Below are 228635 nucleotides of genomic sequence, written 5' to 3'. Positions count from 1 at the left end.
GCGTCTTTGTGCTCTGCTTCCTGTTTGGCAACATTGCCTACCCGGCTGGATTACAGATTCTGATCCCACATGGTCTGGCCCGCCAGCGTATGTGGGTAATGATGGCCGCTGGTGTGGTTAACGTGCCGCTGTGCTGTTTCCTGGCGTGGAAGTTTGGCGCAATTGGTGCCGCATGGTCGATGGTCGGGGCTGAAGCGTTCGTCTGTCTCGGTATTTTTGGCATCATGCAACGTCACGGCATCCTGCGGGAATATCTGTTTCCCTCTGAGGTGAAAAATCAACCCGTAAACGATTCCGCCGCGTAAGATCAAAGCATTTTCAGATAGTTTTATGCATCCCCGCTGTTCGATTTACTTTTGCGCCAGAGCACTTTACCATTCTGGCGCACAATTTCCCGTGCACCGACTTTCACGATCGCTTCCGTCCTTCAGGAGAGTGCATGTTTTATCCTATCGTCCGACCGGCGCTGTTTAAACTTGATCCCGAACGCGCACACGAACTCACTTTTCAGCAACTGCGTTTTATGAACGGCACCCCACTGGAGATGTTTTATCGCCAGAATCTGCCGTCGCGTCCGGTCACCTGTATGGGACTGACCTTTAAGAATGCCCTGGGCCTGGCGGCGGGTCTGGATAAGAACGCAGAGTGCATTGATGCGTTTGCGGCGATGGGCTTTGGCTTTGTTGAAGTCGGCACCGTTACGCCGCGCGCCCAGGCGGGGAACGATAAGCCACGCATGTTTCGTCTGGTGGAAGCGGGCGGAATTATCAATCGGATGGGGTTTAATAATCTGGGTGTTGATCACCTGGTTGAAAACGTGAAGAAAGCGCGCTTTAACGGCGTGCTGGGGATCAATATCGGTAAAAATAAAGATACGCCGGTCGAGCAGGGCAAAGATGATTATCTCATCTGCATGGAAAAGGTTTATGCCCACGCCGGTTATATCGCCATCAATATTTCCTCACCTAACACCCCAGGTTTACGTTCGCTGCAATATGGCGAGGCGCTGGATGATCTGCTTTCTTCCATCAAACAGAAACAAAAAGAGCTGGAACAGCGTCATCTGAAATATGTTCCGCTGGCCGTAAAAATTGCGCCCGATCTCTCTGAAGAAGAGTTAATTCAGGTCGCGGACAGTTTAATTCGTCATCAGATTGATGGCGTGATTGCCAGCAATACCACGCTCGATCGTTCGCTGGTGAGCGGTCTTAAGCATGCTGAGGAAGCGGGTGGGTTAAGTGGACGGCCAGTGCAGTCGCGCAGCACGGCGGTGATACAGCGCCTCTCTCAGGAACTGCAGGGACGGTTGCCGATTATTGGCGTAGGCGGGATCGATTCTCTGACGGCAGCGCGTGAAAAAATCGCCGCCGGGGCAACACTGGTTCAGATTTATTCAGGCTTTATTTATCAGGGGCCAGGCTTAATTAAAGATATCGTCACCCATCTCTAAGACAATTCTCACAATCATTGGCCGGGGGGTTTATTTATCCCCTCGGCTCGTTTATATTTTGTCCTGTTGCACGCTTTTTCAGCTTTTCCTTATGTTTCTTTTTTCGCTGAATTCTGCGTGATTTTTGGCGCAGCGGTAAATACAGGGCACACGATGAAAATTAAACCCGATGATAACTGGCGTTGGTATTTTGACAGCAGCCACGACCGAATGATGCTCGACCTGGCAGACGGTATGCTTTTCCGTTCCCGTTATTCCCGCAAGATGCTCACGCCGGATGCCTTCACTGAATCGGGTTTTTGTGTCGATGACGCCGCCCTTTATTACACCTTTGAAGAGACCTGCCGTCAGTGCAAACTCAGTGGCAGCCATCGCGCCGAACTGGTGTTAAATGCGCTGGTCGCTGCACGCTTCCTCAAGCCACTGATGCCGAAAAGCTGGCATTTCGCCTCTTATGCCCCGGCAATGCAGCCCCGTCCCGGTGAAATGGTACAGGTTACGCTGGCAGACGAGGGAACGCAGGCACGACTGCTGGTGGTTGAGAGTGGCGATAACGCGGCACTCTGCCTGCTGGCGCAGCCGGGATTGACGCTGGCCGGAAAAAACATGGTGCTCGGCGATGCCATCAAGGTGATGAACGATCGCCTGCAGCCCCTGTATCAGGATGTCGCGCCGCGCTACGCCCGCGCAGTCTGACTACCTTAGTTCTACATCGCCAGCCGGAATACAGCTGCAGCTCAACAGCGTGCCGTCCTGACGCAGGGCGCTCTGTTTAAGCGCCTTAACCTCACCCGCGACCAGACTCAGCTTGCAACTGCCGCACAGTCCCGCCCGACAGGAGTAGGGGATCCGGAAGCCCTGCATCTCCAGCTGATCCAGTAATACCTGCTGATTATCCCCGGTGAACGTCTGACCCTGAAACGTGATAGTCACGGCATCAGGCGCCTGCTGCTTTGGTTTCAGTGTTTCGACCACTTCACCGGCACCATAGCTGCGCGGTGCATGACGTTTCAGAACAATCATCTCATCACCAGCGCGCACCACCCCACTGTTGCGCGCTACTAAGTTCAGACCGAAATCAATATCCCCGCTGCCATCCAGGGCGGTGCGGAACGTCTGCAGCGTGGCGAGCGGATGACCGGCAGGATGCTTAACGCCGGTTTCGGTGCTGACAGTGGTGAGCACGCAGCGACTGCATGGCTTAGGCACCTCGAATATCACGTCGCCAATCTGAATCTCCGCCCAGCTGTCTTCATCCCATGCGGCAGCGCCGCTGACGACCAGATTCGGACGAAACTGTTCGGCGCGGACGCTGGCCGGGCAGCGCTGTTGCAGATCATGCAGCGACGCGTTGTTGATCAGCAAAAACGGAAAGCCGTCGGCAAAGCTCAGCGGAATATGATTAAACGCTTTTACCCGGCGGCTGGGTTGTGGCCCGACCCAGCGCAACTGAACCTCACGCGGGAAGAACTGGCTCAGCCATTGGTTAATCGCATGCGGCGCTATGCGCGCGGTGAAATGATTTCCCCAGACTTCGGTGGGGTGATCCTGCTCATCGAAATCGCTGAAGCGGATCAGGGAGTGACTGCCATCCGGGGCCGTCAGCAGCAGGCCATCCGGTAAAATCGCGGGCGTGAAGCGCACCATCTCCGGGTGCTGACGCGCGGTAATAAAGGTGCCATCAGGTTCGGTCACCATAAACAGACGATCAAATGCCAGTCCGCTGTCAGTGACCAGCGCGTGTGACAGCGCTAATCCCCGCATCGACTTCACAGGATGAATAAATAAGCGGGAAAGCGTGATCATGGTGTTCTCCTTGAACCCGACGCGCAGCACAAAAGAAGCTAACTTTATGACATAGGTCTCCGATTCGCTATAATGCGCGACAATTTTCTCAAGAGTTAAAAAGTGACGATATGAATTCTCTGTTTGCCAGCACGGCGCGTGGGCTCGAAGAGCTGTTAAAAAGTGAGCTGGACGCGCTGGGCGCGCAGGATTTGCAAGTGGTGCAGGGAGGCGTTCACTACGAAGCCGACGATCGCACTATGTACCAAAGCCTGATGTGGAGTCGTTTAGCATCACGCATCCTGTTGCCGCTGGGAGAGTTTGGCGTCTACAGCGATCTCGATCTCTATCTGGGTGTGCAGAGCGTGGACTGGCCGACGATGTTCGGCAGCGACAAAACCTTTGTTGTGCATTTCAGCGGCACCAACGATTCGATTCGTAACAGCCAGTTTGGTGCGCTGAAAGTTAAAGATGCCATCGTGGACAGCTTTACCCGTCAGAACCTCGAACGACCCAACGTCGATCGTGAGCAGGCAGATATCCGTGTCAACGTCTGGCTGAATGACGATCGCGCCAGCATTGCGCTGGATCTCAGCGGCAGCTCGCTGCATCAGCGTGGTTATCGCCAGCAGACCGGTCAGGCGCCGTTAAAAGAGACCCTGGCGGCGGCCATCGTGCTGCGTTCTGGCTGGGAGCCGACGACACCGCTGATCGATCCGATGTGTGGTTCCGGTACGCTGCTGATTGAAGCCGCACTGATTGCCTGCGATCGTGCGCCAGGCCTGCTGCGCAAGCACTGGGGCTTCACCGCCTGGAGCCAGTTTAACGCTGCGTTGTGGCAGGAGGTTAAAACTGAGGCGCAGAACCGTGCCCGCACTGGTACGGCTGCCACTCAGGCGCGCTTCTTTGGCTACGACAATAATGGTCGGGTGCTGGAGTGGGCGCAGGCGAATGCCCGCCGTGCTGGCGTCTTTGAACTTTTCACCTTCGGCCAGCAGGATCTGCTGAAGCTGACTAATCCGGTTGACCCGGCGGTTCACGGTACGGTGCTGAGTAATCCTCCTTACGGTGAACGTCTGGAGAGCGAACCAGCCCTGATTGCGCTGCACAGCCAGCTCGGACGTCTGATGAAGCAGCATTTTGGCGGCTGGAACCTGTCGCTGTTCAGCGCCTCGCCAGAACTGCTGAGCTGCCTGCAGCTGCGTGCCGATCGCCAGTTTAAAGCGAAGAACGGTCCGCTGGATTGCGTGCAGAAAAACTATAAACTGGCGGTTAACAGTCATGAAAGCGCCGGACAGATTGCGGAAGATTACGCTAACCGACTGCGTAAAAACGTGAAGAAACTGGAGAAGTGGGCGCGTCAGGAAGGCATTGAATGCTACCGTATTTACGATGCCGATCTGCCAGACTACAACGTTGCTGTCGATCGCTATGGCGACTGGGTGATTATCCAGGAGTACGCGCCACCGAAAACCATCGATCCTGATAAAGCGCGTCAGCGTCTGTTCGATGTCATCAGCGCGACGCTGAGCGTGCTGCAACTGCCTGCCGACCGTCTGATTATGAAAACGCGTGAACGCCAGAAAGGCAAAGCGCAGTATCAGAAGCTCAGCGAGAAGGGCGACTATTTCGAAGTTAAAGAGTTTAATGCGCGTTTCTGGGTGAATCTGACCGACTATCTCGATACCGGCCTGTTCCTCGATCACCGCATTGCCCGTAAAATGCTGGGCCAGATGAGTCAGGGCAAAGATTTCCTGAACCTGTTTGCCTATACCGGTACCGCCAGTGTGCATGCCGGTCTGGGTGGCGCGCGTTCAACCACTACGGTAGATATGTCGCGTACCTATCTGGAGTGGGCGGAGCGCAACCTGCGTCTCAACGGACTGACCGGGCGTCAGCATCGTCTGATGCAGGCGGACTGCCTGAGCTGGCTGAATGAGAGTGACGAGAACTTTGACCTGATCTTTATCGATCCGCCAACGTTCTCCAACTCAAAACGTATGGAAGAGAGCTTCGACGTTCAGCGCGATCATATGATGCTGATGCGTAACCTGAAGCGCCTGCTGCGTCGCGGCGGCACCATCATGTTCTCCAATAACAAACGCGGTTTCAAAATGGACATGGATGGCCTGAAATCACTGGGCCTGCAGGCGCAGGATATTACCCAGAAAACGCAGTCGCAGGACTTCGCGCGTAACCGTCAAATTCACAACTGCTGGCTGATCACTCACGCCGGTAAGGAATAAGCTTACATGTCATTAATCAGTATCCACGGCGCTTATCTCTCCTTCAGCGATGCGCCGCTGTTAGACAACACCGAACTGCACATCGAAGAGAACGAACGCGTCTGTCTGGTGGGCCGTAACGGTGCGGGTAAATCCACGCTGATGAAAATCATCAATGGCGAACAGCCACTGGATGATGGCCGCATTATTTATGAAACCGATCTGGTCGTGGCGCGTCTGCAACAGGATCCGCCGCGCAATATTACCGGTTCGGTGTATGACTTCGTGGCCGAGGGCGTTGAAGAGCAGGCTGAGCATCTGAAAGCCTATCACGCCATTTCCCATGTGGTGATGGAAGATCCCAGCGATAAAAATCTCAATGAGATGGCGCGTCTGCAGAGCATTCTCGACCACCAGAATCTGTGGCAGCTGGAGAGCCGCATCCATGACGTGCTGGAGCAGATTGGTCTGCAGCCCGATACCGAGCTGTCGTCGCTCTCGGGCGGCTGGCTGCGTAAAGCGGCGCTGGGCCGTGCGCTGGTGAGTAACCCGCGCGTCCTGATGCTGGATGAGCCAACCAACCACCTCGATATCGAAACCATCGACTGGCTGGAAACGTTCCTGAAGAACTTCACCGGCAGCATCATCTTTATTTCCCATGACCGTTCGTTTATCCGCAACATGGCGACGCGCATTGTCGATCTGGACCGTGGCAAGCTGGTCTCCTGGCCAGGCAACTACGATCTCTATCTGGAAGGCAAAGAGGAAGCGTTGCGCGTTGAAGAGATGCAGAACGCCGAATTCGACCGCAAACTGGCGCAGGAAGAGGTGTGGATCCGTCAGGGCATCAAAGCTCGCCGTACCCGCAACGAAGGCCGTGTGCGTGCGCTGAAAGCGCTGCGTCGTGAACATTCAGAACGCCGCGAAGTGATGGGCAAAGCCAACATGCAGGTGGGCGAAGCGTCCCGTTCCGGCAAGATTGTCTTTGAGCTGGAAAATGTCGACTACGCGGTCGATGGCAAAGTGCTGGTGAAGGACTTCTCAACCCAGGTGCAGCGTGGCGACAAAATTGCGCTGATCGGACCAAATGGCTGCGGGAAAACTACCTTACTGCGCCTGATGCTGCAGCAGCTGAAAGCTGACCATGGTCGTGTGCATTCCGGTACCAAGCTGGAAGTAGCCTACTTTGACCAGCATCGCGCTGAACTGGATCCGGATCGCACCGTGATGGACAACCTGGCCGAAGGCAAGCAGGAAGTACTGGTCAACGGCAAACCGCGCCACGTACTGGGCTATCTGCAGGACTTCCTGTTCCATCCAAAACGTGCCATGACGCCGGTGCGCGCCCTTTCGGGCGGTGAACGAAACCGTCTGCTGCTGGCGCGCCTGTTCCTGCGTCCCAGCAACCTGATGATTCTGGATGAACCGACTAACGACCTTGACGTCGAAACGCTGGAACTGCTGGAAGAGCTGATTGATGGCTATCAGGGTACCGTCTTACTGGTGAGCCACGATCGTCAGTTCGTCGATAATACCGTTACCGAGTGCTGGATTTTTGAAGGCAATGGTGAGATTGGTACCTTTGTTGGCGGTTATCACGATGCTCAGCAGCAGCGCGCCGCCTACCGGCAGCACAAGGCGGCAGCACCGGCGAAAGCGACGGGTAACGCCTCTAAGCCTGCAGCAGAGAAGGGTGATGCGAAGCGTAGCGTGAATAAACTCAGCTACAATCTGGCGCGTGAGCTGGAACAGCTGCCGCAAAAACTGGAGCAGCTGGAAGCGCGTATCGGAGAACTGCAGGCGAAGATGAGTCATCCCGACTTCTTCAGTCAGGCACACGATCAGACGCAACCGGTGCTGGATAATCTGGCTCAGACTGAGCAGGAGCTGGAAACCGCTTTTGCGCGCTGGGAAGAGCTAGAGTCACTGAAAAACGGCGCGTAGGGCAGGGCTAACGGATGTGTTCAGCAGTGAAAAGTAACGCGTGGATGCTCTGTCCACAATGCGATTTAATGATTAAGCTGCCGGACATTCCCGTTGGCAGCCGTGCGTCATGCCCGCGCTGCCACACCTCCCTGACGGCCAACTGGCACGAACCGCGTAAACGGCCAACGGGCTATGCGCTGGCAGCGCTGTTTATGCTGCTGCTGGCGAATCTGTTTCCTTTTGTCTCAATGAAGGTGGCCGGGCTGACCAGCCAGATCACCCTGGCGCAGATCCCTCAGGTGATGGTGACGGAAGATTACAGCAGTCTGGCGACGCTGTTCCTTCTCTTTGTGCAGGCGGTTCCGGCCTTCTGCATGATCACCATTATCCTTCTGGTCAATCGGGTCCCGTTGCCGACTGGACTCAAAACTGGTCTGGCACGTATTCTGTTTCAGCTGCGTAACTGGGGCATGGCAGAAATCTTTATGGCGGGCGTGCTGGTCAGTTTCGTCAAGCTGATGGCCTATGGCGAGATCGGCCTGGAGACCAGCTTCTGGCCATGGGTTCTGTTCTGTCTGCTGCAGTTGCGGGCCTTTCAGTGCGTTGATCGACGTGGCTTGTGGGACAGTCTGTCACCCCGGCCTGCGCTGCCCCATCCGCCCGAAGTGGGCATCAGTGGTTTAGAGCAGGGTCTGCGCTCCTGTCCCTGCTGTACGGCCATTCTGCCGGAAGCAGAGCATAAGTGTCCCCGCTGCGGCGTCACGGCTGAGGCACGGCGTAAGCACAGCCTGCAGTGGACGCTGGCGCTGTTGTTCACCTCAATACTGCTTTATATCCCGGCCAACCTGTTGCCGATCATGGTGACGGAAACCCTCGGCACTGCCTATCCCTCCAATATCATGGCGGGGGTGATTGTGCTGTGGGGTGATGGCTCCTATCCGGTGGCGCTGGTGATCTTTATCGCCAGTATCATGGTGCCTACGCTGAAAATGCTGGCGATTGGCTGGCTTTGCTGGGATGCCAGCGGACGCGGACAGCGTGACAGCCACAGGATGCACAAAATTTATGAAGTGGTCGAATTTGTTGGCCGCTGGTCAATGATTGACGTGTTTGTTATTGCCGTGCTCTCTGCGCTGGTGCGCATGGGGCAATTAATGAATGTTTATCCCGCGTGGGGGGCAGTATTGTTTGCAATGGTGGTGATTATCACCATGATTGCTGCCATGACCTTTGACCCGCGATTAACCTGGGATCGTGTACGCGAAAACAATATGAAGGAGTCGCGCCTTGACGGAAACTAATCACGGCCATGCAAAGGTGGAACAGATTAAGCGCTGGTCGCCGGTCTGGATTGTCCCCATCGTTACGCTGTTAATCGGCGGATGGATCCTCTTTTATCACTTCAGCCATCAGGGGCCGGAAGTCACCCTCATCACCGAAAACGCCGAAGGCATTGTTGCGGGTAAAACCACGATTAAAAGCCGCAGTGTGGATGTCGGTGTGGTGGAAAGCGCGGTGTTAAGCGACGATCTCCACCATGTGGAAATCAAAGCGCGCCTGAATTCAGGCATGGAAAAACTGCTGCACAGCGACAGCGTTTTCTGGGTGGTGAAACCGCAGGTGGGTCGCGAAGGGATCAGCGGTCTCGGTACTCTGTTATCCGGTGCCTATATCGAATTACAGCCGGGCACTAAAAGCCAGGCACCCGAGCAGTTTAAGCTGCTGGATGCGCCGCCGTTAGCGCCACCGGATGCCAAAGGGATTCGCATCGTGCTGGACAGCAAGAAAGCGGGTCAGCTCAATCCGGGGGATCCGGTCCTGTTCCGCGGCTATCGCGTCGGTACGGTCGAGACCAGTGTTTTCGATACCGAAAAACGCATGATGACCTATCAGCTGTTCGTCGCTGCGCCTTACGATCGCCTGATTACAACCAACGTGCGCTTCTGGAAGGACAGCGGCATCGCCGTGGATATGTCCGCTTCAGGAATGCGGGTGGAAATGGGATCGCTGACCACACTGTTCAGCGGCGGCGTCAGTTTTGACGTGCCGGATGGCTGGGAGCTGGGTCAGCCTGCGCAGAATAAGTCTGATTATCATCTGTTTGACGATCAGCGCAGCATTCAGGACTCGCTCTACACCAACCATATTGATTACCTGATGTTCTTCACCGACTCCATCCGTGGTCTGCAGGCGGGTGCGCCGGTTGAATTCCGCGGCATTCGCCTAGGTACCGTCTCAGAAGCGCCATTGATGAAAGCCGGTCTGGACCAGGCGCTGAACAATGATTACCGCGTGCCGGTGCTGATTCGCATCGAGCCGGATCGCTTTATCAGCCGACTGGGTGAGAACTTCGATCTGCAACAGCATCTGCAGGATGGTAAAAAACGTGGCCTGCGTGCGACGCTGAAAACCGGTAGCCTGTTGTCGGGTGCGCTCTATGTCGATCTCGACTTCTATGACAATGCACCGCCTTATAAAGGGCCGCAGAAAGTCTCTGGCTATGAAGTTATCCCAACGGTCAGCGGTGGCCTGAGTCAGATTCAGCAGAAGCTGATGGCGGCGCTGGATAAGATCAACAGTCTGCCACTGAACGGTATGGTCAATGAAGCGACAGGCACGCTGAAAGAGAGCCAGAAAACGATGCGTGATCTGCAGCGCACCATCGACAACATCAACAAAGTCACCGCCAGTCCGGCTATGAAAACCCTGCCGGAAGACCTGCAGCAGACATTGCGCGAGCTGAACCGCAGCATGAAAGGCCTGCAGCCAGGTTCACCAGCCTACAGCAAGCTGGTGGGGGATATGCAGCGCCTGGATAAGGTTCTGCGTGAACTCCAGCCGGTGTTAAGAACGCTTAACACCAAGAGCAATGCGCTGGTATTTGAGGCAAAACCGGGACAGGATCCCCAGCCGAAGAGGGCGAAACAGTGAATAAAGGATTGATACTTTGTGCCGCGCTGGTGTTGAGTGCGTGCAGTAGCAGCGTTGACAATACCTGGTATCAGCTGCCCTCCGGGGCGGCTTCCATGCAGGTCAGCAGCAGCCAGCTGAATGAAGCGCAACCGATGTTATGGGTGCAGCAGGTGACGGTGCCGGACTATCTGGCAGGCAACGGACTGGTTTATCAGACCAGCGATGTCAAATACGTTATCGCCGCGAATAATCTCTGGGCCAGCCCGCTCGATCAGCAGTTGCAGCAGACATTGATCACTAACCTGAGCAAGGCGCTGCCAGGCCGGCTGGTAGCCGGTTCACCTTTAGGCGCGCAGCACGATACGCTGAATGTGACCGTGACAGGCTTTCAGGGACGCTATGATGGCAAAGCAGTCGTCAGTGGCGAATGGACGCTGGAACATCAGGGCCGGCTGACCAAACAGGCGTTTAACCTGGTACTGCCGCAGACCGAAGATGGCTACGATGCGATGGTCAGAACGCTGGCGGCGGGCTGGCAACAGACAGCACAGAAGATTGCCAATAGTGTGGTTGCGTTAAATTAAGATTGATGTGAATAAATAAGCTAAGCCCCTGACCGATTGTCGTGCTTTTTCGACAGGGGTCAGGGGCTTTTTTATTAGCTTAATCAGAAAGATAGTGTTGTCGCATGCATCACAGAACGTCATTATTTTTACCGATTAAGGTCACATTTATGACACTGGCATGAAGATTGGGCATTGATCTTTGGGTGCGCAGGAGGTAGAACATAAGGGTGGTTGAACATTAATTCACCACTTTTCTTTCCACCAGATTCCACAGACCTTACATGAGGGACACGGAGTATGAAGAGACAGAAACGAGACCGCCTCGAACGCGCCCATTCACGTGGTTATCAGGCAGGCATTACTGGACGCTCAAAAGAGATGTGTCCGTATCAGTTGATTGACGCTAAGTCTCACTGGTTGGGAGGTTGGCGACAAGCCATGGAGGACAGGTCGGTAGCTGCATAACCGGATGTCACTGAAAAGGGAATATAACCTCCGCCATGCGCGGAGGTTTTTGTTTCCGGGGGAAACACTTAGAAAGCGGCGGTATCTTTAAACAGGCCGACTTTAAGATCGCTGGCGGTATAGATCAGATTACCGTCAACCAGCACTTCACCATCTGCCACACCCATAACCAGTTTGCGGTTAATAACGCGTTTGAAGTGAATGCGGTAAGTCACTTTCTTCGCATCTGGCAGGACCTGACCGGTGAATTTCACTTCACCCACGCCCAGCGCACGACCTTTACCTTCGCCGCCCAGCCAGCCCAGATAGAAACCAACCAGCTGCCACATGGCATCAAGGCCCAGACAACCCGGCATCACCGGATCGCCAATAAAGTGACAGCCGAAGAACCAGAGATCAGGATTGATATCCAGCTCCGCTTCAACAAAGCCTTTGTCATATTTGCCGCCGTCTTCGGTCATTTTGACCACGCGGTCCATCATCAGCATGTTGCCGGATGGAAGCGGCGGACCATTTTCGCCAAACAGTTCACCACGACCTGACAGAATCAGATCTTCTTTGGTATAGGATTCGCGTTTATCTACCATGTTTTCAATAAGCCTTGTTTTAGTGAATCATGAATATTAGCGAACAGTTGTACGCTGAGCAAATCGGATTAACGGTGGTTGAACCAGTTAAGCCAGCGCAGCGCCCAGGGACGTTGCGGACCGTCCGGCTGGTTGAACAGGCTAATGCGTTCCTGGATGGTATTCAGCAGGCAGTCGCCCAGGCCATCCTCGGTACTCCAGATTTTACCGGTCAGCAGCGGTAGCGCTTCATCGGCACGGTCAATTGCCCAGATATGGAAATGACCCTGTTCAACCGCACTGACAACCGCCTGGCTGAGGCTGAGATGACGGACATTGCTGGCGGGAATAATCACGCCCTGCTGACCTGTCAGTTCTCGCTGATGGCAGATATCAAAGAAGCCTTCGATTTTCTCGTTCAGTCCGCCCACCGGTTGTACGTTGCCAAACTGATCAACCGAGCCGGTCACCGCAATTTGCTGATTGATGGGCTGATTAGCCAGCGCGCTGATTAAGGCACAGAGTTCAGCCAGTGAAGCACTGTCACCATCCACCTCGGAGTAAGATTGCTCAAAGACCATTGAGGCCGAGAAGGGCAGTTGCTGATCGAGTTCCAGTTCGGCAATCAGGTAAGCCTGCATAATCATCATGCCTTTGGCATGAATATTACCGCCCAGCTCCGCTTTACGCTCGATATCCATGAATTCACCATCGCCGGGATGTACCACGCAGGTAATACGCGAGGGATCGCCCCAGGCACGGGGATGGCCAGGATATTCAACGACCGACAGGCCATTAATCTGACCAACCACTTCGCCTTCGGTTTCAATCAGAATCTGTCGCAGCAGGATCTCGTCACGCATCCGCTCATTGAGATAATTCTCGCGCCACAAACGCGCTTCCAGCGCATCACGCAGCGCTTCAGCGTTCAGTTCATCGCCCATCAGGGCCGATTCGCGCATCTGGCGTTGTAGCCAGCGGGGGCAGAGTGGCAGCGTCTCCTGATCGCCGCTGTAGCGGACGCCTTCTTTAATCAGTTCTGGCCAGAAGTCCGCTTCCGGCTGGGGCAGACCCGCCTGTTGCGCCAGTTCGATGTTCCAGCGACACCAGGCAAGCATGTCATCTTCATCCAGAATCTGAATATTCTCTTCAAATTCAGTATAGATGGCCATTTCGTGAGCTTCGGGATCCAGCTCCTGAAATTCTGCCAGCGCTTCCCGATCGCCACACAGGACCAGTTTCAGATTGAGGGGCAAGGGAGGAATCGAGACTGGCAGCGGCCGGCGCTCATCCTGAGATGTCCACTCAACATAACCCTGCTCAATACACTTTTTCAGGCGCAACCAGAGAATCGGCTGCGTCATCAGGCTACGCAGGGAAAGCAGCAGCGTGCCGCCATTAGCACGATGGATCAGGCCCGGTTCCAGCTGGATGCGATCTTTATACTGGCGCACGCAGCCAAACAACTGCTCCATCTCAATCCATTCAGCAAAGTGAATACCACCCTGACTGGTGAACGGGCGTTGAGGATCGGAGGGGGGCTGGAGCGTGACGTTGTCGGCCATGATATGGTAATCACCGCCGAATAGAGTGGTACTGTCGGCCATGACCCGCTCTGCGGCCTGGGCAATGAATGTCAGATAATCGCGATTCTCCTGGCTACGAACCAGCAGTAACGGGAAACCCTGCGTCTGATGGTGTAAATGCGCCAGTGCATTCAGCAACCGGGGCTGTACCGTTGCCAGAGCATCAGTTTCTTCATCAGCAATTCGGGAGAAAACGGATTGGTATTGCGCGCTATCTGGCTGTAAGGTCTGCCACGTAAGTTGAGTGCTGGTCAAAATAATCGCATTTGTCTGTTTTAAGAAAAGCGAGATTATACAGGATTCACCCTTGTTAAGCACTGCAGACTTCCTGTTGAAGATGTGATGGTGACAGCATGTTTTTCGTTGCTGCATCCGGGAAAAAAGCTGTTATTCTTAGTTCGTTACGTGATCACGATGAGATTCCGATGAAATACCAGCAACTCGAAAATCTTGAATGTGGATGGAAGTGGAAATACCTGGTGAAAAAACATCGGGAAGGTGAACTGATCACGCGTCACCTTGAGTTAAGCGCGGCGCAGGCAGCAGTGGATAAGCTGCTGGCAATGGAAAATAATCCGGTTACAGTGAATGAATGGATCGCAGAACATATTCACGCTGATCTGGATAACCGACTGAAGCAGACCATCCGTGCCCGACGAAAACGCCATTTCAACGCTGAACATCAGCATACGCGAAAAAAATCGATAGACCTGGAGTATCTGGTCTGGCAGCGACTGGCAGGTCTGGCACAGCGGCGCGGCTGCACGCTCTCTGAAACGATTGTTCAGCTGATAGAAGATGCAGAACGTAAAGAGAAATATGCCACTCAGATGTCGAGCCTGAAGCAGGATTTGCAGGCGATTCTGGGTAACTCCGGTTCAGAGAGCGAATAAACGGGCAGGGCAATCAGAGCCTTCATCTCTCAGTCCGGTTTTATTACCGGCATAAAAAAACCCCGCCTTAGCGGGGTTTTTTATTACGTATAAACTTAAGCCTGTGGCTGAGTTACAACGTCTTTGATACCTTTAACGTCGATTTCTACACGACGGTCCGGCGCCAGGCAGTCGATCAGGGCATTACGGCCTTTCACGCTGTCACAGGTGTTGCCGGTAACTGGGTTAGATTCACCCATGCCACGTGCAGAGATCTTGTTAGAAGGAATACCTTTAGATACCAGGTAATCTACGACTGACTGAGCACGTTTCTCAGACAGTTTCTGGTTGTACTGCTCTGAACCGATGCGATCGGTGAAGCCCAGTACGACAACGGAACCATCTTTAGGATCCATTGAGCTCAGCTGGCTGTACAGCTGATCCAGAGCCTGCTGGCCTTCTGGCTTCAGGGTAGATTTGTTGAAGGTGAACAGAACGTCAGACTTCAGAGTGAAACGCTTGGTTTCAACAACTGGAGCTGGTGCTGGAGCCGGAGCTGGCGCCGGAGCAGCGACGTCATCCTGACCGAAGCGGTATGAAACGCCTACGCTCAGCATGCCGTTGTCTGGACGAGTACCAACGGTCTGTGCATCACCGATGTTGTTAACCCACTGGTAATCCAGACGGGTAGCCCAGTTTTTGGTCAGCGCATATTCAACACCAACAGCAGCCAGCGGAGATACGCCGGTGTCGTGGTCGCTGATGCGGCCAGTAGTTGGGTTAGTCTGCGTTGAGTCTGCACGCCATACCATGCCGCCCAGACGAGTATACACGTCCAGATCGTCATAGATTGGGTAGCTCAGTTTAGCAGCCAGCTGAACGCCCTGTGCTTTGAATGCGCCGTTAGTCACGTTGCCTTTGTTAGGCATGCGACCCAGCCAGTCATAGCCCAGCTCGAAGCCCAAGTATGGATTTGCCTGGTAACCAACGAATGCACCTGCACCCAGCTGGCTTTCATGAGTTGGACCGTCATTGTTTTCGTAACCGTTACCGTAGTAACCAGTGTCGTGATACTGAGACCAGCCCAGTTTAGCACCGGTGTACCAGGTGTCATCTTTCGGAGCGGCCTGCGCTACGGTAGCGAAGCCAGCCAGTGCCACTGCAATTGCGATAGCTGTCTTTTTCATTTTGCGCCTCGTTATCATCCAAATAGGCAATGAGCAAAAAGGTTGCTCTTGGTTTAAATCCTTCGCCGGGTCAAAACGCTCGCTTATGACTCTACCGCAAAAAACGGAGGTTATTGAGCACCCTGGCGAGCTAAAGTCTACAACGAGATTGGAAACTTACAAGTATGATGTGAGGCGCTTATGTAAAAAAACAGCGATTTATACACAATTTCTAACAATTAGGCTGGTCTTATTGCCGCGGCAAAAAGCCCTAAAAACTTGCTAAACCATTGTCAACGCTCGAACTAACAGAATCAGTGGTTTAGCTGCGACAGATAAGAAAAATAGCTTGGGAAACTTCTGATTTTTACTTAATGAAACAAATCCGACTGAATTTTTATCGCAGTTTGCGGTCTGAGAGGCGCTTCTGATGTCCCGCTTGCACGCAAAATCAATCCTAACGCTTCACCCTCTGCCGCCGCATTTTCAAGTTGACGTCGTTCATCTTCATCAAGATCGTAAGGAATCCATGCCAGAACGACACTGTAATTTCCTGTACGCAATGCTTTAACCATCGCTTCAACCGCATTCAGACGTTCAGAATCGGCGATATGCATACTTTTATCCAGTGGTAATCCTGATTCCTGCAGCCAGGTGCGATTCAGTTTATATGCCGGTGTTAACCACAACTGCCAGCGCGATTGCTGACTCAGCTGCTGCAATAATGGCAACAGTAACATCTGCATCATACCGGGCTGTTCGCTGTAGCGTAACTCAGTAATTCCACCGCCCTGAGAGGCCGGAACGGAAGTGGACGCATAATGATGAGCATAGCGTGCATTATTAGGATGTTGTGTTCGCATAAGTTAATCACCAGCAGTGGACTGTATGAATATACAGTACTGTCATCCTGGATAAAGATCAACCCAAATTTCTGAAAACGCCTCGCAAAATCGCGACAAGATTAGTTGAAACGCTATTTATTCATTGAACCCGTTGACGCTTTTTTTTATCTTCTAATTACCTGATACCCAAGGTAATTTACGATATATTTCTTACATGGAGGTGGTGCAATGAAAAAGGTGAATCCGGTTGTAGAGCGCTCCAGAGCGCGCCTGGCCCCATTAGGAACAATAGAGTCGCGCACCCAGTTCGGAGGCTATGCCCTGGCTGTAGAAAGTGTGGTTTTTGCCTTAATTAATAAAGACGAACTCTATCTGCGTGCCAGTGAACCTTTGCGGGAATACCTTACAGATCGTCCGCTGCAACCCCTGATTTTTCGCAAGCGGGGCAAGCTGGTGAGTCTCAATTACTTTCGGGTCGATGAGGCGTTGTGGCGCGACCCTGACCATCTGCTGGCGCTCTCCGCTGCCTCTTTAGAAACGGCGCAACTGGAGTTGCAGGACCGACAATCCTCACCGCGGTTAAAAGATCTGCCAAATCTCAGCGTACGTATGGAGATGATGCTGTACGAGGCGGGCGTCATGAGCGTCAATCATCTCTACCAGATGGGGGCTAAACAGTGCTGGCTGAAGCTTAAAGCGATCAACCAGCACGTTGGGTTCCAGACGTTACTTGCGCTGCAGGGGGCGATCACGGGCCACCATGCCGCCGCGCTGCCGCAGGCGACACGGGCGGAGCTGAATGCGTGGTTCCAGCGCACGCTTTTATCAAACCCCAATCTCAGAAGCGGCGAAGGCTAATCAGTGATTAGCGTGCGGCGCAGGCGAGCCACATCGGGCATTAATGCCACCAGCAGACCGAGTTGCTGGAGCACCAGCGGCGCACGCGTATCCGCATCTGCGGCCAGCTGGCTGATTCGCTGAGCCAGTTGATGGCGCATCGTTTCTACGTGCTCATCGCTGACAACTTCCGTCTGCAGCACATCCTCCACATAGCAAACCGTATCATCCAGCAATGTCAGCAGTTCGGGTGCGGTAATTTTATCGCGGTGAGCGCCCAGCGCAGAAATGTAACTCAGAAACGAATGGTTGGAGCAAAGCAGCTGAAAAGCCGAATCGCGCAGCTTTTGGCTGGTGCGACTTTCACTGCTCATGTTTGAGACCACTGACGCCAGTTCAGCATCCGCGTTATGCGCATCACGCCGTGCAATGCGATAGGCGAGACGGTTATCTTTGCCCTGATGATATTGCTCCATGATCGCGTCCAGATAGCGGCAATTCGCTTTCAGCGTTCGTTCTGCCACGGCAGGTAACTGACGAAAGCGCCAGTCTGGCCAGATAAACGCGACAGCCAGCCAGGCCAGCCCACAGCCCAGTAGGGTATCCACTACCCGCGGCAGGGCAACTTCAAATCCTTCACCCAGCAGGTTAAAGCAGAGCAGCACCAGCAGAGTGATAAACAGCGTGGCCTGTGCATATTGCACCTGCCTGAAAGCGAAGAACAGTACGCCCGTGATCACTATCAGGATTAACTGACCTTCAATCGAAGGCACCAGCCATAAAACGGGCAGACCAATCGCAATCCCCGCCAGCGTTCCGCCGATGCGCAAGGCCAGTCGTCGCTGCGTTGCATTGTAGTTGGGCTGGCAGACAAACAGGCTGGTCAGCAAAATCCAGTATCCCCGCTCCAGCCCGGTTACCTGAATAAAACCATATCCAATACAGAGCACCACAGACATGCGAACCGCATGCCGGAACAGCGCCGATGCGGGAGAGAGATGGCGGCTGAAGCGCAGCCGGATATCACTCCAGCCACTCAATCCTTCGCGTGACAGCAGATTGTCACTGTGCTGAGGATCTTCACCGGCCAGCGTCTGTTCTGACTCGATCGAAGCAAGCTGTGCGTCGATGGCGCGCAGGTTGCGCAGCAGCCAGAAAAGAGCACGGGTATGCGTAGCGTCGGGATCATGCTGCTCCAGACGTTCTATCGCTTTCTGTAATCGTTCAAATGCACGCTCAAAACGGCTGTCATGCACCCACCTTTGACGCATCAGAATGCAATGTGCCAGCTGGCGACAGGCCTGAGCCTGCATATTCAGCAGGCGCTGAAAGCGAAACAGAATTTCGTTGTAGCGCCAGTCGCCGCGCAGCAGATGATATTGCAGATGGGAAGAGCTGGCCCGTTCATGAATATCCTGCGCCACAAAGTAGTAGTGCAGACTACGGCGGGTGCCGCGCGACCCGCGATCGCCGCGCAGACGACTCTGCAGTGTGGTCTTGGTCAGATTAAGTTGCGCCACTAACTGGCTGTTGACCATCGCCGCATCGATAAACGCGGCATCATCCTGATCGCCCGCGTCGGGATCGAAAAGATTCGCTTTGGCATCAAGGTAACGCGCCAGTTGTGAAAAACTTCCGGCCAGTTGCTCCTGCACCGGCCGGACCGGAAACATCAGATGGCCCAGTAATGTCAGCAGGTTGTACCACAACGCGCCGACCAGCAGCAGCATCGGCTGCATATACCACTGGCTGAACAGTCCGATGCCGAGCATGGTATAGACCGCAATCAGCAGAGCACCAAAGGCGATAGTCGCGTAGCGCTGGCCAAGGGCGCCCAGCAGAATAAAGCCCCAGGTCGAGATTGCCAGCCCGATAATAAAGGCGAACGGATAGGGAAACAGTAACTCGACTGAAACCGAGGCGATGCAGAAGCAGAGCAGGGTAATCAGCAGATTCTTCAGGCGACCGGCCAGGCGATCATCAAGATCGGCCAGCGCAGCAGCGACCACTCCCAGGGTCAGAGGGATCGTCCACTCAATCTGATGCAGCCACCAGGGAATGGCGGCGCAGCCACTCAGTGCAAACAGGATCCGCAGCAGATAGCGCCACGTACTGTTAAACAGATATTTGCGCCAGCCTGGCACGGCATCCGACATCATATTAGTAGCGGCGGACATTGGCTTCGCGCGCGGCACGCGCCTCTTCCACCGACACCACCCGACGGCCAACCGGCCAGAGCGCGATAGCGGCGATCTTAAAGTTCGCAATCCCTACCGGAATACCGATGATACTGATGCACTGCACAATCCCCACGGAGATATGCGAAAGGCAGAGCCACCAGCCGAAGAAAATCAGCCAGAAGATATTCAGAAAGGTGCCGCCGGTATTCAGAATATGACTCTTACTTTCCGGACGCAGCACATCAACATGCACCGCCTCGTTGCCAAACGGCAGCAGCGAGAGTTTGGTGATTTCCCAGCAGGAGCGGGTCAGCGGCAGGGTAAAAATCAGCACGATGCTGATTAACGTGGCAAACAGCCAGCTCAGGGTGGTGAAAAAACCGCCCAGAACAAAATTAAGAATATTTAAAACGGTGCGCATGATCTTCTTTTCCTTTTGCATTCCGCAAGATGTGACGCCAAGTTTAGCCTGTTTTAAGGCTGGAGCGCTAAGGGTCTGACAGGTAAACTCCCCCTAATCCTATTCTCTGACGTTGGTGTCGGCGTGGAACTGAAAGCAACCTCGATGGGCAAACGGCTTGCCCAGCATCCTTATAATCGTGTCCGTTTGATGGCGGCAGGCGTCGAAGTCAGCGGCGATAAGCATGAGTATCTGATCCCCTTTAACCAGTTACTGGATATCGCCTGCAAGCGCGGGCTGGTGTGGGGCGAGCTGGAGTTTTTGCTGGCTGATGAAAAAGTGGTCCGCCTGCATGGCACGGAATGGCAGGAAACGCAGCGCTTTCACCACTATCTGCTGCAGGCCTGGCAGAGCTGGAGTCTGGAGATGAGCGCAGTGTGCCGCGAGGTGCTGCAGGCGCTACGCGACGAAATCGAGGCGTTTGGCGCGCAGGATCGCTGGCTGAATCGCCACGAGCTGCAGGCGCTGAAAACCAACATCCTCAAACAGTTCGATGCATTGCCGATGCCGCTCTCCCGCTTAAAAGATTTTGCTGACTGCCGGGACAACTGGCAATTCTGTCAGCGCTGGCTGGAGCAGGGCGAAACGGCGTTGCGGCAGCGAAACCGTGACTGGACGGCCGCCATGCTCACCCGCTATCAGGATTTCTTTGCCAGCGTCGAGAGCACGCCACTCAATCAGTCGCAATGTGAGGCGGTGGTTAATGGCGAGAATTCTCTGCTGGTACTGGCAGGCGCGGGCAGCGGTAAAACCTCGGTGCTGGTGGCTCGTGCAGGCTGGTTAATGCAGCGCAAGCTGGCCAGCGCCGATCAAATCCTGTTACTGGCATTTGGCCGCCAGGCGGCTGAAGAGATGAACGCACGTATCCAGTCGCGGCTCTCCGCCGCTGACATCCAGGCGCGGACCTTCCATTCTCTGGCGCTGCATATTATTCGTGAAGGCAGTAATAAGCAGCCAGTTATCAGCAAACTTGAGAGTGATGCCGATGCGCGTCGCACGCTGCTGATCCAGCAGTGGCGGCAGCAGTGCCATGAGAAGAAGGCGCAGGCAAACGGCTGGCGTCAGTGGCTGCGTGATGAACTGGAGTGGGAGTTACCCGAGGGGCCATTCTGGGAGGACGACAGGCTGGCAAACCGGCTGGCGTCACGGCTGGAGCGCTGGCTTGGTCTGATGCGCATGCATGGCGGTGCGCAGGCAGCGATGATCGCCGACGTGCCCGAAGAGATCCGCGATCTCTTCAGTAAGCGCATTAAACTGATGGCACCGTTGCTGAAAGCGTGGAAGAGCGCATTAAAAGAGGAGGGCGCGGTCGATTTTTCGGGCCTGATTCACCAGGCGATTGCCATTCTGGAAAAAGGACGGTTTATCAGTCCGTGGAAACACATTCTGGTGGATGAATTCCAGGATATCTCGCCTCAGCGTGCCGCGTTGCTGAGCGCATTACGCCAGCAGAATAAGCGTACTGCACTGTTTGCTGTTGGTGATGACTGGCAGGCCATCTACCGCTTTAGTGGGGCGGAGATGACGCTGACGACGGCATTCCATCACTATTTTGGTGAGGGAGACCGCTGCGTACTGGACACAACCTACCGTTTCAACGACCGCATCGGCGACATTGCCAACCGGTTTATACAACAGAATCCGCAGCAGCTGGCAAAACCGCTGAACAGCGTCACCAAAGGCAATAAAAAGTCGATTTCGCTGCTGGCGCAGGATCAGCTGGAAGCCTTGCTGAACAAACTCAGCGGTTACGCGAAGCCTGATGAGCGAATTCTGCTGCTGGCGCGTTATCACTATCTGCGGCCGGATTTACTGGATAAAGCCAGAACCCGCTGGCCGAAGCTTAATCTGGAATTTATGACGATTCATGCCAGCAAAGGTCAGCAGGCAGATTACGTCATTTTGCTGGGATTACAGCAGGGTAAAGAGGGCTTCCCGGCAGAGGCGCGCGAATCGATTATTGAACAGGGCTTATTACCGCAGCCAGAAGCGTTCCCTGATGCAGAAGAGCGCCGTCTGGCCTATGTGGCACTGACGCGCGCGCGTCAGCAGGTTTTTCTGATGTTCGATAAGGCAGCGCCGTCACCGTTTGTCGATCACTTCCGCGAGCTGGGTGTGCCGGTGCTGCGTAAAGCCTGAGTTACTTCAGACGATCGGCCAGATAGCGCTGATAGTCGGGGATCATAATCTCTACACTTTGCGCAAACAGTGGCGACTGAATGATAAAGTCAGCCGTGGACCGGTTAGTGGCTACCGGGATATTCCATACGGTAGCCAGACGCAGCAGTGCTTTGACATCCGGATCGTGCGGCACTGCGTTGAGTGGATCCCAGAAAAAAATCAGTGCATCGATCTTCCCTTCCGAAATCAGCGCACCCACCTGCTGATCGCCGCCCATCGGGCCGCTCAGCATGGCTGTCACATTCAGACCCGTATCGCGATTGATCAGATTCCCGGTAGTGCCGGTGGCATAGAGGATGTGCGATTCCAGCGCGGGCTGGTTTTGTTTCACCCAGTCAAGCAGGGCGGCTTTGCAGTGGTCGTGGGCGACCAGCGCGATATGTTTTGTGGTGCCGAGGGTACGAACAGTCTGTTCCATAAAGGCGTCCTGGTAAGGCTCATGCGCAAGAAGAGAGAGCATGAGTGTACCTCTGGCCTTTCGACTCTATCAACTTGTACGTAGCATTTTGACCAGCGTCAGAAGCTGCTGACGCGTGGCTTCATCGAAGCGGTGAAACCAGCGGTGCAGCGAGGGCAGTTCGGCCTGAGTAGTCCAGTCCAGATCGGCGGTAAGCCGGACGGAAGAGGGCGTTGCAGAAGGGGTATTTGCAAACCGCGGCACAGAGGCAATCTGGCGGGTGCGATTATAATTCAGCATCGCTTTTTCCATATCTGCGGATGTGGTGACCGGCAGGTGGTCGCGCACGCTGGTAATCTCCGTGCCTTTTTCATCCACCAGCTGAAAGTTCAGGCTGCGGTCAAAATGATAACGCTCGCGTTTTGTCTCCAGCGCAGGCAACCGAATGGTAATGGTTTTGGCAACCGCGGTGAACGTGACGATCATCGGCACCGACTGATAAGCGATGACGTTCTCATTCTGACCTTTGCGCTGCTGCTCTACCCGAAACAGAAACTGATGCTGACCGCGGTCCAGCTCCAGGCTGTCTGCACCTTTGAGAAGGGAGCCTGAAATTTTTCGACCATCCAGCACCAGCAAATCGATTTGAGGATCGAGCTTTAATGTGATGGCAGAACAGGACGCCGAAACGAGGAGGGTAATTAACCCCGTTACAGCCAGCGACAGCTTCATTTCAACTCCGGTAACTGAAGACACAAAGGATGGTGTGTAGCAAATTCTTACATTATGGCAGTTAATTTACATTTAAACATATTTATTCGTGCGCGGGTTCAATTAATTTCGCTGAGGACTTACCCGCTAAAGGGCACGCCAATCTACACTCAACACTGGCCTGAAAGGAGATAAACATGAACGATCAGACAATTCGTGAGGTGCTGACGCGCACCCAACGTATCGCCTTAGTCGGAGCAAGCGATCGCCCCGAACGTCCCAGTTACGGTGTGATGAAATATCTGCTCGACCAGGGATATGAGGTGATCCCGGTCAGCCCGAAACTGGCAGGGAAAACGCTGCTGGGGCAGCAGGGGTATGCCAGCCTGGCGGATGTACCGGGCAAGATTGATATGGTTGATGTCTTTCGCAATTCTGAAGCCGCGTGGGGCGTGGCGCAGGAGGCTATCGCTGTGGGGGCAAAAACATTATGGCTGCAGCTGGGTGTGATTAATGAGCAGGCGGCGGTACTGGCACAGGATGCGGGCATGACGGTGATTATGGATCGCTGCCCGAAGATTGAAATTCCGCGTCTGGGAGTAACGCGTCAGAAATGATGAGTGTGGCGGCAGAGCGTGCCGCCACGGATTAATGTCGCAGATGAGGTGCCTGTAATTGCTGACGCACCGATGCTGCCAGCTCATCCATCGAAGGCTGCTCAGGGTGTTCAATGCTGGTTTCGCCGGAAAGCTGAATCTCAGCAACGTAGGTATGTACCTGATCGCCTTCCTCATCTTCCATCACCACATGATACCAGGGCGCGGTGCGCATTTTCTCTTCCGCGCCAACATCTTCAATTTTAGGCTCATCTAACGAGTATTCAGGATCGACATCGACGATAACGCCCAGTACGCCGGACAAACGATGACGAACCTGCTGACCAATACCAAATTTACTGGCAATCATTGTGACCTCCGAAAAAAAAGCTCTCTTACCAATATGGGGGCAGGAGCCGTTTTTTCAAGTCACATGACGCGGCAGGCGAAACCTTTCAGGTAGAGACCTTCCGGATAGCTGGCGATCACCGGATGATCTGCGGCCTGGCGGAACTGCTCAATAAACTGCACTTCACGGCCCGCATCCAGCGCGGCATCGGCGATGATCTTCTGGAACAGATCGGTGGCCATCAGACCGGAGCAGGAGAAGGTCATTAATACGCCGCCCGGATTCAGTAACTGAATGGCGAGCATATTAATGTCTTTATAGCCGCGACAGGCGCCCATCAACTGGCTTTTGTTTTCAACGAACTTTGGCGGATCCATAATGATCAGATCAAATTTCTCGCCACTGTCACGATAACGGCGCAGCAGTTTGAAAACATCATCACGCTCAAATTGCGCGCGGGAGAGATCCAGCTCATTGAGTTCAACGTTCTGACGGGCAACGTCCAGCGCCTCCTGGGAGGTATCCACGCTGATCACTTCTTTACAGCCACCCATCAGCGCCGAAACCGCGAATCCGCCGGTGTAAGAGAAGCAGTTAAGGACGCGGGCATCCTGTGCGTAACGACGCGTGGCGAGACGGCTATCACGCTGATCAAGGTAATAGCCGGTTTTGTGACCGCCCTGGATATCCACCAGCAGCTTCATGCCATGTTCGGTAATCGGCAGCAGCGGCGGTGGCAGTTCACCGGTAACGGTGCCCTGCGTCAGCGCCAGCCCCTCTTTCTTACGAACGGCGACGTCAGAACGGTCATAGATGGCGCAGCCAGGGAAACAGTGCTGCAGGGCGGTGATGATCGCTGCACGCTGATATTCTGCGCCTGCTGAGAGCAGCTGAATTACTAAAAAGTTGCCAAAGCGGTCAATGGTGACGCCCGGTAAACCATCAGATTCACCAGCGATCAGGCGATAGCTGTCCAGACCATCGCGGGCCGCCAGCCATTCGCGCCACTGCTGCGCCTGTTCAAACCGGCGGACAAAGAAGGCGATATCGATGGATTCATCGGCCTGCCAGCTCCAGACGCGGGCGCGGATCTGCGACTCGGGTGAATAAGCGGCGCGAGCCAGCCATTTACCGTTGCTGTCACAAACGTCAATGGTTTCACCCAGTTGCGCTTTACCTTCCAGACGCGCAACGGCACCTGAAAAGACCCATGGATGGCGACGGAGCAGGGACTTTTCACGTCCCTTTGCGAGAATCAATCTGACTGTCATAGTTTGCTATGCTTACCTGAAAAAATGAGGCGCCATTGTCCGGTGGATAACGGGAAATTGCAACGAACAGCAGCAGGAGAGAATAATGTCAGCAGCCTGTTTTAAAGCATGGGTTCATGGCCGCGTCCAGGGCGTCGGGTTTCGTTACAGTACTCAGGCAGAAGCCAGGACGCTGGGCGTACTGGGCTATGCGCGAAATCTGGATGACGGCAGTGTCGAGGTGCTGGCCTGGGGTGAGGCGGAGCAGGTCGATGCGCTGATCGCCTGGCTTAAAGCGGGCGGGCCACGCAGCGCGCGCGTTGAAAAGGTGCTGGTAGAGCCGCACCAGCCCGCAGAGCCACCCCGCGATTTTACGACCGGTTAATTACAGACATTTCGCCGGTTTAGGCAGGCCGGCGATTTTCGTCGCCTGTTTAGCCGGCCCTTCAGGGAACAGGCGGAACAGATAGCGGCTATTGCCTTTCTCTTCGCCATATTTCTGCGCCATCGCCTTCACCAGCATTCGCACGGCGGGTGAGGTGTTATATTCCAGATAAAAGGCGCGCACAAAATGGACCACTTCCCAGTGTGCTTCAGTCAGGGTCAGGCCTTCCTGCTCAGCGATGTGGACAGCCAGTGCTTCACTCCAGTCGCCGGGATGCTTCAGATAGCCTTCGGCATCGACGGCGATTTCGTTACCGTTAAAATTCACGTGACATCCTCTTAGTAAATGACGGCGCAGTTTATCAAACCTGGCGGGCAGTAAAAGCAAAAACCCCGCCGAAGCGGGGTTTTACAGGCTACTGTCACTGCGGATTAGTTACTGCGGGCAAACCCCAGCAGGCTCAGCAGGCTGACAAAGATGTTATAGAGCGAAACATAGAGGCTGACCGTCGCCCGGATGTAGTTGGTTTCGCCACCGTGAATGATGTTGCTGGTTTCCCACAAAATCGCACCGGCTGAAAACAGAATGAACAGGGCGCTGATGGCCAGATGCAATGCAGGCAGCTGCAGGAAGATGTTGGCTACCACAGCAACCAGCAACACAACGAAACCTGCCATCATCATGCCGCCGAGGAAGGACATATCACGACGGGTGGTCAGCACGTAGGCCGAACAGCAGAAGAACACCAGCGCCGTGCCGCCCAGCGCCAGCGCTATCACGTCACCCATGCCTGCGGTTAAGAATGAGCTCAGGATAGGCCCCAGGCAATAACCCAGGAAGCCGGTAAAGGCAAAAGCGGCCAGGATGCCCATCGGGCTGTTAGCCAGACGGTAGGTTAAAAACATTAAGCCATAGAAGCCAACCAGCATCAGGATTAAACCCGGCGCAGGCAGGGCTAGCAGGGTGCTGGCGGTAGCCGTAACGGCCGAGAAGGCCAGGGTCAGTCCGAGAAGAAAATAGGTATTGCGCAGAACTCTGTGCGTAGACAGCAGTGAGGACTGCGATGAGGTGACAATTCTTTCCATGTTGCGCTCCTTTAAGCAGAACACCAAATATGTGCCGAGAATACGCAGGCCATTAAAGAGGGAAAAGGCGTTTTACCCTTCTTTACGCGCTAAACTGCTAATTGTTTGAGCAGAGTGGCGATTTTGACACCGAAAAATCACAATCTGGCTGTTTTTCAGGCGAATAGACAGATAGGTGCTTTACATCCCTAAACGGGGTGTTTATAGTGCGCGTCATTGCGGAGGGGTGGCCGAGCGGCTTAAGGCAGCGGTCTTGAAAACCGCCGATGGGAAACCATCCGAGAGTTCGAATCTCTCCTCCTCCGCCACTTTATCTGCCCTGGGCAATAAAGCGGCAAAAATAGATGTTTTGCCAATGCAGTACAGTTTCAAAACGGAGGGGTGGCCGAGCGGCTTAAGGCAGCGGTCTTGAAAACCGCCGATGGGAAACCATCCGAGAGTTCGAATCTCTCCTCCTCCGCCACATTTTACAGGCCAGCACGCAGTGCTGGCCTGTTTCGTTTCTGCTCTCTCTGTAACTTCTTCCTGTCTGAAAAAAGCATGCCACTCTCTGTGACGCGTGGCTGCGCATTCATCTCTCCGGTACATCTCTGCTATAGTCCACTCACCGTTTTTGCAAACATCTGGCGCTTTTCTGAGGCGAGCTGAGTTACACTGTTGATTACATCGCTCTGAGGCGAGCTAATGGGTTGATAGCCAGAGTGTTTCTTTACTGAATGAATGGAATAGGCACAATGATCAAGAAACTGAGTCTTTGCGCATTGTCAGTGCTCGCTGCATTGCCGGTCGGAACGGTAGCATTTGCTGCTGAGGGTGATATGCAGCTGCAACAGGTGCTGATGTTAAGTCGTCACAATCTGCGTGCACCGCTGGCTGATAATGGCAGCGTGCTGGCGCAGTCGACCAAAAAGAGCTGGCCGCAGTGGGATGTTCCCGGCGGACAGCTGACCACGAAAGGTGGTGTGCTGGAAGTCTACATGGGTAACTACACCCGTCAGTGGCTGGCACAGCAGGGCCTGGTAAAGAACGGCAGCTGTCCTGACAGCAATAACGTCTTTGTTTACGCCAACAGCCTGCAGCGCACTGTGGCCACCGCCCAGTTCTTTGTTAATGGCGCCTTCCCGGGCTGTGACGTCGCGGTCTCTCATCAGGATGAAATGGGTTCCATGGATCCTATCTTCAATCCGGTTATTACAGATGGCAGTGAAGCATTCAATAAGAAAGCGCTGGCTGAGATGGCCGCTGCGAATGAAAAACTGTCGCTGAAGCCTGCCTTCCAGCGCCTGGAAAAGATTGTCGACTACAAAGCATCGCCTGCCTGCAACAATAAAAAGCAGTGCGACCTCAGCAGTGGTCAGAACACCTTCAGCGCTGAAAATGGTAAAGAACCGAATGTCAGTGGCCCGCTGAAAACGGGGAATTCCCTGATGGATGCGTTCACGCTGCAATATTACGAAGGCTTCCCGCTGGATCAGGTTGCATGGGGCCAGATCAAAACACCTGAGCAGTGGAAAGAGCTGTCAGCGATTAAAAATGGTTACCAGGACGCGCTGTTTACCAGTCCGGACATTTCCCGTGAAGTGGCGGCACCGCTGGTGGACTACATCCGCAGTCAGTTAGTGGATCAGGACAAAGCCAACGCGCCTAAAATTACGCTGATGGTAGGCCATGACTCAAACATCGCCTCGCTGCTGAGCGCGTTGCAGGTCAAGCCTTATGAACTGCCTGATACCTTCGAAAAAACGCCGATTGGCGGTCAGGTTGTTTTCGAACGCTGGCATGATGCGAAAAATGATAAAGACCTGCTCAAAGTTGAGTATGTCTATCAGAGCGCCGATCAGCTGCGCAACGCAGACGTGCTGAGCCTGAAGAACCCACCGAAGCGCGTTACGCTGCAACTGGCGGGTTGTGAGACCGATGCAAACGGCTATTGCAGCTGGGATCAGTTCTCTCAGGTGCTGAATGCTGCGCTGCAGGGCACGCCAATGCAGCCAGTGGCGGCACCACAACCGGCAGCCCAGTCTGACGACGACAGTGCGAAAGCCGCAGCGACCAATGACGCTGCTGCTGATAAGGCTGAAGCGGATAAAGCGACCGCGGCGAAAGAGAAGGCTGACGCCGATAAAGCTGCCGCTGAGAAGTCTGAAGCCGATAAAGCCGCCGCTGAAAAAGCAAAAGCGGACAAGGCAGCAGCCGATAAAGCCGCAGCCGAGAAGGCAAAAGCGGACAAGGCAGCAGCGGATAAAGCCGCAGCCGAGAAGGCAAAAGCGGACAAGGCAGCAGCGGATAAAGCCGCCGCTGAGAAAGCGAAAGCGGACAACGCGGCAGCGAAATCAGCCAGTGCCGATAAAGGTGCGGCTGACCAGGCTAACGCCTCGAACACGCCTGCAACAGCGCACAACGACGAATCAAAGTCAGCGGCTGTGGCAACACAGTAATCGTGCTTTCCGGCTGATAATAAAAAACCCCGTCGAGACGGGGTTTTTTTATGGCTGCAAGGCGATTAACCCGCCACGACCACCAGTTTCTGGTTAGCAAACTCTTTGATGCCCAGATCAGACAGCTCACGGCCATAACCTGAACGTTTCACGCCACCAAAGGGCAGCTCCGCTGAGGTGTCGCTCTGAGAGTTGATAAACACCATGCCGGTTTCAATGGCAGAGGCCAGTTTACGACCGCGTGCAATATCGCGTGTCCAGACCGAGCCGCCCAGACCATAGTGAGAGTCGTTCGCCAGCGCCACAGCCGCCTGATCGTCACCTATGACATAAACCTGCGCGACCGGACCGAAGAACTCCTGATAATAGGCGGGATTATCCGGGGTAATGCCAGTGAGAATGGTTGGCTGATAATAGCAACCTGCACCTTCGACGGCTTTGCCGCCTGTAACCAGTTTTGCGCCATTGGCGACGGCTTCGTCTACCTGTTTCACCAGGCGATCACACGCGTCAGCGGAGGAGAGCGGGCCAAGCGTGGTCTTTTCATCCAGCGGATCGCCCAGCGTAGCGGAACTCAGTGCAGCGCTGAACTGGCTGATAAAGCGATCGGCAATCTTCTCATGCAGAATAAAACGTTTTGCGGCGGTACAGACCTGTCCGCAGTTGCTGAGGCGAGCCTGCACGCCCTGACGTACCGCTTCATCAAGATCGGCATCATCCAGCACCACAAACACGTCATTGCCACCCAGCTCCAGCGTCGATTTCTTAAGATACTTACCGGCCTGCTCAGCCACGGCGCTGCCCGCGCGCTCGGAACCAGTCAGGGCGACACCCTGTACGCGGTCGTCAGCAATCAGATCGGCGACCTGATCGGTGGAGATGAACAGGTTAGTCCAGGCCCCTTCAGGCGCACCCGCTTCACGAACCAGCTTCTCAAAGACATCGGCACAGTGCGGCACGATATTGGCATGTTTTGCCAGCACCGGGTTACCCAGCGCCAGATTAGGTGCCAGCACGCGCATCAGCTGATAGTAAGGGAAATTCCACGGCTCGACGGCAACTAAAACGCCAATCGGGTGATACTCAACCCAGGCTTCGCCCAGATCGCTGGGATAGGACTGCGGCTGCAGAATACGTTCCGCATTCTCTGCGTAGTAGCGGGCAATCTGCGAGCAGATTTTCACTTCTCCGCGGCTCTGACCAATCAGTTTACCCATCTCTTTACTGGCGATGGTGGCCAGTTCTTCCGCGCGGCTATCAATCAGGTCAGCCAGTTTTTTCAGTACCTGCAGACGCGGCTGAATATCACCTTTGCTCCATGAAGAATGGAAAAGGCGATCGGCCACTTCGAGGGCATGGCTGACGGCGGCTTCATCGTGTGACGGCCAGCTTTTCAGCAACTGGTTGTTTGCGGGATTAATGCTTTGATAGGAAGACATAGCGTACTCCTTGGTGAGCTAAAAATTGAGGGCGGGAAAGTCCCGCCCCTGAATCAGACGTTCTTACGTTCTACGGGCTTGTCATCCCAGGTCAGGAGATCTTTATCGGTTTTTTCAAAGGCGCGAATCAGCACGTCATCACTGCCTTGCTGACGCCAGATCTCTTCTGCCAGTTTTTCATCGTAGTTAGCCACTTCGAAAATGGCCTCGGCAATTTCAGGGGAGGTATGACGCAGACTTGCCCATTCGCCAACGTGATGTGCTTTCGATTGTTCAGTAGACATACTTTTCTCCTTTGATTAAATCAGTCCTGCAGTTTGACGGTCAGTCCGGCAACATGTTCGCCCTGAAAACGGGCGATATTCAGTTCCGCTTCGGTAGGCTGACGCGAACCATCGCCGCCCGCCAGGGTGGTGGCTCCATAAGGCGTTCCACCGCGAACCTGTGAAATATCGAACAACTCTTTGGTTCCGTAGCCGATTGGCACAATCACCATGCCGTGATGCGCCAGGGTGGTCCAGACAGACGTGATGGTCTGTTCCTGACCGCCGCCGGTGCCGGTTGAGGTAAAGACGCTGGCAACCTTGCCAAACAGCGCGCCTGACGCCCAGAGTCCGCCGGTGCGATCCCAGAATGTCCGCATCTGTCCGGCCATGTTGCCGAAGCGGGTCGGGGTACCGACGATAATCGCGTCATAGTGCGGCAGCACCTCAGGCGTGGCTTCTGCTGCCTGCTGATCGGTTTTGCCGCCCACCTGTGCAAAGCGATCGGCCTCCATCGTTTCTGGTACCCGCAGGATATCCACTTCCGCGCCGGGAACCCGACGAGCGCCTTCTGCAACCGCGTTCGCCATTGTTTCAATATGTCCGTACATCGAGTAGTAGAGCACCAGAATCTTAGCCATTGATCTCTCCAGATGGTTTTGACGTCCAGAAAAAGTATAGAAGAGCTTTCGTTTTACGCAGGCGATGCCGAAGCCGGAACGGAGGAGTCGGGCAATAAATCAGCAGCTAATCGGTTGTAAGTCGGCAGAGTGTTCGTTGTTTAGCCAAATTTCTGGTGATTACTCTGTTGCTAAATGTGACTGGCGGACGAGTGAAAGGATAATCTGGCTATTATTTAAACATGGGCTGCTCCCGGGTTTCGGGCCGTCAGCCCTCTGTTTTTAATTCTTAATTATCGCACTACGCGACAGGAGCAAATCATGACAACACATCGTGGGGGTTCTGGAAATTTTGCTGAAAACCGTGAACGTGCCGCAGAAGCGGGACGTAAAGGGGGAAAAAACAGCGGCGGTAATTTTAAAAACGATCCGCAGCGCGCCGCGCGCGCCGGGGAGAAAGGGGGACGCAGCAGCCCTAAAAAACCGGACGCATAACCCCACACTGCCGCCGGTTGAGACCGGCGGTTAACGTCGTTGCTTTTCCCCCTCGCTCTCCCCACAATATTGTCCTGACACATCATCAGGTGAATTATGTCGGACACACTCCGCGGTTTAACCCTGCGCCTGACGCGGCAGGAGCTGGTATTACTTTTCATCACCATGATCTGGGGCGGCACCTTTCTGGTGGTGCATCGTGCGATGCAGCACTCCGGCCCGTTTTTCTTTGTCGGCCTGCGTTTTGCCACCGCCGCGCTGTTGCTGGCGCTCTTTTTCCGCCGCTATCTGGCAGGCATGACCTGGCTGGAGGTGAAAGCGGGTGCGCTGATTGGCCTGTCGATCGCCGGGGGCTATGGTCTTCAGACGTGGGGAATGCAGACCATCTCCAGCAGTCAGTCCGCCTTTCTCACCGCCCTCTATGTCCCTGTCGTGCCGTTGCTGCAATGGCTGTTTCTGCGCCGTCCGCCGGGATTGATGTCGTGGCTGGGGATTGTACTGGCGTTTACCGGCCTGTTGCTGGTGGCCGGGCCGCAGGATGGTCGCATCACTCTGAATGCGGGTGAAATAGCGACGCTGATCAGTACCCTGGCGATCGCTGCCGAAATCATCTTAATCAGCCGCTACGCCGGTAAGGTCGATGTGCGCCGTGTGACCCTGATCCAGCTGGCGGTGGCGTCGCTGTGCGCCTTTGGTCTGATGATCCCCAATGGGGAAACGGTGCCTGCCATCTCAACGCCGCTGCTGCTCAGCGCGCTGGGGCTGGGTGCGGCCAGCGCCCTGATTCAGGTCACCATGAACTGGGCGCAACGCAGCGTTTCGCCGACCCGCGCCACGGTGATTTATGCCGGGGAACCGGTCTGGGCCGGCGTCATGGGGCGTATTGCGGGTGAGCGCCTGCCTGCGCTGGCGTTGCTGGGCGGCGCGCTGATCGTCTGCGGGGTGATCGTCAGTGAGCTGCGGCTGAAACGAAAAAAAGCGGTGCAGCCTGCTGCCACACCGCTGGAGTAGGTCGTTAACCCTGCTGTCGCGCCATTGGCTTGTCCTGCTTTGCCGCACTGCGTCGGCGCAGAATCGCATTGAGGATAATCGCGCCAAAGGTGGCGGTACCGATACCCCCCAGCGTGAAAGAACCGATTTTCAGCGCGAAATCACCGGCACCGAGCACCAGTGTGGTCGCCACCATGATCAGGTTACTGTTCTGGCCTAAATCGACATGGTTCTGCACCCAGATGCGGGCACCTGCGACTGCAATCAGCCCGAACACCACAATGGATGCGCCGCCAATCACCGGTGCCGGAATAGTGTGGATCAGCGCACCAAACTTCGGCGAGAAACCGGCGAGGATGGCGATGACCGCCGCGGCGACAAATGCCAGCGTAGAATAGACTTTGGTCACCGCCATCACCCCGATATTTTCGGCATAGGTGGTGACGCCACTGCCGCCGATCGAGCCGGAGAGCATGGTGGCCAGGCCATCGCCAACAAAAGCGCGTCCCATGTAAGGATCGAGATTGCGTCCGGTCATACCCGCCACCGCTTTCAGATGCCCGAGGTTTTCAGCCACCAGAATGATCGCCACCGGGGCGATCAGCACCATCGCCTGCAGATCAAAGGTGGGTGCAGTGGTGTGCGGCAGACCAAACCAGGCAGCCTGTGACAGCAGGGTAAAATCGACCGGCTTACCCAGCCCCAGACCGTTGGTCAGCAGCGCATAGATCGCCCAGGCCAGAATCAGGCCGACCAGAATCAGCAGTCGCTGAATCATCCCGTGGGTAAATACCGCTACCAGACCAATGCAGAGTACGGTCATCACCGCAACCCAGCTGTCGAACGACGAGGCGGAGACGCTGTGAACCGCAATCGGGGCCAGATTCAGCCCGATAGCCATCACCACTGCACCGGTCACGACCGGCGGCATCAGATTTTCAATCCAGCGCGTGCCGGACTTCATCACCACCAGACCAATCAGCGTGTAGAGCAGGCCGCAGGCTATCACGCCGCCCAGCGCCACGCTGAGATTGGGATTCAGCCCCTGACCGCTGAAGCCGGTTACCGCAATGACCACGCCGACAAAGGCAGCGCTCGACCCGAGATAGCTGGGCACCCGACCGCCGGTGATAAAGAAGAACAGCAGCGTGCCTATACCCGAGACCAGAATGGCCAGATTGGGATCCAGCCCCATCAGCAGGGGCATCAGCACCGTTGCGCCAAACATCGCTACCGCATGCTGTAAACCCAGCACCAGCGTCTGCCCCAGAGGCAGGGTCTCATCCGGGGCGATAATACCGTTTTCTGTTAATGCCGACTTCTTTTGCCATTGCGGAAACCAGGATCGTGCCATCGTCTACTCCAGAGCGTTATGAATGCCGGTGGGATTCAGGGAAGTGTTAACAGGCATCCTGCCGCAACAGGGGATGGTATCCCCGGTCAAACCACGCCAGACCGTGGGTGTCGTCATTGCGCACTAATCCCACGACTTCGCAGAACAGCGTGTCATGCGTACCGACGCTGACAATCTGAGTGATGCGGCAGTCAAAGGACGCGACGGCGCCGCTCAGCACTGGCGAGCCGGTCACGGCCGTTGACCACTCAGCGGCAATAAAACGATCAGCCATTGGTGTTTTGCCGCCGAACAGATTGGAGAGCGTTTCATGGCCCGCCGCCAGCGTATTGACGCAGAGCTGCATATTTTCGCGGAACACCGGGTAAACCGAGGCAGAGCGGTTAAGGCAGACCAGCAGCGTCGGCGGCGAATCCGTGACGCTGCACACCGCCGAGGCCGTAAAGCCTGCGCGTCCGGCCGGGCCTTCAGTGGTGATGATGTTGACCGCAGCACCGAGCCGCGACATCGCATTACGAAACTCAGTTTTCTCAACGGCAGGGGTAAGGGTATCCAGGCTCATCGTGTTCTCCGCGAAAAGGTTATCCGACGACGCGCTGCAGCGGCTGCACGTCATCAGTCTGATCCAGCCACTGCAGCAGCAGGGCATTAAAGTTTTCGGGGGCGGTGACGCTCATGGCGTGGCCGCCCCAGGCCATCATCTGTTCAGTCGCATTGGGCAGGGCCGCGGCCAGCTCAGTTGAGCAGCTCCATGGCACCAGCAGATCGTCCTGGCTGGCGATCACCAGCACCGGTTGTGGAATGGCAGCAGCCCGCGCGCTGAAGTCGGCGCTCATCAGGGCGTGCAGCCGCCGCATCAGATTTTCCATCCCCTGAAAATGTGCGACGTGATGGCTATCTTCCTGATCCAGCCGTGTCTGATGCTGTGCCATCCACTCCGCAGGATAGAGAAACAGCGGCTGAGCGCGGACAAATGCCTCGACGCCGACGTTGAGCAGCAGGTCCTGACGCACCTGAAAGCAGCGACGGGTATGGGGATGCAGCGTCAGCCAGCCATTGATCACCGCGATCCGTTCGATCCGATCCGGATAATCCAGCGCCAGCTGCATCCCCATCAGACCGCCCAGCGCGTGCCCGATCAGGCTGAAGCGCAGGATGCCGTGCTGCGCCAGCGCGGCGGCCAGTTCTGACGCCATCATCGCCATGCTGTAGCCTTCCGGCAGGCTGTCAGCGCTGCGACCGGTGCCGCGCTGGTCATAGGTCACCACCCGATAGCGTGCCGTTAGCGCGGCCAGCTGCGGCTGCCAGAAACCCGCCACGCCGCCCAGACCGGATGAGAGCACCAGTGTCGGTGCATCGGGATTTTGCAGACCCAGAATATCCAGCTGCATCAGACCTCCGCTTTGCCGATGTGCGCCACGCTGGCGATCTCAATCAGCGCATCAGGCTTGACCAGACCGCACTGAATACAGAAGCGCGCCGGTTTTTCGCCGGGAAAGAACTCGGCATAAACCTGATTCACCGCGGCGTAGTTCGACCAGTCGGTGATAAAAATCGAATTAAACGTCACATCGGTCATGCTGCCACCGGCGGTCTCGATCACCTTTTTAATGGTTTCCAGCACGTGGCGGGTCTGCGCTGCGGCATCACCCACATGCACCACGTTGTTGTCAGCATCAAACGGCAGCGTACCCGAGACATAGACCACGCCATCCGCCAGCGTGCCGGGAACGAACGGGGCAATGGGGGTGGAGGTGCCTGGCGGAACAATAATACTTTTCGGCATAGCGTCGTCCTTATCGTGGATTAGCGGGCATTCAGGCTTTCGCAGAAGGTATCGACATCCGATACCCAGCCAAAAAAGGTTTCGATATTGAACAGGGCAGCCTGCTGAGCAAAGGGCGGGCCGGCCTGATAAGTGGCGTCTTCCAGCACCACGCCGAAGTACTCCAGAAAGAAGCCGTCGCGCAGCGTCGATTCAACGCAGACGTTGGTCGCGATGCCGGTAAACATCAGATGACGGATCCCGCGGCTGCGCAGCATGCTGTCGAGCGGGGTGTTATAGAAGCCGCTGTAACGTGATTTCGGCAGCACGATGTCACCGGGTTGCGGCACCAGTTCATCGACCAGCGCGTAATCCCAGCCGCCTTTTGACAGCAGCGACCCCTGCAGTTCAGGCCGTTTACGCATGGTTTTCAGGGCATTCGATTTGTGGAAATTGGGGGAACCGGCGTCGCCCGCTTCTACATAGTCACTGTCCCAGCCGTTCTGGAACCAGATGATCTGAACGCCTGCCGCACGGGCCGCCGTCACCGCCTGATGGATTTTCGCAATCACCGGCTTGGTGGCGGAAACATCGAAGCCCGCCAGATCGAGATAGCCGCCTTCAGTGGCGTAGGCGTTCTGCATATCCACGACAATCAGCGCGGTCTGGCCAGGCGGAAAGGCGATCGGCTCTGGCCGCGCCGGCAGTTCAACCTGGGGAACATCCGGCGTGTGAGCACAATAAACGGTAGCCATCATGCCACCTCCTGCTGTGCGTCGAGCAGGGCGCTGCGACAGGCCATCAGCGGCTGAATGTGCTGCCCGAAGTTCTCGATACCCTGCAGGAAGTCATCAAACGTCAGCAGCACGCCGTGGGTGCCTTCGACCTGCGCAACCTCATCCAGCATCCGCGCCACGCTGGCATACGACCCCACCAGGGTGCCCATATTGATATTGACTGCCGAGGTCGGATCCGCCATCTGGCGCACATTGGTGTCGCTGCCCGATTTGGTGTCCTGCTGACTCTGAGTGGTGAGCCAGGAGAGCGCCTCTTCATCCGCACCGGCTTTGTAGTGTTCCCACTTCGCCCGCGCTTCTTCGTCCGTTTCAGCAGCGATGATCATAAACAGCACATAGGAGCCGACATCGCGGCCCGCTTTTTCAGCGGCCTGCTTCATGCGAATCGAGGTAGAGCTGAACGCGGCAGGCGTGTTAACACCTTTACCAAAGCAGAAGTTGTAATCGGCGTGCTGAGCAGAGAAGGCCATACCGGCATCGCTCTGTCCGGCGCAGATCACCTTCATCGGGCGCTGCGGCTGCGGACTCACCCGGCAGTCGTTCATGGTGAAGAACTCACCTTTAAAGTCCGATTTTCCGGTGCCCCACAGGTCGCGCAGCACGGTAACGTATTCGGTCAGATAAGCGTAGCGGCTGCTGAAGTACTCATCGCCAGGCCACATTCCCATCTGTTCATATTCCGGCTTCTGCCAGCCGGTCACCAGGTTGACGCCAAAGCGACCGCCTGAAATGGAATCGATGGTGGAGGCCATGCGCGCCACAATCGCCGGAGGCAGCGTCAGGGTGGCGGCGGTGGCGTAGATCTCAATGCGTGATGTCACGGCGGCCAGGCCTGCCATCAGGGTGAACGACTCGAGATTATGATCCCAGAACTCGGTTTTTCCGCCGAAGCCGCGCAGTTTGATCATCGAGAGCGCAAAATCGAAATGGTAATGCTCTGCTTTCAGCACGATCGCTTTGTTCAGTTCAAAAGTCGGCTTGTACTGCGGCGCATTGGACGAAATCAGCCAGCCATTGTTACCAATCGGAATAAAGACGCCTATCTTCATGTGAAACCTCGTTGCGATGGGGGAAAGGTGTTTCACGCGCTGCACTGCATCCTGCATCGTCCGTGTGGGCCGCGCTCAGTCACAATTCTGCAAACTGTGTGCCACTTTTTTTATTCTTTTAGATAACAATGAGTTAAAATTAACCCGAAAGAGGTAAGTGGAGTAACTGGTCCATTTCAGACCGTCTGGTCAAAATTCGCTGCACGTTTTCCATGCAGGCTGAGCAAAAAAGGTGCAGGGCGCGGATTGGGCAGCGATGAATCCCTTTGCTATGATGCGCTGACACCAGAAGGATGAGGTAAACGTGTGAATACCGATGAAAAAAAGCCAACGCGACGTTCGCGTGCGGTCGCGGCGAAGCGGGCCGCCATACTGGAAGCGGCATTAACCTTCTTCTCACAGTTTGGCATTCACGGCACCAGCCTCGATAAGGTGGCCGAGCTGGCCGATGTCTCTAAAACCAATCTGCTCTACTATTTTCCCTCTAAAGAAGTGCTCTATGTGGCAGTGCTTAAGCAGATTCTGGATGTCTGGCTGGCACCGTTACGCGCGCTGGCGCACGATCAGGATCCACTGGTCGCGATTCGTCGCTACATCCGGCTGAAGCTGGAAGTGTCGCGCGATCATCCTCAGGCTTCCCGGCTCTTCTGTCTGGAGATGCTGCAGGGTGCTCCGCTTCTGAAAGGGGAGCTGGCAGGCGATCTTAAGCAGCTGGTGGATGACAAAGCGGCAATTATTGAACGCTGGATTGATGAAGGACGACTGGCGGGCGTACAGCCGCAGCATCTGATCTTTATGCTGTGGGCCACCACGCAGCATTACGCCGATTTTGCCACTCAGGTTGAGGCCGTTACCGGCCAGACGCTCAGCGATCCGGCGTTTTTCGATCAGGCTGTTGATAACGTGCAGCGCATGATCATCGAAGGGATTCGCGTACGCTAATTCAGGATACATCCACGGTTCAGGTACGGAGTTAATCAATGGATTCTGTTTCGCAGCTGGTGCTGGGTGCCTCAGTCAGTGTCGCAGTGATGGGACGTCGGGTGCCGGTCTGGCAGGCCGCGCTGGTGGGCGGCGTCTGCGGCACCTTACCCGATCTCGATGTCTTTCTTGATCATGGCGATGCGATACGCAACATGACCCTGCATCGCACGGAAACGCATGCGCTGCTCTGGCTCACGCTGCTCTCGCCACTGATTGCATGGCTGGTGGCGGGTCTGTTTCGCCAGCGGGTGAAGTGGGCAGCATGGTGGCCTGCCATCTGGCTGGCGCTGATTACCCATCCGCTGCTCGATTTGATGACGGTGTATGGCACCCAGCTTGGCCTGCCGATCACCGATTATCCTTATGCCATCGGCAGTATCTACATCATCGATCCACTCTATACGCTGCCGCTGCTGGCAGGTCTGGGCGTCGCGCTCTGGCGGCGCAGTGATAAAGGGCTGCGCGGAAACCGGCTCGGGCTGATGCTGAGTACCCTTTATCTGGTCTGGAGTGTGGTGATTCAGGGCGTCGCAGGCTGGCAGATCAGAGCGTCGCTGGCGGAGCAGGGTATTCCGGACAATAAAGTGCTGGTGACGCCCACGGCCTTTAATACGCTGGTATGGCGCAGCGTGATTATGACGCCGGATCGCTATGGCGAAGTTTACTGGTCGCTGTTGTCGCCCTCACGGCCACTGCAGGTGGCGTGGTATCCGCGTCATCCTGAACTGTTCGACGCCTTTCGGGGCAGCTGGTATGCAGAACGTGTCGCCTGGTTCAGCCACGGCTTCTACGCGCTGCGGGAGCAGGACGGGCAGACGACGATTGCCGACCTGCGCATGGGCGAAGGCGATAAGTATACCTTCACCTTTGGTCTGGGCACGCCTCAGCAGCCCGATCCCCGGCCGCAGCGCTTACCTAATGAACGCCCCTCTTTATCCGCCATTTTCTCTGCGCTGGGCGATCGCCTGTAAAAAAAAGCCCGGTCATCTGACCGGGCTTTGTTCATGATATTACCGATTAGCGGCTACGACGATTACGCAGCATCCAGCCCACACCCAGCAGGGCAAACCAGAGTGGCGTAACCATCAGCGCCTGGCGCGTATCTTCCTGCAGCGTCAGCAGCACCAGCACAAATGCGAAGAATGCCATGCAGACCCAGCACATGAATTTGCCCAGCGGCATCTTAAATGCCGACTCCGCATGGCGCTGCGGATGCTTTTTACGGTAGGCCAGATAGCTGCACAGAATGATGGTCCAGACGAACATAAACAGAATGGCCGAGACGGTGGTCACCAGCGTGAAGACCTTCATCACATCCGGGATCAGGTAGATCAACGCCACACCAATCAGCAGGCACAGGCAGGAGAAAAACAAGCCGGTAGTCGGCACCGCACGGGCAGAGAGTCGGCCAAAGGCGCGGCTGGCCACACCCTGCTGCGACAGGCCATAGAGCATACGGCTGGTGGAGAAGATGCCGCTGTTGGCTGAGGAGGCGGCAGAAGTCAGCACCACAAAGTTAACGATACTCGCAGCCGCAGGCAGACCAATCAGAACGAACATCTCAACAAACGGACTGCGATCGGCCATCACCTGGGTCCAGGGCGTTACCGCCATAATCACCATCAGCGCCAGCACGTAAAACATAATGACCCGCAACGGAATAGCATTAATCGCGCGCGGTAACACTTTATGCGGATTGTGGGTTTCAGCCGCTGCCGTGCCCACCAGTTCAATGCCGACAAAGGCAAACACCGCAATCTGGAAGCCGGCAAAGAAGCCGCTGAGGCCTTTCGGGAACATGCCGCCGTGATCCCAGATGTTGCTGAGTGACGCTGTGCCGCCGCCCGGTGAGGGGTAGTGAATCGATACCAGCACAATCCCGGTTACGATCAGTGCCACAATGGCGACGATTTTAATGATCGCAAACCAGAACTCCATCTCGCCAAACAGCTTGACGGTGGCAATATTGAGCGCCAGAAAAACCACCACGCAAAGCAGGGCGCTCATCCAGATCGAGAAGCCCGGAAACCAGAGCTGGAAATAGGCGCTGATTGCCACCACGTCGGCAATGCCGGTTACCACCCAACAGAACCAGTAGGTCCAGCCGGTAAAGTAGCCCGCCCACGGGCCAAGCAGATCAGCGGCAAAATCGCTAAAGGATTTGTACTCAAGGTTGGAGAGCAGCAGCTCCCCCATGGCGCGCATCACAAAGAACAGCATAAAACCGATGATCATATAGACAAAAATGATCGAGGGGCCAGCCAGGCTGATGGTTTTACCGGAACCCATAAACAGGCCGGTACCGATAGCGCCACCAATGGCGATCAGCTGGATGTGACGATTGTGCAGATTGCGCTGGAGTTTATCGGGCGTCTCGTGGGTGCTTGCGGTTTCTTTAGATTGATCAACCATAGAATTGTCTTTCCTGTCGTGATGTTGTGTTCAGCTCTGCTGGCTGTTAGTCAAGGCGTCTGCCTGAGGGCAAGTCGGCATAAGATAGAGGAAGAGAGCCGGAATCGGGTAACGCTTTTTTACCAATTGTGATGCCTGCCGTCCCGGAAGCGGCAATAAAGCGCGATTTTGTTCAAACCTTCGTCAGCCTGGGTAATTATTCATCACGTTATGTCAGTCAGGCGGCGTGAAGGGCGATGCGCTTCTACACTTTTTGTTTGCTAATCATCATGCTGCGAGAGGGACTATGCGCACGCTTATCCTGTTTTTGCTATTGCTTGCGCTGGGATGGGTCAGCTTACCCTGGCTTAAGCAGCATCTGCCGCCGCAGTTTAATCCCTTTACGCCACTCTCTGTTACCGATCCGCCGGGCTGGATGACGCAGATTAAGATGAAAAGGCTGGCCAGCGATCCTGACGCATGTCTGGCGGTGATGCGCCGCGCTCAACAGGCGGGCTGGGTCAGCTTCAGCGAGCGTCCGGACGTCACGGGTCACTGTCCGCTCAGTCATCCGCTGCGGGTTCAGAAATTTGGCCCGGTCAGCCTCAGCAGCAGCTTTCTGGCCAGCTGTCCTATGGCCGTCGCCAGCACCATGTATGCTCTGCGCAGTCGTGAACAGACCGCCAGAGAGATGCACAGTCCACTGGTACGAATTACGCATGTCGGCAGTTACGCCTGCCGTAATATTTATCATCGTGCTCAGGGGCGGCTCAGTGAACATGCCACCGCCGATGCCTGGGATGTGACAGGCTTTCAGCTGGCTGATGGCCAGCGGCTTGAGGTCAGTCGTCACTGGCAACAGCCGGAAGAAAAAGCGGCAATGCTTCATACGCTGTGGCGTGGCGGCTGTGAGGTATTCGGCAATGCGCTGGGGCCGGACTATAACGCCGCTCACGCCTCACATTTTCATCTGGGTATGCGTGGTGCAGGCTACTGCCGATAAATCATCAGACAGGATTAATACCGTGTTTGATTAAGAAATGTTCTTATGGTGCCAGTAAAACCCATCCAGTTATCATTGCTGAACCTAATCCCTTACTGAAATAGTCTGACAACAGGTCAGGATGCTCCTAAAAAAACCGATTTCAGGGCCATTTGTAAGAATAAAACGATGCCTGCGGGATAAAACCCTTGCGCAAATTCTCAGCGTCATTTGCTCAGCGCCTGTTGGCGGCATGATGAAATTATTTCATGATTGCGCTGGCAGAAATAAGGGAAAGGTATCGCATAAATAAAAAAGTGCGTGATTAAGAAAAGAACGGATTTTACCTGCAAATTTATTTTCAGATGATTTAGTTGCGTGACTATCGTTAAAGTGATTTAACTGATTAAAATAGAGTCAGTGTTGAGCATTACGCCATTAATAGTGCTCTCCGCCACGTATTGCGGTCAGACAGCAGAGTAAGTAAACGAGACTTTACGGACGCGCTGTCCTGGATCAGGTATTTGCAGTCAGATAAGTGGATAAACCACAGCAGGATGTGAATCGACCGGCGCAGAGCACGGTCGGGCAGGGGAGACCCGAAAAGGTTTATTAAACAGCACATCGTTACGCTTACAGGGCTGCCACTGAAAACCGGGACAGGTCTTTCACCGGCAAGCGCGTGGCGTGGGCAGCAAGCCGGTTAGCTGCCTCAACAGACGCCACAGGGGCTGAGGGGTCGTCTGACGAAACCGGTCCTGATGCTGCAAAGAGAGAGCCGGGCTTATTTCCTGATAAAAAATATGTCAGAAATTTGTCACTGCCGCTTCGCTTATAACGGAGTAATTAACGCCTTGTTTACTCGTTATTTACCCAACAATCAGCATCGCGATTCAATATTGTCAGCAGACGTTTCGGGTCTGAGATAAAATTGCACTGGAGGTCAGGGATTGAAATCCTATCAGAAAAATCTTATTCTCCTGGGGTGATTGAAATTGCTGTGATCGGCCTCACCTTGTAAAGGCAGGAACACTTTTTCACTCCGCTCCAACGGTGAAAGGTTAAATGCGCTGTAGATCGCGACAGATTCGTCCTGAACGATAAATTAATTTTCTTCTGCAAATTTATTTTATCCGATGAATCCGAATGAATATTACCGGAAGGGCGAGTGAAATTAACGCTGAGGCAATATGAGCACTGAAAATTATTTCGCCTGGCGACATGAAGCGAAAGAACAATTTCAGGCATTAACGGTTTCTTCTGAATTGAAGCCGTTATTGCAACAATTTACTGAATCATTAGGCTTCGATTATTTTGCCTTTTTGATTCAGCACCCGGTGCCTTTTAACCGACCGCGCATTCATTTACATAGCACCTATCCCAGATTATGGGTTAAACGCTATGAGAAGCAGAATTATTACGCTGTCGATCCGGTGCTCAGGTTGTGTCAGCGACCGGGCAAAGGCATGGCGTGGACGGAGGAACTCTTCGCCGACGCCGGCAATTTGTGGCATGAGGCGAGAGAATATGGGCTGCAGAGCGGATTTTCTTGCTCTGCAATGGCACCAAATCGCGTCATTGGTATATTATCTATATCGTCGCAACAGCCCATTTCTGTCCAGCTCTGCCATGCTGAGCTGGAGGTGAAACTACACCTTTTAGCGGAACTAAGTCTGGATACGCTGGAACGCTTTAGCGATGATGCAATGATGGTACTAAAAAAAGAGTTTAGTCAGCGCGAGCTGGAAATTTTGAAATGGACAGCTGAAGGAAAAACGGCGGTCGAAATTTCACTTATTTTATCCATCTCTGAACATACCGTTAACTTTCACCAAAAAAACATGCAAAAGCGTTTCAATGTTTCCAATAAAACGCAGATTGCCTGCTATGCAGCGGCAATCGGACTGATCTGAACATAAAGCAACGGCTACACTTCGCCGTTCCTTTGCACAGGTCTGTTGTCTACCCTGCGCCGGGACTTTGCCAGGCTGGCGCAAAGAAATCATTGCAAACATGGGGATGTCAGAGGCGCATGATGAAAATAGTGCAAACGCAATTAAAGGATATGCCATCCTCTTTGCTTGCCGAACTCGGCAGCTACCGATACAGCGTCTTTGCGCGCGGCGAAGGGTGGTCAATTCCGCCACGTCTGAGCACGCCAGGACAGGAATATGATCGCTACGATCGTTCAGATGTCACCTGGCTGATCGCATGGAATGCGCGGGAGGGCATCAGCGGCTGTGCGCGTCTGATGCCCTGGTTCGAACCTGAACTGAGTGAAGGCATCGTACTGCCTTTCAGCCATGAGAAAGTGTGGGAAATGTCGCGCTTCTCGGCACGGCTGGATGTGGACGCTGAACTGCCACTGAATATTCTCTGGCACGCCGTGCAGCTGGCAGAATTGAACGGTATGGAATACATCATCAGTTCGGCAACGCCGATGCTGGAGAAGATGTTTGAAGAGCATCAGGTGGTGTATGAGCCGCTGACGCCGGGACTTATTCTGTCAGAAGATAATCTGTTTGCGATCCGTATTCCGGTGGTTCAGCCAGCGCTGGCTGAAAAGTATCGGGGAACGCGGCGCTTTAGTCCGGAAGAGGTGCTGCCTACGCTGGGCGTTTCGGTTAACTGGCAGGCGCACAGTTAATTAATTTGCCCCCGCGGCTGTGGGGGCAAGCAAGCTTACTGACGGTAGGCTGTTTTGATCTGCTTAATGGTATTGCTGAATACTTCCGCCTGAGGCTTGTCGCCCAGCGTCTGTACATAGCGTTCCATGTTGATAATCACTTTGCCGGCATCAGCCTGGCCCATACCTTTCAGGATCAGGGTGATCATCATCTTCAGACCCGCGATTTCATCCGCTAATTTCCGGGCTTCCTGCGAAGTTGCAAAATCTTCATCGCTCATGCGTTTCTCCTTGGTGAATGACAATGTGTCGGCAATCTGTCCGAACAGCAGTGCGTGAGTATATCACAGGGTCAGTAAGTTGCTGGAGCAGCCGGTTCGCTTCGCTATAAACAGCTGGTTTGTCCAGTACAACTAATCAATCGCTGAAAGTAATTACAGGTGTTGCCGGGCCAGATATCACAAGGGCCTGCAGCGATAAGGCACAGCAAAGTCTGGTGTTAATACCATGAAATAGTAAGAGTTTAAGGATTATTCAGTACGCCTGTCGGTTGTAAGAAATCTCTGTTATTGCTGGCTGCACGGGGCTGGAAATCGTTATGCGAAGCGTCGACTGTTTTGCTTTGTTGATGTGCTTTTGAGGTAAAAGCGGGTATGATTATCGCCTGTATTCGTTAATTGATTCCTCTTTTTTTAGCCTCTGGAGTTTCCCCGTTGATCAGTGTGCTTCTTGTTGATGACCATGAACTTGTCCGTGCCGGAATCCGTCGCATCCTTGAGGATGTCAAAGGTCTGGCCGTGGTCGGAGAGGTCAACTGTGGCGAGGATGCCGCTAAGTGGTGCCGTGCCAATCAGGTTGATGTGATCCTCATGGATATGAACATGCCGGGCATCGGTGGACTGGAGGCGACGCGCAAAATCGTGCGTTACAATCCCGATATCAAAATCATCATGCTGACCATTCACACGGAAAATCCGCTGCCTGCGAAAGTGATGCAGGCGGGGGCTGCAGGCTACCTCAGTAAAGGGGCTGCGCCGCAGGAGGTGATCAATGCGATTCGCTCGGTCAATGCCGGACAGCGCTACATCGCTTCAGATATCGCTCAGCAGATGGCGCTGAGCCAGATTGAGCCACAAAAAGCGGAATCCCCCTTCAGCTGTTTGTCGGAAAGGGAATTGCAGATTATGCTGATGATCACCCGTGGACAAAAGGTGACGGAAATTTCCGAGCAGTTAAATCTCAGTCCTAAAACCGTTAACAGTTACCGCTACCGGATGTTCAGCAAGCTGAATATCAGTGGCGATGTAGAGTTAACGCATCTGGCCATTCGACATGGCCTCTATAATGCGGAGCCGTTAATCAGTAGTGAATGACGTTTTTGATTCCAAAGCCTTTCTGAGTACGGTAACCAGCAAGCCCGGTGTTTACCGCATGTATGACGCCTCAGGCACCGTCATCTATGTGGGCAAAGCCAAAGACCTGAAGAAGCGTCTGACCAGCTACTTCCGCACTCAGGTCGGCAGTCGCAAAACCGAAGCGCTGGTTAGTAATATCCAGCACATCGATGTCACCGTAACCCACACCGAAACCGAAGCGCTGCTGCTTGAGCATAACTACATCAAGCTCTACCAGCCGCGCTACAACGTGCTGCTGCGCGACGATAAATCTTACCCCTACATCTTTCTTAGCAGCGATACCCATCCGCGACTGGCGATGCACCGTGGTGCAAAGCATGCCAAAGGCGAATACTTTGGCCCGTTCCCCAACGGCTATGCGGTGCGTGAAACGCTGGGGCTGCTGCAAAAAGTTTTCCCTATCCGCCAGTGCGAAAACAGCGTCTACCGCAATCGCTCCCGGCCCTGTCTGCAATATCAGATTGGTCGCTGTCTGGGTCCCTGTGTCGCGGGACTGGTCAGTGAGGAGGAGTATGCGCAGCAGACCGATTACGTGCGCCTGTTCCTGGCGGGGAAAGACGATCAGGTTCTCAACCAGCTGGTCAAACGGATGGAAGAGGCGAGCATCGGCCTGCGCTTTGAAGAGGCGGCACACCTGCGAGATCAGATTCAGGCTGTGCGACGGATCACCGAAAAGCAGTTTGTCTCGAATCAGGGTGATGACCTTGATGTGATGGGTGTGGCTTATGAAGCGGGCATGGCCTGTCTCCACGTGCTGTTTATCCGTCAGGGCAAAGTGTTAGGCAGCCGCAGCTACTTCCCGAAAGTGCCCGTCGATACCGATCTGGCTGAGGTCGTTCAGACCTTTGTCGGGCAGTTCTACCTGCAGGGCAGCGAGGCACGTACGCTGCCTGGCGATATTTTGCTGGACTTCACCTTGCCAGAGCGTGAACTGCTGGCTGAGTCGCTCAGTGAGCTGGCCGGACGTCGGGTGAGTATTCAGAGCAAGCCGCGCGGGGATCGCGCCCGTTATCTCAAACTGGCGCGCACCAACGCCGCGACGGCGTTAACCACGCGTCTGTCACAGCACTCCACAATTCATCAGCGGCTGATGGCGCTGGCGGAGTTTCTTGAGCTGGACAAAATTAAACGCATGGAGTGTTTCGATATCAGTCATACCATGGGTGAGCAGACCATCGCCTCCTGCGTAGTGTTCGACCAGAATGGTCCGCTGCGTGCCGATTATCGTCGCTACAACATCAGCGGCATTACGCCGGGTGATGACTACGCCGCCATGAATCAGGTGCTACGCCGCCGTTATGGTAAAGCGATTGAAGAAGATAAGATCCCGGATGTAATTCTGATCGATGGCGGTAAGGGCCAGCTGTCTCAGGCGAAGCAGGTCTTCGCGGAACTGGATGTGCCCTGGGACAAAAGCCGGCCGATTTTACTCGGCGTAGCGAAAGGCAGCGATCGTAAAGCCGGACTGGAGACGCTGTTCTTTGAAGCGGAAGGTGAGGGCGTTTCGCTGCCACCCGATGCGCCAGCGCTGCATGTGATCCAGCATATTCGTGATGACGCTCACAATCATGCCATTTCAGGCCACCGTAAAAAACGGGCCAAAGTAAAGAACACCAGCGCACTGGAAAGCATCGAAGGGGTGGGGCCGAAACGGCGTCAGCAACTGCTTAAGTACATGGGGGGCCTGCAACCGCTGATGAACGCGTCGGTGGAGGAGATCGCCAATGTACCCGGTATCTCACATGCTCTGGCAGAAAAAATATACTACTCGTTGAAACACTAGCATTGAAACGGGGGGGGCAATGTAGGAACATAGGCTAAATTCTACCTATATCCAGACAGTTACCGGCATATGCAATTAAACATTCCGACGTGTCTCACCCTGTTTCGAGTCGTGCTCATCCCGTTCTTTGTGCTGGCTTTCTATCTGCCGTTCACCTGGGCGCCGCTGGCGACTGCACTGATTTTTGTTTTTGCTGCCATCACCGACTGGTTTGATGGCTTTCTGGCGCGCCGCTGGAAGCAGACAACACGCTTTGGTGCGTTTCTCGATCCGGTAGCGGATAAAGTGATGGTGGCCATTGCGCTGGTGCTGGTGGCTGAATATTTCCACGCCTGGTGGATTACGCTGCCCGCTGCCACCATGATTGCACGCGAGATCATTATCTCTGCGCTGCGTGAATGGATGGCGGAGATTGGTAAACGCAGCAGCGTGTCGGTTTCCTGGATTGGTAAAGTGAAAACCACTGCCCAGATGTTCTCACTGTTTGCCTTGCTGTGGCGTCCTGATGCGACCGTCGTGGCGATTGGTGTGGTGGCGTTATACATTGCTGCCGTGCTGACTTTCTGGTCTATGTTCCAGTATTTAAGCGCCGCGCGCGGTGATCTGCTCGAACCGTGATCGATACGATTTAAAAAGCAGCAAACGGACGCGCTGTGAGGATAATTTTATTGACTCATTGCGTCATCTAAGTAGAATGCATCGCATCGAACGGCAGCCAGGCTGCCAGAAGATAAATAAAATCAGCAGGTTCGACGAAATTGCTGAATTGCGGGAATAGCTCAGTTGGTAGAGCACGACCTTGCCAAGGTCGGGGTCGCGAGTTCGAGTCTCGTTTCCCGCTCCAGATTCGCAGGTCAGGTTAACCTGACGGCACATCAGTTTAAGGCGCGTTGGCAGAGTGGCTATGCAGCGGATTGCAAATCCGTGTACCTCGGTTCGACTCCGGGACGCGCCTCCAGTTACACCCTGCCCGGGTGGTGAAATCGGTAGACACAAGGGATTTAAAATCCCTCGGCTGTAAGGCTGTGCGGGTTCAAGTCCCGCCCCGGGCACCATATCGAATTACCAATAAAATCAATGATAAGCAGTGTCGTATGACCGCCCCTCAGAGGCGGTTTTTTTGTGCCTGAATTCAGCTTCCTAATATCCACTCCTAATATTATTTCTCTTTCACCTGTCCGCCAACTACGGGAACCACCACTATTTTTCTGTCATAAGCTGCAGTCTGCTCCACATTTTTATGCCCCGTAATGGCTCTCTTCTCGTACAAATCCCCCTCCAGATCAGACACACCCTTTGTCTTCAAATCGTGAAAAGTGAAATCAAACAGTAGTTCTGGAAATTTGAGCTTTGCCGCTTCACGCGCAGCACTCCAGCGGCTATTAAACCCGTCCCGGGTGTAGCCTGAAGCATTAGGCTGGTGGATGATGAAAATACTGCTCATGCCTGGTTTGAGTGGTAGTTCAGTTGCCATTTTGATTGCTGCTGCAAACCGTGGCGACCATGCCTTGATCTGAGCAACACTGGTTTTACTCTGTTTGATCAGTATGCCCTCATCCATGATCTGGCTCTTTTTCATTGCGAGAATATCACCCTGACGCGAGCAGGTGAGGTAGGCACTGATCTCCTTAGTGGCATTTTCTGTCAGCAAATTAAACGTACCGGCTTTCATTTCGTCGAACCAATACTTTGCATTCACACATTCGACGCCTGGCAATGTGCGCTCAACAAAAGTCTTCGTTAAGTACGTATTGGCACGGGCAATGCCCTGTGATTTTTCCACCTCGGCGACGCGCCGTCTGACATCGATCTGTATCAGCATTGGATGCTGAGCGCATAATTGCTCAGAATGAGCCAAAGCCGTAATCAACTGATCGCGGCTTCGCAGTTCCTGATAAGTAGGATAGGGGCTGGCAATCGCTTCTCGTGGAGCATTCCACGGGTAAGCTTAATTCTCTGACATCATGCTTTGACCTGCAGATGTTTTCCGCGCTGTTCTTCAATCTCCTGACACTGGATTTGCGCTAGTAAGCCATCAATGAGCGTCGTGACATCGGTAAGCACTAACACTTCTTGCACTGTGAGCTGATGAGGCTGATCGGGATTCAGCTTGTTACGCAGCGTTTGTGCTCGCATACCAGCTCACTGCGCAACGTCTTCCATGTTGTGCGTTAGCGCGAACTTGCGGCAGGCATTGTCGTAATAGTTATGGGTAGAAACTTTGAAATCAAACATAGTCAAATTCCTCACTGCCGAACATAATCATTGGCAAAGTTGAATGTTAACGTGAGTGAAAATCAGCTTCTTTCGTAAAAGCGATCATGTTGATGAGCACTTTTTCCATCTTGCGAGCTTTTGACCTGATTGTTAGGCGACCATCTTTCACCATCAGGCGGCAGGCTTCGTAAGGTATACCGGTCACTTTTGCGAATTCCGGCAGCGATAAATAAGGGCTGCTCAAGGTAATTGAAAGTGGAGAATTCATCGTGCATCATTGTTCGTTAAGGTAAACGCGGGTAACGGCGTTTGGTGATTCAATATTGACTTCATTGGATTTCAAATTTGAACGTTTCAACGTTCACGTGGTGGAAAAGTTGAATGGAATTTTCAGGCGGGCAAGCTTTAGTTGATAGGTTATTTAAAGCCTACGGTTTTTCCACGCAGAGAGAGTTAGTAGAAAAGATTGGTGTTGGTCATGGCACGGTTAGTACATGGATTCGCCGTGAATACTTTGCCGGTGAAGCCGTAGTGCAATGCGCCTTAGATACTGGAGTTTCACTTGAATGGCTTGCCACGGGAAAAGGTGAGCCTGAAATAGCTGCTGTTCGCGAAAGTGAACAACAGTCCTCTAAAGTTGAAAGCCTGCCATTCAGTTCTATCGATTCCGGGCATCTGCAGCTACTGCAGCCGGTTTCAATACAGGCTTCTTTATTGCCGTCAGGTCACAAGAAAGTTGAAGTCATTCAGGTGCCGGAAGTCAGCACGTTTTATTTGGTCGATAAAGATTTTGCCAAACCGACCGATGGAATATGGATCACTCAGCGCGCTGATGTTGTGCGATGCGAAACGTTGCAAAGAACGCCGGGCAATCACTGGCGTATCGAAGGTGTGGATTGGCCTGTTAATGAAGTTAAATTAATCGCGAAGGTTATAGGAAGTATCAAACATAAATTGTAATTGGGGGTACTATGGATAGAAAACTCAGTGTTTATAACTACACACGCAACAGAGATAAGTTACTGGCAAATCTTGTCAATATCATAGAGGGTATGACATGTGACGGACAGGTTGATGCCAAAGAATTACTTTACCTTGATACTTGGTTATTGGAAGCAGAATCAATCAGCGAAAATTATTGCGTCCAGGTTATTCGAGATAAAATGGCAGCCATTTTAGAAGATGGTGTAATCGAAGAAGTTGAATTGAAGCAATTCAAAGATGATTTACTAAATATTCAACAAAACCTTCTCGATACCCCTGACGTTGACTTCTATTCAACCGAATCTGATAAACACCTTCTAGAAGGTCTGTGTAAAGGCATGCTAGCCAATCATGAGTTATCGGAAGATGAGATCCGCTATCTTCGTTGGTGGTTATCCAATAATGGTTTGTTAAAAACAAACTTCCCCGGTAAAGATCTTTATCTTCTGATTGAGAACATCTTGGCTGATGGTGTTGTAACACCTGATGAAAGAGAAGAACTGAATGAGGCTATGATAGCCTTTACGGGCTGCGATTTAGCCACTGGATCGGTTGATGGTCTTTCAATTCGTTCACCGCTTGAACATGTGGATGAGTTGAAAATCAAAGGCTCTGTGTTTTGTCTTACAGGAAAGTTTCTTTGCGGATCGCGTTCCTCCTGTGCCGCTGAAATTGAAGCGGCAGGCGGAATTGTAATCGATGACATCACTCAAAAATTAGACTACCTAATTATTGGGACTTTGAGTTCAAGAGATTGGCGCTATCAAAGCTATGGCCGAAAAATAGAAAAAGCCATTGAATACCGTGAAAAGGGACATTATTTGAAGATCATCAGCGAAGAACATTGGCGTCAGCATTCTGCATGATGCTCGTTATGTGGTCATGTTTAAAAGCCAGAAATCAAACATCGACTACTGTTTTTATATACAGCAAAAAGTCCTCATTTGTTTTTTGAGGAAACTGAATGTCTGTTAGAAAATCCGAAAACGGAAAGTGGGTTTGTGATTTTTACTCGGCGGGCAGAGGAAGTAAGCGAATTCGCAAAAGCTATGCAACTCGCGGCGAGGCTTTACGTTACGAGCGAGAGCAGCTAGCTAAAGGCAGCGATTCCAGCATAAACACTATTGAGGCAGAAGCCCGCGCGGTTCGCCTCAGTGAGTTAGTTAATGATTGCTATGAATTACATGGAAGGTCTTTGACCGATGGCGATGCAAGGTTGCAAAAATTGAAATCATTCTGTCATAACTTGGGTGACCCAGATGCTTTCACACTTAACCAAGAAATGTTTGCGGGCTATCGTAAGCAGCGATTGGCGGGAGACTTCACCGCTAATCCAAAGCATGGCATCAAGAAACTACCGAAAGAAGCCACAGTAAACCGTGAACACGCTTACTTACGTGCAGTGTTTAATGAACTAAAAAAGCTGGGACGTTGGAAAGGCGATAATCCACTTGATGGTGTGCGGCTCTTTCGCGAGAGTGAAAACGAACTGTCATTCTTATACGAGGAGGATATTAAAAGATTACGCCATGAGTGTGACGCATCATCAAATAAAGATCTTGTCATTATTTTACGTATTTGCCTCGCAACCGGCGCCCGTTGGAGTGAAGCCGAGCAGTTGAGGCAATCTCAAGTTATGCCTTTACGAATCACTTATACCAATACGAAAAGTAAAAAAAATCGCACTATCCCAATATCGAAAGGACTTCATGCATTAGTTCCGAAAAGTCGCGGTCTACTATTTGACAATGCTTATGATGTTTTCGGGTTTGCGATTGAAAGAGCGAACATTGAATTGCCAGACGGCCAACGCACCCATGTTTTGAGACATACGTTTGCAAGTCACTTCATGATGAATGGTGGAAATATATTAATTCTTCAGCAGATCTTGGGACATTCAACTATACAAATGGCAATGAGATATAGTCATTTTTCACCTGAACATCTTGAGGCAGCTATACAACTCAATCCCTTTGACAGAGTGCTTAAAAATGATAAATGAAGCAACCGAATTATTGAGTATTTTCGTTCGCGTTGAACAAGATAAGCTAAACAAGCAGAGTATGCCTCATATGCCTACTTTGGGCAAAGCTTATGAGGAAATTACTAAACAAGGTATTAATCAGAATTTTGCAATCCCCAAGGGATTGCAGCTTAATGTTGTTAGTGGGTTCATAAGGGTTGGAGATGAGCTCATACCAAACCAAATTGACTGCATGCTTATCAGAGGTGAGGCCGAGAGATATGGCATAACAGATGAATACATATGTGACATTGAAAACGTACTAGCTATTTTCGAAGTTAAAAAAAATCTTAGTAAAGATGATTTCACTGATGCATACGAGCATTTGGCCGTATTGAGGAAGAAGTACAGTGAGTATTTTTCAAACAAAATGGATGCCATGGAGGAGAGGCCCAACATAGATGTTGCCTCTGAAATATTTTCCAAGCTTACCGGCATAGCGGGTCCACAATGCTACGATGATATTTATTCTTTACCGGAGCAGCATCAAGTGCTCTTTTATTCGTTAGTGGTCGAACAACTCGCGCCTGTAACCATAATTCATGGATATGGTGGCTATAAAACTGAAAAAGGGCTTAGGGATGTTTTCGTTGATTATTTAGATGAGGAAAATTATCTAAAACAGCTAACTGAGAAGAAGCGTGCTCAAGAGGAAAAAAAAGGCGATTCAGTTACTATGATTCGTGGTATGAATAGCCTACCTACACTAATAATATCGAATGAATTCTCTTTGGTTAAAATAAATGGTCTTCCTTATTCATTTTCAATGCAAAATAATAAAGATGACTGGGTCGTAATAGCTTCATGCAGAGATAATCTACTTCGAATTATGCTAGAGCTTATATGGAGCAAGATTTCAGTTTTTTGTGAAGCGAATATGCCATGGGGAGATGATGATCAGGCTGAAAACTTAGCACCATTAATTTTTGCAAAGGTTGTTCGAAAGGATGAACATTTAGGTTGGCATTATAGATCTTTTGAATTATCAGCTAAGAAGTTAAGATCATTACTACCGATTAAATATGAACCATTTAGAATATCTAAGGCCGCAATTTACATTGTTCAACGTTTATCTTTTAAATCAGACGGGTATGCGATTAATGATGAAAATAGATTATTATGTAAACAAGCAGGATATGAGCTTGATGAAATAGTTGAAGAATTAATCTCTACCACTTACTTTGCTATTAATCAAAATAGTTTGTTTACTATACATAGGACCACTTACGTTCTTGATTTCGATGAATATGGAGTAGTAGATAGTCAGTTTCCTAGACTTAAACTTTGGTGCGATAAGAATAAGCTGAAGTTAGGAATTGTTTATTGTATCACGTTAAGTTAAATGACTACATTCATCCACATTGACCCAAGCAACCCCATATTGACCTTAGGAAAGTGCTGATTTTGCTTAAATTATTGAAATCATTGCTTCTATTAAGATCTTTGAAATCCCTCGGCTGTAAGGCTGTGCGGGTTCAAGTCCCGCCCCGGGCACCATATTTCTGCCAAAGAAAATCTAATAAAATAAAAGCAATATGCAGTAATGTCGTAACCGCCCAAGTGAAGTGAACCCCGAAAGTTGGACACCCAACGATTAGGGGTTTTCTGTTTTATGGCCAGGAAAAGTTTACGCCAGAATTTAAGCAGCAGGTTGTTGTTCATTACCTCAACAGTGATGACGGTGCCAAAGCAACGGCCCGGCGTTTCGGCATTGATCATGGGGCAGTGCGAAGATGGACGGAACACTGGAAGGTCAGTGGTCAGGCCGGTTTCCTCATCAAAACCGCGCGTTACTCCGCTGCTTTCAAAGAATCCGTCGTCCGCTATATGTGGGATAACGCCGCTTCGTCCCGTAAGGCCGCTGCTGTATTTCAGATTGCTGCTGCCTGTACCGTCAGCCGCTGGGAGCGTCTTTATCGTGAGGGGGATATTCTGGCTCTTCAGGATAAGCCCCGAGGACGACCCGGAATGTCTGCAAAAAAATCCAAATCAGCCCCCGCCTCTGTCGGCCAGCGACCGAATTTTACGACCCCGGAAGAGGAGCTGGAGTATCTTCGCGCAGAGAACGCTTACCTAAAAAAGCTGCATGCCTTAATTCAGGAAAAGCAGTTGCAGACGCGGAAGACAAAACGCGGATAGTTTCTGTATTAAGGCCCCTGTATAAACTGTCATCTCTCCTGCATATCGCCGGTCTGGCGCGCAGCACGTTCTATTATCAGCTGAAAATCCGCTGTTGTGATGACCGCCACTCTTCAGTCAGCCAAAGAATAGTGTCCTTGTTCCATTACCATAAAGGACGCTACGGATATCGCCGTATTACGCTGGCCCTGCGCAATGAAGGGCATGTAATAAATCATAAAACGGTTCGTAAGCTCATGCGTAAACAACAGCTCTCTTCAAATCTAAGGGCTAAAAAGTACAATTCCTACAAGGGGATATACGGGAAGACAGCGCCAGATGTGCTGCAACGCGACTTCACTGCCGATAAGCCGAAGCAGAAGTGGGCGACGGACGTGACGGAGTTCAGGGTGGGGAGCAAAAAGCTGTACCTCTCTCCCGTTATGGATCTCTACAACCGCGAGATTATTGCCTGGAATATGTATGAGCATCCCGGCATCGGTCTCGTGGCAAAAATGCTGGATGATGCGCTGGACGGGCTGAGTACTGGCGATGGCCCGGTGCTTCACTCAGATCAGGGCTGGCAATATCAGATGGCTGTGTATCAGGAAAAGCTCTCTTCAAAAGGCCTGACGCAAAGTATGTCACGTAAAGGTAACTGTCTTGATAATGCTGTGATGGAGAATTTTTTTGGGATACTGAAATCAGAATGTTGGTACTGTGAAGAGTACCGTGATGTGGCTCAGTTAAGAGAAGCAGTGGATGAATACATCCATTATTACAACCATGAACGGATTAAAGCTAAATTAAATTCCCTGAGTCCGGTACAGTATCGGACTCAGGGAATATCAGCCGCCACATAATAAAGTGTCCAACAAATGGGGTTCACTTCACATGGGCGGTTTTTTTGTGCCTGCTCTCTGGCGGATACGGCGACTGCAACCTCCGTTTAGCGGTATAATCCGGCATCAGCCCCGGGAGCTGAATACCAGCTCATCATCAGTGTCACTCACCAGCACCATCCGTTGCGCCTCGCCGCTGGAAGAGACAAAGGTCACTTCATGGCCGATGCTGATATCATCAAAGGCGTCGGTCGGCTGTGACTGCTTCCGGATCTCCAGCACCATCCGCGAGGGATAGGGTTTATCATTGACCGTATCAATATGATAATTGGCGGTAAAATTCAGTTCGGGTTGATCAACCACGTAAAATTGTCCTGACGGCATAGTCTTGACCTCTGCAAAATGTTGGCCATAAGTCCCGGTCGGAACAGGCTGCCTGAAACTTAAGGTTAGCTGAATAATCAATGCCTACAGGCAGCAGCACCTCTTTTTTGATTTCATACGACGGTTGCAAAAATACCTGCCGCTTGCGCTTGCCTGGTCAGAGAGTCGTACTACGCTTCTTGTTCACATAGCGCGGCTTTTCCAGGCACGCCATTCGGGCATGGTATAAAGGTATTACTGCAACTCTTAACGGGTTGACGATGCGGGTTCAACTCCTGCTGCCCGGTCCCTCTCCTGCATCTACGTTAACGCCAGCCTGGCCCTTTTGGGTTTCTGCCGATCCATCCCAATTACATCCGATTTCACTCATTTTTGCGGCCTGTGTCGAACTCTGTAACCTGTTGAAACGTTGTGGTTTACCGTATTGTGGTGACTATTGTTTGCCGTCGCAGAGAATTAATGCCAATGATTACACCTTTTACACCTGACTTAACTGAACCGGCGGCCCCCCCGGTTATCGGTGTTGTCGCCAGCCAGTTGCTCAATCCGTATCAACAAAAAATGCTGGACGAAGTGATGCGCCAGCTTAACGCGCGCGGTGTTATCTCGGTGCTACTGAGTGCCGAAACCGACGTCACACTGACCACACTCATCCGGCAGGCTACACCACTCGGGCTGCGTGGTTTGCTGTTACTCCCCGGTAACCGCGTTACTGATGCCTGCAATTTGCCAGTGCTTCAGATTGACGCTGAGCCTGAACTGCAGGCGGATGCACTGCGGGCGGGTGAGGTGACAGCGGAATTATTGCTTAAACAGGGGCATCAGCGGTTTGGCTTTATGCAGGGTCAGCCAGGCGAACTGGCGCAAAAACAGGGCTATCGCGCCTCTCTGCTGGCGGCAGGCATGGCGCTGAACGCCGAACTGACTGTGGGGAGTGATGATCGCGACTGCGCTTATCAGGCGATGATGTCTTACCTGAAAAAGACACGTGCTGCTGAGCGTATCCAGGCACTCTTCTGTGAAAGCGATCTGATGGCCTTTGGTGCAATGCAGGCGATTCGGGATTTTGGTCAGGGTATCCATCTGGCAGTGGCAGGTTTTGGTGATAGTGAGGAAGCCCGTAGCTCAACCTGGCATCTTACCAGCTGGTCACCTGACATCCGGCAGATCGCTGGCCGCGCGCTGGATCGCTGGCTGGGACAGCAGGCAGGCAACAGCAGTGCTGAAGAGCAGGGGCAATTACAGCGGCGTCACTCTCACGCAGGCAAAGTGCTGCCGGGTGAGATGTCAGCCTGCGGCTGCGCCTTCCGGCATTAACCAGCCCGCAACGCAGGCTGGCAGAATAATGTCAGGCCTGCGGTTGTCCTGCCGGGCCGCTGCCGCCGGGTGCGCCCACCGGCTGCTGCCCGCCAGGTGGTGGCGGGGCATCTCTGCCCGGTTGCGGCGGTGCACAGGCCGTAAGCGTGGCGAGGATAGCCAGTGTGGATAACAGATAAGCAGTACGTTTCATCGTAATTCCCCGATCAGGTAAGCGGAACGTTGAGTATAGAGAATTGCAACAAAACCGCCCGGACAGGGCTAAATCATCAACACGCATGGCAAATTGTCGACGATTATTTGAGACGCCTCGCAACTCGTGCATGCTGGCAATGCGTTTCAGGCCGGAGCGCGCTAAGGTAGCGCTTCATTTAAGAGGAGTCGTTATGAATGGCATGATGAAGTTCGTCCGCGGGTGGCTGGTGTTCTCTGTACTGTGGGGCGTATTCATGTGGTTTATGTCATGGCAGCAGCAGGGCAAAGAGCCTGGTCTGGCGATTCTGACAAGTCTCTACGCCGGTTTAATCTACCAGGCGCTGATTACCATGGTTGGCCGCTACCGCGCGCGGCGGCAACAGGCTGAGTGAGTTCTGCTGCCGGAGAGGCAGCAGAAAGGCGTCTTTAGCCGAAATTACCGGTCAGGCGCTGATGGAAGTCCGTGCTGCGTGGGTCCAGCCCCTCAATGGTCACCTCTGCACCATAACGCTGATAGCGATACTCAATGCCATCCAGCGCCGCGACGCTGGACGCATCCCAGATCTGCGCGTGCGTTAAATCGATAGTGACCTTTTTAGGGTCATGGGCATAATCGAAATGCTCAAACAGATCGTTGCTGCTGGCGAAAAACAGCGGGCCGCGCACCACATAGCGCACCGACTCGCCATCTTCGCTCAGCTGACGCTCCGCATGAATAACGTGCGCAATACGGCGGGCAAACAGCAGCATAGCCAGGATTACCCCAGCCAGAACGCCCAGTGCCAGATTACCTGTCCAGACAGTCACCGCTACCGTCAGCACCATAATCAGCGTCTCTGACCACGGCATACGTTTCAGGGTAGCGGGTTGCAGGCTATGCCAGTTAACGGTTTTCACGGCCACCACCATCATGATCCCGGCCAGTACCACCATCGGGATTTGCGCCATAATCCGGCTCAGTCCGGTCACCAGTAACAGCAGCACCAGACCGGCGGCCACGGTGGAAACCCGGCTGCGCGCCCGGCCCAGTTCAACATTGACGATGGTCTGACCTATCATCGCGCACCCGGCGATACCACCATAAAAACCCGCCAGAATATTCGCCACGCCCAGGCCCCAGGATTCACGACGCTTACTGGAGGGGGTATCGGTCAGGTCATCGACCAGTTTGGCGGTCAGCAGCGACTCCATCAGCCCGACAAAGGCGATGCTCAGGGCCGTGGGCCAGATAATCTGCAGGGTCTGCAGGTTAAGTGGCACCAGCAGGCTGTTAAAACCGGGCAGACCGGGACTCATCGGCCCTTCATCGCCCACGTTCGGCATGCGATAGCCCATTAACAGCGCGACGGCAGTCACTACCACAATGGCAACCAGCGGTGAAGGAACACTTTTTATCAGACGCGGCAACAACAGCACGATAGCCAGTGTGACGGCAAAGAAGATCCACACCAGTGATGACTGTCCCCAGACGTGCGGCACCTGAGCAAAGAAAATCAGCACCCCGAGCGCATTCACAAATCCCAGCATCACCGAGCGGGGGATATACCGCATCATGCGCGCCAGGCCGGCCACACCAAACAGAATCTGAATGACGCCGCCCATCACCACCGCGGGCAGAATATATTCAACGCCATGCAGATGGACCATCGGCCCGATAACCAGCGCCACTGAACCCGCAGCCGCTGTTACCATCGCCGGACGTCCGCCCAGTATCGACAGGGTCAGGCAGAGCACCACCGAGGCGACGAGGCTGACTTTAGGGTCTACACCGGCAATAACGGAAAAGGAGATCACTTCAGGGATCAGCGCCAGCGCGGTAATCACCCCGGCCAGGCATTCGCGGGTCAGCAGCGCAGGCGAACGCAGAACGCGCCCTACACTGATATCGCCCGCCACAACGTCGGTTGCGGCAATATCATTGGTTTGAGTCATAAAGGATTGCAGGCTCTTTAGTTATTTTGCTCCCGCGCGAGGGGCGGGAAGATCAGGATAAACAGTGAGGGGCAGATAGTACCGGGCGACTGGCGAAGATACCAGAAAAAGGCGGATGACTCCCTCCGTGGAGTCGATGCTACAGTGAAAAATCGTCCGGGGTTTTATGGACCACCAGTTCAAGCAGCTGTCGGTAGATATCCAGTAATTCCCTGTCGCTTTCCAGCTCCAGCCGATGAATAAGCTTTGAGATAATCGCTTTATTGTTCACTGGCATGCCTGACTGCAAAATTTCTGCAACCAGGATACCCAGCATCTCCATCTCGCTGGCGGGTTTATTGGCGGCAGGATTAAAATAATCAGCAATTTCCTGATTGGTCCGGGGAAGAATATATTGCATGTGTAAGCCCTTCAGAACAGCCCGATTCCGGTTCGGATGTCAGGACAAAAGCGATCAAAAAAACCACCGCATGGACAGATGCGATGGTACCAGTGTCACAAATTGAACAGAAAAAATAACCTCTGAAGGTGGAAATCCACTGACACCTTCAGAGGCGACGCAAGTGCATCATTCGTTACAGAGTCGCATGACAACTCGTGGCAGTAAACTTATACAATGAAGCCCAATCTGTACAATCAGATTCTTTAACAAAGTGTGCTATTTGACACTTATCAGCAGCTTATAAGGACTATTCCGAAACGAAAGCTGTACAAGTAACCTGTACAAACGGCGGGGCCAAGGGGCGGGAGGGGAAAAAAGGAAGCCATGGCCAGCTTCCCGCAAAAAGATTAGCTGAATAGCGCCAGTTTTGCCGTCAGCTTTCGCAGGGCTTTTTTATCGCCGACGATGGCGACGCCCAGCAGACGCCACTGCTGACGCGGTTGCTGTCGCAGGATGGCGCTCAGCGCCTGATAATCGGTAGTGGTCTGGCCCTCTTCCGGAAACAGCACCAGATCGTATTCGGCCTGTTCGCACTGTTCCCGCAATGCACTGAGCTGTTCATCAGTCGCGGCCAGCACCGGAATCCCGGTGGTGATCAAACCGGGAGAAGGGCGCCTGTCAGCATCCTCCAGAGTGTCGCCAACCAGCGCCGGATGTCGCTGTCCCAGGGTTAATGCCATCACGGCGGCAGCATTGGTGGCTTTGCCAGGCGGCAGAGCGGCATTGAGTATCATTACACAGCGTGGGTCTTGCATTGCGCTTCTCCTGACTAAAAAAACGCATTGTGGCAAGTGGCTTAACCCAGGTCTGGAAGATTTGTGCAGGCGTGCTGATAACGGGAAGGGGTAAGCTGGCAGGCGCGTTTGAACCAGCGGCCCAGGTGACTCTGATCGGCGAAACCCAGCGCGGCTGCCACATCGGCGACGGGCTGGCCCTGCGCCAGCTGACGACGCGCCTGGCTCAGCCGCCACTGCACCAGCCAGGCGTGGGGCGGCAAACCCCAGTGAGCCTGGAACAGACGCGATAACCGGAAGCGATCCACCTGCAGGTGCTGCGCCATCTGCTCCAGGCCGGGATTATCCGCATGATGGGCAATCAGCCAGTCACGCGCCTGCAGTGCCAGCCGCGCATTTTTATCCGGGGGCTGAGCGGGCAGTGACCACTGCCGGTGCGGGATGAGCTGACTAAACATCCGGTCCAGCGCCGCCTCTTTGATGATGGCGGGATGGTTGTGCCACAGCGCATCAAACGCATGCCAGACGGCATAAGCCAGTGGACGCTCGTCGCGCAGCGTGGCGGCAAAACGTAGCTCACGCAGTGAGGGTTTATCAGCCAGCATCGGAGCCAGGTGCTGCGAAATCTGCTGCGGCGAAAGATAGAGCATCCGGTAGGTAAAACCGCTGTCGTTGATGGCATCACCGTCATGCAGTTCCTCCGGCTCCAGCATAAAGACCGTGCCTGGTCGGCTCTGATGCTGTTTGCGCCGTGAATGAAACTGCTGTACACCTTGCTCGGTCACGCCAATCAGATAACTGTCGTGCCAGTGAGGATCATAGGCGTGTCCGGTAAAATGGGCGCGTAGCGCCTCAATACCGCTGACGGCGTCACGGCGCAGATCGACCCAGTTTGCTGATGCCTGTTTCATGTTATCCGGCTCCCGGTTGCGGCCTCTGGACATTCTGCCGCGATCCACTAATTTTTAACAGACCGGACGCTTTTCATTGGCGTTTCGCTTTGCGTATAATAACGCCACCACTCAATTAGAACTCTTACTATTAGGCTGCTAACATTTGTCTCAGCACACGCGTACCTTTACCCACTTATTGCATCTGACCGCACATGCCTGGCGCCTGGCGGTGGATCGTCACCTTAAAGATAGCGGCTTAAGCATGAGCAGCTGGATGGCCATCGGGCTGATTGCCAGTGAGCCGCAACGCATGACCCAGACCGAGCTGGCACAGCTGCTGGGGCTGGAAGATGCCAGCATGGTACCGCTGGTGGATCGGCTGGTGAAACAGTCACTGCTGATGCGGGTACAGCCGCCAGAAGATCGACGTAAGCGTCACCTGGTGCTGACTGATAAGGGTAACGAAGCGTTCGCCAAAGTGAAAACCGAGGCTGACGCACTCCGTACTGAAATGCTGGCCGATATTGACCCTCAGGATCTGGCCGTGACCGAGCGCGTATTGCAACAACTCCTGAGCCGCATGGGAAGTATGTAGCAGTGGCAAAGCGAAATCCCTACGCTGCACGCGAGTGGTTGCCGCACGAAAAACCGATGCTGCCGGGATCGCCCTCGACGCCGCTGCATCCGATGCCAAAACGCCTGGCGTTTGGCCTGATCGGTTTACTTATTTCGCTGACCGGTGCGCTGAGTAACGCGCTGGTCACGGCGAATCTGGTCAACCTGCAGGGTACCTTTGGTGCCTGGTCGAATGAGATTGCCTGGCTGCCTGCGGTCTACGTGATGGGCAACATCTCTATTAACCTGCTGCTGGTGAAATTTCGCCAGCAGTTTGGCCTGCGTGTCTTTACCGAGGCGTTTCTGGTGCTGTATGTACTGGTGGCGTTTTTCCATCTCTTCGCCAACGATCTCAGTTCGGCAATCATTGTGCGCACCGCTCACGGTATGGTGGCTGCGGCGCTCAGCTCTCTGGGCATCTACTATCAGGTACAGGCCTGGCCTGCGAAACATCGCCTGAAAGCGCTGGTGATTGGCCTGACGGTATCGCAACTGGCTATCCCGCTGGCCCGCTTATTCTCTTCGGAATTGCTGCAGCTCAACGAGTGGCGCGGCCTCTATCTGTTTGAACTCGGCCTGGCGCTGATTGCGCTGGGCGGGGTACTGCTGGTGAAACTGCCACCGGGCGATCGCATCAAAACCTTTGAAAAGATGGATTTCGTCACCTTTATCCTGCTGGCACCCGGTATGGCGCTGCTGTGCGGCGTACTGACGCTGGGCCGTATTGAGTGGTGGTTTACCACGCCCTGGCTCGGTATCTGTACCGCGATCGCCCTGACGCTGATTGTCGCTGCGATTGTCATTGAGCATAACCGGCGCAACCCGCTGATCAATACCCGCTGGCTCAGCAGCGGCATGATGGTGCGGCTGGGCATTGTGATGATCATGATCCGTATCGTACTGGCGGAACAGAACACCGGTGCAATCGGCTTTCTGCAGCAGATTGGCTTGCAGAACGATCAGATGCGCGGTCTGGCGCTGGCGATCATGGCCGGGGTTATTGCGGGCATTGCCGCCAGTGCGCTGACTATCAAGCCCAATCATCTCAACTGGCCGATTGTCACCTCGCTGGTGGTGATGATTATCGCCTCGCTGATGGATGCGCAATCCAGTCCGCTGACCCGCGCCAGCAATATGTATTTCAGCCAGTTTCTGCTGGGCTTCAGCAGCGCCTTTTTCATGGCGCCCGCGATGCTGATGGGTATTGGCAGCGTGGTGACTCAGCCGAAAAATCTGGTGAGCTTTGTGGTGCTGTTTGGCATGAGTCAGAACCTCGGCGGGCTGATCGGTTCCGCTATTCTTGGCACGTTTCAGGTCTGGCGGGAAAAATATCACTCCAGCCTGCTGGGCGATCAGCTCTCACTGCTCGATCCCAACGTCACCGAACGGCTCAGTCAGTATAATGCGCTGTTTAATTCGCTGGTGGGTGACGACGTTCTGCGCGGCGCGCAGAGCACCAGCCAGTTACAGGTAATCGCCACGCTGCAGGCCAACGTGCTCGCCTATAACGACACCTACCTGTTAACTGCCTCGCTGGCACTGGTCACCCTGATGTGGGTGATCTGGCGTTTGACCCGTCGTCGATATCTTGACTGGCGTCAGGCGCAATTTAACCTGCGTGAGCAGCAACAGCTGGCCGCATTACAGGAATCAACGGAGAAACAATGAGTCAGCAGGATGAGCTTCAGGCGGCGGAACGCGAACGCGCGAATCGCCGCCGTATTCTTTCTATCGCCGCAGGCAGCGGCATTGTGGTGATTGGTGTACTGGTTATTCTTTATGCCTGGCAACTCTGGCCCTTCACCAGCGCAATACAAAGCACCGAGAATGCCTATGTGCGCGGTCAGGTGACCTTTATCAGCCCGCAGGTTAATGGCTATCTCACCTCAGTCGAAGTGATCGATCTGCAGCCGGTGAAAAAAGGGCAGTTGCTGATGACGATTGACGACCGTATCTATCGCCAGCGGGTGCATCAGGCGCAGGCGCAGCTGGCGATGAAGCAGGCGGCGCTGAACAATAACCTGCAGCAGCGTCGCAGCGCAGAAGCGACCATTCAGAGCAATAAAGCGGCACTGGAGAATGCCAAAGCACAGGCGCTGAAAAGCGGCTTCGATCTGAAGCGTGTCGAAAATCTCACGGCGGATGGATCCCTGTCAGTGCGTGAGCGCGACGCCGCCCGGGCCGCAGACGCCCAGGCGCAGGCACAGGTTCGTCAGGCTGCGGCGCAGATCGCCGTTGCCCAGCAGAATCTGCAAACCGTCATCGTTAACCGTGACGCGCTGAAAGGCGATGTCGACAGCGCCCGCGCCGCGCTGGAACTGGCGGAGATCGATCTGGCGAATACCCGGATTACCGCGCCCGATGATGGCCAGCTCGGCCAGCTGGCGGTGCGCACCGGCGCCTATGTCACGGCAGGTACGCGCCTGACCTCGGTGGTGCCTAATCACAAATGGATTATCGCGAATCTGAAAGAGACCCAGCTGGCAAATATTCGTCCTGGCCTGCCGGTGACGATTCGGGTCGATGCGCTGGATGGCAAACGCTTTACGGGTCAGGTTGAATTTATCTCTCCGGCCGCAGGCTCAGAGTTCAGCGCGATTTCGCCCGACAACGCCACCGGTAACTTCGTTAAAATTGCGCAGCGCATTCCGGTTCGCATCCGCATCAATGACCAGGATATGCATCAGTTACGCCCGGGTATGTCGGTCGAAGTCAACATCGACACCGCCGCACAACCCGCTGGTGAGGGTGCGCCATGATGCGGCGCGGCTTAATGGTAAGCGCACTGGCACTCCTTCTGACCGGCTGTGCCACGCAGGTTGAAAAGGCACCGGCCTCTCTGCCGATCCCCGACGCCTGGCGCAATAGTGTGGGGCCATCTGCTGCACCGGAGGCGGAGTGGTGGCGTGCTTTTCATGATGAAAATCTCAACCGGCTGGTGACGCAGGCGCTGCGCAATAATCCCGATATCCTCACGGCGCGATCCCGGGTTGACCAGTATCGCGCCCAGCTGCGCGCCACGCAGGGCGATAACTTTCCGACCCTGAGCGCCGGTGTGGCCGCGACCCGTGAGCGTACGCTCTCGTCAGTGACGGGCCAGCCCTATGAAACCGATATTTTTCAGGGCTTATTACAGGCGAACTACGAAGTCGATCTCTGGGGAGCACGCAGCAGCAGCATCACCGCATCGCAGGCGAGTCTAGCGGCGCAGCAGGCCGCTGCGTCTGCCGCCGAGCTGACCATCGCCAGTTCGGTGGCGTCAGGTTATCTCAACCTGTGCGCGCTGGATGAGCAGTTACGGGTCACGGAGGCAACGCTGGCGACCCGCAACAATTCGCTGAAGCTGGCACAGCGTCAGTTTGAAACCGGCTACACCTCCAGGCTGGAGTGGATGCAGGCCGCCTCGGAATATCAGTCGGCCAGAGCGCAGATGCCACAGTTGCAGCACCAGATCACCCAGCAGGAGAATGCGCTGAGCCTTCTGGTGGGTATGAACCCGCGCAGCATCGCCCGTCGTCAGCAGTTTGACCAGATTTCACCGCAGCGGATGCCGTCACTGCTGCCATCAGAGCTGCTCAATCGCCGTCCGGATATTGTGCAGGCTCAGCGCCAGTTACTGGCCGCAGATGCCAGCCTGGCATCGTCGCGCGCTAAGCTGCTGCCTGGGCTTAACCTCACCGCGACCGGCACCCTGCAGAGTTCGGTGCTGCACCAGCTCGCGGATGATCCGTTCCGGCTGTGGAGCGTGGGCGGCAGCATCCTGGCACCGCTGCTGAACCGTGAAGCGCTGACGGCGCAGGTGGATGTCTCAATGGCGACGCGAAATCAGGCACTTTATGGCTATGAAAAAGTGGTGCGCAACGCCTTCTCGGAAGTTAACGATGCAATAGACGCTATCAGGCAGCGTGAGGCACAACTTCAGGAGCTGCAAAAGCAGGAAGCCTATGTAACGGAGGCGCTGCGCATTGCCCGCAATCGCTATCAGAACGGCTATGCCTCCTATCTGGATGAACTGGATGCGCAGAGAACCCTGTTTTCAACGCAGCTGAATCGGGTGACTGTCAAAAATAACCTGCTGCTGGCGCAGATCGATCTCTACCGCGCGCTGGGCGGTGGCTGGACACCCGCCTCCACACAGTAATCCTCAGACCGATCCAGCCGCAGCCAGAGTTTCTGCGGCAGGGATCGGCCTCTGCGCTGTCGCGGCGACTGCGTATATTCCCCGCTTTAATCCCCCAAATAACCCCCTAAAACCCATGCATACTTCTGCTTACCTGTCTTTACATTCGGTGGTATCATGCGCGGGTTTTAAGCCAGCCAGACGGAAAAGCGCACTGAAAGGTTAACCTGCGCGAGACGGATTATCCGTTTAACTTACTGATATAAAAATAAAAGAAGGGATTCATCATGAATAAAAAAACTATTTGCACGCTGGCCGTGGTCGCTGCGTTATTAACCGGCTGCGCGCGCACTGCGCCGATTCATAACGTGAATCAAACGCTCACTCAGCGTTACAGCGACAACCAGATGAAACTGGCGATCATTGAAGCGGGTATTGGCCGGAAATGGGTGATGACTCCCGTTTCGCCTGGCGTGATCAATGGTCGTCTGGCCCAGCGTGATTTCGTGGCGACTATTCGCATCACGTATACCAGCCAGAACTACCGCATCGATTATGTCAGCAGTGAGAACCTGAAAGCGGAGCAGGGCGAGATCCACAATAACTACAACCGCTGGATTGCCAATCTCGATCAGGATATTCAGTTACGACTCTCTGCTCTTGCCGCTCAGTAATGCGTGCGCTGTCGCAATGATGTGTCGACAGACGATCAAAGCATAAAGATCTCCGGCAGCCGGCCGACAAATCAGATGAGCTGCTATTGCTGAACCACTGAGTAACCCTCTACCGTGAAGGCCTGATGCGGAATCGGCAGAGGGTTTACCGGACGCACTTTTTTTGCAGAGGGCCGGGATGACGCCCCGATGAACGCCGACGCCACACATATGACAAAAAGAGTGTTGAGATGAGACTCGCTTACTCACTGGTCGACTGGCAGGCTCTGGCTCCGGGATTACACGGGGGCGAGGGCTGGCAGCACTGGGCGCAACAGGGCACCGTCATAGACCCTAAAGAGGCGATGGCAAAGCCGCAATTTTTACCGATGATGACAGCACGTCGTCTGAGCGGCGGCAGTCGTGCGGCGGTAGAGTGTGGGCTGGCGCTGCTCGCGCGTCAGCAGGTTGACGCTATCGTGTTCACCAGTCGTCACGGTGAACTGGAACGTAATCTGCGTATCCTCACTACGCTGGCCGATCAGCAGTCAATGTCACCCACGGATTTTGCCATGTCGGTTCACAATTCGGCGGTCGGCAGCCTGACCATTGCAGCCAAAGCACCACTGGTCTCCACCTCAATCGCCGCCGGAGTCGACTCGTTTCAGCAGGGATTGATCGAAGTCAGCGCGCTGCATCAGGCGGGTTATCAGCAGGTACTGCTGGTCGATTTCGACGGCATCGTGCCTGACTACTATCTGCCGTGGCTGCCGGAACAGCGTGTGAACTTTCCCTATGCGGTGGCGCTGCTGCTGCGCCCGGGCGACCAGCTGTACTGCACTGGCCGTGCTGGCAGAGATGAGAGGGCAGAAACAGGGTTACCGCAGAGCCTGCGCTTTCTGCAGCAGTGGCTGGCGGAATCGCCCACCTTCAGCCTGCCGGGCGAACGCCTGACATGGCACTGGGAGAGACATCATGGCTGATTGTTCACAACCGGCGCACTACACCGGCAGCCGTATGAACTATTGCTGGCGGCTGGTGATGACGGCGGTGAGTTTTACGCTGTTTGGCATAGGCGGGCTGCTGCTGTCGCTGATTGGCTTCAACCTGCTGCTGCTGGTACAGCGCGATTCGCTGCGCCGCCGCCTGCTGGCCCGACGCGCTATCGCCTTTAGCTTCCGTTGCTTTCTGCGATTCTGCCGGATGACCGGGGTCTATGACTACCGGATTGAAGGCGCAGAGCTGCTGCAACAGGATCGCGGATGCCTGATTGTCGCCAATCATCCATCACTGATCGACTACGTGATGATCGCTTCGGTACTGCCAGAGATGGATTGTCTGGTTAAAGCCGATCTGCAAAAGAACCCCTTTATGCGTGGGGTGATCCGCGCCGCGGACTATCTGATCAACAGTGAAGCGGAGACGCTGTTGCCGGACAGCCAGCAGCGACTGGCGCGCGGCGACAATATCCTGATCTTTCCGGAAGGCACCCGCACCCGCTACGGTCATCCACTGACTCTGCAGCGCGGGGCAGCCAATATTGCGGTGCGCGCCGGATGCGATCTGCGTGTGGTTCACATCACCTGTAGCCAGCGTATGCTCGATAAACAGAGCCGCTGGTATCAGATTCCGCCGGTTAAACCACTGTTTACCGTGCGTGTACAAACGCGAATCGACAGTCAGTCGTTTTGTGAAAGCAATCCCGACGCGCAGCCGCTGGCCGCGCGTCGCCTGACCCGCCATTTACAGCAGGCGCTGGTCCCCCAGAACAGGTAAGACGAAAACCGGTATGGATTCATTAATTAACGATATCAAACAGATGATTATCGACACGCTGAACCTTGAAGATCTCAGTCCCGATGATATAGAGACCGACGCTGCACTGTTTGGCGACGGACTGGGGCTGGACTCGATTGATGCACTGGAACTTGGCCTGGCAGTGAAAAATCGCTACGGCGTGGCGCTGTCCGCTGAGAGTGAAACCCTGCGCGCCCACTTTTTCTCTGTTGCGACGCTGGCTGCGTTCGTCAACCAACAGCGCGGCTGAAAGCGGAGACAACCTTATGATGAACAAAGAACAGATCTATCAGGAAGTGGCTTCGCTGCTGACCAGCCTGTTTGAAATTGCGCCTGAGGATATCCATCCCGAGGCACGTCTGTATGAAGATCTCGAACTCGACAGCATTGATGCCGTCGATATGGTGGTTCATCTGCAAAAACGTACCGGCCGTAAAATTAAACCGGAAACTTTCCGCGCAGTGCGCACCGTGCAGGATGTGGTGGATGCCGTGGAACAACTGATGCGCGAAGACGCCTGATCCCGCCGTGCCTGCTGCTACGCTTCGCCTGCTGAATCTGCTTACGCTGCTAGCCTGGCCACTGCTGGTCTGGCTGGCGCTGACCCAGCCGCGCTGGCAGGGATTGTTCTGGCTGCTGGCACTGCTGTTTGGCCTGCGCTGGCTGCAGCTGCGTCGTCAGCAAAACGCCATGGGCGCGGTCATGGGCTGGCTGGCGCTGCTCGGTGCACTGCTCTGTGTCAGCAGCCAGCTATTACGCACTCAGCATCTGCTGCTGTGGTATCCGGTGGCGGTCAATCTGGCGATGCTGCTGGTGTTTGGCGCCTCACTCTGGAGTGCGATGCCGCTGGTGGAACGCATCGCCCGGCTGCGTGAGCCCGTGCTTCCCCCTGCGGCAGTGCGCTATACCCGCCGCGTCACCCAAATCTGGTGCCTGTTTTTTATCGGCAACGGCAGCATGGCGATCTATACCTGTTTGCTGGGCGATCTGCGGCTCTGGACGCTGTGGAATGGCGGCATAAGTTATCTGCTAATCGCAGCGCTGATGAGTGCTGAATGGCTGGTACGTCAGCGCGTGAGGCGAAAAGCATGAGAGTGGCCGACTGGCTGACGGGAGACGATCGCGAGGTCGCCTGGCGCGGCGACCAACGTTTGATGCTCAGCGCGATGCATCGTCAGGTCGTGGCGCTCCGCCAGCGCTTGGCAGCACAACCGGGCAGCTACTGGGCGCTCTGTTTTGATGACAGTTATCGTTTTTGTGTGGCGCTGCTGGCATGCTGGTATGCCGGCAAAACGCCGGTGATGCCGGGTCACTGCCGCGCCGCGCTGCTGGATGAGAGGCATGATCGGCTGGATGGCGTGCTGTGCGACATGCCGCTGGCGGTCAGCCTGCCGCTGCTGGCGTGGGACGACGCAGAAGCGCAGGGGCCGCTGCCGCCGCTGCCGGAGAGTGCAGAACTGGTGCTCTTCACCTCGGGATCCACCGGCGCACCGCGTCAGGTAGTGAAGTCGCTGGCGGTGATGGAGCAGGAGAGTCGCTGGCTCAGCAGCCTGTGGGGCGAACCGTTGCGGGGGTGCCGGGTCATCGCCTCGGTCAGCCATCAGCATCTGTACGGTTTATCGTTTCGACTTTTCCTGCCGATGACGCTCAAGCTGCCGTTTGCCGCCCAGCCGCTATTTTACGGCGAACAGCTGGCCCAGCTTCCGCGCGACGTTCGTTATGCCTTTATCAGCAGCCCGGCCTTTTTATCGCGGCTGGACAGCACGCTGAAAGCGCCCGCCTGTGAACTGATTGTCTCTGCCGGTGGCGCACTGCGCGACTCTGATGCGGAGCAGGTCTGGCAGCGATTTGGCTGTCAGGTCAGTGAAATCTACGGCAGCACCGAAACCGGCATTCTGGCCTGGCGTCAATGCGATCGGGCGGAGGCGCCGTGGCGCCGCTTCCCGCAGGTCAGGCTGGAGCAGGTGACGCCCGATCGCTGGCAGGTCTGGTCGCCGCTGATTGCCGGTGACAGCGGGCTGCAGCTCGACGATCGACTGACTATGCAGCCGGACGGCGGATTTCAGCTTGCAGGCCGCCACGATCGCATCGTAAAAATCGGTGACAAGCGCATCTCATTAAGCGAGATAGAGCGCCGTCTGACCGACCTGCCGGAAATAGAGGATGCCGTAGCACTGGTGGTCACGCGTCATGAGCGTCAGGCGATTGGCGTCGTGCTGGCGCTGAACAGCGCACTGGATGAGGCGGCTCTGCATCAGCGCAGGCAGCAGTGGAAACGCCAGCTGCAGCGTTGGCTGGAACCGCTGGCGATGCCACGCTACTGGCGGATTGTGGCCACTATTCCGGTGACCACCCAAAGCAAACGCGCCTGGCCGCAAATAGAGGAACTTTTTCATGTTGCCGATTGAACGCAGCCGGGAGCTGCGGGCTGACAGCGTCACGCTGATCCTGCAGATAGATGCCAGACTCTTCTGGTTTCAGGGCCACTTTCCGCATCTGCCCATTCTGCCGGGTGTGGCTCAGCTCGACTGGGTGATGCACTACGGCGTATCACTGCTTGCGCCCGGTAAACAGTTTGCCGCCGTTGATAACATTAAATTTCAGCAGCCGGTATTACCCGACTCGCTATTGCAACTGCATCTGGACTGGGACGCTGAAAAATCCCGCCTGAGTTTCCGTTACAGCCTGCTGAAGGACGACGGCGAGCAGATCGCCAGCAGCGGGAAGATCGCGCTGTGTTAAGCGCCCCGTTTTCACCCTGCGTGGTGATCCCCTGCTACAACCACGGCGCGATGATGGCGTCAGTGCTGGCACGGCTGGCGCCCTTTAATCTGCCGGTAATCGTGGTGGATGATGGCAGCGATGCGGCCACTCAGCTTCAGCTGGCGACGCTGCACGCCCCGCAGCTCAGCCTGCTGCGACTCGACAGCAATCAGGGTAAAGGCGCGGCGGTGATCCACGGTCTGCGGGCTGCGGCGGCACGCGGCTTCACCCATGCGGTGCAGCTCGACGCGGACGGCCAGCATCAGGCGGAAGATCTGCCGCTGATGCTGGCGGAAGCGGAGCGTTATCCCGACGCGCTGATCTCCGGTCAGCCGCTCTATGACGACTCGATCCCCAAATCACGCCTTTACGGTCGCTACATCACCCACTTCTGGGTCTGGATTGAAACGCTGTCGCTGTCGATCCGCGACAGCATGTGCGGCTTCCGCGTCTATCCCCTGGCCGCGACGCTGGCGCTGTGCGATCGCCGGGCCATCGGTCAGCGCATGGATTTTGATACCGAGATTATGGTGCGGCTCTACTGGCAGGGAACCCGCAGTCGCTTTATCCCGACCCGCGTCACCTATCCGGCCAGCGGGCTGTCACACTTCGATGCGCTCTACGACAACCTGCGCATCTCCTGGATGCATACCCGGCTGTTTTTCGGCATGCTGCCGCGCATTCCTCGTCTGCTGGCGATGCGTAAACCGCCGACGCACTGGTCTGCGGAAACGGAGCGGCGCGGACAGTGGGGATTACGTTTTATGCTGGCGGTCTATCGCTACGGCGGGCGGCTGCCCTTTACGCTGCTACTCTGGCCGGTAGTGGCGGTCTACTGGCTGAGCGGTCAGCGCGCGCGACGCGCTTCCCGGCAGTGGCTGGCGCAGGTCACTACCGCCGCGCAGCAGCAGCAGATTGCGTTACCGCCACGGCTTAACAGCTACCGCCATTTCCTGCGGTTCGCCGGGGCAATGCTGGATAAAGTGGCCAGCTGGCGCGGCGATCTGCGCTGGGGACGTGATATCGATTTTGCGCCAGGCGCAGAAGCGGTGATCCGCACACCCACGCCGCAGGGCAAGCTGATTCTCGCTTCCCATCTTGGTGACATTGAAGCCTGTCGCGCGATGGCGCAGCAGGTCAGCGGTCTGGTGATTAATGCGCTGGTGTTTACCGACAACGCCCGGCGTTTTCGGGCGGTGCTGGAAACCATCGCCCCGCAGGCGGGGGTGAATCTGATGCCGGTGAGCGATATCGGGCCGGAGACCGCTATCCTGCTGCAACAGAAGCTGGATGCGGGCGAATGGGTGGCGATTGTCGGGGATCGCACCGCAGTCAATCCGCAGCGCGGCGGCGAGCGGCGGGTGATCTGGAGCGACTTTCTGGGCCGCGCCGCGCCCTTTCCACAGGGGCCGTTTGTACTGGCGGCCGCGTTGCGCTGTCCGGTGCTGCTGATGTTCGCCCTGCAGCAACAGGGTAAACTGCTTATTCACTGTGAGCCCTTCGCCGATCCGCTGCTGCTGCCGCGTGCGCAACGTCAGCAGGCACTGCAACAGGCGGTCGATCGTTACGCAGCGCGGCTGGCCCATTACGCACTGCTGGCGCCGCTCGACTGGTTTAACTTTTTCGATTTCTGGACGCTGCCTGATCAACAGGCGCACCACAAGGAGTCTGACCATGACTGAACATCATGCTGAAGTCGTGCTGACCGTCTCATTCCACGACTGCGATCCTATGGGCGTGGTCTGGCACGGCAACTATTTCCGCTTTTTCGAAGTGGCGCGTGAAGCCCTGCTGCGCAGCATTAACTACAGCTATGCCGAGATGGCCGCCAGCGGCTACGTCTGGCCGGTGGTCGATACCCGGGTCAAATACCGCCAGCCACTGCGCTGCGAAGAGACGATCCGCGTCAGCGCCCGGATTACGGAATATGAGAACCGTCTGCGCATCGACTATGAAGTGCGAAATGCTGCCGGCCAGATCACCACCAAAGCGCATACTCTGCAGGTGGCGGTGGAGCAGGAGAGTCAGGCGTTGTGCTTTGTTTCACCCGATATTTTACTGGAACGTTTAGGAGTGAAAGGATGCTGAAAATTGTGCTTACCAGCCTGCTGCTGTGGGCCAGTGCCGCCAGCGCGGTCACGCTGGATCAGCTGCAGCAGCGTTTTGCCAGCCAGCCTGTGATTCGGGCAGACTTTATCCAGACGCGCACCATTTCCGGCATGCGTCAGCCGCTGGTCTCGCACGGGCAGATGCTGATCGCTCGCGAGCAGGGCTTATGGTGGCATCAGCAGACACCCTTTGTGATGACGCTGCTGCTGGATGATAAACGCATGGTGCAGAGCCTCAGCGGCCAGAAGCCTCAGGTAATCACCGCCGACAGCAACCCGCAGATGTTCCAGTTCAACCATCTATTGCGGGCGCTGTTCCAGGCCGACCAGAAAGTGCTGAACGAGAACTTCAGCGTGGCCTTCAGCGATCGCGGCAACGGAGCCTGGACGCTGGAGCTGACGCCCAAAGCGGCGCCGCTCAACAAAATCTTCAACCGTATCTCGCTGGCGGGCAGCGCCTACCTGGACAGCATCAACCTGGATGATAAGCAGGGCGATAAAACGCAAATAGAGCTCAGCAACACCCGAGTTGAACCGCCGCAGTTAAGCGACGAGGAGCAGGCGCGTTTTGCCGGGCCGTAACGATCGGCTGCTGGCCCTCCTGTGGCTGGCCCTCTGTCTGATGCTGGCAGCTGCGCTCTCTTTTTTGCTGCCGCGCAGTCAGCTCAACAGCAGTGTGCTGGCGCTGCTGCCGCAGCAGAATCTGGGGGCGGCACCGCCTGCGCTGCAGCAGGGCTTTATGCAGCGGCTGGATCGCCAGCTGGTGTGGCTGGTTTCACCCGGTGAGCAGGACGATCCCCAGGTCGCCGCCTGGTGGCTGGCCCAGCTGCGTGCGCTGCCTGACCTGAAACAGGTGCAGGGTGATCTCGACGGGCAACAGCAGCAGCAGTGGGGCCGCTTTGCCTGGCAACACCGTAACGGCCTGATCGATGAGGTGACGCGCGACCGCTTACAGAACGGCGGCGAGGCGCAGGCTGACTGGCTGCTGGCGCAGCTCTTTTCGGCCTTCTCTGGCGTCAGCAGCAAAGAGTTGCAGGGCGATCCCCTGATGCTGGTGCGGGGTTCGCAGCTGGCGCTGGCACAAAACGCCGGGCGCATGACGCTGCATGATGGCTGGCTGACAGTAAAAGATGCACAGGGTCAGCAGTGGTATTTTCTGCATGGCGAACTGGCGAACAACGCTTTCAGTATGCAGCAAAGTCATGCGCTGGTTACCCGACTCAGCGCGCTGGAGCAACAGCTTAAAAGCCGCTGGCCGCAGGCGAAACTGCTGACGCGTGGCACGGTGCTGTTCAGCGACAACGCCAGCCAGCGTGCGCAGCATGACGTTAAAACGCTGGGCAGTGTGACGCTGGGTGGCGTCGTCCTGCTGGTGCTGCTGGTCTTCCGCTCACTGCGCCCGCTGTTGCTGACGGTCACGTCCGTGGCCATCGGCGCGATGGCGGGCACGGTGATGACGCTGCTTTGCTTCGGTGAACTGCATCTGATGACGCTGGTGATGAGCCTGAGTATTGTCGGCATCTCTGCGGATTACACGCTCTATTATCTCACCGAGCGCATGGTGCACGGCGATCAGCAGACGCCGTGGCAGAGCCTGCGAAAAGTCCGCGGCACGCTGCTGCTGGCGCTCGGGACCACCGCCATCGCCTGGCTGCTGATGCTGCTGGCACCCTTTCCGGGGCTGCGGCAGCTGGCGGTGTTTGCCGCCAGCGGATTAACGGCCTCCTGTCTGACGGTGATTCTGATCTATCCGTGGCTGGTACGCGGATTACCGGTGCGTCCGGTGCCGCTGATGGTGCCGCTGGCGCGCTGGCTTGCCGCCTGGCGTCGCCAGCGCGGGCTGCGCGTCGGATTACCGGTGGCGATGGCGATCTTCGCGCTGGCCGGTATCGCCCAGTTAAAGGTGGATGATGATATCGCCCATCTGCAAAGTGCGCCTGCGCATCTGCTGGAGCAGGATCGCCAGCTGGCAACCCTGACCGGACAGCGCGCCGATCAGACCTGGTTTGTGGTCTGGGGCGATGACGCGCAGCAGACGCTGCAGCGGCTGGAAAAACTGGCACCGGATCTGCACCAGGCGCAGCAGCAGGGCTGGCTGCAGCACTATCGTCTGCTGCCGCTGACGTCGCTGGCGCAGCAACAGCGGGATCTTCAGCTGTTGAAACAGGCAGTACCGGATATTACGGCCCGCCTGCAGCAGGCGGGTATCACGCTGCCGGCACCGGATCTGACCCCGATGCCGGTAACGCCAGAGGCGTGGCTGTCGAGTCCGCTGAGTGAAGGCTGGCGACTGCTGTGGCTGACGCTGCCAGACGGGCGCAGCGGTGTTTTGATCCCCACCAGCGGTGTAAAAAACAGCGCTGCACTCGCGGAGCTGACCAAACAGCGTCCGGGCGTCAGCTGGATTGACCGCAAATCAGGTTACGATTCGCTGTTCAGCTTCTGGCGCACCCTGCTGAGCGGGTTACTGGCGCTGGCGCTGCTGCTGATCACCCTGAGTTTTGTCCTGCGACTGGGGTTAAAGGCGGGCTTACGCAGCGCGCTGCCGTCAGTGCTGTCGCTGGCGATGGCGCTGGCAACGCTGGGCTGGATCGGCGCGTCGCTGAACCTGTTTGCGCTGCTGGCACTGATTCTGGTGCTGGGCATCGGCATTAACTACACGCTCTTTTTCAGCAACCCGCAGGGTACGCCGCTGACCTCGTTGCTGGCAGTGTCGCTGGCGATGATTACCACCTTACTGACGCTGGGTATGCTGGTATTCAGCAGCACCAGCGCGATTGCCAGTTTTGGCACAGTGTTATGCAGCGGCATCTTCAGCGCTTTCCTGCTGTCGCCGCTGGCGATGCGACCCACCCGATCAAGGAGTAAACGATGATCCGCGCCGCTCTTATTCTGCTGACGGCTCTGCTGCTCAGCGCCTGTGCCGGACCTGCACCCGACAGCAGTCGTCCCACCGCCTGGCTGAAACCGGGCGTGAAGGTGACGCTGCCACCGCCGGGCATCCGTCCCGCCTTCCAGCAGCAGCAGTTGCTGACCGGACAGGTGAAAGGCCAGAGTCAGTCACTGCTGGTGCTGCTCAGCGCCGATGAACAGCAAATTGATCTGGCCGGACTCTCCTCGGTGGGTATTCGCCTGTTCAGCCTGCGCTACGATGCCAGCGGTATTCACACCCAGCAGCTGATGCCGCTGCCGCATATGCCGCCTGCCAGTCAGGTGCTGGCGGATATTATGTTCAGCTACTGGCCACGGGAGCTGTGGCAAAAACAGCTGCCGCCAGGCTGGACGTTGCAGGATCAGGGGTTAAAGCGACGGCTGATCGATGCCGATAACCAGCTGGTTACCGAAATCGACTATCTGCAACGCGGTAATCAGCGCCAGCCCATCAGCATTCAGCAGCATGCGTTTGGCTATCAGATCCGCATTCAACATCTGGACGGCTCATGATTTACATCTCTGCCATCGGCATGCTGAATGCCCTGGGGAACAACACTCAGCAGATTGCGGCCAGCCTTACAAAGGGTGAGGCACCCGGCATGCAGCTGCGTCATGGCTGGCTGAGCGGTGACCGCGCCTGCTGGCTTGGCAGGGTTGAAGGCGATTTGCCATCGATTCCTGCTGCCCTGAGCGTGCACAACACCCGTAATAACCAGCTGCTGCTGGCCGCGCTGGCGCAAATCCGTCCGGCGCTCGACGCGGCGATTGCGCACTATGGTGCCAGCAGAGTGGCAGTTGTGCTGGGAACCAGCACCTCGGGTGTGGATGAGGGCGATCAGCAGATTGGCGGCAGTCAGTCCGGTTATCACTATCAGATGCAGGAGCTGGGCGATCCCTCCCGTTTCCTGGCTCACTATCTAAGCCTGGATGGCCCGGCCTATACCATTTCAACTGCCTGCTCCTCCAGCGCCCGCGCCATTATCAGTGGTGAGCGGCTGATCGCGGCAGGGCTGGTGGATGTGGCGCTGGTGGGCGGTGCGGACTCGCTGAGCCGGATGCCCATCAACGGATTCGACAGCCTGGAGTCTCTCTCTGAACGTCGCTGCGCTCCCTTCAGCCGCGATCGCGACGGCATCTCGATTGGCGAAGGGGCCGCACTGATGCTGCTGACGCGGGAACCGCAGCCGCTGGCGCTACTGGGAGCTGGCGAATCGTCTGACGCCTGGCACATGTCCGCTCCCCATCCGCAGGGCGAGGGCGCTGAACGGGCGATGCGTATGGCGCTGCAACAGGCGAATCTGTTGCCAGAGCAGGTGGGTTATATCAATCTGCACGGCACTGCAACGCCGCTTAACGACCAGATGGAAGCCGCCGTGATTCAGCGCCTGTTTGGCAATGCGGTGCCGTGCAGCTCGACCAAACATCTGACCGGCCATACGCTCGGCGCGGCAGGAGTGTGTGAAGCCGCCCTCAGTGCGCTGATCCTGCAAAACAATCTGCCGCTGCCCGCGCAGGATTTCAGTGAGATGGCGCCGGATGAGACGCTGCCGGATTGCGGATTGTTATTACAGCCGCAGGCGCTGCAACGGCCGGTCATCGCCTCTAACTCCTTCGCCTTTGGCGGCAACAACACCTGTCTGATTCTGGGACGCCAACATGGTTATTAATTCTCCCGCGGCACGCTGGCTGCCGCACGCTGCGCCGATGCTGCTGCTTGATCAGCTGATCGCCGTTGATGATGAGCAGGTCCACTGTCAGGTGTCAACCTGCGCCGGTGGCGTACTGACACCGTTTCTGACGCCTCAGGGTGAACTGCCCGCCTGGTTTGGCGTCGAGATGATGGCGCAAACCGTGGGCGTCTGGTCGGGCTGGCATGCAAAGCAGGGCGGCGCCACCCTTATCCCGCCCGGCATGCTGCTGGGCGGACGCGGCTGGCGGGCAGAGCGATCCCTCTTTCCCGCCAGTGTTACGCTGGATATCAGAATGACGCTGCTGATGCGCGACGACCGCATGGGCAGCTTTGAGGGCGACATTCATTACGGCACCCAGCGGCTTGCCAGCGGTCGTCTGAATACGTATCAACCCAATGAAGCAGAATTACAGCAATTGATGTCACAAGGAAATCAGCCATGACAGATTCGGTATTAGTGACGGGCGCCAGTAAAGGGATTGGCCGCGCGATTGCGTTGCGTCTCGCCCAGGATGGCTATCAGGTTATCGTCCATTTCAACCGTGACCGCGCAGGCGCTGAGCAGTGCCTGCAGCAGATCGAAACCGCAGGCGGCAGCGGCCGTGTGCTGGGATTTGATGTGGCCGATCGGGCGGCAACCCGCGCTGCGCTGGAGGCGGATATTGAGCAATATGGCGCCTATTATGGTGTGGTGAGCAACGCCGGTATCACCCGCGATGCGGCGTTTCCTGCCCTGACGGATCAGGAGTGGGACAGCGTCATCCACACCAATCTCGACAGTTTTTACAATGTGATCCAGCCCTGCGTGATGCCGATGATCGGTCTGCGGCGCGGCGGCCGCATTATCACGCTCTCGTCGGTGTCGGGGATAATGGGTAATCGCGGTCAGGTGAACTACAGCGCGGCGAAAGCGGGCATTATTGGTGCCACTAAGGCGCTGGCGATTGAGCTGGCGAAACGCAAAATCACCGTTAACTGCATTGCGCCAGGCCTGATTGATACCGGTATGGAGGGGCTGGAACCTCAGGTGATTGAGGAAGCGATGAAGATCGTGCCGATGAAGCGCATGGGCGCGGCTGAAGAGGTCGCCGGACTGGCGAGCTATCTGATGTCCGATATCGCAGGCTACGTGACGCGTCAGGTCATTTCTATTAACGGAGGCATGCTGTGATCCAGCGGGTAGTCGTAACCGGCATGGGCGGCGTAACCGCCTTTGGTGAGTCCTGGGCTGAAGTTTCGGCACGGATCCGTGCGGGCCGCAATGCGGTGCGCTTTATGCCGGAGTGGCAGATCTACGACGGGCTGCATACGCTGCTCGGCGCACCGGTGGATGACTTTGTGCTGCCGGCGCACTACACCCGCAAGCGCATCCGCGCCATGGGCCGCGTTTCGCTGCTGGCAACGCGCGCGACCGAGCTGGCGCTGACCCAGGCGGGCCTGATTGACCATCCGGTGCTGACCAGCGGAGAAACGGGTATCGCCTACGGTTCTTCCACCGGCAGCACCGGGCCGGTCAGCGAGTTCGCCACCATGCTGACCGAAAAGCACACCAACAATATCACCGGCACCACCTATGTGCAGATGATGCCGCATACCACGGCCGTCAATGCCGGACTCTTTTTCGGCCTGCGCGGCCGGGTGATCCCGACCTCCAGCGCCTGTACCTCTGGCAGCCAGGCGATTGGCTATGCCTGGGAAGCGATTCGTCACGGGTATCAGACGGTGATGGTGGCTGGTGGCGCTGAAGAGCTCTGTCCGTCGGAAGCCGCGGTGTTTGACACCCTGTTTGCCACCAGCCAGCGTAATGACGCGCCGCACACCACGCCCGCACCCTTTGATCAGCAGCGCGATGGTCTGGTAATTGGCGAAGGGGCGGGCACGCTGATCCTTGAGTCGCTGGAACATGCCCTGGCACGCGGTGCAACGATCTACGCCGAGATCACCGGTTTTCATACCAACTGCGACGCCGCCCATATTACTCAGCCGCAGCGGGAAACCATGCAGATTTGCATCGAGCGGGCATTGCAAAGCGCCGGTATCTCGGCTGCCGAGGTGGGGTATGTAAATGCCCACGGCACCGCCACAGAACGGGGGGATATGGCCGAAAGTCTGGCGACGGCGGCGGTGTTTGGCGAAACGACGCCGATCTCCTCGCTGAAGTCTTATTTTGGCCATACGCTGGGTGCCTGTGGGGCGCTCGAAGCCTGGATGAGTATTGAGATGATGCGGGAAGGGTGGTTTGCGCCAACCCTGAACCTGACGCAACCGGCAGCGGATGGCGGCCAGCTGGATTACATCATGGCTGAGCCGCGTGAGATTGAAACCGACTATATCCAGAGCAATAACTTTGCCTTTGGTGGCATTAATACTTCACTGATCTTCAAACGCTGGCGCGGCGTCTGATCTCAGGCCCGTGCCGCGCTGGCACGGGCCAGTTTATTTTTCGGACGAAAGAACCGGACGATAATCAGCCTTTCATCTACACTGTCACTCACCGCATCACAACCCGGCGGCCCATGTTTTTCACAGGATAGTTATGTCTTTACCCTTGCCACCCGACGATCACGATGAGCCAATTCGCCAGTCACTTGACGATGCGCACTTTGCGATAGTGGTGCTTGCGGTGACCTCGGTAACGCTTATAATCTTTGTCCTGATGATTACGCTCTGGATGAGCTGACACGCACAGGGATTCAACGGATTGAATAAGGAGAAGGCGATGGACTCCGGAGATGACAAATTAATCGCAATTATCGGTTTGCTGGCGGCCTGCCTGATCGGGGTGACCTTCCTGTTTACCATGGTCTGGCTGACCGACGTACGTCATCCTGCCGATCCCTCTCTCGACGTTCGCTCCTGTTACCCTAAAAAGCCACCTTCTCAGCACGTCTGATTTCGTGTCGCAAACTTAATCTGCTGACTGCGCAATACCAGCGCCAGCGGCTCATGCAGATTACGGTTGCCATTGGGATCGGCTAATCCCAGCAGCGGGCCAGGGGAACGCCGGTCATCGGCCCAGGCCGGATACTCCACTACCGGATAGAGCGAAATCCCCTCCACCGCAATGCCCTGATCCAGCGCCACCGCCACATTTTCACTGATCTCCTGCAGCCAGGGGGCGCGCGCTTCACCCTCAGCGCCAGTTTCAGCAATCAGCATCGGACGCTGGTAGCGCTGCCAGCACTGCGCCAGCAGAATATGCAGCGGCACACGCTCCGGATCCTCCAGCGACATCGGCTGGTCGGGGAAAAACCAGTGGTTATCGGGATAGTAGTTCAGGCCGAGGATATCCAGGCAATCTTCACTGCCGCCTAGCTCCTTATCGACGCGACCGGCCAGCATGTCCCAGGCTTCGAACTGCGCCTGATGCTGCGCATCGGCATAGGGTTTGCTGTCCGGATTGTCGGGATGATGAGCGATCTGCACCAGCGGGTCAGTCAGTACAAAACGCGCCTCCGGATAGACCTCGCGAATGGCATGTATCGCCGCCAGCGAGGCGCGGACCAGCTGGCGCTTCAGCTCTTTACCACGCTGCGCCGCATGAGGATTAAACCAGGCCACATCCGCCCCGGCCCATGACCAGAATGAGATTTGATTAACCGGTGTAAAGAAGGGGCGTTCGATGCCCTGATCGCGCATCAGTTGTGCCATCGCGCGGGCGAAACGACTAAAATGGTCAACAAATTCGGCTTTCCAGATATTAAGATGATCGGGATAACCGAAATGAGCCAGCTCCCAGATGATCTCCATCTGCTGACGTCGCGCGGCGTCGACCATCGGCAGAAAGCTCTGCCAGTCATACTGTCCAGGGTTCTTTTCAATCAGATGCCAGCGCGCACCGTCGCGGGCAGTGAGCAGATGCTGCTCAGCCAGGGCGGCATAATCTTTTTCCAGCAGCATATCGTGTCCGCTGCTGATCACCATATCCAGCCGTTTCCCGGGTGTACGGCAGGCGGTGGAACAGGGAAAACTGCCCTGGAAAAAGCTGCGAAACAGGCTGGGATGGTAGCGCTGGCGGGCATCTGTAAGGGATTGATGAGACATATTCCTCTCCTGCCGGGATAATGCCGGTCACAGATCGTCCGGTTAAGTCTAGACTAAAAAACGCCCGTGACCCCTCACTAACTCAGAACAGAGGAATAGCATCAGAGGTCGGACCGGGGAATAATAAAAATAACTGCATTTACAGGGAAATGTCATGACCGAAGCGTTTGAGCTCTCCCAGCCATTGGAACGGTCCAGCTGGCTGGAAACACAGCTGGAGCCAGAGTGTCTGCGCCATCCGGGGCTGAGCGGCGTCCATCAGCTGAGCGACGGGCTGGATGCTTTTGCTGCCCGCTATCTGCTGATGCAAAAAGCGGAGCGTTCACTCGATATCCAGTATTACATCTGGCAAAACGATCTCTCTGGCCGGTTGCTGTTCAGCGCCGTGCTGGAAGCTGCCCGACGCGGGGTGAAAGTGCGGCTGCTGCTGGATGACAACAATACGCCGGGCCTGGACGACACGCTGGCCCAGCTCAACCGCCATCCCAACATTGAGGTGCGGCTGTTTAATCCGTTCTCGTTTCGCACCCTGCGCGCGCTGGGTTATCTCACCGATTTTGCCCGTCTGAACCGGCGCATGCACAACAAAAGCTTTACGGTGGATGGCGTCACGACCGTGGTCGGTGGGCGCAATATCGGCGACGAATATTTCGGCACCGGCAATGAACCGCTGTTTGCCGATCTCGACGTCATGGCAATAGGCCCGGTGGTTAAAGAAGTCGCAGAGGATTTTGAGCGCTACTGGCGCAGCAAGCCGGTCTCGCCGCTGCAGCAGGTGCTGGATGAAGAGGAGCCGGAAGAGGACAGTGTGAGTCTGCCAGCAGAATGGCGTCACAGTGAACCGGTGCAGCGCTATCTTCAGCGGCTGGAAAATTCTTCGCTGCTACAGGAGCTGGAAGAGGGCACGCTGGCTCTGACCTGGGCAAAAGCGCGCCTGCTGAGCGATGATCCGCGTAAAGGGCTGGGCAAAGCGCGTGCCAGAAGCCTGCTGCCGCAGCGAATGCTGGAGGTGATAGGCACGCCGCAAAAGCAGTTCGACATCATCTCGGCCTATTTCGTGCCGACCCGCGCAGGGGTCGCTCAGCTGCTGTCGCTGAAGCGCAAAGGGGTAAAAATTGCCATTCTGACCAATTCGCTGGCGGCTAACGATGTGTCGATTGTCCATGCCGGCTACGCTAAGTGGCGCAAAAAATTGCTGCGTCATGGTATTGCGCTCTATGAGCTGAAACCGCAGGCGGGCGTGCCTGATGCCCCGCACGACCGGGGATTAACCGGTAACTCCGGCTCCAGCCTGCATGCCAAAACCTTCTCAGTGGATCAACAGACGCTGTTTATCGGCTCGTTTAACTTCGATCCCCGTTCAGCGGTGCTGAATACGGAAATGGGACTGGTGATTGAGAGTGCGGCGCTCGCCGGAGAGACGCATCAGCGTTTCAGCCAGTCAATGCGCGATCGGGCATGGACGCTGCGGCTGGATAAGTGGGGCAGGGTAAACTGGCTGGAGTATCCGGATGAGCCGCAGCAGATTGTGCATAAACACGAGCCGGGCTGCTCCTGGTGGCAACGGCTGCAGGTGCGGTTAGTGTGGCGGTTGCCGATTGAGTGGCTGCTTTAAGCTGGACCTTGCCTGGGTACAGGCGCTTGCTTAGGAAGCATACGCCCTCCGCAAAGACGCAAAACCCGCCATCCCTGGCCCGCTATGCTTTGCTACTGGCGTATGCTCCCATCGCTTTAAACTCTTAAGCTGTCTGTGAGACATATCATTTATAGCCTGACCTCGCTTATGGCCCGAGGTCACTGATCGCCTGTCATTGTGTTTGTTTACGCTCAAATTTCCCCGAGAACAGGAACCGCAGCAGCGGAATGCGCAGGTGAATCTCATACAGCAGAAACGCGATGCCAAACACCATCAGCAGGCCAACGAAGAAGCCCAGCGTGTTGTTTTCAATCCGCGGCGTCACGTAAATGCCATACAGCAGCGTCAGCGGATGGTGCACCAGATAGATAAACAGTGATGCATTGACCAGATACATAATGCGCGGCGAATGCGAATTCAGCAGCTTATGACCAAAGCAGAAGCAGACGTTCAGCATGCAAAGGCCCATCAGCGTCGAGATAATCGCATCCAGCTCATACAACCAGCCCTCACCGCTGCTCAGTCGCTGGTTGGCGCAATAGGCCGCAAACATCAGCAGCGCACCGACCCACATCACCAGATTGAAGCGGACAAACAGCTGCTTCAGCGGCGGATGTTTCCACGCCAGCGCTCCCAGCATAAAGAACGGCAGATAGAAGAGCGTCTGCATCACAATGATGCTAAACAAACCATCCATCAGCCACGCAGGCTGGAAAATAAACACCAGACGCCGGAACACGCACCAGAGCAGCGCCCACGCCAGTACGCCCGCCGTCAGCGATCCCCAGCCAACCCGCGAATAATCAATGGTGCGATGCTGATCGCGCAGCCAGCGGAAGGTCACCATCCCCAGCGTGGTCAGCATCACCAGCACCACCAGGAACCACAGGTGTGAAATCAGCTCCCACATCAGGTTATTAAACTTCTGGTACGGGGTGAAGCGGGGCCAGTCAGCCAGCTTATCCGTCCACTCTTTCAGCATAAAAAATTGCGGCAGCGTCAGCAGCGGAATGGCGGTCAGCAGCGGGATACCTACCCGTTCCAGACGCACCTTCAGGAAGCGACGTGGCTGATAGCGCAGATAAAGCATGTAGGAGAAATAGCCCGAAATGACGAAAAACACCTGCATACGAAACGCATGAATAAAATCATTCAGCAGCGTCAGCCATAACGACGCTTCATGACTGTTTACTGCCCATTTCTGCGCGGAGTAGATGAGGGAAACGTGAAACGGCACCCCCAGTAACATCAGATAGGCGCGGATGGAGTCGAGGAAGTATTCACGTTCAGGTTTTACAGTACTCATAAAGTTCCAGTTCGTTAGTACGTTTGACCGGTTTCACCCTGAAACCGGATTATGCTCTGTGAAAATTCTACCTGGGATAAACCAGGTATACTATCAGTGGAATCCGTAGTGTCTAATTGTCCTAAAAGCAGGGTTAAGCCTGACGAAATGCGGGAACAATGTTGCGCATAAGCTGTCGGAAAACCGAATAATCCTTTAAGATAAACGGGTTTGATTTAAGCACACGAAAGGGGGGGATGTGCTGACTAAAGAAAAAAATAAAGCCGGACTGATGAAGGTACGCTGGATTGGTACTGCAGTTCTGCTGGCGTTGTACGCCAATAACAGTTGGGCGTTTAACATCGACGATGTTGCCAAACAAGCCAAAGCGTTGGCAGGGAAAAGCTTCGAAGCGCCTAAAAGCAATTTACCCTCTCAATTTCGTGAAATGAAATTTGCTGATTATCAGCAGATCCAGTTTAACCACGATAAAGCGTATTGGGGCAAACTGCGCACGCCGTTCAAGCTGGAGTTCTATCATCAAGGAATGTATTTCGATACCCCGGTGCAGATCAACGAAGTGACCGCCAGCGCGGTGCGCGAGATTAAATACAACCCCGATTATTTTAATTTCGGTAATGTAAAACATGACGCGGATGCGGTAAAAAACCTCGGTTTTGCCGGTTTCAAAGTACTTTACCCACTCAACAACAAGGGTAAAAACGATGAGATCGCCAGCTTCCTGGGCGCGAGCTATTTCCGTGTCATCGGTGCCGGTCAGGTTTATGGCCTGTCGGCGCGTGGACTTGCCATCGATACGGCGCTGCCGTCCGGTGAAGAGTTCCCGCGCTTTAAAGAGTTCTGGATTCAGCGTCCTAAACCACAGGACAAACAGCTGGTGATCTACGCACTGCTCGATTCGCCGCGTGCGGCGGGTGCGTATCGCTTTGTGCTGCATCCGGGTGACGCTTCAACGGTTGATGTGCAGTCAAAAGTTTACCTGCGTGATAACGTCGGCAAACTGGGTGTTGCACCGCTGACCAGTATGTTCCTGTTTGGTCAGAACCAGCCATCGACGGTGAACAACTTCCGTCCGGCACTGCACGACTCTGACGGTCTCTCTATCCACAACGGCAACGGGGAGTGGATTTGGCGTCCGCTGAACAACCCGCGTCATCTGGCAGTGAGCACCTTCACCATCGAGAATCCGAAAGGGTTTGGTCTGCTGCAGCGTGGGCGTGACTTTAACAACTATCAGGATCTTGATGACCGCTATGATCTCCGTCCAAGCGGCTGGGTTGAGCCAATAGGCGACTGGGGTAAAGGCCGGGTTGAACTGGTTGAAATCCCGACGGCAGATGAAACCAACGACAACATCGTTGCGTTCTGGACGCCGGAGACGCTGCCAGAGCCTGGCAAAGAGATGAACTTCAAATATCGTCTGCACTTCTCGCGCGACGAAAACCAGCTGCACTCCGACGATACGGCCTGGGTCAAAAATACCCTGCGTTCAGCGGGTGACGTGAAGCAGTCTAATCTGGTGCGTCAGCCGGATGGCACCGTGGCTTTCACCATCGACTTCGTGGGTAAAGACATGAGCAAGATGGCGGAAAACAGTCAGGTGGCACCGCAGGTCAGCGTGGGTAAAAATGCTGATGTGGTTGAGCAGAGCGTACGTTATAACCCGGTCACCAAAGGCTGGCGTCTGGTGTTGCGTCTGCGTGTGAAAGATGCCAAACAGTCCACCGAAATGCGTGCGGCCTTGGTTAGCGGCGACAAGACATTGACGGAAACCTGGAGCTATCAGTTACCTGCCAATGAATAAATCGACTTTTACACCTCAACGTTATGTGGAATCTCTGCCGCTGGATGCGGCAGGGAAGGCCCGCCTGAGCGTCTCATTGCAGAATGCCAGCGAGTTCCACTTCATCCATGATGTGCTGGGCAGGGATGTCGCAGCCAGTGACCGTCCCGACGATGCGCCGTTAAAATCGGTCTCATCGCGGGTTGAAATGGCCTGGCCCGATTCGCTGGCCGAAGGTCAGCAGTTGGGTAAAGATTACCTCGACCGCACCACGCTGAAGGCGATGCCGAAGGTCAAACGCTCACTGATGTTCCCGGAAGCCTGGCGTACCAATCCGGTCGCCCGTGCATGGGACTCACTGCGTGGACACAAATCGGTGCCGCGTTATAGCAATGCGGAAGAGCGGCGTGCCGAGGAGAAGTGGCGTCATGTCGGTTCGATTCGACGCTACATTCTGCTGATCCTGACCATTTTCCAGACTGTGGTCGCCACCTGGTACATGAAGAGTATTCTGCCGTATCAGGGCTGGACGCTTCTGGATCCGATGGAGATGATCAATCAGAACTGGCAGCAGTCAGTGATGCAGATCCTGCCTTATTTGTTGCAGACCGGCATCCTGTTCCTGTTCGCCATACTCTTCTGCTGGGTCTCTGCCGGTTTCTGGACGGCCCTGATGGGCTTCCTGCAGCTGCTGATTGGACGTGATAAATACAGTATCTCTTACTCAACGGTCGGAGATGAACCGCTCAACCCGGAACATCGTACCGCGCTGATTATGCCGATCTGTAATGAAGACGTTGAGCGTGTTTACGCCGGTCTGCGTGCGACCTGGGAGTCGGTGGTTCGTACCGGTAACGCTGAACACTTCGACGTCTATATCCTCAGCGACAGTTACGATGCGGATATCGCGATTGCCGAACAGAAAGCCTGGATGGAACTGGTGCGGGATGTTGGCGGGGCAGGCAAGATTTTCTATCGCCGTCGTCGTCGTCGCGTGAAGCGTAAAAGCGGAAACATCGATGACTTCTGCCGTCGCTGGGGCAGCAACTACAGCTACATGGTGGTGCTGGATGCCGATAGCGTCATGAGCGGAGAGTGTCTCACCGGTCTGGTACGCATGATGGATGCCAACCCGAATGCCGGGATCATCCAGTCGTCGCCGAAAGCATCGGGTATGGATACGCTTTATGCGCGCTGTCAGCAGTTTGCGACCCGCGTCTACGGTCCGTTATTTACCGCCGGTCTGCACTTCTGGCAGCTGGGCGAGTCTCACTACTGGGGTCACAACGCCATTATCCGCGTGAAACCCTTTATTGAGCACTGTGCCCTGGCACCGTTACCGGGAGAAGGCTCCTTTGCGGGTTCAATCATGTCGCATGACTTCGTAGAAGCTGCGCTGATGCGTCGTGCCGGTTGGGGCGTCTGGATTGCCTATGACCTGCCGGGATCCTATGAAGAACTGCCACCGAACCTGCTGGATGAGCTGAAACGTGACCGCCGCTGGTGTCACGGCAACCTGATGAACTTCCGCCTGTTCCTGGTGAAAGGGATGCACCCGGTTCACCGTGCAGTGTTCCTGACGGGTGTGATGTCCTACCTCTCGGCTCCGCTGTGGTTTATGTTCCTGGCGCTCTCCACTGCCCTGCAGGTAGTGCATACGCTGATGGAACCGACCTACTTCCTGCAACCGCGGCAGCTCTTCCCGGTCTGGCCGCAGTGGCGTCCGGAACTGGCAATAGCGCTGTTCTCAACCACCATGGTGCTGCTGTTCCTGCCGAAAATGCTGAGTGTCGTGTTGATCTGGTTTAAAGGATCGAAGGCCTACGGCGGACCTCTGCGGCTGCTGGCTTCACTGGTGCTGGAAACGCTGTTCTCGGTGCTGCTGGCACCAGTGCGTATGCTGTTCCATACGGTGTTTGTGGTCAGCGCCTTCCTCGGCTGGGAAGTGGTGTGGAACTCACCGCAGCGTGATGACGATGCGACACCGTGGAGCGAGGCGTTTAAACGTCACGGTTCGCAGATGGCATTGGGTCTGGTGTGGGCGATTGGTATGGGACTGCTGGATCTTAACTTCCTGTGGTGGCTGGCACCGATCGTCTTCTCACTGATTCTGTCGCCGTTTGTCTCGGTCATGTCGAGCCGCGCAACGCTGGGCATTAAGAGCAAGAAAGCGAAGCTGTTCCTGATCCCGGAAGAGTACTCACCGCCGCAGGAGCTGGTGGATACCGATCGCTATGTGGTACTGAACCGTGAGCGCGCGCTGGAAAATGGCTTTATGCATGCCTTATTCCATCCTGCCTTCAACGCGCTGGCAACGGCACTGGCCACATCGCGCCACAAGCAGAGTCAGTTACTGGACTATGCGCGTGACCGTCGGGTTGATCAGGCGCTGAGCGATGCGCCGGATAAACTGGGCCGCGAACAGCGTCTGCAGTTGATCAGCGATCCGGTGGTGCTGGCCCGTGTTCATACCCGACTGTGGGAAGATGCGGACAAGTATCATCAGTGGGTTGAGAGTTATCAAAAACTCACGCTCAACCCCAACGCGCTGGCAAACAACGCGTAATCTGAAAAAGCGGCAGCGATGCCGCTTTTTTTATCGGATTAAAACAGCGATTCGCTGATAAATTTATTGCTGGCAGTCACCGCGAGCAGCGCGTGACGATCTCAATGGCTGTTTCTTCATGGCGGATATGTGTGGTGAAAGGGTGCTTAAAGGCGGGTGTTATCGTCGCGGCTGTGCTCTGCTTAAGCGGATGCGGCAGTATTATCAGCCGTACCATTCCCGGGCAGGGGCACGGTAATCAGTACTATCCCGGCGTACAGTGGGATGTTCGCGACAGCGGATGGCGGGTCCTGACGATCCTCGACCTGCCGCTGTCGCTGGTGGTTGATACCCTGTTGTTACCGGTGGATGCCAGCCACGGTCCTTACGAGTAACTGCGATCGGAATCGCTGTTATCATCTTCCCACTCTTGCGCGGCAGCTTCACCCTCTTCGGTGTCCAGCGGCGGCTCCAGCTGGAACTCGCCGTCATCCCACTCGTGCAGGGTATTTTCTGCTAACCACTCCTGACGTAGTTCAACTTCGTCAAAATCTGCATCAAAAATGGCCTGTGCCGCTTCACCGCTACGGTAAGGCAGACATTCGCCTGCTTCACCTTCTTCTGCCATGAATTCAGCCTGCCACATGATATCGCCATCCTGCATCACATACTTTTGCAGACCAAACTGGCTGATTGATGCATCCCCTTCCTCGAGCTCCGGGTGGTTAGCGAGGAACTCTTCACGTGCAGCATCGATGGCTTCCTCTAAGGTACTGTACATGCTCATCGCTCTTCTCCTTCACGGGTCTTTGACTATGGATTTATTTGATTTCAGTGAAGGATAGACGAAATCTGAAGGAGGGAAAGGTCAGGCCGGTGCAACTGGCGGGAAATAAGCCATTTCCCGCCAGTCAGGGTCAGATCATCTTTTGCGGGAAATGCAAAACCGGTTGAACGGACTCATGAATCACGGGTGCTGAGTAGCGGATACAACATTTTATACATGGCTTAACTTTCTTAAAATTAATTCTGGCGATGGAGAGGGCCTGACTCAAATTATATAACGTGCCGATAAATATGACCTCTTCTTTATCAGGCATACGCTTGCACCCTTTACGATGAAGAAAGTGATAATTTTCCTGATCGGTACCGATTGTAACGTAATAGTAGAGACCTTTGTTCATATTAACTGTCCCATTAGAGGTTTGCTGTGTTGTCTTTTTTATAATTCTGGCCAGAGCCGTTAAAGGCCTGACTGTTACAAACGAAACTACCGATAAGCATTAATGAGTTCAAATTCCATAATGGTCTATCGGGGTGTTAAAAAAATGTAAAATGGAATATAAGCTAAATCATCAAGGCAATCGCTTGTAAAATAAGTTAATTTTTATCGATTCATAAGCGGTGAGACACCGTTAAGACCAGCTAAATAGGATTAGGCCTGGCGTGCAGAATAATCAGCGCCATAACAGATTTAATAGCACTCGCTGCAATATTAATTAATAAATAGCGAAACAGGCTGAATGCCGCCTGCCGTCCTGTTAATTGATTAGCTTTTTTAACTTTAAACAGAGAGAAATTATATTATGAATATAGGTGTTTATTAATTACTGGACCTGCGGTTTCGCTTACAGGCTGAGTCAGCCATGAGTGATTTATTTAGCAGGGGAGTAAAACGCGCTAAATGCCTGACAGACATTTAGCGCGAACAGATTAATAACGGGAGGGTTCGCCCTCGGGGCGCGTTTTAAAGCGGCGGTGGAGCCACATATACTGTTCAGGTGCCAGCAGCACACCCTCTTCAACAACCTGATTCATTCTGGTTGCGGTTGCGACATCACTTTCCAGCGTAAATTCGCCGCTGATGTCAGGCAGTATCATCAGTTCATAGCCGCGACCCCCAGGCAGACGACGCGGCACAAAAGGGATGACAGCCGGTTTACCGGTGCGGATCAGCAGATGAGTACCCACCGTTGTTGCCGCTTTTTCTACGCCAAAGAAGGGGACAAAGACGCTGCTGCGCGGGCCATAATCGTGGTCGGGCGCATACCAGATAATGTCACCCTGTTTCAGTGCGCGGATCATTCCTTTGAGATCTTTACGATCGAGCATGCTTTTATTTGACCGCATCCGACCTTTGACCTGAAGCCAGTCGATCAGTTTGTTGTCATTCGGGCGATAGACGCCAATGCCAGGGTTATGGATACCAAACATGCGTGCACCAATCTCCAGCGTCAGAAAGTGCATGCCGATAAGCAGCACGCCGCGCTGGCTATCGCGCGCCTGCTGAATATGCTCCAGCCCCGAAGGCGTATGCCATTTATTGATGCGCCAGTCAGGCCAGAACCACGCCATACCGGTCTCAATTAATCCCATGCCGACCGATTCGAAATTGTGTTTAACCATCGCTTCGCGTTCATTTACCGGCATATCCGGAAAACTTAATTCCAGATTACGCCGGGAAATACTGACGCGGTGTTTCATAAAACGCATCCCAATGCGGCCAATATTACAGCCGAGAACATAAAGCAGGGGATAAGGAAGTAGCACCAAAAGATAAAGAGAAGCGACACCCAGCCAGGTCAGCCAATAGCGCGGGTGAAGCAGTTCTCGTGAAAACTGAGGCAACTGAGTCATGTGAAGGTTAATTTTCCTGCGTCGCGCACCGTGCGGTGCTGATATCTCGTTGATTTACACCATTGTGCCAGTTTTTGACGTGCGCTTAAATATCACTATCGGAACGTGCCATCAATGAACAAAGGTTAATAGTCCAATGTTGCTGCAAAAAACGGCAACAGGCGATCAATCTGGTCACTGGCCTTTGCATCCCGGTGAAATCAGGTATCATGTGCGCGCTAAATTTCTTCTATTGATAACAGGACGAACACCATGCCAGTGTTACATAACCTCGTTTCCAATAAAGAGCTGAAGGCGCGCATGCTGGCTGAAACCGAGCCGCGCACCACTGTCTCTTTTTATAAATATTTCCAGATTGCCGATCCCAAAGCATTCCGTGACGCGCTCTATCTTGGCCTGACAGCTCTTAAGGTCTTTGGTCGCGTCTACGTGGCCCACGAAGGCATCAATGCGCAGATCAGCGTGCCAGCCAGCCAGTATGAAAAGATGAAAGAATGGCTATATGGCTTTGATCCGGCGCTGAACAACCTGCGGATGAATATTGCGCTGGATGATGATGGTAAATCGTTCTGGGTGCTGCGTCTGAAAGTGCGCGACCGCATTGTCGCGGACGGTATCGAAGACGACAGTTTTGATGCCAGCGATGTGGGTCAGTATCTTAAAGCGGCGGACGTTAACGCCATGCTGGACGATCCTGACGCCCTGTTCGTGGATATGCGTAACCACTACGAATATGAAGTGGGTCGCTTTGATAATGCGCTGGAAGTGCCTGCTGACACCTTCCGCGATCAGCTGCCGATGGCGGTTGAGATGCTGCAGGATCAGAAAGACAAAAAGATCGTGATGTACTGCACCGGCGGGATCCGCTGTGAAAAGGCCAGCGCCTGGATGCGCCACAACGGCTTTGAGGATGTCTATCACATTGAGGGCGGTATCATCGAGTATGCCCGACGCGCCCGTGAGCAGGGATTACCGGTACGTTTCAAAGGCAAAAACTTTGTTTTTGATGAGCGGATGGGTGAGCGGATCTCTGACGATGTGTTGTCGAACTGTCATCAGTGCGGCGAACCCTGTGATACCCACGTTAATTGTGTCAATGACGGTTGTCATCTGCTGTTTATTCAGTGCAAAAGCTGCGCGGAGAAGTTTGAGAACTGCTGTAGCCCGATCTGCCAGGAAGAGGCGAAGCTCTCACCGGAAGAGCAGCGCGCGCGTCGGGCAGGACGTGAAAATGGCAACAAAATCTTTAACAAGTCGCGTGGCCTGTTAAACATGACCATTCCCTCGCCGCTGAAGAAATAAGCGTGGCCGCCTGAAGTCAGCTTCAGGCGGCTTGCTGTTTTACTGGCGTACACCCTCAACCGAAATCATCAGCTGAACCTTCTGCGAAGCTGGCCCCAGATCTTTGGTGATGTTGAAATCTTTCAGTGCAATTTCCCCTTCAGCCTCAAAGCCAGCGCGGTAGCCGCCCCACGGATCTTTACCTTCACCCAGCATTTTCGCCTCGAGCGTTACCGGTTTGGTCACGCCATTCAGCGTAAGATCGCCAGTAATCTTCAGCTCATCACCCTCTTTTTCCACCGCTGTGGATTTGAACGTGGCCTGCGGGTTTTTGCTGGTGTTCAGGAAGTCGGCACTGCGCAGGTGCTTGTCACGTTCAGCATGGTTAGTATCGATGCTGCTGGTGTTAATGGTGACGTCGACTTTATCTGCGGCAGGATTCTTCTCATCAAAGGTAAAGCGGCCATCAAAATCCTTAAAGGTGCCGTAGAGCCAGCTGTAACCCAGATGCTGGATACGGAACTGAATAAAGGCGTGCTGGCCCTCTTTATCGATTTTGTAGTCAGCGGCAGAGGCGGTGAGTGAGCCGAGCAGCAGACTGGCACCGGTCATCGCCAGCAGGGTCTTTTTAAACATATTATTTATCCTTTTCAGAGGGAGAGGTGAAACGCAAACCCGACATCCGTTTTAAGGTGATATCGCGATCGATAAAGTGATGTTTTACCGCAGCCAGCCCATGCAGCAGTGACAGGACCACAACCGTCCAGGCCAGCCAGAGGTGAATGTCGCCCGCAAGATCAGCCTGTTCGCCAGCACCGCTGAACAGCGCGGGCAGGGTGAACCAGCTGAATACCGAGATGGGTTTGCCATCGGCGGTGGAGATCAGATAGCCGCTGATCAGAATCGCCAGCAGCAGGGTATACAGTAACAGGTGGGCCACCACCGAACTGATGCGTACCAGCGGGGAATAACTGCTAAGCGGTTTTGGCGGCGGTGAAATAACGCGCCACAGCAGGCGAACGATCAGCGTCAGCAACAGGATCACGCCGATGCTTTTATGGATCTCAGGCGCGTCGTGATACCAGCTGTCGTAATAGCCGAGGCCGACCATCCATAATCCCAGCGCAAACATGGCGTAAATTGCCAGCGCCATCGACCAGTGCAGCAGCACGGCAACCAGGCCAAACTGATGAGATGAATTACGTAATAACATAATGGGGTTTTCATGAAGTAATAATCTGAAATAAGCATCCACATTATGAAATATAAAAGCAATCATCCTTACGCTTCTATAACTTTAATTTTATATTGTGAAAAGGTTGAATAAATCAGGTGTGAAATGCGCAATATTACTGAATGAGTTATTTGTGAGGCGCTGGTCGTTAACTAAAAAGAGCCGGAATTAACCAAAAGGGCGAAATATATTCTGACTTTATGTCAGTAATAGTCAATTTTCGTCAAAGTCTGTCAGTCGGGCGGCATCAGGCTGATACCACCCTTTATCGAGTCAGAAACGTGAGAGGCGGAAGGGTGTCAGATCAAAAGAGAACGGTTTTTGCTGGGCAAATTCTGCAGCCAGTTCGCCCAATACGCTGGCGAATTTAAACCCGTGTCCACTGAGCCCGGTGATTAACAAGCGGTCTGGTTCACCCGGCAGGGTATCAATTATAAAGTCTTCATCCGGGCTAAAATCGTAGCTGCAGGCTTCGCCATGCAGACAGACACCGACGCCAGGTAAAAACTGACGGAGGAATCCAAAAGCTTCGCTGCCATCGGCCGCCACCGCGCCAAAAGGCTTACGATCCTCAGGCTGCTGCATCAGCTGACCGCCATCATGACGACCCACTTTCAGGGCGTTGTTATCCGCCGGGAAGCCATAAAACTGGCTGCCATCGCCCATTTCCACCGTAAAACCGGGAAACTTATTGTTCTCACTGTAGCGGCCATCTGCCTGATACCAGGCGAACACCTTACGGGTGGGCGCGACCGGCAGGTCAGGAACTAATTTGCCAACCCATGTGCCCGCACTGATCAACATTTTGCGGCCCCGATAGACGCCATCCAGGGTAGTGACCTGCTGCAGATCGCCATCGCGACCCAGCTCTGAAACCGGGCAGTTAAACAGCTGCGCGCAGCCCGCCTGCTCCGCCAGCTGGATCCAGCTGCGTACCGCCTGTTCACATTTCAGATAGCCGGACTGCGGCTCAAATACGCCCAGATAGCCCTCAGGCACATTGATTTGTGGCCAGCGCTTGCGCACGTCATCTGGCTGCATCACCTCAATATTGAGCTGCCAGCGGGTCGCGCTGTCGATGACGTTCTGAATAAACGGCGACTGATTCGGGGCGAGGTTAAGTACGCCACTGCGATGCATGATGCGCTCACCGGCACGCTGTTCCAGCTCATCCCACAGCGTTTGCGCCCGCAGGACCAGGGGAACATAGCGTTCACCTTCACCATAGGCGTGACGAATCAGCCGGCTCTCGCCATGATGTGTGCCCTGATTATGGGGAGGATGGGCGCTGTCGATCATTAACACTGATAAACCCGCCTGGGTGGCATAGTAGCCTGCCGCCGCGCCCACGGAACCGCTGCCAACGATGATAAGATCATAAATCATGGTAACTACGCTCTAAGAGACAGATAATCAAAAGCATACCAGAAACAGAAACGAAAAAGGCACCCCTGAGGGCGCCTCTTTGATGCGGCAGAAATTAATGCTTTTTGAGGAGTCGTTCTATCTGCTCGGCTGATTCTATCTTGGCGATGCCTGCTTCGAGGATCGAGATAAATTGCCTTGCCACATCCGTTGTCAGCCAGTATGTCGGGCCAACATCCGCTTCTTCTTCTTTTTGATCCTGCGACGACAACGAGTGCAGGCGGATCATCATGGCGTCATAGCTGTCAACGGTACTGATATCCCAGCCCACCAGTGGGTGAGTCTGTATAACATCTTTTCTTCTGTCCATTATAACCTCCTTATTACTCGTTAAACGAAGTGCATGATGAGGTTCAATGCGGCTTTTTTATTCCAATAGCGAAACAATTATAACAGTAAACGAGGGTATCACTGTTTAAAAAATGCCGTGAGTCAGCTTCTCACAGAATATTTGCGTTTGAAAGGCGGGCGTAAAAAAATAAAATGCCTGACGGGCAGGCATTTTTATCAGCAGTCAAAAGACAGGCAAAAAGCGGGCTTAGCCGCGTGAGCGGACTCAGAGAGCCGGCGTTTCTGGCACTACGCCGCCGCCGCGTTTTTGCAGTGTTTCTGCCAGACGGGCAAAGTGCTGCTGAAGCTGCTCATCATGGTTTTGATTTTGGGCTTCCAGCGACAGATTGTGTACCAGTAGCTGACTGGCACGATCGTCAAGACAGAAAATCAGACTGGAAAAGGCATTTTCCAGCACCGTTAAACGACGCTTCTGATCACCAATCAGTGCTAACAACTCACCAAAGGTCATCGCCTCTTCCGGTTTATCAGTAGTCATGGTGTCGCACCTCCTGTTATGCGTGACGAGCGCAAGGATAGGGCATTGATCATTAAGAGTCTAGATGCAGGACGGGGTAAGTGCGAGAGGGGAGAAAAGATAAAAAAACCGGGTGGCGACACCCGGAAAAAAAGCACAGTGGCGGTTAATCAGTATTGAACCAGTCGTCAGCGCTTTCCCACGTCTGCTGCAGGATCTCGCTGATCTGGTCGCGCGTCTCTTTTCCACCGCCCAGCACGCTGAGATTATTGGCACTGGCATAACGTACCTTGACGTGATTGGTCGAGTCAGGGAACTGTTCATCAATGCGGCGCGATAATTCATCGCTCAACGCTTCTATCGCACCAGCAGGAAGAGGTCGGGTATTTGATACGGTAATTTCAACGCGCATAACAGCCTCCGTTTAAGATACTGTATATATTTACAGTATCGACAGGCCGGAGGCAAGTAAAATTATGCGATGCGCCAGTTTAGTGTTTCACCCGCCAGGAACGGCACCAGTGAATGGCTGCCGAGCGCGATGGACTCTGGCACCTGCCAGGACTCACGCACCAGGGTAATCGTCCCTTCATTCAGCGGCAGGCCGTAAAAACGCGGGCCATTCTCCGAACAGAACGCTTCAAAATGTTCCAGCGCGTTCAGCTCTTCAAAAACGGTGGCGTAAGCGGGTAACGACACTGGCGCATTAAATACCCCCGCGCAGCCGCAACTGGCCTCTTTGAGATGACGCAGATGCGGTGCTGTGTCGGTGCCGAGGAAGACGCGCGGATGACCACTCGCTACTAATTTGCGCAATGCTTCCTGATGCACGTTGCGTTTAAGAATCGGCAGGCAATAGAGGTGCGGACGAATACCGCCCACCAGCATGTGATTGCGGTTAAACATCAAATGCTGCGGGGTAATGGTCGCGCCCAGCGTCTCATCGGCGGCGGCAACATATTCTGCGGCGTCCTGAGTAGTAATGTGCTCCATCACCACTTTCAGTGCCGGAAACTGGCTGCGCAGCGGCACCATAACCGTTTCGATAAACCGGGCTTCGCGGTCAAAAATGTCGACATGCGCATCGGTGACTTCGCCGTGGATCAGCAGTGGCATACCGAGCTTCTGCATCCGCTCCAGCACGCGGGCAATGGAGGCGATATCGGTAACGCCATGGCTGGAGTTCGTCGTAGCGTGCGCCGGATAGAGCTTAGCCGCGGTAAACAGACCGGAGGTGAAACCGCGCTCAAGCTCATCAGGATCAAGCGAGTCGGTCAGATAGCAGGTCATCAGCGGCGTAAAGGCGTGATCGGCGGGCAGCGCCGCCAGGATGCGATCGCGGTACGCTTCACCTGCTGCCACGCTGGTCACCGGTGGCACCAGGTTAGGCATCACAATGGCACGACCATTCACCGCGCTGGTATAGGGCAGGACCGTGTTGAGCATCTCATCGTCGCGCAGATGAATATGCCAGTCGTCAGGGCGACGCAGGGTAAGTTGCTGAGGTTGTGCTGTCATCAGTGAAGCTCCGGCAGAAGGGAAACAAAAGGCGTGTTTTGGCCGGGGTCTAAGCATAAGGATTCAGGCAACCGTTTGCACCTGCTTTTTATGCTGTCAAAGAAAATCCGCTGCCCAACAGGGTAATGCTGGTCAGTTAAGATTAGATTTGTAAAGGCTGTCACGGTCAAACGTGGCAGCTTTTTTCCGGGCGAGCGAGCCGCAGTGCGGGCCAGAGCACCTCTGCTGCTGCCGGGCCGTCCTCGCGCCGCTCACGCGGTACCTTCGGCTTTGACGTCGTGCCGACGAACCGTTCGGGGATCGGCCCTCCCTGGCCGGCCCCGAACTGTCCACGCTTCCCGGCGTGGACTTCTGGCCCACCGTCACGCCTCAGCGCTGCGGATAGCCCTTTCAGCAGCAGAGGCGCTCAGGCCTCCACTTTCGTGCCCTTTCTGACAACATTCACTGAAGTTTCAGAGCAGGCCGGTGCCGCTCAGGGGCTGGCAATCCGCAGCGCGGAACAGAATGAGTCTGCCAGGAGAGCCCGCAGGACGCGGGCGAAAGGCGGGGCGGCACAGGATGTGCCATCCCCGGCGGTCCGTCAGGCAGGCGAATGAAGTGAAGGAACCGCGCAGCGGCGCGAGGACCGCCAGCCCCTGAGCGGCACCAGACTGCGTTGTCACCTGTCGCTTAACTGACTGGCATTACTGCGTAAAGGGAATAACCAGTTCGCCAGGTTTCACTTCCAGTCCTTTGGCAAATTTCTTCGCCAACGACTCGCCTTTGCTGCGGTCGGCGCTGAGCACGTAAGCCGGCTTTTGATCAAAGTAGTTTTTCAGCGACTGATTCAGATAAGGCGTCAGCGTTTTCATAATGGAGGCCATTTTTTCCGGAGCAACCTGCGCATCAACAATTTCCAGATCGCGCAGATAGATTGCACCCTGCTGCTGGTCATAGACCGGCTGAGCACGCATCTTCAGTTGCATATCGGCCTGCTGCGGACCAAACAGTGACGTCACATTGATTTTAGCATTGCCAGAGAGCGTCACTTTACCTGGCTCTTCACGGCCAATCTGACTGGTCAGATTGTTCAGGACGATGTGCGCATTAACCAGCCCGGAAACGCCAATATCTTTCTCATAGTTGTTGTGCTTCTGCAGCGCCTGGTTTACTTCCTGTTCGCTGATGGTGTATTGCGTCAGTTGATTACAGCCGCTCACCAGCAGCGCGATCAACAGGGCAGTCAGCCCGAAAAAAGCCTTTTTCATCGATCTTTATCCTGAATATCAGAGCCAATAAACAGGCCATAGCCTGCCTGAATGCGTAGCGGGTGTCATCAGGAAAGAGATGAGAAACGCCGCAGCGTCTCTCATCGGGAGGGGTTAGTGAGCTATCGAGGAGAGCAGATTCACCTGGGTCTGTTTAGCCATGTTATCGCGGTAGTCAGCGACCCGGCTCGGCCAGTCGATTCCGGCCACCAGCGTCAGAGAGCGCAGCAGCGGGAAGAGATTAAAATCATCTTCGGACAGCTCGCCATTCACCGCATTGGGCTGGGCGATTAATTTGTCCAGCTTGCGCAGATCGTCGCTGACGTTCTTAATCAGGCCGGCAGAATGACTTTTCAGCGTGTCGAAATCACCGATGCTCGCCTGCTTTTTGTTGCGGAAATAGTCACGCGCCTCCGGCGTCGCGAATTCGGCAAACGCCGCCTCTGCAATGCGCGGCAGCAGCAGTTTATTGACATAGCTGTTCATGTGACGCAGCCAGTCGCCGATCGCCGGATTCAGCGCGCCGATGATCAGCGGTTCGCCATCCTGCTGATCGACATAGTGTACGATCTCCATACTCTCAGGCATCGCGCTGCCATCCTGCTTCTGCAGAATGGGCGCCATTTTCTGTCCGATCAGTCGTTTCGGCGTCTCTTCATCGTCGTTGAGCATTACCACCAGCTCAACCGGTTTGTTTTTCAGGCCAAAAATCATTCGCGCTTTAACGCAGAAAGGGCAGTGGTCGTAGATATAGAGCTTCATCCTGATCTCCCGGGTTTTACAGGTTTAGTGTTTAACAGAGTGAATCAATTCATCCTGCTTTCGGGCTCGTAAAAAGTATGGAAGAGATTACCCCACAGGGCAAACCTGCCTGTCAGGCACGCTGCAGGATCCGCTGCTGATGCTGCCTGCAGCAGGGGTTATCCGCGGTGCGACCCGAGCAAAATCAGCCTCTTTATCGCTAAACCGCTGTAACGTTTTACCGGAGCCCAGGCGGCGGTTATAGTGAAAGCCGGGTAATGACGGCTCATCTCTATCAGCCATTGATTTCAGGAGTCAGGATGTTTGGCTATCGTTCTGCCGCGCCCAGGGTGCGATTAACCACCGATCGGCTGGTGGTCCGTCTGGTTCACGAGCGTGATGCCTGGCGAATGGCAGATTACTACGCGGAAAACCGCCTGTTTTTAAAACCGTGGGAGCCGGTGCGTGATGACAGCCACTGCTACCCCTCGGGCTGGCAGGCGCGGCTTGGGCTGATTTCCGACATGCATAAGCAGGGTTCGGCCTTCTATTTCATTTTAATGGACAGCGATGAAACCGAAGTGAGGGGAGTGGCGAACTTCAGCAACGTGTTACGCGGATCCTTTCATGCCTGTTATCTCGGCTATTCACTGGGGGAAAAGTGGCAGGGGCAGGGGTTCATGTTCGAAGCGTTGCAGGTGGCAATCCGCTATATGCAGCGCCAGCAGCATATTCACCGCATCATGGCTAATTACATGCCGCACAACCAGCGCAGCGGCGATCTGCTGGCGCGACTCGGTTTTGAGAAAGAGGGTTACGCGAAAGATTATCTGCTGATCGACGGACGCTGGCAGGATCACGTGCTGACAGCCTTAACCCTGCGGGAATGGACGCCTGACCGGCGTGGATAATAATGAGGATGCGAGCATGAAGATGACTTTATCGGCGCAGGCGATGCGCGTGCTGGGCTGCCTGCTGGAAAAGCAGGTCACCACGCCGGAACAGTATCCGCTGTCACTGAATGGCGTGGTGGTGGCCTGTAACCAGAAATCGAACCGCGAGCCGGTGATGGAGCTGAGCGAAAGTGAGGTACAGAATCAGCTCGATCAACTGGAAAAACGGCATCTGATTACCGCCAGCAGCGCCGCCGGGCAGCGGGTCGTGAAATATGAGCAGCGTTTCTGCAACTCCGCGTTTGGCACGCTAAAGCTTAATAGCGCAGAAGTCGCTCTGTTGACGCTGCTGTTACTGCGCGGGCCCCAGACGCCAGGCGAACTGCGTACCCGCAGCGGCCGTCTGCACGAGTTCAGTGATGTCAGCGAAGTTGAGAAAACGCTGGAAGGATTGATGCAGCGCGACGACAGTGCTCAGGTGATCCGTCTGCCGCGTGAACCTGGCAAGCGCGAAAGTCGCTTTATGCATCTGCTGGGCGATGAGCCTGACCAGCCGCAGGCCGCAGACGCGTCAGAAGAGCAGGGCGATCTGGCGGCGCGCGTCGCAACGCTGGAACAGCAGGTTGCAGCGCTTCAGGCACAACTCACCCAACTGCTGCAACCGGAGAGCTGAGATGACCTTACGTATTGGCATGGTGGGATTAGGCGGTATCGCGCAGAAAGCCTGGCTGCCGGTGCTGTCGGCAGCGACGGACTGGACCCTGGCAGGGGCGTTTTCCCCGAACCAGGCCAAAGCCCGGCCGGTCTGTGACAGCTATCGCATGCCATGTTTTGGTTCGCTGAATGAATTAGCCGCTGCCTGCGACGCGGTCTTTGTCCACAGCAGCACCGCCACGCACTATGAAGTGGTCAGGGCGCTGCTGCTGGCAGGAAAGGATGTCTGCGTCGATAAGCCGCTGGCTGAAACCCTGGAGCAGGCTGAGGCGCTGGTGGCGCTGGCGGAAAAACGGCAGCGTAAACTGATGGTGGCGTTTAACCGGCGGTTCGCCCCGCGCTATCAGCAGCTGCGGGCGGAGATGGCTAGCGCGACTTCTCTGCGGATTGAAAAGCACCGTAACGACAGCGTCGGGCCACAGGATCTCCGCTTTACCCTGCTCGATGACTACCTGCATGTGGTGGATACCGCCCTCTGGCTGGGTGGGAAACCTTTTCGCCAGGTTCAGGGACGCATCGACACCAACGAACAGGGGCAGATGCTCTATGCCGAGCACCATTTCGCTGTTGAGGGCTTGTCGATTACCACCAGTATGCACCGGCGCGCAGGCAGTCAGCGCGAGCGGGTCAGCGCAGTGTGTGACGGTAAGTGCATCGACATCAGTGAAATGCGCGACTGGCAGGAAGAACGGCGTGACGGGCTGCTGATTACGCCACCGCCCGCCTGGCAGAGTCATCTGACCCAGCGCGGTTTCAGCGGTGCGGCTCGCCATTTCATCGACTGCGTACAAAATCAGACGAAGCCTGAAACCAGCGGTGAGCAGGCGCTGATGGCGCAGCGTGTGGTGGAAAAATTGTGGCGTGAGGCGACGCAGGAATAACGCCTTGTAACACTCCGTGCTGGTCATTTCCCTCCGTGGCAGTAGACTGTCGCCGGGCATCTTCTAGGTGCCCGCGCTAATTCTCCTTTTTTGCCGATTCTTTTCAGGATGCGCCGTCAATTATGAATTTGTTGAAATCGCTGGCAGCGGTCAGTTCTATGACCCTGTTTTCCCGCGTACTGGGCTTTGCCCGTGATGCCATCGTGGCGCGGGTGTTTGGCGCCGGAATGGCGACCGATGCGTTCTTTGTTGCGTTTAAACTTCCCAATCTGCTGCGGCGTATTTTTGCTGAAGGCGCCTTTTCTCAGGCCTTCGTGCCCATTCTGGCTGAATATAAAAGCAAGCAGGGCGAAGAGGCGACGAAACTGTTCCTGGCTTACGTCTCGGGCCTGCTGACGCTGGCACTGGCGCTGGTTACGGTGGCGGGCATGATTGCTGCGCCCTGGGTCATCATGGTGACGGCCCCCGGCTTTGCCGACAGTCCCGATAAGTTTGCGCTCACCAGCTCGCTGCTGCGGGTGACCTTTCCCTACATTATGCTGATTTCGCTGGCGTCACTGGCGGGTGCGGTGCTGAACACCTGGAACCGCTTCTCGGTACCGGCCTTTGCACCGACCCTGCTGAACGTCAGCATGATTGGCTTTGCGCTGTTTGCCGCGCCGCACTTCCACCCACCGGTAATGGCGCTGGCCTGGGCAGTGGTAGCAGGTGGCGTGCTGCAGCTCGGCTATCAGCTGCCACACCTGAAGAAGCTCGGGATGCTGGTGCTGCCACGCCTGAATCTGCGTGATGCGGGCGTCTGGCGGGTCATGCGTCAGATGGGACCTGCCATTCTGGGCGTTTCTGTCAGTCAGATCTCGCTGATCATCAATACCATCTTCGCCTCGTTTCTGGTCTCAGGTTCGGTCTCCTGGATGTACTACGCGGACCGCCTGATGGAGTTCCCCTCGGGTGTGCTGGGCGTGGCGCTGGGCACCATTCTGCTGCCGTCGCTGGCCAAAAGTTTTGCCAGCGGCAACCATGATGAATATTCCCGGCTGATGGACTGGGGTCTGCGCCTCTGTTTTCTGCTGGCGCTTCCCAGCGCGGTGGCGCTGGGCATGCTCTCCGGCCCGCTGACCGTGGCGCTGTTCCAGTACGGCAAATTCACTGCCTTTGATGCACTGATGACGCAGCGCGCCCTGATCGCCTACTCCGTCGGACTGATGGGGCTGATCGTGGTCAAGGTGCTGGCTCCGGGCTTCTATTCCCGTCAGGACATCAAAACGCCGGTTAAAATCGCGATTATCACGCTGATCATGACGCAGGTAATGAACCTGGCGTTTATTGGTCCGCTGAAACACGCCGGTCTGTCACTGTCGATTGGGCTGGCAGCCTGTCTGAATGCGTCGCTGCTCTACTGGCAGCTGCGTAAGAAGAATATCTTTATGCCGCAGCCGGGCTGGAGCAGCTTCCTGATCCGCCTGCTGATAGCCGTAGTGGTGATGGCAGGCGCGCTGTTTGCCATGCTGCAGTGGATGCCAGCCTGGGAGCAGGGATCGATGCTGTGGCGGCTGCTGCGCCTGGCCGCGGTCTGTGGTGTGGGCGGCGGGGCCTACTTCCTGGCGCTGGGGCTGCTGGGCTTCCGGCTGCGCGACTATGCGCGTCGCACCGCTGTGTAAAGCTTGCCGCAATAAATAAATTCAACGCGCAGGGAACAGGGGCAGATGAGGAAAGCGTCCCGCGCCATGGACAAAAACGCCGGGAGCGTTTTTGAACAACGCAACGCGTTGGCCCGGCAACGGGCGCACCTCAGGGATGAGGTGCGTAATCGCGCGGGCCGAGCGGCCAGGGATTGGCTTTAGCGTCTTTCCGATCTGCCCCTGTTCCCTGTGCAGGCTCAATTTTAAAGCTCATCATGGTGAAGGAAAAAACGCACCAATAAAAAATCCCGCACCAGGCGGGATTTTTTTTCGCTACTTGCCGGTTCAGGCTTTGCGACTTAACGTCGCCTGGCCTTTACCCATCCCATCCGGGCCGTAAAAGGCCTGGGTCTGATGCGGCTTCAGCACGTCAAGCGCATCCTGGGTGTAGCGGATCTGGTGTTGCAGCAGCAGGCCGTTATGAACATTGGCATCCTGCAGACGACGGCTATGCTGCTGGATAGTGTCCCAGCGGCGCGCCATGTCGTTCTGACCACGATAAGGTGCCGATGTCGCCTGACTCTGCTCAGCGGTGCGGCGCATCTCATCCAGATAGTTCAGCGTACTGAGCAGCGCGCTTTTATCTTCGGTAATACGCTGCAACAGATTACTGTTAATGTTTCCGGCGGCCAGTTGCTGCTGCTCTTCTTCCAGCACGGCTGAGAGCGACGCCAGCACGTCCTGCATCTTATCTAAGGTGGTCTGCAAATTACTCATGGGAACTAATTACCCTCTAAATACGCCTTGGTGTCGGCAATCAGCGCATCGGCGATTTTGCCGGTATCCATCTTCAGTTCGCCATTACGAATGGCGGTTTTCAGTTGTTCAACGCGCTCGACGTTAATATCTTTGCTGCTCGGCTGCATCAGCTGCGACTGCGCGCTGCTCAGGCTGACCTGGGCTGCTGCAGGGGTCGTGGCTGCTGCCACCGGGCTGGCGCTCTGGCGCACTTTGCTGCTGCCGGACTCACTGCTATCGCGGCTCTGTACGGTGCTGGCGGGTTTCAGAGGTTGCGTTCTGTCAATGCTCATGTTCGGGCTCCTGTACGGTCAGGGGAAGTCTGCCACCTGAATCAGAATAGCGTTATCGCTTCGTTGATTCTTCTATCGGCAGCACTACTGGCTTCTTTAACACTTTACAGCGTTATAAGAATATTCCCATCCTCGCGTACCTTACCGCTGACAATCTGGCCATTTCCCATCCTGACCCGGACCGACTGCGATCGGGCGGCGTTATTCAGCGCCTTGCCCTCACCGCTGGCGTCAAAGCCGTCACCGCTGGCAATCACCATCACATTCTGCCCCGCCTTGACACGCCACGGCTGACGCAGCGTGGAGGGATTAATCGGCTGTCCTGGCTGGATATCGCGCAGCACCACGGCGTCTGCCACCGAGTCCGCATTCAGCAGGGCGCGGGCGGGCAGAGTATCAAGGCGGCCGGTCTGCAGAGTGAAATCACTCTCGCTCACGCTACTGCCCTGGCTCAGCAGCCGGTTCGCCACCAGATAGGAACCGGTGACCTGCACCTGTACCTGAATATAACGGCGGTTCTCACCACAGTTTGCCGCCACGCTCATATTGCCCCACAACCGGCTGTTGCCGGGCAGGGTGAACTGTGGCGCCTCACAGGCTGGCCACTGTTCCTGCGGCGTGCGTACCACCACGACCATGCCATCAGCATGCTGGGCGTCACGCGCTTTAAAAAATTGATTCAGTTGTGCATTGAGATCCCCGGCGGAAACCGGCAGGGCGATCGCGACCAGCAGGCTGGTCAGCAGGGTCAGATATCGACGCATTGTGCATTTCCTCACTGATGATGGCGACGAGTGTAACCCTTAAGAAAAATCCTTAATTGTCAAAATAGCGGTCATTTGAGGCCTTATTCAGACGATGACCCCTTGCATTTTCAAATTAAGCTGCGAGCTCGAAATTCTCATACGCGGAGGAAACATGCTCGACAAACTGGATGCGGCGCTGAAATTTGGTACGGAGGCCCTCAACCTGCGTGCTCAACGTCAGGAGATCCTGGCGTCAAATATTGCCAACGCCGATACCCCTGGTTATCAGGCCCGGGATATCGACTTTGCCAGCGAGCTGAGTCGGGTGATGTCCAATGGTCGTGCGGAAGGCAGCAGCATGGCGTTAAAAGTCACGTCAGCTCGCCACATTGAAGCACAGACAAACGGCGTGCCATCGATGGATATGCTTTATCGCATTCCTGACCAGCCTTCTGCCGACGGCAACACCGTAGATATGGACCGTGAGCGTACGCAGTTCGCGGATAACAGCCTGAAATATCAAACCGACCTCACCCTCATCAGTAGCCAGATCAAAGGCATGATGAGCGTGTTACAAGGACAATAATTATGGCCTTGCTGAATATTTTTGACATTGCCGGTTCAGCGATGACCGCGCAATCACAGCGATTAAACGTCAGTGCCAGTAACCTGGCGAACGCCGACAGCGTCACCGGCCCCGATGGCAAGCCTTACGTGGCAAAGCAGGTGGTTTTCCAGACCGATGCAGCACCAGGCTCAGCCACCGGCGGCGTGAAAGTGGCAAGAGTCGTGGATGACCCTACACCTGCCAAGCTGGTCTATGACCCGGGCAATCCGATGGCAGATGCCAAAGGCTACGTGAAGATGCCGAACGTGGATGTGGTCTCTGAAAGCGTCAACACCATGTCGGCGTCACGCAGCTACCAGGCCAACGTCGAAGTGCTCAACACCGTGAAGTCGATGATGATGAAAACCCTGACGATCGGGCAATAACGGAGAAAAATTATGGCTATCGCGGTAGGCGTTAACGAAAGACTGGACCCCACGGTCCTTAGCTCCTCTAACACCAGTGGCACCGGCAACAATGCGCAGGATCTGCAGAATCAGTTCCTGACCATGCTGGTGACGCAGTTAAAAAACCAGGATCCCACCAATCCAATGGATAACAGCCAGCTCACCACGCAGCTGGCACAGATCAATACCCTGAGCGGCATTGAAAAACTGAATACCACGCTGGGATCGATCTCCGGCCAGATCAGCACCAGCCAGTCGCTGCAGAGCTCCACGCTGATTGGGCATGGCGTAATGGTCAATGGCGGACAGATTCTGGTAGGCAACGGCACCACAACGCCATTTGGCGTTGAGCTGGCCTCCGCCTCAACCGGCACATCGGCCACCATTAAAGATGCCAGTGGCACGGTGATCGACACCGTCGATCTGGGCGCGCTGAGCGCTGGCGTGCACACCTTCTCGTGGGACGGCAAGCTGACAGATGGCTCTGTCGCCCCGGATGGTAAATACAGCGTTGCGATTGCCGCAAGCAATGGCAACACACAACTGGTGGCACAACCGCTTAACTACGCCTACGTCAATGGGGTGAGTACTGCGAACAACACCACAAAACTGGATCTCGGCACCATGGGCTCCGCCACCCTTGACGACGTACGTCAGATTCTCTGATTAACCTGTAGACAGGAAACAAACACATGTCATTTTCCCAAGCGGTCAGCGGCCTTGGTGCTGCTTCAAGTAACCTTGATGTCATCGGTAACAACATTGCCAACTCCGCCACTGCGGGCTTTAAATCGAGCACCATCGCGTTTGCCGATATGTTTGCCGGTTCTAACGTCGGCCTCGGTACCAAAGTTGCTGCGGTAATCCAGAACTTTAACGACGGCGCCACCACCACGACCAGCCGTGGCCTGGACGTTGCGCTGAGCGGTAACGGTTTCTTCCGTATGACCGACAGCAGCGGCGGCGTCTTCTATTCACGCAATGGTCAGTTAACACTGGATGCTAACCGTAACCTGGTCAACACCCAGGGTCTGAACGTGACCGGCTATCCGGCCAGCGGTTCACCGGCCACTATCCAGGCAGGTGCTAACCCGGTGGCGCTGCGTATTCCTACCGAGCAGATGTCAGCCCGCGCGACCACTACCGCCGGTCTGGTTGCCAACCTGAACTCAACGGACAAAACGCCATCTGTGGCCACCTTCTCGACGGCGAACGCAGACAGCTACAACAAGAAAACCACGGCAACCGTGTTCGACTCGCAGGGTAATGACCACGCGCTCGACATGTATTTCGTGAAAGACACCACCAGCAACAGCTGGACCGTGCGTACCATTGATGGCAACACCGGCAGTTCAGCGGGTGACTTCAGAATGGCGTTTGACACCAGCGGTAAGCTGACCAGCGTCTCTAAGCTGGATGCCACCGGCGCTGTCGTCAGCACGACGACCGATGGCACCGTTGGCCTGACGCTGAACGTGGGCGGAGCGAATGGCGCAGTCGCCAATCAGCCGATCAACCTGAGCATGCTGGGCAGCCTGCAGCAGAACACCGGCAGCACCACGTTTGGCAGCCCGACCCAGGATGGTTATGCACCTGGCGATCTGACCAGCTACGCGATCAATGATGACGGCACCATCACCGGCAGCTATTCAAATCAGAAAACCCAGCTGCTGGGTCAGATTGTCCTGGCGAGCTTCTCTAACCCGGAAGGTCTGCAGTCTCAGGGCGACAACGTCTGGTCTGCCTCAAGTGCATCCGGTCAGGCGGCAGTCGGTCTGGCGAATACCGGCACCTTTGGTTCACTGACAGCTGGCGCACTGGAATCTTCCAACGTCGACATGAGTAAAGAGCTGGTGAACATGATCGTCGCGCAGCGTAACTATCAGGCGAATGCGCAGACCATCAAAACTCAGGACCAGATTCTCAACACGCTGGTTAACTTACGTTAATTCGCTAACAGGATTGCCATATGGATCACGCGATATATACCGCGATGGGCGCGGCCAGCCAGACGCTGGATCAGCAGGCGGTCACCGCCAGCAACCTCGCCAACGCCTCTACACCGGGTTTTCGTGCGCAGCTGAATGCGCTGCGCGCCGTGCCGGTGAGTGGCTGGTCGCTGCCAACCCGTACGCTGGTCGCCGCCTCGACACCGGGCGCCGACATGAGTCAGGGCGCGATGGATTACACCGAGCGTCCGCTCGATGTGGCGGTGCAGCAGGATGGATGGCTGGCGGTGCGTACCGCTGACGGCAGCGAAGCCTATACCCGCAACGGCAATATGCAAATCAGTCCGACCGGTACGCTGACGGTTCAGGGCAATCCTGTGATGGGCGATGGCGGTCCGATTGTGATCCCGCAGGGCACTGAAATCACCATTGCAGCCGACGGCTCGATCACCGGGCTGAATGCCGGTGATTCGCCGAACGCCACGGTTCAGCTGGGCAAGCTGAAGCTGGTCAGGGCAACCGGGCAGGAGCTGCAGCGCAGTGATGACGGCATGTTCCGGCCTACTGCGTCGACGCAGGCGACCCGCGGTGCCGCGCTGCAGGCTGATGCCACCATGCAGGTGATGCCTGGCGTGCTGGAAGGCAGCAACGTCAAACCGGTAGAAACCATGGTCGATATGATCGCCAACGCCCGACGTTTTGAGATGCAGATGAAAGTCATCACCAACGTCGACGAAAATGAACAAAAAGCCAACCAGCTCCTGAGCATGGGCTAAGGCACGAGGATAACAACATGATTCGTTCTTTATGGATCGCTAAGACCGGTCTTGATGCGCAGCAGATGAACATGGACGTCATTGCCAACAACCTGGCAAACGTCAGCACCAACGGCTTTAAGCGTTCGCGTGCCGTGTTCGAAGATCTGATGTACCAGACCATGCGCCAGCCGGGCACCCAGTCATCTGAACAGACAACGCTGCCATCTGGTTTGCAGATCGGTACCGGTGTACGTCCGGTGACCACTGAACGTCTGCATACGCAGGGCAACCTGTCGCAGACCAGCAACTCAAAAGATATCGCCATTAACGGCCAGGGTTATTTTCAGATTCAGATGCCGGATGGCACCTCTGCTTATACCCGTGACGGCGCGTTTCAGGTTGATCAGAACGGCCAGCTGGTGACCAACTCCGGTTTCCCGGTACAGCCAGGCATTACCATTCCGGCTAACGCCACCAGCATCACGGTGTCGCGTGACGGTGTGGTCAGCGTAACGCAGCAGGGACAGGCCCAGGCCGCGCAGGTCGGTCAGTTAACCCTGAGCACCTTTATGAATGACGCCGGTCTCGATAGCGTGGGTGAAAACCTCTACAAGGAAACGCAGGCATCGGGCGCACCGACGGACAGCACGCCAGGCCAGAACGGCGCGGGTCTGCTCTATCAGGGCTATACCGAAACCTCAAACGTTAACGTAGCGGAAGAGCTGGTCACCATGATCCAGACGCAGCGCGCCTACGAAATCAACAGCAAGGCGATCAGTACCTCTGATCAGATGCTGGCGAAATTAACTCAGCTTTAATCCCGAACAGGGCCAGCCCGTGCTGGCCTGAATGACAGACATTAATAAGGTCGTGACGCCGTGGCGAAGCAACAGATTCTCAAGCCTGGACATTGGTTAGTCGCCTCGTTGCTGCTAACTCTCAACGGATGTGCCCTGGTCCCGCGTACCCCGCTGGTCGAAGGTGCAACTACAGCGCAACCAATGCCGTCCGCGCCACCGGTGGTCAACGGCTCTATATTCCAGGGCGTCGCGCCGCTTAACTACGGCTATCAGCCGCTGTTTGAAGATCGCCGTCCACGCAACATTGGCGATACCCTGACCATTACGCTGCAGGAAAACGTCAGCGCCAGCAAGAGCTCCTCAGCCAATGCCAGCCGCGATGGCAGCAACAGCTTTGGTGTGAGCGCGGTGCCGACCGGTCTGGCAGGCCTGGTGGGTGCAGGTGGTGAAAAAGCCAACCTCAGCGCCGAAGGCAAAAATGATTTCGCAGGTAAAGGCGGCGCATCCGCCAATAACACCTTTACCGGCACCATTACCGTCACCGTGGATCAGGTGTTGTCAAACGGCAACCTGCACGTGGTCGGTGAAAAACAGATCGCCATTAATCAGGGCACGGAGTTCATTCGCTTCTCGGGCGTGGTCAACCCACGCACCATCAGCGCCAGTAACGCCGTGTTATCTACCGCTGTCGCCGATGCACGTATTGAGTACGTCGGAAATGGTTACATCAATGAGGCGCAGACCATGGGTTGGTTCCAGCGTTTCTTCCTGAACATCTCGCCGATGTAAGAGGTTTCAATGAAAAAGTTAACGCTGTTACGCGCCGGGCTGGCGCTGCTGCTGGGCGTCAGCCTGCTGGCAAAAGCCGATTTGATTCGTGATTTAACCACGGTACAGGGCGTTCGTGATAACCAGCTGCTGGGCTACGGCCTGGTCGTGGGCCTGGATGGCACCGGTGACCAGACCACCCAGACGCCATTTACTACCCAGACAGTGAGCAACATGCTGTCACAGCTTGGTATTACCGTTCCCACCGGGACCAACATGCAGCTGAAGAACGTGGCGGCCGTCATGGTCACCGCTAAACTGCCCTCGTTTGCCCGTCAGGGACAGAACCTGGATGTGGTGGTCTCGTCGCTGGGTAACGCCAAAAGCCTGCGCGGCGGCACGCTGTTAATGACGCCGATGAAAGGGGTCGATAACCAGGTTTATGCGCTGGCGCAGGGTAATATCCTTGTCGGTGGCGCGGGTGCGTCAGCGGGCGGCAGCAGTGTTCAGGTTAACCAGCTGAACGGTGGCCGTATTACCGGCGGTGCAACCGTTGAGCGTGAACTGCAGAGCAACTTTGGTACGCAGAACACCATTAACCTGCAGCTTAACAGCGAAGATTTCTCAATGGCGCAGCGTATTGCTGATGCTATTAACGCCCGTGGCGGCTACGGCGCAGCACAGCCGCTGGATGCCCGTACCGTGCAGATCCGCGTGTCGCCTAATAATGGTGCGCAGGTGCGTCTGCTGGCTGAGATCCAGAACATTAATGTGTCGATCCCGGTTGAAGATGCCAAAGTCATCATCAACTCCCGTACCGGTTCGGTGGTAATGAACCGTGAAGTGACGCTGAATCAGTGTGCAGTGGCGCAGGGCAACCTGTCGGTGACGGTTAACCAGCAGCAGAACGTCAGTCAGCCTGATACTCCACTGGCCGGTGGTCAGACGGTGGCGACGACGCAGACTCAGATCGATCTGCGCCAGACCGGCGGTGCGCTGCAACGCGTCAACGCCAGCGCTAACCTGAACAACGTGGTGCGTGCGCTGAATGCGCTGGGTGCGTCACCTATCGAACTGATGTCAATTCTGCAGTCGATGCAGAGTGCCGGCTGTCTGCGTGCCAAACTGGAAATTATCTGATGGCTGATATGCAATCTCTGACGAGTTCGGCTTTCGACAGCCGTTCCCTGAATGAACTGAAACGCCAGGCCAGCAACGATCCGAAAGGACAAGCGTTGCAGGTGGCGCGTCAGGTCGAAGGGATGTTTGTACAGATGATGCTGAAGAGTATGCGCGAGGCGTTGCCGCAGGACGGCATTATGGGCAACGAGCAGACCAAACTCTTTACCTCTATGTATGATCAGCAGATTGCACAGGAGATGGGGAAGCGCGGCCTGGGCCTGGCGGAAACCATCGTCAAACAGATGCAGCCCGCCACCGCGCCGGATGAAAAAGCCGGTACGGTGCCGATGAAGCTGGATAACAGCTTTATTCTCAGCACCAGCGGGGCAACACCACTGCCGGCGCAGCAGCTGGAGCAGATTGTGCGTAAGGCAATGCCGCGTCTGCCGCCGGTCGCTTCACCGACGGGTCTGCCCAGTGACAGCCGCGAGTTTATCGCCCAGCTGACGCAGCCGGCGCAGGCTGCCAGCCAGCAGAGTGGCATTCCTCATCACCTGATTCTGGCGCAGGCTGCGCTGGAGTCGGGATGGGGCCAGCGTCAGATCCTGACCCGCGACGGCAAACCGAGCTACAACGTGTTCGGGATTAAAGCCAGCGGCGACTGGAAAGGTGACACTACCGATATCATGACCACCGAATATGAGCAGGGTGAAGCGAAGAAAGTGCGTGCCAGCTTCCGCGTCTATAACTCCTATTTTGAGGCGCTGACCGACTACGTCAAACTCCTGACCAAAAACCCACGCTATGCGGCGGTGACGAACGCCTCAAGCGCAGAGCAGGGTGCGCAGGCCTTACAGGCGGCCGGTTATGCCACCGATCCAAAATATGCGCAAAAGCTGGTGGGAATGATTCAGCAATTCAAAAGTATGGGCGACAAAGTCGTCAAAGCTTACAGTCAGGATATGGGCGACCTGTTCTGATCATTGCGCCTCAAGTTTCACTTTAGCAAGCCGATAACATCCCTATAGCCAGAAGCGTTTTCGCCTGCTGGCGCCCACTTTGATGTCTGCCAGCCCGGTTGACGGGGAACGTAAGGAACCGAGATGTCCAGCATAATTAACTCCGCGATGAGCGGATTGAGTGCCGCGCAGGCCGCTCTGAGCACCACGAGTAACAACATTTCCAATTACACCGTGGCGGGCTATTCACGTCAGACCACGGTACTGGCGCAGGCGAACAGTACCCTGCAGGGCAATAGCTATTATGGTAACGGCGTGAATATCACCGGTGTACAACGTGAATATGATGCGTTTATTGCTACGCAGCTGCGCGGTTCCAGCGCCAACTACAGCGCGGTAAGCACCCAGCACAGCCAGATTTCTAACATTGACGATCTGCTGTCGACTTCGACTACCAGCCTGTCGACCTCGCTGCAGGGCTTCTTTACTAACCTGCAGAACGTGGTCAGCAACGCCAACGATCCGTCGGCGCGTCAGTCGATGCTCAGCAATGCGCAGGGGCTGGTCAGCCAGTTCCAGACGTCAGCGCAATACCTGAACAATATGCAGAACAGCGTCAATGCCGATGTCGATTCCAGCATCAAGCAGGTCAACACCATCACCAGCCAGATTGCCGATCTGAACAAACAGATTGGCAAACTGAGCACGGCAAACGGTGCCGCACCTAACGATCTGCTCGATAAGCGCGATCAGCTGGTGAATACCCTGAATAACGTGGTTGGTGTGACGGTATCGCAGCAGGATGGCGGCTACACGGTCGCGATGGCCAATGGCCTGACGCTGGTGAACGGCGACAAATCTCACGATCTGGTGGCGATGCCTTCCAGCAGCGATCCGACACGCACCACCATCGGCTATGTCGATAAGCAGGCGGGCAACGTCGAGATCCCGGAGAAGCTGATCACCACCGGTTCGCTGGGCGGTCTGCTGGCGTTCCGTACTCAGGATCTGGATCTGGCACAGAACCAGCTGGGTCAGTTAGCGGCGGCGTTTACCACCAGTTTCAACGATGTTCACAAGCAGGGCTTCGATAGCAAAGGCAATCAGGGCGTCGATTTCTTTAATATCGGCAGCCCGATCGTGGTGGGCAACAGTAAAAACAGCACCGCCGCGTCCGTCACCGCTGAGTGGACCGATACCAGTGCACTGAAAGCATCCAATTACACCGTGAGTTATGACGGCAATAACTGGACCGCGACCCGCGCCTCAGACAGTACGGCTGTTACCATCACGCCAGGTACTGATGCCAGTGGCAACACCACGCTGAGCTTTGACGGCCTGAAACTGACCGTCGCCGGCACGCCTGCACCTGCTGCCAAAGACAGTTTCCTGGTGAAGCCGGTCCAGAACGCCATCAACGATATGTCAGTCGCGATCACCAGTGAATCGCAGGTGGCCGCCGCGGGTGCTGTCGGTGGGGAGAGTGATAACCGTAATGCGCAAAAACTGCTGAATCTGCAGGATGTGAAACTGGTCGGCGGCAACGCCACGTTGTCTCAGGCCTACGCCACCATCGTCAGTAGTGTGGGTAACAAAACCAGTTCACTGGAAACCACCAGCACCACTCAGAAAAGCGTGGTCAGTCAGCTGACCCAGCGCCAGCAATCGGTCTCTGGGGTAAACCTCGATGAGGAGTACGCCAACCTGACCAAATATCAGCAATATTACATGGCCAATGCGCAGGTGCTGCAGACTGCCAGCACCGTGTTTAATGCATTGATCAATATTCGCTAAGGGCAGGAGATAACATGCGAATCAGTACAAATATGATTTTTGAGCAGCAGGTGCGTGGCATCACTGACTCACAGGCCTCCTGGCTGAAATCAGGCCAGGAGCTCTCCAGCGGCCGCCGTGTGAATAATCCTTCGGACGATCCGATTGCCGCGTCTCGTGCTGTCGTGTTGTCACAAACCCAGCAGCAGGGCAAGCAGTATGCGCTGGCGCGTACCTTTGCCGAGCAGGGTCTCTCACTGGAAGAGAATACGCTGAAAGGCGTCACCGATGGGATCATTGCTGCGCAAGGGCTGATCGTCAATGGTTCAACCGGTACGCTGAGCGACGATGACCGTGGTTCGATTGCTACCCAGCTGGAGGGTATCCGTGCCCAGTTGCTGAACCAGGCAAACAGCCAGGATGCCAATGGCCGCTATATTTTTGCCGGTTATAAAACTGACAGTGCGCCATTTGTGGATGCGGCAGGCACCGGCGTCGGCTACGCAGGCGGCACCGAGGCGATCACTCAGAAGGTCGATACCAGCCGTACCATGACTGTGGGCCATACCGGTGACAATATCTTTATGGCGATCTCTGGCAATGCCACCAAAGAGCCGGATGGCAGTGCCAGCGAAACGAATGTGTTTAAGATGCTGGATAGCGCCATTGCTGCACTGAAAGTGCCGCAGGATGATGCTGACGCCGCAACCAAACAGACCTTCCAGGCGGCGATGGATAAAACCAACCGTGGCCTGGGTAACTCGCTGAATAATGTCTTAACCGTGCGTTCTGAGATTGGTACCCAGCTTGGTGAGATCGATACGCTGAATGCCCAGGGTGATGACCGTAGTGTGATTTACAGCTCGCAGATGAGTGACCTGGTTAACGTGGATTTAACCGAAGCAGCTTCTAACTACACCATGCAGCAGACGGCATTACAGGCGTCCTATAAGACCTTTACCGACATGTCTAAGATGTCGCTGTTCCAGATGAATTCGTAGTCTGACCTGAAATTTTGAGCGTACTTTAACCGGATACGCTTACTTTTTCCCACCCTCCCGCTAAAGGAGGGTGGGATTTTTTTGCCTGCGATTCAGCCGGTGGTGGGAACCATAGAAATTAAACCGGGTTGATTTACAGCGACAGGCTGCTCGCATAACAGACCTGCTTTCACGCCACACACGCACTTTCCTGATTCCTGATAAGCGAGGAGGGGAGGTTAATTATCCTCTGTCCGCTGGCGGGCAGAATCGCAGGCATAAAAAAACCCCGGCTTGCAGGCCGGGGTTTAGTTCACAACAGCTTATGCGTTACGGCTTGGTCGCCGGGGCTGTGGCATGATGTGTGGCGCTATGACCACCCGCAGAACCGCGACCGTCGAACTCATAAGGTGCACGCACCCAGTCACTGTGCGGTGCCGGTTCTGACTGCCAGACTGGCGCAGGTGCTTTAGTCATCGGCGCAGAGGCAAAATGCTTCCAGCGCGTACCGTCATTCGGCACTGAGGCAGTTGCAGGCTCGGATGCCGTTGCAGGCACTGATGCAACAGGTTCGGCCGCAGTCACCGGTGCTGCAGGGGCGACATCGCGTGCGGCCACCGGAGCATGAGGTTCACGAACTGGCGCTGTTTCAGCTTCAGCAGCGACCGGCGCATTCAGAACTTCTTCAACTTCTGCTGCGATCGCTTCGCTGACGTCGGTAGCCGATTGCTCAGCAACCTCTGAAGGATGTGCTTCTTCTGCAACTGCTGCAGGCTGTGCAGTCTCAACCGCAGGTGTCACAACCGGCGCTTCGGTGACAGGCTCAGCAGGCACGGCTTCGGCTGCTACCGCTTCCGCTTTTGCTTCATCTGCCGCCGGAACAACGGAAGGCTGCTCGTCAACCGGCGCGTCGATAGCACGGGTATCGTCAGTATTCACAACCGGCACTGGCGTTTCTGCCTGCGGCTCGGCCTGTTGCACTGGCGCTTCCAGAGCAACAGATTCAACTGCGGCAGCAACGGGCAGCGCACTGGCGGCGTCTGCTGTCTCTTCGCGGTTGTACGCTGGCGTCTCGTGAGTCACATTCTGAACCTGCTCTTCGCTGGCCTGGCTCACCGGGTAACGGATCCAGACTTTACCGGATGCCATCTCTGGTGATGCGGCTGCAGCGGCCAGCGGCATTGCTGACTGAGTCGGATAACGCTCATCACGGTAACGACGACGACGCTGTCCGCTGACGCGCAGATGACGAGGCGAACGACGTGAACGACGCGGCATATTGGCGTTATCACGGTTGTCGTTGTCATCCTGCTCTTCACCCTGCGGTGCCTGGAACTCAGGCTGCGGCTGAGCCACGTCTGTCTGCTGAGGCTGACGCAGTTCAGCCGGCTGGGCAAAGTCGCTGGCTTCGGCTGGCATAGGTGGACGGTTATCATCAACACGCACCTTCTGGTTCAGCTGACGCGGCTTGCGACGCGGCATAACCTGTACGCGCTCATCATCCTGCGGCTCGGTCACGTCCGGAACGTCGGCTACCACTACTGGCTGCTCAGCCACTTTGGCGGCTTCTTCACCGGCGCGTTTCTCTTCCTGACGACGACGCTGACGCTCAGCACGCTGTTCACGGCGCTGTTGCTGCTGCTCATCACGCTGCTGGCGCGCTTCTTCGCTCAGTGCCGGACGCTCTTCACGCACTTCACCAGCCTGGGACTGACGCTTGTTACGGCGATTATCGTTACCCTCGCGCGGCTCGCGATTTTCACGTGGCTCGCGACTTTCGCGCGGTTCACGACTTTCACGAGGTTCGCGGTTTTCACGAGGCTCACGGTTTTCGCGTGGTTCGCGGCCTTCACGCGACTGCGCGTTATCTCCGTTACGCGGCGTACGCTCACGACGATTATTGTTACGACGGTTGTTATTGTTGCTGCGGCGCTCGCCACGGCCGTTGCCGTTTTCCTGCTCGCTTTCAGGCGCTTTCTGCGGTTCTGCAACCTCAGTGGCCACTGGTGCGGCGGCAGGGGCTTCTTCGCCTGCGAACATTTTTTTCAGGCCACCAAGCAGACGGCCAAAGAAGCCGGTGCTGACGGTAGCAGGCGCAGCCACAGCAGGTGCTGATTTTGCGGCTGGCTGGGCTTCAGCGCGTTGCGCTTCTGGCTCAACTTCTACCGGTGCCGGAGGCGCATCAGGCATTACAAACGCGGCCAGAGCAGGCTGCTCAGGACGACGACGTTCAGCATGTTCCTCTTCCGACGGCATCGCCATTTCGGCTTCATGCAGCTTCGGCAGATGATAGCTCAGGGTCTGCGTCTCTTCGCCTTTGCGCACGCGCAGCACGGAGTAGTGTGGGGTCTGCATCTTGTCATCAGGAACGATGATAGCCCGCACGCCACCCTGGCGTGTTTCAATAGCGTTAACCGCTTCACGTTTTTCATTCAGCAGGTAAGAGGCCACCTGAACCGGAACAATGGCGTGAACTTCTTTGGTGTTGTCTTTCAGCGCTTCTTCTTCAATCAGACGCAGGATCGACAGCGCCAGTGACTCGTTATCACGGATGGTGCCGGTGCCGCTACAGCGTGGGCAGACGTGATGACTGGATTCACCTAATGACGGGCTCAGACGCTGACGGGACATCTCCAGCAGGCCGAAACGTGAAATGTGGCTGATCTGAATGCGGGCGCGGTCCTGACGGACAGCTTCACGCAGACGATTCTCAACCGCGCGCTGATGGCGTACTGGCGTCATATCGATGTAATCGATAACGATCAGGCCGCCCAGGTCACGCAGACGCAACTGACGAGCAATCTCATCGGCCGCTTCAAGGTTGGTGTTGAACGCCGTCTCTTCGATATCACCGCCGCGTGTTGCACGTGCTGAGTTGATATCGATAGCGGTCAGCGCTTCGGTACTGTCGATCACAATCGAGCCACCGGAAGGCAGGCGGACTTCACGCTGGAAAGCGGATTCGATTTGCGATTCGATCTGATAGTGGCTGAACAGCGGGATTTCACCGGTGTAGAGCTTAATTTTGCTGCTGAAGTCCGGACGGCCCAGCGCAGCGATATGCTGACGCGCCAGTTCCAGTACTTTCGGGTTATCGATAAGGATTTCACCGATGTCCTGACGCAGATAGTCGCGGAAGGCACGCACAATCACGTTACTTTCCTGATGGATCAGGAACGGAGCAGGGCGGTTTTCAGCGGCTTTCTTGATCGCTTCCCAGTGTTTTAGACGGAAGCTTAAATCCCACTGCAGCGATTCGGCTGATTTACCGACGCCCGCAGTACGGACAATCAGGCCCATGCCTTCCGGCAGTTCCAGCGCCGACAGGGCTTCTTTCAGCTCGGTACGATCGTCACCTTCGATACGGCGAGAGATACCGCCTGCACGTGGGTTGTTCGGCATCAGTACCAGATAGCTGCCCGCCAGAGAGATAAAGGTGGTCAGCGCAGCGCCTTTATTGCCGCGTTCTTCTTTATCGATCTGAACAATGACTTCCTGACCTTCACGCAGCACGTCTTTAATATTCGGACGACCATGCGCGTTATAGCTGGAGGGGAAGTATTCGCGGGAGATTTCTTTTAACGGGAGGAAACCGTGACGCTCTGCGCCGTAATCGACAAACGCAGCTTCAAGGCTGGGTTCAATGCGAGTGATTTTACCTTTGTAAATGTTGGCTTTTTTCTGCTCGTGTCCAGGACTTTCAATATCCAGATCGTACAGACGCTGACCGTCAACCAGGGCAACGCGCAACTCCTCCTGCTGAGTTGCGTTTATTAACATTCTTTTCATCGTGACTTACTCGTTATTCTTTCATGAGTGATTACAGCTGCGGGCATAGTTACCCTGGACGAGTATCAACCGATGGCCCCGTGACTTAGTGCAATGTCGTCAACCTCACGGCTGTCGACCGCGCGAGGGGCGCAAATAACGTCGGTGGCCTGTTTTTCATAAGGGAAAACAGCACCAGATAGTGGAAATGCCTGAGAGAATAAAGAAAACCCGTGCATCCCATACTGTTGTCCAGGCCGCAACCCGCAGCCCGCTAAGTGCCTGATTTCGCATTACGTCTTACGCCATTGCTGCGTGTCTGCTCAATCCGGCAAAATGACAATTTCGCTCTTTTTCTGCCCTGAAATGGTTCAGGTAAGAAACTCAAGCATTATCCCATTGCTAACCTTCATATAGCAAGGCGACTTTAGCCAGCTTGTGAAGTTTCTTTACATTTAAATCGCTAATGTGTCGGACAAAACAGCGCTTTGCTGAAAAAGCCAGCAGAGAGGCGACCTGCCGTCACATCAACTCCAGAGTTAAGCACAGAAAAAGGGGTGGCGCTATCAGGGGACACTATTTAGAATCGCCGCCATGAAAACAGATAATCCCGGCGTACATTTTGTCGCCATCACGGCTGAAAATGCCGGACAACGCATTGATAACTTTTTGCGCACCCAGCTCAAGGGTGTGCCCAAAAGCATGATTTATCGCATCGTTCGCAAAGGCGAGGTGCGGGTGAACAAAAAGCGCGTCAAGCCAGAATATAAGCTGGAGGAGGGCGATGAGGTGCGCATTCCGCCGGTTCGGGTAGCGGAACGCGATGAAGATGCCGTTTCCCCCAAACTGGCGAAAGTGGCTTCACTGGCCGATGCCATCCTGTTTGAGGATGAGTCGCTGCTGGTGATGAACAAGCCTTCCGGCACAGCCGTACATGGCGGTAGCGGACTCAGCTTCGGGGTAATTGAAGGGTTACGTGCCCTGCGACCGGAAGCACGCTTTCTGGAGCTGGTGCATCGCCTGGATCGTGACACCTCCGGCATTCTGCTGGTCGCTAAAAAGCGTTCGGCGCTGCGTTCCCTCCATGAGCAACTGCGCGAAAAGGGGATGCAGAAAGACTATCTGGCCCTGGTGCGCGGCAACTGGCCGTCACACCTGAAGGTGGTTCAGGCGCCGCTGCTGAAAAACATTCTGCAGAGCGGTGAGCGCGTGGTGCGCGTCAGCAGCGAAGGCAAAGCCTCAGAAACCCGCTTTAAAGTAGAAGAGCGGTTCGAGTTTGCCACGCTGGTGAAAGCGAGCCCGGTCACCGGTCGTACCCATCAGATTCGCGTCCATACGCTGCATGCCGGGCATCCCATTGCCTTCGACGATCGCTACGGAGAACGTGAGTTTGACAGTCAGCTGGCGGCAACCGGTTTAAAACGCCTTTTCCTGCATGCTGCGGCGCTGACCTTTACGCATCCCGGCACTGGCGAAGTGATGCGGGTCGAAGCGCCACTGGATGATGGCCTGAAGCAATGCCTGCTTAAGCTGCGTCAGCTGAAAGCGTAATCTTTCCGGCATCAGTTCGTTAAAGGATTGATGCCGGCCTGCTGCAACATCTCATTGAGCGCGATCAACGGCAGCCCGACCAGCGTATTGGGATCGCGTCCCTCCAGCCGATCAAACAGACAAATCCCCAGACCTTCACTTTTAAAACTGCCCGCACACTGAAGCGGCTGCTCCTTTTCCACATAGCCGCTGATTTCAGCGTCAGTTAACGTGCGGAAATGAACCACAAAGGGCTCACAGCAGTGCAGCAGCGTGCCACTGACCGGATGAAATAGCGCCAGACCGGTATAAAAGGTAATGGCTTTTCCGCTGGCGGCACGCAGTTGCGCCCGCGCATTCTCAGCCGTGTGAGGCTTACCGGCGATTGCGCCATCCAGCACGCAAACCTGGTCGGAGCCGATTATCCAGTGGCTGGGATACGTTTTTGCCAGCGCCTGCGCTTTAGCCACGGCAAGACGGGTCACCAGCACTTCAGCGGTTTCATCGGGCTGAGGTGACTCATCAACCTCAGGCGCGGCGGTAATAAAAGGCAGGCCCAGTTTATGCAGTAATGCCTGCCGAAAGGGCGAGGTTGAAGCTAAAAGAATCGATGGCGTCATTTTTTTTCAATAGTGATAGCGAATTGGTGACAGTCATTTTAAACTGTGCGCCGCACTGGATGCGAATAGTGGTTGAAAGATGCTGTTTAACGGCCTTTTTCTTTGACTCTATGACATTACAAAGTTAATATGCGCGCCCTATGCAAAAGGTAAAATTACCCCTAACGCTGGACCCTGTCCGCACTGCTCAGAAGCGCCTTGATTATCAGGGTGTCTACACATCTGTACAGGTGGAGCGTGTGGCCGAGTCGGTCGTTAGTGTGGACAGTGATGTGGATTGTGCCATGTCGTTTGCGGTTGATAACCAACGTCTGGCAGTACTGACGGGTACTGCTGAAGTACAAGTGACGTTGCGTTGCCAGCGCTGCAACCAGACCTTTCCTCATCACGTAAAAGTGAGTTACTGCTTCAGCCCTGTCTCTTCTGAAGAGCAGGCCGAGGCATTGCCGGAAGCGTACGAGCCGGTCGATGTCAACGAGTTTGGTGAGATCGATCTGCTGGCGGTTGTCGAGGATGAAATTATTCTCGCGCTGCCGGTCGTTCCGGTGCACGATTCTGAACACTGTGAAGTGTCCGAGGCGGACATGGTCTTTGGTAAACTGCCTGCAGAGGTGGAGAAACCAAATCCATTTGCCGTATTAGCCAGTTTAAAGCGTAAGTAATAGGAGTAAGGTCCATGGCCGTACAACAGAATAAACCCACCCGTTCTAAGCGTGGTATGCGTCGTTCGCACGATGCGCTGACCACTGCTGCTCTGTCAGTAGATAAAGTTTCTGGCGAAACTCATCTGCGTCACCACATCACTGCGGACGGTTACTACCGCGGTCGCAAGGTTATCGTTAAGTAAGTTTCTTGCTTAGCAAGGCGATACCTTGACACGTTTGACCCTGGCGATTGATGCCATGGGCGGGGACTTCGGTCCCTGCGTGACAGTGCCTGCAGCATTGCAGGCACTGGCCTCTCATTCGGAACTATTCCTTCTTCTGGTCGGACATCCCGACACCCTCATGCCATTGCTTGCCAAAGCGGATTCCTCCCTGATGGGGCGTTTGCAGGTCATCCCTGCCGAATCGGTTATTGCAAGTGATGCGCGGCCCGCTCAGGCCATCCGCAACAGTCGCGGCAGCTCAATGCGTGTGGCACTGGAGATGGTTAAAGAGGGACGTGCGCAGGCCTGCATCAGCGCCGGGAATACCGGTGCGCTGATGGGGCTGTCGACACTCTTATTAAAACCGCTGGATGGCATTAAACGTCCGGCGCTGATGTCCGTTTTACCGCACCAGCAACAGGGTAAAACCGTGGTGCTGGATCTGGGCGCAAATGTGGGCTCAGACAGTGCGATGCTGGTGCAGTTTGCTGTAATGGGGTCGGTAATGGCTGAGCATGTGCTTGGTATTGCACGGCCCCGTGTCGCGTTGCTCAATATTGGTCATGAAGAGACCAAAGGGCTGGAAACGATCCGCGACGCCGCGGCAGTGCTGCGAGAATCACCGCAAATCAACTATATTGGTTACCTTGAAGGTAACGAACTGCTCACCGGTAAAACGGATGTGATGGTCTGTGACGGTTTTGTCGGAAACGTCACGCTGAAGACTATGGAAGGCGTGGTAAGAATGTTTCTTTCTCTGCTGAAGTCATCAGGGGAAGGTAAAAAACGGTCATGGTGGCTTCAGTTGCTGGGACGCTGGATTCAGAAACGTCTGACGAAGCGCTTCGGGCATCTCCACCCTGACCAGTACAATGGCGCTTGTCTGTTAGGATTGCGCGGAACAGTGATCAAGAGTCACGGTGCGGCAAATCAACACGCCTTCGCTGTGGCGATAGAACAGGCAGAGCAGGCGGTGAGGCAGCAAATTCCCGAGCGAATTGCTGCGCGCCTTGATGCTGTATTAGCCAGGAGTGACAAAGCCTAGATGTATACCAAAATTATCGGTACGGGCAGTTATCTGCCAAGCCAGATCCGCACCAATGCCGATCTGGAAAAAATGGTGGAGACGTCGGACGAGTGGATTGTTACCCGTACCGGCATCCGCGAGCGCCGTATTGCTGCGCCTGACGAAACCGTCGCCACCATGGGATTCAGTGCGGCGCAACGCGCCCTTGAAATGGCAGGCATTGAAGCGAACGATGTTGGGCTGATTATTGTCGCCACAACCTCTTCCAGTCATGCCTTCCCCAGTTCTGCCTGCATGATCCAGCAAATGCTGGAAATCAAAGACTGCGCGGCGTTTGACCTCGCTGCCGCCTGTGCAGGTTTCACCTATGCACTGAGCGTGGCCGATCAATACATCAAAAATGGCGCAGTGAAACATGCTCTGGTGATTGGTGCTGATGTCCTGGCACGCGCACTTGATCCGGAAGATCGCGGCACGATCATCCTGTTTGGCGATGGTGCAGGCGCGGTCGTGCTGGGTCAGAGCGAAGAGCAGGGGATCATCTCTACCCATCTTCATGCTGATGGTCGCTATTCACAGCTGCTGACGCTGCCTTATCAGGATCGTGCGCATCAGGATCAGCCCGCTTATGTCACCATGTCAGGCAACGAAGTCTTCAAGGTTGCCGTCACCGAGCTGGCTCACATCGTTGATGAAACGCTGCAGGCCAATAATCTCGATCGTGAAATGCTGGACTGGCTGGTGCCGCATCAGGCGAACCTGCGCATTATCAGCGCCACCGCGAAAAAACTCGGCATGACCATGGATAAAGTGGTCGTCACACTGGATCGTCATGGCAATACCTCTGCCGCATCGGTGCCAAGCGCACTGGATGAAGCGGTCCGTGATGGCCGCATCAAACCCGGACACCTTATTCTGCTGGAAGCCTTTGGTGGTGGATTCACCTGGGGTTCTGCGCTGGTTCGCTTTTGATTGACAGGAACGAAAAATGACGCAATTTGCATTTGTTTTCCCCGGTCAGGGTTCACAGACCGTGGGCATGCTGACTGAATTAGCGGCAACGTATCCGCTGGTAGAAGAGACCTTCCGTGAAGCCTCTGACGCGCTGGGATATGATCTGTGGCAATTAGTAAGTCAGGGTCCGGCTGAAGAGCTGAACAAAACCTGGCAGACTCAGCCTGCACTGTTAGCCGCCTCCGTGGCAATCTACCGTGTCTGGCAGCAGCAGGGCGGTGAACAGCCAGCCCTGATGGCCGGTCACAGCCTGGGTGAATATTCAGCGCTGGTTTGCGCGGGTGTGCTTAATTTTGCGGATGCAGTGAAGCTGGTTGAACTGCGCGGCAAACTGATGCAGGAAGCGGTGCCTGAAGGCACTGGCGCGATGCAGGCGATTATTGGCCTGGATGACGCGGCTATCCGCAAAGCCTGTGAAGAGAGCGCGCAGGGTCAGGTTGTCTCACCGGTTAACTTTAACTCGCCGGGCCAGGTGGTTATTGCGGGTAACAAAGAAGCCGTTGAACGTGCGGGTGCCGCCTGTAAAGCAGCGGGCGCTAAGCGTGCCTTGCCACTGCCGGTCAGCGTTCCTTCTCACTGCGCACTGATGAAGCCTGCGGCCGATAAACTGGCAGTGGCGCTGGAGAGCATCACCTTTAACGCGCCTGCGGTACCGGTGATCAACAACGTCGATGTGAAAGCTGAAACCGACGCTGCGGCCATCCGCCATGCGCTGGTCCGTCAGCTCTACAGCCCGGTTCGCTGGACCGAGAGCGTGGAAGCGATGGCAGCACAGGGCGTGACGCAGCTCCTGGAGATGGGGCCAGGTAAAGTCCTGACCGGACTGACGAAACGTATTGTCGATAGCCTGACAGCGGCTGCCGTTAACGATACTGCATCCCTGACGGCTGCACTCGGTAAGGAATAAGAGGAAAATCATGAGCTTTGAAGGTAAAGTTGCGCTGGTTACCGGCGCGAGTCGCGGCATTGGTCGTGCGATTGCAGAAACACTGGCGGCACGCGGTGCTAAAGTGGTAGGAACTGCAACCAGCCAGAGTGGCGCCGACGCCATCAGTGCTTACCTTGGCGACAAGGGCAAAGGCCTGTTACTGAATGTGACTGACGCTGACTCAATCAGCACTGTTTTAGAGAATATTCGTGCTGAATTTGGCGAAGTGGATATTTTAGTCAATAATGCAGGCATTACGCGTGATAATCTTCTCATGCGCATGAAGGACGATGAGTGGGAGGATATCCTGGATACCAACCTCACATCGGTATTCCGCCTTTCCAAGGCGGTCCTGCGTGCCATGATGAAAAAGCGCGTGGGCCGTATCATCACCATTGGTTCCGTTGTTGGAACTATGGGTAATGCGGGCCAGGCAAACTATGCGGCAGCAAAAGCGGGTTTGATTGGCTTTAGCAAATCACTGGCGCGCGAAATCGCGTCACGTGGCATTACCGTCAACGTCGTGGCTCCAGGCTTTATTGAGACTGACATGACGCGGGCACTGAACGAAGATCAACGTTCCGGTATTTTGGCGGAAGTTCCTGCGGGTCGCTTAGGCGATGCTCAGGAAATCGCCAATGCTGTGGCATTTTTAGCCTCTGACGAAGCAGCCTACATCACAGGTGAAACGCTGCACGTCAATGGCGGAATGTACATGGTCTGATAAATCACGAAATGATTTGCTTTATTTGCGGTTAGAACCGCAAAATAACGCAAAATCGTGGTTCGACCAGCCGGGATTTTGTTGCATCTTTTTCACCATTTTATACACTACGAAAACCATCGCGAAAGCGAGTTTTGATAGGAAATTAAATAGTATGAGCGATATCGAACAACGCGTTAAGAAAATCATCAGTGAGCAGCTGGGTGTGAAAGAGGAAGAAGTCACCAACTCTGCATCTTTCGTAGAAGACCTGGGTGCCGATTCTCTTGATACCGTTGAGCTGGTGATGGCTCTGGAAGAAGAGTTTGATACTGAGATTCCAGACGAAGAAGCTGAGAAAATCACTACCGTTCAGGCAGCGATCGACTATATCAATAGCCATAAAGGCTAATGAATATCTTCAGGCGGTCGCTCGACCGCCTGATTTTTTTGTTTGTCCCACATAGTTCCCTATTTCCCCTCCCTGGAGGACGAACGTGTCTAAGCGTCGTGTAGTTGTGACTGGTCTTGGCATGTTGTCTCCTGTCGGCAATACCGTAGAGTCTACCTGGAGTGCTCTCCTTGCCGGTCAGAGCGGCATTACCCTGATCGACCATTTTGATACCAGTGCTTATGCAACACGTTTTGCAGGTCTGGTAAGAGATTTTAATTGTGATGACTACATCTCGCGCAAAGATCAGCGCAAGATGGATGCCTTCATCCAGTACGGCATTGTGGCCGGTATGCAGGCCATGCAGGACAGTGGTCTGGTTGTTACCGACGAAAATGCAAGCCGTATGGGCGCAGCAATTGGCTCCGGCATCGGTGGTTTAGGTCTGATTGAAGAGAATCATACTTCGCTGGTCAACGGCGGCCCGCGCAAAATCAGCCCATTTTTTGTGCCTTCAACCATCGTTAACATGGTGGCGGGTCATCTCAGCATCATGTATGGCCTGAAAGGTCCAAGCATCTCTATCGCGACAGCCTGTACCTCTGGTGTGCATAACATCGGTCATGCCGCACGCATCATCGCCTATAACGATGCTGATGTGATGCTGGCGGGTGGCACAGAGAAAGCCAGTACGCCATTAGGCGTCGGTGGCTTTGGTGCAGCACGTGCTCTCTCAACCCGTAATGAAAACCCGCAAGCGGCCAGCCGCCCGTGGGATAAAGATCGTGACGGTTTTGTGCTGGGTGACGGCGCTGGCATTGTGGTACTCGAAGAGTATGAACATGCGAAGAAACGTGGTGCGAAAATCTACGCGGAAATCGTAGGTTTTGGTATGAGCAGCGATGCCTATCACATGACTTCACCACCAGAAGATGGATCAGGCGCCGCGGCGGCAATGATCAACGCATTGCGCGATGCTCAGCTTACGCCAGAGCAGATCGGCTATGTCAACGCGCACGGCACCTCCACGCCAGCGGGTGATAAAGCGGAAGCGCGGGCGGTGAAATCGGTCTTTGGGGCAGCAGCCAGCAGCGTGATGGTGAGCTCGACCAAATCAATGACCGGACACTTACTGGGTGCGGCAGGCGCGGTTGAATCGATCTATTCGATTCTGGCGCTGCGCGACCAGGCCGTTCCACCGACCATTAACCTCGACAATCCGGATGAGGGCTGCGATCTCGACTTCGTGCCTCACACCGCGCGTCAGGTTCCCGGTCTGGAGTACACCCTGTGTAACTCCTTCGGTTTCGGCGGAACCAACGGTTCGTTGATCTTCCGTAAAGTGTAATCGTTGTTGATTGCTAAAAAGGCCCGCGATGCGGGCCTTTTTTTATCCTGCAGAATGCGCTGAAATCACGAGTCACGCTCAGGAGAGAACCATGTGGATTAACGGGTTAAAACAATCGATGCTGGCCGCCAGTGACCGCGGCCTGCAGTTTGGGGATGGCTGTTTTACTACCGCCGCGGTGCGTCAGGGTAAAATCGTGCTGCTGGAGAGCCACATTCAGCGCCTCAGAGAGGGTTGTGAGCGGTTATGGATTGATGGCGTCGACTGGTTTCAGCTTGAGACTGAAATGCGACAGGCCGCGCAGCAACAAACCCAGGCGGTGCTGAAAGTGATTATCAGCGCCGGCAGCGGCGGACGGGGCTACAGCCGGCGCGGCTGTGGTGAACCCACGCGGGTCGTCTCGCTGGCACCCTGGCCGCAACATTACGCCGATTTACAGCAGCGTGGCGCGTCACTCCGACTCAGCCCGATCCGTCTGGCACGTAATCCACAGTTTGCCGGAATCAAGCACCTTAATCGTCTGGAGCAGGTGATGATCAGAGCTCATCTTGACCAGACAGACGCCGACGAGGCGCTGGTGCTTGACACTGAAGGTTGGGTGGTGGAATGCTGTGCGGCCAATTTATTCTGGCGTCAGGGCTCGCAAATTTTCACGCCTGATCTGTCAGCGTCGGGTGTGGATGGCATTATGCGGCGGAGTCTGATGGCGCAACTTGCGGCCGAAGGCCAGGCTTGCCAGGTAATAAAAAGCGAACCGGCGCAGCTGCTGGCCGCCGATGAAGTGGTGATATGTAACGCGCTGATGCCGGTCCTGCCGGTCCGACAGATAGAAGCGGTAGAGTTTACTGAGCGCTCGCTGTTTAATCAGTTGCGCGCAAGCTGTGAAAAGATAATGGATGCATCATGATTCGAAGCAAAAAAATCGTCGTCAGCCTGCTGGCGATCGTGGGTCTCGCGGCTGTGCTGAGTTACTGGCAGGTTAAGCGGTTTGCGGCCACCCCGTTAACCCTGCAGCAGGAAACGATCTACACGCTGCCTGCCGGCACGGGCCGGGTCGCACTTGAAGCGCAGCTGGAAGAGCAGAAGATTATTCCGCACAGTATCTGGTTTGGCGCGCTGCTGCGTCTGGAACCTGAACTGGCGACCTTCAAGGCGGGTACCTATCGCCTTGAGCCGACCATGACGGTGCGTTCGCTGTTACAGCTGCTGGCCAGCGGTAAAGAGGCGCAGTTCCCGGTGCGGTTCGTGGAAGGCCAGCGGCTGAAAGAGTGGCTGAGTGAGCTGCGCAAAGCGCCTTATATCCGGCATACCCTGAAAGATGATCAGTTCGCCACCCTTGCCAGCGCACTAAAAGTGGAGCCTGAGCAGCTGGAGGGCAACTTCTTCCCGGATACCTGGCTCTACACGGCTAATACCACCGATATGGCGCTGCTGCAGCGCGCTCATGAGCGGATGAAAAAAACCATTGCTGAGGTGTGGCAGGGACGGGCGGATAATCTGCCCTATAAAACCCCACAGGAGCTGGTGACCATGGCCTCAATCATTGAGAAAGAGACCGGCGTCAGCGAAGAGCGCGCGCGCGTAGCCTCGGTGTTTATCAATCGCCTGCGCACCGGTATGCGGTTACAGACCGATCCCACCGTCATCTATGGCATGGGCGACAGCTATAACGGGACGCTGACCCGCAAAGATCTTGAGACGGCCAGCGCTTACAATACCTATATCATTAACGGTCTGCCGCCGGGTCCGATCGCCATGCCGGGTAAAGCCTCTCTGCAGGCAGCGGCTCATCCCGAGAAAACCAACTATCTCTATTTTGTTGCGGACGGCAAGGGCGGCCATACCTTTACGACTAATCTTGCCAGCCATAACAAGGCGGTGCAGGTTTACCGGCAGACGCTAAAGGAAAAAAATGAACAGTAAGTTTATCGTCATTGAAGGCCTGGAAGGTGCCGGCAAAACCACCGCGCGTGACGCCATCGTCGCCACGCTGCGTGCCCGTGGCATTCACGATCTGGTCTTTACCCGTGAGCCTGGCGGAACGCCGCTGGCAGAACAGCTGCGGGTGCTGTTTAAGCAGGGTATTGAGGGCGAGCAGGCCACAGATAAAGCGGAACTGCTGATGCTCTATGCGGCACGGGTTCAGCTGGTGGAAACGGTCATTAAACCGGCGCTGGCGCGCGGTGCCTGGGTGATCGGCGACCGTCATGATCTCTCTTCTCAGGCTTATCAGGGGGGTGGACGTGGACTTGATGCCGGTCTGATGCAGACGCTGCGCGATACCGTGTTAGGCGATTTCCGCCCCGATCTCACGCTCTATCTTGATGTGACACCCGATATCGGTCTGCAGCGCGCCCGTGCGCGCGGTGAGCTGGATCGCATTGAGCAGGAGTCATTGCGCTTCTTTGAACGCACCCGCGCGCGCTATCTGGCGCTGGCAGCGGAGGACCCCACCATCATCACCATAGATGCTACACAATCACTGGGCGATGTGACAGCGTCACTTCAGGCGGCGCTGGATGGCTGGCTGGCGGAGCAGGCGTGATGAACTGGTATCCGTGGCTGAATCAGCCTTATCGCCAGGTGATTGGCCAGCATCAGGAGAATCGCGCTCACCATGCGTTGTTGATCCAGGCGATGGCAGGTATGGGCGATGAGGCGCTGGTCTGGGGGATGAGCCGCTGGCTGATGTGCCAGCAGCGGGATGGCCTGAAAAGTTGCGGGCAGTGTCACGGTTGCCAGCTGATGCAGGCCAATACCCATCCTGACTGGTATCGGCTTGAGGCGGAGAAGGGCAAAAGTACCCTGGGCATCGACGCGGTGCGGCAGGTAACGGAAAAAATGTACCACTTTGGTCAGCAGGGCGGCGCGAAAGTGGTCTGGCTGCCGGATGCCGCGCAGCTTTCGGAAGCGGCGGCCAACGCCTTGCTGAAAACGCTGGAAGAGCCGCCAGCCAACAGCTGGTTCTTCCTCAGCAGCCGCGATCCCTCGCGCCTGCTGGCCACGCTGCGCAGCCGCTGCATGGCGCTGCATCTGACGCCGCCGGACGAAGGACAAAGCCTGCTCTGGCTGAAGAAGCACGCTGCGCACGACGAACAGATGCTGCTGGCGGCTCTGCGTCTGAGCGCAGGTGCACCCGGTGCGGCGCTGAGCCTGCTGGAAAACGGACCGTGGCAGGCCCGGCAGAAGCTCTGCGATGCGCTGTCCGCTGCGTTACAGCAGGACATCCTGCAACTGCTACCTACGCTGAACGCCGACGACGCGGCAGCGCGTATCGGCTGGCTGCTCTCTTTGCTGCTGGATGCAATGAAGTGGCAGCAACATGCGGGTCAGTGGCTGAGTAATATCGATCGTCAGGATGTGGTGCAGTTGCTGGCCGGATACTTTTCTGCCAGCGCGCTCAACAGCAGCATCCAGGAGTGGATGCGCTGTCGCGAGCAGCTACTGCATGTGGCATCGGTAAATCGCGAATTATTGCTGACCGATCAGCTTCTGAGCTGGGCGGACAAACAGAAGCCCGCGCTTGTCGGCTAAACCTATCTGAGAGTAATTATGTTTATTGTGGATTCCCATTGCCATCTTGATGGCCTGGACTATGAAAAGAACCATCGTGACCTGGATGATGTGATCGCCAAAGCGGCGGCGCGTGATGTGAAATTTATGCTGGCAATCGCCACTACGCTGCCGGGTTTTCATACCCTTAAAAGTCTGGTCGGCGAACGGAAAAATATAGCGCTCTCCTGCGGTGTGCATCCGCTGAATCAGGAAGAGGCCTATGATGTTGAGGAGTTTCGTCGGCTCTCTGCCGATCCTCAGGTGGTGGCCCTGGGTGAAACCGGGCTGGATTATCACTATCAGCCAGAAACGAAAGATCAGCAGCAGCGCTCGTTCCGGGAGCATATCCGTACCGGTATTGCGCTGAACAAACCGATCATTGTTCACACCCGTGATGCCCGCGAAGATACGCTGGCGATTCTGCGTGAAGAGCAGGTTGAACGTTGCGGCGGCGTGCTGCACTGCTTCACTGAGGATCAGCCCACCGCAGCAAAACTGCTGGATATGGGCTTCTACATCTCTTTTTCCGGCATCGTCACATTCCGCAATGCCGAGCAGTTACGTGAAGCCGCACGCTATGTGCCGCTGGATCGGATGCTGGTGGAAACGGATTCGCCTTATCTGGCCCCGGTGCCTTTCCGTGGTAAAGAGAATCAGCCCGCTTATACGCGCGATGTTGCCGAATATCTGGCTGTCCTGAAAGGGGTGGATTTAGAAACGCTGGCAGCCACCACCACCCAAAACTTCTCAACGCTGTTTCATATCCCGATGAGCCAGCTGGGCGCCTGATCAGCTATTATTTCAGCCTCTGTAATTAATCTGTAACCTGCGTATATGACCCTGTTTTTTCAGACAGGGTCAGCTTTTTATCGCCGATTACTGGTGCGGATCAGTAAGAAATTTCGTAAAGTGCGCCCTTGTGATTGTCGAAACGTGATACCCGTCAAAGTAACAAATCGGGAATTATTTTACCCTTCGTAATAAATCAAAAGGCGGTCACCGCCAGCCCGGCAAAGAATCCTCCCTCTTTGCCACGCGCACTGCGCAAATATGCACTCTTACTCAGGAGCTTCACGCTATGTTCAAAAATGCTTTTGCCAACCTTCAAAAGGTCGGTAAATCGCTGATGCTGCCGGTATCGGTTCTGCCGATTGCCGGTATTTTATTAGGGGTCGGTTCAGCCAATTTCAGCTGGTTACCTGCAGTGGTTTCGCATGTGATGGCAGAAGCGGGTGGATCGGTGTTCGCCAACATGCCGCTGATTTTCGCTATCGGTGTGGCGCTGGGCTTTACCAATAATGACGGCGTTTCGGCGCTGGCAGCGGTTGTTGCCTATGGCATCATGGTGAAAACCATGGCGGTGGTCGCCCCGCTGGTGCTGCATCTGCCTGCGGCGGAGATCGAGGCTAAACACCTCGCCGACACCGGGGTGCTGGGCGGTATTATCGCCGGTTCCATCGCCGCTTACATGTTTAATCGCTTCTACCGCATCAAGCTGCCAGAATATCTGGGCTTCTTTGCCGGTAAGCGTTTTGTGCCGATTATTTCCGGTCTGGCAGCTATCATTCTCGGCGTGCTGCTCTCCTTTATCTGGCCACCGATAGGTTCCGCGATTCAGGAGTTCTCACAGTGGGCTGCCTATCAAAACCCGGTTGTCGCCTTTGGTATTTATGGCGTAATTGAACGTGCGTTGGTGCCATTTGGTCTGCATCACATCTGGAACGTTCCTTTCCAGATGCAGATCGGTGAATACACCAATGCGGCAGGTCAGGTGTTCCACGGTGATATCCCGCGCTATATGGCGGGTGACCCGACCGCAGGTAAACTCTCTGGCGGCTTCCTGTTCAAAATGTACGGTCTGCCAGCGGCAGCGATTGCTATCTGGCATTCAGCGAAGCCTGAAAATCGCGCCAAAGTGGGCGGTATCATGATCTCCGCCGCGCTGACCGCATTCCTGACCGGTATCACCGAACCGATTGAATTCTCATTCATGTTCGTGGCACCGATCCTGTATGTGATCCATGCGCTGCTGGCGGGTCTGGCATTCCCAATCTGTATCCTGCTGGGGATGCGTGATGGCACCAGCTTCTCACACGGTCTGATCGACTTTATCGTACTGAGCGGCAACAGCAGTAAAATCTGGCTGTTCCCGATTGTTGGTATCATCTATGGTCTGGTTTACTACACCATATTCCGTGTACTGATCGCGAAGCTGGATCTGAAAACACCTGGCCGTGAAGAGAGCAGCAGCAGCGAGCAATCTACCGCGACCGGTACAGAGATGGCGGGCAAACTGGTGGCGGCGTTTGGTGGTAAAGAGAACATCACCAACCTGGATGCCTGTATCACCCGTTTACGTGTCAGCGTCGCCGATGTGGCGAAAGTGGATCAGACTGAACTGAAAAACCTCGGCGCCCGTGGCGTGGTGGTTGCCGGTTCCGGTGTGCAGGCGATTTTCGGGACTAAATCCGATAACCTGAAAACCGATATGGATGATTACATCCGCAGCATGTAATGATTTACAGCGATGAAAAAGCCCCGCTAAGCGGGGCTTTTTTTTGGCAGGGATTCAGAGGTAAACGCGCAGATACTCTGTCAGGCAGAGCAGGGCCATCGCCTGGCCGTAGGGCATAGAGGTCAGAGGAACCGTGCGGTAGTAATCCAGATCCTTGCCCATTGCGGTTCCAAAGGAGACCTGTTTTAACTCGCCATCGTCATCAATATTGGCAATCACGCCGCGCAACGCTTTTTCTGCCACCTCGCGATACTCCGCGGGCAGATAACGCTTGCGAACCCCTTTCAGAATGCCATAGGCAAACCCGGCGGTGGCGGAGGCTTCCGGGTAGCTGTGCGGATCATCAAGCAGGGTGTGCCACAATCCGCTGCTGTGCTGACACTCCCTGAGTGCTTTAACTTGGGTCTCCAGCACCTGCTGCAGAAAACGGCGGGTAGCGTGATGCTCAGGCCAGTTCATCATCTCCAGGAAGTCGGGAATGACAATCGTCACCCAGCTGTTACCGCGCGCCCAGCGTGCATCAGCAAAGTTATGGCGACCGTCAAAGTTCCAGCCGTGGAACCATAAGCCGGTTTTGCGATCCATCAGAAACTGGGTGTGCAGCAGGAACTGATAACTCGCTTCTTCAATCCACTCATCGCGCTTCAGCAACTGGCCAATTTTCGCCAGCGCCATTACGCTCATCATCAGCGTATCGTCCCAGAGCTGCTGCGGGTTTTCGTTGTTATAGACAATGTGCTGCAGGCCGCCCTGTTCGGTACGCGGCATCTCATACATGACCCATTCTGCCCAGCGCTCCAGCACCGGCACCCAGGCCGGGTTCCCGGTCTCTTCGTAACGGTAGGCCAGCGTCAGAAAAGGACAAACGGTATTCACATTTTTGGTCGGCGTGCCTTCCGCCAGACGCTGCGTAAACCACTCATCAATAATGGCCAGCGTCTGCTGGTCACCGGTCTGCTGATAGTAGTGCAGCATGCCATACAGACCGATGCCGTGTGTCCATTCCCAACCCGCCCAGCCTTTGGTATCAATCACCCGGCCATCGTCCAGCCGTAATAAAAATTCGCCTGTCTCATCGGTGATGTTAACCAGATTCTGTGTCAGCTTTTGAATCAGCTGTACCAGTTCGCTGCGTGGCAACAGATGCTCGGGCTGGCACAATAATTTGCTGTGTTTAACGGGAAATACAGTCATGGTTTATTCCTGTCGTTTTAAGGTCGGGTTTAAAGAAGGGTTTAAAGAAGGGTTTAAAGTGGGATGTGCGGACAATTTTTCCGGCGCTGGCTTATTACGATTAAGGAAGCCAATGTTGTTGTTGCCCCAAAGATTTTCGTAAGGCATGCCAGCCAGCGTTTCTACAATTCCGCGTGCTTCCGGCGTGATGCTTTCCGGCACGATGCGGCCCGCGTCGCGCATCTTCAGCGTCTCCTGGCGCAGCACAGTGTGGGTCTGCAGATTAAGCTTAAAGCGCAGTGACACGATAAAGCCGCAGGCCAGCACGGCCACAGTGCCTATGCTGAGAATCGCCAGGATAGTGTGGCTGACGCCGGGTACCTGGGTCGCCTGGCCAGAGACAAAGCCGGAGAGCTGCAGCACGATACCGACCAGCATGACTGCGCCAGCCTGCGACGCTTTACGCGTCAGGGTCATGATGCCGGCAAAAATTCCTTCACGGCGCTGTCCGGTGATCACCTCATCCACATCGGCGATATAGGTATAGGTGTTCCACGGCACATAGTTGATGCCGCCACGTCCCAGGCCTGCCAGGGCAGAGATCACCAACAGCAGCGACATGTTGTCGTTCATTCCGGCATACCACAATCCAGCGTAGGAGAGCGCCGCCAGGCCAAACAGCACAGCCACCAGACGGTAGGCGGGCGCGGGTCCCATGCGGATGCAGAGCGGAATCATCGCCATCACGGCAATAAACTGCAGCACCGCCATGGTGCCCATCAGGCTGGAGGCGACCTGAGCGCTCTGCATCAGCACAAATACCACATACCAGGTAAAGACGGCGTTAAACACATCCTGGGCGATATAGCCGCCGAGGTACATGCCAAGGTGCTGGCGGAAGATGCGGATGCGTAAGGTTGAAGCCAGCTCGACATAGAGCCGCTTGAGATTCTGCATCAGCGTCAGCTGCTGCTTTTCCTGTTCTGCACGGCGTGACTCGGCGGAAAAGTCGTCGGGGTGACGCTCCCAGGTAAAGCACCACACCAGCGTCAGCACCAGCGCGCAGATTACCGAGAACACCAGGCTGGCGTAGAAGAAGGAGAGAGGATTATCTTTGCCCAGCATACCCAGCAAAATACCGGGTAAAAAGGCAGCCAGAATGGCCGACAGCTGAGCCAGGCCGATGCGGGCACCGGAGAAGCGGGTTTTCTGTTTGAAATCGTCGGTCATTTCCGGCACCAGCGTTTCATACGGCACCAGGATCATGGTGTAGACGATATCAAACAGCAGATACGTGCAGAGATACCACCAGAAACTCATGTCGCTGAGCCACATCAGGCTATAACTGAATACAGAGGGTATGCCGAGCAGGATAAAAAATTTGCGGCGGCCAAAGCGTTTGCCCAGCCAGGTCGAACCGAAGTTATCGGTCAGAAAGCCCATCAGCGGACTGACTATCGCATCCAGCACGCGGGCAGCGGCAAAGATCAGCGTGGCCTGAATCGGGGTTAACCCACAAAAGGTGGTGTAAAAATAGAGCAACCAGGCGGCGGTCAGCGCCGTGGTGCCTGCTCCAAGAAAATCTCCGGAACCGTAGGCCAGATAGTGGCCAAGACCAATTTTACGTGAGCGCATGTCTGATGCTCCTTGATGTTTATGGCGGTTTATCCCTGGTGACGCCGGTCATCTCACCCGGACTGGTTAGCAAAGTAGAACTGACGGGTCGGCTAAACCTTCGCAATTTGGCAAGTGCTGGCGCTGAAGTGGCAGTCATACAAAGAAAAGGGTGGCGAAATTCTAATTTATAAAACAGCGTTTCATTTTATGGTGTGGCAGGGGCGTTGCCAGCATTCTGAACAGCGTGCGGGTCACGGAGAGAGGGGGCTGCTGCAAAGGCAGGCGAACAATGCAAGAAAAGTGGTCCTGAGGTTGAAAGAAAACAAATTTCTCCCGCATACTGATTGATTAAGACTCAGGCTAAAGGAATTGCACCATGGCAGAAGAAACCATTTTTAGTAAAATTATCCGCCGCGAAATCCCCGCTGATGTGGTTTATCAGGATGAGCTGGTCACTGCCTTCCGCGACATTTCGCCCAAAGCGCCAACCCATATTTTAATCGTGCCGAATGTGCTGATCCCAACGGTCAACGAGGCGGAAGCGGCGCATGAGCATGCGCTGGGACGTATGTTTACTACCGCGGCGAAAATCGCCCGTCAGGAAGGTATCGATCAAAATGGTTATCGTCTGATTGTGAACTGCAATCAACATGGTGGTCAGGAGGTTTATCACATTCATATGCATCTGCTGGGCGGTGAACCGCTGGGACCGATGCTCTCTAACTGACCTGATAACGGAAGCGTGCTATGCGATCCTGGCTGACTGGCCTGCCGATCCTGCTCTGCCTGACGGCCTGCAGCAGTGAAAAACCGATGATCAATACGTCACAGTCGCTGGTGATGGAGTCCTCTGTGCTGTCGGCAGGGATCATTACCGATGAACCGACGCTGGATGAGAACGATGGACTAAAGCGTGCCACCAGCGTGCTCTATAATCAGCGCGAAACACCGGTTGTTGTGCACTATCGTTACTACTGGTATGACGACAAAGGGCTGGAAATCACCCCGCAGGAACCGGCGCAGACCGTTACCGTTCCGGCGCAGGGCAGCATTATCGCCACTTCGCAACTGGGTAACCTGACGGCCAGCAAGGTTCGTCTTTATCTCTATCTTTAAGGATTTTCTACGTGATACGCAGTGTTAATCGTACCGGAGCGCTCCTGATGGCGCTCATTCTGACCGGCTGTGTGGTGAAACAGCAGCAGCCTGCACCAGTTGAACCGACTCAGCCTGTGGAGCCGGTGCAGCCCGTTCCACAACCTGAACCGGTGCCGCAACCGCAGCCTGTGCCGCAGCCACCGAAACTGGTCACTATCAACTGGGATGCCAGCGTTCAGCCGCTGGTGGCGCAGATGTTGCAGGCCGCCAGCGCCGAGCCGGGCAGCGTGTTGCTGGTGGATCGCGTTAAAAACAGCACCAACGGTGCGCTGCAAAGCGAGAAAGCGACGGCAGCTATCCAGAATGCGCTGAATAACAACGGCAAATTCACCCTGGTTTCTGCTGACCAACTGGCGCAGGCCAAGCAGACGCTGGGATTATCGCCGGATGACAGCCTGAACTCGCGCAGTAAAGCGATTGGCCTGGCGCGTAACGTTAACGCTCAGTATGTGCTCTACAGCAACGCGCGTGGCGATGTCAAAGCGCCGACGCTGCAAATGCAACTGATGCTGGTCCAGACAGGCGAGATCATCTGGTCCGGCAACGGCATTGCACAGAATTAATCCCGCTTTCCAGCGGATGATTCAGCAGGTCACCGGCGAACCAGAAAAGACATCCTTTATCCCGCTGGCCGGTCTGACCGGGCACAGCCAGAAGATTGTCAGTCCGCGCGGAACTTTTATCGCGCGGGCGGCACCGCAACCGGCTATTCCGTTTGTGGATCGGCAGCGCGAATTCCGTCTGTTACGCAAACTGCAAGCCAGCGGAGTGGCACCACAGCCCGTGGCGGGCCATCATCAGGGGATTATCCTGACCTGGTGCGCAGGCGAAGCGCTGGATGAACACCGTTTCAGCCAGCAGCGTCCACAGATCGTGGCACTGCTACAGCAGCTGCATCAGCAGCCGCTGACCGGCTATCGTCTGCAGTTGTTGCCGCTGTTATGGCGCTACTGGCAGCTCACTCCCCAGCGGCATCACCGCTGGTTGCGGGCGCTCAGGCGTCTGACGCAGCAGGGTGAACCCCAGCCGCTGAGGCTGGCTCCGCTGCACATGGATCTGCATGCCGGAAATGTCATACAAGGTCCCGAAGGTCTGCGTCTGATCGACTGGGAGTATGCCGCCGATGGCGACGTGGCGCTGGAGCTGGCGGCTGTCTGTGCCAGCGATCCGCAGCACCAGGCCGACTGGCTGGCTGAGTATGCCGCGGCGATGCAGTTGCCGCTTACCGCGCTGGTGCATCAGGTCAGACGCTGGCAGCCCTGGCTGCAGTTGCTGATGGCCAGCTGGTATCAGCTCCGTGCCGGTCAGCGTGACGACGACACATTAAAACAGCTGGCTCGACAGAGCTGGGAACAGATTTAATCGCGTTACGCAGGTGCGTTTCGCTACAGGATTCATGATATGAGATCAGATTTACCCGGCCCCCTGATGCTTGACGTCGAGGGTTATGAACTGGATGGCGAAGAGCGCGACATCCTGCAGCATCCGCTGGTGGGCGGTTTAATTTTATTTGCCCGAAATTATCATGATCCCGCTCAGCTGGCAGAACTGGTGCGGCAGATCCGCGCCGCCTCTCACACCCGGCTGGTAGTGGCGGTGGATCAGGAGGGCGGTCGCGTGCAGCGTTTCCGTGACGGCTTCACCCAACTGCCTGCCATGCAATCTTTTGCTGCGTTGCACGACCTGGATACCGCCGGTGAACTGGCGCAACAGGCGGGATGGCAAATGGCGGCCGAGATGATCGCCATGGATATCGATATCAGCTTTGCGCCGGTACTCGATATTGGTCATATCAGCGCCGCGATTGGTGACCGTTCTTTCCATGCCGATCCGGCCATCGCCCTTGACGTCGCCCGCCGCTTTATTGCCGGGATGCACGAGGCGGGCATGAAGACTACGGGTAAACATTTTCCGGGTCACGGTGCGGTGAGTGCGGATTCGCATAAAGAGACCCCACGCGATCCGCGGGACGAAAAGACGCTGCGTGAGCATGACATGGCAATCTTCAGCAAGCTGATTACCGAACAGGCACTGGACGCCATCATGCCGGCACACGTCATCTACTCCGAAGTTGATCCGCTGCCCGCCAGTGGTTCGCCATACTGGCTTAAAACCGTGCTGCGTGAGCAACTGGGCTTTGACGGTATTATTTTCTCAGACGATCTGTCGATGGAGGGCGCAGCGGTGATGGGCAGCTATCCTGAGCGGGCGCAGCAGTCCCTTTCCGCGGGCTGTGACATGATTCTGGTCTGCAATCAGCGTCAGGGTGCCATCAGTGTACTGGATAACCTGATCCCGGTCGGGTCAGAGCGGGTTACACAGCTGTATCATCAGGGCAGGTTTACCCGCGATGAACTGCGGGGAACGCATCGCTGGAAAAATAATGCTCAGCAACTGAGTGCGCTTCAGGAACGCTGGCTGGCTCATAAGGCGTCGTGGTAAGCAGTGACTGCCCGGCGCTATCACTACCTTGAGGATTATCATGATCATCTATCTGCACGGTTTTGATTCCAACAGTCCGGGCAATCACGAAAAAGTGCTGCAACTGCAATTTATCGATCCTGACGTCAGGTTGATCAGTTACAGCACCCGCCATCCCAAACATGACATGCAGTTTCTGCTAAAAGAGACCGATAAGATGCTGACGCTTTCTGACGACGACCGGCCGCTGATTTGCGGCGTCGGACTGGGCGGCTTCTGGTCAGAGCGCATTGGATTTCTGTGCGGCATCCGGCAGGTGATTTTTAATCCCAACCTCTCGCCGCAGGCGAACATGGAAGGGAAGATCGACCGGCCGGAGGAGTATCAGGATATCGCAACGAAGTGCGTCAGCGATTTTCGCGAGCATAATCGTGACCGCTGTCTGGCCATTCTCTCCCGTCACGATGAGGCGCTCGACAGCCAGCACATTGCTGACCAGCTGCATCCGTTTTATGAAATTGTCTGGGATGAGACGGAAGGGCACAAATTCAAAAATATATCCCCACATCTTAAGCGGATAAAAGCTTTTAAAACATTAGGTTAAGCAGCAAAGGCACCGCAAGGTGCCTGTTTTTATTACGTAATTATCTGAGTTTTATTTTCCCGCTTTGATGTATATCAATATTCTTATGTTCTCCTCTTCCCGCCATGCTATTCTCCCAGCAGATTGCGATTTTAACTTCGCCAACCCTATGTTTCTTAAGGTTTAATTTAACCTTTGGTTAACTTTTGGTTCACAATTTGAGGGGGTCTTTGTTGACTACGTCTGTTAAGAAAATTGTTATTGTCGGAGGGGGAGCGGGCGGCCTGGAAATGGCCACGCAGCTGGGCCATAAACTGGGTCGTAAAAAGAAGGCCGAGATTATCCTGGTTGATCGTAACCACAGTCACTTGTGGAAGCCGCTGCTGCACGAAGTGGCGACCGGCTCAATGGACGAAGGCATTGATGCATTGAGCTATCTGGCTCATGCCCGCAATCACGGTTTTGAGTTCCAGCTGGGTTCACTCACCGATATCGATCGCACCCGAAAAGTGATCCGCCTGGCCGAAGTGCTGAATGCGCAGGGCGAAGTGCTGGTGCCACAGCGTGAAGTGGCCTACGACCAGCTGGTGATGGCGCTGGGCAGCACCTCGAATGATTTCGGTACGCCGGGCGTCAAAGATCACTGCATCTTCCTGGATAATCCGCATCAGGCGCGTCGTTTCCATAACGAAATGCTCAACCTGTTCCTGAAATTCTCCGCCAGCGAAGGCAGGGTCGAGAAAGTTAACATCGCCATCGTGGGCGGCGGGGCAACAGGCGTTGAGCTGTCAGCTGAATTGCACAACGCGGTGAAACAGCTGCACAGCTACGGCTTCAAAGGCCTGGGACGCGAAGCGCTGAATGTGACACTGGTGGAAGCGGGTGAACGTATTCTGCCTGCACTGCCACCACGCATCTCTGCTGCGGCACATCAGGAGCTGACCAAGCTGGGCGTTCGCGTGCTGACGCAGACCATGGTCACCAGCGCCGAGCGTAATGGCCTGAATACCAAAGGCGGTGAGTTTATCGAAGCCGATCTGATGGTCTGGGCGGCTGGGATTAAAGCACCTGACTTCCTGAAAGAGATTGGCGGACTGGAAACCAACCGCATCAATCAGCTGGTGGTCAAAGAGACGCTGCAAACCACGCTGGACGATGACATCTACGCGATTGGCGACTGTGCTTCCTGCGCCTTGCCGGGCGGCGGTTTTGTACCACCACGCGCCCAGTCAGCGCATCAGATGGCTTCACGCGCCATGGACAACATTCTGGCGCAGCGTGACGGTAAACCGCTGAAAGCCTATGTCTATAAAGATCATGGCTCGCTGGTATCGCTCTCCCGCTTCAGTACGGTCGGCAGCCTGATGGGCAACCTGATGCGCGGCTCAATGATGGTGGAAGGGCGCATCGCGCGCTTTGTCTATATCTCGCTTTATCGTATGCACCAGATCGCGCTGCACGGCTACTTCAAAACCGGGCTGATGATGCTGGTCGGCAGTATTAACCGGGTTATTCGTCCCCGGCTGAAGCTGCACTAAGCAACAGCAATAACGCTGGCTAATTAATGTTAAGCCTCCTCGGTTCTGAGGGGGCTTTTTTATGCCCTTGAGGGGCACACATTAAGACAAATTAAACATCAGTTTCCTGTATGATGATTAATAAGAAATCCCGGACTTAATGCCGGGATTTTACTTTACAGGTCAGTCAATTATCCTTCATTCGCTAGCCGGATAAGCAGCTGTCCCGGCCCGGTGATCACCTCGATCTTCTGCCCGGTAGTAAAACCCAGTGCTTCCAGCCAGCGCCCTTTAATGGTGAGCTGTGGCAGCGGGTTCGGCTGGCCCTTATTAGGCCGGTATCCCACTTTGTAATAATGTACCTGCGTTCCGCTGGCGGCGGTTGTGGGCGTGCGGGTTTCTGACTTATGATGCGTGTCAGCCATAATTAACTCCCAATCAGTTAGTTGTGGTCAGCGGGCTGTTGGTGTTCCACCACCTTCAGCCCGCGCTAAAAAATCTCTCGTTACGCTATTCCTGTTCCGTTTTAACTGTTTAAATATACACCTCATGCGGCGTAAACTCGCTGAAAGCTTAGTAATAAATTGCGAGCTGTCTTTGAAAATCAGATAGTTTTTCTCCGGTCTGGCTTTCGTTCATTTTTTCTTCGCAGTCAGCTTGAAAGTAACGCTTCTTGGAAAAATGCAGGTGTTATCTTTCCGAATACCTTCATTTATTCAGAGAGGTTTAAATAGAACTGTAACTTAATCTTTTAATGGGTTATGGATATACAGGTCAGTTAATAATCTGCGTTAATGGATTGTATAAGGCAGGATAATTTTCTGGATGTATGTGCCGTAATGGTTTTCAGGGGTTTTGCTTTTTTATGGCAACTCGGTCTTGATACCTCTAATTCTTTTTGGTCTAATAGTGCCATTAAGAATTGATTGATAACTAATCGCCAGGATGAATCCTGTGGTTAAATTCTTTACTTAACCTAAATTAAATGGCCGAAGTGCCATTTAATAAGGCTGGCGTTTAAGTTTCACATTCACTCAGGCCAGTTTGTTTAAAAAAAACCGGGTATGAATAGATGCTCTCCGACCGATCTGAACATCAGGCGCGGAGCGCTACATGAAATTCCTGTCCGATACAGGCGGATAGATAAAAATTTATCCTGTCCGTCGGGTATTGGTGATTCAGGGAACGAAGTCCTGCGTTAAGCGCAGGGAAATAATGTTAAATTATGAAAAGGAATTAATTACATGACTTCTAAAATGACGATGCTGGCATTACTGTGTGGCGGTCTGCTCGTGGGCAGCAATGCACTGGCTGATAATCACACGGTCTCGGTTGGTTATGCGCAAAGCAAAGTTGAAGACTTTAAAAACATCCGCGGTGTCAATGTTCAGTATCGCTATGAATGGAATTCTCCTCTCAGTGTGATTGGCTCATTCAGCTACATGAAAGGCGATGACAGTTATTCCGAGCAGAATGATTATTTTGACGGTCTTGAGAAATATAATGAAAAAATTGAAGCGAAATATTATTCCCTGATGGCGGGTCCGGCATACCGTATTAATGACTATGTCAGTTTCTACGGCTTAATTGGGGTCGCGCGTACCAAAGTAGAAGATAAAGCCAATTACCAGTCACAGTACGCACAGTATTCGGGTTCTTACAGCGAAAGCAAAACATCCTTTGCCTACGGTGCGGGTGTCGTGGTTAATCCTATCAGCAATCTCTCTGTGAGTGTTGGATATGAAGGTACTCGCGTAAAATATAACGAAGATGTTGCCATCAATGGTTTTAACATCGGCGTTGGCTATCGTTTCTAAGTTGCCTGAAGCCTGTAACCCCGGCCGTCTGGCTGGGGTTATTTATTCCTGCGCCGGGTAAGTGAGGGGCAGACGGCGAATTTGCTTTAAATGTTTTCATGTGCAAACTGATAACGTGACTGCCGGCTTTACTTCCGATTAGTTATTATTAGCTGATTGATTCTACTATTATTATCCATAATTCCCTGAAACTGTCAGTGCGGCTTTCCAGCCTCAGAACTCTCCTAAAAACTGGTCCTGATAGCAAAGTGACCAATTTCCTCCATTTATCTGATGTTGCATTTTCGGTCCATCTGTAAAACTTCATCTCAACAAACACGGCGCGTCGCGCACGCCGGTTATACCTCAGTTAACGAGGATGCTTTAGCAGCAGGATTGCGCGGTAACACTTTTCAGGAGGAACTTCCTGTGAATAAATCAATGTTAGCGGGTATCGGTATTGGTGTGGCAGCAGCTCTGGGTGTTGCAGCCGTAGCAGGCATGAACGTGTTTGATCGCGGTCCTCAATATGCTCAGGTACTGTCTGCAACGCCAATCAAAGAGAGCATTAAACAGCCTCGTCAGGAGTGCCGTAATGTCACTCTGACTCACCGTCGGGCCGTGCAGGATGAAAACCGTCTTGCTGGGTCTGTATTAGGTGCAGTGGCAGGTGGAGTGCTGGGTCACCAGTTTGGTGGCGGTCGCGGCAGAGATGTGGCGACAGTAGCAGGTGCGGTAGCGGGTGGTTATGCTGGCAATCAGGTCCAAGGCGGACTGCAGGATCGGGATACCTACACCACAACCGAACAGCGCTGCAAAACCGTTTACGACAAACAAGAGAAAAAACTGGGATACGATGTGACCTATAAAATAGGCGATCAGCAGGGTAAAATCCGTATGGAAAATGACCCCGGCACGCGTATTCCACTGGATCGCAATGGTCAGCTGGTTCTCAACGGCGATCAGGCGTAATTGGGCAAAGCTTTGCCGCTCACGCGGCCACACAGCACAACGTAATACAGCAGTAATGAAAAAGGCGCATCTCAGGATGCGCCTTTTTTTGCGGCAAACTAACAGGCGCTTTACCGGTTAGATCACCAACGCACAGGCAGGGTTTTATGCCTGCCGTTGAGCCAGTTGCGAAACGAATCCCTGCACCCACTCAAGCCGCACCTTTCTTTCCGACAGCTCACGGGTAAACCGCAGTCGTGTCGGCCCGTCCAGCTTCCACTGCTGAGGCTCTTTCTGCAGCAGGCCTATCAGCCATGCCGGATCCACGTTGTTCTTCGGCGCAAAATCGAAATAACCACCTTTGTCGCTGGCTTCGATCTTACGCAGACCGACAGCGCGGGCTTTCAGCCGGATAATCGCCACATCCAGCAGGTTACGCGCCGGATCGGGCAGCAGGCCAAAGCGATCGATCATCTCCACCTTCAGCTCCTGCAGCTCCTCTTCAGCCTCCGCGCTGGCGATGCGTTTATAGAGTGAAAGACGGGTACTGACATCCGGGATAAAGGTCTCGGGCAGCAGGGCGGGCATCCGCAGCTCCACCTCGGTCTGGTTGCTGGTGAGATCTTCCAGTGACGGCTCGCGACCCGCTTTCAGCGCCTCGACCGCATTCTCCAGCAGCTCCATATAAAGCGTGAAGCCCAGCGTCTCCATCTGTCCGCTCTGCTCATCACCCAGCAGTTCGCCGGCACCGCGAATCTCCAGGTCGTGTGTTGCCAGGGCAAAACCCGCTCCCAGATCTTCCAGTGAAGCGATCGCCTCCAGCCGCTTATGCGCATCGGCGGTCATCGACTTCGGATGCGGTGTTAACAGCCAGGCATAAGCCTGATGATGCGAACGTCCGACGCGACCACGCAGCTGATGCAACTGCGCCAGGCCAAAGTGATCGGCTCGCTCAATGATGATGGTATTGGCGGTCGGTATGTCGATACCGGTTTCGATAATGGTGGTACAGACCAGTACGTTGAAACGCTGATGGTGGAAATCGTTCATCACCCGTTCCAGATCACGCTCACGCATCTGACCATGGCCAATCGCGACACGCGCTTCCGGCACCAGTTCGCTGAGACGCTGCGCCGCTTTCTCGATATTTTCAACGTCATTGTAGAGATAGTAGACCTGTCCGCCACGCAGAACCTCACGCAGGATTGCTTCGCGGATAACCAGATCGTCAAATTCACGGACAAAAGTTTTCACCGCTAAACGGCGGGCAGGCGGCGTGGCGATGATCGAGAGATCGCGCATGCCGCTCATGGCCATATTCAGGGTGCGAGGGATTGGCGTTGCGGTCAGCGTCAGAATGTCCACATCGGCGCGCATCGCCTTGATGCGCTCTTTGTGACGCACCCCGAAACGGTGCTCTTCATCGACAATCAGCAGACCGAGATCGTGCCATTTGAGATCGCTCATCAGCAGCTTATGGGTGCCGATTAAGATGTCGATCTTGCCATCGCTGGCCTGTTCCAGCACCTGCGCCTGCTCTTTGGCAGTACGGAAACGGGAAAGCATCTCAATGCGAACCGGCCAGTTGGCGAAGCGATCGCGGAAGTTATCGTAATGCTGCTGTGCCAGCAGGGTGGTCGGCACCAGCACGGCCACCTGTTTATGGTTCTCAATCGCCAGAAACGCCGCGCGCATGGCTACTTCGGTTTTACCGAAACCAACGTCGCCGCACACCAGACGGTCCATCGCCAGCGGCTCGCACATATCACTCAGCACCGCGTTGATCGCCTGCGCCTGGTCCGGGGTGGTTTCAAACGGGAAGCTTTCGCAGAACAGCTGATACTGCTCGCGATTATGCTTAAAGGCAAAGCCGGTTTTGGCGGCGCGCTGAGCATAGATATCCAGCAGTTCAGCCGCCACATCACGCACTTTCTCAGCCGCTTTCTGCCGTGCGCGTGACCAGGCATCGCTGCCCAGTTTGTGCAGTGGTGCATTATCGTCAGCACCGCCCGCGTAGCGGCTGATCAGGTGCAGCGATGAAACCGGCACATAAAGTTTGGCGTCGTTGGCGTAAGAGAGCATCAGGTATTCCGCCTCAATGCCGCCGGCTTCCAGCGTGGTGAGGCCGATATAGCGACCCACACCGTGTTCCAGATGCACCACCGGCTGGCCGGGATGCAGCTCCGCCAGATTACGGATCAGAATGTCCGGATTGATAGTGCGACGGGTATCCTGACGGCGACGGCTGACGCGTTCGCCCAGCAAATCGCTTTCGCAAATCAGCGCCCGGTTGCCCTGGGTATCGATAAAACCGCGCTCGCTGGCGCCGATCATCAGTCGGAAACGCTCTTCGCCGGTCTCATCGAAGCGGTGCACCGGCTGAGGACGCAGTTTAATCCGGGCCAGCAGATCCTGCAGGCTCTCACGGCGGCCTTCACTTTCGACCGAGAAGACCACGGTGCCGCTGAAGGTCTCAATAAACTGACGCAGATGATCGAGCGGCGCTTTTGCCTGCGCCTGAACGGTCAGGTCAGGCAGCGGGGTATAACCGAGGTTGGTATTCGCGGCTTTGGTGGGCAGCACCTCATTGGTCATCTGGATGCGCGGCCAGGCTTTCAGCTCTCCCATTAATGCATCCGGACGCAGCCACAGGGTGACCGGCTCCAGCAGTGGACGCATCGGATCAACGCGGCGATTTTCATAGCGCGCCTCGGCATCCTGCCAGAAGCGGCTGGCGCTGCCTTCAAGATCGCCGCAGTTCACAATCAGGGTATTATCCGGCAGATAGCTGAACAGACTGGGTAACGGCTGCTCAAAAAACAGCAGCTGCCAGTATTCGATGCCCGCTGGCAACGTGCCTTTGCTGACCTGCTGATAGACATGCTCCGACTCACGGCGCACATCAAACGTTTCGCGCCAGCGGCTGCGGAACAGCTCAATGGCGGCTTTGTCGCTGGGAAACTCATGCGCAGGCAGCAGGTTAATTTCGGGGACCGCTTCCAGCGTGCGCTGACTGTCGACGTCGAACAGGCGCAGGCTGTCGATCTCATCATCGAAAAAGTCGATGCGGTAGGGCTGATCGCTGCCCATCGGGAACAGATCGAGCAGGGCGCCGCGCGTGGCGTATTCACCGTGCTCCATCACCTGATCGACATGGCGATAACCGGCCTGCTCAAGCTGGTCGCGCAGCCGGTCGCGTGACAGTTTTTGTCCCTGCTTCATCACCAGCGCATGGCCGTGCAGGAAACTGTGCGGGCAGACGCGCTGCATCAGGGTGTTAACCGGCATGATCAGCATACCGCGCTGCATCACCGGCAGCTGGTAGAGGGTCGACAGGCGGGCGGAGATAATATCCTGATGCGGCGAAAAGCTGTCGTAGGGCAGCGTTTCCCAGTCGGCAAGGTGCGCCACCGGCAGATCGGTAAACTGGCGGATTTCATCCAGCAGACGCAGAGCGGTTTGGGTATCGGGTGTAATCATTAACACCGGACCAGCATGTCGTTCGGTAATGCTGGCACACTCCACCGCGTGCGCCGCGCCTATGAGCTGGCCGAGCTGACGGTGATCGCCGGATTTAACGGGCAGGGTATAACGAGTCTGTTCGGGCATGGGATCTCGGGGTTGCTCCATTTTTCCAGGACGTAATCATTCCATATTATGTCAGGGGGATCACCTCTGCGGCACAATTTTCCTGCCGCGCCGCGCTGAACCAGGGGATCGGTCAGCCATTACCGGGCGTCAGCGGTAATCGTGCGGATAAAGAGAGGATAGACGGAGTCTGGCAAGGGATCAGAAAAAACCGCCGTCGCCATGCAGCGACGGGGTTAAACGGGCATTTTATTTTATGGATTGCTGTGTGTAATGCATGCGTGGGCGGTCGATATTCGCCCAGGATAACTCCTGCTCAGGATGATAGCTGAGGTTACCGTCGTCCCACTTAACGTAGTAGCCGGCTGGTGCGTTTCCCTGCTCAAAGACGTTGATGATTTCGCCTCTGATCTCCCCGGATTTATGTTTAACGATGCTGCCTTTGGGAAATTTCAACATGGTCGCTACCTCATACTGCCCGGCAATAAATCACCCGTGATCATGGTACTGATTGTAGTCTACCCCCCTGGACGCTGAATAATCAGCCAATAAGCGGCGGCTTTATCGGCTATTCCGCTGCTTTGGCGCGCAAAGTGACGCATCCGGATGCAACTTTGCTGCCGACTCAGAGGGTTAGAGGTTTCATAAAGCCAGCCGCTCCTTTATCATCCCACTACCTATTTTCAGGCAACGGCTTACTGGATTCCATGTATCAACCTGTCGCGCTATTTATCGGTCTGCGTTATATGCGCGGACGAGCATCGGATCGCTTCGGTCGCTTTGTCTCCTGGCTCTCAACGATTGGCATTACGCTCGGCGTGCTGGCGATGGTCACCGTGTTATCGGTGATGAACGGTTTTGAGCGTGAACTCGAAGGCAATATTCTTGGCCTGATGCCTCAGGCGCTGATCACCAGCGACAAAGGCAGTCTCAATCCACAACAGCAACCCGCCACCTCGCTGAATCTGCAGGGTGTCAGCCGTATTGCGCCGCTGACCACCGCCAATGTGGTGCTGCAAAGCCCGCACAGCGTCTCCGTTGGCGTGATGCTGGGCATTGAGCCGGATGAAAAAGATCCGCTGACTCCTTTCCTGGTCAATACCCGGCAGAGCGTGCTGCAGGCCGGGCAGTATAATGTCATCCTCGGTGAACAGCTGGCATCCCAGCTTGGCGTAAAACGTGGCGATCAGCTGCGTCTGATGGTGCCGTCGGTCAGCCAGTTCACCCCGATGGGACGCGTGCCAAGTCAGCGTCTGTTTACCGTAGCGGGCACCTATGCTGCTAACAGCGAAGTCGATGGTTATCAGATTCTGGTCAATCTTCAGGATGCGTCGCGCGTGATGCGCTATCCGGCCGGTAACATTACCGGCTGGCGACTGTGGCTGGATAAACCGCTGTCGGTCGACAGTCTGAGTCAGCAGACACTGCCTGCGGGCCTGGTCTGGAAAGACTGGCGTGAGCGTAAAGGCGATCTCTTCCAGGCAGTGCGTATGGAGAAGAACATGATGGGCCTTCTGCTAAGCCTGATCATCGCCGTGGCTGCCTTTAACATCATCACCTCGTTAGGCCTGCTGATCATGGAGAAGCAGGGCGAAGTGGCGATCCTGCAAACCCAGGGCCTGACGCGCCGGCAAATAGTGGCGGTGTTTATGGTGCAGGGTGCCAGCGCCGGGATTATCGGCACGCTGCTCGGCACGCTGCTCGGTGTCTTGCTGGCCAGCCAGCTCAACAACTTAATGCCGGTGATTGGCCTGTTCCTTGATGGTGCCGCATTGCCGGTTGATATTAATGTGTGGCAGGTGGTTACCATCGCCCTCAGCGCCATGATTGTGGCGCTGTTGTCTACGCTCTATCCTTCGTGGCGCGCTGCCGCCGTTCAACCTGCTGAGGCTTTACGTTATGAGTAACACTCCTTTGTTGCAGTGCCGCGACCTGTGCAAACGCTATCAGGAAGGCAGCGTGCAGACCGATGTGCTGCGCAATGTGGCTTTCAGCCTCCAGCCCGGTGAACTGACAGCGATTGTCGGCAGCTCCGGTTCCGGTAAAAGTACGCTGCTGCATCTGCTCGGCGGCCTGGATGCACCGACATCGGGCGACGTGGTGTTTGATGGCCAGTCACTGAATGCCATGTCCTCGTCGGCCAAAGCGGAGCTGCGTAACCGCGAGCTGGGCTTTATCTATCAGTTCCACCATCTGCTGCCGGACTTCAGCGCGCTGGAGAACGTGGCGATGCCGCTGCTGATTGGCAAAACGGCTAAAACGGAAGCACAGGATCGCGCCCGTGAGATGCTGGCCGCGGTCGGGCTGGACCATCGTGCCGCGCACCGGCCTTCTGAACTGTCAGGTGGCGAACGCCAGCGCGTGGCGATTGCCCGGGCGCTGGTTAACCGCCCACGGCTGGTGATGGCGGATGAGCCAACCGGTAACCTCGATGCACGCAACGCCGACGCCATTTTTGAATTACTGGGCGAACTGAACGTGCGTCAGGGCACCGCGTTTCTGGTGGTGACCCACGATCTGATGCTGGCAAAACGCATGACGCGTCAGATGGAGATGCGTGATGGTCAGTTAAGCGATCAGCTCACCATGGCAGGAGCGGTGTAATGGGTTCGTCGTTATCCCTGTTGCTGGGCCTGCGCTTTAGCCGTGGCCGCCGTCGTGGCGGCATGGTGTCGCTGATTTCAGTGATCTCCACCATCGGTATTGCGCTGGGCGTGGCGGTGCTGATTATCGGTCTGAGCGCCATGAATGGTTTTGAGCGTGAGCTGAACAACCGCATTCTGGCGGTGGTGCCGCACGGCGAGATCGAGGCGGTCAATCAGCCGTTCCAGCACTGGCAGTCGATGATTGCCCCGATTGAAAAGGTGCCCGGCATTGCGGCGGCAGCGCCTTATGTGAACTTCACCGGCCTGATTGAGAGCGGCGCCCGGCTGGAAGCGCTGCAGGTAAAGGGCGTTGATCCGGCACAGGAGCCGCGCCTCAGCGCCCTGCCACAGTTTGTGGCAGATAACGGTTGGTCCTCTTTTGCCGCCGGTAAGCAGCAGATCATTCTGGGCGGCGGCATTGCTAAATCGCTGAACGTGAAGCAGGGCGACTGGATCACCATCATGATCCCCAACAACGATGGTGATAACAAACTGCTTCAGCCTAAACGTATCCGGCTTCAGGTCAGCGGTATTCTGCAACTGAGCGGCATGCTCGATCACAGCCTGGCGCTGGTGCCTCTCGCCGATGCGCAGCACTATCTGGAGATGGGTGACAGCGTGTCCGGCATCGCCCTGAAGATGACCGACCCGTTCCAGGCGGTCAAACTGGTGCGGGATGCCGGTGAAGCGACCCGTTCCTACGTCTACATCAAGAGCTGGATTGGCACTTACGGCTATATGTACCGCGACATTCAGATGATCCGCGCCATCATGTATCTGGCGATGGTGCTGGTGATTGGCGTCGCCTGCTTTAACATTGTCTCAACGCTGGTGATGGCGGTGAAGGATAAGAGCAGTGACATTGCGGTGCTTCGTACCCTCGGTGCCAAAGACCGGCTGATCCGCGCCATCTTCATCTGGTACGGTTTGCTGGCAGGCCTGCTGGGCAGCGTCAGCGGCGTGATCGCGGGCGTGCTGGTGGCGCTGAATCTGACCTCACTGGTGCGCGGGCTGGAGTCGGTTACCGGTCATCATCTGCTGGCGGGTGATATCTACTTCATTGATTTCCTGCCGTCGGAACTGCACTGGATTGATGTGTTCTCAGTATTGATTACCGCGATTCTGCTGAGCCTGCTGGCGAGCTGGTATCCCGCCAGACGCGCCAGCCGCATTGACCCGGCTCGGGTATTAAGCGGTCAGTGAAAAAATGCGGCGCGAATCCTTTCGCGCCGCATCTGTTTAAGACCTTTGCTGTTGGGCGCTGCCCTCAGCAACCGTTACTATCGGGTGATGTTAACCCGGAATCTGTTTAGAGCGGCTCGCCGCAGCTGCTACGCCAGGAGATTTTATGCGTACACCACGTCGCCGCATACGACTTGCCCGCCTGAAGAAAACCCGGAGAAAAGTGCATCAGCGCTTTCGCCAGCGCATATTTGAGCGCGATCGTCAGGCCGAACTGGCCGCCCATCCTCAGCCACATGTTGTCGTGCTGACCGGCGCAGGCATCTCAGCGGAGTCCGGCATCCGGACCTTCCGCGCCGCTGACGGCCTGTGGGAAGAGCACCACGTAGAAGATGTTGCGACGCCCGAAGGATTTCAGCGCGATCCTGCACTGGTGCAGCGCTTCTACAATGCGCGCCGCCAGCAATTGCAGGAGGCAGAGATTCAGCCTAACGCGGCCCATCTGGCGCTGGCGGAGCTGGAACAGGTATTAGGCGATAACTTTTTGCTGGTCACGCAAAACATCGACAATCTGCATGAACGTGCCGGAAACAGCCGGGTGCTGCATATGCACGGTGAGCTGCTAAAAGTGCGCTGTGTCACCAGCGGTCAGGTCATTGAGTGGACCGGTGATATCACCCCGGACGATCGCTGCACCTGCTGCCAGTTCCCCTCGGCGCTGCGGCCGCACGTAGTGTGGTTTGGTGAGATGCCGCTGGGCATGGAGCAGATTTATCAGGCGCTTGAACAGGCCGATTACTTTATCGCTATCGGCACCTCAGGCCATGTCTATCCGGCAGCGGGTTTTGTCCATGAAGCCAAACTGCAGGGCGCGCATACTGTTGAGCTGAACCTGGAGCCAAGCCAGGTGGGCAACGAATTTGCCGAGCGGCATTACGGCCTGGCGAGCGAAGTGGTGCCGGAGTTTGTGCATAAGCTGCTGCGCGCGCTTTATAAGTAAGCAGGGGCGGCTATGGCCGCCTCGCTGTTTTTTGCCCGTCATGCTGATTCCAGCCGCCCGGTGTTTATCAACATTGCGAGGTTTGCCGCAACAATCTCGTAATCAGCCGTTTTTTTCGGGCTTATTGCTTTCCCAAAGGTTATCGACAGCGCTAACCTGTCTGCGAATGATTTTACGCAACGTTGTAACCGGCAGGTCTGTTAATAATACCGGATGGCACTTTTAAAGGATGGGATATGGAACAGTTACTTGAGCGCTTTTTAAGTTATGTGGCCGTTGAGACACAGGCTAAGCCGCAGGCGCGCCAGGTGCCCAGCAGTGAAGGGCAGTGGACGCTGGCGCGTCAGCTGCAGGAGGAGTTGCTGGCACTGGGTTTTGTCGATGTCTCCTTAAGCGATCACTGTTGCGTCATGGGCACGCTGCCCGCCAATGTTGACTGGCCGACGCCAGTCATCGGTTTCATCTCTCACATGGATACCTCGCCAGACTTTACGGCGAAACATGTTAATCCGCAGATTATTGAAAATTATCGCGGCGGAGACATTGCGCTGGGTAACGGCAACGAAATTCTCTCGCCGGTGATGTTCCCGGTGCTGCACAAGCTGATTGGGCATACGCTGATTACCACCGATGGCAAAACCCTGCTGGGCGCGGATGATAAAGCGGGTATCGCTGAGATCATGACGGCGATGGCGCAACTGGCTGCGAGCGATACGCCGCACGGTGCGATCCGTGTTGCCTTTACGCCCGATGAAGAGATTGGTCGCGGCACTTCTCACTTTGATGTGGAAGGCTTTGCCGCTGACTGGGCCTACACCATTGATGGCAGTGATCTGGGTGAGTTCGAATATGAGAACTTCAACGCTGCTTCGGCCACCGTAAAAATCGTCGGTAACAACGTGCACCCTGGCTCCGCCAAAGGGGTGATGGTCAATGCGCTGGATCTGGCAAACCAGTTTCATGCCGCGGTCCCGGCCAGCGAAAAACCGCAATATACTGACGGCTATCAGGGCTTCTATCATCTGCATCAGATCAAAGGCAGCGTTGAACACGCCGAGATGCTCTATATCATTCGTGACTTCGAAACGGAGAGTTTTGAACAGCGTAAACAGACGCTGCTGCAGATTGCCGCAGAGATCAACAAAACCCTGCACCCGGACTGTTCGGTCACCGTCGAGATCACCAACAGCTATCGCAACATGCGTGAAAAGGTTGAGCCGTTCCCGCACATCATCGAACTGGCTTTACAGGCGATGCGTGACTGCGGCATTGAGCCGGTAGTGAAACCGATTCGCGGCGGTACGGATGGATCGGCGCTGTCGTGGAAAGGGCTGCCTTGCCCGAACATCTTTACCGGTGGCTATAACTATCACGGCAAGCATGAGTTTGCTTCGCTGAATATCATGGCGAAATCGGTGGAAGTGATTGTGCGGCTGTCAGAGCTGGCGGCGCAGAAGAAGAATTAAATCCGCAGACACAAAAAAGGCTCTCTGCCACGGCGGCAAGAGAGCCTGATTCAGTATCAGTTCAGATTATTCGTCGCCGAAGTACCAGTAACCGGCATTGACCAAATCGGCGATCTGCGCCAGTACCGACGGGTCATCCAGCGCATCGCCCAGATCGTCCAGTGTGATGCGATAGTGGCGCGCCAGGACCGCCATCACATCGGGATGTGAACACTCAACCCGCTCACCGTTGACATAGACCGCATCGCCAATCGTCAGGACACGCAGGCCACCTAGCCGGCTCAGGGTATCGCCCTGTTGCAGCGCATCATAAATTTCATCAGGCTGGTAAGGCGGTTCCGGTGGCGCGACATCGAGTTCGTGACGTGACTGGGAAATGAATTCGCCAAACCACTGAGCGAACTGCTCCGGCTGATTGACCACATCCAGCATCAACTGACGTACGCCTTCAATCTCCTGCGGCAGAATCTGCGACGGGCAATCACGTGCAGGCACATCCGGATCGCTGAAGCGCAGGCTGCCCAGCTCATTGGCCAGCGCGTAATCCGCAAAGCCGCTGATTAACTCGCGTCCGCTGGGGGCACGGAAACCCACGGAGTAGTTCAGGGCGTTTTCCAGCGAGTAGCCTTCATGCGGGAACCCCGGCGGAATATAGAGAATATCACCCGGCTCCATCTCTTCATCGATGATGGCGTCGAATGGCTCAACCTGCAGCAGATCCGGGTGCGGGCAGTGCTGCTTCAGCGGCACCTTTTCACCGACGCGCCAGCGACGGCGACCGGCACCCTGAATAATAAAGACATCATACTGATCAAAATGGGGACCGACGCCGCCGCCAGGGACGGCAAACGACACCATCAGGTCATCAACACGCCAGTCAGGCAGGAAACGGAAAGGGCGCATCAGTGCGGCAGAGGCTTCATGCCAGTGATTGACCGCCTGTACCAGCAGCGACCAGTTGTTTTCACTCAGATGATCATAGCTCTCGAACGGGCCGTGGCTGACCTGCCATTTGCCATCCTGATGGCTGACCAGGCGGCTATCCACCTCATTTTCCATCGCCAGACCGGCCAGTTCATCCGGTGAAAGAGGATCGACAAAGTTTTTAAAACCACGCTTCAGCACTACCGGGCGTTTCTGCCAGTAACGCTGAATAAAATCGGGCCAGTTAATATCGAGCTGATAGTCCATAAAAGGGTTCCGCTTAGGGCTGTAAATGCCAGCAAGTATAACAGCCCTGAGGGTTTTCTACTCGCGGCGATGTTCGACTTCCTGGCGCTGAAAGACCACTTCCATGCGTGTTCCGCCGAGTGCGCTACCGGAGGCGATGACGTTGCCCTCATATTGCTCAAGAATATCACGCACCACCGCCAGACCCAGTCCCTGACCGGGACGCAGGGTGTCGGCGCGCTGACCCCGGACAAACACTAAATCGCGCTTGCTCTCGGGAATGCCCGGACCATCATCGTCAATATAGAGATGGAGTGCATTTTCGCTCTGAAAAGCGCTGATTTCGATAAATTCCAGGCAGTACTTGCAGGCGTTATCGAGCACGTTGCCCAGCACTTCCATAAAGTCATTCTGGTCGCCAACAAAGGTCAGCTCCGGTGAGATATCCAGCGAAATCGCCACGCCTTTACGCTGATAGACTTTATTCAGGGCTGAGCAGAGTTTGTCGAGCAGACCGGAAACGGAATGCAGATCGCGCTGCAGCGGATTGTGATCGGCCTGCATACTGGCGCGATGCAGATAATAACCGACCTGCTGCGAGATTCGACTAATCTGCTCCAGCATCACCGGCTCAGCCTGTTCCACCGTCAGTTCCTTGCCGTTGCGCAGCGAGCGCAGGGTGCTCTGCAACACGGCCAGCGGCGTTTTCAGACTGTGGGTCAGGTCTGAAAGCGTGGTGCGATAGCGGGTATAGCGTTGTCGCTCATTGGTCAGCAGCAGATTGAGGTTACGCACCAGACTGCGCAGTTCCTGCGGCGGATTATCCGCCAGATTTTCGCGCTGGCTGGTCTCCAGTTCGCGCACCTGCTGTGTCAGCGCGCCAATCGGCCGCAGACTCCAGTGCGCCGCCAGCCACAGCAACGGAATGATCAGTATCAGGTTGGCTGCCAGCACATAGCTGAACCACGACCAGACCACATCAGAATGCTGCAACTCCTGCGGGATAGAGTCGACCACCACAATGGTGAGCGCGGGCAGATTCGTGGTGGCATCGTAACGGTTAACGGCGACCGAGTGGGTAAAGGTATCGTTGCTGTCATTGTCCCAGTCGTTGAGTCGTTGCTGAGCATTCAGGTTATTGCCCATTGCCACCATGCTGGTACGGTTACTGGTATCAATCTCGTAGAAGTCAGGCTTCAGCAGCCATTCACGGCGGATCTTCTTGCGGATCTCTGGCACGTCGCGTTGTTGCCACAACAGTTTGCCGTGCTCATCGTAAATAAATACCAGCGTCGGGAAGTTGAGCGTCATCCGTTCCGGCTGGGCGATGGTGAGTTTGTTGTCATGCCATTGCGCCAGCGTAAAGAACAGGTTGCTCTCGCCGCGCATCACGCGGTAGGTGTTTTTATCGAAACTGACCACATAGCCAATCACCGCCACCATGCCGTAGGAGAGTGAGAGGAAGAGGACTATCGCTGCGGAGGCCAGCAGAAAGCGGGCGCGCAGCGAAATAGGGCGATAACGATTAAACCAGGACATGGTCAGAGATCAAAGCGGTAGCCCTGGCCACGCACGGTGGCGATCACGTCAGTAGGATGCAACGCCAGAATTTTTTTGCGCAGACGTCCCATAAGAACGTCGATGGTGTGGCTTTCACGCAGTTCAGCGTCAGGATAGAGCTGCAGCATCAGCGAGTCTTTGCTCACCACTTTGCCCGCGTTACGGATCAGTGTTTCAACAATGGTGTACTCAAAGGCCGTAAGCTTCACCGGCTGTTCATTGACCGTCAGTTCACGGCGGGAGAGATCAACCTGAAACGGGGCCATATCGATGATTTGCGAGGCATGTCCGCTGTTACGACGCATCAGCGCCTGCAGGCGTGCCGCGACTTCTTCAATGTGAAACGGTTTGGTGACGTAGTCATCCGCACCGGCTTCCAGCGCCTCAACTTTGGCCTGCCAGCCTTCACGGGCGGTCAGCACCAGAATCGGCTGGCGCACGGCATCGCTGCGCCAGCGGCGAATCAGAGACATACCATCTTCATCCGGCAGGCCGAGATCCACCAGCGCGATATCGGGCAGATGTTCCCGAAGAAAATAGTCAGCTTCTTTGGCGTCTTCGGCGGCATCGACCTGATGGCCCATGTCACGTAACTGGACGGCGAGATGATGGCGCAGCAGGGCATTGTCTTCAACAACCAGAACACGCATAGAAATTCCTTACACTCTGTTTGAGTCAACCTGCAGAAAGTATACGCGAAATGTATTAAACAAGATGTTAACGCAGACCGGACTGGGCCGGTCCGCGGCGGGCATTATTTCAGATCGTCAACCATCTGGATAGCGCGGCCAATATAGTTTGCAGGCGTCATCTGCTTCAGACGGACTTTTTCCTCTTCCGGCAGCGCCAGGCTGTCGATAAAGGCCTGCATGCCGGCGGCATCGACGCGTTTACCGCGTGTCAGCTCCTTCAGCTTTTCATAAGGCTTCTCAATGCCGTAACGGCGCATTACCGTCTGGATCGGTTCTGCCAGCACTTCCCAGTTGTGATCCAGTTCGTCCAGCAGACGATCGCGGTTCACTTCCAGTTTCGAGATGCCTTTCAGCGTCGCCTGATAGGCGATCAGCGCATAACCGACGCCCACGCCGAGGTTACGCAGCACGGTGGAGTCGGTCAGATCGCGCTGCCAGCGTGAGACCGGCAGCTTGCTGGCCAGATGCTGCATTACCGCGTTCGCCAGGCCCAGATTGCCTTCGGAGTTTTCGAAGTCGATTGGGTTCACTTTGTGCGGCATGGTCGACGAGCCAATCTCGCCCGCAATGGTCTTCTGTTTGAAATGGTTCAGCGCTACATAACCCCAGATATCGCGATCGAAATCGATCAGGATGGTGTTAAAGCGGGCGATGCAGTCGAACATTTCGGCAATATAGTCGTGCGGCTCAATCTGGGTGGTGTAAGGGTTCCAGGTGATCCCCAGCGAGGTGACGAAGTTCTCGCTCAGCGCATGCCAGTCCACTTCGGGATAGGCGGCAATGTGGGCGTTGTAATTCCCTACAGCGCCGTTGATTTTGCCCAGCACCTCAATCTGTTTCAGCTGACGTAACTGACGCTCCAGACGGTAAGCGACGTTCGCCATCTCTTTACCCATCGTCGACGGTGTAGCCGGCTGGCCGTGGGTGCGGGAGAGCAGCGGAATGTCACGATATTCGCTGGCAAGATCCTTCACAGCGGTAATCAGCTGCTGCCAGTAAGGCAGGATCACGTCACGACGGGCTGTTTCCAGCATCAGGGCGTGCGACAGGTTGTTGATATCTTCAGAAGTACAGGCGAAGTGGATAAATTCAGAAACAGCATGCAGGGCAGGGACGTCGGCAACTTTCTCTTTCAGGAAATACTCAACCGCTTTGACGTCGTGGTTGGTGGTGCGCTCAATGGTTTTGATGCGCGCGGCATCTTCTTCGGAAAAACCGGCGACAATCGCATCAAGGAAAGCGTTTGCGTCGGCATCAAATGCAGGAACTTCCTTGATCTCTGCGGTCGCGGCCAGTTTTTGTAACCAGCGAACTTCAACCTCAACGCGGAATTTCAGCAAACCGAATTCGCTGAAAATCGCACGCAGCGGGCTGACTTTATCGCCGTAACGACCATCGACAGGTGAGACGGCGGTCAGAGAGGATAATTCCATCAGTGCAACTCCTGAATCATTTAGCAGTGTTTTGCCGCACCGACTTAGTAAGTCAGTGGCAGCCGGGATAAGAGGGTTTTCGCTTCACGCAGCAAACGCTGACGCGAGAACATCAGTTGCAGTCGGCCACCACCGACCTGCTGCCACAATACGGCAGCACGGATACCGGCTAACAGGGTGGCGCGCACTTTACTCTGTACCTGCGTATTCTGCAGTACCGCAGGCGAACCGGTGACCTGAATACGCGGGCCAAGCGGGCTGATCACATCCACATAGATGGCAGCCATCGCGCTGAGAATGGTGTCTGACTCCAGTTCATAATGCGCCAGCTGGCGATCCAGCTGAGTGATGCGCTGGGCCAGCGTCGCCATGGCTGTTTTACTGGCGCTGAGCTTGCGCTCCAGCACCATCATGCTCAGGGTGTAACGCGTCAGCTCTGCACCTGCACCCTGACGACTGCTGCTGTTCAGCACCGCCATCAGCGTTTCAAGTCCGAGGCGCAGGTTGGCTTCATTGTTGCCAAACACCGCCAGCGTTGAGCCAGGGTTAAGGTCCAGCACGCTGCGCAGCGATACGGTCAGCGCCTCCGGCTGGCAGTGACCCTGCTGAGCCAGCTGCTGCACCAGATGGGCCGACTGACAGATGCCCGCCAGCGCCAGCGTAATTTCCTGATAATTTTTCGCCACGGTTACTCCTGTTTACGCGTCATCAATGCGGGCTGAGCCCGCTTACTCCGCCACTAACGGCAGACGCTGTTCGATAATACCGCCACCGAGGCAGACCTCGCCAAGGTAAAACACCGCAGACTGGCCCGGCGTCACCGCTGCAACCGGCTCGTCGAAACGCACCTCAATCCGATCGTCGCCGTGTGGGATAATCTCACAGGGAATATCGGTCTGACGATAGCGGGTTTTCACGGTGCAGCGAAGCGGGGCGGTAATCGGCTGGCGATCAACCCAGTGCAGCTGCTGCGCAATCAGGCCGACGGACATCAGACGCGGATGATCGCCGCCCTGGGCAACAATCAGGCGGTTACGCGCCACATCTTTGTCGACCACATACCAGGGATCATCTTTGCTCTCTTTCAGGCCGCCAATACCCAGGCCTTTACGCTGTCCCAGAGTATGGTACATCAGCCCCTGATGTTCACCGACGATCTGGCCTTCGGTGGTTTCTATTTCGCCAGGCTGAGCCGGGAGATAGCGCGCCAGGAAGTCGCGGAATTTGCGCTCACCGATAAAGCAGATGCCGGTGGAATCTTTCTTCTTCGCGGTGATAAGGTCGAGCTGTTCGGCAATGCGGCGCACTTCCGGTTTTTCCAGCTCGCCAACCGGGAACAGACTTTGGGCGATCTGCTGGTGGCTCAGGGTATAGAGGAAGTAGCTCTGATCTTTGTTGCCATCCAGACCGCGCAACAGCTGGCTCTGGCCAGCCACATCCTGACGACGCACGTAGTGACCGGTGGCGATAAAATCTGCGCCGAGATCCTCAGCCGCGAACTCCAGGAACGCTTTGAATTTGATCTCTTTGTTGCAGAGGATATCGGGGTTGGGCGTGCGGCCTGCTTTGTACTCTTCGAGGAAATGCTCAAAGACGTTATCCCAGTATTCAGCGGCAAAGTTAACTTTGTGCAGCTTCATACCCAGCTTGTCGCACACCGCTTGCGCATCCGCCAGATCGTCCGCGGCGGTACAATACTCCTCGCCATCGTCCTCCTCCCAGTTCTTCATGAACAGGCCTTCAACCTGGTAACCCTGCTGTTGCAGTAACCAGGCGGAAACGGAAGAATCGACGCCGCCGGACATACCGACGATCACTTTTTTCTGGCTGTTGTCAGACATGACACGCTCGCATTACGATAAAAAAACAGGCGGCGCATTCTATCATGCAGAAGGCGCGCACGCACCCTCGTGAAACGGCCACCGGAACGGGCTGACCAGATGTAGCGGGTAGCGCGTGCCCTGTTGCCACAGGCGAACGCTTTCCGCGACCAGCGGCGAACGCAGGTTAGAGGCAGTGAGAATCTGCGCTGGCGGCAACCACCAGCAGCAATCGATGTCGCTGTCCTGCGGCTGGGTTGGCATTTTTTCCGCCAGATCCACGCCAAACAGAAAACGCACAAAAGGCGTACTGTCGGGCGCGATCCACTGGTTTATCGCGATGAAATAGTGCATCGGCGTGGCGATGCCGGTCTCTTCATAGAGTTCGCGCTCTGCGGCTTCCAGCAGAGTTTCATCCGCTTCAAGATGCCCGGCGGGCTGGTTCCAGGTGGGGCGACCGTTGATCGTCTCTTCCACCACCAGTAATTCACCTTCTGCCTGAACCAGACAGGCGACAGTAACATGAGGTTTAAACATCACTTCTCCGCAATTGTTAACCTGAGGTTATAAAAAACCGGTTTTCAGAGCGCACTTTCACTGAGTTCGCGCCACGCGCCCGGAGCCAGATCGTCCAGCGAATAACTCCCCATCGCGTACCGAATCAATCGCAATGTGGGAAAGCCAATGTGGGCGGTCATCCGGCGAACCTGTCGATTTCGGCCTTCATACAGCGTGATTTTCAGCCACTGCGTCGGGATGTTTTTACGTTCGCGTATAGGGGGCTGACGTGGCCAGAGCCACTCAGGTTCAGCCACTGTTTCTACCCCAGCGGGCAGCGTCAACCCATCTTTCAGATTAACCCCATCCCGCAAAGGCTGCAGATCCGTCTCCTGTGGCTCGCCTTCCACCTGCACATAATAGATCTTACCTGTGCGTTTGCCGGGCTGAGTCAGCGCAGCCTGCAGCGCGCCGTCGTTGGTCAGCACCATCAATCCTTCGCTGTCGCGATCGAGGCGACCTGCGGCATAAACCTCTGCGACGCTGACAAAATCCTTCAGGGTTCGGCGGCCCGCTTCATCGGTGAATTGCGGTAACACGTCGAACGGTTTGTTAAACAGAATCACGCGGCGCGGAGCCGCAGGGCGGGCAGGGGAACGCCGCGCATCACGCGTCGGACGGCTGAATCGTTTATCCTGGTGAATTCGTTGAGAAGTTTTTCGCATGGGCTTTGCAGTCAGAAACATTCGGCGCATTATAACGTGAAATTGCGGTGATTGGCGTGGCGGAAATATTCAAGTAGTATTGACGCGCATCTTACAAATCATTAACAAACGCCCAGGAGAGGTTAATGGAAAGCAAAGTAGTTGTTCCGGCGGAAGGTCAGAAAATCACCCTGAATCAGGGCAAGCTCACAGTGCCAAACAATCCGGTCATTCCTTACATTGAGGGTGACGGTATCGGTGTTGATGTTTCTCCGGTCATGCTGAAAGTCGTCGATGCGGCGGTGAAGAAAGCCTACAACGGCGAGCGTAAGATCTCCTGGATGGAGATTTACACCGGTGAGAAGTCAGTTGAACTCTACGGCCAGGACGTCTGGCTGCCACAGGAAACTCTCGACTTAATCAAAGAATATCGCGTGGCCATTAAAGGCCCACTGACCACCCCGGTCGGCGGCGGTATTCGTTCACTGAACGTGGCCCTGCGTCAGGAGCTTGACCTCTACGTCTGCCTGCGTCCGGTACGTTACTACAAAGGCACGCCAAGCCCGGTTAAACGTCCTGAAGAGACCGACATGGTGATCTTCCGTGAAAACTCCGAAGATATCTATGCGGGTATCGAGTGGAAAGCGGGCTCTGCCGAAGCGGACAAAGTGATCAAGTTCCTGCGCGAAGAGATGGGCGTGAAGAAAATTCGCTTCCCTGAGCAGTGCGGTATCGGCGTTAAGCCGTGTTCAGAAGCGGGCACCAAACGTCTGGTGCGCGCGGCAGTGGAATACACCATCACTAACGATCGTGATTCACTGACCCTGGTTCACAAAGGCAACATCATGAAGTTCACCGAAGGCTCTTTCAAAGACTGGGGATACCAGTTAGTGAAAGAAGAGTTCGGCGGCGAACTGATCGACGGCGGCCCGTGGATGAAGTTCAAAAACCCGAACACCGGCAAAGAGATCATCGTTAAAGATGTGATTGCTGATGCGTTCCTGCAACAGATCCTGCTGCGTCCGGCTGAGTATGACGTTATCGCCTGTATGAACCTGAACGGTGACTACATCTCTGACGCTCTGGCAGCGCAGGTTGGCGGTATTGGTATCGCACCAGGCGCCAACATCGGTGACGAGTGTGCGCTGTTCGAAGCGACCCACGGTACAGCACCTAAGTATGCAGGTCAGGATAAAGTGAACCCAGGTTCAATTATTCTGTCCGCAGAAATGATGCTGCGTCATCTGGAGTGGTTCGAAGCGGCTGACCTGATTGTTAAAGGTGTTGAAGGCGCTATCGCTAACAAGACCGTGACTTACGATTTCGAACGCCTGATGGATGGCGCTAAACTGCTGAAATGTTCAGAGTTTGGTGACGCGATCATCGAAAATATGTAATCAGTTTTACGAAACATATAGCCAACACGAATGTAAAAATCGTGTTGGCTTTTTATTTCACGCCTTCTTTCCCCAAAACTTCCCCAAAACTCTTCCCCAAAACTGTCTATAAAATCACCATCACACAGCCACCACAATCCAGTCTTTGCCGCGATCATCGTTGTAGCGATCAGTCATTTTCTGAGTCTTATGGCCGAGTAATTTTTGAGTGTCTACACCCTGTTCACGATACAGGCGTTCCGACAACGAACGCTGCTCATGAAAGGTGGGTGCAGCGCCTTCAGCCCATGTTATGCCGCAGTGATTTCTGGCCTTTTTGAACGTCGTTGTAATAGAGCTGGCAGAAACCTTATCACCCCGGACGGCCTGAGAGGTTGAGTGACGGAAATGGACCAGATATTTACTCACTACAGCGTCCCGGCATTGAGCGATAACCTCTCTGAGTGAGATATCAATGGTCATACACCTCAAGCTCAGAGGGATGGCAACGCGGCACCCGGTTTTCTCTTGGGTAACATGCAGCATGTCGTCCCAGATGTCCGAAAATTGCATATTAGAGATATCCCCGATGCGCTGGCCAGTGACCAAAGCCAAAAGCATTGCGCACTGGAGATAGGGCGGGTGATCCTCTGCAGCGCTGAATATTGCCTGCCACTCGTCCAGTGAAAGACGCTGACGTACTACCCGGTTGCGTGGTTGTTTGGTGGCCTGCGCTGGGTTGTAGCCGGGGGGAACGTGCCCAGCATGCTGGGCCTCTTTGAACACATCAATGATCGCCATCCTCACTACCTGAGCCATTCGGTTATGGCCTTCGGCTTTAACAGCATCGACTATCTCCGCGACCTCTAACGCCCCAACGTCCTTTAAATACATCATCCCGCAATTCTGACGTAACAATTCGACCGGCTTCTTTTTCTGCTTCACGGAATTTATTTTTATCTCCCCTGACTCAAGACGCTCCTGCTGTATTTCAAGGTAACGATCAAGCCACGTTGTGACGGTGATAAATTCCCGCGACTCTCGCATTTTTGCGATCTTCTCGTTAACGCTGAGTATCTGGCGGGTCCGCTGTTCTGCAATTATGGCGTTGGCTTCATTTGCGACCTGCTTCGCTTCATCTGCATTGGTTCCCAGACTGTGAAATTTGCCAGTGATAGGGTGCTTATATTGCCAATACACACGACCAGTGCGTTTATCCAGCTTTGAATAAAGGTTGGGGATTGTAATGTTATGGGTGCGCGGTCTTGCAGCCATCCTCGATAATCCTTCTCAATTTTGGGTTTGCTGTTGGTGCTAATTTCGGTGCGGCGAGAATCCCGGTAAATCGCGCCTCGCGGTCAATCATCCATTTCCGGCCAACCTTTACCGCTGGTGGGGCCATCATTTTGCCTTTCGCATACACCTTCAAAGTGCGCACGCTTGGAGCCTCTTCTCCAAATTCATCTTTAGCCCAATCCTCAAGGCTAACCATTCTGGACATAATCAAACCTCATTACCGGACATCTTTATTCCGTCATACCGATTAGCGCAGGGCCATTACTGCTTCCATCAACTCCATGAAACACTTTTGCGTGCTTACCTTCCTGGTAGCCGAGATATTTAGCATGAGAGGGGCTGTCATCATCTTTACTGTTACGGGTCTTGGCTTTACCCATGCCCTCATTTTTCAGTTTCTCGGCGTAGGCACTCATTTTGGCCTCCTGCTCTTCATCGATGACCAGCTCTTTCACTGCGTGATAGGCACCAGAGGCCCAACCCTCACAAAATTGGTCAGCCAGTGCTGCCTTTCGCTTCGGGGCAAGCCAACTTTCGCAGTGCTCATTGATGAATTTTTTTCGCGCCTGCTTAATCTGGCGTGTCAGAACGTCGAAAATGTACGCAGCTGCAACATCACGGTTATCCAACCCGTAAAAACTAACGACGCGTTTGTAGCGGTAGCTAGAGGTTGCTCTCCAACCTACAAGGCACTTAACAGCGAACGCCTTTTCAATGGTTGTAGTCAGGAAGATCATGTAAAGAGGCAGTTTCTCTGCATCGCTTGGAGAGCTTTTGCTCTCGCTCGTGCTGATCTCAGAGAACACGACCTCTGATTCACTTAGGCCATGCTCACGCATGAATGCCTGCGCCTTTGACATGGCGCTGGCAGCTTCTGCAGGACTGCTGGTGTTCTCTGCCAGACGCATCAGTTTCTGGATTTTGGAGAGGTATTTCTTTTTGGCTGCAGCGTCCATTACTTACCATCCTTACCGGCGCGGAGTTGGTTGGCGTAGGCGAGCAGTTCATCGCTCAGCTCTGCGGCACCAGATGAACGTAATTCGGCATCCTCATGACTGATATCGTGAGCATCCATGACACAATCTGGGTCACACAATGCGCTGCTTGAATCCAGGGCATTAGAAATTGCCTCAGCCCGTACAGAGTTGAGATAGGCGTCGGTGTCTGGGGCTTGAATAGCTGACAATGCTCGGTTGCGGTGTTTTCGATCTAGTACGGCTGCTTCAGGCTGGAGAATGTCACATAGTACCTTCGCTTTTTCCTCATTCTCAGCTGCTAACTCGTCACGCTCTGCCTTAAGAGCAGCGTAGCGTTCATAACTCACATAACGACCCGCTTTATGCTCTAACATTCCCCGCAAACCATTATGGGAATAACGTTTAACTTCACTCATCCCTGACTCCTTAACCCATACATTCCATGTAAATCCCACTGGCAATCAGTCGGGCGCTCCTCCTGCTGAACAGGGCAGGAACATACATGCGAGCGGGGTGGGGTCAGTTTGGTGCGCGTAGTGCGCTTCAGGTTGAGCTGCGAAACCAGCCTCGGTGTGTAATCGCCAGGGGTATTACAGATGAGGCGTGGTCGGGGGTATTCGTCGAAAATTTCAGTAATCAGGTCGTCGATGTCCTGGATCATAATCGTTTCCTCGATTATGGCTGGTGGGCTACTGCAATAGCCCACTGCCGTTTCTCCACACTAAAAAAGTTTTTAAGAAAGGCTGCGTAAGAAATCAGCAAAGTTAAGGGTAACTTTGTGATGAAACGGATGTTCGCATTTACGGACTAAATGGTCAACATTTTATGTTCGTATATACGAACGCTGGCGGGTTTGGGCCGTATCTACGCCCATTTTTGAGGTATCAATTGAGATGGATTATGGAAGTTTTGTTTGCACTGATACGCCAGTTGCAACGATTTGAGTGAGCGATTCCAACTCGATAGTTTTGTATCCAGAATTGACCGGGGCGAGATAGGCACTCGGGCCATCGATCACTAGTTTTTTGATAACAGATGCATTGCCAACTTTAGCCAAAACAATTTGGCCTGATTTTGCCTCTTTATCGGGGTCGAAAATAACTATAGCGCCCTCTGGAATGAGTCCAGCCATAGAATCATTGTCCATTTCTACGGAGAACGCATGGGGGGATACGTCATCAGTAACAGTGGTCCATTTTGAAAATTCGTTCTTTTCGTTCATCAAATTTCTCCAGTCCCCCGCCTGCGCCAGCGAGATTAGAGGGATTTTCTGGAGTGACCTTTGATCTGACTCACCGTGCCTACCTCTTTGTGAGTAGTTGCCGCCGTTGATTAACCACGTTTCAGTTACGTTTAGAATCCTGGCTAATTTGGGTATATGTGTTGCTGAAGGGTTATTATTGCCATTCACCCACTGGCTCACAGTGCTTTTTGATGCTCCGGTTCCTGCAACAAGATCCCTGCTGCGCAGATTGAGTTCCTGCATTTTGCTCACAATGCGATCACTAATGGTTTGGTGAAATTGCTGCTTCATGGTTGTCCGCTTTTCTGAACTATTCATGTTTGAATTATTGACCATTGAACATCCGTTAACTTAAACTCAGTTTGTTCGCTTTTACGGATGAGGTGGCTATGAATAAATCTGAGGTTTTGAATTATTACGGAGGAGTCACAGCAACAGCGAGATTCCTGAACATCGCAAAATCTAGTGTTAGCGGGTGGTCAGATCCTATCCCATGGAAATTTGCACTGCTGATTTCCGAGATTACAAAAAACGAACTTCAGTTCGTCTCCAGCGATTATCCCGATCTGGTACCACTTTTCGAACCACAGCCGGAGGGATTGGACCGTGGGTAATGAACCGAAATGGAAAGCAGAACGCCAGCCAGCTTGGATGATTACGGCGATCCGCAAAACAATCGCCGGTCTGGCTGGTGGATATTCCGAGGCCGCTGAGATTCTGGATGTTACCGAGGACGGCGTTCATAACAGGCTGCGCAATGGTGGCGATCAGTTGTTTCCGATTGGCTGGTCGATGGTATTGCAGCAGGCAGCAGGCAGTAATCACATCGCAACAGCTATAGCGAAAACCTCTGGCGGCGTGTTCGTGCCACTACCGGATGTCGAGCTGGTGGATTACGGCGATATCAATCAACGGCTGCTGGAGGCTATCGAACAGATCACCCAATACTCACAGCAGGTGAGGGCAGCTATCGAGGATGGAGTGGTGGAACCGCATGAACGCGAGATCATCGATGAGGAGTTAAACCGTGCCATTACCAAATTACAGGAGCATACGACGCTGGTTTACAGGGTTTTCTGTGCCCCAGAAAAGTGAAAGCGCCAGGTTGCAGCCCGGCGCTTTCGGCGACTACATCAATTAGTGTGGAGAAATAATCGCGTGAATAATTTAAACAGATCCCCGGATTTTCCGCAATTCCGTTGCCTGCCCATGAGGGGCGGGCGCAGTCGGCAGCCATTCCGTTATGTGCCGAATTTACAGGGCGCTAGCAATTTAGTCACCCGCGACGACATAGAGCGGGCTGTGGGTGACTACCTCAGAAAATCAAAACAGTCAGGGGGCTAAATGCCCCAGCTATCAGATGAGATTATCCAGCCGTGGGTCGCGCGCTATACCGATCCACGCGGTGTGATTGTTGAAACCATAGGCGTTGATGTCACGAATAACCGGGTGCTGTTCAGGCGTCCAGGTTACCCGTACGTCTGCGTCCAGCCCCGAAATCTATGGGGTCAGAAGTTCAGGAGAGTTAGTGATGAGCGTTAAATTGTCTTCATACGTCTGGGACGGTTGCGCGGCGTCAGGTATGAAAATCACCAGCGTGGCCATCATGGCGCGCCTGGCTGATTTCTCCAGCGATGAGGGCATCTGCTGGCCGTCAATCGCAACTATAGCCCGTCAGATTGGCGCAGGCTCCAGTACTGTGCGCACCTCGATACGCAAGCTCGAGGCCGATGGCTGGCTGACCAGTACCATACGGCGCAAGGGGAACCGTAACACCTCGAACATGTACCAGCTGAACGTCAGGAAACTGCGAGAGGCTGCCTATGTTCACCAGCCAGAATCTGACGCGTCAGAATCTGACACATCAAAATCTGACGCGTCAAAATCTGATGCACCAAATTCTGACCCCTCAAATTTTGACCCGTCGGAATCTGGCAAAAATGCGAATTTTCACCCGCCAGAATCTGGCGACGATCCGTCAGTAAATTCAAAACATGATCCATCAGATAAAAACCCTATATGTCCTGGAGCTACGCCTCCGGACGTTCTGCCTGGGGATAAACCCCTATCTAGTGATTCAGACGCGGTAGTGTGCAGCCCCAAAAGAACCATGTGGGGCAGCGAGGAGGATTTGAAATGTGCGCAGTGGATATGGGAGCAAATCATCCACCTCTACGAAAAAGCGGCTGAGACTGATGGCGAACTGGCAAGACCACGAGAACCCAACTGGACCGCGTGGGCTAACGACGTGCGCCTGATGTGCTCACAGGACCAGCGCACTCACTACCAGATTTGCAAGATGTTTAAACGTATTCAGAGCGATCCGTTCTGGTGCCGGAACATCCTCAGCCCGTCAAAGCTCCGCGATAAATGGGATGAGCTGGTACTCAGACTCGGACCGGTTCAGCGGTCAATCACAGACATTTCACCTATGGATTACGCCACCCCAGAAGGGTTTCGCGGTTATTAAGGGATATCAAAAATGACTACGCTATCAAAAATTTACGACAACAAATCCAAAACTGAAACGGACATCACCACCCGCAAAACCTACCTGCTGGGCGTTGATAAACTCTATGTCGAGATTGGTTACAACATCCGGGAAATCGATCAGACCCACGTCGAGGAATTCCGCGATGCCTACATCGCTGGTGAGCATGTGCCGCCGCTTGCTGTGCAGGTAACAGAGCAGGGCATAAAAATCATCGATGGCCACCATCGTTACTACGGCGCAAAACTGGCACAGGAGGCCGGTTATGACATCCGCCTAGAATGCAAAGATTTCGTGGGCAGTGAGGCTGACCGCATCGCCTTCATGGTCACATCCAGTCAGGGGCGTGCACTGGAACCACTGTAGCGAGCAGCTGCATATCAGCGCCTGATTAATCAGGGCTGGGAGCCGTCTCAGATTGCCAAAAAAGTGAAACGCTCGATCACTTACGTTGAAAATCACTTGGCGCTGCTTACGTCTGGTGATGAGCTGATCGCACTGGTCAAAAAAAAAGATGTTGCCGCCACTACCGCCGTTGGGCTGGTTCGTAAGCATGGTGCGTCAGCGTGAAAAGTACTAAAACGAAGCTGGAAAAGGCAAAAGCAACGAGCCAAAAGAAGCTAACTATAGCCGAAATGATAGCGTAGTTAACCGCTATACATGAAGGACTTACCATTAACCTTTTCAGTTTCTTTAAAATGTATAACAATCTTTTTATGAAGAATAAATATTACATTTCAATGACATAAACAAGTTTAAGAAAGAATAATGAGCCTAAGTGAAAATATTAATAATATAAATCATATGGTTAATCACTTGCTTGAAGTGAGTTCTTTATATTTATCTTAAGAAAATTCTTAACATTACGGCTATTTATGCTATCAACTTTAAAGTATGCTTAAGCAAAAATAATGTGATTGCCCATGTGGTAGATAATGTTAAGAGGTTGATGATTAACTGCTTATGAGCGAAATAACTTCAATATTAGAAGATTATGACAATACACAAAACCGGCGCGCTAGGGGCGGTATTAACGCTCTTGCTGGTTTTGATTATCAGCTACGTTATTATTTAGCTGATCTCGTTGAGTCCCTTACCATAAAAAAAGCTGCCTTGAATCACCAAGGGCAGCTTTTCTTGGAAGCTCTTTCCGATTTAGCCGTAATGGATGAGATTGACAAGTTAGTATGTATCCAAGTTAAGCGTACACTTACAACAGAGACGCTAAAACATGCAGCCATTGAAATTGTAGCTATCAACGACTTTTTAGCAGTGCACTATCCGAAATGGCACTCTACAGTGAAATTCAAGCTTGTCGCATCCAAAAGTAGTTCATTAATTGAGTGGAGTAAAATCCCGAGCACACATTCAACTTATCTAACCATACAACAACTTCTTTCCCATAATAGATTACTACAGCCTCGTATTGAACCTGATCCTTGGTGGAGAGCTATTGTTGCAGCCTGGCAACACCTTGATAAACCTTATGAATTTTTGAGGTTCGCTTTAGATCGCGCATTAACACGTGCTGCCTATGTTGAAGATGCACAACGTATTAGAGACGATATTTGCGAGCGTTTTACTCAAAGCAGAAGAGATGTTGAATTGCCGGGGCAATTGCTGATCTCTTCAGATTTTCAAGTTAAGGACCGCTTTAGCCCAAATCTGGAAGTTGGAAAAGAAATCACCTTAGCCAGGATGCGTGATGGGCAATACATGTCTAGGAATACCCGCTTAGAGGAATTGTACCAGCGTGTAATCTTAGAGAAATATGAAAGTTTAAATGATTTGAAAAGTGAAGCAAAAGTTTTTTGGCTTAGTGGTCGTTCTGGTGTTGGTAAGAGCGTTCTTTTATTACAAACTGTAAAACGCTTGGTTGATGATGGTTGGCGCGTTCTATGGCTAAAAGGACAGGCTGATTTACTTGAACCAGCGCTTAGAATAATTGCTGATGCTCCGAGTCAGTGGAGACCAGACTTTATCGCTATTGATGATCTTTATGACCGAGACTCCCGTGATCGACTTGACCTTAGTCGTATAGGCGAATTTATTGACGAACAAGGTCAACAAGCGTGGCCGATGATTCTTACATGTGGCCCCACTGAGTTTGCAGAGTCATTTGCTGAAGCAGCTAAGTATCGTGGTTTCGAGTTAATTTATGATGCTGTCGAAGCTATAACAACTCATGAAGCTGTTGAGATTGAAGCTTGGTATAATGAACGAACCGGTAAAAAAGCTAAACGTGGGACAGCATTTTCCCAAGCAACTCAAGAAGGCAATGGACTTTTTATTTCATTAGCCGTAGAACTTGCGCATGGTGATCTCAGAGCATTTGCGAGAAGATTTAGCGAGAGAATTTGTCTTAATGGCCTTGAGGAAGCCTTACGGCTTCCCTTAGCATTAAATCGAATTTATTTACGTGCGCCATATCATTGGCTTGATAAAAAAGATAGAGAAAAGCTTGAAACTCTTAATAGTGATGGTGATTTTAGTTTATTAGAACCTGGCGAGGAGGGTAAAATTCTTCGCCTTACACATCCCCACATGGCAAATGCTTTATATATAGCATTAAGAGAACCGCGTAATTCTAAATCCTATACACATGATCTTATTTCGATTTTCAATAAAGCACTGGATGATCAATATTACAGTTTAGTAGCGCAATTGCTTCGCATATTCTCTGGCAGAGAGCGGGGGGTAGTTGAGGAACGTTTAAATATTTCTGATAACTCTTTATTAGCAAATGAATGCGCTAGAATATGGCTTGGTCAACAAGATTGTATAAGCATAGATGTTGATTTTCTCGCTGATATAACAACGAGTTGGGCTTGCTGGGCTGCGTCAGTTCCTGAAATTAACGAGATTTTTTCTTCTAATCTCTTAGCCGTGGCGTTAGGAGCCTTACGAAATTCTAATAAAGTTTGGACTGTATGTTGGAGACATCTTGAACATCACTTTCCGTGCCATAAAGATTTGTTTGAATGGGCTGTTCAGTATCTAACAGATGAAAAGAAAATAAAACATCCTACTTGGTCATTTGTATGGGAGATTTGTTTAGATAAAAACAATATGAACTATGATCACTGGTGTAATAGTGGTTTCATATGGTTGCAACAGCATTTTTATCGTCCCGATTGGCATTTTGTTTGGAAGAAATTACTCCCTGAAAATGAAGAGATTGACTGGGATAATAATACATGGCTAATTTTGGGTTTAAAACGGTTGCATAATAATGCTGAAGGATCAAATTGGGCTTTTGTATTCCAAGACTTATATTCTTTAGCTACGCCGGAAAGTTCAATATCAATAGAGTTAGAGAAGTTAGCAAAAATTTGGCTCATTAATAATCAAGATACAAAAGAGTGGGCTCATGTGTGGCGCGCGTTGTTGAACCAAGATGATCATTTATCAAGGATACTTCCCATAAATGATATTATTCAGTTAGGTTTAAAATGGTTAAATGGACGTGAAGAAAAAATTGAGTGGACCTTTGTCCTGCGAGCATTAATTGATAATAGAAATAATCTTATAGAAAATTCTGAGTTAAGATTATTGGTTCAGGCAGGATGTAATTGGCTAAATAGTCATGGTCATAGAGCTGAGTGGCGTTATTTCTGGAAAGAGTTATTAGAATTTTGTGATTATGTACCATTTGCCTTAGAGTCTAGAAAATTAATTTTAATGGGTAATGAATGGCTTAAAGGTCATGAAGCCAAAATTGGCTGGATTCCTACTTGGCGTATTTTGTTAGCTAGAGAAAATTCCTTGTCGTCTCCACTAGAACTGAAGCTATTAATGCAAATGGGTGCGGAATGGTTGAAAAATCATTTAGATAAGGATGATTGGGGGATTATCTGGCAAATCATGGTGGAAAAAAAAGAGGATTTACCACCTGAATTAACATTAAAAGAATTACTTCATTTAGGAGAAGTGTGGTTGTTTGATAATAGAGAAAATGAACAATGGATATACGTTTGGCGTTCATTAATAGAAGAATATAAAAAAATCAATGAACAACCATTTTTAAAGAACATGTTAAATTTAGGATGCGAATGGTTAAAGGTTCAAGAGGGAAATGCTAAATGGAGTTTCGTTTGCGAAGCTTTATTAGAATATCACTTTAACGATAATCATTTTCTTTTACTTGCATCTCAATGGTTAATGCAGTTTAAAGAAAAGCCAGAGTGGGCTTTATTAGCTGCAAAGTTTATAATTGTGTCTCCTCTGCATCCAATCTCCATTAATTTGGCGATTATTTTAACTAAGCGTATCGAGGCTTATCCAAATAACAAAAAATGGGAGAAAATGTCCTCCCTGCCAAAAGCCTCGATAAATATTGATGAAGCTCCCCAGGAAATAAAGAAATGGCTTAAATTTCTAGAGGAGCGCCATAAGTTACCTGTATGGGAAAAGGCTAAAAGTCTCTTTGCAGTCACGCAACCAGTTGAAGGTTTAGTATCTTCTGTTAAGGCTAGGAGCTATGTAGTTGAATTAAGTATTGGATTACTGGCGATTTGTTATGACGATGCTAAATTTGCTAGTGAACTTATAGGTAAGAAGTTTGATTTTTTTATAGTAAATATAATGCCTCATAAAGGTAGAGTAATTGTAAGTAAATCTCAACCTACCATTCTTGAAATGAACGTTAAATATCAAGGTTTGGTGAAAAAACAGATGAGTTACGGGTTGTTTATAGATATTAATGGAACTAATGCATTACTTCATAAAAACAACTGCTCCAACTTTAAAGAAGTTTTAGAAAAATTTCCTTTAGGAAGCCTTATATATGTAGAGGTTGCATTATTTACTGACAAAGGGGTGGAGTTGAAATATGCAGGCGATGAGATATCATTTGAAGTTAAAGAAATTTCTGTTGGTTCGGTTCATACAGGCTTAGTGTCTGGAATGCAAAATTATGGCCTTTTTGTTCAGATTTACGATAGCGTTGGTTTATTACATAAACGAATGCTAAATATAAATGCAAACATTTATAAGGAATATTTTATAGGTCAAAGTATCAGCGTAGAAGTGATGAGTATAGCATCTTGTGGTAGAATAACATTAGGATTGCCTATAAATTTCGAAGTTGGAGCCACTATTCCTGGGTGCATTATTGGGTTGCAAAAATATGGGGTGTTTTTAAAAGTCGGTAATCGTTCAGGTTTGCTTCATTATAGCTTGTTGGGCAATAAAGTGAATATTTTCGAGAATTATAAAGTTGGTCAAATTATGGAGGTAAAAGTATTGAAAATTCATTCTGCAGGTAAAATTGATCTAGGTCTGCCTTGAAATTAAACCACATATTGGAAGGTTAGCAAAATTTAATTTTTTAGTCGGGAATTGAAGGTGGGCACTAGTTTTACTTGTTAAACTTTAATGTTTTTACAGTTTATTTACCGGTCCACTTTGGAAGTGGTCTGTAGTTGAATTAATTGTTTTTCTGGTATCACTTCAGTTTTATATTTCTTTTTTACGGAGTTTTCTTGGGGGTATAATCACGTGGTGTTTATGAAGTCGCTTTGCAGAGTGCTTCATACTATGTAATGCATTTTATCGAATGAGGTTTAAAATGGTGTCAAGACTGACTCACCTTTCACATTTATCGATTCTGCATTGTCATTCAACATCATTGGTTAAATTAAGAATAAATTTGTGGAGAAAGTAATGCGTGGTGTTTCACGAATAAATGTAGGGGCGGAGTTTCACCTGAAAACTCTTGAAAGTGTTTGGCTTCAGGGTAAATTAAAAATGTGGGGCCGCTGGTCAGTCATTGATACATGCCCAGAAGCCCCAGACATGTTCAAAAAACTTTTGAAAAAATACGTCGTCACACGCAACGATTTGAGTAATGTCCTGAGAAAAATACAGCGTATGGGCTGTGCAACAGAGTCTCTGACCGGCTGGATAAAAAACATGCTCGAGGAGAGCCGCCATTCCAGTCTGGTATTCTGCACGGATGATGAGGCGTTGAGGATGGATAGGGTTATCGCCACAGTGTTTATTAATCACCAGCCACTGAGGCGCATAATTGAAAGGCATTATCGCGATAGAGTCAGTCAACGTGAGTTAGCAGAAGAGATGAATGAAAATCATCCTGAATTAAGTTACTCAACCTGCCGACGCCGTATTAGTAAATGGTTATCAGTTGCTGAATATATGCTATATCAGCCAATGAATGACGCATTCGAATTAAATAGCCAAAGATTTTCATTGAAAGTTGAGCCAGAGACTGATTAAATAGCTGTATGCTTCGCACGATTGCATCCGCAAGCAACCCCTCTTTAAGACCCGCCGCCGAGCGGGTTTTTTTATTCTTGGTTTTTACCTGTTTATATATTGTGAAATAAATGTGATGCAAAAAATAACAATGCCTGGCGTTGAATTGTTCAATGCCGATTGTCTGCGCGTGCTGAAAACCATGCCGGACGATTCAGTTGACCTGATTGTTACCGACCCGCCATATTTCAAAGTGAAACCGGAGGGATGGGACAATCAGTGGAAAGGGGACGCGGATTATTTACGGTGGCTGGATTGCTGCCTGGCGGAGTTCTGGCGGGAGCTAAAACCCAGCGGAAGTATCTATCTATTTTCGGGGCATCGACTTGCATCTGATATTGAAATCATGATGCGTAACCGCTTCAGCATTCTAAACCACATCATCTGGGCTAAGCCCTCTGGCTGGTGGAATGGCTGCAATAAAGAGAGTCTGAGAGCATATTTCCCCTCGACTGAGCGCATACTGTTTGCAGAGCATTATCAGGGGCCATACAAACCAGACGCCTATGCTCGGAAATGCGATGAGTTAAAACGGCAGGTGCTGACACCCCTGATTGATTATTTCCGTAATGCCCGGTCAGAGCTGGGTGTAAGCGCTGCCCAGATTGTTGCGGCAACCGGTAAGAAGAACATGGTCTCGCACTGGTTCGGCACCAGTCAGTGGCAGCTACCCAACGAGGCTGATTACCACAAATTGCAGGCGCTGTTTACTGAAATAGCCATTGCACGTCATCAATCAGGAACGTTAGCCGTACCGCACCACCGGCTGGTGGACACGTACCACTCACTCAACCGTAAATATCTGGAGCTGCAGGAAGAGTTCAAATCTCTGCGCAGATATTTCGGTGTCACAATAGCGGTTCCCTATACAGACGTATGGACACATAAGCCGGTTCAGTTTTACCCCGGCAAACACCCATGCGAAAAACCTGCTGACATGCTGGAGCAGATTATCAACGCCAGCAGCAGGCCGGGTGATGTGGTGGCTGATTTCTTCATGGGGTCAGGATCAACAATAAAGGCGGCAATAAAGCTGGGCCGTTCTGCAATTGGCGTTGAGCTGGAAGAGGAACGATTCCAGCAGACGGTTAGCGAACTGAATCAGCTAATTGAGTAAATCAGAATTTATTAATCATTAAGAGGGACCGCTAATGGCTGAGCCATTAAGCACCGGCGCTACGGCAACCGTAGCTGGCTGGGGCATTGTCACGTCTGCGCTGGTGGGATTTATCACCTCTGTAGATTACTCAATCGCGTTTGGAGCATTTGCCGGTTCGATGTGTTTTATCGTCACAGCCAGCGACCTAACGCGACGACAGATATTCGGCTATTTCCTGTTTGGCTATGCAGCTGGCGTATTTGGGGCCGGATTTGTAGCGGACAAAGTAGAGGACTATTTCGATTATCGGGAGAAACCACTTGATGCCCTGGCAGCTGTCGTTATTTCCGCTGCTGCGGTGCAAGGCTATTTCTGGCTGAAAAATGGTGGCGTTTCAAAACTGCCATTCGTCAAAAAATGGCTGGGGGATAAATCATGATTAGTAGCGATTTCCTGACAGTGATTGATGTCGCCATTTGCGCGGCTATTGCGTTGCGGCTGATGGCGTTCAGCAAAACAGGGCGAACATATAAACGCGGTGTTTCATGGATAGCTGCGGGTCTGATTCTGTTTTATGGCAATTTCGCATTGCTTTGGCTGTTCGGGCAATACCACGCCAGTGGCTGGCCGGTAGTTGTAGCGAACGCGCTGATCTGCGCGGCTGTATTTGCGGCGCGAGGTAATGTCGCACGTATTGTTTCATACCCACCACGGAGTAAAGGTGATGAGTAGAATCATTGAAATCCTTAATTTTGAAGAGGGTTATCGCGAGACTCCCTATTGGGACACCCGCAATTTTCCAACGGTTGCCGGTGGTATCAGGATTGGCCCTCAAAACGCACCAATCAGCCAGTACCAGTTTACCGTCCCGCGCCGTGCTGGAGACGTCTGGAAACAATGCCTGGTAGATGCGAAAACCGCCTCAATGAATCGACAGCCTGCAATTGTGGCCGCGCTGGCGCAGTGTAACGACGCACGCCGCGACATTCTCTACAGCATGGCCTATCAGATGGGTGTAACAGGTCTGGCTGGCTTCACAAACACGCTGGGCATGATTGCACGTGGTGATTTTGCCGGTGCAGCTGGTGGAATGATGAATAGTCTGTGGGCGCGCCAAACACCTAACCGCGCACGCCGTCACGCTGAGGTCATGCGCACCGGCACCTATGACGCCTACAGAGGTTTGATCTGATGCAAACGCTAATAACCCTATTGGCCATAATCGCCGGTCTGGTAGTGGCCGCATTCGGGCTGGGTCGGCGTAGAGGTAAAAACTCAGCTGAAAACATAGCCGCAGCTGAGCGGGCATCTGTTCAGGCTAAGGATTCAGAAAAACACATTGAGGTACTGAAAAATGCTGTCGATGTTCAGCAGGATATTAGCAGCCTGCCTGATGCTGCTGTCTCTGAGCGGCTGCGGGAACGGTGGCGGCGCGAGGGCGATTGATACCAGCTGTGAGTGGGTGCGCCCGATCTATATCAGTAACCACGATATCGACGTAATGAGTGGCCAAACACAGCGGCAAATTCTGACGCACAACGAAACGTGGGATTTGAACTGCAATAATAAGGAGAAGAACTAAATGAGCGAAGCAAAACCGCAGGACGGCAGCACCTTAAGGGCTATCGGACGTTAACTCCTGACGATATTGAAGTGATGAACCAGCTGAAAGATGTTAGCCGTCACTTCCTGAATGACACCTCGAAAGAAACTGGCGCTGACCCGCGCTGGATTGCTATGGCTAATACCGAAATGCAGAAGGCGTGCATGTTCGCATGCCGCGCAGTAGCTCAGCCCGACGATGATTGCTGAGTTCATCACAAGGCGCATTTGCGAGTTCGCCTGATGATGATTCTATGACATATTCAATGTTCTTTCTTAAAAAAGGAATTGAGCATGAGTGAAGAAAAATATGTGCAGTATCTCGTTCTTGGCGGCTTACGTCATGGAGAGGTTTGGGTAGGACCTGTTTACCATGACAAAATCGACTTACCAGTCAAAGCAGACAAACGGTTAGGAAAGTTCTATAGCCGTGAAAAAGAAGCAGAAATCACTACTCCCTTGAACGACACCTACTTCATTAGTGAATTTTGTTCAGATAATGGTGATAGGTATATGATCGCATCTACTGAGCCGTTATCGGCTTTCGCTGTGCAAAAGGAAATTGAGGCATTAAGCCCGCCGTTAAAACCTATTGATTGAACCAGTCCGCCTCCGGGCGGCTTTAATTATTGGAGGCGTATGCTAATCCTGGCTGATTCAGGGTGAACGTTGATCCTTTTTTTATGGCAAATACGCATCGCTAGCTTTATGTGAATTGAGTGGATTAACAATGTTTTCCTGAACTGAATTTTTTCGCACATCATGCCTTCTGCGTCTAAAAATTTAATAAATTTCTCTAGATTCTCTTTACGCACCATATGGGATTCAAAAAAAATCAGGCTGCAGCCCTCAGCACGTAGTTCTCTCAAAAGTTTACGCATAGAAACGAAGATCTGCGCAGATGCCATCTCACCGATTGGGCATTTGGATGGCCTCATGTAAAGGTTTTTTTCATTGCCTCTTTTTTTTCTTATAAGAAACATTCCTCGACGCGAGCTGTGAGAAGCAATCCAGATGAGACACATTCCTGCCACTAGCAGGCATATCGATAAACCTAGTAGTTCCTTAACTATCATGAATTTTCCCTCCTATGTAGTTTATTAGTAACGGCAACAAGAAAAGTATCTTTAGGGAACGGTTGATACCACTTGGCCAGCTAGACATATTTTTACTTTGTGCTGAAAAATGCATTCACAGAGTTCACTTTTCAACATAAACACAATGAGATATCGGCGAAATTTTCTACAATTGCCGAGGGTTGAAAACAACTAATTAGCAGGAAATTCTGAATGATAGTTACACCCAACGCCATCATTATTGGAGGCACGAGTATGCATGGTATCTCAGCGCCTGGCGCAATAAATATTGGTGGTAAAGATAAACCACCAGCTGACACGATATTCATTCAGAACGATGGCGACAAAACACCCACGTCCCCATGGTACGTTACTCAGGTAGATGCAACGCATTACACGATGCTAAACGCCACTGCGCCCAGAAACTGGCAGTACCTGGGTGCGTTTGTCATTAATGGTGAAACTGGCGCTCAAATTGGGCGAGCAGATGGTGCTGTCTGGACGATATCTAATCCCAGCATGGTGCAGCACATCACCACCTCGGCTAAAGGCCAGGCGGCTGTGAGCATACTCACTGCCGGGACCTGCACATTAACGGTAACGCTGCGTGACATGGTTTCAACGCTGGTGATAACCGCCGTCTAACAGCCAATCCAATTAATTAGAGGTAGCTATGTCTGAGTCATTAACCATAACTCGAACGCCCGTCCAGATAACAGATGGCACGAACAGCGGCCACTTAACAGTTGATGTGGGGTTCATTGAGTATGCCGATAGTGCAGATTCAATCGCCTGGCATCAGGCCGGTCGCGTTCTGAATGTATATGCTCCATGGGTCGTATGGCTGCGCGTTGCATCTGGCACAGAGGCCGAAGTTGTAGTAACTAAACGCACAGGTTAAGCCCATGCAGATTGACCAGTTAAACCGACCGCGACCACCACAAAGTTTTTTGAATGAATTTAATCCCTACATCAGCCTGACTCCTGCCAATGAAATTCCTGAGTGGATCACTGAACACATCCTCAGTGAAGAGGGGGCACTCCACAATCCTGAACATCTCCATCTACAGCATGCCGATATTCGGTTTATGTGGGCATCGACAGCCTTCACTAAACGCGGCAGAACTGTGCTGGGTCAGGCTGAGGAAATCACCATGCGGGCCGGTGGCTGGCAAAAGGCCCGCATGCAGCAACAGATGCATGAGTGGTTCGGATATGTTCCCCGCTTCATCATAACGCTGGCTGCAGACTACTGCTGTGAATGCAGTGACCTCGACTTCTGCGCTCTCATTGAGCATGAGCTTTATCACATAGCACAAGCGCGGGATGAATTCGGTGCACCTAAATTCAATTCGGAGGGGCGGCCAGTTATGACAATGCGCGGGCATGATGTTGAGGAGTTCATTGGGGTTGTCCGCCGATATGGTGCCAGCGCTGATGTTCAGCAATTGGTGGAGGCTGCAAGCCAGCCCGCTGAGGTGGCACAGCTTAATGTAGCCAGAGCCTGTGGAACGTGCCTGATGAAACTGGCGTAAATTTTAGAATGCTTTAGAAGAATGGTGAAATATGGCTGCATTAAAACCAGAGGTGAAAGCCTTCATCATTCAGTCACTTGCATGCTTTGATTCGCTAGCGATTGTTGCTGAGGCCGTCCAAAAACAATTTGGTATTAAAGTTACACCCCAACAGATTGAATCACACGATCCTACAAAGGCCAGCGGCAAGGGGCTTGCAAAAAAGTGGGTCGCTCTGTTTAACAGCACACGCGCCCGGTTTCAGACCGAAATATCTGACATTCCGATTGCCAATAAGTCTTACCGGCTTCGCACGCTTGATCGCATGATGACGAAGGCCGAAAAAATGCAGAATCTCGCGCTAGCCGCATCACTGATGGAGCAGGCAGCTAAAGAGGTTGGGGAAGCCTACACCAACCGGCAGAAGTTTGAGCACACCAGCCCCGATGGCAGCATGGCATCAAAACCAACCGTGATTCAGCTTTTACCCGTCGAGCCTAAACATGAGTGACGCCGTACAACTTCCGATCCCCGCTAAACTTGCCCCCCTGTTTACTGCGGTAGGTAAACGCTATCGCTGTTCACATGGTGGGCGCGGCAGTGCAAAGACACGCACGTTTGCCTTGATGACAGCTGTTAGGGCATACCAAGCGATGATGAACCGTGAGAGCGGCGTGATCCTCTGTGCTCGTGAGTTCATGAACTCACTGGAGGAGTCGAGCATGCAGGAGGTTAAGCAGGCGATCCTTTCCGTGCCATGGCTGGCGTCCAATTTTGACATTGGTGATAAATACATCCGCACCATCGACAAAACGGTGACATACGTTTTCTCTGGTCTGCGGCACAACCTCGACAGCATAAAGTCAAAGGCACGCATCCTGCTTTGCTGGGTAGATGAGGCTGAGTCAGTCAGTGAAATCGCCTGGCAGAAGCTTAGCCCGACAGTCCGTGAAGAAGGTTCGGAGATTTGGGTGACATGGAACCCTGAGCGCGACGGCAGCGCTACTGATAAGCGGTTCCGCAAAGAGGCTGGTGACGACTGCATAACCGTAGAGATGAATTACACGGACAACCCCTGGTTTCCTGACGTGTTGGAGGGTGAGCGCCAGAACGATGAGCGCCGCCTCGATCCGGCAACTTATGCCTGGGTATGGGAGGGCGCATACCTCGAAAACTCAGACAAACAGGTGCTGGCTGGCAAATACCGTGTTGCTGAGTTCTCAGACAATTTGTGGAAAGAGGCCGAGCGGCTTTTCTTTGGTGCTGACTTCGGTTTTGCCAAAGACCCCAACACGCTTACCCGCTCATTCATCCTGCATAATCGGCTCTATGTTGAATACGAGGCGTATGGGCAGCAAACCGAACTCGACCACATGCCAGCTCTATATGACACCATTCCCGGCGCACGCGATTGGCCAATTAAGGCTGACTCAGCGCGCCCCGAGACAATCAGCTACCTCAGGCGTCAGGGATTCAATATCTCTGCGGCTGAGAAGTGGCAGGGCAGTGTAGAGGATGGGATTGCCCACTTGCGCGGCTTTGATGAAATCATTATCCACAAGCGCTGTAAGAACGTGGCGCGCGAAGCCCGAATGTGGTCCTACAAAACTGATCGCATTACAGGGGAGGTATTGCCAAAACTGGCTGATGGTAATGAACACTGCTGGGATGGCATTAGATACGGCCTTGATGGCCACATCAAACGCAAGGCCCAGACGATGGGCATGATGATTCCTAAGCGCCTGCAGGGGCGTTAAAACGGATTTGTGGTAGTTGCCGAAAATAGCCCGTTCGCTATGATTTTTGGCTATGCATTTTCAGGCCGATTTTATGCACTGTTTATGCAGCCCGATTTCAGCTCTGCCGCTAGGAAATCATAGAGAAATAACCCGTTCATTATGAATTGCGAGTGAGTGGCATTTCTGAAAGGCGGGTAACACCCATTATGTTAAATAGGGCCGAAAAGGCCCTATTTTTAAATTTCTTATCTAGGTCTCATCACGTATATCAGTTGTACTGCCATTTGACTGAACTGACCTAATTCCATTTTCAGCACCCTGTTTGGAATTGTACATTTCGCTTGTAGCAATAACTTCGCCGTTGGTTGCTTTTAAAACGAAGTAGTATTGCTGAGTAAATGTAGATAGGGTCGAAGACATTGATAGCGCCGGTGTATTTTTTGCTTTCTTTAAAACGTAATAGCCCATGAGGTATCTCCTTATCCGGCGCACCATACGCCAGTGACTTCACTATTTAACAGCGCTACTAACTGGTCAATTCTTTGTTCCAAAAATGATCGCCCAAGATGCATATTTCTTTATCCTTCGATTTCCGCAAGCCGGACTATACGCAGGAGTACGAATGGCCCATTGAGCTGTTTCAGCGCATCCGGCTCACCTGAAAATTCTGCCCGCGCTGAGGGCTTTTTACCGGCGTAATCCGGCACAGTTTGTTAACTCAAGGTCGCTTCGGCGGCCTTTTTTATTGCCTGAAATGCACCAGCGGAAAAATCATGACTGATAAATTATTACTCGCCGTCAATCACGCGCTGAATGATGTAAGGATGGCCCGTGCGCGCGCAATGGCATTTAACCCCGGCATGGGGCTGGATACAAAGCGCGAGAGCGCATGGTGCGAATACGGCTTTAAAGAAAATCTGACATTCGATGACCTTTACAAGCTCTACCGACGTGGCGGCATTGCTAACGGCGCAGTAAATAAATTGGCCTCAAATTGCTGGAAAACAAACCCGCAGGTTATTGAGGGCGAGCAATCCGACGAGTCGCGAGAGGTGACCCCTTGGGAGCGTGGCAGCAACCATGTATTTAACCACCGATTCTGGCGCGCATTTGCCAAAGCAGATATAAGGCGGCTGGTGGGGCGCTGGGCTGGCATCCTGCTGCACGTCAAAGACAGCAAAGAGTGGATTGAGCCGGTTATTAAAGGTAAAGCACTGCAGAAAATCACCCCTGTCTGGGCAAGCGCGTTGAAGGTTGCCACCCGAGACAGTAATGGCGGTATCACGATGTGGCAGTACACAGAGACGCTATCGGACGGGAGCACTGCACAACGTAAAATTCACCCTGACCGCGTTCTGATCATCGGCGATATGTCAGAGGACGAGATCGGTTTTCTCGAGCCAGGCTATAACGCCTGCGTCAGCCTGGAGAAAGTCGAAGGCGGCTCTGGTGAGTCGTTTCTAAAAAATGCGGCGCGCCAGCAAAGCATCAACTTCGACAAGGAGGTCGATTTCAAAAATCTGGCCTCATTGTATGGCGTCACTGTCGATGAACTGCAGGAGCGTTTTAACGAAGCCGCACGCGAACTAAATCGTGGTAATGACACGCTACTGATTACTCAGGGCGCACAGGTCACATCGATGGTTAATGCCGTCTCTGACCCAGAGCCCACCTATGAGGTTAATCTAAAGACATTTTGCGCCTCGGTTGATATTCCCTCGCGCATCATCGTTGGCAACCAGTCAGGAGAGCGGGCCAGTACTGAGGACCAGATTTATTTCAACAGTCGCTGCCAGTCACGCCGGGGTGATCTGTCGTTCGATATTGAGGATATGGTCGATAAGCTCATAGGCCTGCAAATTATCAAACCGGTGGCAAAATTTAGCATCGTCTGGGATGAGCTAAACGAGCAATCACCTTCTGACAAACTCGAAAGCGCCAGCAAAATGAGCAGCATCAACCAGACAGCGCTCGCCTCCGGGGAGCAGGTGTTCACGGTTGATGAAATCCGTGTTGCAGCAGGTTATGAGCCTGGCGGGGGTAAGCCGCTGCCGGAGGATGACGATGACGAAGAGGAGTAAGACGCCCAGTTTCGCAATCCTGCCCAGCAACAAAACAGACCCGACCGGCATTGACCAGTTAGAGCGTAAGGCGATGAAAGATTTCGCCAGACGCATTAAGAAGGTCGGTAAAATTTATAAAGACTCACTCCAGCGATTCCCGACATCCCTCGCCATTAACGCCCACTATGAATACCAGCTCGATCCGGTTCTGCTGAATATGGTTCTCAACGACGCCAGCATTCTCACCGATGCCGTGCTAGTGGAGGGCGACCAGAACAATAACTGGTTTACTGAAAATTACGTTGAGGTTGCCGTTGTACGCGGTACCGCCCAGACATTTGCCAACCTGTCCCAGCAGTCAGCAACCTACCTGGCTGACAGGCAGTCCCTCCAGTCCCTGCTCATGAGTGAACCCTATCAGCGACGAATGATGCTGGTTTACACGCGCATTTTTGAGGAGATGAAAGGGTTATCAGCGGAAGTTAAACGCAACATGGCGCGGGTGCTAACTGAAGGCATCGGACGCGGGCTTCACCCCTCAGTGGTGGCTAAAAACCTTACGGCACAGGCAGGTATTGAAAAGCGTCGCGCTAACAGAATCGCCAGAACGGAGCTGACTACAGCACTGCGGCGCGCCCGCTGGGATGAGGCAGATGAGGCCACGCGAGATTTGGGCCTGAATATCCGGTTATTACATTACTCAGCCCTAAGCCCCACAACGCGCCAGTCACACGCCATCCGACATGCTCATCTTTATATGACGGAGGAAGTTAGGCGGTGGTATGCCATCGGAGCCAATGCGATCAACTGCAAATGCTCACAGGTTGAAGTGCTGGTGGATGCTAAAGGCAATCCGCTTAACTCAAAAATTATTGAGATGGCTCAGGGGGAATACAAACGATACATGGCACTCGCCGCCAACCATTCACACCACTGCTGCGGCCCCCAGCACGCAGCCTAATCGAGACATAACCATGCCTATGCAGATTAACGTCACCACTAGGGTGAACAATCAGTCTATTCGCCGCGAAACGTATAACGGTCGCCCGCATCTGGTGCTGCCGAGCTACACGCTACCGGCAAACGTTGTGATGAACGGCGGCCTGTATTCGGCCTCAGAAATTGACGCTCATTATCAGGGGCTGGAGGGCACTCTGGCACCCCTCGGTCATCCGACCGTTAACGGCCAGTTTGTCTCTGCGTTCTCACCAGAGGGCATCAATGTCGGTCACATCGGTGCGTGGAATCGCAACGTGAAGAAGTCTGGCAACCGCATTTATGCAGAGAAATGGGTCGATACCACCGTTGCCAATCAGAGCGAAGGCGGGCGCGAATTGCTGGAGCGCGTAGCAGCCATTGAGCGCGGTGAGGATGTACCGCCAATCCACACCAGCGTTGCCGTGTTTCTCGACCAACTGGAGGCCAGCGCAGAGCAGAAAGCCCAGGGCATCGAATGGGTGGCGAAAATCAACGCCATGGACCACGACGCCATTCTGCTGCATGAGGTTGGCGCGGCACAGCCAGAGCAGGGCGTTGGCCTGATGGTTAACGCAGATCAGGCCAGAACGCTCAAACCTAATTCCGGCGCGCTGGTGGGGGAAAGCTACCGCGAGCGCGAGCGCCGCCTTGAGCAGGCCGCCCGCGATAAATTTGTGACCGGTCCGGATGATTACGCCTGGATTGCCGATTTCACCGACTCGCAGGCCATCGTCATCCGTAATGGGAGTGACACGCAGGTTTACGGCTACACCAATGAAGGCGGAAAGATCGCGTTTGACGATACCGGCTCGAAGGTGGCCCGCCAGGAGTCTTGGGTGGCAATCGTAGCCAACAAATTCAAATCCATTTTCACACCGCAGGATGGTCCTGCAGCAAACCACCATAAGGAGGGCGATATGCCTTTAACCAAAGAAGATGTCGAGCAAATCGGCAACATCGTCAGCGGCGCTATCACTGCGAACAACGAGACCACGCTGAAACCCATCGTAGAGGCGCTGGCGGGCATTCAGGCTAACCAGAAGACGCTATCTGACACCCTGACCGCTAATGCCCGCGCCGAAGAGAAAACCATGCGCGATGCGGTGGCAGCCGTTCATGGTGAGATCATTGCCAATGCCCTGACAGGCGAACCGCTGAAAGAGATGTTCAGCAAGCTGGGTGAGGCTGCACACCTCGGAACAAACAGCGCTAAAAACCCACCGGTTACCGGCGCGCCAGACCCTGCCGCCTATTTCGGAGGTACTGCGTAATGGCGCGTTATCGTCGCATCAATATCGATGGGAAATCGCTCTACAAGACCGAAACCCGCGTGGTAGCTAAAGACCTGCTGCCCGGCAGCGCCGCAGTCATCAACGCCGATGATGAATTTGTGCAGGCTACGTCGTTACGTGGCCGCATCTACATCATTGACGTCGCACACCACCAAGGGCTTTCAATTACTGACGCGGTTCCTGCTGGTGATTCAGCGGTGGGCAATTATGTAGAAGAGGGCCGCGAGCTCGCGCTGCTCTGTGGGCCGGGTACATACGCCAAAGACACCCCTATCAAGCTGGGCACCAATGGCAATTTCACACCGGCAACCGCTGACACTAACGCGGTGATCGGCTACAGCCAGGACGAGGCCACAATTGCCACCGGTAATGCCGATTTCATTCGTGTGCGCATGCGTGTTGGCACCGTAGCCGCTGGCGCATAATCAGGAGAAAAAAATGTATTTTACCGCTCAAACACTGGCAACAAATCGCCGCCTGCAGGGTCACTGGAATGAGCTGTGGGCAAACCGTAATATCTGGAACCAGCATCACGACATGATGGTAAATGCCTACCGTTCGAGCATGACGCCCGAAATGCTGGCGGCAAACGCCATCGGCGGCTTTACTCGCGAATTCTGGGCGGAGCTTGATCGTCAGGTTATCCAGTTGCGCGATCAGGAAATTGGTATGGAAATTATCAATGACCTGATGAGCGTCCAGACCATCCTGCCAATCGGCAAAACAGCCAAATTGTATAACGTTACCGGCGATATTGCTGATGACGTGTCTGTCAGCATCGATGGTCAGGCCCCGTATACGTTCGACCATACCGATTACGATAGCGATGGTGACCCGATCCCTGTGTTCACTGCAGGTTATGGCGTTAACTGGCGACATGCTGCTGGCCTGAATACTGTGGGCATTGATCTGATGCTGGATTCTCAGGCAGCCAAACTGCGCAAATTCCATAAACGCCGCGTCAACTTCTACCTGAACGGCGATCCATCAATCTCGGTTGATGGCTATAAGGCGCAGGGAATGAAGAACCACCGCAACACTACCAAAATTAACCTGGGTGCCAGTGCTGGTGGTGCAAACATCGATCTCACCACCTGCTCGCCTGCGGAGGCGCTGCACTTCTTTGGCCCGACAGGCGCATTTGGCATCAATGCCCGTCGTAACAAGGTCACGCGTTACAGCAAGTTGTGGCTCAGCGCAGAGATTATGGCAAACCTGTCTAAACCGTATCTTATCGACATCAACAGCGGCACCAATGCGCTGATGGGGGGCACAGTGCTGGATGCCATTGGCAAATTCATTCCTGCCGAATCTATCCAGCAAACCTACGCCTTGACCGGTAATGAATTTTTGGCCTACGAGCGCCGTCAGGACGTTATCACCCCATTGGTGGGCATGGCCGTGGGTATCGTTCCGCTGCCTCGCCTGATGCCACAGAGCAACTACAACAACCAGATCATGTCTGCGGAAGGTCTTTCTGTTAAGCGTGATGGTGATGGTCTGGGTGGCGTGGTTTATGGCGCAGAGCTGGTGGCATAAGGGGGCAATATGGCTGAGAAATATGAAGTAGTTAAAGCCTGGCACGGTGTGTCAGTGGGTGATGTGGTAGTGCTGGAAGGTGTTCACCCAGCATTAAAATCCCATGTCCGCAGAATGTCTGGGGCGATGCTGGCTGAACTGGTCCCGGCCACCCCGGAAGCCAGTACCGATAACAAGGCGCGCAAAGCCATCATTACTGCCCGGCTTGATGAACTCGGTATCGAGTACAAAGGCAACCTGGGAGCTGACCGGCTGGCAGAACTGTTACCGGGTGACGAGCTGGAAAAGCTTTTCCCAACCACTGAATAACAGCCGCCGCTCAGGCGGTTTTTTTATGCCCTCTGCGGAGGGCTATTTGCAGAGGTGCGCATGATTACTACGGCACAGGCAAAAGAGTATCTGACCAGCCAGGGCATTACGTTGCCTGAATTCATTCTTGAGGCGTTGGTGGAGCAGGCAAACAGTATTCAGGCTTGTCTGGATGCCAACTATCCACCAGCGACCACATTGCTGATCCAGATGTATCTGTTAGGGCTGATGGGGCTGGGGCAGGGAGATAAATACATCAGCTCGCAGTCAGCGCCGTCCGGCGCGTCACGATCATTTCGTTATCAGTCGTTCTCGGACCGCTGGAAAGGGTCGCTGGCGCTTTTACGGGGTCTCGACAAAAACGGGTGTGCCACGGATTTGATACCCGCCGATCCGACCCAGCAGGCATTTGCAGGAATCTGGATTGGTAAAGGCGGGTGCATGTCGGGTGGCACTCGATGAGCTGGCAATCTGCGGCACAACCACCGGAGCCGTTCCGGCGCGTCTGGGTGAAAACGGATAGCGGTGCTCAGACAACGGGCTACGTTAACGAGGCAGGCGAGTGGCGCATTAACTGTCCGCGCATAGCCGCACTAAAACCCGCTGTAATCAGTTGGAGGGAATAACCATGTCCGAGCTTGCCCGATGGTCATACACCGGCAAGGCAACTTTCTGGAAGCGCCTGGCGGGGCAGGATGAATATGGCGACCCGCTGGGATTTGCTGAGCCTGTAGTCATCGACTGCGGCTATCAGGGTGGGTTGAGTAGGCGGATTGGTAATCTCGGTTCGGAGTTGGTGGTTAAAAACACGATCTGGACTGAGTTTGCTGACGCCGATACGGGCGATTACATCCTGATTGGTATCTCAGATGAGTCGGACCCGCTAAAGGCTGGAGCTGATGAGGTCATGCAGTCCGTCCGCTTTGAAGACACGTTTGGTCGCCTTGTCGATGATTGGGCAATTATTACAGGAGGGTAATGTGGGCGCTAAAGTCAGGGGGATCAAAGAAGTAAGGCGCAACGTTAATCGCATTGTCGATAACATTCAGGATAAACGGATAGTTCGCGCGCTGACCGGAGCGATGATTGTCGGGGCAGCGCAGGCGTCCATCTATACGCCAATCGACACCTCATACCTGCTGAACAGCCAGTTTCGTCAAATCGTAGTTAATGGCACCCGCATCACCGGTCGCGTGGGCTACACCGCCAGCTATGCGGCCTATGTTCACGATCCGGCAATCCGGCAGCAGTTCCGCCGCTCTACGGCAGAGAAAGAGTTTCTGACTAAAGGGTTTGAGGAGAGTCGAGACCAGATTGATCGCGTCGTGCAACGGGAAATGTCGCTATGAATCCTCCAATGCACACCCGCGTGCGTAACCATTTTGTTGATGCGGGACTTGCCACAGGGTTTACCACTCAGCTGCTGATGTGGAATGACACCGGCAATAAGGGCGAGGCATATATGGTTTTCCGTCCGGCTGGTGGCACGCCAATCGATGCTGTGATCAGCTCTGAATATTATGTGATGGTCGATGTGGTTGGCGCTATAGCCGGGAATGGTAGGGCAGACGCCGCCGTGCAGGACATTATTGAGCACGTCAAATCGAACCCGACAGGCAATCCTTGCCTGGGGCAGATCACTAACATGGGTGGAATACCTGCACCAATCCCAACCATGGAGGGACGTCTGGTTTATCGCCTGATGTTTTCTTGCCTCTACGGCGAATAAAAAAACTTTTTGAAATCACAGGTCGCTCAGGCGGCCTTTTTTTATGAAATGAGGAATTATATGAACGGTTGCAAAAGCACTTTTGACCGCCTGATTGGCCGCGCTAAAACGCTGGAACTGGCCTATGGTTGCCCGGATGCTCGACCGGGCGAGGCAGAGTGGAAATTACTCGGACTACCGACATCGGCAACATGGGATATGAGCCCCGAATCACTGACGTCAGACGCAGATGATGGCGGGTTTACCTCAACCATGATTGCCAGCCTGGACCCAACCTACTCGATTGAGGGCGAGGTTCGCGTTAACGATCGTTCTGATGAGTTTGGCATTCAGCAATTCACCAAATATTTCGTTGATGAAGTTAAGGCGCGCCACAATCCAACGGTCTGGATGCGTTTCCATTGGGGTAACTACTATCACATCGGTTACATGGTGGCATCTGGCCTCAGTGACGGCGGTGGTGTTAAAGAGATCGTTACTTACAGTCTTGAGCTGAAACTGAACGAAGGGACGACCTTCGCAATTGAGCCTGATGGAGAAGACGAAGCCGTGACCGGCGTGACGGTCACACCCACCAGCGCCAGCATTGCCGCAGGAGCATCCACCAGCTTCACCGTAAACGTTGTGCCAGCTGATGCGTCAGATACAACGTTTTCCGTCGCCTCATCTGTACCAGCGCGTGCTACTGCAACCATTAAGGGCAACACCGTGACGGTCAGCGCCCCATCTGGAGCGACGGCAGGCACCGCAAACATCACCGTAACCACTACGGATGGATCATTCACAGCCGTTTTCGCTGTAACCGTTACCGTATAGTGAACATTCCCTGGGTCTCCTGTGAGGCCCACACAATGATTACTGAGGAGAAAAGCCATGGTCCCAATGAAAGGGGTTGGTGAGTGCCTGATTAGCACGACGGACGCCGATTATCTGTTTCGCCCCTCGTTCATCAACATGATGCGCATTGGTGAGCCACAGGAAATCGTTCAGGTATTCGCTGACCTGCACAGCGACGAAATCACCCTACTGACAGAGCGTGCGCTGGCTGCATATGGACGCATCCCGTTGTGGATGATCGAGCACATCCGCACCAGTACCTACGGTAAACGCGTGCTGGTGGCTGCAATAACCGTGCTGGAGGCATGCAGCAGTGATGATCTGACTCCGCTGGTCGGTGAGTTCAGACCGGCTAAAGCAAAGGGCAAGACATTCAAGCGTCGCAAGGGGTTGATGGATGATTTGGATATGGTCCTGATCGCCCAATCGCTAATCACGCACGGCATTATTGGAAGGGCCAAGGTGCGCCAGTTGCAGCGCAATGAGAGCGGTGCGACCACAAACGAATTTAACGCATTTGAATATATCAGTGCTGCCCGTATCCATTTTGGAATCAGCCGGGAAGAGGCTCAGCAGCTAACGATGACAGAATTTCAGCTGATGCTGGCTGCTAAATACCCCGCTCAGAAGGGGTACACAAGAGAAGAGTACGACCAGACCGCAGATGATTATTTTGCTCGTCGCGAGAAGCGCCGTGCTAAAGCTGCCTGATCGTAAACATCCAAATCACACACCTCGCTCAGGCGGGGTTTTTTTATGCCTGGAGAATAGTGCATGGCAGGTTCAGTAAACGCTGGCAGCATCGTCTACGAGGTGGACATGGACACCGCCCGCCTGCTGGTGGCCCGCCGTGAGGTTGATGCCGCCCTCAGTGGTATGAGTGGGACTGTCGGGCGTCTTGATACTTCTGTGACCCGTGCAGAGCGCTCAGTGGCAACGTTGCAGCGCACTATGTCACGCCTGAGCGCCGTAGCCAGTAGTGTAATGGCGGCTATTTCGGTGCAGCAGATTGCGCAGTACGGCAATGAGTGGGTGACGGTTAATAACAAACTGGTTAACTCCGTCCGTGCCAGTGAATCCCTGGCCGATGTTACTCAGCGCGTATTCGATATTTCGCAGGATACACGTTCCGAACTGGAGGCTACATCAACACTCTATGGTCGGCTTGAACGCTCAACACGCAGCGCTGGGACGAGTACCAAAGACCTGATCACGCTCACCTCGACGATAAACAAAGGCCTGGCGGTTTCTGGCGCAACCACGGAGGAGGCCAGCTCCACTATGACGCAACTGTCTCAGGCGCTGGCGTCAGGCGTTCTGCGCGGGGAGGAGTTTAACTCCATCTCGGAGAACGGTAGCCGCCTCGCTATGGCGCTGGCTGATACTCTGGGCGTTACCATCGGCCAGCTCCGCAACATGGCTGCAGAGGGCAAGCTGACGACCGAAGTGGTGGTTAATGGCCTGCTCAAACAGAGTGATGCGATTGCTAAAGAGTTTGCCAATACAGCACTGACAATGGGCCAGGCGTTCACTGTAGCCAGCAACAACATCACCAAATTTGTCGGTGAAAGCACTACCATCTCCACTTCTATTCGCGTGTTTAATGATGCGGTGATTTCACTCAGTCAGAATCTTGATCTGGTGGCCAATGCGATTGGTGTGGCCGCTGTGATATTTGGTGCGCGTTTTACCGGCGCACTGGCGCTGGCAACGAAAGCGCGCATCGATGACACACTGTCGGCTAAGGCGCAGGCTACCGCCACTGCTCAATCCACTGCAGCAACCGCTAACGCCGCTCGCGTGACCGCGCTCAAGGCCAGCCTGGATAAAGAACAGGCGCTGTCAAACCTTGCCCTGGCTCAAGCTGAGTACAACGTCGCCAGAGGATCGGCGGCGGAAGCGTTCGCACTTGAAAACCTGATCGCCATTAAATCTGTGGCCATCCAGCGTTCTGCCACCTATGCAGAGGCTCAGATTGCTGAGGCAGCAGCAACCAGAACGGCAGCGGCTGCCGCAGTGGCGGCAACCACGACTATTGGCGGGCTCGCCAGAGGGGCGCTTGCCCTGATTGGTGGCCCCGCTGGTGTGGCAATGATAGCGGCTGCCGGGATTTTCTATTTTTATCAGAAGATGCAGCAGGCGCGGCAGGAAAGCATCGATTTTGCTGACAAGTTAGATGGCGTCATTGCCAAAATGAAAAATATGAGTCAGGTGCAGCTCGCCGCTCAGATTGATAATGCCACCCGGTCTATTAAAGCCCAGGCTGATGCTATCAAGGACAATCAGGCAACACTGGAGGCTAATGAGCTGCAGCAGGCCCGTCTGCGTCGCACTCTGAGCTATTTGCAGGAGGGCAGTCTTTTATACAGGATGACCCTCTCAGAGCTAACAGACGCCCAGAGTGAGCACACTCAACTACTCGCCGCCAATGAAACCGCACAGAACAAACTGAGCCAGACGGTCAACAAAACAGGCATGCTGCGTGCACAGATGAACGGGACGTTTGTACAGGGTATCGACCTGCTCAAGCGTGATGGGCATGAAGCCAGCGTAACCTCTGGCCTGATAAATCAGCTCGGAACCGCGATTGATTTCGCCAGCCGGGCAAAGGAAAAATTCAATTCCACCAGTCTGCAGATACCGCGCAGTGAAAAAGCCGACGCCTATAACAAAGCGTTGGAGGATGAAAATACACTTCTGGCCATTACAGATAAGCGTCTTCGTGCGGTCACTAAGGCGCGAATGGAGGCGACCGAAAAAGGGGGGAATCAGAATCAGATCAACGCTGCAGGTCAGCTAGCCGGTGCTCAGTACGATCTGCAGCTCGCTGAGAAGGCCCGAAATAAAGAAACCCGTGAAGGAGTGTCAGCAGGTAAGAAGGCAGAGACTCAGGCACAATCTATAGCCCAGAAACTGGCTAACCTGAAGCAGCAATCGGAGCTGGTGGCTGATTCAACCCGTCAACTCAGTCGCGAACAGGCGATTCTGGCTGCTCAGCAGTCCCTCGGCAGCGCTGCCACTCAGGCGGATATTAAACAGGCCGGGGAGTATGCCGCTGCCAAATGGGACGCCAGCAACGCTATCCGCGCTCAGGCAGCAGCCGAAAAACTCCTGCCCGAGGCTAAAGAGAATGCCAGCTATAAACAGGATGTGGCTGACCTGCAGACGGCCTTATCCGCCAAAAAAATTAGCCAGGCGCAATTCAACGCATTCTCAGAGCGTCTTGAGCAGGAGCACCAGGTTAATCTCGCCAAAATTAGGGCTGACCAGGTAGTAACGCCACAGCAGTCTGCTGCCGGTACAGTTGATCCGGTTCAGCAACTGGCAAACGAGAACGCCCAGAAACTGGCATTAATCCAGCAGTTTGAGGCAGATAAAACACTTACTCAGGATCAAGCTCTGGCTTTGAGAAATGCAGCCAATACAACGTTTGAGCAGGCGCGTATCGCGGCACAGTGGGAGATATGGAGTAACCAGAATGCTGCCAATCAGTTATTGGCGGCCTCGTTTGAATCGTTGGCAGGCAATGCCTCCAATGCTCTCACTGGTGTGATTACCGGCTCAATGTCTGCACAGGAGGCCATGTCATCCCTCGCCAGCAACGCGCTCAACAGCCTGGTAAATGGCTTTGTGCAAATGGGTGTCGAGTGGGTTAAATCTGCCGTCACAGGCGGAGCGCAACAGATAGCCATGCAACAGGCTGTAGCCGCGTCATCAGTTGCAGCAACAGCCACTACAACAGCAGCGAGCACCACCGCTGCAGGAACAACCATGGCCGCATGGCTGCCAGCCGCGCTGGTGGCATCTGTGGGTTCATTTGGTGCGGCAGCAATCATCGGCGGGGCGGCATTGGTTGGCGCGTTTGCGTTGTCACAAACATTATCAGGCAAACGCAAAAACGGCGGGCCGGTGTCAGCGGGCTCTATGTATCAGGTAGGTGAAGGCGGCAAGCCCGAAATCTATCAGGCCAGCAGTGGCAAGCAATTTATGATCCCCGGTGATAACGGCAAGGTGATCAGCAATAAGGACATCAACTCTGGCAGCAGCGGGCAAATTCAGGTCTCTATTGAGTTCAATGATTACACCTCTGGCACGCATACCTATGATGCACAGGCAACACAGAGCGGAAACACGCTAACCGTTCAGGCGTTTATAATGGACATGGATCAAGGTGGGCCGATGAGCAGTTCAATTACCAGCAATCTGCAGACGCAGAGGAGGGCGAGAGAATAATGGATATCAAACCGGGTGAGACGGGAAAAATGGAACTTCCAGTTGGAAAGCCTATGAGTTTCAATCATAACAAACCGGTTACCTATAAAGTAATCACAGTTGGTGGGTCAGTTATTGAAGTTTTATTACCTGGTGGGGTTGATCTTAATGTTCTTAATGCGGGAGACCTTGCCAGCGTTATCCTGACAATTAATGACTCTCCCACGGGTCCTACCGAGATTGTTTAACAAACCCGCTTCGGCGGGTTTTTTGTTTGCTGAGGAATAGCATGGCAATTGATTATCCCGAATGGCTACCCCTTGCTCAGAAATCCAGTAAAAACCCCACCAGCGATACAGGGTTTCGCACTGACCAGCCACAGGTTGGCGCGCCCATTTTCCAGAAATTAACTGACGATCTGAAAACGTCGTTCAACCTGACATGGGTATTCACCGCTGCCCAGCACAGGGCGTTCACTCAGTGGTTACGTAGCCCTCATTATCTGGATAACTGTAATCAGTGGTTCAACATGCGCGTTTCGACCGGTACGGGGGATACGGGTACTGAGGTTCAGGAGCTGCATTTCACAGCATTTCCAACATGGAACCAGAAAGGATCAACATTTACCTGGACCGGAAACGTTGTTGCTAGAGAGCTGAAAAACTCTGATGACGAGTTCGATGACTATCTGATCGAGTTTCCTCCGCCATGGGCGAGCTGGCTGGACATTATCGTTACTGGCTATCCCGATGGCCGGGATAAAGAGTCACTACCAAAGGTGGAATAATGCCGACTTTCCGCGAATACAAAAGCCGTCGTCCCAACAGGATTCTTTACGACACCATAACTTTTTATAACCCGGCGTTTGGCTACATCCGGCTGGTGGATAAGCAGATATTCCCCAAAACTTTTGCAGGTGTGGTTTATACGCCCTGCAGGATGGAGATTACTGAGAGCCAGCAAAGCAGCACACCGGTAATCAACAGCACGCTCAAATTCGCTCGCATGGCTCAGGATTTTAAGCAACAGCTCAAATTGTGGCGGGGTACAGGCCGGATCACACCCATCTCAGCAACCTACATGCGTTTTGATGCCTCCGACATGAACACGCCGCTCAAACCTTGGACGCTATACGTGAGCGACGTGAGCATGGACGCATCAGACGTTACTGTCAGCCTGACGCTAAAAAACCCACTGAATAACAACATCTCCCAGCTCTACACCCCAGAAGAATTTCCAGGACTCCAGAATGCGTAAATCAGAATTCATTGAGAGGGTCACAGGTGTGCCGTGGGCAGATCGCGCCTGCACATTTGAGGCTATGGACTGCTGGGGGCTGGTAGTTCTGTACTACCGGCATGTGCTGGGTATCGAGATTCATCACACTGAGGATTATGAATCAGGGCGGGACTTTATGACCTGTTTTGAGGAGGAGGTGATTTTCTGGGATGACGGGGAGATTTTCCGGGATGGCGGCATATTCATTGCCTACTACGGCGCTCAGCCCGTTCATGTTGGCCTGACGGTTGACGGCATGGCTCTGCATAGCCGGGGCGAGTGCGGGCATGTCAGAGCCGACAGCATCCGCACGATTAAAAAACTTTTTACCAGAGTGGAGTTTAAGACGTATGCCGGTCATTCAGATTCAGCGCGTACCGGGGCTACCTAAAGAGCGGATTAATGTAGAGGCCGGGCAGCTTTTCAGTGAGTGGCTGGAACAGCAGCAGCTTCACCGGGACGTGCGGATAAACCGGAATGGGGTTGAGCTGAGTGACGATGATGAGATCGGTTTTGCACTGGAGGAAAACGACCAGATCATCATTTTTGACCAGCCGCATTCAGGTGGTCTCGCCAAAACACTTTTAAACCCCTTCGAACACTTCAACCCCATCAAATTTACTAAAAAGGTGTTGGCTAGTCTGATAAAAATGCCGGGTGTTGGCAATGCTGGTCAGACGAAAACCTCCTCCAATAATAGCCTTAAGGGGCAGACAAACCTGGCGCGCAACGGCGAAGCCAAACCTGACAATTTTGGGCTCATCCGGGCGTTTCCTGACCTCATTCAGGAGTCTCTTTTTGAGTACTCAGACAACCTGAAATATCTGACTGAGTTTATGAATTTTGGCCTCGGCAGGTATACGGTCAGCTCCGTGCGATTCTCTGAATCGAATCTGGGATCGATGGCCGGGGCGTCATTCACCATCTACAACCCCGGCGACATCATCAATACTGTCCAGGAGGGCTATCAATTTGATGATGTGGATGGTCAGGATGTGCCAGGTAAGAACGAGTCTGATGATTTTCCGATTGAGACTGCATCAGCCACCAGCGTAATCAGCGGGAGCTATGCTGGTGGACAGATTCTGATGAAAATCGGCAAAGAGGCCAGCTTTGATTATTTCATGGGGCTGGCACTGCCCCATGCCGTGGAGTTTACGATCAGCGCGACGTACCCCACAGCCAAGGGGAACGTAACGCAGGATTTTACTCTCTCCGGGAACCTGATATCTGCAGACGAGACGAGCGAGGGGCCAGAGACGGAGCCGGTTTATTATTACAACTTCGTGATGAATGAGATTGAGGGCTCTAATGTTTCATACATTTCAACGGCGACTATCAACACCTCCAAATTTGTTCTCAATGATAATCAGGCGCTGGTGATAGGACCGTTTTTCTCGCCGGTTGAATCATCGCAATTGTGGATTCATACACAGTCCGCACTGGGTGGCAAATCAGAGACAAACTGGCGGCTGACGATTTGGAAGGTGGATGCAAACAATGCTCAGATTCCTGGCACATCTGAGACGTTCACCTACCGGCAGACAACACCGCACCAGTCATCCTCAGAGACGTTTTACCGCACCGACAAAATCATCCCTATAGGAGGGCATGGACGCTACTCGGTGAGTTTTCAGAGGACTGATAACAGCGGTGACAAGAGCCGACTGAAAGTGGAGGCGATCCACGGTGTCAATATCCGTAATAATGTGAGTTACCCGAACGACACGCTGGTCAGGGTCACTGTGCGTCAGACAAAAAATGCCACCAGCGCCCGCGACCGGAAATATAACGCTCTGATTAATCGCCATGTAATCAGCTACAACATGACCACGCAGTCTGTTGATTACAAGCTGCGGGCATCCCGTAAATTCTCAGATATTGCGCTGCATAACTGGCTGGTGGTTGGTGGGCAGGCTGAGAACACCATTGATATCCATGGTCTGTACCTGATTCAGGCTGAACTAGACGCCATTGATTCGCGCCTATCATATTTTGACTACACCTTTGACGATGAGGATGTTTCCCTCGGTCAGAGGATGGAGACGATTTGTGATGCAGCCGGGGTCAGTGTGTTCTGGGATGACGGGATATTGTCGTTCACCCTGGACAAGAAGCGGAGTACGCCAGCAACCGTTTTCAACCGGTCCAATACCACTGACGCGGGTTATTCACTGAGCTATGAAATGACGCTGCCGGGAGGGTATGACGGCGTTGAGGTGCAGTACCGCAACCCAACCACTAACAAACAGGCGTTCATCCGCTACCGCGTGCGCAACAATCAGATCGAACTCGGAACGCCAGCTAAAGCGAAAAAATTCGAGATGATGTATGTCCGCGATGATTTTCAGGCCGACCACCGCGCGCAGAAAGAGTGCCGCCGCCTGATTTACTCGCGCATGAACATGGCTATCACAGCGCTGGCGGATGGCGAGTGGTGCAACGTAGGGGATATGGTCCAGGTGCCGGACACCTACGATACAAATCATCAGGCGGGCTATATCGTTCATCGCTCGGGTAACGATTTCGAAACGAATGAGCGGATCACATTCACTGGCTCAATGTTCGTCATGATTACCGACAGCATGGGAAACACGACCGCCCGTTACCCGGCCACACCGCGCAGTGATACCGACTTTGGGTTTACTGCCGCCATCCCGGCTATCGACCTGAATATTTATGACGGGCATCAGGTGCAATCCCCATCGAGATACGTGATTGCTACGACTGAGGAACTCGACGCCACGCGCTGGATAATCACTGAAAAGCAGCCTGGCAGTGATGGCACTACCGCCCTGAGCCTCGCGGAGTACAACGACCTGATTTACCCCTGATTAATACACCCATCACAAAGCCAGCCACGTGCTGGCTTTTTTTATGGAATGAATATGGCTACCCAACCAACCAAAAATCCAGTACCCAGCGAATCACCCCGCGACCTGAAATTTAACGCCGGTAAAATCGATGAGTTCGTCACGTCCCCCTCGGGGGAATATACAGATCGTCTCGGTGGCAGGCATAAAACCATACGCGGAATGGAGGCGGATTTTGAGAACCAGCTCAGCAGCCAATCTGACCGGTTTAATACCCAGCTCAGCGGACAGGCAGAGCAGTTTACCGACCAGATCACCAGCCAATCCGATCAGTTTAATTATTTTATTCAAAACTCGGGCTATGAAGTGGTCGGGGATTATGAGGATGGCCCGCTCACAATCAATTCGTACAACCAGATTATTCGTTATCAGGGGGAGTTCTATAAACTCACTGGAGCAACAGAAATCCCCTGGACGACTACCGGCAATGATTCCACCAGCTGGGCCATTGACTCTGCGCAGCTGGTGGGCGTTGCAGATGCCGCGCTGCGTCAGGAGCTGGCCGGTAATGATGGGCTGAAACAGATCGGTCAATGTCCCGATATCATAACGTTGCGCGCAACCGAACCCGAGATGGATGGGCAGCGTATCTTTATACGTGAATACACCATCGGCACGGGGAGGGGTGGCGGGACGTTTGTGTACTGGCAGGACGATACCACATCGGCAGACGATGGCGGGTATATCATCGTTACCAAAGGCGGCAAGCGCTGGAAACGCAACTGCACCCCCGAAATGTTAAATGTGACGCACTACGGCGCGGTAATGGATGGTGTGACAGACGATATGCCAGCAGTGAAACGGATGCATTATGGCATGCAGGGGCAGTCAGGGAATTCTGTTGGGGTACGAACACCGGCCGGTGATATAGCCCTGAGTTCGACATTCGACATTTCGGGCGAGGCTGAGCAGGGCACATTCCGATTCCGTGGGCCTGATGTTGAATATGGTGCTGTACCACTTACCCGCGTTTATTTTGTTGATAAGACATCAACCACTCCCGTTTTTCAGGTCAATGCGCGCAGGATGGAGATCAGCGGTCTGCATTTGATCGGCAAGGATACTGTCACACCATTTTATAAAAACGTTTGCCCTGCTGGTCAGTACATTCGCGTTAAATCGTTTCGCTGCAACGATACTGGTGGTCTGGTGTTTGATGTTCAGGACACCATTGATACCAAATTTGATCAGATTTACTGCTCAAAAGCGTCAGGCGGATTTTTACGGGCAGGCTGGTCGAACACTGAAAAGGGAGGCTGGAACCACTCCACAGCAATAGAAATTACAAACAGCAACTTCTCAAGCAATACGACTGTTGATGTACTGCAATTGATTCGTTGCGGCCAGAGCCTGATGTACAACGTCTGGTTTTCTAATAACGAGTACACCTACGACATTTCACAAGGTGGGTGGATTCTGAATACCGTCATAATGGAGAACTCCACCTATCCGGCTAAAACAAAATGGGCAAAAACAGTTGAATTCAACTGCCGTTACGCTCAGGGCGCAACGCTTGATGATACTTTATCTGGCTATACGCCGGACATGGACAATGGAAAGAGCCTGCCTACTTCGGTAACAAACGCAATGGATCAGGGTCGCACCAGTATTACAGCTACAGGTGCATCCATGCGATCTGGTTTGGCTGCATATTTTACTTACTCAGACACAGTTTTAAAAAATTCCAACAATGCTGAGACATGGTTCTATGTCGGGCGCATCGTACTGCCTGTACTGGGCCACACAGCGATAGTGCGTTTTTTGGGTGCATCCGGTTGGGAAACCACGGCGACGCCTGTCACACGCCCAGGCTCAACGAATTTCGGCGGCGGTGAAGCTCGTTTGTATGTTGAGATGAAAAAACCTAACGAAGCTACTACCGGCACAATAGAAGCCCACTGGCATGGCGAGGGTGGCACGCCCGTCAAAGAGATCAGGATTGTACATAGCTGGCAGACCATACACATCTATGTGAAGGTCGCACAATATGCGCGGGCAACCGGAGTTTTCATTGAAACAAACAGTATCCCGCGCATGAATTCTGGTTCGCCATTTTACTTTGTGCCTTCTAACTCGCAATTATCCAATGTCGACGACATTGTCAACAACGTGACTGTACCAAGGCGCTGGGCCATAAACTCTGGCACATATGGCGGAAATGGGTTCGGCATGGATTTGGATTCAGGTGATTTGCTTTTAGATTCATCAAGTGTGAAATCCGTCTCTGCAACGGACTGGATATCTATCTTTATTAACGGTGAAAAGCGATACATACAGTACCAAGAGTTTAATGATGCTATTCGCTTTCCTCGTTACACATACGCAGAACTGCCAGACCCAGCTAAAACCACTTACGGAATGTGTTTCTGCATAGATACAACACGTACTCCAAAAATGCAGATGCTATACGCGTCAAATGATGGGATGTGGTATCCCGTTAATAATCCTTCTGATCCGTGGAAACCAGTTTAATGACATTTACAGCAAAGTTTATTCCTGATGAGTCAGTCATTGGTGGGTTGGACACGCCTGATGCACAAGGTTATTACGATGTTGAGTTTGAGTTTCTTGATGTTGTTGAAATTACCGAAACTGATCCTCAACAGTTAGTGTGCTGTTATTCGATGGCATTGGATGGAGTGAGACTGAATTATCGTTTTCGTTTTGGATATGCTTTCGATGGGAACAATGCAACATCTGAGAAAGCTGAGGCTGCATTAAAAAACTACCTAAATGAGATGTATGTGGCTGCTGGTGGCTTAAACAGTCCACTAGTAAAGACGTGGTCGTTAAATTCATTTAATATCAACAATTTAGATCAATCGATCTGTGTCACCGATCAATATCGTATTATTGATCGGTACAACCAGTTATGACTGAGAAGAGGGGGGGTATATTTTATTGCTGTTAGAGGAGGCTAACGTATTATGGAAAGGAAGACTGTATGGAAGCTGATGCTAATGGGGTGCGCTTTAATCTGGATAGTTACTATTCTGGGTTTAAATAAAATAATTAGTTTCCTTTATTCATTTTGCTTTATTATCTGATTTCGCCAACACCAGCCCGGCTTATGCCGGGTTTTTTATTATGCAGTGCATCCAATCAATATTGTTTGGAAGGCGTGCCGCAAATCTGAGTTATGAATATTTCAAGAGAAATTGAATAGGTTACATTCGGGTTTCACTGAATAGGAAGAACTTTATGGGAAATGGATTTGAGGAACAAGCATACGATGCAGCATGTATGGCTATGGGGGCGGCTGTCTGGCAACTTGTGAGTTCGGAGGAAGCGGTAACGCCGGAAGCTATTGCTAATATGATTCTGAAGCTCTCAGTACGTCGTGATGACTTAGCAATAAGCATTGCGCTGTCAGTGCTGTTTCAGTCATAAAAAGGCCCGCCAAAGCGGCCGTTTGTGCATATGTAATCTTGAGCCCATAAACATCCGCTTTGTTCCAGGAGCTGATGTTGCTAATTTTTTCAATTGCACTGACTAACAGTACACATATTATGATAGATATCACTTCCTCATGCGATAGCTTTTATTATATAAAAACATTGAAATAATCTCTTACTTTGAGGATAGCTCGATGGGGACATGGATTACGACAAATACATCATTTAGGTCATTTTTAAGCGATAGAATTGGTTATAAATCTGGTCTGGCACTCAATAACAATGAAATGATTCAACTTTTAGATAAAAATGATCCCCTATTTGATGTCTTCACTTGCGCAAGAGAGGAGTTTTGTCGCATCAGGACAAATCACATTGAAGATACTTTTCAGAAAATTTTGTATCGTCTAGGTGTCACAACACAAGATTTTATTGGCCACGCACCAACTTTACTAGAGATGGAATTCAGAAATGATCCGAAGCAGGAGTGAACTATTTCACCAGGTATTATATACTCTTGGAGAGACCCATTTTGATAAAGGTAAACAATCGATATTTATTGATTTTGATGAGGATCAATATTATCGATATATTCAATCGCAATTTGGAAGTGAAGCATTGCTTATTGCACGTAGGCTCGTGGAATTGAGTAAAGATAGTGAAGAAGCTAGTGCTTGGGAATGGCTTTCAGCAAGAGTTCTTGATTGGGAATCGCCAATTGAACTTAGAGGCTTGTTTGAGAGTGAATCATTAGATGCAATGTACGGAAGATTCATAGATCAAAGGTATTTGAATTACTTATCCATTAATAATGAAAAACTAGGTTCCATGCACTGGAGAAAGTTCGAAGCTTTAACTGCTGAGTACTTTGAACGAAAAGGATACAAAGTCGAGATAGGGAGTGGGAGAAATGATGGTGGCATTGATGTACGAGTTTGGAATCCTGATGCAAACGCCAGTGATCCTCCCGTTCAGCTTATTCAATGCAAACGAACAAAATCAAAAATTGACAAGGTCTTAGTGAAATCTCTCTGGGCAGATGTAATAGATGAAAAAGCTAAGGGTGGGGTAATTGTAACAACATCATCCTTTTCTCCTGGAGCTCGAGATGTCTGTAAAGCCAGAAAATATCCCATTAGAGAAATAAACAGGAACAAGGTAATACAGTGGTTAAATGAATTACGTAGAGTCGGTAGAGGGGTATTCATGGGAGATTAGAGCCAATTGCTGTAATTGATTGCTAGCGAGGAAATTAATGTCATTTCCTCGCTATTAATATGCTGTGAGCTAGCCGCAGAGCTACCTTGGCCGTAGCCTTCAACCCCCCCCAGCAGTATGCCAGAATCACCACTTAGTCCAAAGTAGCCTGCTGTCCTGTAAATATAGCGTATCCAAACTGACTAATCGGCATGACGTGGATCCGAAGAATGCCTTAAAGATTTGAAAGATACTGCCGATATTTTTTTAGAAAGATGAATGCGCGAATCGAATCCTGACTCTGTCGTGAAGAGATTCAAGCATTACATGACGGAAAGCTTGAATATCTGACGCGCCAGTTAGCGCTAAACGACAGTGATCACCGCAAGGACGCGGCTATAGCGTCTGATTGTGTAAAGGAAATTACATGGCAAGCATTGTATCTGAATATAATCGTTTTCTCACACACCTTACTCAGCAGAACGTACATGACGATGTCCGACGGCTTGCTCAGCTAATATCTAATTATCTGCAACACCTAGCCGAAGTTGGCACGGCTCGCCGTGGACGCTCGGTACGACTTGCTCCTCTAGCCGTCAGGCATATGGCAGACATGCTCATTGCTTACGAAGGAAATTTTAATGCACCTGAAGCAAGAGCTCGCCTTGGCCGCTTACACCAACTTCAGGTTGGACCATTCCGAGGATTCATGCGGCAGGAGGTCTTTGACCTGTCACACGATATCACGCTGATTTACGGAGCAAACGGCACCGGTAAAAGTAGCTTTTTTGAAGCGCTCGAATTAGGGATGTTGGGATCTATCAGCGAAGCGCAGTTAAAGCGTGTTGAACAAAGGCTTTATTGCAACAACGCACGTATTGGTCGACACGATGCTCCAGTGCTTCTTGCGGGAGAGCTTCAAGCTCCCCAGCCTGTTCAGGCTGATGAATCTGAATATCGATTTTGTTTCATTGAGAAGAACCGGTTGGATGACTTTGCACGCATTGCCGCAAGAACCCCTAGCGACCAGAAACAACTTATCGCAACACTGTTTGGAGTCGATCAGTTCAGTGAGTTTGTCCGTGGATTTAACCCTTCCCTTGATCCCGATTTGATGCTTACAGGCCCTATGGCTGCGCAACTGGTTGAACGAAGAAAACAGGTCGCCTCGTCAGAACATGTGATTGCGTCATATCCTCAGAAAATCATTGATATTGAATTGCATGAAAACGCCCTTGCCCAGCGTATGTCTCCTGGTGCGACCTATAAGGCATGCGTTGAATGGCTGGAAGGCACGTCACTTCAGGTTGGGCGACAACCATACGTTCAGGCTCTACTTGATGCAGTGCCGCCGCCGGTACATGGAATCACGCAGTCCCAACTTGAAACACTGCTCAATGAAGCATACCGGCTACAGGTGAGCAGCCAAGAAGCTTTAAGAGAGCTTACGATTAGGGCGGCTGAGGTTTCATATGCAAATCTCTATGAGGCGGTACAAGCCTTTGCGGATGGTGCGACTTCGTGCCCAGCCTGCGGCACATCGCTTAATAACGTAACTGAAGATCCTTTTGCGCGCGCGCGCATGGGGCTGGAAGCTCTGACACAGCTTGCTGAATTGCAGAGACGAGAGCAATCATTAAGAGCCGAGCTTATCGAGTCTGTCCGTCAACTGTGGGAAGAAATGAAACGCACCGTAACGGCCGCGATGACTGCATGCCCGGAAATACTTCAGGCTGCATCACTTCCTGTCTTGCCTTCAGCATCAGTTGGCTCTTGGCTTGAGAGTTGGATTGCCGAAGACCGTCAAGCTTGGAAAGCGCTTATGAACATTGCATCAGCGATTGAGCAAGTCGACACACAGTCCCGCGCTACCCTGGATCAACGCGCTGTGCTTACCCAGGAACGTGACCGCCTTATTCAGTTTCGGTTTGAAATAGAAAGGCTCCGTACGCAACGTGGTACTGTCGATGTTGAGCTGGCAGCCTCCCAGGCTTCGGTAAACCAATTTAACGAAAATAATCGGGAACTGCTTGAAGCCATTGCGGCAGAAGAACCACTCATACAGTTAAATCAGCGCATAAAAGCGGCATACGATGCATTTCTGCCAGAGCTCCAGCAATACATGGCTGCATTGCCGGGCATATTGCTGCAGGGATTAGGGGAACAGGCCCGAAGCCTTTATAACGCTTTTAACCGAAGCGATGAGCCTGGCGATCTACTGCACGCACTGCACCTGCCGGTTGCTGAAAACGGCAAGATCGAAGTCGAATTTATGTGTGAACCTGGCATTCGTTACGATGCATTGATCATTTTCAGTGAAGGGCATATCAAGTGTCTGGGGCTCGCCATATTACTGGCTAAGAATATCGTTCAGGGCTGTCCAGTCGTCGTCTTCGATGATGTTGTTAACGCTATTGATGATGAGCACCGGGACGGTATCTGGCGTACATTCTTTGAGGACGGTTTGCTGGACGACAAGCAGATAATCCTTACTTCGCATGCTGAAGAGTTTCTTATACGCATTCAACAGGAGCTAGGTGTAGCACGGGCTGGCACAATTAAGCGCTACAAATTCCTGCCGCACACAGGGGAACACGAACTGCGGGTAGACAGCAATCCGCCTATAAAGAACTACGTCCTGCTAGCACAACAGGCGCTGGATGGTGATGAAAAACGTGAAGCGCTACGTCAGTCGCGCCCAGCGCTGGAAAGTCTAACCGACAGCCTCTGGTCTTGGATGAGCAAGCGCGGAGACGGTCGAATTGAAATAAAGCTTAGCGGGCCGCGATCTCCTTGGGAGCTAAATAACAAATGCTCTAAATTAAAATCGGCCGTTAACCGTATTGCAACGCAATATCCCGAAGCTTCAGCTGCAGTTGTAGCTTTGGAAAGGTTGCTGGGCGTCAGCGGTTCCAGCATTGAATGGGGATATCTGAATAGCGGCGTCCACGATTCTCAGCGGGATCATGAGTTCGACCGCGCTACAGTAAGGCTTATCGTGGAGTCTGTCGTATCACTTGATGCCGCAATCAGCGCCATGAGAAACCGATAGACATCATTCGTTTCACAGCTGAAAAAAGGGGAACCTGCCATAGAACGGCTCCCTTTTAAGGAATACATGGCTATGTAAGTCAAATTCAGTCTGTAGTGAAAACTACAACTGACCGCTTCTCGCTCATAGCTGACTTAAACCTGACGTCAGTCTGCTTGTTGCAAGAAAACGGACACTTTACGTAATTTTTCAACCACTAATGGATATGAGTATCATGAAATTACTTCATTTATATGAAAAATTCAGCTTAAAATAATTGCGGCTCAATAATAAAAATTGTGGTTTCTAACAGTGTTTTAGGTTTTAATTAAAATCTATTTAAATGATGCGAGAAAAAAATGAGTGATTCGTTTTCAATTATACTACCTAAAAGAGATAGTACCCTAGTAGAAATAGAGACTAATCAGAGTGTTCTTTTTATCGGTGCTAATGGTTCTGGGAAATCTCGCCTTGGAACATGGATGGAGTTTAAGTCCCCTCAAAAAGATGTTGTTCATCGCATTTCCGCTCAGCGGGCTTTAGCAATGCCTGACCACACAACACCAACTGCGATTGAAAAAGCGCAGAATAATTTACTCTATGGAACAGCAGATTTGGGAAATGCAGATACAATTTGGCATAAGACGAATAGGCGCTGGGCAAACAAACCTGCTATATCATCGTTAAATGATTATGATAAATTGATGGTGTACCTCTATTCTGATAAGGTTGAGTTAAATTCTAAATATATTGAATCAGTAAGGCTTTCAGACAAAAGAATTGAACCGCTGATAACAAAATTAGATAAAATTAAATATATTTGGGAAAAAACTCTACCTCATCGGGAGCTTGTTATTGGTGGTTTGACCATTCAAACGCGAGTAAGAGGAGTTGACAATGTTGTCTATAATTCCTCAGAAATGAGTGACGGTGAGAGAGTTATTTTTTATCTTATTGGGCAATGTCTTGCTGCTCCTGAAAACGGAATTGTTATCATAGATGAGCCGGAGATTCATCTTCACAAATCTGTGCAGGTTCCACTATGGAAGAATATAGAAAAACTCAGACCGGACTGCCAGTTTGTATATATGACTCATGATATTGATTTTGCTGCAGCGTTACATGAAGCTAAGAAAATCTGGTTGAAAAGCTATGATGGTTCTTGTTGGGATTGGGAAGACGTTCCAGATGTAGAAGGTTTACCAGAAAGTTTACTAATTGAAATATTGGGCAGTAGAAAACCAATCGTATTTGTTGAGGGGGAAAATGGAAGCTATGATGTATCTCTTTACCGTGCCGTGCTAAATAGTTACCTAGTTATACCATCTGGTTCTTGTAGCCAAGTAATACAAAATGTAAAGGCTTTAAGAACTAGTGAAAAACTCCATCACATGGAGGTTTTTGGAATTATTGATAGGGATAGGCGGGTCGATGTAGAAATTCAATCGTTGCTAAGTTTTGGTATTTATACTTTAAACGTAGCAGAAGTGGAAAATCTATTTTGCGCTCCGGAAGTTTTAAATTTAGTTAGCGAAAGGTTAGCCAGAAATCCTGATGAAGATTTACAATCGGTTAAAGATTATGTGCTTCGTGCAATATCCTCAGAACTAGAAAATCAAATTTCACTGCGTGTAGTTGGCGAAGTTAAATTCAAGCTTAACTGTTTTGATGAAAAAGCAAAAGGTATCAATGGTATCCGTGCAGCTCTTAACTTATTGGCTGAGGGAATTAATGTTGAAGAACTCTACAGTGAAAGTTTATCTCTATTTAAAAAAGTAGTTGATGAGCGTGATTATCTTCTGGCGCTAAAACTTTATAATAGGAAGAGCCTTTCATCCCAGGTAAGTAGGCATTTGGGGCTAGCAAATGGCCAGCTTGCTCAACTAGTAATTAGAATGGTTAATACTGACAGTGGCGAGTCAATGATAAGGGCTCTCAGACCATATTTTGGCGAGTTTTCCAGCAAAATTGTAATTTCGAATGCGTAATATTTATCATGATTGTGATTCGATGATATATGCGTTTCATATGTCTACTTTTCGCTCAAGGCAGACCTGAACAGCATTCAAAAAAGCCCCGGCGACGGGGCAGGCATAGACCGCGCCTTTCTTTGCAGGCTGCGGATGAAAAATTTAAGATCAGTTGCGCCAGACTTAACCACTTAACCACTTAACCACTTAACCACTTAACCACTTAACCACTTAACCACTTAACCACTTAACCACTTAACCACTTAGCCTCAACATCCTCGACATCCTCAGCAACTTTACAATTTTGAGTCCCGCTTCGGCTTGATCAAATCCAATGATTGATAATGCTGTTTATTTATACAGTAATTATACGGGGGTTATAATGCCACGCGACTACGAAATTATGATGGCCTTCAGGCAAGCGATTAAGCGCGATGCTGAAGGTCGATTCACTATCAGCACACTCGACTTTGTGAAAGAACTTGGTCGGATGAACTGGCATTACACTCTCAACTCTGCGAACAAGTGGATAGAGACACATACGACCACGTTCCATGATATTTCTCCTACAGACGGTGATGAACGTGTGTTTCAGGTGTTCAATCCGAACGGCGGCATGTGATGTTCGCCCTAGTTGATGTGAACTCGTTCTATGCGAGTTGCGAAACGATCTTTCGTCCTGACTTACGCGGTAAACCAGTGGTAGTCCTGTCGAATAACGATGGGTGTGTGATTGCACGTTCTGCAGAAGCAAAAAAGTTGCAGGTGCCGATGGGAGCGCCTTACTTCAAGCTTAAAGACGAATTCAGAAAGCATGGCGTCCATATCTTTAGTTCGAACTATGCACTTTAGTAAGTTACGTGGAATGCAACATTGATTGAGTAAACTTTGAACAGCAAAGCTGTTGTCAGAGGAGAATGCAATGCTGATTCCACCGAGTGAACACGTTCTGTTGCTGGCAGAGCGCTGGCTGCAACTGTTATCCGATCTGGGGCGGGCGCAGGCCACGCTAACAGCCTACCGCAATGCCCTCCGTCATTACTTTGCGTTCTGCAGCCAGAACGGAATTAAACCTGAAAAGGCGCGGTTTGAAGACCTGGCTGCCTATATTAGTCCTCAGTTACCCGGGATGCCTTTTTCCGCGGCCAGCGCCACGCTCCAGCTTCGCCTGTCGGCGATCCGCCTCTGGTATGACTTTCTCATGTACCTGGATCTTTGCACGGTCAATCCGCTGCCCCGATCCGGCACGCCCGGCATGCTGAGTTCCGGCCGGGGACTGGTTCCCCGCGTTGTAAAGCTGCCGCGCATTCCTGACGATGCGCAGTGGCAGTGTTTTCTTTATCATGCCGCCGCTTCCCCACTGCGTGACCGCCTGATGCTGGCATTAACCTATTACGGCGCGCTGCGTCGGTCTGAAATTACCTCGCTAAGTATTGACGACTTCGACTTTGCTCACCGGCTCATCCGCATCCGGGCAGAAACCACCAAGAGCCGGCGTGAACGAATTGTCTGTTACAGCCCGGCAGTAGTGCCAGTGCTGGCCGCGCACCTTATGCAGATGAAGCGGACCGGAATCGTAAGAGGTGCCCTGTTCCGTTCTGAGTCCGATCGTAATCAGGGCGGGCCGCTTTCATTCTGGACCTGGAGCAAAACGGTACGGAAATGGGCGCTTGAGTCTGGGATGCCGGACATCTCAACCCATACCTTCCGGCACCTGCGACTCACACACCTTGCCCGCGCGGGCTGGAAGTTGCACGAACTTGCCACCTATGCAGGACACCGCGACCTGACCACAACACAGATTTATATTCATCTTTCTGGCAGGGACCTGGCTGCCCGGATGGCTGGCGCGATTGAAACGGCAGATATCAGGATGGCGAACCTCATTTTCAGAACAGAGAAATAACATGAGCCCACACACACCGATTGAAAACAGCCGGCATCCGTTCGACATGACTGAATACCGGCTTGAGGCGTCACTGACCCTCGCTGAACGGACGGCACTGAGCAGCGCTCACAGCCGGTCCCGTATGCTGCGAACGAAGCCGGTGCCGGACCTCATCAGGCCGCTGATGGACATTGCCGCCGGAAGCGGATGCGGCAGCAAAATCACGGGGCTGGTGATAGCCGGATTGCTGCGCGAAATGCATGCAGACGGCATGCCCTGCTGGTGCTGGCCGCAGGAACGCTGGCTGACGCTGTGCCGGGAAGTCAGGGAGGGCCGTCCGTTAATGGCCGCTTTTGCCTGGCATCTGGCTGATTTGCATGACCCGCTCAGCCTGCCTGATATACGTAAACCCGCGCTCTATGCTTCTGCCATCTTCGGCCAGGCTTTTTATCACCAGGAGCTGGACCGGCTGACTGATACGCTGACGTCGCTGGGTTATGCCCCGACCAGCCAGAAAAATCATGTCTCGGGTATACTGGCAACACTGATGATCATGAACAGGGATCCCCGGCTTGAAACGTTTACGCCTGAACTCCTCTGGCGCGCCCAGAGCGGGACAGACAAGGGAATATCCCGTTACGTCGGCCGCGTTTCACATGCACTTGCCGCACTGGGGATTATCAGCGCCCCGGTGAGGATGCGAAACTATAAAAAATGGTACGAAAAGCCGGTCGAAGGCGTCGATCCGGCCTGGGTGCACTGGTGCCGGCGCTGGCGGGAAACGTCGGTGCTCAGGCCGCGCACCCGTGAAAGCCAGTACAGCTTTATTCTGCGCTGCGGCCTCTGGCTGAAAAAGGAGCATCCGGAGGTTCGGGAACCGGCAGACTGGACAATGGAAACCTGCGCCAGCTTCATTGCGGCGGTAGGCCGGATGAACGTGGATGAGCTTCAGCTGGGCACGGAAAGGGGCACCGGCAAATCGGTGCGCTCCGGCGAGCCCATGATGCCGCATTCCAGGGCGCATTTTATCTATTCTCTGCGCCGTTTTATGATTGATTACGAAAACTGGGGCTGGGGGCGCCTGCACTTCAGCCCTGCCCGCCATCTTTCCACACCGGATACGCCGCTGTTCCGTCGCGGCGTCAATCCCCGTGTTATTGACGATCCGGTCTGGCTGAAGCTCATCTGGGCCAGCCTCAATCTGCGTCAGGAAGATCTGCTCACTGAAATACATTATCCACTGGCCATGCTGCAGGCAATGGCCGTCATCTGGACCCATGCGGGGGTAAGAAAGAACGAACTGCTCCGCCTGACAACCGGGTGCATCGCGCCGCAGGCGGACGATATCGTGAAGGACGACGGAAGTATCATCCCGGCAGGAACCCTGTGTTACCTGCATATCCCTGCCGGAAAAACCTCAAAAGCCTTTGTTAAACCGGTGGCGGCCGTGGTGAAAAAATACGTCGACATATGGCTGGATGAGCGTCCGGCAGAACAGGCTTTGCTCGCTGACGAGCGAACCGGTGAGAAAGTCCGGCTTCTGTTTCAGTACCGGGGTAAGCCTGCCGGCAGCGCTATCCTCAACCGCACCGTGATACCGATGCTATGCGCAAGAGCGGGCGTGCCTTGTGAAGACAGTGGCGGAATGATAACCAGCCACCGGGGGCGGGCCTCAGCCGTGACCGCGCTGGCGAGCGTACCGCAGGGCATGTCGCTGTACGAACTGATGCAGTGGACGGGCCATTCAACGCCCCAGTCTACAATGCACTATCTTCGCATCCGCCCGACTCAGCTGGCTGCCTCGTTCGTCAAAGCCGACAGGGTCGCTCATATGATAAGCGTGCTGGTTGACCACGATCCTGAAGCCGCCAGCCTGTCCGGGCCCGCGACCTACTACGATCTGGGCGACTCATACTGTACGAACCCCTTCTGGAGCAGTTGCCCGCACCGGATGGCCTGCATCGGCTGCGATTTTAACCTGCTGAAGGATAGCGCGCGCGGGCTGATACTGGAGAGTAAAGCATCCATCCGGCGTTACCTCGAAGAGGTCCCGCTCACTCCCGATGAGAGAGCCATACTGGAGCAGGATGCTGAAAAGGTTGAGCAGGCTCTTACAAGATTGGGCCCACAATCCTGACTGCTCAGATGCTTACAATGTCAGGTCTGAGGGTATCAGTGCAGAATCAGTACAGATAACTGAACGCCGTATTTGATATAAAGCTGATTATAACGGGCGTAATGCCGTAACTGATGGAGCAGCAGATGAGAAAACAGAAGCGATGTATGGGATACGTGGCGGTCGTGGTCGATGACTACGATCGTGCAATTGAGTACTACACCGATAAGCTGGGCTTTACCCTCATTGAAGACACGCCGCAGCCGGGTAAGCGCTGGGTCGTGGTGACGCCGGCCCCTGACAGCGACTGTGCTATTCTTCTTGCCCGCGCGTCGAACGACCGGCAGGAAGGCTTTATCGGCAATCAGTGCGGCGGACGGGTTTTTCTGTTCCTGCAGACCGACGACTTCTGGCGCGACTACAATGCTATGAAGGCAAAAGGCGTCCACTTCTTTCAGGAGCCACGGGAGGAAGAATACGGAATGGTTGTCGTATTTGAGGACATCTACGGCAATCGCTGGGACCTTTACCAGAACAGGCAGGCCTGAAATTCTTTCACAGCAGCGCCTCAGGTGTACGGGAAGCATTACAAGCGTAAACCCTGTCAGGTCTGGCCTGCAGAGAGCGCTTCTGAACAATATACCTCAGTGCAGCGGTCACTGCACTAAGGTCTCCCTCGGGTTAACCACACAGCGTCATGATATAAAATCCGGCCGCCGTCATGGCCAGCGAACCCAGCACGTGTATCAGCACCGAGGCGGCTGCCCAGGCATAGCTGCCGGACTGCAGCAGGGCAAAAACCTCAGCCGAGAACGTGGAGAAGGTCGTCATTCCGCCACACAGCCCGGTGGTAATGAGCAGCCGCCAGGCCGGATCGAGGCCGGGATGGCGCAGAAAATACGCCAGCGCCGCTCCGATGATAAACCCTCCCAGCAGGTTGACCAGCAGCGTCCCCGGCGGCAGGTCCGGAAAAAGCGCGTTCAGGCGCGCGCCCAGCTGCCAGCGGATAACACACCCTAAAGCACCGCCGGTGATGACAGCAAAAAGCTGATTCACGTTCACTCCTTTTATTTTTTTATATTCAGAACATAACGGGAAACGACCTGTGCGGCCGCATCCATCTGGTATACGGCCGGCACGCCGGTCGGGATATGCAACTGTGCCAAGCTGTCGTGTGGCATGCCGTCCAGGAAGGCGGCCAGGGCGCGCAGCGTGTTGCCGTGCGCCACGACCAGAACGGTACTTCCGCAGAGTATCTGCGGCATCACGGCGTGCTGCCAGTAGGGCATGACGCGACGCAGCGTCATTTCCAGGCTTTCCGTCGCAGGCAGGTCGGCCAGCGCAACGCGGCTGTAGCGCGGGTCCCGACGCAGCTGCGCCGGAGCCCCTGCGTCCGCGGGGGGAATGCCGCTGAAGCTTTTGCGCCAGAGCCGGACGGTCTCTGCACCCATCATCCGGGCAGCCGCTTCCTTGTTCAGCCCCTGCAGCGCACCGTAGTGCCGCTCGTTCAGCCGCCAGTGTTTGTCCACGGGCGTCCAGCTGCGGCCAAGACGGTCCAGCACCCGCCAGACCGTGTGAACACAGCGCGTCATCACCGAGGTGAAGACCCGATCGGGCAGCAGGCCCGCGTCCCGCAGCACGTCACCGGCCCGGTCAGCCTCCTGCCGCCCCCGGTCCGTCAGCGGCACGTCTGTCCATCCGGTAAAACGGTTTTCCCGGTTCCACTGGCTTTCGCCATGGCGCAGGAGAATCAGCGTTGAAGGTGCCAAAGACTGTGCTCCTGTGCCGGCCGCTGGCCGTCCGGTGGATCTGTTACGTGCGGCGCACAAACGCATGAAGCCCCGCATAGTGAGCGTCCTCACCCAGCGCCTGCTCAATGCGCATCAGCTGGTTGTACTTTTCCACGCGTTCGCCGCGGCACGGCGCACCGGTTTTCAGGTGTCCCGCGCGCAGGGCTACCGTGAGGTCGGCAAGAAATGTGTCCGTCGTTTCCCCACTGCGGTGGGACATGAACGCGCCCCACCCGTGCCGCTGGCAGAGCGCCACGGCGTCCAGCGTTTCGCTAAGCGAGCCTATCTGATTGAGTTTAATCAATGCGGCGCTGGCGAGGTTTTCGTCAATGCCGCGCTGGATGTACTTCACGTTGGTGACAAACAGGTCGTCACCAACCAGCTCGGCCCTGCCCGCAAGCTGCTGGTGCAGATGCTTCCAGCCCGACCAGTCATCTTCTGCCAGGCCGTCTTCCAGCAGAATGACGGGAAACTGGTCCATCAGCTCGCCGTAGTACGCCGTCATTTCCGCCGCGCTCAGCGCACTGCCCTCCGTGCGCAGATGATATTTTCCGTCTGCGAAAAACTCACTTGAGGCAGGGTCCATGCAGATGCTGATGTCTTCTCCGGGCCTGTACCCCGCCTTCTCAATGGCCTGCACGATAAACGCCAGCGGGTCGCGGTTCGACGATACGGCGGGCGCAAAACCGCCTTCGTCGCCGACTGCCGCGGACAGGTTCTTGTCCAGCAGGATCTGGCGCAGCGCCTGGTAGACCTCGCTGCCCTGACGCACGGCCTCGCGCAGCGTGGGTGCCCCGTGTGGCGCTATCATGAACTCCTGAAAGTCCGCGCCCTGACCGCGGGCGTGCACGCCGCCGTTGATAATGTTCATGCACGGTACGGGCAGCAGGTTCGCCTGCAGGCCCCCCAGGTAGCGCCAGAGCGGCTCGTGCGAGGCCTGTGCCGCCAGCCGGGCAACCGCCAGCGACACGCCCAGAATGGCATTGGCACCCAGCCGACTCTTGCTCTGCGTACCGTCCAGCGCCAGCATGATGTTATCCAGCTGACGCTGCTCGCGCACGTCCCTGCCGCGCAAGGCTTCGCAGATTTCCGTATTAACCGTCCTGACAGCATCCAGTACGCCTTTACCGCCAAAACGGTGTACGTCGCCGTCGCGGCGCTCAGCGGCCTCGCGCGAGCCGGTGCTGGCCCCGGAAGGCACCGAGGCCCGCGCCATCATTCCGTCCACGGTCCGGGCTTCGACTTCAACGGTGGGGTTGCCGCGAGAGTCAAGAATTTCACGGGCGGTCACGTTATCCAGTGTAAAGCGCATAGAGTTTCTCCCGGTTCAGTCATTCAGGTGAGTGATAAGCACATCCACCGTGAGGTGGTTAATGTATTCCGCCGAGCGGGACGTCAGCATTCCCATAAAGCGGTTTCGGTGCCCGGCAAGCACGAGGTCCACGCCCAGCTCAGCGATGCACTTCTCCACGTCCTCAAAGCGGCGCATGGTCACCAGCTCCCGCATGTCTACCGTCTCAGGCACGGAGGCCGCCAGCTCGCTCATAAACGCTTTGGATTTCAGCACCTCTTCCGACACGACGTCGTCCATCAGGCTGTCGGACACGTAGTTCATTTCCCGGTAGTCGTCGCTGATGTGGGCCAGGGTGATTTTCATGCCGAGCGGCTGCGCCAGCGCGACCGCCCGCTTCAGCAGGAGGGTGCCGTCGTCTTTATCGTTCACAAGTATCAATGCATGGGTGTAGCAGGTCATAATGAACTCCCGTTCTGGTTGAGGCGGGACTCAAGCCACGGCAGAAGCTGTTTTTTGCGGCTGAGCATACCCGGTACGGAGCAGGAGGCCGCGTTAACGCTCTCCCGCCCGGCGAAATAAAGCGTTGAAAACCCGGCCCGGATGTCGGTCAGCATCAGCACCGCCAAACCAGCACCCGACTGGTCTGCCAGATACGCCAGGGCAGCGAGCAGGTCGTCCATCACGGTGGCAACCTGTGACGGGGAGCTGACCTCAATCTGGGCGATGCGCACGTCAGTGCCGGCAATGACGAAGGCCTTGAGGTCCCTGTCCAGCAGCAGCTGTGCGCTGAGGCCGCTGACGTCAGTTTTTGCCGTAAGGAGGTCACGGGCGAAGGCTCTGCGGTTTACGCCGGACAGTACGCCCAGCTCGGTAGCCGAACGGATATCGTCTTCGGTCGTGGTGGGCGAGCGAAGATTCACGGTGTCGCTCAGGAGTGCACCCAGCAGAAGAATGGCAAGCGTCGGGGGCAGCGTGCGTCGCGCTTCAGCGTTCATAAGCAGCCACAGCAGCGTGGCGCTGCTGCCAAGCGGGCGTATGTGTACCTCCGGCGGCAGTTGCGTTATCAGTCCGCCCAGCCGGTGGTGGTCAGTGATCCCCACGATGTTGCTCCGGAGCAGGTCGTCAGGTCCCTGCGCCGGCTCGGTGAAATCGACCAGCCAGACCCGTTCATCCTGTAGCGGAATATCAAGCCGTGGCGGCAGCGTGAGTCCGGCGGTGTCAAAGATAAAATGGGTTTCGCGGTTAGCTTCGCCAAGACGCCATGCGCGGGCGTCCATGCCGCGCCCGGTCAGCCAGTGCGCGGTGACGAAGGCCGTGCAGATGGCGTCGCTGTCAGGATTGATGTGGCCAAAAACGTGTATCACAGGTCTCTCCCCGAAGAGGGAAGTACGCAGGCCGGGAAGAAAGTAAGGACGGCCTGACGCACCTCCTGAAAATCAAGAGTCGCATCAGGCGTCATCAGCTCCGGAACGGAGCGGTTGGGAAAGGTGGAACGCCATCACCTTGTCATATGAGTATAGAGCCGGTTGCAAAACCTGTCAGTATTATTCTGCTGGCGCCCTCAGCCTGCCAGCGCAGCCCGTGCCTCGCAGAGTACCCGGCGAATGTTTTCCGTCACCGCCGGACTCGTGCAGAGCGAAAGCGGACTGGGGTGCGGCATCGTCAACACGGGGACGCCGGGGTACAGATGATTGACCGTCCCGCGGGCCTGAGCCGCTACGGCACCGGCCAGCACCACCACGCGCAGCGCGGGCAGATACGCCAGCACGTCCTCAAGCAAGGCGCAGCCTCTGCGGATGTCCGCCGCTGACGGCCGTTTCTGCAGCCCGTGACTGACCCAGGGCACCGTATTCCACAGCACGCTGTCCTGACGCGAAATACCGGCTTCCGCCAGAAACCGCCCAAGGTTCTGCTGGGCCGGCCCCGGGTTATCACGCGACACAAACCGCGGTGACGGGCTGCTGCGCGCCGGCGACTGCAGCAGGACGAGCAGTCCGGCCCTAACCCCGCCGTCAGCCGGATCAAACCACGGCAGTTCTGCACCGGCCTGACGCTGGCCGCTGACCCAGCGATTCAGCGCGGCCACATGCGGCGCGGTGACTGCCGCGAGGCATTCCTCGCGTAAAAACGAGTCCTGCATCGATGTGCTGGTTTCACTCACGGCTTCCGATCCAGGCCTGCCAGACAGGGAGAAACAAACAGTTTACCGCTCCATGCCCCACGCACTGTTTTCACCGCGACAAGCAGCCACATGGCCGCCAGTATGACGACAAGAAGCGCACCGAAGCCTTTAAAGAATGCGAGGTCAATCAGGGTAGACAGCTTGAGCGTGGCCACGGTGTACACGCCCAGCGGGAAGGTAAAGCCCCACCATCCAAGGTTGAACGGGATGCCTTCACGGAAGTATCGCACGGTTATCAGCGTGGCCAGCAGCATCCACCACAGGCCGCAGCCCCAGAAGAGAATGCCGGCAACGAACCCCACGCCCTGCGCGATGTGACCGATTTCCGGCATGCCCGCCGCGGCAAACACCCCGGGCGCATCTCCGCCGATGACCAGCATGCCGAGCGAGCCGGTGCCAATCGGACCCAGCGCCAGCCAGCTTGAGGCCGCCATGCTTTCGTGCGGTAGCTTGTGCAGCGCCATACGCAGCAGCAGAATGGCGAGGATGCTCAGCGCCACCGGCACGGAGTACGCCCACAGCACGTAGCTGGTAATAATGATGCCGAGCTGCGCGTGTGGGGCAGCAATGTGCGGCGCCAGCAGGCCGCCGCTGACCGCCGCGACCTCGGCTGCCACGACCGGCAGTAACCAGACGGCAGTCATCTGGTCAATACTGTGCTGCTGCCGGGTAAACATCATGTAGGGAATGCACACGCCGCACAGCAGCGACATCGCCACGTCCAGCCACCACAGGGCGTGTGCCACCTGAATAACGTCTGCGCCCCAGCGCGGAAGACCGAACGCCAGCAGGCCATTGATGATGGTCGCCATGCCCATCGGGATGGTGCCGAAGAACATGGACACGGTTGAATGGCCGAAAATGCGCTTTGCCTCTCCGAAGTACATCACCCAGCGGGCCAGATACATCACGGCAAAGACGCTGAACAGGAGGATGTTAAACATCCAGAGCCCCTCGGCGACAAGGCGCAATCCCGGAACCTGCCAGGGGAACTGCGCCAGAGACAGCGACAGGATGCCGGTCCCCATGGTCGCGGCGAACCAGTTAGGCGTGAACTGTCGTATGGCCTCTTTCGGGCTGCTCAGCGCGCTCAGCGGACGCGCACCGTTATGCAGGGTGAATATTTTATCGTTCATGCCGGAATCTCCTGAGTAGACAGAAAGATTATAGGCATGTCAGAGTAAATCTTTAAAACAGGTTATTTAGCTAAAATAAATCTATAAAAGTGATTAACCACCCCACTTTGCGAAGGATCGTCACTGCGCTGGAGTAAGGGAGGTTTCGCGTCAGGTCTGCGGCGGGCTTTTAATCGTGGCCATGACACGGTTCTTTTTCAGGTCAACCACCGCAATGCTGAGGTCTTTATTCAGCACCCACGCGCGGGTACCGTCCTTGTTGAAGACAATCGCCTGACGGGGCGCATCCAGTCCGGTGACGGTGGACACCACCTTACCGGCGGCGGTATCAATAACGGAGAGGCTGTTGTCGCCAAGGTTGCCGCTGTAAACATAGCGGTTATCCGGCGTCAGCGCGGCACCGTAAGGGTCCTGACCCACGGGAATGGTTGCCGTAATGACGTGCTTTTGCGTGTCAACCACGGCGATTGTGTTGCTGCCGCTGTTAGCCGCGTACAGTGTGCGGCCGTCTGCGCTGACAGAAATGGCGCGCAGCTTGCTGAAGCCGGTTATCTCGCCGCGAATGTCGCCCGTCACGGCATCAACCAGGGTAATTTTATCGCCCTTAAAGTTGGTGACGTAGACGGTTTTGCCGTCCGGGCTGATTTTAATGCCCTGACGGGGCTGGGCAAAACCCGTCACAACTGCAATGGGCCGGTCATGTGTAAGGTCATACACCGAGAGCGTGCTGGCGGCCTCGTTATTCACATACAGTCGCTGACCGTCACGACTTATGGCCGTGCCGAATGCCCCGGGCCCCAGCGGCAGCGTGGCCGCCACGTCAAGCGTCCCGGTGCTGATTTTTTTGACTACGCCGAGACTGCTGTCAGAAAGAAATATGGCCTTACCGTCCGGAGAGAAAAGTGCATTACGGGGGGTGACGTAGCCCTTCATCACCTTTCTGACTTTCCCGGCAGCCAGATCATAGACCACCACGTCTGAGCGCTCACTGTAGGACGCCACCGCCGTTTTTTCATCGGGACTGACAGCAAGGGAATTGTTGTGGATATCGCCGTCAAACGTCCAGCGCGCTTCTGCAGCACCTGCGATGGTACTTATGAGGAGAAATGCCACCGCGGTCAGTCCCGGGATTCTGTAATTTTTTATCATTATTTCTTCCTGCATAAAGTGAAAGATAAAAGCGCATTGCCCGATTGAGGGCTTCAGAATAAGCATGGCAGATTAAATCCCGGCGGGGAAATCGATTTTCCGGCTATGTCTTACCACCCGTCAACTTTCCTCCCTGCCAGTAAGCATACCGAAGTGGTTCAAGGCTGAATAATTCCTGTTCAGAAAATAAACTTCAGAGGAATGGTAACTTATTTTTTTGTTTAAATTGCATTCCACATAAATCACAGCCTCAGCCAGAGAGTAATGACCGCGCTTGAGGACATAACACCACGCGTCGAACAGTACAGCATTGATGAGATGTTTTTGGATCTTACCGGTATTAACGGCTGTGAGGACTTCGAAGCTTTTGGTCGTCGCCTGCGCGCGCATGTATTTACCACAACGGGTCTTACCGTCGGTGTCGGCATGGGGCCCACTAAAACGCTGGCAAAATCGGCCCAGTGGGCGAGTAAGGAGTGGAAGCAGTTTCGCGGCGTGCTGGCGCTGACGCCGGGTAATCCGAAACGTACCGAAACTCTGCTGGCTAACCAGCCCGTTGAGGAAATATGGGGTGTGGGACGGCGTATCGGTAAGCGACTCAGCCTGATGGGCATCGAAACCGCCCTGCAGCTGTCACGCGCGCGTCCAAAGTTCATTCGCGATAACTTTTCCGTGGTACTGGAACGCACAGTACGCGAGCTGAACGGTGAGTCATGTATTCCGCTGGAAGAACTGCCGCCAGCAAAACAGCAGATAGTCTGCAGTCGCAGCTTCGGGGAGCGCATTACAACAAAAACAGCCATGCAGCAGGCGCTGTGTCAGTACGCTGCACGCGCAGCGGAAAAGCTGCGAGGGGAATGTCAGTACTGCCGCAACATCGGCGTGTTTATCCGGACGTCGCCACACGCCAGCGGTGAGGTGTTTTACGGAAACAGCGCCGGAGAGAAGCTGACACTACCAACACAGGATACGCGGGACATCATTGAGTCTGCGATGCGGTCGCTCAATTGTATCTGGCTTGAGGGTCGCAGATACATGAAAGCAGGCATCATGCTTGATAACTTTACGCCGAACGGCGTAAGCCAGCTAAATCTGTTTGACGATAATCGGCCACGGGCTAACAGCGCACAGCTGATGAAGGTACTGGACGGCATTAATCAGTCAGGACTGGGAAATGTGTGGTTTGCCGGACAGGGAATTAACACTGAGTGGAAAATGAAGCGTGAAATGCTCAGCCCTGCCTGGACCACACGCTGGTCAGACATTCCTAAAGCTCGTGTTCTCTGAGACGATTATTAATTAAGCTGTTGAAACTGTATTCCACATAAATGCTGACATGTCGAACAGGGTAATGACCACGCTTGAGGGTATGGCACCAGCAGTGGAAATTTATTCAATCGACGAAGCGTTTATGAATCTCGGCGGCATGAGCCGTATTGAACCACTGGAAGACTTCGGACGCCGGGTTAGGGCGCGTATCAAGCAAGAAACACATCTCATCGTAGGTGTTGGCATTGCGCCAACTAAGACCCTGGCAAAGTTGGCAAATCACGCTGCAAAAAAGTGGTCAAAGACAGGCGGCGTACTCGATCTGTCGAATATTGAGCGTCAAAAGAAATTGATGGCGCTGGTGCCGGTTGAAGATGTCTGGGGTGTTGGCCGTCGCATAAGCAAGAAGTTGAATGCCATGGGCGTCATTACCGCGAAAGATCTGTCGGAGCAAAGCACTTACATCATCCGTAAGCATTTTAACGTGGTGCTGGAGCGCACCGTAAGAGAACTGCGCGGGGAGCCATGCCTGGAGCTCGAAGAATTTGCACCAACCAAACAACAGATAGTGTGCTCGCGGTCATTCAGTTCACGCATCACTGAATACATTTACATGCGTCAGGCTGTTTGCTCTTTCGCAGAGCGGGCAGCCGAAAAGCTGAGAAAAGAAAGGCAGTACTGTAAGCAGATAGCAGTATTTGTCCGAACCAGTCCGCACGCAGAGGGTGAGGTCTTTTATGGCAATCAGGCCTCGCGAAAGCTGCTTACACCTTCTAACGATACTCGCGACATCATCCGTGTTGCTATGGACGCACTTGATGACATATGGGTAGACGGACACCGTTATATGAAAGCAGGAGTGATGTTAGGCGATTTTTTCAGCCAGGGTGTGTCTCAGCTCAATCTGTTTGATGAGTACCGGCCACAGCCCAACAGTGAAGCTCTGATGCGAGTAATAGATGGGCTAAATCAGAGCGGGAAGGCCAATTTATTTTTCGCTGGGCAGGGGATTGAAAGGTCATGGGCCATGAAGCGAGAGATGCTTTCACCAGCTTACACGACCCGTTTTGCAGACCTGCCAGTCGCAAAATGAGCGTAGCTGTTATTAACCTGTTACCAATGCCAATCTAAGATCGTAATGAGTGAAATTCATACACTGTTGCGATAAAAGTCTTCCCCAAAACTCAATGCAACCTATTGGATTTTATAGCGTTTATTTTCGTTGACAAAGGACATGCATAGCAATGTTTTCTTGCTTTTAAATCAATAAAATCAGTTGGATAACATTGTTTTGCTAAAATAATGCTGCGTCACATGGAGTGGTTCGAAGCGGCTGACCTGATTGTTAAAGGTGTTGAAGGCGCTATCGCTAACAAGACCGTGACTTACGATTTCGAACGCCTGATGGATGGCGCTAAGCTGCTGAAATGTTCAGAGTTTGGTGACGCGATCATCGATAATATGTAATCCGCATTACGTAACATACAGCCAACACGTACGTAAAAATCGTGTTGGCTTTTTACTTCCCGCTTTCTTTCCCCCAAACTTCCCCAAAACTGTTCATAAAATCACCTTCACACAGCAACCACAATCCAGTCTTTTCCGCGATCATCGTTATAGCGATTACTCATCTAAGCGCTTATTGTTTTCGCACCGTGCTGTTTAAGACATTTACTCCGTGAGAGCGCTGCTAAATCATTTCCCGCTGCCTGGCATTTTACTCTCTCTGCAAATTGAATTGTCTGATGCCACGGTAAAAGAGTGAGTGAACGCATATCTGTCATCCACCCTGTCACGCCTGATTTGTTAAACGATACCCTCTGTTAATCTCTTTCAGTACCAGTTAAGCGCCCGGCATTAAATGTGTCGGGCCACGTTATTTGCTCCTTACAGCTGATTCAATTTTGTAACCTGTACCACAAAAAAATAGAGTTACGCATGATCCGGTTGCCGCAGACGTGTACGCTTCTGCCGATACAGAGGGAGAGCATTATGGATGATGAAGCGGTAAGTGATGCTATTGCGGCATGTCGCCTGCTATTTGGACAGGCGGTGATGGAAATCGTGGCTGAAAATAAGCCGGTGACTGGCGAAGCCATTTCTGAAAAAATTCATCAAATGTTTACCGGAATCAACCCGGAACCCGTGATGACGCTGGCTATCAGCCTGTTGACAACCCGCGCCGACTGACCGATCCCGGTTATCAAGCCAGAGACCTCAGGCCGCCATGGGCGTAATGCCAGTTAGTTAAGCGACAGGTGATAACGCAGTCTGGTGCCGCTCAGGGGCTGGCGGTCCTCGCGCCGCTGCGCGGTTCCTTCACTTCATTCGCCTGCCTGACGGACCGCCGGGGATGGCACATCCTGTGCCGCCCCGCCTTTCGCCCGCGTCCTGCGGGCTCTCCTGGCAGACTCATTATGTTCAGCGCTGCGGATTGCCTGCCCCTGATCGCCACCGGCCTGCGCTGGCCCGCACTGCGGCTCGCTCGCCCGGAAAAAAGCTGGCACGTTTGACCGTGACAGCCTTTACAAATCTAATCTTAACTGACCAGTATTACGCCATGGGCGGCCTTTTCCTTTTCTGCATGCTGGCCCGGCAGGGCCGACGCCGTAAAATAATAATCCGGTTAATAATTCAGGTCTGTCTCTGGCCTGTCGTGCTGGCCTCATATTTTAACAATATCGCAACTATGGAACCAATCTGACACTGCGCTGACTAATTTGCTGACTATACCGTTACGTTACCGTTTTCAGAACGTTAATCGGGCGAGTCTTACTTTCATTCAGCCAGAACGGCGTAGCCTTTGCGCAGAGGATGTCAGACATGCGGTTTTTAATTATTTGTCGGGATAATATTGGCGACACCTTACTGACCACGCCGCTGATCAGTGCGCTGGCGCAGTCGGGGCAGCATCAGGTCGACGTGCTGACTAACAATTACGCTGCGCCAGTGTTGCAGCATAATCCCGATATCCGGCAGCTCTTCTATTATACTAAACTGCATCACCGTGAGGCAGGGCAGGGACGACTGGCCTGTCTCTTACAGCGACTGAAGCTGATGCTGACCCTGAAAAAACAACGTTACGATGTGGTGATTCTGGCAAAAAGCCGCTGGGATCAGCATGGCCTGAAGTGGGTTAAAACAGTGCGTCCCGCCAGAGTGATTGCCCTGGGCCATCCCCATCCGCTGATTACCGATCTGCTGCCGCCACCCAGCCAGTCGCCGTGTCATATCAGTGAAACCCTGTTTAGCCTGGGGCGGCCTTTCAATCTCAGCGCCACAGCGCCAGGCAAACTGACGCTGCTGCCGGATGCGGCAATCGCGGCCAGCCTGCGTGACAGCTGTGCGATTGATCCCGCTGTTCCGGTCTATGCATTGCAAATCAGCGCCCGCAAGCCGAGCCAGCAGTGGGAAGCCGCGCGGTTTGCCGGGCTGGCTGAAAAAATCGCGGCGCGTCATCCCTGCCAGATAATGCTGCTCTGGTCACCCGGCAGCCGTGATAATCCGCGTCATCCGGGAGATGATGAAAAAGCGCGTGAAATTATGGCGCTCTGCCCGCATCTGCCAATCAAAGCGGTGGCAACCACCAGCCTGCCGCAGTTGATTGCAGCAATGTCGTTGTGTCAGGGGCTGGTGAGCAGTGATGGCGGGGCAATGCACATTGGTGCGGCGCTGGGATTGCCGGTCGTCGCGCTGTTTGGCGACAGCGATCCGGCATGCTGGCATCCGTGGCAGGTTAACTATCAGGTGCTGCAACCGGCGTCACGTGAGGTCAATGCGCTGAGCAGCAGCGAGGTCTACGACGCCTTCGCCCATACCATTACTCAGTAATCCTCTTCAGGCCAGCGTCCCAGTCTGGCCGCTTCACACAGCATGGCGACCGTCAGTGGACGATAAGGCCGTGCTGTGCCCGCAGTAAACCAGTTTGCCACTGCAAAGCGCCGTCGGCGCGGCT

Annotated in this window: 230 protein-coding genes, 6 tRNA genes, 8 pseudogenes and 1 riboswitch (2 of these 245 running past the window's edge); of the genes and pseudogenes, 164 read left to right on the top strand and 80 right to left on the bottom strand. The window is 53.9% G+C overall.

The genetic code is table 11. From position 1 onward, the window contains the following. The 3 genes from ACX8ZY_RS13255 to ACX8ZY_RS13245 form a co-directional block, all read left to right on the top strand. Positions 1 to 305, top strand: partial view of a flippase gene (locus ACX8ZY_RS13255; protein ID WP_187505351.1) — the end only. 997 nt of this gene lie to the left of the window's left edge; the window shows 305 of its 1302 coding nt (coding positions 998-1302); its start codon lies beyond the left edge, outside the window; it ends in the stop codon at positions 303 to 305. Between the two features lie 134 nt (positions 306 to 439). Next, positions 440 to 1450 (top strand): quinone-dependent dihydroorotate dehydrogenase, encoded by a 1011-nt coding sequence (pyrD, locus tag ACX8ZY_RS13250; RefSeq protein WP_010255000.1) that lies wholly within the window; start codon positions 440 to 442, stop codon positions 1448 to 1450. A gap of 153 nt (positions 1451 to 1603) precedes the next feature. Then, a complete protein-coding gene (locus ACX8ZY_RS13245) occupies positions 1604 to 2146 on the top strand; it encodes a cell division protein ZapC (protein ID WP_010669778.1) in 543 nt (180 codons plus the stop codon). On the opposite strand, the gene ACX8ZY_RS13240 is transcribed toward ACX8ZY_RS13245, so the two are convergent. Beyond that, complete coding sequence (locus ACX8ZY_RS13240) at positions 2147 to 3256, bottom strand: YcbX family protein (protein WP_163762872.1); 1110 nt, start codon at positions 3254 to 3256, stop codon at positions 2147 to 2149. 110 nt (positions 3257 to 3366) lie between these two features. Here ACX8ZY_RS13240 and rlmKL point away from each other — a divergent pair, with 110 nt between their 5' ends. The 6 genes from rlmKL (at position 3367) to rmf (ending at position 11330) form a co-directional block, all read left to right on the top strand. Next, complete coding sequence (gene rlmKL / locus ACX8ZY_RS13235) at positions 3367 to 5481, top strand: bifunctional 23S rRNA (guanine(2069)-N(7))-methyltransferase RlmK/23S rRNA (guanine(2445)-N(2))-methyltransferase RlmL (RefSeq protein WP_010669780.1); 2115 nt, start codon at positions 3367 to 3369, stop codon at positions 5479 to 5481. A 6-nt stretch (positions 5482 to 5487) separates the two neighbouring features. Then, the gene (locus ACX8ZY_RS13230) at positions 5488 to 7404 is read left to right on the top strand and encodes an ABC transporter ATP-binding protein (protein ID WP_031592840.1); all 1917 of its coding nucleotides are present in this window, start codon (positions 5488 to 5490) and stop codon (positions 7402 to 7404) included. 14 nt (positions 7405 to 7418) lie between these two features. Next, positions 7419 to 8687, top strand: coding sequence for a membrane integrity-associated transporter subunit PqiA (gene pqiA, locus ACX8ZY_RS13225; protein ID WP_010669781.1), 1269 nt, complete (start codon positions 7419 to 7421; stop codon positions 8685 to 8687). Next, complete coding sequence (gene pqiB, locus ACX8ZY_RS13220; protein WP_061704146.1) at positions 8674 to 10317, top strand: intermembrane transport protein PqiB; 1644 nt, start codon at positions 8674 to 8676, stop codon at positions 10315 to 10317. The genes pqiA and pqiB overlap by 14 nt, the downstream gene beginning before the upstream one ends. Further along, entirely contained in the window at positions 10314 to 10883 is a 570-nt protein-coding gene (pqiC, locus tag ACX8ZY_RS13215) for a membrane integrity-associated transporter subunit PqiC (RefSeq protein WP_022625928.1), read from the top strand. Before pqiB ends, pqiC begins: the two co-directional genes overlap by 4 nt. A 279-nt stretch (positions 10884 to 11162) precedes the next feature. After that, positions 11163 to 11330: a ribosome modulation factor gene (gene rmf, locus ACX8ZY_RS13210; RefSeq protein WP_008925875.1), complete on the top strand. Its 168-nt coding sequence runs from the start codon at positions 11163 to 11165 to the stop codon at positions 11328 to 11330. A 68-nt stretch (positions 11331 to 11398) separates the two neighbouring features. On the opposite strand, the gene fabA is transcribed toward rmf, so the two are convergent. Together fabA and ACX8ZY_RS13200 are read right to left on the bottom strand one after the other, a co-directional pair. Beyond that, complete coding sequence (gene fabA / locus ACX8ZY_RS13205; RefSeq protein WP_009091047.1) at positions 11399 to 11917, bottom strand: bifunctional 3-hydroxydecanoyl-ACP dehydratase/trans-2-decenoyl-ACP isomerase; 519 nt, start codon at positions 11915 to 11917, stop codon at positions 11399 to 11401. A gap of 68 nt (positions 11918 to 11985) precedes the next feature. After that, entirely contained in the window at positions 11986 to 13854 is a 1869-nt protein-coding gene (locus ACX8ZY_RS13200) for an AAA family ATPase (RefSeq protein WP_022625927.1), read from the bottom strand. A gap of 53 nt (positions 13855 to 13907) precedes the next feature. On the opposite strand from ACX8ZY_RS13200, the gene matP reads away from it, so the two are divergent. Further along, positions 13908 to 14375: a macrodomain Ter protein MatP gene (gene matP, locus ACX8ZY_RS13195; RefSeq protein WP_138919647.1), complete on the top strand. Its 468-nt coding sequence runs from the start codon at positions 13908 to 13910 to the stop codon at positions 14373 to 14375. A 95-nt stretch (positions 14376 to 14470) separates the two neighbouring features. On the opposite strand, the gene ompA is transcribed toward matP, so the two are convergent. Next, positions 14471 to 15541 carry a porin OmpA gene (ompA, locus tag ACX8ZY_RS13190; protein ID WP_010255028.1) on the bottom strand — a complete coding sequence of 357 codons (1071 nt, stop codon included), beginning with the start codon at positions 15539 to 15541 and terminating at the stop codon, positions 14471 to 14473. A 350-nt stretch (positions 15542 to 15891) separates the two neighbouring features. Beyond that, entirely contained in the window at positions 15892 to 16383 is a 492-nt protein-coding gene (gene sulA, locus ACX8ZY_RS13185) for an SOS-induced cell division inhibitor SulA (RefSeq protein WP_064690094.1), read from the bottom strand. Between the two features lie 210 nt (positions 16384 to 16593). On the opposite strand from sulA, the gene ACX8ZY_RS13180 reads away from it, so the two are divergent. Beyond that, complete coding sequence (locus tag ACX8ZY_RS13180; RefSeq protein ID WP_022625925.1) at positions 16594 to 17223, top strand: TfoX/Sxy family DNA transformation protein; 630 nt, start codon at positions 16594 to 16596, stop codon at positions 17221 to 17223. Here the strand turns inward: ACX8ZY_RS13180 and yccS are convergent. Continuing rightward, entirely contained in the window at positions 17220 to 19379 is a 2160-nt protein-coding gene (gene yccS, locus ACX8ZY_RS13175; protein ID WP_022625924.1) for a YccS family putative transporter, read from the bottom strand. The two genes, ACX8ZY_RS13180 and yccS, sit on opposite strands and share 4 nt — an antisense overlap. Then, on the bottom strand, positions 19363 to 19803 hold the full coding sequence (locus ACX8ZY_RS13170; RefSeq protein WP_010255036.1) for a YccF domain-containing protein: 441 nt from the start codon (positions 19801 to 19803) through the stop codon (positions 19363 to 19365). Before ACX8ZY_RS13170 ends, yccS begins: the two co-directional genes overlap by 17 nt. 123 nt (positions 19804 to 19926) lie before the next feature. Between ACX8ZY_RS13170 and helD the strand changes: the two genes are divergently transcribed. After that, a complete protein-coding gene (helD, locus tag ACX8ZY_RS13165) occupies positions 19927 to 21981 on the top strand; it encodes a DNA helicase IV (RefSeq protein WP_052270882.1) in 2055 nt (684 codons plus the stop codon). Between the two features lies 1 nt (position 21982). Here the strand turns inward: helD and mgsA are convergent, their stop codons facing one another. Together mgsA and ACX8ZY_RS13155 are read right to left on the bottom strand one after the other, a co-directional pair. Continuing rightward, entirely contained in the window at positions 21983 to 22441 is a 459-nt protein-coding gene (gene mgsA, locus ACX8ZY_RS13160; RefSeq protein WP_010246657.1) for a methylglyoxal synthase, read from the bottom strand. 69 nt (positions 22442 to 22510) lie between these two features. Then, complete coding sequence (locus ACX8ZY_RS13155; protein WP_010669788.1) at positions 22511 to 23152, bottom strand: YccT family protein; 642 nt, start codon at positions 23150 to 23152, stop codon at positions 22511 to 22513. A 176-nt stretch (positions 23153 to 23328) separates the two neighbouring features. On the opposite strand from ACX8ZY_RS13155, the gene ACX8ZY_RS13150 reads away from it, so the two are divergent. After that, positions 23329 to 23748 (top strand): CoA-binding protein, encoded by a 420-nt coding sequence (locus tag ACX8ZY_RS13150; RefSeq protein WP_158131860.1) that lies wholly within the window; start codon positions 23329 to 23331, stop codon positions 23746 to 23748. Between the two features lie 31 nt (positions 23749 to 23779). On the opposite strand, the gene hspQ is transcribed toward ACX8ZY_RS13150, so the two are convergent. Then, a complete protein-coding gene (gene hspQ / locus ACX8ZY_RS13145) occupies positions 23780 to 24097 on the bottom strand; it encodes a heat shock protein HspQ (protein WP_010246651.1) in 318 nt (105 codons plus the stop codon). A 59-nt stretch (positions 24098 to 24156) separates the two neighbouring features. Beyond that, positions 24157 to 25347, bottom strand: a complete 1191-nt coding sequence (rlmI, locus tag ACX8ZY_RS13140) for a 23S rRNA (cytosine(1962)-C(5))-methyltransferase RlmI (protein ID WP_158131859.1) — start codon at positions 25345 to 25347, stop codon at positions 24157 to 24159. A gap of 85 nt (positions 25348 to 25432) precedes the next feature. Here rlmI and yccX point away from each other — a divergent pair, with 85 nt between their 5' ends. Then, on the top strand, positions 25433 to 25711 hold the full coding sequence (yccX, locus tag ACX8ZY_RS13135) for an acylphosphatase (protein ID WP_010246647.1): 279 nt from the start codon (positions 25433 to 25435) through the stop codon (positions 25709 to 25711). Here yccX and ACX8ZY_RS13130 read toward each other — a convergent pair whose 3' ends face one another. Next, on the bottom strand, positions 25712 to 26038 hold the full coding sequence (locus tag ACX8ZY_RS13130; protein WP_010669791.1) for a TusE/DsrC/DsvC family sulfur relay protein: 327 nt from the start codon (positions 26036 to 26038) through the stop codon (positions 25712 to 25714). It abuts the gene before it with no gap. 104 nt (positions 26039 to 26142) lie between these two features. Beyond that, complete coding sequence (gene yccA / locus ACX8ZY_RS13125) at positions 26143 to 26796, bottom strand: FtsH protease modulator YccA (protein WP_003850014.1); 654 nt, start codon at positions 26794 to 26796, stop codon at positions 26143 to 26145. Positions 26797 to 27016: 220 nt separating this feature from the next. Between yccA and ACX8ZY_RS13120 the strand changes: the two genes are divergently transcribed. From ACX8ZY_RS13120 to agp, 3 genes are all read left to right on the top strand, one after another. Further along, positions 27017 to 27104 (top strand) — tRNA-Ser (locus ACX8ZY_RS13120). A 67-nt stretch (positions 27105 to 27171) separates the two neighbouring features. Further along, a tRNA-Ser gene (locus ACX8ZY_RS13115) sits at positions 27172 to 27259 on the top strand. A 271-nt stretch (positions 27260 to 27530) separates the two neighbouring features. Further along, positions 27531 to 29234 carry a bifunctional glucose-1-phosphatase/inositol phosphatase gene (gene agp, locus ACX8ZY_RS13110; RefSeq protein ID WP_187494376.1) on the top strand — a complete coding sequence of 568 codons (1704 nt, stop codon included), beginning with the start codon at positions 27531 to 27533 and terminating at the stop codon, positions 29232 to 29234. Between the two features lie 65 nt (positions 29235 to 29299). Here the strand turns inward: agp and ACX8ZY_RS13105 are convergent, their stop codons facing one another. From ACX8ZY_RS13105 to wrbA, 3 genes are read right to left on the bottom strand one after another with little or no spacing between them, the layout of a single operon-like run. Next, the gene (locus ACX8ZY_RS13105; protein WP_425021245.1) at positions 29300 to 30673 is read right to left on the bottom strand and encodes an NAD-dependent succinate-semialdehyde dehydrogenase; all 1374 of its coding nucleotides are present in this window, start codon (positions 30671 to 30673) and stop codon (positions 29300 to 29302) included. Positions 30674 to 30726: 53 nt separating this feature from the next. Beyond that, complete coding sequence (locus tag ACX8ZY_RS13100; protein ID WP_010669794.1) at positions 30727 to 30957, bottom strand: YccJ family protein; 231 nt, start codon at positions 30955 to 30957, stop codon at positions 30727 to 30729. A gap of 20 nt (positions 30958 to 30977) precedes the next feature. After that, complete coding sequence (gene wrbA / locus ACX8ZY_RS13095; protein ID WP_022625914.1) at positions 30978 to 31577, bottom strand: NAD(P)H:quinone oxidoreductase; 600 nt, start codon at positions 31575 to 31577, stop codon at positions 30978 to 30980. Between the two features lie 300 nt (positions 31578 to 31877). Here wrbA and ACX8ZY_RS13090 point away from each other — a divergent pair, with 300 nt between their 5' ends. Continuing rightward, positions 31878 to 32051, top strand: a complete 174-nt coding sequence (locus ACX8ZY_RS13090) for a con-10 family general stress protein (RefSeq protein WP_010246636.1) — start codon at positions 31878 to 31880, stop codon at positions 32049 to 32051. 96 nt (positions 32052 to 32147) lie between these two features. Then, positions 32148 to 33062, top strand: a complete 915-nt coding sequence (locus ACX8ZY_RS13085) for a DMT family transporter (RefSeq protein ID WP_421665031.1) — start codon at positions 32148 to 32150, stop codon at positions 33060 to 33062. Between the two features lie 4 nt (positions 33063 to 33066). On the opposite strand, the gene rutG is transcribed toward ACX8ZY_RS13085, so the two are convergent. Genes rutG through rutA form a run of 6 tightly spaced genes read right to left on the bottom strand, consistent with a single transcriptional unit; the run spans position 33067 to position 38006 of the window. Further along, positions 33067 to 34395, bottom strand: a complete 1329-nt coding sequence (gene rutG / locus ACX8ZY_RS13080) for a pyrimidine utilization transport protein G (RefSeq protein ID WP_459260066.1) — start codon at positions 34393 to 34395, stop codon at positions 33067 to 33069. A 46-nt stretch (positions 34396 to 34441) separates the two neighbouring features. Then, positions 34442 to 34957: an NADH-dependent FMN reductase RutF gene (gene rutF, locus ACX8ZY_RS13075; protein WP_029518970.1), complete on the bottom strand. Its 516-nt coding sequence runs from the start codon at positions 34955 to 34957 to the stop codon at positions 34442 to 34444. Between the two features lie 19 nt (positions 34958 to 34976). Further along, positions 34977 to 35786 (bottom strand): pyrimidine utilization protein D, encoded by an 810-nt coding sequence (rutD, locus tag ACX8ZY_RS13070; protein ID WP_033766883.1) that lies wholly within the window; start codon positions 35784 to 35786, stop codon positions 34977 to 34979. Beyond that, positions 35786 to 36181: a pyrimidine utilization protein C gene (rutC, locus tag ACX8ZY_RS13065; protein WP_033779453.1), complete on the bottom strand. Its 396-nt coding sequence runs from the start codon at positions 36179 to 36181 to the stop codon at positions 35786 to 35788. Before rutC ends, rutD begins: the two co-directional genes overlap by 1 nt. A 20-nt stretch (positions 36182 to 36201) precedes the next feature. After that, a complete protein-coding gene (gene rutB / locus ACX8ZY_RS13060) occupies positions 36202 to 36915 on the bottom strand; it encodes a pyrimidine utilization protein B (RefSeq protein WP_010246624.1) in 714 nt (237 codons plus the stop codon). Next, the gene (gene rutA, locus ACX8ZY_RS13055; protein WP_158131857.1) at positions 36915 to 38006 is read right to left on the bottom strand and encodes a pyrimidine utilization protein A; all 1092 of its coding nucleotides are present in this window, start codon (positions 38004 to 38006) and stop codon (positions 36915 to 36917) included. Before rutA ends, rutB begins: the two co-directional genes overlap by 1 nt. Positions 38007 to 38312: 306 nt before the next feature. Here rutA and rutR point away from each other — a divergent pair, with 306 nt between their 5' ends. Continuing rightward, positions 38313 to 38948, top strand: a complete 636-nt coding sequence (gene rutR, locus ACX8ZY_RS13050; protein ID WP_003849991.1) for an HTH-type transcriptional regulator RutR — start codon at positions 38313 to 38315, stop codon at positions 38946 to 38948. A gap of 38 nt (positions 38949 to 38986) precedes the next feature. Then, positions 38987 to 39961: a metal-dependent hydrolase gene (locus ACX8ZY_RS13045; protein ID WP_421665030.1), complete on the top strand. Its 975-nt coding sequence runs from the start codon at positions 38987 to 38989 to the stop codon at positions 39959 to 39961. A 46-nt stretch (positions 39962 to 40007) separates the two neighbouring features. Here the strand turns inward: ACX8ZY_RS13045 and cycA are convergent, their stop codons facing one another. Further along, on the bottom strand, positions 40008 to 41402 hold the full coding sequence (cycA, locus tag ACX8ZY_RS13040; RefSeq protein ID WP_022625909.1) for a D-serine/D-alanine/glycine transporter: 1395 nt from the start codon (positions 41400 to 41402) through the stop codon (positions 40008 to 40010). Positions 41403 to 41688: 286 nt separating this feature from the next. Here cycA and ACX8ZY_RS13035 point away from each other — a divergent pair, with 286 nt between their 5' ends. From ACX8ZY_RS13035 to ACX8ZY_RS13025, 3 genes are all read left to right on the top strand, one after another. Further along, the gene (locus ACX8ZY_RS13035; protein ID WP_010669801.1) at positions 41689 to 42384 is read left to right on the top strand and encodes an extensin-like domain-containing protein; all 696 of its coding nucleotides are present in this window, start codon (positions 41689 to 41691) and stop codon (positions 42382 to 42384) included. A 1169-nt stretch (positions 42385 to 43553) separates the two neighbouring features. Next, positions 43554 to 44276 (top strand): transcriptional regulator SdiA, encoded by a 723-nt coding sequence (sdiA, locus tag ACX8ZY_RS13030; RefSeq protein WP_045140567.1) that lies wholly within the window; start codon positions 43554 to 43556, stop codon positions 44274 to 44276. A 122-nt stretch (positions 44277 to 44398) separates the two neighbouring features. Next, complete coding sequence (locus tag ACX8ZY_RS13025) at positions 44399 to 45010, top strand: acyl-homoserine-lactone synthase (protein ID WP_029518973.1); 612 nt, start codon at positions 44399 to 44401, stop codon at positions 45008 to 45010. Between the two features lie 35 nt (positions 45011 to 45045). Here the strand turns inward: ACX8ZY_RS13025 and ACX8ZY_RS13020 are convergent, their stop codons facing one another. After that, the gene (locus tag ACX8ZY_RS13020) at positions 45046 to 45270 is read right to left on the bottom strand and encodes a DUF2594 family protein (protein WP_003849983.1); all 225 of its coding nucleotides are present in this window, start codon (positions 45268 to 45270) and stop codon (positions 45046 to 45048) included. A gap of 432 nt (positions 45271 to 45702) precedes the next feature. Here ACX8ZY_RS13020 and uvrY point away from each other — a divergent pair, with 432 nt between their 5' ends. From uvrY to ACX8ZY_RS12990, 6 genes are all read left to right on the top strand, one after another. Beyond that, positions 45703 to 46362: a UvrY/SirA/GacA family response regulator transcription factor gene (gene uvrY / locus ACX8ZY_RS13015; RefSeq protein ID WP_010246608.1), complete on the top strand. Its 660-nt coding sequence runs from the start codon at positions 45703 to 45705 to the stop codon at positions 46360 to 46362. Beyond that, positions 46355 to 48187, top strand: coding sequence for an excinuclease ABC subunit UvrC (gene uvrC / locus ACX8ZY_RS13010; RefSeq protein WP_421665028.1), 1833 nt, complete (start codon positions 46355 to 46357; stop codon positions 48185 to 48187). The genes uvrY and uvrC overlap by 8 nt, the downstream gene beginning before the upstream one ends. Before the next feature lie 69 nt (positions 48188 to 48256). Further along, positions 48257 to 48805: a CDP-diacylglycerol--glycerol-3-phosphate 3-phosphatidyltransferase gene (gene pgsA, locus ACX8ZY_RS13005; protein WP_010246604.1), complete on the top strand. Its 549-nt coding sequence runs from the start codon at positions 48257 to 48259 to the stop codon at positions 48803 to 48805. Positions 48806 to 48955: 150 nt separating this feature from the next. Beyond that, positions 48956 to 49031 (top strand) — tRNA-Gly (locus ACX8ZY_RS13000). 40 nt (positions 49032 to 49071) lie between these two features. Next, a tRNA-Cys gene (locus ACX8ZY_RS12995) sits at positions 49072 to 49145 on the top strand. Between the two features lie 10 nt (positions 49146 to 49155). Continuing rightward, positions 49156 to 49242, top strand: a tRNA-Leu gene (locus ACX8ZY_RS12990). Positions 49243 to 49346: 104 nt separating this feature from the next. Here ACX8ZY_RS12990 and ACX8ZY_RS12985 read toward each other — a convergent pair. From ACX8ZY_RS12985 to ACX8ZY_RS12975, 3 genes and pseudogenes are all read right to left on the bottom strand, one after another. Next, positions 49347 to 49805, bottom strand: a pseudogene (locus tag ACX8ZY_RS12985) (site-specific integrase); the annotation flags it as partial. 392 nt (positions 49806 to 50197) lie between these two features. Next, positions 50198 to 50422 (bottom strand): annotated as a pseudogene (locus ACX8ZY_RS12980) (phage regulatory CII family protein); the annotation flags it as partial. Positions 50423 to 50468: 46 nt separating this feature from the next. Beyond that, a complete protein-coding gene (locus ACX8ZY_RS12975) occupies positions 50469 to 50672 on the bottom strand; it encodes a hypothetical protein (RefSeq protein ID WP_031593538.1) in 204 nt (67 codons plus the stop codon). Positions 50673 to 50785: 113 nt separating this feature from the next. Here ACX8ZY_RS12975 and ACX8ZY_RS12970 point away from each other — a divergent pair, with 113 nt between their 5' ends. The 5 genes from ACX8ZY_RS12970 (at position 50786) to ACX8ZY_RS12950 (ending at position 56392) form a co-directional block, all read left to right on the top strand. Next, entirely contained in the window at positions 50786 to 51364 is a 579-nt protein-coding gene (locus ACX8ZY_RS12970; RefSeq protein WP_031593537.1) for a helix-turn-helix transcriptional regulator, read from the top strand. A gap of 11 nt (positions 51365 to 51375) precedes the next feature. Next, positions 51376 to 52254 carry a BRCT domain-containing protein gene (locus ACX8ZY_RS12965; RefSeq protein WP_158131855.1) on the top strand — a complete coding sequence of 293 codons (879 nt, stop codon included), beginning with the start codon at positions 51376 to 51378 and terminating at the stop codon, positions 52252 to 52254. A 98-nt stretch (positions 52255 to 52352) separates the two neighbouring features. Beyond that, complete coding sequence (locus ACX8ZY_RS12960; RefSeq protein WP_158131854.1) at positions 52353 to 53390, top strand: phage integrase; 1038 nt, start codon at positions 52353 to 52355, stop codon at positions 53388 to 53390. Further along, a complete protein-coding gene (locus ACX8ZY_RS12955) occupies positions 53380 to 54753 on the top strand; it encodes a DUF6602 domain-containing protein (protein ID WP_158131853.1) in 1374 nt (457 codons plus the stop codon). The genes ACX8ZY_RS12960 and ACX8ZY_RS12955 overlap by 11 nt, the downstream gene beginning before the upstream one ends. A gap of 263 nt (positions 54754 to 55016) precedes the next feature. Beyond that, a protein-coding gene (locus tag ACX8ZY_RS12950; RefSeq protein WP_158132180.1) for an IS3 family transposase occupies positions 55017 to 56392 on the top strand; the annotation gives its coding sequence in 2 pieces (ribosomal slippage) (positions 55017 to 55485 and positions 55485 to 56392; 1377 coding nt in all). 105 nt (positions 56393 to 56497) lie between these two features. Here ACX8ZY_RS12950 and ACX8ZY_RS12945 read toward each other — a convergent pair. Continuing rightward, positions 56498 to 56734, bottom strand: a complete 237-nt coding sequence (locus ACX8ZY_RS12945) for a hypothetical protein (RefSeq protein ID WP_223565690.1) — start codon at positions 56732 to 56734, stop codon at positions 56498 to 56500. Positions 56735 to 56969: 235 nt separating this feature from the next. Between ACX8ZY_RS12945 and ACX8ZY_RS12940 the strand changes: the two genes are divergently transcribed. Further along, positions 56970 to 57042: transfer RNA gene (locus tag ACX8ZY_RS12940), tRNA-OTHER, on the top strand. 178 nt (positions 57043 to 57220) lie between these two features. Beyond that, complete coding sequence (locus tag ACX8ZY_RS12935; protein ID WP_158131852.1) at positions 57221 to 58072, top strand: substrate-binding domain-containing protein; 852 nt, start codon at positions 57221 to 57223, stop codon at positions 58070 to 58072. A gap of 31 nt (positions 58073 to 58103) precedes the next feature. Here ACX8ZY_RS12935 and ACX8ZY_RS12930 read toward each other — a convergent pair whose 3' ends face one another. Continuing rightward, positions 58104 to 58265 carry a hypothetical protein gene (locus ACX8ZY_RS12930; protein WP_164973015.1) on the bottom strand — a complete coding sequence of 54 codons (162 nt, stop codon included), beginning with the start codon at positions 58263 to 58265 and terminating at the stop codon, positions 58104 to 58106. Positions 58266 to 58458: 193 nt separating this feature from the next. On the opposite strand from ACX8ZY_RS12930, the gene ACX8ZY_RS12925 reads away from it, so the two are divergent. Further along, the gene (locus ACX8ZY_RS12925) at positions 58459 to 58659 is read left to right on the top strand and encodes a DUF6404 family protein (RefSeq protein WP_010246478.1); all 201 of its coding nucleotides are present in this window, start codon (positions 58459 to 58461) and stop codon (positions 58657 to 58659) included. A 34-nt stretch (positions 58660 to 58693) separates the two neighbouring features. Here ACX8ZY_RS12925 and ACX8ZY_RS12920 read toward each other — a convergent pair whose 3' ends face one another. The 4 genes from ACX8ZY_RS12920 to ACX8ZY_RS12905 form a co-directional block, all read right to left on the bottom strand. After that, complete coding sequence (locus tag ACX8ZY_RS12920; protein ID WP_022625901.1) at positions 58694 to 60199, bottom strand: SulP family inorganic anion transporter; 1506 nt, start codon at positions 60197 to 60199, stop codon at positions 58694 to 58696. A 139-nt stretch (positions 60200 to 60338) separates the two neighbouring features. Continuing rightward, positions 60339 to 60599: a biofilm/acid-resistance regulator YmgB/AriR gene (locus ACX8ZY_RS12915; RefSeq protein ID WP_010246474.1), complete on the bottom strand. Its 261-nt coding sequence runs from the start codon at positions 60597 to 60599 to the stop codon at positions 60339 to 60341. A gap of 389 nt (positions 60600 to 60988) precedes the next feature. Beyond that, on the bottom strand, positions 60989 to 61396 hold the full coding sequence (locus ACX8ZY_RS12910; RefSeq protein ID WP_033779446.1) for a DUF2000 domain-containing protein: 408 nt from the start codon (positions 61394 to 61396) through the stop codon (positions 60989 to 60991). Between the two features lie 41 nt (positions 61397 to 61437). Continuing rightward, positions 61438 to 62286: an AraC family transcriptional regulator gene (locus ACX8ZY_RS12905; protein ID WP_421665027.1), complete on the bottom strand. Its 849-nt coding sequence runs from the start codon at positions 62284 to 62286 to the stop codon at positions 61438 to 61440. A gap of 145 nt (positions 62287 to 62431) precedes the next feature. Here ACX8ZY_RS12905 and ACX8ZY_RS12900 point away from each other — a divergent pair, with 145 nt between their 5' ends. From ACX8ZY_RS12900 to ACX8ZY_RS12790, 23 genes are all read left to right on the top strand, one after another. Continuing rightward, positions 62432 to 62863, top strand: a complete 432-nt coding sequence (locus ACX8ZY_RS12900) for a MarR family winged helix-turn-helix transcriptional regulator (RefSeq protein ID WP_010669811.1) — start codon at positions 62432 to 62434, stop codon at positions 62861 to 62863. 2 nt (positions 62864 to 62865) lie between these two features. Further along, positions 62866 to 64551, top strand: coding sequence for an MFS transporter (locus ACX8ZY_RS12895; RefSeq protein ID WP_033786583.1), 1686 nt, complete (start codon positions 62866 to 62868; stop codon positions 64549 to 64551). Beyond that, on the top strand, positions 64548 to 65642 hold the full coding sequence (locus tag ACX8ZY_RS12890) for an HlyD family secretion protein (RefSeq protein ID WP_010669812.1): 1095 nt from the start codon (positions 64548 to 64550) through the stop codon (positions 65640 to 65642). The genes ACX8ZY_RS12895 and ACX8ZY_RS12890 overlap by 4 nt, the downstream gene beginning before the upstream one ends. Further along, complete coding sequence (locus ACX8ZY_RS12885; protein WP_421665026.1) at positions 65639 to 67024, top strand: efflux transporter outer membrane subunit; 1386 nt, start codon at positions 65639 to 65641, stop codon at positions 67022 to 67024. The genes ACX8ZY_RS12890 and ACX8ZY_RS12885 overlap by 4 nt, the downstream gene beginning before the upstream one ends. Positions 67025 to 67290: 266 nt before the next feature. Beyond that, positions 67291 to 67677 carry a hypothetical protein gene (locus ACX8ZY_RS12880; RefSeq protein ID WP_010669813.1) on the top strand — a complete coding sequence of 129 codons (387 nt, stop codon included), beginning with the start codon at positions 67291 to 67293 and terminating at the stop codon, positions 67675 to 67677. Between the two features lie 230 nt (positions 67678 to 67907). After that, positions 67908 to 68639 carry a beta-ketoacyl synthase chain length factor gene (locus tag ACX8ZY_RS12875; protein WP_179257001.1) on the top strand — a complete coding sequence of 244 codons (732 nt, stop codon included), beginning with the start codon at positions 67908 to 67910 and terminating at the stop codon, positions 68637 to 68639. Continuing rightward, on the top strand, positions 68632 to 69432 hold the full coding sequence (locus ACX8ZY_RS12870) for a lysophospholipid acyltransferase family protein (RefSeq protein WP_022625895.1): 801 nt from the start codon (positions 68632 to 68634) through the stop codon (positions 69430 to 69432). The genes ACX8ZY_RS12875 and ACX8ZY_RS12870 overlap by 8 nt, the downstream gene beginning before the upstream one ends. 13 nt (positions 69433 to 69445) lie before the next feature. Beyond that, complete coding sequence (locus ACX8ZY_RS12865; protein WP_010669816.1) at positions 69446 to 69703, top strand: phosphopantetheine-binding protein; 258 nt, start codon at positions 69446 to 69448, stop codon at positions 69701 to 69703. A gap of 16 nt (positions 69704 to 69719) precedes the next feature. Further along, positions 69720 to 69974, top strand: coding sequence for an acyl carrier protein (locus tag ACX8ZY_RS12860; RefSeq protein WP_010246453.1), 255 nt, complete (start codon positions 69720 to 69722; stop codon positions 69972 to 69974). 7 nt (positions 69975 to 69981) lie between these two features. Then, positions 69982 to 70545, top strand: a complete 564-nt coding sequence (locus ACX8ZY_RS12855; protein WP_033757233.1) for a COG4648 family protein — start codon at positions 69982 to 69984, stop codon at positions 70543 to 70545. Beyond that, positions 70542 to 71861 carry an AMP-binding protein gene (locus tag ACX8ZY_RS12850; RefSeq protein ID WP_421665380.1) on the top strand — a complete coding sequence of 440 codons (1320 nt, stop codon included), beginning with the start codon at positions 70542 to 70544 and terminating at the stop codon, positions 71859 to 71861. Before ACX8ZY_RS12855 ends, ACX8ZY_RS12850 begins: the two co-directional genes overlap by 4 nt. Then, positions 71848 to 72195, top strand: a complete 348-nt coding sequence (locus tag ACX8ZY_RS12845; protein ID WP_421665025.1) for a 3-hydroxyacyl-ACP dehydratase FabZ family protein — start codon at positions 71848 to 71850, stop codon at positions 72193 to 72195. Before ACX8ZY_RS12850 ends, ACX8ZY_RS12845 begins: the two co-directional genes overlap by 14 nt. Then, a complete protein-coding gene (locus ACX8ZY_RS12840) occupies positions 72189 to 73898 on the top strand; it encodes a glycosyltransferase family 2 protein (protein ID WP_421665024.1) in 1710 nt (569 codons plus the stop codon). Before ACX8ZY_RS12845 ends, ACX8ZY_RS12840 begins: the two co-directional genes overlap by 7 nt. Beyond that, positions 73891 to 74304, top strand: coding sequence for an acyl-CoA thioesterase (locus ACX8ZY_RS12835; protein ID WP_031594668.1), 414 nt, complete (start codon positions 73891 to 73893; stop codon positions 74302 to 74304). The genes ACX8ZY_RS12840 and ACX8ZY_RS12835 overlap by 8 nt, the downstream gene beginning before the upstream one ends. Further along, positions 74298 to 74906, top strand: a complete 609-nt coding sequence (locus ACX8ZY_RS12830; RefSeq protein WP_421665023.1) for an outer membrane lipoprotein carrier protein LolA — start codon at positions 74298 to 74300, stop codon at positions 74904 to 74906. Before ACX8ZY_RS12835 ends, ACX8ZY_RS12830 begins: the two co-directional genes overlap by 7 nt. Further along, positions 74893 to 77199 (top strand): MMPL family transporter, encoded by a 2307-nt coding sequence (locus tag ACX8ZY_RS12825; protein ID WP_421665022.1) that lies wholly within the window; start codon positions 74893 to 74895, stop codon positions 77197 to 77199. The genes ACX8ZY_RS12830 and ACX8ZY_RS12825 overlap by 14 nt, the downstream gene beginning before the upstream one ends. Further along, entirely contained in the window at positions 77196 to 77768 is a 573-nt protein-coding gene (locus tag ACX8ZY_RS12820; protein WP_158131846.1) for a DUF3261 domain-containing protein, read from the top strand. The genes ACX8ZY_RS12825 and ACX8ZY_RS12820 overlap by 4 nt, the downstream gene beginning before the upstream one ends. Next, positions 77765 to 78925: a beta-ketoacyl-[acyl-carrier-protein] synthase family protein gene (locus tag ACX8ZY_RS12815; protein WP_421665021.1), complete on the top strand. Its 1161-nt coding sequence runs from the start codon at positions 77765 to 77767 to the stop codon at positions 78923 to 78925. Before ACX8ZY_RS12820 ends, ACX8ZY_RS12815 begins: the two co-directional genes overlap by 4 nt. After that, complete coding sequence (locus ACX8ZY_RS12810) at positions 78915 to 79391, top strand: ApeP family dehydratase (RefSeq protein WP_010246435.1); 477 nt, start codon at positions 78915 to 78917, stop codon at positions 79389 to 79391. The genes ACX8ZY_RS12815 and ACX8ZY_RS12810 overlap by 11 nt, the downstream gene beginning before the upstream one ends. After that, entirely contained in the window at positions 79388 to 80119 is a 732-nt protein-coding gene (locus ACX8ZY_RS12805; protein ID WP_060679923.1) for a 3-ketoacyl-ACP reductase FabG2, read from the top strand. Before ACX8ZY_RS12810 ends, ACX8ZY_RS12805 begins: the two co-directional genes overlap by 4 nt. Further along, positions 80116 to 81351 (top strand): beta-ketoacyl-ACP synthase, encoded by a 1236-nt coding sequence (locus ACX8ZY_RS12800; protein WP_199267438.1) that lies wholly within the window; start codon positions 80116 to 80118, stop codon positions 81349 to 81351. Before ACX8ZY_RS12805 ends, ACX8ZY_RS12800 begins: the two co-directional genes overlap by 4 nt. A gap of 133 nt (positions 81352 to 81484) precedes the next feature. Continuing rightward, complete coding sequence (locus ACX8ZY_RS12795) at positions 81485 to 81628, top strand: hypothetical protein (protein ID WP_010246429.1); 144 nt, start codon at positions 81485 to 81487, stop codon at positions 81626 to 81628. 39 nt (positions 81629 to 81667) lie between these two features. Further along, the gene (locus ACX8ZY_RS12790; RefSeq protein WP_010246427.1) at positions 81668 to 81841 is read left to right on the top strand and encodes a hypothetical protein; all 174 of its coding nucleotides are present in this window, start codon (positions 81668 to 81670) and stop codon (positions 81839 to 81841) included. Here the strand turns inward: ACX8ZY_RS12790 and ACX8ZY_RS12785 are convergent. After that, on the bottom strand, positions 81829 to 82992 hold the full coding sequence (locus ACX8ZY_RS12785; RefSeq protein ID WP_421665019.1) for a glycoside hydrolase family 1 protein: 1164 nt from the start codon (positions 82990 to 82992) through the stop codon (positions 81829 to 81831). The genes ACX8ZY_RS12790 and ACX8ZY_RS12785 overlap by 13 nt on opposite strands. A 154-nt stretch (positions 82993 to 83146) precedes the next feature. On the opposite strand from ACX8ZY_RS12785, the gene ACX8ZY_RS12780 reads away from it, so the two are divergent. Beyond that, positions 83147 to 84607, top strand: a complete 1461-nt coding sequence (locus ACX8ZY_RS12780) for a phospholipase D family protein (protein ID WP_033766913.1) — start codon at positions 83147 to 83149, stop codon at positions 84605 to 84607. 193 nt (positions 84608 to 84800) lie between these two features. On the opposite strand, the gene mdoC is transcribed toward ACX8ZY_RS12780, so the two are convergent. After that, entirely contained in the window at positions 84801 to 85934 is a 1134-nt protein-coding gene (gene mdoC, locus ACX8ZY_RS12775; RefSeq protein ID WP_277971819.1) for a glucans biosynthesis protein MdoC, read from the bottom strand. A 268-nt stretch (positions 85935 to 86202) separates the two neighbouring features. Here mdoC and ACX8ZY_RS12770 point away from each other — a divergent pair, with 268 nt between their 5' ends. The 3 genes from ACX8ZY_RS12770 to ACX8ZY_RS12760 all read left to right on the top strand — a co-directional run bounded on the left by ACX8ZY_RS12770 (position 86203) and on the right by ACX8ZY_RS12760 (position 90657). Further along, positions 86203 to 87738, top strand: coding sequence for a glucan biosynthesis protein G (locus tag ACX8ZY_RS12770; RefSeq protein ID WP_170933489.1), 1536 nt, complete (start codon positions 86203 to 86205; stop codon positions 87736 to 87738). Then, positions 87731 to 90283, top strand: coding sequence for a glucans biosynthesis glucosyltransferase MdoH (gene mdoH, locus ACX8ZY_RS12765; protein WP_010669828.1), 2553 nt, complete (start codon positions 87731 to 87733; stop codon positions 90281 to 90283). The genes ACX8ZY_RS12770 and mdoH overlap by 8 nt, the downstream gene beginning before the upstream one ends. Positions 90284 to 90417: 134 nt before the next feature. Further along, positions 90418 to 90657 carry a YceK/YidQ family lipoprotein gene (locus ACX8ZY_RS12760; protein WP_010669829.1) on the top strand — a complete coding sequence of 80 codons (240 nt, stop codon included), beginning with the start codon at positions 90418 to 90420 and terminating at the stop codon, positions 90655 to 90657. Here the strand turns inward: ACX8ZY_RS12760 and ACX8ZY_RS12755 are convergent. The 3 genes from ACX8ZY_RS12755 to ACX8ZY_RS12745 all read right to left on the bottom strand — a co-directional run bounded on the left by ACX8ZY_RS12755 (position 90648) and on the right by ACX8ZY_RS12745 (position 92899). Beyond that, positions 90648 to 91049 (bottom strand): MysB family protein, encoded by a 402-nt coding sequence (locus tag ACX8ZY_RS12755; protein ID WP_010246413.1) that lies wholly within the window; start codon positions 91047 to 91049, stop codon positions 90648 to 90650. The genes ACX8ZY_RS12760 and ACX8ZY_RS12755 overlap by 10 nt on opposite strands. A gap of 130 nt (positions 91050 to 91179) precedes the next feature. Then, entirely contained in the window at positions 91180 to 91446 is a 267-nt protein-coding gene (locus ACX8ZY_RS12750) for a hypothetical protein (RefSeq protein ID WP_010669830.1), read from the bottom strand. 529 nt (positions 91447 to 91975) lie between these two features. Next, positions 91976 to 92899 (bottom strand): Kdo(2)-lipid IV(A) acyltransferase, encoded by a 924-nt coding sequence (locus ACX8ZY_RS12745; protein ID WP_010246409.1) that lies wholly within the window; start codon positions 92897 to 92899, stop codon positions 91976 to 91978. Positions 92900 to 93151: 252 nt separating this feature from the next. Between ACX8ZY_RS12745 and trhO the strand changes: the two genes are divergently transcribed. Continuing rightward, on the top strand, positions 93152 to 94201 hold the full coding sequence (trhO, locus tag ACX8ZY_RS12740) for an oxygen-dependent tRNA uridine(34) hydroxylase TrhO (RefSeq protein WP_010246407.1): 1050 nt from the start codon (positions 93152 to 93154) through the stop codon (positions 94199 to 94201). A 39-nt stretch (positions 94202 to 94240) separates the two neighbouring features. Here the strand turns inward: trhO and ACX8ZY_RS12735 are convergent, their stop codons facing one another. The 9 genes from ACX8ZY_RS12735 to grxB all read right to left on the bottom strand — a co-directional run bounded on the left by ACX8ZY_RS12735 (position 94241) and on the right by grxB (position 101174). After that, a complete protein-coding gene (locus ACX8ZY_RS12735; protein WP_022625884.1) occupies positions 94241 to 94816 on the bottom strand; it encodes a YceI family protein in 576 nt (191 codons plus the stop codon). A 1-nt stretch (position 94817) separates the two neighbouring features. Then, positions 94818 to 95393, bottom strand: coding sequence for a cytochrome b (locus tag ACX8ZY_RS12730; RefSeq protein WP_029519566.1), 576 nt, complete (start codon positions 95391 to 95393; stop codon positions 94818 to 94820). A 294-nt stretch (positions 95394 to 95687) separates the two neighbouring features. Further along, positions 95688 to 96800 (bottom strand): N-methyl-L-tryptophan oxidase, encoded by a 1113-nt coding sequence (gene solA, locus ACX8ZY_RS12725; protein ID WP_154209763.1) that lies wholly within the window; start codon positions 96798 to 96800, stop codon positions 95688 to 95690. A 94-nt stretch (positions 96801 to 96894) separates the two neighbouring features. Then, positions 96895 to 97149, bottom strand: a complete 255-nt coding sequence (gene bssS, locus ACX8ZY_RS12720) for a biofilm formation regulator BssS (protein WP_010246399.1) — start codon at positions 97147 to 97149, stop codon at positions 96895 to 96897. A 246-nt stretch (positions 97150 to 97395) separates the two neighbouring features. Beyond that, complete coding sequence (locus tag ACX8ZY_RS12715) at positions 97396 to 97668, bottom strand: hypothetical protein (protein ID WP_010246397.1); 273 nt, start codon at positions 97666 to 97668, stop codon at positions 97396 to 97398. Positions 97669 to 97813: 145 nt separating this feature from the next. After that, entirely contained in the window at positions 97814 to 98059 is a 246-nt protein-coding gene (dinI, locus tag ACX8ZY_RS12710; RefSeq protein WP_010246395.1) for a DNA damage-inducible protein I, read from the bottom strand. 62 nt (positions 98060 to 98121) lie between these two features. Continuing rightward, on the bottom strand, positions 98122 to 99165 hold the full coding sequence (gene pyrC / locus ACX8ZY_RS12705) for a dihydroorotase (protein WP_033766918.1): 1044 nt from the start codon (positions 99163 to 99165) through the stop codon (positions 98122 to 98124). A gap of 683 nt (positions 99166 to 99848) precedes the next feature. Next, on the bottom strand, positions 99849 to 100412 hold the full coding sequence (locus ACX8ZY_RS12700; protein ID WP_010246390.1) for a lipoprotein: 564 nt from the start codon (positions 100410 to 100412) through the stop codon (positions 99849 to 99851). 114 nt (positions 100413 to 100526) lie between these two features. Then, positions 100527 to 101174: a glutaredoxin 2 gene (gene grxB / locus ACX8ZY_RS12695; protein WP_033757257.1), complete on the bottom strand. Its 648-nt coding sequence runs from the start codon at positions 101172 to 101174 to the stop codon at positions 100527 to 100529. Positions 101175 to 101473: 299 nt separating this feature from the next. Here grxB and rimJ point away from each other — a divergent pair, with 299 nt between their 5' ends. The 4 genes from rimJ (at position 101474) to murJ (ending at position 105302) form a co-directional block, all read left to right on the top strand. After that, on the top strand, positions 101474 to 102064 hold the full coding sequence (gene rimJ / locus ACX8ZY_RS12690) for a ribosomal protein S5-alanine N-acetyltransferase (RefSeq protein ID WP_010246386.1): 591 nt from the start codon (positions 101474 to 101476) through the stop codon (positions 102062 to 102064). Between the two features lie 16 nt (positions 102065 to 102080). Continuing rightward, positions 102081 to 102719 (top strand): YceH family protein, encoded by a 639-nt coding sequence (locus ACX8ZY_RS12685; RefSeq protein WP_158149411.1) that lies wholly within the window; start codon positions 102081 to 102083, stop codon positions 102717 to 102719. Position 102720: 1 nt separating this feature from the next. Beyond that, on the top strand, positions 102721 to 103641 hold the full coding sequence (locus ACX8ZY_RS12680; RefSeq protein WP_158149410.1) for a Gfo/Idh/MocA family protein: 921 nt from the start codon (positions 102721 to 102723) through the stop codon (positions 103639 to 103641). 122 nt (positions 103642 to 103763) lie between these two features. Next, positions 103764 to 105302, top strand: coding sequence for a murein biosynthesis integral membrane protein MurJ (murJ, locus tag ACX8ZY_RS12675; RefSeq protein WP_010246379.1), 1539 nt, complete (start codon positions 103764 to 103766; stop codon positions 105300 to 105302). A gap of 306 nt (positions 105303 to 105608) precedes the next feature. On the opposite strand, the gene flgN is transcribed toward murJ, so the two are convergent. The 3 genes from flgN to flgA form a co-directional block, all read right to left on the bottom strand. Continuing rightward, the gene (gene flgN, locus ACX8ZY_RS12670) at positions 105609 to 106040 is read right to left on the bottom strand and encodes a flagellar export chaperone FlgN (RefSeq protein ID WP_010246377.1); all 432 of its coding nucleotides are present in this window, start codon (positions 106038 to 106040) and stop codon (positions 105609 to 105611) included. Positions 106041 to 106045: 5 nt separating this feature from the next. Then, complete coding sequence (flgM, locus tag ACX8ZY_RS12665) at positions 106046 to 106354, bottom strand: flagellar biosynthesis anti-sigma factor FlgM (RefSeq protein ID WP_010246375.1); 309 nt, start codon at positions 106352 to 106354, stop codon at positions 106046 to 106048. Between the two features lie 104 nt (positions 106355 to 106458). Further along, entirely contained in the window at positions 106459 to 107118 is a 660-nt protein-coding gene (gene flgA, locus ACX8ZY_RS12660) for a flagellar basal body P-ring formation chaperone FlgA (RefSeq protein ID WP_010246373.1), read from the bottom strand. Between the two features lie 154 nt (positions 107119 to 107272). Here flgA and flgB point away from each other — a divergent pair, with 154 nt between their 5' ends. The 11 genes from flgB (at position 107273) to flgL (ending at position 117244) form a co-directional block, all read left to right on the top strand. Further along, on the top strand, positions 107273 to 107686 hold the full coding sequence (gene flgB, locus ACX8ZY_RS12655) for a flagellar basal body rod protein FlgB (protein ID WP_009090882.1): 414 nt from the start codon (positions 107273 to 107275) through the stop codon (positions 107684 to 107686). Between the two features lie 2 nt (positions 107687 to 107688). Then, entirely contained in the window at positions 107689 to 108093 is a 405-nt protein-coding gene (flgC, locus tag ACX8ZY_RS12650) for a flagellar basal body rod protein FlgC (protein WP_013357440.1), read from the top strand. A gap of 12 nt (positions 108094 to 108105) precedes the next feature. After that, complete coding sequence (flgD, locus tag ACX8ZY_RS12645; protein WP_033766924.1) at positions 108106 to 108780, top strand: flagellar hook assembly protein FlgD; 675 nt, start codon at positions 108106 to 108108, stop codon at positions 108778 to 108780. 26 nt (positions 108781 to 108806) lie between these two features. Next, positions 108807 to 110063, top strand: a complete 1257-nt coding sequence (gene flgE / locus ACX8ZY_RS12640) for a flagellar hook protein FlgE (RefSeq protein WP_033779427.1) — start codon at positions 108807 to 108809, stop codon at positions 110061 to 110063. A 20-nt stretch (positions 110064 to 110083) separates the two neighbouring features. Further along, positions 110084 to 110839 (top strand): flagellar basal body rod protein FlgF, encoded by a 756-nt coding sequence (locus ACX8ZY_RS12635; protein ID WP_010669843.1) that lies wholly within the window; start codon positions 110084 to 110086, stop codon positions 110837 to 110839. Positions 110840 to 110856: 17 nt separating this feature from the next. Then, complete coding sequence (gene flgG, locus ACX8ZY_RS12630; RefSeq protein ID WP_003849881.1) at positions 110857 to 111639, top strand: flagellar basal-body rod protein FlgG; 783 nt, start codon at positions 110857 to 110859, stop codon at positions 111637 to 111639. A gap of 60 nt (positions 111640 to 111699) precedes the next feature. Continuing rightward, the gene (locus ACX8ZY_RS12625) at positions 111700 to 112410 is read left to right on the top strand and encodes a flagellar basal body L-ring protein FlgH (protein ID WP_029518984.1); all 711 of its coding nucleotides are present in this window, start codon (positions 111700 to 111702) and stop codon (positions 112408 to 112410) included. Between the two features lie 9 nt (positions 112411 to 112419). Next, on the top strand, positions 112420 to 113529 hold the full coding sequence (locus ACX8ZY_RS12620; protein ID WP_010669845.1) for a flagellar basal body P-ring protein FlgI: 1110 nt from the start codon (positions 112420 to 112422) through the stop codon (positions 113527 to 113529). Continuing rightward, a complete protein-coding gene (flgJ, locus tag ACX8ZY_RS12615) occupies positions 113529 to 114491 on the top strand; it encodes a flagellar assembly peptidoglycan hydrolase FlgJ (RefSeq protein WP_010246357.1) in 963 nt (320 codons plus the stop codon). The genes ACX8ZY_RS12620 and flgJ overlap by 1 nt, the downstream gene beginning before the upstream one ends. A gap of 123 nt (positions 114492 to 114614) precedes the next feature. Further along, complete coding sequence (gene flgK, locus ACX8ZY_RS12610) at positions 114615 to 116264, top strand: flagellar hook-associated protein FlgK (protein ID WP_010669846.1); 1650 nt, start codon at positions 114615 to 114617, stop codon at positions 116262 to 116264. Between the two features lie 14 nt (positions 116265 to 116278). Then, the gene (gene flgL, locus ACX8ZY_RS12605) at positions 116279 to 117244 is read left to right on the top strand and encodes a flagellar hook-associated protein FlgL (RefSeq protein ID WP_022625873.1); all 966 of its coding nucleotides are present in this window, start codon (positions 116279 to 116281) and stop codon (positions 117242 to 117244) included. A 309-nt stretch (positions 117245 to 117553) separates the two neighbouring features. On the opposite strand, the gene rne is transcribed toward flgL, so the two are convergent. After that, positions 117554 to 121012 carry a ribonuclease E gene (gene rne, locus ACX8ZY_RS12600; protein ID WP_158131839.1) on the bottom strand — a complete coding sequence of 1153 codons (3459 nt, stop codon included), beginning with the start codon at positions 121010 to 121012 and terminating at the stop codon, positions 117554 to 117556. A gap of 573 nt (positions 121013 to 121585) precedes the next feature. Between rne and rluC the strand changes: the two genes are divergently transcribed. Beyond that, positions 121586 to 122542, top strand: a complete 957-nt coding sequence (rluC, locus tag ACX8ZY_RS12595) for a 23S rRNA pseudouridine(955/2504/2580) synthase RluC (protein WP_158131838.1) — start codon at positions 121586 to 121588, stop codon at positions 122540 to 122542. A gap of 11 nt (positions 122543 to 122553) precedes the next feature. Here rluC and ACX8ZY_RS12590 read toward each other — a convergent pair whose 3' ends face one another. Continuing rightward, positions 122554 to 123141, bottom strand: coding sequence for a Maf family protein (locus ACX8ZY_RS12590; protein WP_022625871.1), 588 nt, complete (start codon positions 123139 to 123141; stop codon positions 122554 to 122556). Between the two features lie 140 nt (positions 123142 to 123281). Between ACX8ZY_RS12590 and yceD the strand changes: the two genes are divergently transcribed. The 14 genes from yceD (at position 123282) to ptsG (ending at position 135490) form a co-directional block, all read left to right on the top strand. Next, positions 123282 to 123803 carry a 23S rRNA accumulation protein YceD gene (gene yceD, locus ACX8ZY_RS12585; protein WP_010246346.1) on the top strand — a complete coding sequence of 174 codons (522 nt, stop codon included), beginning with the start codon at positions 123282 to 123284 and terminating at the stop codon, positions 123801 to 123803. Positions 123804 to 123817: 14 nt separating this feature from the next. Then, positions 123818 to 123988, top strand: a complete 171-nt coding sequence (gene rpmF, locus ACX8ZY_RS12580) for a 50S ribosomal protein L32 (protein WP_003849870.1) — start codon at positions 123818 to 123820, stop codon at positions 123986 to 123988. Between the two features lie 25 nt (positions 123989 to 124013). Beyond that, positions 124014 to 125054, top strand: coding sequence for a phosphate acyltransferase PlsX (gene plsX / locus ACX8ZY_RS12575; protein ID WP_022625870.1), 1041 nt, complete (start codon positions 124014 to 124016; stop codon positions 125052 to 125054). Beyond that, on the top strand, positions 125055 to 126008 hold the full coding sequence (locus ACX8ZY_RS12570; RefSeq protein ID WP_010246341.1) for a beta-ketoacyl-ACP synthase III: 954 nt from the start codon (positions 125055 to 125057) through the stop codon (positions 126006 to 126008). Positions 126009 to 126024: 16 nt separating this feature from the next. Continuing rightward, entirely contained in the window at positions 126025 to 126957 is a 933-nt protein-coding gene (fabD, locus tag ACX8ZY_RS12565; RefSeq protein WP_010669852.1) for an ACP S-malonyltransferase, read from the top strand. Between the two features lie 10 nt (positions 126958 to 126967). Then, entirely contained in the window at positions 126968 to 127702 is a 735-nt protein-coding gene (fabG, locus tag ACX8ZY_RS12560) for a 3-oxoacyl-ACP reductase FabG (RefSeq protein ID WP_010246337.1), read from the top strand. Between the two features lie 154 nt (positions 127703 to 127856). Beyond that, a complete protein-coding gene (acpP, locus tag ACX8ZY_RS12555) occupies positions 127857 to 128093 on the top strand; it encodes an acyl carrier protein (protein ID WP_003849865.1) in 237 nt (78 codons plus the stop codon). An 85-nt stretch (positions 128094 to 128178) separates the two neighbouring features. Next, complete coding sequence (gene fabF / locus ACX8ZY_RS12550) at positions 128179 to 129420, top strand: beta-ketoacyl-ACP synthase II (RefSeq protein WP_022625869.1); 1242 nt, start codon at positions 128179 to 128181, stop codon at positions 129418 to 129420. A 91-nt stretch (positions 129421 to 129511) separates the two neighbouring features. Further along, positions 129512 to 130327 (top strand): aminodeoxychorismate lyase, encoded by an 816-nt coding sequence (pabC, locus tag ACX8ZY_RS12545; RefSeq protein ID WP_158131836.1) that lies wholly within the window; start codon positions 129512 to 129514, stop codon positions 130325 to 130327. Next, entirely contained in the window at positions 130324 to 131343 is a 1020-nt protein-coding gene (gene yceG / locus ACX8ZY_RS12540) for a cell division protein YceG (RefSeq protein WP_158131835.1), read from the top strand. Before pabC ends, yceG begins: the two co-directional genes overlap by 4 nt. Beyond that, entirely contained in the window at positions 131333 to 131965 is a 633-nt protein-coding gene (gene tmk / locus ACX8ZY_RS12535; protein ID WP_158131834.1) for a dTMP kinase, read from the top strand. Before yceG ends, tmk begins: the two co-directional genes overlap by 11 nt. Next, complete coding sequence (gene holB / locus ACX8ZY_RS12530; RefSeq protein ID WP_158149405.1) at positions 131965 to 132954, top strand: DNA polymerase III subunit delta'; 990 nt, start codon at positions 131965 to 131967, stop codon at positions 132952 to 132954. The genes tmk and holB overlap by 1 nt, the downstream gene beginning before the upstream one ends. 18 nt (positions 132955 to 132972) lie before the next feature. Next, positions 132973 to 133764, top strand: a complete 792-nt coding sequence (locus ACX8ZY_RS12525) for a metal-dependent hydrolase (RefSeq protein ID WP_033757273.1) — start codon at positions 132973 to 132975, stop codon at positions 133762 to 133764. A gap of 289 nt (positions 133765 to 134053) precedes the next feature. Further along, positions 134054 to 135490 (top strand): PTS glucose transporter subunit IIBC, encoded by a 1437-nt coding sequence (ptsG, locus tag ACX8ZY_RS12520; protein WP_010669858.1) that lies wholly within the window; start codon positions 134054 to 134056, stop codon positions 135488 to 135490. 54 nt (positions 135491 to 135544) lie between these two features. Here ptsG and bglB read toward each other — a convergent pair whose 3' ends face one another. Together bglB and ACX8ZY_RS12510 are read right to left on the bottom strand one after the other, a co-directional pair. Then, a complete protein-coding gene (gene bglB / locus ACX8ZY_RS12515) occupies positions 135545 to 136684 on the bottom strand; it encodes a beta-galactosidase BglB (protein WP_022625863.1) in 1140 nt (379 codons plus the stop codon). A gap of 3 nt (positions 136685 to 136687) precedes the next feature. Then, positions 136688 to 138298 (bottom strand): MFS transporter, encoded by a 1611-nt coding sequence (locus ACX8ZY_RS12510; RefSeq protein ID WP_158131832.1) that lies wholly within the window; start codon positions 138296 to 138298, stop codon positions 136688 to 136690. Positions 138299 to 138656: 358 nt separating this feature from the next. Between ACX8ZY_RS12510 and hinT the strand changes: the two genes are divergently transcribed. From hinT to ACX8ZY_RS12475, 7 genes are all read left to right on the top strand, one after another. Continuing rightward, positions 138657 to 139007, top strand: coding sequence for a purine nucleoside phosphoramidase (gene hinT, locus ACX8ZY_RS12505; protein WP_009090851.1), 351 nt, complete (start codon positions 138657 to 138659; stop codon positions 139005 to 139007). Between the two features lie 20 nt (positions 139008 to 139027). Continuing rightward, entirely contained in the window at positions 139028 to 139396 is a 369-nt protein-coding gene (locus ACX8ZY_RS12500) for a YcfL family protein (protein WP_010246307.1), read from the top strand. An 11-nt stretch (positions 139397 to 139407) separates the two neighbouring features. Beyond that, complete coding sequence (lpoB, locus tag ACX8ZY_RS12495; protein WP_022625861.1) at positions 139408 to 140001, top strand: penicillin-binding protein activator LpoB; 594 nt, start codon at positions 139408 to 139410, stop codon at positions 139999 to 140001. Between the two features lie 16 nt (positions 140002 to 140017). Beyond that, positions 140018 to 140800, top strand: a complete 783-nt coding sequence (gene thiK, locus ACX8ZY_RS12490; protein ID WP_158132177.1) for a thiamine kinase — start codon at positions 140018 to 140020, stop codon at positions 140798 to 140800. A 39-nt stretch (positions 140801 to 140839) separates the two neighbouring features. Continuing rightward, positions 140840 to 141880, top strand: a complete 1041-nt coding sequence (gene nagZ / locus ACX8ZY_RS12485) for a beta-N-acetylhexosaminidase (RefSeq protein ID WP_022625859.1) — start codon at positions 140840 to 140842, stop codon at positions 141878 to 141880. A gap of 40 nt (positions 141881 to 141920) precedes the next feature. Beyond that, positions 141921 to 142463, top strand: coding sequence for an alpha/beta hydrolase YcfP (gene ycfP, locus ACX8ZY_RS12480; protein ID WP_033779408.1), 543 nt, complete (start codon positions 141921 to 141923; stop codon positions 142461 to 142463). A 212-nt stretch (positions 142464 to 142675) separates the two neighbouring features. Continuing rightward, a complete protein-coding gene (locus ACX8ZY_RS12475; RefSeq protein ID WP_010246297.1) occupies positions 142676 to 143980 on the top strand; it encodes an NAD(P)/FAD-dependent oxidoreductase in 1305 nt (434 codons plus the stop codon). Positions 143981 to 144150: 170 nt separating this feature from the next. Here the strand turns inward: ACX8ZY_RS12475 and ACX8ZY_RS12470 are convergent, their stop codons facing one another. Further along, a complete protein-coding gene (locus tag ACX8ZY_RS12470) occupies positions 144151 to 144384 on the bottom strand; it encodes a SymE family type I addiction module toxin (RefSeq protein ID WP_158131831.1) in 234 nt (77 codons plus the stop codon). An 819-nt stretch (positions 144385 to 145203) separates the two neighbouring features. Between ACX8ZY_RS12470 and ACX8ZY_RS12465 the strand changes: the two genes are divergently transcribed. Continuing rightward, complete coding sequence (locus ACX8ZY_RS12465; RefSeq protein ID WP_010246294.1) at positions 145204 to 145776, top strand: Ail/Lom family outer membrane beta-barrel protein; 573 nt, start codon at positions 145204 to 145206, stop codon at positions 145774 to 145776. 408 nt (positions 145777 to 146184) lie between these two features. Continuing rightward, a complete protein-coding gene (locus tag ACX8ZY_RS12460; protein WP_003849847.1) occupies positions 146185 to 146727 on the top strand; it encodes a glycine zipper 2TM domain-containing protein in 543 nt (180 codons plus the stop codon). A gap of 144 nt (positions 146728 to 146871) precedes the next feature. Here ACX8ZY_RS12460 and mfd read toward each other — a convergent pair whose 3' ends face one another. Next, positions 146872 to 150315, bottom strand: a complete 3444-nt coding sequence (gene mfd, locus ACX8ZY_RS12455) for a transcription-repair coupling factor (RefSeq protein ID WP_459260020.1) — start codon at positions 150313 to 150315, stop codon at positions 146872 to 146874. Between the two features lie 228 nt (positions 150316 to 150543). Further along, positions 150544 to 150753, bottom strand: a complete 210-nt coding sequence (locus tag ACX8ZY_RS12450) for a hypothetical protein (RefSeq protein WP_003849845.1) — start codon at positions 150751 to 150753, stop codon at positions 150544 to 150546. 248 nt (positions 150754 to 151001) lie between these two features. On the opposite strand from ACX8ZY_RS12450, the gene lolC reads away from it, so the two are divergent. The 5 genes from lolC (at position 151002) to pepT (ending at position 156587) form a co-directional block, all read left to right on the top strand. Continuing rightward, positions 151002 to 152201 carry a lipoprotein-releasing ABC transporter permease subunit LolC gene (lolC, locus tag ACX8ZY_RS12445; RefSeq protein WP_039392496.1) on the top strand — a complete coding sequence of 400 codons (1200 nt, stop codon included), beginning with the start codon at positions 151002 to 151004 and terminating at the stop codon, positions 152199 to 152201. Further along, positions 152194 to 152898, top strand: a complete 705-nt coding sequence (lolD, locus tag ACX8ZY_RS12440) for a lipoprotein-releasing ABC transporter ATP-binding protein LolD (RefSeq protein WP_010246282.1) — start codon at positions 152194 to 152196, stop codon at positions 152896 to 152898. The genes lolC and lolD overlap by 8 nt, the downstream gene beginning before the upstream one ends. Then, on the top strand, positions 152898 to 154142 hold the full coding sequence (lolE, locus tag ACX8ZY_RS12435; protein WP_022625849.1) for a lipoprotein-releasing ABC transporter permease subunit LolE: 1245 nt from the start codon (positions 152898 to 152900) through the stop codon (positions 154140 to 154142). The genes lolD and lolE overlap by 1 nt, the downstream gene beginning before the upstream one ends. A gap of 145 nt (positions 154143 to 154287) precedes the next feature. After that, positions 154288 to 155121 (top strand): Sir2 family NAD+-dependent deacetylase, encoded by an 834-nt coding sequence (cobB, locus tag ACX8ZY_RS12430; protein WP_010246278.1) that lies wholly within the window; start codon positions 154288 to 154290, stop codon positions 155119 to 155121. A gap of 236 nt (positions 155122 to 155357) precedes the next feature. Further along, on the top strand, positions 155358 to 156587 hold the full coding sequence (gene pepT, locus ACX8ZY_RS12425; RefSeq protein ID WP_010246276.1) for a peptidase T: 1230 nt from the start codon (positions 155358 to 155360) through the stop codon (positions 156585 to 156587). A 66-nt stretch (positions 156588 to 156653) separates the two neighbouring features. Here pepT and ACX8ZY_RS12420 read toward each other — a convergent pair whose 3' ends face one another. The 8 genes from ACX8ZY_RS12420 to rluE form a co-directional block, all read right to left on the bottom strand. Continuing rightward, a complete protein-coding gene (locus ACX8ZY_RS12420; RefSeq protein ID WP_158131829.1) occupies positions 156654 to 157778 on the bottom strand; it encodes a ribosomal protein uL16 3-hydroxylase in 1125 nt (374 codons plus the stop codon). A 57-nt stretch (positions 157779 to 157835) separates the two neighbouring features. Then, positions 157836 to 159296 carry a two-component system sensor histidine kinase PhoQ gene (gene phoQ / locus ACX8ZY_RS12415; RefSeq protein WP_010246272.1) on the bottom strand — a complete coding sequence of 487 codons (1461 nt, stop codon included), beginning with the start codon at positions 159294 to 159296 and terminating at the stop codon, positions 157836 to 157838. Positions 159297 to 159298: 2 nt separating this feature from the next. After that, on the bottom strand, positions 159299 to 159967 hold the full coding sequence (gene phoP / locus ACX8ZY_RS12410) for a two-component system response regulator PhoP (RefSeq protein ID WP_010246270.1): 669 nt from the start codon (positions 159965 to 159967) through the stop codon (positions 159299 to 159301). Positions 159968 to 160071: 104 nt separating this feature from the next. Further along, a complete protein-coding gene (gene purB, locus ACX8ZY_RS12405; RefSeq protein ID WP_010246268.1) occupies positions 160072 to 161442 on the bottom strand; it encodes an adenylosuccinate lyase in 1371 nt (456 codons plus the stop codon). A gap of 44 nt (positions 161443 to 161486) precedes the next feature. Further along, positions 161487 to 162128: a high frequency lysogenization protein HflD gene (gene hflD / locus ACX8ZY_RS12400; protein WP_010246266.1), complete on the bottom strand. Its 642-nt coding sequence runs from the start codon at positions 162126 to 162128 to the stop codon at positions 161487 to 161489. Positions 162129 to 162170: 42 nt separating this feature from the next. Then, positions 162171 to 163283 carry a tRNA 2-thiouridine(34) synthase MnmA gene (mnmA, locus tag ACX8ZY_RS12395; RefSeq protein WP_010669869.1) on the bottom strand — a complete coding sequence of 371 codons (1113 nt, stop codon included), beginning with the start codon at positions 163281 to 163283 and terminating at the stop codon, positions 162171 to 162173. Between the two features lie 42 nt (positions 163284 to 163325). Then, on the bottom strand, positions 163326 to 163799 hold the full coding sequence (locus tag ACX8ZY_RS12390) for an NUDIX domain-containing protein (protein WP_158131828.1): 474 nt from the start codon (positions 163797 to 163799) through the stop codon (positions 163326 to 163328). Positions 163800 to 163843: 44 nt separating this feature from the next. Next, on the bottom strand, positions 163844 to 164506 hold the full coding sequence (gene rluE / locus ACX8ZY_RS12385; RefSeq protein ID WP_060679956.1) for a 23S rRNA pseudouridine(2457) synthase RluE: 663 nt from the start codon (positions 164504 to 164506) through the stop codon (positions 163844 to 163846). Positions 164507 to 164610: 104 nt separating this feature from the next. On the opposite strand from rluE, the gene icd reads away from it, so the two are divergent. Continuing rightward, positions 164611 to 165861, top strand: coding sequence for an NADP-dependent isocitrate dehydrogenase (gene icd / locus ACX8ZY_RS12380; protein WP_158131827.1), 1251 nt, complete (start codon positions 164611 to 164613; stop codon positions 165859 to 165861). Positions 165862 to 165981: 120 nt separating this feature from the next. Here icd and ACX8ZY_RS12375 read toward each other — a convergent pair whose 3' ends face one another. The 5 genes from ACX8ZY_RS12375 to ACX8ZY_RS12355 all read right to left on the bottom strand — a co-directional run bounded on the left by ACX8ZY_RS12375 (position 165982) and on the right by ACX8ZY_RS12355 (position 169692). Beyond that, on the bottom strand, positions 165982 to 167115 hold the full coding sequence (locus tag ACX8ZY_RS12375; RefSeq protein WP_158131826.1) for a site-specific integrase: 1134 nt from the start codon (positions 167113 to 167115) through the stop codon (positions 165982 to 165984). Continuing rightward, a complete protein-coding gene (locus ACX8ZY_RS12370; RefSeq protein WP_158131825.1) occupies positions 167090 to 167341 on the bottom strand; it encodes an excisionase in 252 nt (83 codons plus the stop codon). Before ACX8ZY_RS12370 ends, ACX8ZY_RS12375 begins: the two co-directional genes overlap by 26 nt. A 25-nt stretch (positions 167342 to 167366) precedes the next feature. Continuing rightward, positions 167367 to 168092 (bottom strand): DUF2786 domain-containing protein, encoded by a 726-nt coding sequence (locus ACX8ZY_RS12365; protein ID WP_158131824.1) that lies wholly within the window; start codon positions 168090 to 168092, stop codon positions 167367 to 167369. Next, a complete protein-coding gene (locus ACX8ZY_RS12360) occupies positions 168092 to 168529 on the bottom strand; it encodes a hypothetical protein (protein WP_158131823.1) in 438 nt (145 codons plus the stop codon). Before ACX8ZY_RS12360 ends, ACX8ZY_RS12365 begins: the two co-directional genes overlap by 1 nt. 482 nt (positions 168530 to 169011) lie before the next feature. Continuing rightward, positions 169012 to 169692 carry a LexA family protein gene (locus ACX8ZY_RS12355; RefSeq protein ID WP_158131822.1) on the bottom strand — a complete coding sequence of 227 codons (681 nt, stop codon included), beginning with the start codon at positions 169690 to 169692 and terminating at the stop codon, positions 169012 to 169014. A gap of 53 nt (positions 169693 to 169745) precedes the next feature. Here ACX8ZY_RS12355 and ACX8ZY_RS12350 point away from each other — a divergent pair, with 53 nt between their 5' ends. The 18 genes and pseudogenes from ACX8ZY_RS12350 (at position 169746) to ACX8ZY_RS12265 (ending at position 185171) form a co-directional block, all read left to right on the top strand. Next, the gene (locus ACX8ZY_RS12350; RefSeq protein WP_158131821.1) at positions 169746 to 169970 is read left to right on the top strand and encodes a Cro/CI family transcriptional regulator; all 225 of its coding nucleotides are present in this window, start codon (positions 169746 to 169748) and stop codon (positions 169968 to 169970) included. 37 nt (positions 169971 to 170007) lie between these two features. Next, positions 170008 to 170451, top strand: a complete 444-nt coding sequence (locus ACX8ZY_RS12345; RefSeq protein WP_233273086.1) for a YmfL family putative regulatory protein — start codon at positions 170008 to 170010, stop codon at positions 170449 to 170451. Positions 170452 to 170700: 249 nt separating this feature from the next. Continuing rightward, complete coding sequence (locus ACX8ZY_RS12340) at positions 170701 to 170898, top strand: DUF4222 domain-containing protein (RefSeq protein WP_158131819.1); 198 nt, start codon at positions 170701 to 170703, stop codon at positions 170896 to 170898. After that, a complete protein-coding gene (locus tag ACX8ZY_RS12335) occupies positions 170888 to 171826 on the top strand; it encodes a helix-turn-helix domain-containing protein (protein ID WP_158131818.1) in 939 nt (312 codons plus the stop codon). Before ACX8ZY_RS12340 ends, ACX8ZY_RS12335 begins: the two co-directional genes overlap by 11 nt. Before the next feature lie 12 nt (positions 171827 to 171838). After that, positions 171839 to 172479 (top strand): annotated as a pseudogene (locus ACX8ZY_RS12330) (ParB/RepB/Spo0J family partition protein); the annotation flags it as partial. Between the two features lie 331 nt (positions 172480 to 172810). Then, positions 172811 to 177136, top strand: coding sequence for a S1 RNA-binding domain-containing protein (locus tag ACX8ZY_RS12325; protein ID WP_158131817.1), 4326 nt, complete (start codon positions 172811 to 172813; stop codon positions 177134 to 177136). 375 nt (positions 177137 to 177511) lie between these two features. Further along, entirely contained in the window at positions 177512 to 178084 is a 573-nt protein-coding gene (locus ACX8ZY_RS12320; protein ID WP_158131816.1) for a DUF1133 family protein, read from the top strand. Between the two features lie 115 nt (positions 178085 to 178199). Then, positions 178200 to 179240, top strand: a complete 1041-nt coding sequence (locus tag ACX8ZY_RS12315) for a DNA-methyltransferase (RefSeq protein ID WP_158131815.1) — start codon at positions 178200 to 178202, stop codon at positions 179238 to 179240. A gap of 34 nt (positions 179241 to 179274) precedes the next feature. Then, entirely contained in the window at positions 179275 to 179661 is a 387-nt protein-coding gene (locus tag ACX8ZY_RS12310; protein WP_158131814.1) for a putative holin, read from the top strand. After that, the gene (locus ACX8ZY_RS12305) at positions 179658 to 179954 is read left to right on the top strand and encodes a phage holin family protein (protein WP_233273062.1); all 297 of its coding nucleotides are present in this window, start codon (positions 179658 to 179660) and stop codon (positions 179952 to 179954) included. Before ACX8ZY_RS12310 ends, ACX8ZY_RS12305 begins: the two co-directional genes overlap by 4 nt. Continuing rightward, positions 179947 to 180414, top strand: a complete 468-nt coding sequence (locus tag ACX8ZY_RS12300) for a lysozyme family protein (protein WP_158131813.1) — start codon at positions 179947 to 179949, stop codon at positions 180412 to 180414. The genes ACX8ZY_RS12305 and ACX8ZY_RS12300 overlap by 8 nt, the downstream gene beginning before the upstream one ends. Beyond that, on the top strand, positions 180414 to 180668 hold the full coding sequence (locus tag ACX8ZY_RS12295) for a hypothetical protein (protein ID WP_158131812.1): 255 nt from the start codon (positions 180414 to 180416) through the stop codon (positions 180666 to 180668). Before ACX8ZY_RS12300 ends, ACX8ZY_RS12295 begins: the two co-directional genes overlap by 1 nt. A 136-nt stretch (positions 180669 to 180804) precedes the next feature. Continuing rightward, positions 180805 to 181034, top strand: a pseudogene (locus tag ACX8ZY_RS12290) (Acb2/Tad1 domain-containing protein). A gap of 84 nt (positions 181035 to 181118) precedes the next feature. Continuing rightward, complete coding sequence (locus ACX8ZY_RS12285) at positions 181119 to 181424, top strand: hypothetical protein (RefSeq protein ID WP_158131811.1); 306 nt, start codon at positions 181119 to 181121, stop codon at positions 181422 to 181424. Positions 181425 to 182113: 689 nt separating this feature from the next. Further along, a complete protein-coding gene (locus ACX8ZY_RS12280) occupies positions 182114 to 182545 on the top strand; it encodes a hypothetical protein (RefSeq protein WP_158131810.1) in 432 nt (143 codons plus the stop codon). 260 nt (positions 182546 to 182805) lie between these two features. Then, a complete protein-coding gene (locus ACX8ZY_RS12275) occupies positions 182806 to 183435 on the top strand; it encodes a putative metallopeptidase (RefSeq protein WP_158131809.1) in 630 nt (209 codons plus the stop codon). A gap of 31 nt (positions 183436 to 183466) precedes the next feature. After that, on the top strand, positions 183467 to 183925 hold the full coding sequence (locus tag ACX8ZY_RS12270) for a DUF2280 domain-containing protein (RefSeq protein ID WP_158131808.1): 459 nt from the start codon (positions 183467 to 183469) through the stop codon (positions 183923 to 183925). Next, the gene (locus tag ACX8ZY_RS12265; RefSeq protein ID WP_459260006.1) at positions 183918 to 185171 is read left to right on the top strand and encodes a PBSX family phage terminase large subunit; all 1254 of its coding nucleotides are present in this window, start codon (positions 183918 to 183920) and stop codon (positions 185169 to 185171) included. The genes ACX8ZY_RS12270 and ACX8ZY_RS12265 overlap by 8 nt, the downstream gene beginning before the upstream one ends. A 231-nt stretch (positions 185172 to 185402) precedes the next feature. Here the strand turns inward: ACX8ZY_RS12265 and ACX8ZY_RS12260 are convergent, their stop codons facing one another. Continuing rightward, positions 185403 to 185621 (bottom strand): YegP family protein, encoded by a 219-nt coding sequence (locus ACX8ZY_RS12260; RefSeq protein ID WP_422881402.1) that lies wholly within the window; start codon positions 185619 to 185621, stop codon positions 185403 to 185405. A 305-nt stretch (positions 185622 to 185926) separates the two neighbouring features. On the opposite strand from ACX8ZY_RS12260, the gene ACX8ZY_RS12255 reads away from it, so the two are divergent. The 30 genes and pseudogenes from ACX8ZY_RS12255 (at position 185927) to ACX8ZY_RS12110 (ending at position 216408) form a co-directional block, all read left to right on the top strand. Then, positions 185927 to 187234 carry an anti-CBASS protein Acb1 family protein gene (locus ACX8ZY_RS12255; protein WP_311978046.1) on the top strand — a complete coding sequence of 436 codons (1308 nt, stop codon included), beginning with the start codon at positions 185927 to 185929 and terminating at the stop codon, positions 187232 to 187234. After that, positions 187218 to 188177 (top strand): phage minor head protein, encoded by a 960-nt coding sequence (locus ACX8ZY_RS12250; RefSeq protein ID WP_459260003.1) that lies wholly within the window; start codon positions 187218 to 187220, stop codon positions 188175 to 188177. Before ACX8ZY_RS12255 ends, ACX8ZY_RS12250 begins: the two co-directional genes overlap by 17 nt. 13 nt (positions 188178 to 188190) lie before the next feature. Next, positions 188191 to 189465, top strand: coding sequence for a hypothetical protein (locus tag ACX8ZY_RS12245; RefSeq protein WP_459260001.1), 1275 nt, complete (start codon positions 188191 to 188193; stop codon positions 189463 to 189465). Then, positions 189465 to 189911: a gp53 minor capsid family protein gene (locus ACX8ZY_RS12240; RefSeq protein ID WP_275102353.1), complete on the top strand. Its 447-nt coding sequence runs from the start codon at positions 189465 to 189467 to the stop codon at positions 189909 to 189911. The genes ACX8ZY_RS12245 and ACX8ZY_RS12240 overlap by 1 nt, the downstream gene beginning before the upstream one ends. A 13-nt stretch (positions 189912 to 189924) precedes the next feature. Then, positions 189925 to 191025 carry a major capsid protein gene (locus tag ACX8ZY_RS12235; RefSeq protein WP_459259998.1) on the top strand — a complete coding sequence of 367 codons (1101 nt, stop codon included), beginning with the start codon at positions 189925 to 189927 and terminating at the stop codon, positions 191023 to 191025. A gap of 9 nt (positions 191026 to 191034) precedes the next feature. Next, entirely contained in the window at positions 191035 to 191334 is a 300-nt protein-coding gene (locus ACX8ZY_RS12230; RefSeq protein WP_422881394.1) for a hypothetical protein, read from the top strand. 60 nt (positions 191335 to 191394) lie between these two features. Beyond that, the gene (locus ACX8ZY_RS12225; protein WP_459259996.1) at positions 191395 to 191796 is read left to right on the top strand and encodes a DUF7370 family protein; all 402 of its coding nucleotides are present in this window, start codon (positions 191395 to 191397) and stop codon (positions 191794 to 191796) included. 166 nt (positions 191797 to 191962) lie between these two features. After that, the gene (locus tag ACX8ZY_RS12220; protein WP_459259994.1) at positions 191963 to 192313 is read left to right on the top strand and encodes a hypothetical protein; all 351 of its coding nucleotides are present in this window, start codon (positions 191963 to 191965) and stop codon (positions 192311 to 192313) included. A gap of 1 nt (position 192314) precedes the next feature. Next, positions 192315 to 192683 carry an HK97 gp10 family phage protein gene (locus tag ACX8ZY_RS12215; RefSeq protein ID WP_459259992.1) on the top strand — a complete coding sequence of 123 codons (369 nt, stop codon included), beginning with the start codon at positions 192315 to 192317 and terminating at the stop codon, positions 192681 to 192683. Next, positions 192680 to 193063: a phage tail termination protein gene (locus tag ACX8ZY_RS12210; protein ID WP_459259990.1), complete on the top strand. Its 384-nt coding sequence runs from the start codon at positions 192680 to 192682 to the stop codon at positions 193061 to 193063. Before ACX8ZY_RS12215 ends, ACX8ZY_RS12210 begins: the two co-directional genes overlap by 4 nt. Before the next feature lie 60 nt (positions 193064 to 193123). Further along, positions 193124 to 193879 carry an Ig-like domain-containing protein gene (locus ACX8ZY_RS12205; RefSeq protein ID WP_459259988.1) on the top strand — a complete coding sequence of 252 codons (756 nt, stop codon included), beginning with the start codon at positions 193124 to 193126 and terminating at the stop codon, positions 193877 to 193879. Between the two features lie 57 nt (positions 193880 to 193936). After that, positions 193937 to 194611 carry a DUF6246 family protein gene (locus ACX8ZY_RS12200; protein ID WP_459259986.1) on the top strand — a complete coding sequence of 225 codons (675 nt, stop codon included), beginning with the start codon at positions 193937 to 193939 and terminating at the stop codon, positions 194609 to 194611. Between the two features lie 63 nt (positions 194612 to 194674). Next, a complete protein-coding gene (locus ACX8ZY_RS12195; protein ID WP_459259985.1) occupies positions 194675 to 198133 on the top strand; it encodes a tape measure protein in 3459 nt (1152 codons plus the stop codon). Beyond that, entirely contained in the window at positions 198133 to 198360 is a 228-nt protein-coding gene (locus ACX8ZY_RS12190) for a hypothetical protein (protein ID WP_158131806.1), read from the top strand. Before ACX8ZY_RS12195 ends, ACX8ZY_RS12190 begins: the two co-directional genes overlap by 1 nt. A 41-nt stretch (positions 198361 to 198401) precedes the next feature. Beyond that, entirely contained in the window at positions 198402 to 198899 is a 498-nt protein-coding gene (locus tag ACX8ZY_RS12185) for a hypothetical protein (protein ID WP_459259983.1), read from the top strand. Next, complete coding sequence (locus ACX8ZY_RS12180; protein ID WP_311978042.1) at positions 198899 to 199369, top strand: DUF1833 family protein; 471 nt, start codon at positions 198899 to 198901, stop codon at positions 199367 to 199369. Before ACX8ZY_RS12185 ends, ACX8ZY_RS12180 begins: the two co-directional genes overlap by 1 nt. Then, positions 199362 to 199781: an NlpC/P60 family protein gene (locus ACX8ZY_RS12175; protein WP_421665015.1), complete on the top strand. Its 420-nt coding sequence runs from the start codon at positions 199362 to 199364 to the stop codon at positions 199779 to 199781. The genes ACX8ZY_RS12180 and ACX8ZY_RS12175 overlap by 8 nt, the downstream gene beginning before the upstream one ends. Then, on the top strand, positions 199741 to 202224 hold the full coding sequence (locus ACX8ZY_RS12170) for a host specificity factor TipJ family phage tail protein (protein WP_421665014.1): 2484 nt from the start codon (positions 199741 to 199743) through the stop codon (positions 202222 to 202224). The genes ACX8ZY_RS12175 and ACX8ZY_RS12170 overlap by 41 nt, the downstream gene beginning before the upstream one ends. 54 nt (positions 202225 to 202278) lie before the next feature. Then, positions 202279 to 204735, top strand: a complete 2457-nt coding sequence (locus tag ACX8ZY_RS12165; RefSeq protein WP_158131804.1) for a hypothetical protein — start codon at positions 202279 to 202281, stop codon at positions 204733 to 204735. Beyond that, complete coding sequence (locus ACX8ZY_RS12160) at positions 204735 to 205139, top strand: hypothetical protein (protein WP_421665013.1); 405 nt, start codon at positions 204735 to 204737, stop codon at positions 205137 to 205139. Before ACX8ZY_RS12165 ends, ACX8ZY_RS12160 begins: the two co-directional genes overlap by 1 nt. A 325-nt stretch (positions 205140 to 205464) precedes the next feature. Then, positions 205465 to 205653: a hypothetical protein gene (locus ACX8ZY_RS12155; RefSeq protein WP_158131802.1), complete on the top strand. Its 189-nt coding sequence runs from the start codon at positions 205465 to 205467 to the stop codon at positions 205651 to 205653. A 199-nt stretch (positions 205654 to 205852) separates the two neighbouring features. After that, on the top strand, positions 205853 to 206149 hold the full coding sequence (locus ACX8ZY_RS12150) for a hypothetical protein (protein ID WP_459259979.1): 297 nt from the start codon (positions 205853 to 205855) through the stop codon (positions 206147 to 206149). Continuing rightward, the gene (locus ACX8ZY_RS12145) at positions 206130 to 206876 is read left to right on the top strand and encodes a restriction endonuclease (protein ID WP_459259977.1); all 747 of its coding nucleotides are present in this window, start codon (positions 206130 to 206132) and stop codon (positions 206874 to 206876) included. The genes ACX8ZY_RS12150 and ACX8ZY_RS12145 overlap by 20 nt, the downstream gene beginning before the upstream one ends. Before the next feature lie 406 nt (positions 206877 to 207282). Then, positions 207283 to 209907 carry an AAA family ATPase gene (locus tag ACX8ZY_RS12140; RefSeq protein WP_158131800.1) on the top strand — a complete coding sequence of 875 codons (2625 nt, stop codon included), beginning with the start codon at positions 207283 to 207285 and terminating at the stop codon, positions 209905 to 209907. A 338-nt stretch (positions 209908 to 210245) separates the two neighbouring features. Continuing rightward, a complete protein-coding gene (locus ACX8ZY_RS12135) occupies positions 210246 to 211874 on the top strand; it encodes a DUF4435 domain-containing protein (RefSeq protein ID WP_233273061.1) in 1629 nt (542 codons plus the stop codon). A 364-nt stretch (positions 211875 to 212238) separates the two neighbouring features. Next, positions 212239 to 212478 carry a DNA polymerase V gene (locus tag ACX8ZY_RS12130; RefSeq protein WP_158131799.1) on the top strand — a complete coding sequence of 80 codons (240 nt, stop codon included), beginning with the start codon at positions 212239 to 212241 and terminating at the stop codon, positions 212476 to 212478. Continuing rightward, a pseudogene (locus tag ACX8ZY_RS12125) lies at positions 212478 to 212705 on the top strand (Y-family DNA polymerase); the annotation flags it as partial. The gene ACX8ZY_RS12130 and the pseudogene ACX8ZY_RS12125, both read left to right, overlap by 1 nt. A gap of 73 nt (positions 212706 to 212778) precedes the next feature. Further along, entirely contained in the window at positions 212779 to 213762 is a 984-nt protein-coding gene (locus ACX8ZY_RS12120; protein ID WP_010260799.1) for a tyrosine-type recombinase/integrase, read from the top strand. 1 nt (position 213763) lies between these two features. After that, complete coding sequence (locus ACX8ZY_RS12115) at positions 213764 to 215881, top strand: tyrosine-type recombinase/integrase (RefSeq protein ID WP_061060476.1); 2118 nt, start codon at positions 213764 to 213766, stop codon at positions 215879 to 215881. Between the two features lie 125 nt (positions 215882 to 216006). After that, positions 216007 to 216408, top strand: a complete 402-nt coding sequence (locus ACX8ZY_RS12110; RefSeq protein ID WP_010260801.1) for a VOC family protein — start codon at positions 216007 to 216009, stop codon at positions 216406 to 216408. A 133-nt stretch (positions 216409 to 216541) separates the two neighbouring features. Here the strand turns inward: ACX8ZY_RS12110 and crcB are convergent, their stop codons facing one another. From crcB to ACX8ZY_RS12070, 8 genes are all read right to left on the bottom strand, one after another. Beyond that, positions 216542 to 216916 carry a fluoride efflux transporter CrcB gene (crcB, locus tag ACX8ZY_RS12105; RefSeq protein ID WP_010260804.1) on the bottom strand — a complete coding sequence of 125 codons (375 nt, stop codon included), beginning with the start codon at positions 216914 to 216916 and terminating at the stop codon, positions 216542 to 216544. An 11-nt stretch (positions 216917 to 216927) separates the two neighbouring features. Then, complete coding sequence (locus ACX8ZY_RS12100) at positions 216928 to 217629, bottom strand: 2,3-bisphosphoglycerate-dependent phosphoglycerate mutase (RefSeq protein WP_013199814.1); 702 nt, start codon at positions 217627 to 217629, stop codon at positions 216928 to 216930. 43 nt (positions 217630 to 217672) lie between these two features. Then, positions 217673 to 218962, bottom strand: a complete 1290-nt coding sequence (gene eno, locus ACX8ZY_RS12095) for a phosphopyruvate hydratase (protein WP_010260810.1) — start codon at positions 218960 to 218962, stop codon at positions 217673 to 217675. Between the two features lie 15 nt (positions 218963 to 218977). Next, positions 218978 to 219403: a universal stress protein gene (locus ACX8ZY_RS12090; RefSeq protein WP_010260813.1), complete on the bottom strand. Its 426-nt coding sequence runs from the start codon at positions 219401 to 219403 to the stop codon at positions 218978 to 218980. Next, on the bottom strand, positions 219400 to 220308 hold the full coding sequence (locus ACX8ZY_RS12085) for a DHHA2 domain-containing protein (protein ID WP_010260815.1): 909 nt from the start codon (positions 220306 to 220308) through the stop codon (positions 219400 to 219402). Before ACX8ZY_RS12085 ends, ACX8ZY_RS12090 begins: the two co-directional genes overlap by 4 nt. A gap of 78 nt (positions 220309 to 220386) precedes the next feature. After that, positions 220387 to 220456, bottom strand: a riboswitch (Fluoride riboswitch). A gap of 49 nt (positions 220457 to 220505) precedes the next feature. Beyond that, positions 220506 to 221105, bottom strand: coding sequence for a uracil-DNA glycosylase (locus tag ACX8ZY_RS12080; RefSeq protein WP_010260817.1), 600 nt, complete (start codon positions 221103 to 221105; stop codon positions 220506 to 220508). Beyond that, positions 221102 to 222262, bottom strand: coding sequence for a TDT family transporter (locus ACX8ZY_RS12075; RefSeq protein ID WP_010260819.1), 1161 nt, complete (start codon positions 222260 to 222262; stop codon positions 221102 to 221104). The genes ACX8ZY_RS12080 and ACX8ZY_RS12075 overlap by 4 nt, the downstream gene beginning before the upstream one ends. Before the next feature lie 150 nt (positions 222263 to 222412). Continuing rightward, positions 222413 to 223411, bottom strand: coding sequence for a YncE family protein (locus tag ACX8ZY_RS12070; RefSeq protein WP_013199815.1), 999 nt, complete (start codon positions 223409 to 223411; stop codon positions 222413 to 222415). Positions 223412 to 223654: 243 nt separating this feature from the next. Between ACX8ZY_RS12070 and umuC (ACX8ZY_RS12065) the strand changes: the two are divergent. The 5 genes and pseudogenes from umuC (ACX8ZY_RS12065) to ACX8ZY_RS12045 all read left to right on the top strand — a co-directional run. Then, positions 223655 to 224698: pseudogene (gene umuC, locus ACX8ZY_RS12065) on the top strand (translesion error-prone DNA polymerase V subunit UmuC); the annotation flags it as partial. Positions 224699 to 224729: 31 nt separating this feature from the next. Beyond that, a pseudogene (gene umuC, locus ACX8ZY_RS12060) lies at positions 224730 to 225773 on the top strand (translesion error-prone DNA polymerase V subunit UmuC); the annotation flags it as partial. 200 nt (positions 225774 to 225973) lie between these two features. Next, positions 225974 to 226147, top strand: a pseudogene (locus ACX8ZY_RS12055) (isocitrate/isopropylmalate family dehydrogenase); the annotation flags it as partial. A 525-nt stretch (positions 226148 to 226672) separates the two neighbouring features. Then, positions 226673 to 226870, top strand: coding sequence for a hypothetical protein (locus tag ACX8ZY_RS12050; RefSeq protein WP_010246253.1), 198 nt, complete (start codon positions 226673 to 226675; stop codon positions 226868 to 226870). A 633-nt stretch (positions 226871 to 227503) separates the two neighbouring features. After that, on the top strand, positions 227504 to 228511 hold the full coding sequence (locus ACX8ZY_RS12045) for a glycosyltransferase family 9 protein (protein ID WP_158131796.1): 1008 nt from the start codon (positions 227504 to 227506) through the stop codon (positions 228509 to 228511). Here the strand turns inward: ACX8ZY_RS12045 and ACX8ZY_RS12040 are convergent. After that, a protein-coding gene (locus ACX8ZY_RS12040) for a DUF1493 family protein (RefSeq protein ID WP_158131795.1) crosses the window boundary here: on the bottom strand, positions 228505 to 228635 show its final stretch. 208 nt of this gene lie beyond the right edge of the window; 131 of the gene's 339 nt are visible here — the last part of the coding sequence; its start codon lies off the right edge, out of view; its stop codon occupies positions 228505 to 228507. The two genes, ACX8ZY_RS12045 and ACX8ZY_RS12040, sit on opposite strands and share 7 nt — an antisense overlap.

This window comes from Pantoea sp. XAF26B01_ASV70 (assembly GCF_054512635.1).
Note: the sequence above shows the minus strand (reverse complement) of the source record. Positions and strands in the feature narration are given on the sequence as shown.

Coding starts and splice junctions, on each gene's coding strand:
- solA (WP_154209763.1), bottom strand. CDS start 96,800: ATGATTTATGATCTTATCATCGTTGGCAGCGGTTCCGTGGGCGCGGCG.
- ACX8ZY_RS12960 (WP_158131854.1), top strand. CDS start 52,353: ATGTCTGTTAGAAAATCCGAAAACGGAAAGTGGGTTTGTGATTTTTAC.
- yceG (WP_158131835.1), top strand. CDS start 130,324: ATGATTCGAAGCAAAAAAATCGTCGTCAGCCTGCTGGCGATCGTGGGT.
- pqiA (WP_010669781.1), top strand. CDS start 7,419: ATGTGTTCAGCAGTGAAAAGTAACGCGTGGATGCTCTGTCCACAATGC.
- flgA (WP_010246373.1), bottom strand. CDS start 107,118: ATGCGTCGATATCTGACCCTGCTGACCAGCCTGCTGGTCGCGATCGCC.
- ACX8ZY_RS12285 (WP_158131811.1), top strand. CDS start 181,119: ATGAGTGAAGAAAAATATGTGCAGTATCTCGTTCTTGGCGGCTTACGT.
- rutC (WP_033779453.1), bottom strand. CDS start 36,181: ATGCCGAAAAGTATTATTGTTCCGCCAGGCACCTCCACCCCCATTGCC.
- ACX8ZY_RS12260 (WP_422881402.1), bottom strand. CDS start 185,621: ATGGGCTATTACGTTTTAAAGAAAGCAAAAAATACACCGGCGCTATCA.
- flgB (WP_009090882.1), top strand. CDS start 107,273: ATGCTCGACAAACTGGATGCGGCGCTGAAATTTGGTACGGAGGCCCTC.
- ACX8ZY_RS12240 (WP_275102353.1), top strand. CDS start 189,465: ATGGCGCGTTATCGTCGCATCAATATCGATGGGAAATCGCTCTACAAG.
- lolD (WP_010246282.1), top strand. CDS start 152,194: ATGAGTAACACTCCTTTGTTGCAGTGCCGCGACCTGTGCAAACGCTAT.
- dinI (WP_010246395.1), bottom strand. CDS start 98,059: ATGCGCGTTGAAATTACCGTATCAAATACCCGACCTCTTCCTGCTGGT.
- ACX8ZY_RS12225 (WP_459259996.1), top strand. CDS start 191,395: ATGATTACTACGGCACAGGCAAAAGAGTATCTGACCAGCCAGGGCATT.
- ACX8ZY_RS12275 (WP_158131809.1), top strand. CDS start 182,806: ATGCAGATTGACCAGTTAAACCGACCGCGACCACCACAAAGTTTTTTG.
- pabC (WP_158131836.1), top strand. CDS start 129,512: ATGTGGATTAACGGGTTAAAACAATCGATGCTGGCCGCCAGTGACCGC.
- ACX8ZY_RS12265 (WP_459260006.1), top strand. CDS start 183,918: ATGAGTGACGCCGTACAACTTCCGATCCCCGCTAAACTTGCCCCCCTG.
- cycA (WP_022625909.1), bottom strand. CDS start 41,402: ATGGTTGATCAATCTAAAGAAACCGCAAGCACCCACGAGACGCCCGAT.
- ACX8ZY_RS12310 (WP_158131814.1), top strand. CDS start 179,275: ATGGCTGAGCCATTAAGCACCGGCGCTACGGCAACCGTAGCTGGCTGG.
- ACX8ZY_RS12785 (WP_421665019.1), bottom strand. CDS start 82,992: ATGTCTCATCAATCCCTTACAGATGCCCGCCAGCGCTACCATCCCAGC.
- ACX8ZY_RS12910 (WP_033779446.1), bottom strand. CDS start 61,396: ATGCAAGACCCACGCTGTGTAATGATACTCAATGCCGCTCTGCCGCCT.
- ACX8ZY_RS12965 (WP_158131855.1), top strand. CDS start 51,376: ATGGATAGAAAACTCAGTGTTTATAACTACACACGCAACAGAGATAAG.
- pgsA (WP_010246604.1), top strand. CDS start 48,257: ATGCAATTAAACATTCCGACGTGTCTCACCCTGTTTCGAGTCGTGCTC.
- phoQ (WP_010246272.1), bottom strand. CDS start 159,296: ATGTCCTGGTTTAATCGTTATCGCCCTATTTCGCTGCGCGCCCGCTTT.
- ACX8ZY_RS12450 (WP_003849845.1), bottom strand. CDS start 150,753: ATGTTGAAATTTCCCAAAGGCAGCATCGTTAAACATAAATCCGGGGAG.
- rutA (WP_158131857.1), bottom strand. CDS start 38,006: ATGAAGATAGGCGTCTTTATTCCGATTGGTAACAATGGCTGGCTGATT.
- ACX8ZY_RS12070 (WP_013199815.1), bottom strand. CDS start 223,411: ATGATAAAAAATTACAGAATCCCGGGACTGACCGCGGTGGCATTTCTC.
- ACX8ZY_RS12340 (WP_158131819.1), top strand. CDS start 170,701: ATGCCCCAGCTATCAGATGAGATTATCCAGCCGTGGGTCGCGCGCTAT.
- ACX8ZY_RS12200 (WP_459259986.1), top strand. CDS start 193,937: ATGGTCCCAATGAAAGGGGTTGGTGAGTGCCTGATTAGCACGACGGAC.
- ACX8ZY_RS12115 (WP_061060476.1), top strand. CDS start 213,764: ATGAGCCCACACACACCGATTGAAAACAGCCGGCATCCGTTCGACATG.
- ACX8ZY_RS12500 (WP_010246307.1), top strand. CDS start 139,028: ATGCGATCCTGGCTGACTGGCCTGCCGATCCTGCTCTGCCTGACGGCC.
- ACX8ZY_RS12635 (WP_010669843.1), top strand. CDS start 110,084: ATGGATCACGCGATATATACCGCGATGGGCGCGGCCAGCCAGACGCTG.
- ACX8ZY_RS12245 (WP_459260001.1), top strand. CDS start 188,191: ATGCCTATGCAGATTAACGTCACCACTAGGGTGAACAATCAGTCTATT.
- ACX8ZY_RS12680 (WP_158149410.1), top strand. CDS start 102,721: ATGACCTTACGTATTGGCATGGTGGGATTAGGCGGTATCGCGCAGAAA.
- ACX8ZY_RS12875 (WP_179257001.1), top strand. CDS start 67,908: ATGAGACTCGCTTACTCACTGGTCGACTGGCAGGCTCTGGCTCCGGGA.
- ACX8ZY_RS12780 (WP_033766913.1), top strand. CDS start 83,147: ATGACCGAAGCGTTTGAGCTCTCCCAGCCATTGGAACGGTCCAGCTGG.
- flgG (WP_003849881.1), top strand. CDS start 110,857: ATGATTCGTTCTTTATGGATCGCTAAGACCGGTCTTGATGCGCAGCAG.
- icd (WP_158131827.1), top strand. CDS start 164,611: ATGGAAAGCAAAGTAGTTGTTCCGGCGGAAGGTCAGAAAATCACCCTG.
- mdoH (WP_010669828.1), top strand. CDS start 87,731: ATGAATAAATCGACTTTTACACCTCAACGTTATGTGGAATCTCTGCCG.
- ACX8ZY_RS12850 (WP_421665380.1), top strand. CDS start 70,542: ATGAGAGTGGCCGACTGGCTGACGGGAGACGATCGCGAGGTCGCCTGG.
- ACX8ZY_RS13025 (WP_029518973.1), top strand. CDS start 44,399: ATGAAAATAGTGCAAACGCAATTAAAGGATATGCCATCCTCTTTGCTT.
- hspQ (WP_010246651.1), bottom strand. CDS start 24,097: ATGATTGCCAGTAAATTTGGTATTGGTCAGCAGGTTCGTCATCGTTTG.
- ACX8ZY_RS12150 (WP_459259979.1), top strand. CDS start 205,853: ATGGGGACATGGATTACGACAAATACATCATTTAGGTCATTTTTAAGC.
- flgN (WP_010246377.1), bottom strand. CDS start 106,040: ATGAGTAATTTGCAGACCACCTTAGATAAGATGCAGGACGTGCTGGCG.
- rluC (WP_158131838.1), top strand. CDS start 121,586: ATGAAAACAGATAATCCCGGCGTACATTTTGTCGCCATCACGGCTGAA.
- mfd (WP_459260020.1), bottom strand. CDS start 150,315: ATGCCCGAACAGACTCGTTATACCCTGCCCGTTAAATCCGGCGATCAC.
- ACX8ZY_RS12870 (WP_022625895.1), top strand. CDS start 68,632: ATGGCTGATTGTTCACAACCGGCGCACTACACCGGCAGCCGTATGAAC.
- ACX8ZY_RS13200 (WP_022625927.1), bottom strand. CDS start 13,854: ATGCAGCAACGAAAAACATGCTGTCACCATCACATCTTCAACAGGAAG.
- nagZ (WP_022625859.1), top strand. CDS start 140,840: ATGAGATCAGATTTACCCGGCCCCCTGATGCTTGACGTCGAGGGTTAT.
- ACX8ZY_RS12795 (WP_010246429.1), top strand. CDS start 81,485: ATGTCTTTACCCTTGCCACCCGACGATCACGATGAGCCAATTCGCCAG.
- ACX8ZY_RS12145 (WP_459259977.1), top strand. CDS start 206,130: ATGATCCGAAGCAGGAGTGAACTATTTCACCAGGTATTATATACTCTT.
- ACX8ZY_RS12885 (WP_421665026.1), top strand. CDS start 65,639: ATGATGCGGCGCGGCTTAATGGTAAGCGCACTGGCACTCCTTCTGACC.
- ACX8ZY_RS12185 (WP_459259983.1), top strand. CDS start 198,402: ATGGCAATTGATTATCCCGAATGGCTACCCCTTGCTCAGAAATCCAGT.
- ACX8ZY_RS12255 (WP_311978046.1), top strand. CDS start 185,927: ATGACTGATAAATTATTACTCGCCGTCAATCACGCGCTGAATGATGTA.
- ACX8ZY_RS12320 (WP_158131816.1), top strand. CDS start 177,512: ATGCGTGGTGTTTCACGAATAAATGTAGGGGCGGAGTTTCACCTGAAA.
- rutB (WP_010246624.1), bottom strand. CDS start 36,915: ATGGCTACCGTTTATTGTGCTCACACGCCGGATGTTCCCCAGGTTGAA.
- ptsG (WP_010669858.1), top strand. CDS start 134,054: ATGTTCAAAAATGCTTTTGCCAACCTTCAAAAGGTCGGTAAATCGCTG.
- ACX8ZY_RS12420 (WP_158131829.1), bottom strand. CDS start 157,778: ATGGACTATCAGCTCGATATTAACTGGCCCGATTTTATTCAGCGTTAC.
- phoP (WP_010246270.1), bottom strand. CDS start 159,967: ATGCGTGTTCTGGTTGTTGAAGACAATGCCCTGCTGCGCCATCATCTC.
- ACX8ZY_RS13090 (WP_010246636.1), top strand. CDS start 31,878: ATGACAACACATCGTGGGGGTTCTGGAAATTTTGCTGAAAACCGTGAA.
- ACX8ZY_RS12735 (WP_022625884.1), bottom strand. CDS start 94,816: ATGTTTAAAAAGACCCTGCTGGCGATGACCGGTGCCAGTCTGCTGCTC.
- matP (WP_138919647.1), top strand. CDS start 13,908: ATGAAATACCAGCAACTCGAAAATCTTGAATGTGGATGGAAGTGGAAA.
- rlmI (WP_158131859.1), bottom strand. CDS start 25,347: ATGACAGTCAGATTGATTCTCGCAAAGGGACGTGAAAAGTCCCTGCTC.
- ACX8ZY_RS13180 (WP_022625925.1), top strand. CDS start 16,594: ATGAAAAAGGTGAATCCGGTTGTAGAGCGCTCCAGAGCGCGCCTGGCC.
- agp (WP_187494376.1), top strand. CDS start 27,531: ATGATCAAGAAACTGAGTCTTTGCGCATTGTCAGTGCTCGCTGCATTG.
- rimJ (WP_010246386.1), top strand. CDS start 101,474: ATGTTTGGCTATCGTTCTGCCGCGCCCAGGGTGCGATTAACCACCGAT.
- ACX8ZY_RS12525 (WP_033757273.1), top strand. CDS start 132,973: ATGTTTATTGTGGATTCCCATTGCCATCTTGATGGCCTGGACTATGAA.
- ACX8ZY_RS13170 (WP_010255036.1), bottom strand. CDS start 19,803: ATGCGCACCGTTTTAAATATTCTTAATTTTGTTCTGGGCGGTTTTTTC.
- yccX (WP_010246647.1), top strand. CDS start 25,433: ATGTCAGCAGCCTGTTTTAAAGCATGGGTTCATGGCCGCGTCCAGGGC.
- murJ (WP_010246379.1), top strand. CDS start 103,764: ATGAATTTGTTGAAATCGCTGGCAGCGGTCAGTTCTATGACCCTGTTT.
- ACX8ZY_RS12715 (WP_010246397.1), bottom strand. CDS start 97,668: ATGACTACTGATAAACCGGAAGAGGCGATGACCTTTGGTGAGTTGTTA.
- ACX8ZY_RS12815 (WP_421665021.1), top strand. CDS start 77,765: ATGATTTACATCTCTGCCATCGGCATGCTGAATGCCCTGGGGAACAAC.
- ACX8ZY_RS12210 (WP_459259990.1), top strand. CDS start 192,680: ATGAATCCTCCAATGCACACCCGCGTGCGTAACCATTTTGTTGATGCG.
- ACX8ZY_RS12805 (WP_060679923.1), top strand. CDS start 79,388: ATGACAGATTCGGTATTAGTGACGGGCGCCAGTAAAGGGATTGGCCGC.
- ACX8ZY_RS12470 (WP_158131831.1), bottom strand. CDS start 144,384: ATGGCTGACACGCATCATAAGTCAGAAACCCGCACGCCCACAACCGCC.
- ACX8ZY_RS12050 (WP_010246253.1), top strand. CDS start 226,673: ATGGATGATGAAGCGGTAAGTGATGCTATTGCGGCATGTCGCCTGCTA.
- fabG (WP_010246337.1), top strand. CDS start 126,968: ATGAGCTTTGAAGGTAAAGTTGCGCTGGTTACCGGCGCGAGTCGCGGC.
- ACX8ZY_RS12370 (WP_158131825.1), bottom strand. CDS start 167,341: ATGTCCAGAATGGTTAGCCTTGAGGATTGGGCTAAAGATGAATTTGGA.
- ACX8ZY_RS12365 (WP_158131824.1), bottom strand. CDS start 168,092: ATGGACGCTGCAGCCAAAAAGAAATACCTCTCCAAAATCCAGAAACTG.
- ACX8ZY_RS12205 (WP_459259988.1), top strand. CDS start 193,124: ATGAACGGTTGCAAAAGCACTTTTGACCGCCTGATTGGCCGCGCTAAA.
- ACX8ZY_RS12570 (WP_010246341.1), top strand. CDS start 125,055: ATGTATACCAAAATTATCGGTACGGGCAGTTATCTGCCAAGCCAGATC.
- ACX8ZY_RS12155 (WP_158131802.1), top strand. CDS start 205,465: ATGGGAAATGGATTTGAGGAACAAGCATACGATGCAGCATGTATGGCT.
- pyrC (WP_033766918.1), bottom strand. CDS start 99,165: ATGACAGCACAACCTCAGCAACTTACCCTGCGTCGCCCTGACGACTGG.
- mnmA (WP_010669869.1), bottom strand. CDS start 163,283: ATGTCTGACAACAGCCAGAAAAAAGTGATCGTCGGTATGTCCGGCGGC.
- ACX8ZY_RS13155 (WP_010669788.1), bottom strand. CDS start 23,152: ATGAAGCTGTCGCTGGCTGTAACGGGGTTAATTACCCTCCTCGTTTCG.
- yceD (WP_010246346.1), top strand. CDS start 123,282: ATGCAAAAGGTAAAATTACCCCTAACGCTGGACCCTGTCCGCACTGCT.
- holB (WP_158149405.1), top strand. CDS start 131,965: ATGAACTGGTATCCGTGGCTGAATCAGCCTTATCGCCAGGTGATTGGC.
- ACX8ZY_RS13085 (WP_421665031.1), top strand. CDS start 32,148: ATGTCGGACACACTCCGCGGTTTAACCCTGCGCCTGACGCGGCAGGAG.
- ACX8ZY_RS12360 (WP_158131823.1), bottom strand. CDS start 168,529: ATGAGTGAAGTTAAACGTTATTCCCATAATGGTTTGCGGGGAATGTTA.
- ACX8ZY_RS12170 (WP_421665014.1), top strand. CDS start 199,741: ATGCCGGTCATTCAGATTCAGCGCGTACCGGGGCTACCTAAAGAGCGG.
- ACX8ZY_RS12905 (WP_421665027.1), bottom strand. CDS start 62,286: ATGAAACAGGCATCAGCAAACTGGGTCGATCTGCGCCGTGACGCCGTC.
- cobB (WP_010246278.1), top strand. CDS start 154,288: ATGCGTACACCACGTCGCCGCATACGACTTGCCCGCCTGAAGAAAACC.
- ycfP (WP_033779408.1), top strand. CDS start 141,921: ATGATCATCTATCTGCACGGTTTTGATTCCAACAGTCCGGGCAATCAC.
- fabA (WP_009091047.1), bottom strand. CDS start 11,917: ATGGTAGATAAACGCGAATCCTATACCAAAGAAGATCTGATTCTGTCA.
- ACX8ZY_RS12120 (WP_010260799.1), top strand. CDS start 212,779: ATGCTGATTCCACCGAGTGAACACGTTCTGTTGCTGGCAGAGCGCTGG.
- fabD (WP_010669852.1), top strand. CDS start 126,025: ATGACGCAATTTGCATTTGTTTTCCCCGGTCAGGGTTCACAGACCGTG.
- rmf (WP_008925875.1), top strand. CDS start 11,163: ATGAAGAGACAGAAACGAGACCGCCTCGAACGCGCCCATTCACGTGGT.
- ACX8ZY_RS12865 (WP_010669816.1), top strand. CDS start 69,446: ATGGATTCATTAATTAACGATATCAAACAGATGATTATCGACACGCTG.
- grxB (WP_033757257.1), bottom strand. CDS start 101,174: ATGAAGCTCTATATCTACGACCACTGCCCTTTCTGCGTTAAAGCGCGA.
- ACX8ZY_RS12235 (WP_459259998.1), top strand. CDS start 189,925: ATGTATTTTACCGCTCAAACACTGGCAACAAATCGCCGCCTGCAGGGT.
- flgJ (WP_010246357.1), top strand. CDS start 113,529: ATGGCTGATATGCAATCTCTGACGAGTTCGGCTTTCGACAGCCGTTCC.
- yccA (WP_003850014.1), bottom strand. CDS start 26,796: ATGGAAAGAATTGTCACCTCATCGCAGTCCTCACTGCTGTCTACGCAC.
- ACX8ZY_RS12390 (WP_158131828.1), bottom strand. CDS start 163,799: ATGTTTAAACCTCATGTTACTGTCGCCTGTCTGGTTCAGGCAGAAGGT.
- ACX8ZY_RS12280 (WP_158131810.1), top strand. CDS start 182,114: ATGATAGTTACACCCAACGCCATCATTATTGGAGGCACGAGTATGCAT.
- ACX8ZY_RS12915 (WP_010246474.1), bottom strand. CDS start 60,599: ATGCAATATATTCTTCCCCGGACCAATCAGGAAATTGCTGATTATTTT.
- ACX8ZY_RS12140 (WP_158131800.1), top strand. CDS start 207,283: ATGGCAAGCATTGTATCTGAATATAATCGTTTTCTCACACACCTTACT.
- ACX8ZY_RS12465 (WP_010246294.1), top strand. CDS start 145,204: ATGACTTCTAAAATGACGATGCTGGCATTACTGTGTGGCGGTCTGCTC.
- ACX8ZY_RS12350 (WP_158131821.1), top strand. CDS start 169,746: ATGAATAAATCTGAGGTTTTGAATTATTACGGAGGAGTCACAGCAACA.
- flgE (WP_033779427.1), top strand. CDS start 108,807: ATGTCATTTTCCCAAGCGGTCAGCGGCCTTGGTGCTGCTTCAAGTAAC.
- lolE (WP_022625849.1), top strand. CDS start 152,898: ATGGGTTCGTCGTTATCCCTGTTGCTGGGCCTGCGCTTTAGCCGTGGC.
- ACX8ZY_RS13105 (WP_425021245.1), bottom strand. CDS start 30,673: ATGTCTTCCTATCAAAGCATTAATCCCGCAAACAACCAGTTGCTGAAA.
- rpmF (WP_003849870.1), top strand. CDS start 123,818: ATGGCCGTACAACAGAATAAACCCACCCGTTCTAAGCGTGGTATGCGT.
- ACX8ZY_RS12970 (WP_031593537.1), top strand. CDS start 50,786: ATGGAATTTTCAGGCGGGCAAGCTTTAGTTGATAGGTTATTTAAAGCC.
- ACX8ZY_RS12305 (WP_233273062.1), top strand. CDS start 179,658: ATGATTAGTAGCGATTTCCTGACAGTGATTGATGTCGCCATTTGCGCG.
- ACX8ZY_RS12880 (WP_010669813.1), top strand. CDS start 67,291: ATGAATAAAAAAACTATTTGCACGCTGGCCGTGGTCGCTGCGTTATTA.
- ACX8ZY_RS12090 (WP_010260813.1), bottom strand. CDS start 219,403: ATGACCTGCTACACCCATGCATTGATACTTGTGAACGATAAAGACGAC.
- ACX8ZY_RS12180 (WP_311978042.1), top strand. CDS start 198,899: ATGCCGACTTTCCGCGAATACAAAAGCCGTCGTCCCAACAGGATTCTT.
- ACX8ZY_RS12075 (WP_010260819.1), bottom strand. CDS start 222,262: ATGAACGATAAAATATTCACCCTGCATAACGGTGCGCGTCCGCTGAGC.
- bssS (WP_010246399.1), bottom strand. CDS start 97,149: ATGGACAGAAGAAAAGATGTTATACAGACTCACCCACTGGTGGGCTGG.
- ACX8ZY_RS12175 (WP_421665015.1), top strand. CDS start 199,362: ATGCGTAAATCAGAATTCATTGAGAGGGTCACAGGTGTGCCGTGGGCA.
- ACX8ZY_RS13035 (WP_010669801.1), top strand. CDS start 41,689: ATGCGCACGCTTATCCTGTTTTTGCTATTGCTTGCGCTGGGATGGGTC.
- ACX8ZY_RS12750 (WP_010669830.1), bottom strand. CDS start 91,446: ATGAACAAAGGTCTCTACTATTACGTTACAATCGGTACCGATCAGGAA.
- ACX8ZY_RS13240 (WP_163762872.1), bottom strand. CDS start 3,256: ATGATCACGCTTTCCCGCTTATTTATTCATCCTGTGAAGTCGATGCGG.
- ACX8ZY_RS12375 (WP_158131826.1), bottom strand. CDS start 167,115: ATGGCTGCAAGACCGCGCACCCATAACATTACAATCCCCAACCTTTAT.
- rluE (WP_060679956.1), bottom strand. CDS start 164,506: ATGTTTCTGACTGCAAAGCCCATGCGAAAAACTTCTCAACGAATTCAC.
- ACX8ZY_RS12195 (WP_459259985.1), top strand. CDS start 194,675: ATGGCAGGTTCAGTAAACGCTGGCAGCATCGTCTACGAGGTGGACATG.
- yccS (WP_022625924.1), bottom strand. CDS start 19,379: ATGTCCGCCGCTACTAATATGATGTCGGATGCCGTGCCAGGCTGGCGC.
- ACX8ZY_RS12590 (WP_022625871.1), bottom strand. CDS start 123,141: ATGACGCCATCGATTCTTTTAGCTTCAACCTCGCCCTTTCGGCAGGCA.
- ACX8ZY_RS12190 (WP_158131806.1), top strand. CDS start 198,133: ATGGATATCAAACCGGGTGAGACGGGAAAAATGGAACTTCCAGTTGGA.
- ACX8ZY_RS12755 (WP_010246413.1), bottom strand. CDS start 91,049: ATGAGCATGTACAGTACCTTAGAGGAAGCCATCGATGCTGCACGTGAA.
- ACX8ZY_RS12920 (WP_022625901.1), bottom strand. CDS start 60,199: ATGACTCAAACCAATGATATTGCCGCAACCGACGTTGTGGCGGGCGAT.
- ACX8ZY_RS12130 (WP_158131799.1), top strand. CDS start 212,239: ATGCCACGCGACTACGAAATTATGATGGCCTTCAGGCAAGCGATTAAG.
- rlmKL (WP_010669780.1), top strand. CDS start 3,367: ATGAATTCTCTGTTTGCCAGCACGGCGCGTGGGCTCGAAGAGCTGTTA.
- tmk (WP_158131834.1), top strand. CDS start 131,333: ATGAACAGTAAGTTTATCGTCATTGAAGGCCTGGAAGGTGCCGGCAAA.
- ACX8ZY_RS12135 (WP_233273061.1), top strand. CDS start 210,246: ATGAGTGATTCGTTTTCAATTATACTACCTAAAAGAGATAGTACCCTA.
- ACX8ZY_RS12935 (WP_158131852.1), top strand. CDS start 57,221: ATGATTACACCTTTTACACCTGACTTAACTGAACCGGCGGCCCCCCCG.
- ACX8ZY_RS12110 (WP_010260801.1), top strand. CDS start 216,007: ATGAGAAAACAGAAGCGATGTATGGGATACGTGGCGGTCGTGGTCGAT.
- hinT (WP_009090851.1), top strand. CDS start 138,657: ATGGCAGAAGAAACCATTTTTAGTAAAATTATCCGCCGCGAAATCCCC.
- sdiA (WP_045140567.1), top strand. CDS start 43,554: ATGAGCACTGAAAATTATTTCGCCTGGCGACATGAAGCGAAAGAACAA.
- rutD (WP_033766883.1), bottom strand. CDS start 35,786: ATGCAGCTGGATATTCTGGGTCTGCAAAATCCCGATGCACCGACACTG.
- rutG (WP_459260066.1), bottom strand. CDS start 34,395: ATGGCACGATCCTGGTTTCCGCAATGGCAAAAGAAGTCGGCATTAACA.
- ACX8ZY_RS12820 (WP_158131846.1), top strand. CDS start 77,196: ATGATCCGCGCCGCTCTTATTCTGCTGACGGCTCTGCTGCTCAGCGCC.
- ACX8ZY_RS12860 (WP_010246453.1), top strand. CDS start 69,720: ATGATGAACAAAGAACAGATCTATCAGGAAGTGGCTTCGCTGCTGACC.
- ACX8ZY_RS13150 (WP_158131860.1), top strand. CDS start 23,329: ATGAACGATCAGACAATTCGTGAGGTGCTGACGCGCACCCAACGTATC.
- ACX8ZY_RS12685 (WP_158149411.1), top strand. CDS start 102,081: ATGAAGATGACTTTATCGGCGCAGGCGATGCGCGTGCTGGGCTGCCTG.
- ACX8ZY_RS12845 (WP_421665025.1), top strand. CDS start 71,848: ATGTTGCCGATTGAACGCAGCCGGGAGCTGCGGGCTGACAGCGTCACG.
- ACX8ZY_RS12975 (WP_031593538.1), bottom strand. CDS start 50,672: ATGAATTCTCCACTTTCAATTACCTTGAGCAGCCCTTATTTATCGCTG.
- ACX8ZY_RS12810 (WP_010246435.1), top strand. CDS start 78,915: ATGGTTATTAATTCTCCCGCGGCACGCTGGCTGCCGCACGCTGCGCCG.
- pepT (WP_010246276.1), top strand. CDS start 155,358: ATGGAACAGTTACTTGAGCGCTTTTTAAGTTATGTGGCCGTTGAGACA.
- flgC (WP_013357440.1), top strand. CDS start 107,689: ATGGCCTTGCTGAATATTTTTGACATTGCCGGTTCAGCGATGACCGCG.
- ACX8ZY_RS12345 (WP_233273086.1), top strand. CDS start 170,008: ATGATTACGGCGATCCGCAAAACAATCGCCGGTCTGGCTGGTGGATAT.
- ACX8ZY_RS13100 (WP_010669794.1), bottom strand. CDS start 30,957: ATGTCTACTGAACAATCGAAAGCACATCACGTTGGCGAATGGGCAAGT.
- ACX8ZY_RS12790 (WP_010246427.1), top strand. CDS start 81,668: ATGGACTCCGGAGATGACAAATTAATCGCAATTATCGGTTTGCTGGCG.
- ACX8ZY_RS12230 (WP_422881394.1), top strand. CDS start 191,035: ATGGCTGAGAAATATGAAGTAGTTAAAGCCTGGCACGGTGTGTCAGTG.
- ACX8ZY_RS12220 (WP_459259994.1), top strand. CDS start 191,963: ATGTCCGAGCTTGCCCGATGGTCATACACCGGCAAGGCAACTTTCTGG.
- ACX8ZY_RS12930 (WP_164973015.1), bottom strand. CDS start 58,265: ATGAAACGTACTGCTTATCTGTTATCCACACTGGCTATCCTCGCCACG.
- flgL (WP_022625873.1), top strand. CDS start 116,279: ATGCGAATCAGTACAAATATGATTTTTGAGCAGCAGGTGCGTGGCATC.
- thiK (WP_158132177.1), top strand. CDS start 140,018: ATGATTCAGCAGGTCACCGGCGAACCAGAAAAGACATCCTTTATCCCG.
- ACX8ZY_RS13230 (WP_031592840.1), top strand. CDS start 5,488: ATGTCATTAATCAGTATCCACGGCGCTTATCTCTCCTTCAGCGATGCG.
- lolC (WP_039392496.1), top strand. CDS start 151,002: ATGTATCAACCTGTCGCGCTATTTATCGGTCTGCGTTATATGCGCGGA.
- flgM (WP_010246375.1), bottom strand. CDS start 106,354: ATGAGCATTGACAGAACGCAACCTCTGAAACCCGCCAGCACCGTACAG.
- ACX8ZY_RS12730 (WP_029519566.1), bottom strand. CDS start 95,393: ATGTTATTACGTAATTCATCTCATCAGTTTGGCCTGGTTGCCGTGCTG.
- flgK (WP_010669846.1), top strand. CDS start 114,615: ATGTCCAGCATAATTAACTCCGCGATGAGCGGATTGAGTGCCGCGCAG.
- wrbA (WP_022625914.1), bottom strand. CDS start 31,577: ATGGCTAAGATTCTGGTGCTCTACTACTCGATGTACGGACATATTGAA.
- ACX8ZY_RS12955 (WP_158131853.1), top strand. CDS start 53,380: ATGATAAATGAAGCAACCGAATTATTGAGTATTTTCGTTCGCGTTGAA.
- ACX8ZY_RS12160 (WP_421665013.1), top strand. CDS start 204,735: ATGACATTTACAGCAAAGTTTATTCCTGATGAGTCAGTCATTGGTGGG.
- purB (WP_010246268.1), bottom strand. CDS start 161,442: ATGGAATTATCCTCTCTGACCGCCGTCTCACCTGTCGATGGTCGTTAC.
- pyrD (WP_010255000.1), top strand. CDS start 440: ATGTTTTATCCTATCGTCCGACCGGCGCTGTTTAAACTTGATCCCGAA.
- ACX8ZY_RS12270 (WP_158131808.1), top strand. CDS start 183,467: ATGGCTGCATTAAAACCAGAGGTGAAAGCCTTCATCATTCAGTCACTT.
- ACX8ZY_RS12335 (WP_158131818.1), top strand. CDS start 170,888: ATGAGCGTTAAATTGTCTTCATACGTCTGGGACGGTTGCGCGGCGTCA.
- acpP (WP_003849865.1), top strand. CDS start 127,857: ATGAGCGATATCGAACAACGCGTTAAGAAAATCATCAGTGAGCAGCTG.
- mgsA (WP_010246657.1), bottom strand. CDS start 22,441: ATGGAACAGACTGTTCGTACCCTCGGCACCACAAAACATATCGCGCTG.
- ACX8ZY_RS12045 (WP_158131796.1), top strand. CDS start 227,504: ATGCGGTTTTTAATTATTTGTCGGGATAATATTGGCGACACCTTACTG.
- ACX8ZY_RS12300 (WP_158131813.1), top strand. CDS start 179,947: ATGAGTAGAATCATTGAAATCCTTAATTTTGAAGAGGGTTATCGCGAG.
- rne (WP_158131839.1), bottom strand. CDS start 121,012: ATGAAAAGAATGTTAATAAACGCAACTCAGCAGGAGGAGTTGCGCGTT.
- flgD (WP_033766924.1), top strand. CDS start 108,106: ATGGCTATCGCGGTAGGCGTTAACGAAAGACTGGACCCCACGGTCCTT.
- ACX8ZY_RS13045 (WP_421665030.1), top strand. CDS start 38,987: ATGGATTCTGTTTCGCAGCTGGTGCTGGGTGCCTCAGTCAGTGTCGCA.
- ACX8ZY_RS12700 (WP_010246390.1), bottom strand. CDS start 100,412: ATGAAAAAGGCTTTTTTCGGGCTGACTGCCCTGTTGATCGCGCTGCTG.
- ACX8ZY_RS13245 (WP_010669778.1), top strand. CDS start 1,604: ATGAAAATTAAACCCGATGATAACTGGCGTTGGTATTTTGACAGCAGC.
- ACX8ZY_RS12325 (WP_158131817.1), top strand. CDS start 172,811: ATGAGCGAAATAACTTCAATATTAGAAGATTATGACAATACACAAAAC.
- ACX8ZY_RS12830 (WP_421665023.1), top strand. CDS start 74,298: ATGCTGAAAATTGTGCTTACCAGCCTGCTGCTGTGGGCCAGTGCCGCC.
- ACX8ZY_RS12620 (WP_010669845.1), top strand. CDS start 112,420: ATGAAAAAGTTAACGCTGTTACGCGCCGGGCTGGCGCTGCTGCTGGGC.
- ACX8ZY_RS12250 (WP_459260003.1), top strand. CDS start 187,218: ATGACGAAGAGGAGTAAGACGCCCAGTTTCGCAATCCTGCCCAGCAAC.
- bglB (WP_022625863.1), bottom strand. CDS start 136,684: ATGACTGTATTTCCCGTTAAACACAGCAAATTATTGTGCCAGCCCGAG.
- ACX8ZY_RS12745 (WP_010246409.1), bottom strand. CDS start 92,899: ATGACTCAGTTGCCTCAGTTTTCACGAGAACTGCTTCACCCGCGCTAT.
- ACX8ZY_RS12355 (WP_158131822.1), bottom strand. CDS start 169,692: ATGGTCAATAATTCAAACATGAATAGTTCAGAAAAGCGGACAACCATG.
- ACX8ZY_RS12315 (WP_158131815.1), top strand. CDS start 178,200: ATGCAAAAAATAACAATGCCTGGCGTTGAATTGTTCAATGCCGATTGT.
- ACX8ZY_RS12510 (WP_158131832.1), bottom strand. CDS start 138,298: ATGCGCTCACGTAAAATTGGTCTTGGCCACTATCTGGCCTACGGTTCC.
- ACX8ZY_RS12925 (WP_010246478.1), top strand. CDS start 58,459: ATGAATGGCATGATGAAGTTCGTCCGCGGGTGGCTGGTGTTCTCTGTA.
- ACX8ZY_RS13020 (WP_003849983.1), bottom strand. CDS start 45,270: ATGAGCGATGAAGATTTTGCAACTTCGCAGGAAGCCCGGAAATTAGCG.
- mdoC (WP_277971819.1), bottom strand. CDS start 85,934: ATGAGTACTGTAAAACCTGAACGTGAATACTTCCTCGACTCCATCCGC.
- ACX8ZY_RS12165 (WP_158131804.1), top strand. CDS start 202,279: ATGGCTACCCAACCAACCAAAAATCCAGTACCCAGCGAATCACCCCGC.
- sulA (WP_064690094.1), bottom strand. CDS start 16,383: ATGCGAACACAACATCCTAATAATGCACGCTATGCTCATCATTATGCG.
- ACX8ZY_RS12295 (WP_158131812.1), top strand. CDS start 180,414: ATGCAAACGCTAATAACCCTATTGGCCATAATCGCCGGTCTGGTAGTG.
- ACX8ZY_RS12835 (WP_031594668.1), top strand. CDS start 73,891: ATGACTGAACATCATGCTGAAGTCGTGCTGACCGTCTCATTCCACGAC.
- trhO (WP_010246407.1), top strand. CDS start 93,152: ATGCCAGTGTTACATAACCTCGTTTCCAATAAAGAGCTGAAGGCGCGC.
- ompA (WP_010255028.1), bottom strand. CDS start 15,541: ATGAAAAAGACAGCTATCGCAATTGCAGTGGCACTGGCTGGCTTCGCT.
- ACX8ZY_RS12890 (WP_010669812.1), top strand. CDS start 64,548: ATGAGTCAGCAGGATGAGCTTCAGGCGGCGGAACGCGAACGCGCGAAT.
- rutF (WP_029518970.1), bottom strand. CDS start 34,957: ATGAGCCTGGATACCCTTACCCCTGCCGTTGAGAAAACTGAGTTTCGT.
- eno (WP_010260810.1), bottom strand. CDS start 218,962: ATGCGCTTTACACTGGATAACGTGACCGCCCGTGAAATTCTTGACTCT.